The sequence below is a fragment of the Pseudomonas sp. MSSRFD41 genome, assembly GCF_014230245.1.
In the GTDB taxonomy this organism is placed as follows: domain Bacteria; phylum Pseudomonadota; class Gammaproteobacteria; order Pseudomonadales; family Pseudomonadaceae; genus Aquipseudomonas; species Aquipseudomonas piscis.
In genome coordinates, this window is record NZ_JACKZK010000004.1 from 55,396 (window position 1) to 283,568 (window position 228,173).

Sequence of the window (228,173 nt, forward strand, 5' to 3'; positions counted from 1 at the left end):
AGCAGCATGCCCGCCAGGTACAGCGCCGATAGCGCCAGCAGCAGCAAGGTCCAGACCAGCGGCGAGGGCGGGTCCAGGGTCGTCGCGCTGCTGGCCAGCAGGGCCGCGGCCGCGGCGTTGGTCCACACCGTCGGCAGGTTGGAGACCCGGCCCAGGGTCAGCCAGGTGGTCAGGGGCGACTGGCTCATTGCGCGCAGCCCTCGGTCCAGGCGAAGTCCGGGCCATGGCAGCCGGCCAGGCGCGCCAGGGCCTGCTCCATCAGCGGCAGTTCGATGTGATGCAGGTCGATGGACTGTCCCAGACGCTTGAGCATCGGGATCGACAGCTGGCCCCCCAGGTGCTGGCGGAACTCTTCCAGCCCTTGCAGCACCAGGGAGCGGCCCTGGGCATCCTTGAGGTTCAGCTCCGCAGGGCACAGGTTGAAGCCCAGGCGATCGAGCAATTGCAGCAGGCGCCGGGTCTCGGCATCACTCAGCAGGCCGCTGGCATTGGCGTAGAGCGCGTCCAGGGCCATGCCCACGGCCACCGCCTCGCCATGGCGCAAGCGGTGCTGGCTGAGGTTCTCCAGCTTGTGGGCGGCCCAGTGGCCGTAGTCCAGTGGCCGGCCGTTGCCCCGTTCGAAAGGGTCGCCGGCGCCGGTGATGTGCCCCAGGTGCAGCTCGGCGCAGCGGCGGATGGCGTAGCGGCTGGCGCTGTGCTCGAAACGAGCCAGGGCCTCGGCCTGTTCCTCCATCCACTGGAAGAACGGTGCATCCTTGATCACCGCCACCTTCACCGCCTCGGCCAGCCCGGCGATCTGGTCGCGCGGCGACAGGCTGAGCAGCAACTGGAAGTCATTGATCACCGCCGTGGCCGGGTAGAAGGCGCCCAGCAGGTTCTTCTGGGCGAAGGCATTGATGCCGTTCTTCACCCCGATGCCGGCATCGTTCTGCGCCAACACCGTGGTAGGAATGCGGACCAGGCGCATGCCCCGGTGGAACGTGGCGCAGGCATAGCCCACGGCATCGAGCACCGCGCCGCCACCCAGGGCCAGGACGTGGCAATGACGATCCAGGCCCTGTTCGAGCATGTGCGCATACAGCTGTTGCAGCACGTCTGGGGTCTTGCACAGCTCTCCGGCCGGCACCGCGATCGGCGCGGCCTTCAGGTACAGCTCGGGGGCATGGGCGCTGAAGTAGTCGCCGATCTGCCGCGCCAATTGCGGGCAGCAGTGCAGCAGTTGTTCATCGGCGAAGACCAGCACCGTGGCGCGTGCGCCGCTCGTTTGCAGCAACTGCTGGCGCAGGCAGGGGTTGTCGACCTGGAACAGGTGGTCGCTGAAGAGCACCGGGTAGTGGTAGCTGACCTCGAAGCGTCCCTCCAGCACCTCAGGCCGGGCGACCCGCGGTTGCGTGGGGCGTGGCTTGAACAGGCTGCGGGCGCCGAGGAACAGCCCCGGCAGCACCATGCTGGCGAGGATGGTCGCCAGCAGCGCGTTCTGGTCCACCAGCAGGCTGCCGATGGCGGCGTAGGCCAGGGCCAGGCCGGCATTGGCCAGGGTAGTGACCAACAGGAACTGGCGCAGCGGGTAGCGTTGCATGCCGGCGGCCAATACCGAGGTTTCCGCCAGGACCGGAACTCCCCGCAGGCAGATCAGCGACCAGGTGCCGAGACGGTAGGCCATCTGCCCGGGCTGCCAGGTGCGCAGGCCCAGCCAGTTGGACAACAGGCGGAAGTAGCCGGCGCCCAGCCAATAGCCCAGCGCTGCGCCCAGGCACAGGCCGACGAAGATCACCAGGTAGCCGCCGATGGCACCCAGGGCGGCCACCGCCAGCAGTGCCACCAGGCTCGAAGGCACCGGCAGCAGTACATCCAGGGCCAGCAGCGCCACCAGCAACAGGGCGAGGCCGGTGCGTTGCACGGGATTGTCGGGGAGAAAGTTGCCCAGGTGTTCGAGCAACTGCTGGATCTGCTCTTCGAACAATAGGAAGCTGGCGATGACCAGGACCGAGAAGACCAGCAGCGAGAGCCAATAGTTTTCCGTTGTACCCTTCAACGAAAAGGCACGAGGCAACAAACTACGCTTCATCAAGCATCCCTCTTGATTGAAATGACCGATTCCATGTCGATAGTGCGAATTCGAGCGTTCGGTTAGTTGCTTCCTCGGCTGGTTTTTATTGGTTTTCTAGCGGCTGAAGAACACTTCAGTGGCGAGTAGCTATCAAGTTAGCCAAGGCTTTGGTTTTTGCAAGCAAGGCCAATGAACTGGCTCATAACGCAGTTTTATGGCTCGCAGGGAAACTATTCTGAAAAGATCTTAGGGACGGTGAATGGCTAGCGGGGCTGGAGTTTTAGTTGAAAGTCAAAGTTGAACGGCGTTAATGAATATCGACACTAACGATTAGCTGGCTACTGAATAGCTGGCTTGTTTTTAATTCCATTTAATAGAATCGATTCATGGATTGTTAAATTAATTTTCTGTTTGATTAAACTTGTCACAACTAATGAAACTCATTCTCATGATTGCCTTCAAGTTGAGCGTCAGCTTGATCTTCGTTAGTTGAGCGACAGTTTAGCCAGTGCTGCCGTCTAGTTGTGCTGGGCAGCGTCCGTTACAGGTTGCCCGTTGTCCCGGGCAACCTGCGAACGCACCGCTGGAACTTCGGGAGTGTCAGGCTGACGCCAGGAACTCATCGGTGCACAGGACCCTGGCATAGGCGAATGCCAGGGCCGCCATCACGGCGCTCTGCACCTGGGCCGCGGGCACCTGTCTGCCGTTGAACTCCAGGTCCAGGGTGGCGCAGGCGTCGTCGATCACCTGCACCGGGTAACCCAGGTCGGCGGCCGCCCGGGCGGTGCCTTCCACGCACATGTGGCTCATGTTGCCGACGATCACCAGTTCCTCGATGCCTTGCCGCTGGAGGATCGTTTGCAATTCGGTTTCGCGGAATGCGTTGACGTAGTGCTTGAGCACCACCGGTTCATCGCCCTGGTTGCGGACCTTGGCATGTAACTGAGCACCTTCCGAGCCAGGGGTGAAGAACGGCGCGTCGGCGGAGGCAAATTCGTGGCGAATGTGCACCACCGGCGCGGCTTTCTGGCGAAAGGCCCGGATCAGCCGAGCGGCGTTGTCGGCAGCGGCCTCGACCCCTACCAGCGGCCATTTGCCGCCGACGAAGTAGTCGTTCTGGATATCGATTACGATGAGTGCCTGTCTGGCCATGGGGTTGTCTCCAAGTGAGTGTTCGACCTGGGGCCCAGTATCGGCACGCGGCAGCGCTTCGAGGATTGGCCGCATCGACATAAACAGGGGGAAAACTGACAGTGGCTATTCAAGGCGCGGTCGCCGAGCTGGGCGTGCTGCTTTATCCGGGCGTGCAGATGGCCGCGGTGCATGGCCTGACCGACCTGTTCGCGGTGGCCAACCGGGTAGCCGGCGAGCAGCCCGGCGGGCACCTGCCGCTGCTGCGGGTCAGTCATTGGCAGGTGAATGCCGAGCAGGCTCCGGCGCGGGTATACGACAGCCTGCAAGGCGCTGGCGACGGGTTGCAGGCGCTGGTGATCCCACCGGCGCTGGCCGGTTTCTGCGCCAGCCAGGTCTCTGCGCCCCTGGTCCACTGGTTGCGCCAGCAGCATGCCGCCGGGGCGACCCTGGGGGGCGTCTGCGTGGGGTCGATCATGCTGGCCGAGAGCGGTTTGCTCGACGGGCGCAGCGCCACCACCCATTGGACCTCGGCCAAGGCCTTCGCGGCCCGTTATCCACAGGTGCGGCTCGAGGCCGAGCAGCCCATAGTCGACGATGGCGACCTGATCACCACTGCCGGCCTGATGGCCTGGGCCGAGCTGGGGCTGCGCCTGGTGGACCGTTTGATGGGGCCAGGAGTGGCCAGGGCCACGGCACGCTTTCTGGTGATGGAGCACAGCGACAGCGCCAGCCAGTGCGGCAGCAATTTCGCCCCGATCCTCAGCCACGGCGATGCGGCGATCCTCAAGTTGCAGCACTGGTTGCAGGCCAATGGCGCGGTGGATGTGTCGCTGGCGGCGATGGCGCAGCAGGCCGGTCTCGAAGAACGCACCCTGCTGCGGCGCTTTCGCGCGGCCACCGGGCTCAAGCCGACCCAGTACTGCCAGCACTTGCGAGTGGGCAAGGCGCGGGAAATGCTCGAGTTCACCAACGGCACCATCGATCACATCGCCTGGACCGTGGGTTACCAGGACCCGGCGACATTTCGCAGCCTGTTCAAGAAGATCACCGGGCTTGCGCCCAGCGAGTACCGCAATCGTTTCGGCGTCGGCCGCACCCCCTGAGCGCCGGACGGCTGGCCCTGCGACCGGGGGCAGCCAAACCACCATTCGGCTGCGCCCCGTTGCGCAAAACCTGCCTCAGTGACCCGTTGCGGCCCGAGCGTTGCCGGTCGTTGCCGCGAAGGCCGGGTCCCGGCGATCCAGGCGACCGCTGAGGGCAGTCAGGCCCAGGGCCACCAGCACCACCAGCGCACCGATCCAGGCGGTATGGATCAACCCCAGTCGGGCGACGATCAGGCCGCCTAGCCAGGCGCCGCCGGCGATGCCCAGGTTGAACGCGGCGATGTTCAGGCCCGAGGCCACGTCCACCGCTTGCGGCGTGTGATGTTCGGCCTGGCGCACCACATAGACCTGCAGGCCGGGCACGTTGCCGAAGGCCACCGCACCCCACAGCAGCACGGTAAGCAGCGCCAGCCATGGGTTGCTGGCAGTGAAGGTGAGCAACAGCAGGACGCTGGCCAGCAGGGCGAAGATGATCTTCAGCGCGCCGATCGGGCCACGCCGGTCCGCCAGTTTGCCGCCCCAGATATTACCCACCGCCACCGACACGCCGTACACCAGCAGCACCAGGCTCACGGTGCTGGCGCTGAAGCCGGAAATCTCCTGGAGGATCGGCGCCAGGAAGGTGAAGGCGATGAACGAGCCACCGTAGCCAACCGCGGTCATGGCGTAGACCAGCAGCAGGCGTGGCTGTTTCAGTACTTGCAACTGCTGCAGCAGCGAGGCCGGGCGGCTGTGGGTAATCTTCTTCGGCACGTACAGCAGGCTGCCGACAAAGGCGATCACCCCCAGAGCGGAAACTGCGAGGAAGGTTTCGCGCCAGCCAAAGTGCTGGCCGATGAAGGTACCCAGGGGAACGCCGGTGACCAGGGCCACGGTCAGTCCGGTGAACATGATGGCGATGGCGCTGGCGGCTTTTTCCTTGGGCACCAGGCTGGTGGCGATGGTCGAACCGATGGAGAAGAACACCCCGTGGGCCAGGCCGGTGACGATCCGTGCCAGCACCAGGGATTCATAGCTGGGCGCGGTCCAGGCCAAGAGGTTGCCCAGGGTGAACAGCACCATCAGCGACAGCAGCAAGAGCTTGCGCGCAACCTTGCCGCTCAGGGCGGTGAGTACCGGGGCGCCGATGGCTACCCCGAGGGCGTAGAGGCTGACCAGCAGCCCGGCGGACGGCAAGCTGACCCCGAGGTCGGCACCGATGGTGGGTAACAAGCCGACGATGACGAATTCGGTCGTCCCGATGGCGAATGCGCTGAGGGTCAGCGCGAGCAAGGCAATGGGCATCACTGCGACTCCGGTTGAAGTTCAATGGCGCGCAGTGTCCGCTTTCGGTTCGTGCAGAAAAATACGGATATCGGCACAACATACTTGCCGCCAGGTCAAGGATCGCGGCGAATGAGCGGCCAGGGCCGGGCAATCCAGGCGAACTTGCCGGGCGTTTGTTGATCAGTTCCTTACAGACCCTGCTGAAGGAGCCCGCGTTGTGTTGAATCTCAAGACCGCGATTCTGCTCGGGGTGCTGCTCTTGCTGGGCAGCCGCGAGCTGGATGCCGCCCCCGCGCCGAGCGCCCCGGCCGAGACTCCGGCCAAGCCGGAACTGCTGGTCGAGGGTGGGTTGCTGGGCGCCATCAGTTCGAGCCTCGATGAGGTCCAGGACAAGCTCGACCTCAACCAGAACCTGCTCGATGCCTGGCGCCTGCGCGCCGATCGTGCGGCGGACGAGGTCGGGCGCCTGGTCAACCAGCCATCGGACCGTTCCGGCTGGGGCGTAGTCGGGGACTTCCTGGTGCTGTCCGGCACCTGGCTCGGCAGCTTCGTGCTGCTGACGCTGCTGGGAGGCTGGCTGGCCCGCCGTTTGGCGCGACAACGCTGGCTGCTGGCTCGCCCCCGTGGCCAGGCCTTGCTGGAATACCTTCTGCCCTACACCTTGCCGGCCCTGATCAGCCTGCCCCTGACGCTGTACGTCAGTCACTCGTTGTCCGGCTCCGTGGGACGGGCCCTGGCCTTGTGCCTGGCCTACGCCACCAGCAGCGGCATCGTCTCCACCAGCGTGTTGCTGTGCCTGATCGTACTGTTCAACGTGGGGCACAAGCGTCCGGCGGTCCGGGTGATCCGCCGCTACTGTCCCAAGCCGTTGTTCCTCATGGGCTTTCTCGCGGCCCTCAGCGATGCCTTGGCCAGCCCGCAGATCGCGCGCCAGCTGGGGGGCAACATCACCAGCAGCGTGGCGGTGGTCACCGGATTGCTGGCCACTCTGTTCTTCGCCGTGCTGGTGGTCCGCCTGCGCCGGCCGGTGGCGCAGTTGATCCGCAATCGCCCGCTGTCCCAGCGCCTCGGGCAGCCGGCGTTGCAGGAATCGCTGCGGATCTTTTCCGGGCTCTGGTACTGGCCGATCCTGCTGATGGCGCTGGTCTCGGCGGTCAACCTGATCGGTGCCGGCGAGGACAGCCAGGAAGCCCTGCGCTGTGCCTTGCTGACCACCGCGCTGCTGATCGCCACGGTGTTCCTCAGCACCTTGCTGCAGCACCTGTTCAAATCGCGCAGCGCCCAGTCGATCCAGCGCAGCAGCGCCTACAAGGAGCGCTTCCTCAGCCTGCTGCATGCATTGCTGCGTATCGTGATGGCCATTGCCTTCATCGAGATCCTCGGGCGCATCTGGGGCATCTCGCTGTTCGAGTTCGCCCAGCGCAACAGTGTGGGTCGGGCCATCAGTGACTCGCTGAGCAGCATCGGCCTGATCTTCCTGGTGACCTGGCTGCTGTGGGTGGTGCTGGACACGGCGATCCAGGAAGCCTTGAAGCCGCCGGCCAACAAGCGTTCGGCCCGCCAGCCCAGCACCCGGGTCAAGACCATCCTGCCGCTGCTGCGCAACGCGATCAAAATCATCCTGGTGGTGATCTGTGCGATCACTACCATGGCCAACGTGGGGATCAACGTCGCACCACTGCTGGCCGGTGCCGGGGTGGTCGGCCTGGCCATCGGTTTCGGTTCCCAGCAACTGGTGCAGGACGTGATTACCGGCCTGTTCATCATCATCGAGGACACCTTGTCCATCGGTGACTGGGTCGTGCTGGATTCCGGCCACGCCGGGACGGTGGAGGGCCTGACCATCCGTACCCTGCGTTTGCGCGATGGCAAGGGTTTCGTGCATTCGGTGCCGTTCGGCCAGATCAAGGCGGTCACCAACCAGTCGCGGCAGTTCGCCTTCGCCTTCTTCTCGGTACAGTTCACCTACGACTCGGATGTCGACAAGGCCATCGAGCTGATCCGCGAGGCCGGTCGCTCCATCAGCGATGACCCATTCCTCAAGTACAGCCTGCAAGGCGGCCTGGACGTGTTCGGAGTGGACAAGATGGACCTCAACGGCGTGGTGCTGACGGCGCAGTTCCGCACGGTGTCCGGCGGCCAGTACGCGGTAACGCGGGCCTTCAACCAGCGTTTGAAGAAGCTTGTGGATAACTCCCCATGGGTGCATTTCGCCCAGACTTATCCACAACAGGTGATGCTGCCGGCGCGGCGGCCCCATGAAGACGACCCGGAGCAGGAGGAGTCGGCGCTGTTGTTGCCCGAGTCGCCCCGCGCGCAGTGATGCTGGCGGTCGCTGGCTTCTCGAGGTGGCTACAGGCGGTGCCGTACCAGCTTGTGGCGCAGGGCCTGGGCCTCCTCGGGGGCCAGATCCAGCCAGATATGCTGGACCCCGGCAATCTCGGCGGCGGCCGGCAGGCCATCGCGGTACACCAGGCGGTTGCCGCCCAGGGCCGGGACCTTGGGGCCGGGCAGCAGGGTCCCGGCGAGGTTCAGCGGGTCCACCCCGCACACCGCCACCAGGCTGCCGTCGTGAGGGCGGCGGCGTACTTCGCGCAGCAGCGGGATGGCTTCCGGCAAGGCGAATTGTTCCCCCGCCAGGCCGCTGACGAAACGCCCGCCACGGATTTGTCCGCGGGCTTCCAGGCGATGCAGGGTGCGCAGCAGTTCGCGCCAGCTGGGCAGCCAGTCGGCCTCGCGCTCCAGCAAACGCCAGAACACCACGCCATAGCGGCGCAGCAGGGTCATGGCCACGTGTTCCAGGGTGGCGCTCGGATCCTGGTTCGCCGAGCGCCGGAGCAGGGCCCAGCGCCCGGCGTCGTCCATGCCGCCGCTGAAGGCGCCGCGCCCGCGGCGGCTGCTGCGTTGTTGGCGCTTGCTCGCCGGAGTGATCAGGGCACGCAGGCCGGCGAAGCTGTCGGCGTTCACCAGCCCGGCCCCCACCAGTTCCTGCAGCACGCTTTCCAGTTCGCTGCGCAGCAGGTGGCTTTCATGCAGCAGTTCATCGAAGAACAGCGCGCCTTGCTGGCCCAGCAGGGCCTGGACCTTTTGCGCCTTGGCCGACAGCTCGGCGCCGAGCGGGGTGGCCAGGCCGTTCCAGAGGGGGGCCTGGGCCCGCGGCAGGAGCACGATCGGTGTGCTGCGCAAGGCACCGTTGGCCGGTTTGCCGCTGGCGTTGATCCGGCTCCAGGCCACCTTGCCGCTGCGGCACAGCTCATCCAGCCAGTGGTTGGAGTAGTCCTTCAGGCGTGCCGGCAACAGGTCGCTGTCCCAGGCCGAGGCGGCCGCCGGATAACCTTCGAGCTGGCCCACCACCTCGGCCAGCATGGCGCTGCCCTGGCCCCGGGTGTCCGCTGACAGGCGCTGCCAGTCGAACAGGAAACGCATGAAGTCCTGCAGCGCCACAGGCTCGATTTCCCGGCGCAGGCGCTTGACCGTGTAGCGATGGATCCGTGCCAGCAGATGACGTTCGCACCACTGCTGTGCATCGCTTCCGGGGCTGAAGTGGCCACGCAGCACGTAACCCTCGGTTTCGAGCCGGGCCAGGGCCCGGGCCACTTGCTCCTCGGGCAGGCCCAGGGGCGTGGCGACCTGCTCCAGGGTCAGTGGCGCGAAACCGCTGAGCCGGGCGCGGATCACTTCCACCAAGGCCTCCTCCGGCTCCCAGGCCGGGGCGAAACCCGCTATCGGCAGCAACGGCGGTTGCAGCGACGCTTGCGGATAAAGGGCCTGCAGGCAAGCGATGCGCTCCACCGCCAGCCACAACCGGGGGCCGCTGGCCGCCTGCAAGCGACAGGCGCGCCCCTGGATGGCCAATGCCTGCAACCACTCGATCCACCCGGGGTTGGCCTTCGCCTCGGCGTCGTCGATGCAGGCCAGGCTCATCAGGGCCTCGTGCATTTCGTCGGTGCCGGCGGGAGTCGGCCAGGCTTCTTCGGCCACTGCGGCGATGGCGCCGGGGTCCAGGGCGCCCAGGTCGTCGCTGGCGGTAGGGTCGCTCCAGCGCCGGGCCAGCACCGCCTGGGTGCGGCGTTCCTCCAGGGGCGCATCGTCGAGGAAGGTATAGGGCTTGGCGCTGAGGATCTCCGCTGCCAGTGGCGAGGGCGCCGGCAGGTCACGGCTGAGCAGGCGCACCTGGCCTTGTTCCATGCGCCGCAGCAGTTGCAGCCAGCCCGCGCTGTCCATGGCTTCGTGCAGGCAGTCGTCCAGGGTTTGCTCCACCAGCGGGTGATCGGGAATCTGCCGTTCGCCGGCGAGGTTCTCCAGGCAGGCGATCTGGTCGGGAAACACACTGGCGATCAGGTCTTCGCTCTTCATTCGCTGGATCTGCGGCGCCACTTTGCGTCCGCCGCTGTAGCGTGGCAGGGCCAGGGCCACCCCGGCATTCCAGCGCCAGCGCACGCCGAACAGCGGGGCATCGAGCAGGGCCTGGACCAGGATGTGCTCGGCGCTGTTGCTGTGCAGGTAGCGCCACACTTCATCCAGGGCGAAGCTGTGGCTGGTGGACAGCGACAGGACGATGGCGTCTTCGCTGGCCGCGGCCTGCAGCTCGAAATTGAAGGTGCGGCAGAAGCGTTTGCGCAGGGCCAGGCCCCAGGCACGGTTGATGCGGCTGCCGAAGGGACTGTGGATGACGAGCTGGGTGCCGCCGGACTCATCGAAGAAGCGCTCCATGATCAAGGTGTCCTGGGACGGCAGGGCGCCCAGGGCCTGGCGGGCCGGCGCCAGGTATTCCACCAGCTGTTCGGCGCAGGCCTGGCTCAGGCCCGGTTCCTGTCGCAGCCAGTCGATGGCCGCTTGCAGCTGGCCTGGGGCGGCGCCCAGTAGTTGATCCAGGCGGGCCAGCAGGCGCGCTACGGCCGCCGACAATTCGGCGCTGCGCCCAGGCGCCTCGCCGAGCCAGAACGGCAGGCTCGGTGGCTGGCCGGGAGCGTCCTCGACCCGTACCTTGCCGGTTTCCACCCGCAGGATGCGGTAGGCGTTATTGCCCAGCTGGAACACGTCGCCGGCATGGCTCTCCACGGCGAAGTCCTCGTTGACGCTGCCGATGTTCAGGCCCTGGGGTTCGAGCAGCACGCTGTAGTCGGCGTTGTCGGGAATGGTGCCGCCGCTGGTGACCGCAGTCAGCCTGGCGCCGCGGCGCCCGCGCAGGGTCCGGGCCAGGGCGTCGCGATGCAGGTAGGCGCTGCGCAGGCCCTGGCGGCCATTGAAGCCTTCGGCGAGCATCCGCAGCAGCGCCTGGTAGTGCTGCGGGTCAAGCCCGGCATAGGGGCTGGCGCGGCGCACCAGCTCCAGCAGCGCTTCTTCCGACCACTCCTGGCAGCTGACTTCGGCGACGATCTGCTGGGCCAGCACATCCAGCGGCGCCTTGGGGATCGACAGGGCGTCCAGCTCGCCCCGGCGCACGCAATCGAGCAGGGCGGTGCATTCGATCAGGTCGTCGCGGGTCAGGGCGAACAAGCGGCCCTTGGGGGTGCCGCCAACCTGGTGTCCGGAACGCCCGACCCGTTGCAAAAAGGCCGAGATCGAGCCCGGCGAGCCGATCTGGCAGACCAGGTCGACGTCGCCGATGTCGATGCCCAGTTCCAGGGATGCGGTGGCCACCAGCACTTGCAACTCGCCGGCCTTGAGCCGTTGTTCGGCGGCCAGGCGTTGTTCCTTGGCCAGGCTGCCATGGTGGGCGGCCACCGCCTGGCGTCCCAGGCGCTCGCTCAAGTAGCGACTCAAGCGCTCGGCCAGGCGCCGAGTGTTGACGAATATCAGGGTGGTGCGATGGTCCCGGGCGAGGCTGGCCAGGCGGTCGTACACCAGGCCCCAGACATCGGTGGACATCACCGCCGACAGCGGCACGGGTGGCACCTCGATGTCCAGGTCCCGGGGCCGGGAGTGGCCGATATCGACGATCTTGCAGGGCCGGTCGCGTCCGGCCAGGAAGCGCGATACCGCCTCGATGGGTTTCTGCGTGGCGGACAGGCCGATGCGGAGCAAGGGCGCGCGGCACAACGCCTGCAAGCGCTCCAGGCTCAGGGCCAGGTGGCTGCCGCGCTTGCTGCCGGCCAGGGCGTGGATTTCATCGACGATCACCGTCCGGGTGCTGGCCAGCATCCGACGTCCCGAGTCCGAGCCCAGCAGCACGTAAAGCGATTCGGGAGTGGTGACGAGGATCTGCGGCGCATTCCGTCGCATGGCGTTGCGCTCTTTCTGCGGGGTGTCGCCAGTGCGCACGGCAGTACGGATGGTCAACTCCGGCAGGCCCATCAGGCGCAGCTGCTCGGTGATCCCGGCCAGGGGTTGCTGGAGGTTGACCTGGATATCGTTGCTCAGGGCCTTGAGCGGCGAGACGTAGACCACCAGGGTGGCGTCCGGCAGCTCGCCGCCCGCGGCCAGGCCCTGGCGCACCAGGTCGTCGAGTACGGCGAGAAAGGCCGTCAGGGTCTTGCCCGAGCCGGTGGGGGCGGCGATCAGCGTCGAGCGCCGCTGGGCGATCAGCGGCCAGGCTTGGGCCTGGGCCGTGGTCACGGCGGCGAAGGTACGCTGGAACCAGGCACGGACGGCTGGATGGAAAGCGTCCAGTGGCAGGTTCGCGGATTCGGCAAGGTTCATGGCTGACGTTATGCGGCCGCCCGGGGCAACTTGCAAGCGCCCGCCTGGCGGCTACCGGCCCCTTTTGTCCGATACGGTGCCGACCACCGCCTGGCCCGGGGGCTTGGCGGCGACCTGGCCCGCGCCAGTGGCTACGCTCGAGGGGAGGGGGAGCGCACTTTCTCAGTGACGGTTGCGCCACAAACCCGCAAAATGCAACGATTCCGGCAATACCCGGCGGCTTGGCTCCCCGGGAATTGACCAATCCAAACCAACGTTCCGAACACACTGGGCCTGCTGACTCTATGCGAATGCGCCTTATGTTACTGGGCGGCGGAAATGCCCTTGGGCAGGCGCTGATTCGCCTGGGTGCGGAGGAAGACATCAGCTTCCTCGCGCCCCGTCCGCCGCAAGACGGTTGGGACGCCGCGAGCCTCACGCAATTGCTCGACGACACCCGTCCGGATGCCTTGATCAACCTGGCCTACTACTTCGACTGGTTCCAGGCGGAGACGGTGAGCGAGGCGCGCCTGGCTGGCCAGGAGCGAGCGGTCGAGCGACTGGCCGAACTCTGCCAGCACCACAACATCATCCTGGTGCAACCTTCGAGCTACCGGGTATTCGACGGCTCGCGGGCCACCGCCTACAGCGAGAAGGACGAGCCCGTTCCCCTGGGCCTGCATGGCCAGGCGTTGTGGCGGATCGAGCAGAGCGTGCGTGCCACTTGCCCGCAGCATGTGCTGCTGCGTTTCGGCTGGCTGCTCGATGACAGCGCCGAGGGCATTCTCGGGCGTTTCCTGGCCCGGGCCGAGTCGGCGCAGGAACTGCTCATGGCGGATGATCGCCGGGGTAATCCGACGCCGGTGGATGACGCCGCGCGAGTGATCATCTCGGTGCTCAAGCAACTCGACTGTGCCGCGCCGTTGTGGGGCACCTACCACTACGCTGGCCAGGAAGCGACCACGCCCCTGGCCCTGGGCCAGGCGGTACTCGGCGAGGCGCGACAGCTGCACCCGCTGGCTGTCGAGGCGCCCACTGCCCAGGCCCACGCGGCGTTCGCCGATGCCGCCGAAGAACCGCAGCACGCGGTACTGGCCTGCAAGAAAATTCTTCACACTTTCGGGATCAAGCCGCGCGCCTGGCGTGCCGCGCTCCCGGCTTTACTGGATAGGTTCTATCGCCATGGCTGACGGCTTTGTATTGATCACCGGCGGCGCTGGGTTCATCGGTTCGAACCTGGCCGATGCGCTGCTCGCCAAGGGTTACTCGGTGCGTGTGCTGGACGACTTGTCCACAGGCAAGCCAGCCAACCTGCCGCTGGATAATCCGCGTGTCGAGCTGATCGAAGGGGATGTCGCCGATGCCGCCCTGGTGAATCGGGTCATGCAAGGTTGCAGCGCCGTGGTCCACCTGGCGGCGGTGGCGTCGGTGCAGGCCTCGGTGGACGATCCGGTACAGACCCACCAGAGCAACTTCATTGGCACCCTGAACGTTTGCGAGGCCATGCGCGAGCAGGGCGTGAAACGGGTGTTGTTCGCCTCCAGCGCGGCGGTCTACGGCAATAACGGCGAAGGCCAGTCCATCGACGAAGATACGCCCAAGGCACCGCTGACCCCCTATGCCAGCGACAAGCTGGCCAGCGAACACTACCTGGATTTCTATCGGCGCCAACACGGCCTGGAGCCGGCGATCTTCCGCTTCTTCAATATCTTCGGCCCACGCCAGGATCCTTCGTCGCCGTACTCCGGGGTGATCAGCATTTTCTGCGAGCGGGCCCAGAAGGGGCTGCCGATCACGGTATTCGGCGATGGCGAACAGACCCGGGACTTCGTCTATATCGGTGACCTGGTGGAAGTGCTGGTACAAGCCATCGAGGCTCCTCGACTGGAAGAGGGCGCGGTCAACGTTGGCTTGAACCAGGCGACCACGCTCAAGCAACTGCTGGCAGCCCTGGGCGAGGTTGTGGGCGAGCTGCCCCCCATCAGCCATGGCCCTGCCCGTTCCGGCGACATTCGTCATTCGCGGGCCAGCAACCAGCGTCTGCTGCAGCGCTTCCGCTTTCCCGAGCCCACGCCGATGAGCGTCGGCCTGGCCCGCCTGTTGGGTCGCTGACGTTTTTCCGGACACGAAAAAGGCGCCTCGAGGGCGCCTTTTTTCATGGGGCTTGGGCTTAGAACTTGTAGCCCAGGCCCACCATGTAGACCCAAGGGTCGACGTCGACGTTGACCTTGGCGCGAGTGCCAGCGGCCAGGGCATTGTTGTCCACATAGGCCCGGGTATCGATATCGATGTAGCGCACCTGGGCGTTGAGCATGATGTTGTCGGTCAGCATGTAGTCGGCACCGACCTGCCAGGCCAGGCCCCAGGAGTTCTTGGCGCGGAAGTTGTCGAAACCTGCCGCCTGGGCACGGCTGCCTACGTGTTCGTCATAGATCCAAGTGTAGTTGATACCGGCACCGACATAAGGTTGGAATGCCGACTTATGGTCCAGTGGGTAGTACACCACGCTCAAGGTCGGTGGCAGGTGCTTGAGGGTACCGAGCTTGCCATTGGCCGGGGCCAGGGAGGTGTCTTTGATTTTCACGTCATGTTCGAACGGGGTGGCGGCCAGCAGTTCGATACCGACGTTGTTGGTCACCATGTACGCGAAGTTCAGGCCCAGCTGGGTATCGCTGCTCATGGTCGCCTTGCCGCCCAGGTTGGCGCCGGCCAGGGGGCCGCTGTCGACCTTGACGTCGGAACTGTTGGCTTTCGGGTTGACGGTGATCGCACCGGCACGAACGATGATGTCACCGGCCTCGTGGGCGTTGGCGATCGGGGCGGCGAGTGCGAGCGCAACCAGGGAGGCGCTAAGCAGGGACTTATGCATGGGAGCTCCAAAGGACGATTCAAATTGGCTATGTCCAATGGTAAGGATCGTCAAGTTGATCACCTTGACTCAGCTCAATGAAATCGCGAACCCACCGCTCCGGTGCTGAACTATTCTTCTGTCCCGCACTCTTTTGCCCTCGATTTCCGGGGCGCGAGGTTCGCAAGGTTCCCCGTGATCGACGCTCACTCTTGCAGTTCGTATACGTAGATCTTCTGCGCCGCCATCTGGTAACCGGCATCCGCCAGCTCGCTGGTTGAAGGCTTGACCTGCATGTCGCCCTCGACCCAGTAGGGTTGGTAGAGCTCGTCGAGCTTCACCCCGACCTCGCTGGTGACATGGACGATCTGGTTCGACGGTGGCGGCGGTACGTGGATGCACGCGCCGAAATACGGCACCAGCAGGAAGTCGGTGGTGCGGCCTTCCTCGCTCACTTCCAGGGGCACGATGTAGCCGGGCAGGCGCACCGACTGGCCATCGAGGCTCTGGACCACCGGGGCATCGGGCAGCTCCTGCTTGGCCGCCGGCGCCGACTCGGCCGACAGCGCATCGCTCATCTGCGACAGGTCGTGCAGGGGCTTCATGTTCGGCACCTCGGCTGGAGCTCCGGCCGGGATCATTTCCGACCAGGTCAGCTCCCGCGCAGCTGCGGCCCAGGAGACCGGGCTGGCCAGCAGCGACAGGACGAACAGGGAGTGAAGCAGGCGTTGAATCTTCATGGATCGATGCTCACAAACGGATCGACAGGCCATCGGCCAGGGACTGCCGGTAGGCGCGCCAGGCCGGCACGCTGCCCATCAGCAGCGCGGCAACCAGGATACCGCCGAGCAGCGTCCACTCATACGGGCTGGGCCAGGACAGCGGCAGGTACAGGCCGTAATTCGATTGCACGTAGCCCTGGGCCAGGGCGATGCCCAGGTACAGCAGCGCCAGCCCGGCCATGACCCCCGCCAGGGCCAGGGCGAAGGCCTCCAGTACCAGCAGGGTCGCGATATGCCAGGGGCGGGCACCCACCGAACGCAGGATGGCCATTTCCCGACGGCGCTCGTTGAGGCTGGTGAGGATCGCCGTGAGCATGCCGATCAGGCCGGTGAGGACCACGAATAGCGAGACCACGAACAAGGCCTTCTCGGCAGTGCCCATCAGGCTCCAGAGTTCCTGCAGGGCCACGCCGGGAAGAATCGCCAGCATCGGTTCGCCGCGGAACTCATTGATCTCGCGCTGCAGGGCGAAGGTCGAGATCTTGCTGTTCAGGCCCAGCATGAAAGCGGTGATGGCCTGGGGCGTCAGGTCCATGTTGCGCGCCTGGTCGGCGCTGATCTGACCCGCGCCACGGGCCGGCACGCCGTTGTGCCAGTCGATGTGGATCGCCTCCATGCCACCCAGGCTGATGTGCAGGGTACGGTCCACCGGGGTGCCGGTGCGCTTGAGGATACCGACCACGGTGAAGGGCTTGTCATCGTGCTTGACCAGGCTGATGGCCGCCACGCCATGGGCCAGTACCAGTTGGTCCCCCAGTTTGTAGTGCAGCGCCTCGGCGACTTCCGCTCCCAGCACCACCTCGAATGGATCGCTGGCGAAGGCCCGGCCCACGGCCAGCTGCAGGTTCTGCTGGTGGCCGTACTGGTAGTGCTGGAAGTAGGCCTCGGTGGTGCCCATCACTCGGTAGCCGCGATGGGAGTCGCCCAGGGAAATCGGGATCGCCCATTTCACCTTGGGATTGCTGGCGAAGTGCTCGAAGCTGTCCCAGCGGATGTTGTTGGTGGCGTTGCCGATCCGGAACACCGAATACAAGAGCAGGTTCACCGAGCCGGAGCGGGCGCCGACGATCAGGTCAGTACCGCTGATGGTGCTGGCGAAGCTGGCGCGGGCTTCGGTGCGCACCCGTTCCACCGCCAATAGCAGGCAGACCGACAGGGCGATGGCGAACACGGTGAGGAACGCGGTGAAGCGACGGTTAGCCAGGCTGGCCATGGCTAGGCGGAACAGATACATCTCAGACCTCGGCAGGCTTGGCGGCGCGATTGAGTTCGGCCAGCGACAGGTGACGATCGAACAGCGGCGCCAGGCTCTGGTCGTGGCTGACGAACAGCAAGCTGGCACCGGCTTCGCGGCACTCACTGAACAGCAACTGGATGAAGGCCTCGCGGGCGTCCTGGTCCAGCGCCGACGTGGGTTCGTCGGCGATCACCAGCTCCGGTTGGCCGATCAATGCCCTAGCCGCCGCGACCCGCTGTTGCTGGCCGATGGACAGTGAGTCGGCGCGGCGGCCGAGCAGGTCGGGGGCCTTCAGGCCCAGGTGGGCCAGCAGGGTCGCGGCAGCCTGGTCGACGCTACCGTGGCGCTGCACGGCGCGGCTGGCTCGCAGCTTGGAGAAATGACAGGGCAGCTCGACGTTCTCGCGTACCGAGAGGAAGGGCAGCAGGTTGAACTGCTGGAAGATGTAGCCGGTGTGGTCGACGCGAAAGCGATCGCGGGCACCGGCGGACAACTCGCCCAGCTCCTGGCCCAGCAGGCGGATACTGCCCTGGGTGGGTTTCTGCACCCCGCCCAGCAAGCCCAGCAGGGTGGTCTTGCCGCTGCCGCTGGGCCCCTTGAGGAACAGGGTTTCACCGGTTTGCAAGGCGAAGGCGGGGATGTCCAGCAACGGGGGCTGGCCGGGCCAGTTGAAGCCCAGGTCGGACAGTTCGATGAGTGCTTGCGTCATGTCGGGCCGATGATCAGCGAATGAATGTCGGCTCCTGCCGTGTCCGGGCCACGGCTGGAGCAAGGCGTGGCCTCAGAACTTCAGGGTGGCGGCCTTGGCGGTGGCCTCGACCCCTTGCTGGCCGCTTGGCGAAATCAGTTGTACCTGGATTTTCTGGGTGGCGGGGAAAGTCTTGAAGACCTGCCCCAGGTCGAGGTTCTTCAAGGCCTCGGGCTTGGCACAGGCGAAGCGGTAGTGGGCGTGGATCTCACTGTGTTCGTGGTGATGTTCATGGCCAGCGGCGCCTTCGTCGTCATCGTCGTGGTCGGCCATGGCTGGCTGGTCGCCGAACAAGGGACTTTCCAGCTCCTGGCTGGCCACGCTGCAGTTGGCGGCCGTGGGCAGGCTGAACAGTGCCAGGGGTTGCTCCAGTTGCTTGCGGGCGGCGCTGATCTTGGCCTTGTCGGCGTCGCTGCCTGGAGCATGCTCGAAGCCCACCAGGTTCATCGCCGGGCTTTCCAGTTCCAGCTCCAGGGCCTGGCCATCGAGCACCGCATTCAACCGGGCCACGCCATGTTCATGGGCGCCTAGGCTGCCGTGTTCATGCTCGTGTTCGTGGTCATGGGCTTGCGCGATCTGGGTAGCGGCCAGTGGCAACAGGGCGAACGGCAGGGCGAGTAGCAGGCGGCGCATGGCAAGTCTCCGGGACGCAAGTGAAATAAATGTTATGTAATCTTATAACGCTATCGGTGGCAGAGTTTGACCGCCTGCTTGGCGTTGCGCAAGACGCGTGGGAGCATGCTCGTCAGAAATTTTCGGGAGCACAGCGATGTTGCGGATTCGTGGAAGCATCGGCGACTTGCCGGTGGATTTGACCCTGGAGCTGGACGCAGGCGACTGGGCCCAGTTGGCAGGACAGTTGGGGACACAGTTGCAGGCCGCTCAACCGGCCCAGCCAGCGTCCGCCGCAGTAGCCAGCAAACCGCCGGGCCAGGAGGACACCTTGTGGCAGACCGCCCAGGAACTGCTGCGCCAGGCCGGCCAGCTCAGCGGGCCGGAGTTGCTGGAACAGCTGGAGGGTCTGGCCGGTAGTGCGGCGGCGGGCAAGCGGTTGTTGGTGCGCCTGCGCCACTGCGCCCGGGTCAAGGTCGTCAGCGGCGCGGATACGCCGATCTATAGCTGGGTATCGTGAGGGGCTGAAGGCGGGCCAGCGCTGCCCAGCGTGTCCTGTGGCAGGCCAGCCCCGGAGAGATCAGTACAGCGCGGCGAACAGCTTGCGCCGGTAGGTGGTCACTAATGGATGGTCGTTGCCCAGCAGGTCGAAGACTTGCAGCAAGGTCTTGTGGGCGATGCCTTCGTTGTAGCTGCGGTTGCGCATGAACAGCTTGAGCAGGGCGTCCAGGGCCGCCTCGTACTGCTGGCGGGACAGCTGCTGGATCGCCAGCTGGTACGCCGCCTCGTCGTCCTGGGGATCCTTGGCCAGGCGCGCCTTCAGGTCGGCGGCATCCGGCAGGGACGCCGCCTGCTTGAGGAACGTGATCTGTGCCTTGGCGCCGGCCAGGGCCGCCTTGTGTTCATCGCTCTTGACCGCATCGAGCACGGTCTGGGCCTCGTCCAGTTCACCGCGTTCGGCCAGGCAGCGGGCGTAGAGGATCAGGGCCTTGGCCTGGGTGTTGTCTTCGCCCAGCAGGACTTTCAAGGTGGCTTCGGCGTCGGCGATGCGGCCTTCGGCGAACAGCGCCTCGGCCAGTTCCATGGGGTCGTCGGCCTTGGGTGGCGGCATCTGTACATGGGGTTCGAGCATGGCGCGGACCGCCGATTCCGGCTGGGCGCCGGCAAAGCCATCCACCGGCTGGCCGTCCTTGAACAGCACCACGGTCGGCAGGCTGCGAATGCCGAAGCGGGCGACGATGTCCTGCTCGATATCGCAGTTGACCTTCGCCAGCAGCAGTTCGCCCTGATAGCTCTCGGCGATCTGCTGCAACATCGGCATCAGTGCCTTGCACGGCGCGCACCACTCGGCCCAGAAGTCCACCAGGACCGGCTTGTGGAAGGAGTTTTCGATTACCGACTGGTCGAAATCGGCGGTGCGGGCATCGAAGATGTACGGCGTGTCCTGACTCATGGGGTCTCTCGAATAAGCGGGAATGGCGTCACTATAAAGCTTGCCCGGGGGAGATCGCCATCGCCGGTGCCGCCATGCTGGCGCTCGCGGGGCGCTGTGCGTGATACAGGCTCACGTTGCGAAATTCCCAGGGTTCGGCCAGGTCGGGCAGGGTCAGGGCCTTGAGCATTTCCAGGCGCTGGTACAAGGGATGCTGGAAGTCCCTGACCCGTGAGTCCGCCACCAGGGCCTGCTGGCCACGACTGAGGAATTCGTCCAGCAGCGGCAGGTTGGCACGGTCGTAGAGCACATCGGCCACCAGGATCAGGTCGAAGCGATCGGCCTCGCTGAAGAAGTCGGCGCTGTAGCCCAATTCCACCCCATTGAGCTCGGCGTTGGCCCGGCAGGCGGCCAGGGCCAGGGGGTCGAGGTCGCAGGCCACCACCTCCAGCGCCCCGGCCCTGGCTGCGGCGATCGCCGCCACGCCGGAGCCCGCGCCGAAGTCCAGCACGCGCTTGCCACGCACCCAATGCGGGTGTTCGGCCAGGTAGCGAGCCAGGGCCAGGCCGCTGGCCCAGCAGAAGCTCCAGTAGGGCGGGTCGTGGAGGATGCGCCGGGTTTCTTCGGGGGTGAAGGCACGGTCCATGTTGCGATCATCGAGCAGCCACAGTCGCAGTTCGGTCTCGGGCAGCTCGCAAGCCACCAGTTGCGCGTCCCCCAGCAGTTCGCCGAGTGCCGCTTGCAGTTCGAGCGGTGGTGTCATGGGGCTTTGACGAATTGCAGTTGGCCCAGGGCCTGGGTGGTGGGCTGGTCGATGCGTTGTGCCGGCAGGTGCAGGATCAACTGCCCGGACTGGCTGGCGCGGCCTCGCAGTTCGACCCGGGCGCCCGCGGGGAAGGCCTCGGGGGCGAAGCGCAGGCGAAACGGCAGGACCCGGTCGGTGCCGGTCAGGTTGCTGCTGGCCAGCAGGCGCTGGGGGCGGCCGCGTTCATCGATCACCAGCAGCGCCAGCTCGACGTTGGCCCCGGCTGGCACGCCATTGAGGCTACCGCTCAACTCCCGCTGGTAGGCCGGGAGGGGGCCGAGGTCTACCGGTTCCTGGGTGTTCTGCACGGCCTGGGGCTTGGCGGAAGTGTTGGCCACGGGTTTCGGCGCATCGCTGCTGCAGGCGACCAGGAGGCTGACGAGGCTGAGCAAAACGAGCGGTCTGAGGGGCATTTGAAGCTCCAACGAGGCAGATTTCCATGTGCGAAACATAATAGTCGGTCTGTATACCGTAAAGGCTATGGCTTGTCTTGCCAGTGGGATGCGCTACCATGGCCCTCCCTTTTTTTGTTGCCTGCCACCATGCACTGTCCCTTCTGCGGTGCCAACGACACCAAGGTCATCGACTCGCGACTGGTCGCCGAGGGCGAACAGGTCCGTCGCCGGCGTGAATGCCTGGCCTGTGGTGAACGTTTCACGACTTTCGAAACCGCCGAACTGGTGATGCCGCGTCTGATCAAGACCGATGGCAGCCGCCAGCCCTTCGACGAAGACAAACTGCGCGCGGGTATGCAGCGCGCCCTGGAAAAACGCCCGGTGAGCGTCGAGCGCCTGGAAGCGGCGCTGGCGCACATCAAGCACAAGCTGCGGGCCACCGGCGAGCGCGAGGTCAAGTCGCTGGTCGTGGGTGAACTGGTGATGGGCGAGTTGCAAAAGCTCGATGAAGTCGCCTATATCCGCTTCGCTTCGGTCTACCGGCGCTTCCAGGATCTCGACGAGTTCCGCGAAGAGATCGACCGCCTGGCCCGCGAGCCGGCCAAGCAATGAGCCAGTCCGCGGAGCAGGCGGTACTCGACGCCCACTACATGGCTCGCGCGCTGGAGCTGGCACGCAAGGGCCACTACAGCACCCATCCCAATCCCCGTGTCGGTTGCGTCATCGTGCGCGACGGCCAGGTGGTGGGCGAGGGCTGGCATGTGCGTGCCGGCGAGCCCCATGCCGAAGTGCATGCCCTGCGCGCGGCCGGGGACCAGGCCCGTGGCGCCACCGCCTACGTGACCCTGGAGCCCTGCAGTCATCATGGACGTACGCCACCGTGCGCCGATGCCCTGGTCGGCGCCGGAGTGGCGCGCGTGGTCGCGGCGATGCAGGACCCCAATCCGCAGGTCGCCGGGCGCGGCATGGGACGCCTGGCCGAGGCCGGCATCCTTGTGCATTGCGGGGTGTTGGAGAACGAGGCGCGGGCGATCAACAAGGGTTTCCTCAAGCGCATGGAGCATGGCCTGCCTTATGTGCGGGTCAAGCTGGCCATGAGCCTCGACGGGCGTACCGCCATGGCCAGCGGCGAAAGCCAATGGATTACCGGCCCTGCCGCACGTTCGGCGGGACAGCGCCTGCGGGCCGAGTCCAGCGTGGTACTGACTGGCGCCGATACCGTGCTGGCCGATGGCGCCCGGCTGACGGTACGTGCCGCCGAGCTGGGGCTGGATGCCGGGCAGACGGCCCTGGCCATGGGCCGGCCACCGCTGCGGGTGCTGGTCGATGGACGCCTGCGAGTGCCGCTGGATGCGCCATTCTTCAAGGCGGGCCCGGCCCTCGTGGCGACCTGTGTCGCGGTGGAGGAGCAATACGCCAACGGTCCCGAATGCCTGATCGTTCCCGGCCCCGATGGCCAGGTGGACCTGCAGCGCCTGCTCAAGGAGCTGGCGGCCCGGGGTGTCAACGAAGTGCTGGTGGAAGCCGGACCACGCCTGGCCGGGGCCTTTGCCCGCCAGGGACTGGTGGACGAGTACCAGATCTTCATCGCTGGCAAGTTCCTGGGCTCCTCGGCCCGGCCATTGCTGGACTGGCCGCTGGAGCAGATGAGCGAGGCGCCATTGCTCAAGATCATTGAAATGCGCGCGGTTGGCGATGACTGGCGAGTCACTGCCATTCCCGCCCCGTCAGCGAGCGTATAATTCCCGACTTTCGCCTACCCGGCGGCCCTGTTCTCGAGGAGGACTCCATGTTCACCGGCATCATCGAATCCATCGGCAGCATTCGCGCATTGACCCCAAAAGGCGGAGATGTGCGGGTCTATGTAGAAACCGGCAAGCTTGACCTGACCGACGTCAAGCTGGGCGACAGCATCGCGGTGAACGGCGTCTGCCTGACTGCGGTGGAACTCCCCGGCGATGGTTTCTGGGCCGATGTCAGCCGCGAGACCCTGGACTGCACCGCCTTCAACCAGCTGAAGACCGGCAGCCGGGTCAACCTGGAGAAGGCCCTGACCCCGACCACTCGCCTGGGTGGTCACCTGGTCAGCGGTCACGTGGATGGCGTCGGTGAGGTGGTAGCGCGGGAGGAGAATGCCCGGGCCATCCAGTTCCGTATCCGTGCGCCCAAGGAGCTGGCCAAGTACATCGCCCACAAGGGCTCGATCACCGTCGACGGCACCAGCCTGACGGTCAACGCGGTGAACGGTGCCGAATTCGAACTGACCATCGTGCCCCACACATTGGCGGAAACCATCATGGCCGACTACCGGCCAGGCCGTCAGGTCAACCTCGAGGTCGATCTGCTGGCGCGCTACCTGGAGCGCCTGCTACTGGGCGACAAGGCCGCCCAGGCCACGGGCAGCACCATCACCGAAAGCTTCCTGGCCGCTAACGGCTACCTCAAATCCTGAACCTCAAATTTTGAAAGAAGGGGGGTGCCGCGTGGCGCTCAACAGCATCGAAGAACTGGTCGAAGACATCCGCCAAGGCAAGATGGTCATCCTCATGGATGACGAAGACCGCGAGAACGAAGGCGACGTGATCATGGCCGCCGAGTGCTGCAAGGCCGAACACATCAACTTCATGGCCAAGCACGCCCGTGGCCTGATCTGCATGCCCATGAGCCGCGAGCGTTGCGAGCTGCTCAAGCTGCCATTGATGTCGCCACGCAACGGTAGTGGCTTCGGCACCAAGTTCACCGTGTCCATCGAGGCCACCGAAGGCGTGACCACCGGCATCTCCGCCGCCGACCGCGCGCGCACCGTGCAAGCGGCGGCCGCCAAGGATGCCAAGGCCGAGGACATCGTCAGCCCGGGCCACATCTTCCCGCTGATGGCCCAGCCTGGCGGTACCCTGGCCCGTGCCGGCCACACCGAAGCGGCTTGCGACCTGGCGCGCATGGCTGGTTTCGAGCCTAGCGGGGTGATCTGCGAAGTGATGAACGACGACGGCACCATGTCCCGTCGCGCCGAACTGGAGGCCTTTGCCGCCGAGCACGATATCAAGATCGGCACCATCGCCGACCTGATCCACTATCGGATGATCCACGAACGTACCGTTCAGCGGATTGCCGAGCAGCCCCTGGACAGCGAACTGGGCCAGTTCAACCTGGTGACCTATCGTGATTCCGTGGAGGGCGACGTGCACATGGCCCTGACCCTGGGCGAGATCTGCGCCGAGCAGCCGACCCTGGTGCGGGTGCACAACATGGATCCGCTGCGCGATCTGCTGATGGTCAAGCAACCTGGGCGCTGGAGCCTGCGGGCGGCCATGGCCACCGTGGCCGAGGCCGGTAGCGGCGTGGTGCTGCTGCTGGGTCATCCGTTGGATGGCGACGAGTTGCTGGCGCATATCCGCGAGACCACCGAGCGCCAGCCGGTGAAGAAACAACCGACCACCTACAGCATCGTCGGTGCTGGTTCGCAGATCCTGCGTGACCTGGGCGTGCGCAAGATGCGCCTGATGAGTGCGCCGATGAAGTTCAACGCGATATCCGGTTTCGACCTGGAAGTTGTAGAATACGTGCCCTCCGAATAAAAGCCGGCCGTTGCCAGCTTGAAATTCGCGGTTCAAACATCACTCAGGAGCGTGTACTAGACACGCTCCGGCTCTTTAAGAGATTTGTCGAATGACCCTGAAGACCATCGAAGGTACCTTCATCGCCCCTAAAGGCCGCTATGCCCTGGTGGTCGGCCGCTTCAACAGCTTCGTCGTCGAAAGCCTGGTCAGCGGCGCGGTTGACGCCCTGGTCCGCCATGGCGTGAGCGAAAGCGACATCACCATCATCCGCGCTCCTGGCGCCTTCGAGATTCCCCTGGTGACCCAGAAGGTCGCGCAGAAGGGCGAGTACGCGGCGATCATCGCCCTGGGCGCGGTCATTCGTGGCGGCACTCCGCACTTCGAATACGTGGCTGGCGAATGCACCAAGGGCCTGGCCCAGGTGTCCATGGAGTTCGGCGTGCCAGTGGCCTTCGGCGTACTGACCGTCGACTCGATCGAACAAGCCATCGAGCGTTCCGGCACCAAGGCCGGCAACAAAGGGGCTGAAGCTGCCTTGTCCGCCCTGGAAATGGTCAGCCTGCTGGCGCAGTTGGAGGCCAAGTGATTAGCGACGATAGCGATCGTTTCAACCCGCGCGAGCCCAAGCCTGCCAACGCCGGCAAGCCATCCAAGAGCGCCAAGCGTCGCGAAGCCCGCCAGCTCGCGACCCAGGCGCTGTACCAATGGCACATGGCCAAGCACTCGCTGAACGAAATCGAAGCGCAGTTCCGGGTCGACAACGATTTCACCGACATCGACGGCGCCTACTTCCGTGAAATCCTGCACGGGGTCCCGGCCAACAAGAACGAGATCGACAACGCCCTCGTACCTTGCCTGGACCTGGCCATCGACGAGCTGGACCCTGTGGAGCTGGCGGTCCTGCGCCTGTCCACCTGGGAACTGCTCAAGCGTGTCGACGTGCCGTACCGCGTGGTGATCAACGAGGGTATCGAGTTGGCCAAGGTCTTCGGTTCCACCGATGGCCACAAGTTCGTCAACGGCGTCCTCGACAAGCTGGCCCCACGCCTGCGTGCAGCAGAAGTGAAGGCGTTCAAGCGCTGATCCGCGCTTGCAGTTGCCATGGGCGAGTTTGAACTGATCCGTAACTTCTTCGCTGCCGCGCCTTGTGCGCAGGGCGGCGAGGGCGTTGCCCTGGGGATCGGCGACGACTGTGCCCTGCTGGCGGTTGCTCCTGGCGAGCAGTTGGCGATTTCCACCGACACCCTGGTGGCGGGCGTGCATTTCGCCGATCCCTGCGAGCCGTTTCTTCTTGGCCAACGCTCCCTGGCGGTGGCCGTCAGCGACCTGGCCGCCATGGGCGCCACGCCGCTGGCCTTCACCCTTGCCCTGACCCTGCCGACGGTAAGTGCCGATTGGCTCGCCGCTTATGCCCGTGGCCTGAATGCCATGGCCCAGGATTGCGCCGTGCGCCTGATCGGTGGCGACACCACCCGCGGCCCGCTGACCCTGACCGTCACTGTGTTCGGTCGCGTACCCGCGGGCCTGGCCCTGACCCGCAGCGGTGCCCGGCCCGGCGACTTGCTGTGTGTCGGCGGTCCGCTGGGCAATGCCGCCGGCGCCTTGCCATTGGTGCTGGGCCAGCGCCGTGCCGAACCCGAGGTGGCCGATCCGCTGCTGGCCCACTATTGGTCGCCGCAGCCACAACTGGCCCTGGGCCAGGCCTTGCGCGGCAGGGCCACGGCGGCCCTGGACATCTCCGATGGGCTGCTCGCCGATTGCGGGCACATCGCCGCTGCGTCCGCGGTGAGGTTGCAGGTGGAGCTGGAAAAGCTGCCCCTGTCCAAGCCCCTGGTGGACTTTCTTGGCCTTGAGGGCGCGCGCGCCGCGGCCTTGAGTGGCGGCGACGACTATGTGCTGGCCTTCACCTTGCCTGCCGTCGAGCTGGCACCGCTGCAGGCAGCCGGCTGGCCGCTGCAGGTGGTGGGGCAGGTGGTGGCCGGGCAAGGCGTGGCGCTGCTGGATGCCGGCGGGCAGGACATTACCCCGGACATCCGCGGCTACCAACATTTTCCGGAGACACCGTGACAGATCATCCCAAGCAGGTCCCGGCGGAATTCGTACCGCCGTCGGTCTGGCGCAATCCCTGGCACTTCCTCGCATTCGGTTTCGGTTCGGGCACCCTGCCCAAGGCTCCGGGCACCTGGGGTTCGTTGGTTGCGCTACCCTTTATCCCGCTGTGGCAGATGCTACCGGACTGGGGTTACTGGCTGATGCTCGGCGTCACCATGCTGTTCGGCTTCTGGCTCTGCGGCAAGGTGGCCGACGACCTGCGTGTGCATGACCACGAAGGCATCGTCTGGGACGAGATGGTCGGTATGTGGATTACCCTGTGGCTGGTGCCCGAAGGCTGGCAATGGCTGCTGGCGGGGTTCCTGATGTTCCGCTTCTTCGACATCCTCAAGCCCTGGCCGATTCGCTGGGTAGACCGGCATGTCCACGGCGGCGTCGGCATCATGCTTGATGATATTCTGGCCGGCGTGTTTGCCTGGCTGGCGATGCAGGGATTGGTGTGGTGCTTGGGCTGAGGGGCAAGGCATGGGTGTCTGTCGCGCGCTGCTGGTCTTACTGGTTGTCTGTAGCTGTGATGCCTGGGCCGGCGACCTTTCCATGGCGCCCGGGTCCATAAGGATCGCCAGCGAAGAGTGGAGCAAGTACAGCGAGGCCGATGGCCAGGGTCTGTCATGGGACATCCTGCGGGAGGTGTTCGAGCCCCAGGGGGTGACGGTGGAACGCCACAGCATGCCCTACACCCGTTCGGTCGGGCTGGTGCAACGCGGTGAGGTGGACGCCCAGGCCGGCGCCTATCGCAACGAGTCCCCGGGGGTGCTCTATCCACGCTGGAACTACGACAACGACCACATCTATGCCTTGGGCCTGGCCAACAATCCCGAGCTGACCCTGGCGAGCCTGGGCAACTATCGGCTGGTTTGGGTGCGTGGCTACAAGTACGAGGACTACCTGCCCAACGTTCGTCGCTACAACGAGATCCGCCGTCGGGTCGGTATCCTGCCGATGCTGCTTTACGGACGTGCCGACTACTACATCGACGGCCAGACCGAGGTCGAGTATGTGCTCGGGCAGGCCGAGGATCCGAGCCGTTTCAGACGTTCGCATCTGGCTGAGCTGCCGTTGTACCTGGGGTTCGCCGACACGCCCCGGGGCCGGGCCCTGCTGGCCCTGTACGACCAACGCATGGAGCAACTGGTGAAGAATGGTGGCTTGCGGGCCATCTTCCAGCACTGGAAGCAACCTTATCCGTTTGATGGAAACGCGCGGCCAGCGGTCCGTTGATCGAACTTATCGATCTTTATCCGCGATAATTCAGCCTAAGCGCCCAGTGGAGGCTGCTGTTACAATGCCGCCTCTGCGAATCTCCAGTCCCCATACAGATCAGGAGCACAACAGTGCCCGTTGTTTTTGTTGCCGCTTCCAAGCTGCCCACCCCCTTTGCGCAATTCACCATGCACGGTTTCCTCGACGAAGCCACCGGTCGCGAGCACGTGGTGCTCAGCCTGGGCGATATCGCCGACGGCGCGCCGGTGCTCGGTCGCCTGCACTCCGAATGCCTGACCGGCGATGCCCTGTTCAGCCAGCGTTGCGACTGTGGCTCGCAGCTCGAAGCCGCCTTGCGAGCGATTGCCCGTGAAGGTCGCGGGGTACTGCTGTACCTGCGCCAGGAAGGTCGCGGCATCGGCCTGCTGAACAAGATCCGCGCCTATGAGCTGCAGGATGGCGGCGCCGATACCGTGGAGGCCAACGAGCGCCTGGGTTTTGCCGCCGACCAGCGCGACTACGCCATGTGCCTGCCGATGCTCGAGCATCTGGGCGTCAAGGCCTTGCGCCTGATGACCAACAACCCGCGCAAGGTCAAGGCCTTGACCGAGATGGGCATCCAGGTCGCCGAGCGCGTGCCGCTGCACACCGGCCACAACCCGCACAACAAGCTGTACCTGGCGACCAAGGCCAGCAAGCTCGACCACATGATGGGCAACGAGCACCAGGGCGAGGTCGACCGCGCGTGACCCGGGGCCAAGTGAGGCGCCGCCTGGCCGTCAGCTGGTGGCAATACCTGGCGTTGGCGCTGCTGCCGTTGTTCGTGCTCAACGCCGTATTCGGCCAGGGCGAGCCGATCCTGCCGGTGCTGGCGATGCCGTTGTTCATCGCCGGGGTGGCGTCGATGTTCGTCAGCCTGCGCTTTTTCGGCGCCTACAAGCATGGCTTGATCGCCACCCAGAAAACCCTCGATACCCCGGAAGAACCGGCGGCCTGGATCGACCTGGCAGCGCGGCGGCGCACGGCCCTGCTGGTGGCGGCATTGCCGGCCTGGATCGGTGCCCTGGCGGTATTCGTCGGCCTTGAAGCCGTGCCGCTGATGCTCCTGGCCCTGTCCACGGCGGTGCTGTTCTACCTCTACCGCATCCCACGCCAGCTCGGTTGATGCCGCGCTGGCTGGCCGTCTTGCTGTTGGCTCTGTGCGGCCAGGCGCTGGCCGTGGAGCGGGTCGTCAGCCTGGCACCATCGCTCTCGGAAATCGTCGTCGAACTGGGCGCCGCCGACCTGCTGGTGGGCGTGCTGGATGCCGGTGAGCGTCCGGCGCCCCTCAAGGACCTGCCTTCGGTGGGGCGCTACGGCCAGTTGGACATCGAGCGCTTGCTGAGCCTGCGCCCGGACTTGCTGCTGCTCTGGCCGGGCAGTGTCGGACCAGTCCAGAAGGAGCAATTGGCGCGCCTGGGTATTCCCACCCTGGTTGCCGAACCCCATGACCTTGCGCAGCTGACTGCCCAGATCGCCGAGATCGGCCAGCGCCTGGGGCACTCGCAAGCCGGCCAGGCATTGGCGACCCAGCTGGACCAGCAACTTGCACAACTGCGCCAGCGCTATCGCCGCGAGTCACCGCTGCCGGTGTTCTACCAGGTCTGGGATCGTCCGTTATATACGGTGGGTGGTGGCCAGATCATCAGCGACGCCCTGGCGGTCTGTGGGGCGCGCAATGTCTTTGCCGATCAATCGCTGCCGGCGCCCCAGGTCAGTATCGAGGCGGTGCTGCAACGCAATCCGCAGGCGATCCTCGCCACGGCCCAGGGCCAGCTGGATGCCTGGAAGGCCTGGCCGCAGATCGCCGCGGTCAAGCAGGGGCGTTTGTTGCTGGTGACGGACAAGGGCCTGGAGCGGCCCAGCGGGCAGATGGTCGGCGCAGTGGCCAAGCTCTGCGGCTTGATTGCGCCCGAGCGCTGAGCAAGCTTACAGCTCAGGGGTCCAGGTCACGCCGAGCATCCAGGTGCGGCCTTCTTCGCGGTAGCCATAGTGGCTGCCCTGGTAGCTGTAGAGCGCCCGTGAGTAGGACTTGTCGAGGACATTGTCGAGCTTCAGGTCCAGCTTGAGCTCCTGGTTGACTGCCCAGCTACTGCGCAGGCTGAACAAGCCATAGCCGCCAAGCCGTGCCTGCTTCTGTTCGAAGCGATTTTCACGGCTGCTGCTCACCAGTTGCCAGCTGGCGCCGAATGCCAGCCGCTCGAACTGACGGTCCAGATCCAGGTTCAGGGTGCGCTTGGCCCGGCGTGCTAGTTGTTCTCCGCTCTGGCGATTGCGTGGATCGATGATGGCGACGCCTGCGCTGGTCTGCCAGCCGAACCATTCCTGTTTCAGGGCCGTTTCCAGGCCATTGATCCGTGCCGAACCGATGTTTTCTGGTCGCCGTGCACTGGTGTTGTAGATGATCGCGTCCTTGAGATCGATGCGATAAAGAGAAGCTTCCAGGCGGCTATCTGGGGTCAGTTGGCTACGCCACTGCAGTTCATAGCTCTTGGAGTGTTCTGGCTTGAGCTGTGGGTTGCTGCTGTTTGGGTAATACAGATCCGTGAAGGTCGGAGCCCGAAAGCCTTCGCTGTAGGACAACAGCAGGTCGTTGTCCGGGTTCACTGGCACGGTGAGGCTTCCGCTCCAGGTGTTCTGGCTGCCGAATTGCTGGTTACGGTCGTGGCGCAGGCCCAACTCCGTGGAGAAGTTGTCGCCACGGAAGCGGTGCTGGATGAACGCTGCACGATTCCAGCGGCTGTCCTCGCCGTAGGCCGCGCTGGTATTGAGCCGATCCTCATACCAATCGGCGCCGAGGATCAGGCTGTTGCGTTCATCCAGACTCAGGTCGTTCTGCCAGTTCAGCGAGTCGCGATAAGTATTGAAGGTGCTGCGTTCCACGGTGAGCTTGTCGCGCTTGGCGTCACGATTCTCGGCATGGCCCAGTTCCAGGCGTGACTTCCAGCTGTCGTTGAGACGGGCGTCGATGAAGCTGCTGATGCTGCTGACCGTGAAATCGGTATAGGGCTGCTGTTGATAGGTATTGTTAGTGGCCATGTCGAAATAGCCGAAAGGGCTGTCGTACTGGCTGCGACCACGGTTATCCAGCAGGTTCAGCCCCACTTCCAGATCGTCGTCGAAGGCATGGCTCAAACTCAGGCTCAACGACTGGTTCCGATAGGCGTCATGGTCGTCGTCGCTGGGGTAGGACTCCCGGGTCGAATCGATCCCGGCGGTTTCATCCAGGCTGGCACCGAGGCTGAAGCGGGTCTGCTGGTCGCCGCCGGATAGCCCCAGGCTGCGTTGCCAGGTCTGGTTGCTGCCAAAGCCCAGGTGCATCCTGCCTTGCAGTCCCTGCTGGGTACCGCGCCGGGTGAAGATCTGGATCACCCCGCCAATGGCGTCGCTGCCGTAGATCGCCGAGCGCGAGCCACGCAGCACTTCCACCCGCTCGATCTGTTCGACGCTGATGAACTGCAGATTGCTGTCGCCGCTGGATGAACTGCCGATGCGTTGGCCATCCACCAGGACCAGGCTCTGGGACGAATTGGTGCCGCGGATGTAAACACCTGGCAGGCTCGAGCGGCCACCCGTCTGAGCAACCTGCACCCCGGGAACCCGTTGCAGCAGGTCGCTCAGGCTGGTGGGTTGCAGGCGATCGATATCTTCCCGGGTGAATACGGTGCTGGCGCTGCTGCTGTCGTTGCGTTCTTCGACCTGGCGGTTGGCGCTGATCAGGGTATCCGGCAGCTTCAGGGCCTGGTCGCGGTCGCTGGTAGCGGCCAGCAGTTCGCCGCCGGGCAGCAGGAACAGGGGCAGGGCAAGGCGGGAGAGTTTCATGGCTGCTCCTTGCGCACGGCGTTGATTCGGCCGCAGGATGCCATGGGCCGTGGAACGGGAGAAGTTGGCGCCCGCGTGGCGGGCGCTCAGCAAAGGGCGCTGGAGCTTACGCCAGGCCCAGCAGTTGCAGGCGTTGGCGGATCGAGGCTTCGATGCCGGCTTCGTCGAGGCCGCACTCGGCGAGCATCTGCGCCGGCTTGGCATGCTCGACGTAGGTGTCCGGCAGGCCCAGGTGCAGGACCTGCTTGAGCAAGCCTTCCTGGGCCAGGAACTCGCTGACAGCACTGCCGGCGCCGCCCATGACGGCGTTTTCCTCGATGGTCACCAGCAGTTCGTGGCTACCGGCGATCTCGCGCACCAGGGCTTCGTCCAACGGCTTGACGAAGCGCATGTCGACCACCGTGGCGTCGAGCCTCTCGGCCACTTTCAACGCTTCGGCCATTTGCACGCCGAATACCAGCAGCGCCACTTGCTTGCCCTGGCGACGGACCAGGCCCTTGCCGATCTCGATCGGTTCCAGGTCCTTGTCGATCGGCGCATTGGGGCCGGTGCCGCGTGGATAGCGCACCGCCGCCGGGCCGTTGTACAGGTGGCCGGTGCTGAGCATCTTGCGCAGTTCGTTCTCGTCGCTCGGGGTCATCACCACCATGCCCGGAATGCAGCGCAGGTAGGACAAGTCGAAGCTGCCGGCGTGGGTCGGGCCGTCTTCGCCCACCAGGCCGGCGCGATCGATGGCGAACAGGACGTCGAGGTTCTGCACCGCCACATCATGCACCAGCTGGTCGTAGCCGCGCTGCAGGAAGGTCGAGTAGATCGCCACCACCGGCTTGGCGCCTTCGCAGGCCATGCCGGCTGCCAGGGTCACCGCGTGCTGCTCGGCAATCGCCACGTCGAAGTAGCGCAGCGGGAAGCGTTCGCTGAAGGCCACCAGGTCCGAGCCCTCCTTCATGGCCGGAGTGATGCCCACCAGGCGCGAATCGGCGGCAGCCATGTCGCACAGCCATTCGCCGAACACGCCGGAATACTTCGGTCCGCCGGCTTTCTTCGGCGCGCTGGCCGGAGCGTCCAGGGGTTCGAGCTTGGTGATGGCGTGGTAGCCGATGGGATCGACTTCCGCCGGGGCGAAGCCCTTGCCCTTCTTGGTCACCACGTGCAGGAACTGCGGGCCCTTGAGATCGCGCATGTTGCGCAGGGTGGCGATCAGGGTCGGCAGGTCATGGCCGTCGATCGGGCCGATGTAGTTCCAGCCCAGTTCTTCGAACAGGGTGCCGGGGACCAGCATGCCCTTGGCGTACTCTTCTGTGCGGCGGGCGATTTCCCAGGCGCCGGGCAGGCGCGACAGCACTTTCTTGCTGCCTTCGCGCATGCTCGCGTAGGTGCGGCTGGAGAGGATCTTGGCCAGGTAGTTGGACAGGCCGCCGACATTGCGCGAGATCGACATGTCGTTGTCGTTGAGGATCACCAGCATGTTGGCGTCCACTTCCGGCGCGTGGTTCAGGGCCTCGAAGGCCATGCCCGCGGTCAGGGCGCCGTCGCCGATCACCGCGATGGCCTTGCGTTCGCTGTTCTGCAGGCGGGCGGCGATGGCCATGCCCAGGGCGGCGCTGATGGAGGTGCTGGAGTGGCCGACGCCGAAGGTGTCGTATTCGCTTTCCGAACGCCGGGGGAAGGCGGCGAGGCCGTCTTTCTGGCGCAGGGTGCCCATCTGCTCGCGGCGACCGGTGAGGATCTTGTGCGGATAAGCCTGGTGGCCCACGTCCCATACCAGCCGGTCGTCCGGGGTATCGAACACGTAGTGCAGGGCGATGGTCAGCTCGATGACGCCGAGGCCGGCACCGAAATGCCCACCGGTCTGGCCGACCGAATAGAGCAGTTCCAGGCGCAATTCATCGGCCAGGGTTTCCAGCTCGGCTTCGCCTAACCGGCGCAGGCCGTCCGGCGTCTGGGCTCGGTCGAGCAGCGGCGTGCTCGGGCGCTTGCGGGGAATCTCATGAAACGTCGTGGGCATCAGGCGAATCGTTATAGGTGTAGAAAGAGGCGGCAGTTTACCTTATGCATCGCAAGCTGCCCACGCAGAGCACCGAACTTGGCCGATATGCGGTCCTGGAAACCCGTCGGTCAGTTGCGGCGCGCGACGATATACCGGGCCAGTTCGCGCAGCGGTTCGGCTGCTGCGTCAAACGGCCGCAGCGCGTGCAACGCCTGGTCGCGCAGCTCCAGGGCATAGGCCTTGGCGGCTTCCAGGCCCAGCAATGCCGGGTAGGTCGGCTTGTCCCGGGCAATGTCGGCGCCCTGGCGCTTGCCCAGGGTCGCGGTATCGCTTTCGACATCGAGAATGTCGTCCTGGACCTGGAATGCCAGGCCGATGGCCTGGGCGTAGGCTTGCAAGGCCTTGAGTTCGTCCTTCTCGGCGAAGCCGCTGGCCAGGGCGCCGAGGATGACGCTGGCCTCGATCAGGGCGCCGGTCTTGTGCCGGTGCATGTACTCCAGCGCCTTCTGGTCGAGCTTGAGCCCCACCGAGCCCAGGTCGATGGCCTGGCCGCCGACCATGCCCGCCGGGCCTGCGGCCTGGGCCAGGGTGGTAACCATGCGCAGGCGGATCTCGGCGCTGGCATCGCTCAGGCGCGGGTCCAGCAGGGCGCTGAAGGCCAGGCTCTGCAGGCCGTCGCCGGCGAGGATCGCGCAGGCTTCATCGAAAGCCTTGTGGGTCGTGGGCTGGCCGCGACGCAGATCGTCATCGTCCATGGCCGGCAGGTCGTCGTGCACCAGGGAGTAGGCGTGGATCAGTTCCACCGCGCAGGCCGCGCCGTTGGCCTGTTCCGGCTTGCCGCCCAAGGCTTCGCAGGCGGCGTAGGCCAGCAATGGGCGGACGCGCTTGCCGCCATTCATCACGCTGTAGCGCATGGCCTCATAGAGGCGGGCGAGTTCGGGGCCAGGGGCGTTGAACAGCGACTGTAGTGCCGCGTCGACGCGGGCCTGGCTGCTGGCCTGGTAGGTGGCGATCATTCTGGCTGTTCCGCATCGAAGGGCTGTTCCGCCAACTCGCCATCGCGCTCCAGCAGCACCTGTACCTTCTGTTCGGCCTGGGCCAGGGCCGCCTGGCAATCACGGGTCAGGCCGATGCCTTGTTCGAAGGCGGCCAACGAGTCTTCCAGCGACAGCTCGCCGTTCTCCAGGCGCTCGACCAGGGTTTGCAGGTCGGCGAGGGATTGTTCGAAATCTAAGGCAGCTTTTTTGCGGGCCATGGCGGCTATCCCGGGTGACGTTAAACCGGCGCGACACTAGCAGACAGCGGGTTTGCGGGCAAATGAGAAGCGCCCGCTGGCGCTCTGGATCGCCAATGCGCGCGCCATCAAAATCCGCCGGGGATCATCTGCGTTAAACCTTAAGGAAACTTGCGGGTGATGGCGCAACGGCAGCATAGACAGCAATGAGCGGGAGTGGCGCTGGACCTGCGGAATGGCTCCTGGTCTGCGGGTGGTGATGTCACCGTAATGGCATGAACGACGCGGCCTCCAGGCCGATGCCGACTCCCTCGCAAAATCCCTTTTCCCCAATTGTGCAACAACCGGCAAATCGATAATCTGCGCCCTTTCAAACGCCCCGTCATCGTTGGGCGACCTTCCGAATGTTTCGTAGCCGCGCCGAGGATCTGGCGCCAGGTTTTTCCCATGCATGGCAGGACGCAATACGTGCGCGCTCTATCCTTCCTCTTGTTGACCCTGCTGGTATCCGCTGGTGCGTGGGCCGAACCCTCGGCCGAATTGCAGGAGCCCCTGGGCGGATGGCGCTATTCCGGGTTGCTCGACCGCACCGAACAGGACCGCGTGGCCTATCCGACGCCGCCCATCGATCGCGGCATCCAGCGCAACCGCACCATGATCGAGGGCCAGCTCAAGGCCATTGGCCACTTGCGCCAACCCCACAGCCTGTCGGTCAACGGTAACCCGCTCAATCTCTACACCGACGAACAGGGGCGCTTCGGTCGTCCCTACGCCTTCGGTGCCGGCTCCAACAGCGTCGAAGTGCGCAGCTCCGAGGGCAAGTCGCTCAAGCGCGTGCAGTTCTACGAATCCAACCCCAACAAGACCCCGCCACGTATCCGCGTGGTGCTCGGCTGGGACGACCCCAAGGCCGAGCTCGACATGCACATCATCACGCCCGATGGCCAGCATGCTTTCTTCGGCCATCCGGGCCTGACCAATGGCGGCGGCCTGGACCCGGACGGGGTCGACGGCCCGGGGCCGGAAATGTTCACCATGACCGCGCCATTGCGCGGTACCTACCTGATCTACGTCAACTACTGGGGCAACTTCGGCAGCGGTGGCTACAACTTCGACGAAGGCAGCAACCAGAACGAAGTGATCACCTCGCAGATCAACCTGATCCTTAACGAAAACACCGTCGATGAGAAACGCGAGACCTTCATCGTGCCCATGCGGGCCATCGGCGACCTGTTGCTGGTCAAGTCTTTCAACTATTGAACATCCCGCACCACGGATGAATTGGGCTTTGTGAATCATGAGCGAAAACACAGCATCCCCGGCGGCCGGCGTCCCCGGTAGCGAACAACCCGGCAGCCAGCGGCGCTGGCCGGCCCTGGTCATGGGCCTGTGCCTGGCGGCGGCCGTCGCCACTGGCGTGGGCTGCAAGCCCAAGACCTCGGTGGTCGAGCTGCCCGGCGACAAGCTGGGCCTGAGCCGCCCCGATGGCCTGCTGGAGACCCATTCCCTGGCGCAGTTGCCCAAGGATCTGCTGGCGGTGCCGTTCCTGCGTGAAACCCTGACCGAGGACTTCGTCTTCTATTACCAGGCCCATGCCGACCGCCTGGGCCTGATCGGCAGCCTGCGGCGGATCATCTACGAGCATGACCTGAAGCTGCAGGACAACCTGATCGAGCAACTGCTCGACCAGCCGGCGGACATTGCCCTGTGGCGCGGCGTCGATGGCCGGCTCAAGGACTTCCTGCTGGTGATGGACCGTGGCGGCCTGGCCAAGCTGCTCGAGCCCCTGGCCAAGGCTGCCCTGGATGACAGCCAGTTGAGCAAGCTGGCCGAGCTCAAGGTCGGCGGCGATGCGGTGACCCTGTACCAGCTGAATTTCAACGCCAACAAGTCCCTGGCCTTCGCCTCCCACGGCGACAAACTGGTGGTGCTGTCCAATCCGACCCAGCTGTATGACCTGGCCTCTGGCGTCAGCGACGTGCACGGCGCAGTCTCCACCAAGGCCCTGGAAGCGCTGCTCAACGGCGACAAGCTGTTTCCCGAGGCTTTTGGCCTGGAGGCGCGCAAACCCGAAGTGCAGCAGCGCCTGGCGGTCAACTCCAGCGTCCTGGCCATGGGTTACCAGCGCTTCATCCCCAACTTCGCCGGCCTGCGCTTCGACATGGACGACAAGGGTTGGCACAGCTACCTGGCCATGGAAGAACAAGAGGACCAGCCGGACTTCGACTTCAAGCCGATCTGGCAGGCCATGCCCATGGGCGCCAGCGCCTGCGTGGCGCTGCCCCTGGCGGCGCAGCAGCAGAAGCCGTTGCTGGTCAAGCTCGGCGCCGAGGAGTCGGTGGCCCAGGCCCTGACCGAACACCTGTCCGGCAGCGCCGGACTGTGCTGGTACGCCGACTCGCGGCTGTACACGCCTTTGCTGGTGGCCAGCCTCAAGGACAAGGACAACGCCAAGCTCGACGCCGACCTGGGCAAGTTGTTCGGCTCCATGGTGGGCTCGCGCGAGAGCAAGGTGGCGCAGCGGATCTTCCCGGTGGTCGAGCAGCAGGACGGCAATGTGCACCAGTGGCAGCGCCAGGTCAGCTCGAACTTCGGCCCGTACCCGGCCAAGCAGGCCAAGGACCCGCAAGCCATCACTGGCCGCGCCTTCATGCAAGTCAGCCTGGCCCGCCATGGCTCGACCCTGGTGTTCTCCCTGGATGACAAGCTGGTGGGCAAGGCCCTGGGCACCCTGGACAAGCGCTTCCCGCCCCTGGCCGACGTGGCGCCGAAGAACGCCATGATGCCGATCTACCTGGGACCGCAGTCCCTGGCGCAGTTGATCCAGCAGGAAACCTTCGACAGCCTGCCCCAGGACATGGAGCCGGTGTTCAACAACGCCGCCCAGACCTACCTGGTGCCCAAGCTGCGTACCCTGGGTGGTTATGGCCAGTACGCCCTGACCCTGCCCGAGGGCAGCGAGCCCAATGGCCATTGGCAATGGCTGCCGCTGCAATGGCAAGCGCTGTGAGAGCCTTGCGCCACGGCTTGAGCGGCCTTGGCCTGCTGGCCCTGTTGCTCAGCAGCGCAGTGGGCGCGACCACGGTCGCACCGCTGGATGTGCAGCAGTCCCAGGTGTTTCGCGCCTGGTTCGTGCGCATCGCCCAGGAGCAGCTCAGCCAGGGCCCGAGCCCGCGCTGGTATCAGCAGGATTGCGCCGGGCTGGTGCGTTTCGCCGCCAACGAAGCGCTCAAGAACCACGACAGCAAATGGCTGCGGGCCAATGGCCTGTCCAACCGCTACCTGCCGCCGGAGTTGCAGCTGAGCGAAGGCCAGCGCGGCCTGGCCCAGCAGTGGCAGCAGGGCGGCGGCAAGGTCGGCCCCTACGTCAATGCGATCAAGCTGATCCAGTTCAACAGTCATCTGGTGAGCCGCGACCTGGGCCAGGCGCGCCCTGGCGACCTGTTGTTCTTCGACCAGGGCGACGACCAGCACTTGATGATCTGGATGGGCCGCAACATCGCCTATCACACCGGCACCACCACCCCCACCGATAACGGCATGCGCTCGGCCAGCGTGCAGCAACTGATGACATGGAAGGACACCCGATGGATACCCGACCCCGCCAACCCCAACTTCATCGGCATCTTTCGCCTGAACTTCCTCACCCAATGAGCGAATCCCGTGCAAGCTGCGTGAAGACTGCTGCGTTCGCCAATACTGCGTTGAACACAGGCTCGGAATGCTCATTTACAGCCAGTAAACTGCGCTTCCTCGCCTGTTTTCGCCTTGTCTTGCCTTCACTCGTGACGTCTTCACGCGGCTTGCCTATGTCCCGTTTTCTGTTCCGCCTGACCCTGGCCTTGACCCTGGTGGCTCCCGTGGCCCTGGTCAACGCCGAGGATTCCGTGCCCGCCAGCGATTACGCAGCGGTCGCCGGGGAGAGTTTCTTCCTGTTGTCCGACAGCAGTTTTGCCAGCGACGAGCAGGCCATGGTGCGCCTCGAGGCCCCGGGTCGCGACTATCGGCGTTTTCGCATGGAGCCCTATGGCGGCGCGGACATCCGGGTCTACCGGATCAACCAGCCGCTGGACTTCCTCAAGCGCCAAAAGAACCTGCACCGAGTGGTCAGCGATGGCCAGTTCAAGGGCGAGGGGCTGTCCAACACCCTGGCCTACCTGTGGGACAACTGGTATCGCAAGTCGCGCCGGGTGATGCAGCGCGCTTTCTCCTATGAGTCGCGCAAGCAGGTGACCGAAGAGGTCCCGGAGCTGAAGGTCGGCAACTCGTTGCTGGCGCCGACGCCCTATGACGCCCAGCCGCAGTTCGGCCTGGTCCCGGGCTTGCCGCTGGTGACCCAGTTCCGCTACCCGCTGTGGCAGGCCAAGCCGATCCAGCCGCCGGCCGGGGTCAACCTGGCCGGGTCTTCCAGTGACTTCATCAACGTCGCCCCGGGCAACGTCTACATTCCCCTGGGGCAGTTGAAGCCGGGCCTGTACCTGGTCGAAGCCCTGGTTGGCAAGTACCGCGCCACCACCATGGTGTTCGTCTCCAATACCGTGGCGGTGAGCAAGATCGCCGGTGACGAGCTCCTGGTCTGGGCAGCGGGCAAGCACGAAGGCAACTCGGTGCCCAAGGTCAACGTGCTGTGGACCGACGGCCTGGGCGTGATGAACAGCGGTGCCACCGATGAGCAGGGCCTGGTGCGCTTGAAGCACGTCAGCCCCGAGCGCTCCTATGTGATTGGCGAGGACCAGGAAGGCGGGGTGTTCGTCTCCGAGAACTTCTACTACGACAGCGAAATCTACGACACCAAGCTCTATGCCTTCACCGACCGGCCGCTATACCGCCCGGGCGACTGTGTCTCGCTGAAGGTCGTCGGGCGTGAGTTCAAGAATGCCCGGGACTCGGTGCTGCCCGGTGCCGGTACGGTGAATGTCAGCGTATTGGACGCCGCGGGCACCGCCCTGCAGAACCTGACCCTGAACCTGGATTCCAAGTCCGGCACCCAGGGGCGTTTCCAGCTACCGGAGAATGCGGTGGCGGGCGGTTATGAGTTGCGCCTGCGCTACAAGGACCAGGTCTACAGCAGCGCCTTTCGCGTGGCTGAATACATCAAGCCGCACTTCGAGATCGCCCTGAGCCTGGCCAAGCCGGACTTCAAGACCGGCGAGGCGGTGAAGGGCAACCTGGTGCTGCTCTATCCCGATGGCAAGCCGGTGGCCAATGCGCGCCTGCAACTGAGCCTGCGGTCCCAGCAGCTGTCGATGGTGGACAACGAGTTGCAGTACATGGGCCAGTTCCCGGTGGAACTGACCAGCACCGAGCTGACCACCGACTCCAAGGGCAGTGCCAGCCTCGACCTGCCGGCGGCGGACAAGCCCAGCCGCTACATGCTCACCGTGTTCGCCAGTGACGGCGCGGCCTATCGAGTCAAGACCACCAAGGAAATCCTCATCGAGCGTGGCGCCGCGAGCTTCAGCCTCAGCGCCCCGCAACGCTTCAGCGCGGTGGGCGACAAGGTGCAGTTCAGCTACGCCAACCAGAACGCCAGCGAGCAGAGCAAGAACGTCTTGCCCAGCCGCTACAGTTGGGTGCGGATGGAAGACCAGTCCACCGGCGAGGGCAAGCTGGCTGCAGGCGCCAGTGGTTTTGCCCTGGCCTTCGAGCGCCCGGGTACCTACAACCTGACCTTGCGCGACGAGCATGACCGGGTCGTGGGGGGCACCAGCCATTCGGTCACCGGCGAAGGAGTCAAGGCCGTGCCGGGCACCGTGGAAATCGTCCTCGACAAGCCCGAGTACAAGGCTGGCGACGAAGCCCTGGCGCTGATCACCTTCCCCGAGCCGATCAACGATGCGCTGCTGTCGCTGGAGCGCGACAAGGTCGAGGCCACCGCATTGTTGTCCCAGGGTGGCGATTGGCTGAAGGTGGAAAAGCTCAGCCCGACCCAGTACCGCGCCCGAGTGCAGGTCAAGGATAGCTTCGCGCCGAACCTGACCTTCTCCGTGCTCTACACCAAGGGCGGCGAATACAGCTTCCAGAACGCTGGGATCAAGGTACTGACGCCGCAGATCGATGTAGCCATCCAGACCGACAAGGAGAAATACCAGCCGGGTGACACCGTCACCGTGGACCTCTCCACCCAGTTCGCCGGCAAGCCGGTGCCGGCCCACCTGACGGTCAGCGTGGTGGACGAGATGGTCTACGCGTTGCAGCCGGAAGTGGCGCCGAGCATCGATCAGTTCTTCTACCATCCACGGCGCAACAACGTGCGCACCAGTGCCAGCCTGTCGTTCATCAGCTACGACGTGGCCTTGCCGGGCAGCCCGACGGCGCCAGGCAAGGCCAACCGCAGCGAGCGTGGGGTCAAGGTGCTGGAGCGTCCGCGCCGCGAAGACGTCGACACCGCTGCCTGGCAGCCGGAGCTGGTCACCGACGGCAGCGGCAAGGCACGTTTCACCTTCCGCATGCCCGACTCGCTGACTCGCTGGCGCATCACCGCCCGGGCCATCGCCGACGATGGCCAAGTGGGCCAGAAGAAGCAGTTCGTGCGGTCCGAGAAGGCCCTGTACCTGAAGTGGAGCGGCCCGACCCGCTTCCGCAGCGGCGACAAGCCAGACCTTGGGGTCTTTGCGTTCAACCAGTCCGAGCAGCCGGTCAAGGCCGAGCTGGTGGTGCATTACGCCGGTGAGTCCCAGCGCTTGCCGTTGACCCTCAACAGCGGCATCAACTATGTGGCCTTGCCGGCCATCGCTCCGGGCAATGGCCAGTGGAGCGCCGAGCTGGTGCAGGGCGGCAAGACCATGGACACCCTGGCGGTACGCCTGGCCAGCAATGGGGCTGGCTGGCAGACCGTGCAGACCCAGAGCCTGGACGTGGTCACCAACAGCACGCCACTGGGCTTGCCGGGCGATGCCGGGGAAATTCGCCTGCGCCTGGACGACAGCCCGCAAGCGCTGTTCCGCGCCGCCCTGGATGACCTGCTGGAATACCCCTATGGCGGAGTCGAGCAGACGGCCAGCCAGTTGTTGCCGCTGAGCGTTGCCTACCCGGCCCTGGCCAGCAATCCGCAGATCCGTGATCGCCTGCGCCTGATGATGCAGAACAGTCGCCTGCGCCTGGTGCACATGGCCGGGCCGGAAGCGGCATTCACCTGGTGGGGCGAGGACGCCGATCCGGATGCCTTCCTCACCGCCTATGCCTATTACGCCGACTGGAACGCCAGCAAGGTGATGGACCTGAACCTGCCGCCGGAGCATTGGCAGCGAGTGCTTGAGGTCTATGCCAAGCAGGCCGGCAATACGCCGTTGCTGCAACGTGCGCTGATCCTGTCCTTCGCCCGCGAGATGAAGCTGCCGATCAATACCCTGGTCAGTGGCCTGATGGACGACCTGGCCAAGGCCGGCCCGGGACCGCAAGCCAGCATGCAGGACGACAGCGGCGACAGCCTGGTGATGGACAGCCCGGATTCGGCCCTGGGCCTGGCCAGTGCCCGGGTGCTGGCTGCGGCCCTGGCGCGGGACGCCAAGGTCACGCCACCGCCGGCGTTCGTCGCCCAGCTGGAAGCGGCGCAACAGCAGATGGAAATCAGCTCGCAGCCCTTCGTCCAGGCCTTGAGCCTGTCGCTCAAGCCGTTCGACCAGGGGGCGACGCGCGCCTTGCTGCAACGCCTGCTGCCATCGCAGTCGACCCTGGAGCGGGCCCTGGCCCTGACCTGGCTGCAACGCAGCGTGGCCCAGTCGGCGCCGGCTACGAACCTCAACCCGGGGCAAGGCTGGCAACAGCGCCAGGGCGCCAGCGGCGAAAGCTACTGGCAATGGCAAGGCTCGCAGGTTCCTGCGGTGCTGACCCTGGACTCGGTGCCGGAGCGCCCGCTGCGGGCCTCGGTGAGCTACCTGAGCAAGCAGGAGGCCGGCACGCCGGCACCGGTGAATATCACTCGCCGCCTGCTGCGCCTGGTACCGGGGGACGAAGCTTTCACCTTCAAGCTGGAGCCGCTGGGCAACAAGCCGATCGCCAGCGATGGCCTGTACCTGGATGAAGTGATCATCGCCAACGAAGGCAAGCGCCCGCTGGTGTACGGCATGCTGGATGTGCCGTTGCCGCCGGGCGCCGATGTCGAGCGCACCACCTGGGGCATCAAGCTGGCCGGTCCCGCGGGCAGTGAAGCCGCGTCGCTGGAGAAGGCCCGTGCCGAACCGGGGCAGATGAGCTACCGCGTGCCGCTGGATGCACTGAACGACAGCAGCGAAGTGCGCCTGCGCCACCTGGTCCGTTTCTCCCAGAAGGGCCAGTTCAACCTGCCGCCGGCACGTTTCTACCAGGTCTATGCACCTGAGCATCAGGCTCAGGAGCGTACTCCGGCCTTGGGCCAGGTTTCGGTCAAGTAACATGCTGCGACGTTGGACCTGGCTGTGCTTGTGTTTGCTTCCTGGGCTGGCGACGGCCCAGGACGAACCTCTGCGCCTGGCCTGGAAAACCGCGCCGGACAGCGAGCTGGTGAGCCTCTCCAGGACCCAGGTGCTGGCCCGCGAGCCGCTGCCCGAAGACTTGCAGACGCCCCTGGGCAGTGTCTGGAAACTCTTCGTCTACGCCTGGCTGGTGGACACCGGCGCCCAGGAACCGGCCTATGCCTGCCAGGGCAAGTCCAAGGAAGAGGTGTACTGCTGCACGGTCGGTAACAGCATCGCCCGCGACCAGGCCCTGGTGCGTTCCTGCGGCCTGTACTTCGAGCCTGCGCGCCTCAAGGTGTCGGCCAGTGACTGGCGCAGTTACTGGCAGGCGCGCCAGGCCCCAGGCTGGCTGCAGGATCTGCAGCAGCTGCAGCCACAGACTCGGGTTCCGGTGGCTGAACTGCTGCAAGTCCTGGCCAGCTTGCCGGCCCGGGACACCGCGCGCCGGGTATTGCTGGACGTGGTGCTCAACGCCGGTGATGGCACGGTGGTGGGGGCGCTCGGTGGGCGGCTGCGGGTCAAGACCTGGAGTTGGCTGGCCGAGCGCGACCCGCAATCGCGCCAGGGCGGTTTCGCCGGTTGGCTGACGGACGGCACGCCGTTGTGGGTCGGTGGCCGCGGCACTAGCCAGCGGGTCCTCAAGGAGCATGCCCAGGCCCTGGATCAGTTGTTGCCGGTCAACATGCCGCTGGACAAGGGCCGCTGCGTCGAGGTCAGCCTGTTTTCCCGCTATCCGCTCAAGGGCGTCAGCCAGAATGGCCAACCTGCCAGGTCCGGTGCCCTGCAAGGGGATTACCGGGTGGCGTTCGCCAATGGCAACCAGTTGGATATCCATAGCGCTGGCGAGCTGTTCCTGCAGCGGGATGGGGCCGCGCAACGCCTGGTGGCGCGCCTGGATCGCGAGGAATACGTGGCCCGGGTGCTGCAACGCGAAGCCAGCAGCGAACCCCGGGAGGCGGCCAAGGCCCTGGCCGTGGCGATCCGCACCTACCTGTTGCAGAACGCCGCTCGCAGCGGCGAGTGCCTGAGCATCGACGACAGCAGCAGCCGCCAGCGAGTCGCGCCGCGTCCGGCCACCGCCGAGGCCCGGGCCATCGCCGCTTGGACTGGCGACCTGGTGCTGGCTGGAACCCAGGTCACCTATCACTCCGACTTGCAGGCGCCGGACAAGCTGTCCTGGCAACAGGCGGTGGAGCAGGCCGGTTCAGGCCAGCGCTACGACGCTATCCTGCTGCACGCCTATCCGCGTGCCAGCCTCAGCCGTTGGGACAATCCGGTGGCTTCCTGCGAGCCCCTGCCTGCGGCCCAGGACTGGCTGCTGAAGCAACGGCGGCGCTGGCGCCAGCCGCTGGAGCAAGAGGTCGGTTACAACGAAGTCAATCAATTCGCGGTGTGCCGCCTGGGCTTCGGCCGGCCCTACGTCGATCGTGAGCGACAACGGATCTACGTGCGTGGCGTGCTGTCCCTGCAGGACCGCCTCGACCTGACCCATGAATACCTGCACCTGGCCTTCGAAGCCCATCCCAATGGCCAGGATGAAACCTACATCGAAGGGCTTGCCCGTCATCTTTTACTGGAATAGGTCATGAAATTTCCTGCTTCCCCGCTGCTCCTGTTCCTTTGTGGAATGTTCAGCCTTCCTGTGGCCCTGGCCGACAGCGCCATCCAGCTTGACACTCCCAAAGGCGGTTGGCGCACTCGCGCCGACGACGGCGAACAGTATCGCCAGAGCGTCAATTACCCGGCTTCCTCGGTTAACACTCCGCAAGGCCAGGCCGATACCGCGCGCATCCGTGGGCAGATCAAGGGGGCGCCCAAGTCTTCGCAGCCGGGCAAGCTGATCGTCAATGGCGTCAGCATGCCGCTCAAGGTGGACGAAGACGGTGGCTTCGACCGGCCCTATTCGTTCCCCAACGGCAGCAATAGCGTCGAAGTGCGCAGCCCCGACGGACAACAGCGCAAGCGTGTGCAATTCCTCAACACCGGCGGTGGCGTCACGCCGCCCAAGCTGCGGGTGCTGTTGTCCTGGGACAGCGACAACACCGACCTGGACTTGCACCTGGTGACCCCGGATGGCGCCCATATCTGGTACGGCGATCGAGTGGCTGCCAATGGTGCGGCCCTGGACGTCGACGTGACCACCGGCTACGGGCCGGAGATCTTCTCCATGCCGGCACCACTCAAGGGCCAGTACCTGGTGTATGTGAACTACTACGGTGGCGGCTATCGCACTGACGACGACGGTGACGGCGGCCAGGATAACGCCGTGCAACCCCTGACCACCGCCCAGGTCACGGTGATCACCGAGGAAGGCACGCCGGACGAGAAGAGCGAATCGTTTATCGTGCCGATGCGCGCCCCTGGCGAACTGACCCTGGTGCGCAGCTTCAGTTATCCATGATCGGCGCCGGTCAACGGCTCATGGGTTTATTGCCCTGAGACAATACCGGCGCCCGGCGTTTGCCTTGCAATGAGTCACCATTCGTCGGCAAGGAAACGCAAGCATGGGGACTTTTCAATCGTGGTTGAAGTGGTGTGTGGTAGCTGGCGGCTGTGCTTCTGGCCTGGCGTTGGCAGCGGGTGCGGACGGTCTGCAGCGGGTCAAGGTGGAGCTGGTGACGCCGCCCCAGGTGCACGCTCACGAGCAGGTGGTCAGCGGACCGCCCAAGGTGATGCAGTTCCACATGCGCGTCGAAGAGAAAAAGATGGTGGTGGATGACCAGGGCACCACGCTGCAAGCCATGACCTTCAATGGCTCCATGCCCGGCCCGACCCTGGTGGTACACGAGGGCGACTACGTCGAGCTGACCCTGAGCAACCCGGCCAGCAACAGCATGCCTCATAACATCGATTTCCACGCGGCCACTGGCGCCCTGGGTGGCGCGGCGCTGACCCAAGTGACCCCGGGCCAGGAAGTGGTATTGCGCTTCAAGGCCGATCGCAGTGGCACCTTCGTCTATCACTGCGCTCCTTCGGGCATGGTGCCATGGCATGTGGTTTCAGGCATGAGTGGCACCCTGATGGTGCTGCCGCGCGATGGCCTGAAAGACCCGGCTGGCAAGCCCCTGCATTACGACCGGGCCTATACCATCGGCGAGTTCGACCTCTACATTCCCAAGGACAAGGACGGGCATTACAAGGATTATCCGAACCTGGCCTCCAGCTACCCGGATACCCGCGCGGTGATGCGCACCCTGACTCCGAGTCACGTGGTGTTCAACGGTCGGGTCGGCGCCTTGACCGGAGCCAACGCGCTGACCGCCAAGGTCGGCGAAAGCGTGCTGTTCATTCACTCGCAGGCCAATCGCGACAGCCGTCCGCATCTGATCGGCGGCCATGGGGACTGGGTCTGGACCACCGGCAAGTTCGCCAATGCTCCGCAACGCAACCTGGAAACCTGGTTCATCCCCGGTGGCTCGGCTCTGGCGGCGCTCTATACCTTCAAGCAGCCGGGCACTTATGTGTACCTCAGTCACAACCTGATCGAGGCCATGGATCTGGGGGCTCTGGCGCAGGTCAAGGTCGAGGGGCAGTGGGATGACGACCTGATGACCCAGGTCAAGGCACCGGGGCCGATAGCGCCAGCCAAGCCTTGAGCCTCGGTTGCAGAACGCGCCGGGCCCTGGCTTGCAGGTTCCGGCGCGGGATGAGGGTGGGTCAGTCGCTTTGATCGGCAGTGGAGATCACTTCATCGATCTTCCAGCAGCCCTTGTCCTTGACCATGCGCACGTCGACGATCTGGGTGGTGTCTGGCGTGCTGCCCAAGGTCACTTGCTCCTTGGCGCTGGAGCCCTGGATCTGTGGCTCGCTGACCTGGATCTGGGTCAGCCATTCATCCATGTAGTCCTGGGCCTTGAGGAAGTAGTCTTCTTCCAGGCCATCGGGGCTGGCCATCTGTTTTTTGATCTTGGCGATCAGCGATTCCGAGACGTACTTCTTCATCTCGGGAGCGTTGTCGGTTACTGGATCCTTGTCCTGGCTGAAGGTCTGCAGGTACCAGCTGTAGAACGCCTGGGTCGCAGGCTTGGGCGAACTGGCGCAGTCGGCCAGGGCCAGCGGCTGGTGCAGGGCAATGGCCGCCAGCAGCGAGCAGAAGAGCATTCTCATGGGGAACCCCTTATGGATGACGGTAGATTTTGTATTCAGGCTTCTGTACCCGATAGGAGTGCCCAGGGTAGAAGCCATGCATCTGCTTGAAGTCTGACACCCAAAGCTTGCCGTTGAACATCGCCATATGGCCGTGGGGATGGCCGGGGATGGGTTGGATGACCACCACGTCGCCGGCCTGCGGTGCCTGGCCGGCAGGTTGCTCGACGAACCCCGCCGCGGTCAGGGAGGGGCCGAAGTCCTTGGCCGAGTGCTTCCTGTGCAGGATTACGCCGCCACCACCGGCTTCGATGGCCTGTCGGGTATAAGCCGCGCAGCGCCCGGTGCTGCCCGCATGGGCGTGGGAGTTCAAGTGACTGATGGCGGTTTCTTTATTCCACATTCCGTGTCATCCGAGAGTCCTGGAAAGCGGCGATTTTATTCGCGTCACTCGTGTCCCTGAAATACTGGCCAAGTGCCTCATGATGGTGCTTTGGGTGGTGGTTCACAGTCATTTGATGATGAGCGAAGGCGAAATTTTACTTGAGGGGCGCTCATCGTTAGAGCTGTAGACCGTCCGTGTCTCCAGACAGGGAATGTAACTCGCCGTATCGCTGGTCGTGGTCTTATCCCGCATTAGGCAGGAGCGGGATGCTCAGTAGGAGTTAGAAGTACGATCTTGCCGGCTACCTTGGGTGCGAAATTTGCATGTTATGCGCCTTGCCCGCGTTGCTTCTAATGCTGGCAGTAACCATGGATCGTGTCCCATGTTCATGGTTGTTTTCAATCATGCCTCGATGCTCAGCAGTTACCCTTAAGAGAAATGGAGAGGGTATGTCAGGAGCACGTTGAGTCAGCACCATAACTCTGTTTCTCGTCGAGGGAGGGGAAGGCATTGCAAGTGGTCGATCAGAGGTGCGATTGTCATGAAGCTCGTGCAATGTTGGATTAGGAGCCGGAAATCAGGTACAGCGGGCGGTGAAAGTACGTCCATACCGACGAAATGCCAGAGCGAGGCCCAAGGCCAGTATTACGCTTCTGGCCGGACATCTATTTTTGCGACGAGTGGCAAAATTTCAGTGAAGAATTTTCTGAAATTAAATGGTCTTTGTTGAATAGCGGCTAGTATGTTGTCCGGCAAGCTGAATGGGATGATCTGAAATCCAGAAGCACTGGAGCGTGGGAACGTGATTGATGTCTGGTTTCGTGGTTAAAATTCGACTGAATTGCCCGAGTGCTGCTTTTGCACGAGCTCTTGATGATGGCTAGGCGCAATCATTGCCGGGTACCAAGGGGGAAGGTAGGGTTCCTTGGATGTTCAAGGCGATGGTCGGCCGCCCCCCCCCCGTAAACGAGTGCTATGGACAGTGCTCAGAACAGTGTGAGTTTGTTTCTTCGCAGTTAAGGCGGGTGGATGCCTAGATATAATCTGTCAAACACTGAAATTTTCTCAGTCAACAATCTATTTGAAGTTCAATCGACCAGCGAATCGAACTCCTCAGGTGTGCAGCCTGTTTTTGAAGCTGAGTGTAGGAGTGATGTGGATATGGCTTTGCCGAAGGTCGCTATCTTGTTGTGCACCTACTATGGTCAGCGCTATTTGGCTGAGCAGTTGGCATCTTTCGAGGCTCAATCTCATTCGAATTGGCAGGTATGGGCTTCCGACGACGGGTCTGAAGACGATACTCGCGCAATACTGGAGTCCTATCAGCATAAATGGTCTGAAGGCAGCCTGTTTATTTGTTCCGGACCGGCAGAAGGTTTTGCCGCGAATTTTCTCTCGTTAACCTGCAAGGAGCATATCAAGGCCGATTTCTATGCCTATTCCGATCAGGATGATATCTGGGAAGCGGACAAGCTGGCTCGAGCCGTGCGCTGGTTGCAGACCGTACCCGACGAAGTGCCAGGCTTGTATTGTTCTCGTACTCGGTTGGTAGATGTTAATAATAATGAAATTGGTGTCTCCCCACTTTTTTCAAGACCTCCTAGTTTTGCCAATGCGCTGATGCAGAATATCGGTGGCGGCAATACTATGCTTTTCAACGAAGCTGCGCGTAGGCTTCTGCGTGAGGCAGGGGAACGCCAGCCTGTTGTGAGTCATGATTGGTGGGCATATTTAGTGATTAGTGGTTGCGGTGGTCAAGTTTTCTATGACAGTGAGCCAACACTTCGTTATCGCCAGCACAGCGGGAACTTGATTGGAACAAACTCCAACTGGAATGCCCGCTTCAAGCGTATTCGGATGTTATTTGAAGGGCGCTTCAAATATTGGAGTGATAGTAATATCGCTGCCCTGAATGCCCTTGAGCATCGGCTTACTCCTGAGAATCAAGCGATTTTTAAAAGATTTAGCATGGCGCGGAAAAAAAGCCTCATACCGCGTCTCGTTCAACTCAAGCGTTCCGGAGTTTACCGCCAAACAATACTTGGGAATATTGGTCTTGCCGTTGCAGCAGTTTTCGGGAAGATTTGAGTCATGACCATTATGGTTGGCAAGGAGCAGAGCTCCATTAATAGTAATTCTACCCGAGTTCGGCAAGCTGGATATTTAAATGAACGCGTCTTCGTTTTTTGGTAAGCAACGATGCTTATTACAGATATCTTTCAATATGATGTATGGTCCTATAAAGTAGCCGCAGCCTCACCTATGGAGCGCGAGTTTTTCGTCACGGCCAGTCTGTTTCTCTTGAGCTGTTTCGGGTTCTGCGCCTGTACTCAGCTTGATTGTCGCTATTCTGAATGGCCGCTATTTACCATTCGAAAGTTGCGAAACCCCTGCCAAGCCTCAGTTTTTCGCCGTTAATTTTAATAATGTCGGTGCTGATTGCCTGTTTACTGAAAATTGATTCTTGTGGAATTTTTGATTTTTCTAGGGGGCTGTAACTTGATTAAAATTTTTGTTCTTGAAGCTAGTATTCCTGTACCAATTCGATTTGGCTGCCTGAATTGTGATGAGCTCTTTCGTAAGAACAATCATCAAGTGTTGTTGAGGTTAGGGAGTCTTGTCTAATGCAATATTTTTCTGCTAGTCCAAGAGCAATGATTACGAGCCTGTGGCGTAATCGAGAGCTGGTTATGGCTTCTGTGAAGCGAGAAGTCCTTGGGCGGTATCGTGGTTCAGTTATGGGGTTGTTTTGGTCGTTTTTCAATCCAGTTTTTATGTTGGCAATTTATACTTTTGTCTTTAGCGAAGTATTCAAGGCTCGCTGGGGGGCAGGAAACGGTTCGAAAACAGAGTTTGCTTTGCTGTTGTTTGCTGGGTTGATTGTTTTTAATTTGTTCTCTGAGTGTATAAGTCGATCCCCCAGTTTGATTCTATCCAACGTGAATTATGTAAAGAAAGTGGTATTTCCATTGGAGATATTACCTTTTGTAGGGTTGCTTTCGTCTCTTTTTCATGGCGTTGTCAGTCTTGGAGTTTGGATGCTGGCTTACTTATTCTTGTTCGGTATTCCTCATGTTACGGCTCTCTATTTACCACTGTTGTTATTGCCTCTGATGCTCCTGATCATGGGATTGAGTTGGGGCTTGGCTTCATTGGGTGTATATCTGAGAGATGTCACGCAATTCATTGGTATCATAACAACAATGCTTTTATTTCTTAGCCCTGTTTTCTACCCTGCAGCAGCGTTGCCTGAGGATTATCAATATTTGTTGTACTTGAATCCGCTAACGCCAGTGATTGAAATGATTAGAGCAGCTTTATATTTTGGGGTTTCACCTGATCTTAATTTACTTGCAATATATTTAGCTGTTAGTTTTTTTGTTGCCTGGGTGGGATTTGCCTGGTTTCAGAAGACCAGAAAGGGGTTTGCCGATGTCCTCTGAAATCGCCATCGAAGTCAAAAAACTGAGCAAGTGCTATCAGATTTATGAGCAGCCAAGAGATCGGCTCAAACAATTCATCTTGCCGCGCTTACAGCGCTCAGTTTTCAAGCAACCAAAGCAGTACTTTCGAGAGTTTTGGGCACTCAAGGATGTATCTTTCGAGGTCAAAAAAGGCGAGACCGTTGGTATTGTCGGTCGTAATGGCAGTGGGAAGTCGACGCTACTGCAAATGATCTGCGGAACGCTTAACCCAACTTCCGGAAGTATACAAACTAACGGACGCATCGCTGCGCTGCTTGAGCTAGGTTCTGGCTTTAACCCAGAATTCAGTGGGCGTGAAAATGTTTACCTCAATGGCGCCGTGTTAGGGCTGACTAGACAAGAAATCGACTCGCGCTTTGACGATATTGTCGCTTTTGCCGATATTGGTAATTTCATCGAGCAACCAGTAAAAACCTACTCAAGCGGAATGATGGTTCGCTTGGCTTTTGCAGTCGCAATTAATGTCGATCCTGAAATACTAATTGTCGATGAAGCCTTATCTGTTGGGGATGAATTGTTTCAGCGTAAGTGCTTTGCTCGTATCGAAGCTATCCGGGCAAATGGCGCTACTATTCTATTCGTATCTCACTCGGGTTCCCAAATCGTTGAGCTATGCGATCGTGCTCTTTTGATGGATTCGGGAGAGAGGCTTGCTGACGGGAAGCCCAAGAAAATTATTGGATTGTACCAAAAGTTACTATATGCACCAATGGACAGACGTGAGGAAGTTAGAGAGCAAATAATTGGCGCTATTTCTGGCGAACAACATGAGAGAGAGCTACAAGAGCAAAAAAATATCGGAAGTTCGGGTTCATTGGTGCTAAATGATTTTTTTGATCCCCATTTGCAACCGAAAAGTACGATTAATTATGAAGAGCGTGGCGCATTAATCAGTAGGCCGCAGCTATTCAACCTTTCTGGGAATAAGGTGAATTGCTTACAGAATGGAGAGTTCTATTTTTTCAAGTACAATGTTCAGTTTACATCTGATGCGACTAATGTCCTGTTCGGGATGCTTATTAAAACGATATCTGGGGTCGAACTCGGTGGGGCTGTTAGCGCCTCAAGCCTAAGAAAGGCACTCCCCTATGCTTCAACTGGATCAAACTATCAAGTCGAATTTCGCTTTCAGTGTAATCTAAATCCAGGGCTCTATTTTGTAAATGCAGGTGTTTACGGTATAAGAAATGGAGAGGAAGTATACCTTCACCGCATACTAGATGCCTGCATGTTTCGAGTGCAACCAAGGGTAGACTGTCTGATCTCTGGTTTGGTTGATTTCAATTGTACGCACCAAATTCATGCTTGCGTTGTTGAATAAGGATTTAGATTTGATGACTGATGTAAAAGGGAAAAAGACGGTTCTAGTTGTTGGGCCTGGGCGCAGTGGTACTAGTGCAATTACACGGGCGTTGGCGGTGTTAGGAGTCGAGCTTGGCGAAAACTTAATGCCACCGAAGATCGGAGTTAACGATAAAGGCTTTTGGGAAGATCAAGATATCTATTCTTTGAATTTGGAAATTTTCAAAGAAATTGAACACGATTGGCATAATCTTACACCCGTGCCCTTAGCGTCAATGGATGAGGCGGGACTGGCCGAACTGAAGTTACGTGCTACAGAAATTATGAGATGTAAGTTGAGGAGGGCAAGTGTGTTTGGGATGAAAGATCCTCAAATGACTCGTCTGCTCCCCTTCTGGCGTGAAATATTTGGTCGACTGGAAATCAAAGAAGGTTACGTTATCGCGTGCCGTAATCCCATGAGTGTGGCCCGATCTCTATCTAAGTATGCTGGGGTAAGTTTGGATAGAGCTTACTTGCTTTGGTTTGAATATACACTGACCAGTCTGACGGATACCATTGGCGGAAAGCGAGTAGTTGTAGATTTCGATTTGCTGATGGAAAATCCAGAGAAACAACTATATAGGATTGCAAATTCGTTGGATTTAAATTTCGAAAAAGAATCCGACGAGTTCAAGAAGTATCATGACGAATTTTTAGCGGCTGATTTAAGGCATACCGAATATAAAGTTTCCGATCTGCGCGCGGATCAGGATGTTCCGCCTAAAGTGATCGAGCTTTACAGCTTCATGCTTGAGTTAGCGGAAGACAGGGTTGGAGTTGATGATCTCCTCGCAAAGGAAAAAATAGATAAATTTGTAGCGATCCAGGATGGTGAGCGTTTCTTGTTGAAGTATTTGCAGAATAGTGAAAGCTTAATCGCAGCTGGACAAAAAGCAATTGTTGAGCGAGATGCTCTAGTAGGAGATCTAGGCCAAACAGTGGAGTCCCTGATTGTCGATCGTGACTCGCAGAAAGCAGGGGTTGAACAGCTAAAAGAAGCTTACATTCAGCTTTTGAAAAAAAATGATGAACAGGTGGCGAAGCTTAATGAAGATATTGTACAGCGTGATGCGCTAATTGGTAATTTAGGCCAATCGGTCGACTCTCTTGTTATTGCTTGTAATGCCCAGAAAGCTGGAATTGAGCAACTGAAAGCCACTCTTGCTCAACTCTCCCAAGAGCGCGATGGACACTCTGCTCAGCTTAATCAGATGATTGCGGAGCGTGATACCCTGATTGATAGTTTAAGAAAAATGCTAGAGCCACTTGTAATGGCTCGTACCTCTCAGGAGGTGGGGCTTGAAAAATTAAAAGATGATCTGGTGAAAGTCTTGCGAGAGCACGACGATCAGGTTGTGGAGCTTAAAAAACTCGTTGCTGCGAGAGATGGGCAGATTGGAGAAATAAGTGGGGAGTTATTGGACTTGTATAACTCAAAGTCTTGGCGAATAACATCGCCTCTGCGTAAGCTTGTCTGGTGGTCTGCAAAATTTATTACCTTTCTATCTCGTGGCGGTAGACCTGTTTCGCAATTACCTATTTCGGTCGGTGAGTCTCTATCTGATACGCCTTGTGAGTCTGTCAATGATATTAAAATAAATGTGAGTGAGAAGGTTTTTAGAATTCTTCTCGTGAGTCATTACTGTCCGACTCGAGCTCATGCTGGGGGACTCCGAATTCTTGATATCTATTCTCTTATCCGAGAACAATGTTCAAGCATTCAGATCGACTTGCTGACTCACCATAGACCTACAATTGATTGGTCTTTGGACGATGTCTATCGGTTGTTTGATAATGTTTATTTGTCGCCCGCTGAAGATTTATCGCCAAGTGTTTTAGCTGAGCAAAGCGGCTGTATGTTAGCCTATGACGTGATTGATCTCCAGTTTCATCAAACCGGCCATTATGTGGACGGATTTAGGCAGTTTGGGAAAAAGATAATTTTTACACCAATGGAGTCAGCCGCGAAAGTATTATTCCTTGGTGTGCGTAGTAATTTAAACATAAGTAATTTCCTGCCGCTCCGTCGGTTTGCCGCGATGTTACGTACAGCAGCTGAGGAATTGGTGTTTACACAAAAAGTTGATGAGGTGGTCTGCGTATCCTCTGCCGATGCAGCATTTTTACGTGCAGTGACTTCTTCACGACATATATCTGGAGTCGATACAGGTGTGTCGCAGTTTGAGTTTAAAGAGGCTCTAAATCCAAGTTACGAAATAAAAAGTTCAGCGACTAAACGAGCATCTCTACTGTATGTAGCATATTTTGGGTCTGAGACTAATGTTCTTGCCTTACATTGGTATTTAGAGCATGTCCATCCTATGGTGAAAGCTTGTGTGCCAGGCTACGTGCTCACGGTAGTAGGTAGAGGTGATCTCTCACCCTTCCAAAAGTATCAAGACCAATCAATCGAATTTGTTGGAGAAGTCGAAGCTCTTGCTCCGTACATAGAGAAAGCAAGGGTCGGGATCGCACCTGCACTTGGCGGTTCAGGGTTCCGTGGCAAGGTGAATCAATATGCGGTAGTAGGATGCCCTTGTGTGGTATCTCCTATAGCATTCAAAGGACTTTCCTACCAAGACGGAGTCAATATATTTGTTGCTGAAACACCTGAGACATTTGCTGATAGATGTATTCAGTTACTGACAAACTTGGAGCTTAATGATCGGATGGGGACGGCGGCACGAAAGCTGTGCATGGAACGTTACTCATGGCAGTCAAAATGGGCCTCCATTCGTAAGATATATAAGCTTGAGGAGGCAGAGTGAGAGAGCAATCTCCTAAGGTTAGCGTATTGGTGCCTTCTTTTAACCATGGACGCTATATTGAAGAACGGATCAAGTCGATACTCAATCAGACCTATGAGAATATTGAGTTATTCGTTATTGACGATGCTTCTTGTGATGACTCGCATCGCATCATCAGCGAATTACAAGCTCGCTATGAGTTTCTGTATATTCGTAATGAACAGAACTCAGGCTCTCCCTTTGCGGCATGGGAGCGAATATGCACTTTAGCTACAGGAGAGTATATTTGGATTTGCGAAAGTGATGACGTTGCTGAGCTGAATTTTGTCGAGGTGGCTGTTGAGGAGTTTTGTGCCGAGCCGGAGGCTGTACTTGTTTATACTAGTTCATTAATAATTAATGAAGTTAGTGAGGTTATAGGCCATACGAATAGTTATTTTCACGATGTCTGGAAAGAGTCGCGATGGGATGTGGATTTTGTCGCAGACGGACTTGATGAGCTTTTGAACTTCCAGATACGAGGACAGACGGTCCCCAATATGAGTTCAGCTCTTTTTAAGGCTAGTGCCTTTAGGGGAGCTTTTAATCCTTTCTTGAAACGTCTACGGCTCACAGGTGACTGGTTGTTTGTTGGGGATGTGATAAAGCAAGGCAAGGTCGTATTTAAGCACTCGGCGCTGAGCCAATTTCGTAAGCATGAAGTAACCTCCCGAGTCAGAGTTAAATCAGCACGTTCCCAAGCTGAGTTTATGTTGACCAAATATCGTTTATTTCGTAGTAGTGGCCAGCCAGTAGCGTTATTTGCCACGCTTATAGGATCGGATGTCATTCGGTTCCTATATGAGCCCGCCAGTTGGCTAGATGTGGGCAAAGCGCTTCTGCAAGTCTCATGGCTGGAAACTGCTAAGCTCTGTGGGTTGATTCTACTTTCAACCTCGAAAAATACTGCTTATATCGGTAAATTTAAAGAACGCTACAGGCATGCAAAAAAATGGAGAACACATGATTAAACAGATAGCGATTGATCCCGCTTCGCGTATTTTAATTACGGGCGGCACTGGTTTGGTCGGGCGTGCGCTTTCCCGCACGTTGGCTGAAGAGGGGTTTGTCAATGTTATTAGTATAGGAAGCCACGACTGCGATCTGCGCGACAGCGTTGCGGTTTCGCAATTGATGTCAAAAATCTCTCCAGACTATGTATTTCATCTTGCTGCTCGAGTCCACGGAATTGGTGGAAATACACGATACAAGTCGGATATTCTGGTCGACAATGTTCTTATTAATACGAATGTTGTGGAGTATTCACGACGTGTAGGTGTGAAAAAAATTGTAGCAATGGGATCAGGTTGCGTATATCCAGAGCTAAAAGGACAAGAGGAGCTTTTTGAGAGCCAGGTTTGGCTCGGGCCGCCGCATCCGTCAGAAGACTCCTACGCTCATTCAAAGAGACTTATGCTCGCTCAGCTGGATGCTGCTAAGGAACAATATGGCCTGTCCTCCGCTTTTGTAATCAGCGGTAACCTGTATGGCCCACACGATAGTTTCAATATCGAAGAAGGTCACGTCATCCCTTCTCTAGTCGCCAAGTTTCATATGGCTAAAAGAAATGGCACTTCTGTGAAGGCTTGGGGAAGTGGCGTTGCCATTCGTGACTTCAGTTATGCTGACGATACGGCGCGCGCATTGGTAGCTATACTTCATAACCTTGAAGGCGCTGTGAACATGGGAAGTGGAATGCGTCATCCTATTCGTTACATCGTCGATACCTTGCAAGCTCTTACAGGCGTGCCGGTTGAATGGGATGCAAGTAAGCCTGATGGACAGCTTGTTCGTTATTATAATCTCGACCGCCTTATGTCTACCGGTTTTACCGCCCGTGTTACCCTGCCTGAGGGTATTCGATCAACTTATGAGTGGTATGAAAAGAACTGGGAAACGGCCAGGAAGTGACTTGTCGATTTAAAGTTTCGTGGTGCAAGAAGAAAATTATAAATGGCTGTATCGGCTAAAGGTAAAGGGGTTGTATGCAAGTATACAGAATTCGCTCTTATGAAGATTTTATTGTTCACTCGAAAAAGAATAAAAAGTCTGTTGATGAGCATAATGCCTACTTAAGTCTAGTGCAGCCTTCTACGCCGACAGAGTTTACTGTTCCTGGCTATTCATATACGGCTGGTAAGCAAGTTGAATTTCTTGTTGATTTTCAACACTCCGGTAGCATCGACAGGGTTAATTGGCGCGAGCGTGTTTGCTGCCCAGAGACATATTTTAACAATCGAATGCGCGCCACTTTTCATCTATTTGATCTAGAGATGGAGGCTTATCCTGATAATAGTCTGTATATCACAGAGCAAGTGACTCCAATTTACACTTATTTCTCGGGGAAATTCTCTAATACGGTTGGTAGTGAATTTCTTGGCGACAAACTGCCTTTTGGTGCCGTGAATAAAGACGGTGTGCGTAATGAAACGCTTTGTGCTTTGAGCTTTCCCGACGAATCTTTTGATACGCTGGTGTCGCTTGATGTACTTGAACATATACCAGACTACCTGCAAGCTTTTAAAGAGTGTGCCCGCGTTCTTAAAGAAGGGGGGAAAATGATGTGGTCGGTACCGTTCATTCCGAGTTCCCCTTCAAATCTGGTGCGGGCAACGATCGAGAACGGTGAAATCAATCACATTTTGCCAGCTGAGTATCATGGCGATCCACTATCTGGCGATGGTGTATTGTGCTTTCAGCATTTCGGCTGGGAGATGCTTCATCAAATTCGTGCTTCAGGTTTCCGAGACTCATATGCGCTTTGCTATCACTCGCGGGAGTTTGGTTATCTAGGTGGGGAACAGTTCATGTTTGTGGCTGTTAAATAGAATACTATTTGAGCTCTGTCGGCGTCAGAAATAGCTATGCTTTGATAAAGATATTTTTCCAAAGTTTTGGTGACTCTTGATCATAGATAGCAAGGTTTTTTGAGATTTTGGCTGTCTAAAAGAGTAGAGCGCATGTTATTGAGGTCTAAGCGGCCTCTGTTATTTTGGAATCGATTCCTTTTAACTGTTGAGTTTCAAGTTGGCGATTATTTTTGTGGTTGCTGAGGGGCGTGAGGAGTTGAGATGGCTAAAAAAATCCTGATTACCGGAATAACCGGGCAAGTCGGTTCCCAGTTGGCTGACTATGTTCTAGAGAATACAGATTTTGATGTCTTCGGCATGATGCGATGGCAGGAATCGATGGATAATCTTTATCATTTAACCAATCGAATCAATCGTAAAGACCGTATTAGTTTATGTTATGCCGATCTTAACGACTATTCTTCCCTTGCGCGGATGATCAAGTCTGTAAAGCCAGAGTTTATTTCGCACTTGGCTGCTCAGTCTTATCCGAAAACCTCGTTTGAAATTCCGATCGAGACCTTGCAAACTAATATTATCGGCACGGCCAACTTGCTGGAATGCATTCGTCAGCAGAAAGAAGCTGATGGATATGACCCAGTAGTGCATATCTGCTCATCCAGCGAGGTTTATGGTAAGGCTCAGCCAGGTGTTCCGTTGGCGGAAGAGTCGTCTTTCCATGGAGCAAGCCCCTACAGTATCAGCAAGATTGGTACCGATTACCTTGGGCGCTTTTATGGTGAAGCGTACGGCTTGCGCACCTTCATAACGCGAATGGGAACACACTCCGGTCCACGGCGTAGCGATGTATTTTTTGAAAGCACCGTAGCGAAGCAAATTGCATTGATTGAAGCTGGGTATCAGGAGCCTATCATTCGGGTTGGGAATCTTTCTAGTACCAGGACTTTTCAGGATGCGCGGGATGCAGTCAGAGCTTATTTCCTTTTGCTCGAGGCAAGTGCTTTAGGGAAAATTCCTTCTGGAGAGTACTTCAATATTGCCGGTGAAGAGGCTTATCAACTGCCTCAAGTGATCGAGATCCTACTCGGATTAAGTACGCGTACTGACATCAAAGTCGTGGCAGATCAAGAGCGTATGCGACCAATTGATGCTGACTATCAGATGTTTGACAATACTAAGATCCGTACCGCGATTGATTGGAAGCCAGAAATTCCGGCTAAAAAAATGTTCGCCGATTTGCTTGAGCACTGGCGCAGTGAAATCGCCAAGGGGCGGATTCCGTTAAATCGGTAACTGGCAACTCTGGATGAATTTATTGAGTAGTGGAACTAACTAATGCCAACATTTCGCGCGCGAGCCCCTCTTCGTCTTGGTTTGGCCGGAGGCGGTACGGACGTTTCTCCATACTGTGACATCCATGGTGGGTTTGTACTCAATGCCACCATTGATCGCTATGCTTATGCAGTTATTAAAACATTAGATGAGTCTGTTGTTCGGTTGGTCGCTACCGATCAACAGGCTGAGATGTCCATGGCCGCAGATGGCACTCTGGCTTTAACTGGTGAGCTTGACCTGCACAAGGCCGTCTATAACCACATGGTGCAGAACTTTAACGAAGGTAAACCAATTCCAATGGAGTTGAGTACCTTCTGTGATGCACCTCCAGGATCTGGCCTAGGATCTTCTTCAACTTTAGTCGTCGCGATGATCAAGGCCTTTGTCGAGTTATTGAATTTGCCTCTTGATGACTATGCCATTGCTCATCTAGCTTATAAAATTGAGCGTATAGATTGCGATCTTCAAGGAGGTCGGCAGGATCAATACTCGGCAACCTTTGGTGGTTTCAATTTCATGGAGTTTTACGCCAATGAGCGGGCGGTAATCAATCCGTTACGTATCAAGGATTGGGTGTTGTGTGAACTTGAAGCTTCGTTGGTTTTATACTTCACCGGCGTTTCTCGAGAGTCTGCTCGAATAATTTCAGATCAAAGTAATAATCTTAAAGCCGGTGTGTCAGCTGCGCTAGAAGCTATGCATGGTGTGAAGCGTGAGGCTCAAGCTATGAAAGAGAGCCTGTTACGTGGTGACTTTACCGGTATTGTTGAGTCTATGCGCCTTGGCTGGGAAAGTAAGAAACGTACTGCCAAGACTGTATCAAACCCCAAGATTGATGAAATATATGAGGCCGCATGTAACGCTGGTGCCCTAGCTGGGAAAGTTTCCGGGGCCGGTGGGGGAGGCTTTATGTGGTTCTTTGTTCCAGCTGAAAAACGCATGAATGTAATCCGGACTTTAACTGCTTTCGGTGGACAGGTGAGTAACTGTCACTTCACTAAGCATGGTTCTCAAGCATGGAAATCATTATGAGAAACTATATCAAGGAGCGTATGGCTGAAACACAGCAGGTCATATCTGACATGCTTGTAGATCAGGCATTATTGGAATCCCTTGAAGCTGCATCACAAGCCTGTGTTGACAGTATGCAACGAGGGAAAAAACTTCTGTTACTGGGGAACGGTGGTAGTGCGGCCGATGCTCAGCATATTGCTGGTGAGTTTGTCAGTCGCTTTGCTTTTGATCGGCCTGGCCTGCCCGCAATTGCTTTAACGACAGATACTTCCATTCTTACCGCAATTGGTAATGACTATGGCTATGACAAATTATTTGCTCGACAAGTGCAGGCTCATGCGCAAGAGGGTGATGTGCTGATTGCCTATTCTACATCGGGTAAGTCGGCGAACGTTATTCTGGCCTTGCAGGAGGCTAGGAATCGCGGAGTGCTATGCATTGGTATGACAGGTAATCGAGGTGGACCAATGCAGTCGCTCTGCGACTTCTATTTGGGGGTGCCAAGTGCAGATACTCCGAAAATTCAGGAGGCTCATGCAGTGCTTGGTCATATTTTATGTGGGATTGTTGAGCGCGCCTTGTTTAAGGAGGGTGTTTGATGGAAGCCATTGTCTTGGCTGGAGGCTTAGGAACACGGCTGCGTTCGGTCGTGGCCGACTTACCCAAGCCAATGGCACCGATCGGCGGACGTCCATTTCTTGAGATTCTATTGAACATGATAGCTGCCAGAGGTTTCTCCAAAGCTATTTTGTCAGTGGGATTCATGGCTGAGACAATCATCAGCCATTTTGGGGCTCGCTATGGGGAGCTCGAAATAGCTTATGTAATCGAGGATCGGCCGCTTGGAACCGGAGGTGGTGTGCGTTTAGCGATGGATCATGTAACCGCAGATCATGTATTTGTTTTTAATGGCGATACTTTTCTTGATCTAGAATCGCATCATGTAGAGCAGTTATGGAAAGCTCGCCGGCGGCCGATTATCGTCGGATGTGAAGTCCTTGATACTTTACGTTATGGGCGACTATTGACAAAAAATGGTATTGCTACAGGCCTCACTGAAAAAGGTGTAAGCGGTTCAGGACTCATCAACGCAGGTTGTTATGTGCTAGAGACTGGACAGTTGAATAAATTCAAATCAGGTGATGCTTTTTCCCTTGAAGCAGACTTCCTTATACCAGCAGTGGAATCTGGAGGTTTTGATGTGTTTGTCAGCTCAGGGGCGTTCATCGATATTGGTATTCCCGAGGACTACCAGCGAGCTCAAACTGAATTAATTGGCCGATAACCTGAATTGATTCGTGGGTGAGTTAGCTAGAAGCATTGTGGGTGATTTTTATAACTTATATAAAATTTGCTTCGCCGCAGCTAAATAGATATCAGCATGGCTGAATGCTGTGTCACTGGGCGAAGCGTTATCTTTTTCAGTTATGCAAAATTTTATCAACTAAGTTGCTTAATATTTGATTCGAGTCGGTTTGCTCCGGGGTGATGGTGAGTGTTGGGAGCTGTGGGGCTTCATACGGGCTATTGATGCCTGTCATGTTCGGTAGCAGCCCACTCCTTGCTTTTTTGTAGAGTCCCTTGGGGTCGCGTTGTTCACAGACTTCGAGGGGGGTATCGACGAACACTTCGATGAAGTGTCCCTCTCCGATCAATTGTCGGGCCATCTCGCGTTCGGCCCTGAAAGGGCTGATGAAGGCGGTCATCACTACCAGCCCTGCATCCATCATCAACTTGGCCACCTCCGCGACGCGGCGGATGTTTTCCACGCGGTCAGCGTCAGTGAAGCCCAAGTCCTTGTTTAGACCTTGGCGTACATTGTCGCCGTCCAGAATGTAGGTGCGCTTGCCTTGGGCGTGGAGTTCTTGCTCCAAGGCATTGGCGATGGTGGATTTACCGGAGCCCGATAGGCCTGTGAACCAGATGACCTTGCCTTTGTGGCCATTGAGCCGTTCGCGGTCCTGGCGAGTGATGCTCAAAGCCTGGCGATGTACGTTCTGTGCCCGGCGCAGATCATGGCGGATCATGCCGGCGGCGACGGTTGCATGGGTAAAGGTATCGACCAGAATGAACCCTCCCAGTGCTTGCGATTCGGCAAAGGGGCTGAATACCAGTGGCGTGCTCAGGGCCAGGGTGGCCACGGCAATATCATTCAGTCCCAACTGACGGCCCGCCTCCCGGGAGTGCGTATCCACATTCATCTTGTACTTCAGGGTAGTGATGCTGGCGGTGGTCCATTGGGTGGCCAGCTTCAACTCGTAGGTCCTGCCGATGAGCCCGGCTTCCTCGACCATCCAGACCAGGGTAGCCTCGAACTGATCACTCATCGGCAATGGCTGGGCTGCCAGGGCGAGTACATCCCCGCGTGAGGCCTTTAGCTCCTGATCCAGCACCAGCGTTACGGCATCTCCGGCTCTAGCCTTGGGCAGGTCGCCATCGGCGGTGACGAGTCGAGCCACCTTGGCTGTTCTTCCCGAAGCGGTGACTCGTACCTCGTCCCCAGGGGCCAGCTCGCCGGATACCAGGCTGCCACTGAGGCCGCAGAAACCGCTGTCGGGGTTGTTGATCCACTGCACTGGGAAGATCACCCTGGTGCTGCTGGCGCGCTGAATTTCCAGGGCTTCGAGGCAGCCGACCAGGGTCGGTCCCGAGTACCAGGGGGTGCGAGCCGACCTGCTGGTGAGGTTATCGCCTTTCAGGGCGGAGACGGGAATGGCCGTGACGCTGATGAAACCCAACGTCGGCGAAGTTGCCTGGAACTCGTCCTGAATGGCCTCGAATACTCGCTGGCCGTCTATGACCAGGTCCATCTTGTTGATCGCCAGGACCACGTGGCGGATGCCCAGTGCCGATAGCAAGCAGGCATGCCGACGAGTCTGTGTGCGCATGCCTTGCACAGCATCGACCACCAGTACCGCGACATCCGAGGTCGAGGCTCCGGTCACCATATTGCGGGTATAGCTCTCGTGGCCGGGGGTGTCCGCCACGATGAAAGCGCGGCGCGAGGTGGAGAAGAAGCGATAGGTCACGTCGATGGTCATGCCCAGCTTTTTTTCAGCGGCGAGACCGTCGACCAGCAAGGCATAGTTGATGTCCTTGGCCTGGGTAGCATGGGGCTGGCAATTGGCACGCAAACTGTCGGCTTCATCTTCCGTAACCTGGTGCAGTTCCCACAGCAGTCGCCCTACCAGGGTGCTCTTGCCGTCGCCCTGGCTTCCGCAGGTGATCAGGCGCAGGGAGTCTTGGTGCTGCTTGGGGACGTCGACGACAGGCGATGATCGAACGGTGTCTTGGTGCTTTGAGGGATGAAGGACGGTCTCTGGCATGATCAGGCGAGCTCAGCTTGAGTCGGGAGCACAGGGTAGATCGCCAGTTGCCTGGCTAGGTGTTGTGCGAGTCGTTGTGTATGCCCCCGAAGTTCCGGCACCGCAATGGCTTCCCAATGCTGCGCTTTGAGCATCGGGCCGACGTACCACAGCCCTGGGGTAGCCTGGCCGCTGGAACAGGTCGGTTGATAGTGATCATCGATCAGCACGCCCAGTTTGTTGGGGTCGGGGACCAGCAGTCCATCCCGGGCCAGTTGCTGTAGCAGGGGGCTGGAATGAGAGCCAATGGACATCCGCGGGCCGGTGCAGTTGATGATCGCGGCGACCTCCAGGGATTGTTCCCGAGGCTGGCAGCGAGGCCTGAACTGCACTTGTAGCATTCCGCGGCTAGTGGCCCGCATATTTGTGAGGCGCCCACCCAGGACCTGAACTTCGTCGCTCTCTTTCAGCGCTTGCAGGCGATCTGCCGAGAGTGGTGCCAGGCGATGACGGTGGATGTCCCAGAAGGCCATGCCATGGCGCAGGAAGCGCTGGCGTTCGACCAGGGGCATGGCTTGCCACAGGCGTGGTGTATGAGGACGGAGCTGGTTGAGCACGTCGCGCCAATCGCAGCCTGCCAACGCCTTCCGAGCTATTTCCTTGCGCAGTTCCCGCAGCAGGGTACGTACGCGTAGCGGTGCTTCACCGAGGTAGGTCGGGTACTGGCTGGTGGCAGGGGGCACGGGGTTGAGCCGGTGAGCGTGGGGCAGCAAGCCATGTCGGGAAAGCATCCAGATCCTGCGTGGCCGGGCTTGCTGAGTCAGTTGGAATAACGCATCCACGGCAGTGTGGCCGGTACCCAGGATCAGGACGGGCGCATCCCCGGGCAGTTGGCTCATGCGCTGGAAGTCCCAGGGCTCGATCACCTTCTCGAGCTCCTTGGGCGGCAAGGGTAATGGAAAGCCCGGTACCTGGTGCCCAAGGGCCAGGACCACGTGTTGCGCAGCCAGGAGGCGGCCGGAGGCCAGCGTGACCGTGAAGCCATCCTTGCCAGGTCGACTGTGTACCGCATGGGCCTGGTCCTGCACAAGCCTCAGTCGGCCGGGGTTGGCGGCCATGGCCCGTTGCAGATTGAGCTGCAGGTAGCGTCCATAGAGGCGGCGGGAGACGAAGCTGCCGACGTTGAACGAGGGGTCGATTTGCTGGCAGAACTCCACGAAGTGCGAGGGATCGTCGGCAAATGCACTCATGTTGCCGGCAGGTACGTTCAACAACAGGTTGTCATCATTGCCCCGATAGGCAAGGCCACGGCCCGGCACAGCCGCTGGGTCGAGCAGTGTGATGGAGGCGGCTTGTCCGGTAGTGGTGCGCAGCAAGTGGATAGCTGTCAGCGTGCCGCTGAATCCGCCGCCGATGATCAATATGGGCGTCGAGTCGTCAGTCATCAGAAGTAACCCTCACGTTTTTTCTGTTCCATGGAGCCGGGGCTGTCGGTATCGATTATCCGGGCGTGCCGTTCGGACCGGTGGCTATGCATGAGTTCCCGAATAATCGCTTGTGGTGTTTCGGCATCCGACTCCAGGGCGCCGGTGAGCGGATAGCAGCCCAAGGAGCGAAAGCGCACTGTCCTGATCTGGATCTTTTCGTCCGGTAGCAGGCGACAGCGCCCATCATCGACCACCATGATCATCTCCGGGCGCATCACCACGGGGCGTGGTTTGGCGAAGTACAAGGGGGCAACATCGATGTTCTCTTGATGGATGTACCGCCAGATATCCAATTCGGTCCAGTTAGACAGCGGAAACACCCGGATGCTCGTGCCGGAGGCCTTGCGGCTGTTGTAGAGATTCCATAACTCGGGGCGCTGGCCCTGAGGATCCCACTGGTGGGAAGCCGGGCGTGGCGAGAATATGCGTTCTTTGGCTCGTGACTTTTCTTCGTCGCGTCTGGCGCCGCCCAGCACTACATCGAATCGATAGTGATCCAGGGCTCGTTTCAGGCCTTCGGTCTTGGTGATCTGGGTATGCAGGGCCGAGCCATGGTCGAACGGATTGATGTGTTTCTCGAGCGCTTGGGGGTTGGTGTACACCAAGAGTTCCATGCCGCTCTCTCGGGCGACGGAATCCCGGAACAGATACAGCTCCTGGAATTTCCAGAGGGTATCGATGTGCAGCAAGGGCAGCGGTGGTGTCGATGGATAGAATGCCTTGCGTACCAGATGCAGCATGACATCGCTGTCCTTGCCGGCGGAGTACAGCAACACTGGGTTCTTCGCCTCGGCCACGGCTTCGCGGATGATGTAGATGCTCTCGGCTTCCAGGCGTTTGAGCCATGGCGCGTGGACAAGCTCCGCACTGCGCTCATCGTTGTGCTGCTTCGGTGAGAGCACTCCTTGATAGGCAGGTAGGCAGAACTGGACGTTCTGAGTGCTGGCCATCGCCCGGGTCGCGCCGACCAGTGCGCCATGGGGGAAGAAGGCGATGGGTTTGTCGACGTGATGCTGCAGGGCATCGAGGGCCTGGTGGATGGCCTCGCTACCTGTTCCGGGCAACGGTATCCAAAAGCGTGCGCCACGGGCGTCGTTGACATGCAGCACGGGCCGTCCGTTGGCGAAACTGTCGATCTGGCCGAACAGTACGCGATCACGGCGTCTGCGGGCCTGGTGGATGGCCCATGCCAGTACCAGCGGGTTCGCTGGGCGATCATGCTCATCACGCAGATCGTGCTCCGATAAAGACTCGGGCAGCAGGTGGAGGCTATGCAGGCGGCGTTCTGCGGTGCGCTTGGTGTCTGCCTCGCCCAGGCTCTTCAGGTGGGCGAAGGCCAACTCGGTGTCCCAGACTCGCATGCTGTCCAGGCCCATCAATTCAGGCAGAGCTTCTGTCGCAATTTGCGTCATTCTGATTTTTTGCCTGTGTCTATTTCCTTGCTATTAGATTTAAGCAGATTTTTTTTCGTGTAAAGCAATATGCGACAGAACGTACTCGTTCCATGGTGGGTTGGAGAAGTACTTGTTCGGTGGGGAGTCGGAGTGAGGTTTTTCAGGCATTAAAAAGCCGGCTTGTGGCCGGCTTCTCGGGGACTGGCTTGGCTTATTTTTGGTAAACCGCACCAGCCTGCAAAATGGACACCCAGCTCTTGCGGCTGGCTGTGGGACTGGCGGGAGAGTCATCCGCTTCGTCGGGCGATCTGGCCATGAGGGCCGATGCGCAAAGGTGGGGCGCAGCATACGCATATTCATCTGGAATTCCCAGCGTAAAGCGCGAGCCAGAGGCCTGAAACAGAAAAATAATCCTCCCTGGGACCCAGGCTACGCAAGAGTGCGGCCTGCCAGCCAGGTTCCTGTCACCCATGAAAAAGCCCCGATCTCTCGGGGCTTTTCTTGAAGCGTGTCGCTCGAAGCTTATAGCCGCTTCTTAGCCCTTGTAGGCGGCAACCGACTTCTGGATCTCGGCGCGGGCGGCGTCAGCGTTGCCCCAGCCATCGATCTTCACCCACTTGCCTTTCTCCAGATCCTTGTAGTTCTCGAAGAAGTGCTTGATCTGCTCCAGCAGCAGCGCTGGCAGGTCGGTGTATTCCTTCACGTCGACGTACAGCTGGGACAGCTTGTCGTGAGGAACGGCGATCACCTTGGCGTCGCCGCCGCCATCGTCGGTCATGTTCAAGATGCCGACCGGACGAGCGCGGATCACCGAACCCGGGGCGACCGGATAGGGAGTCACGACCAGCACGTCCAGGGGGTCGCCGTCGTCGGCCAGGGTGTTGGGGATGAAACCGTAGTTGGCCGGGTAGAACATCGGGGTGGCCATGAAACGGTCAACGAACAGGCAGTCGCTGTCTTTGTCGATTTCGTATTTGATCGGCGCGTGGTTGGCCGGGATTTCGATCGCGACGTAGATGTCGTTCGGCAGGTCCTTACCCGCTGGAATCTTGCTGTAGCTCATTGGGCGTTGCCCCCGTTGATTGACCAAAAAGTGGCGCCGATTATAGACACACTCCGCTATCGATGCCACGTACCGAGGGTCGTAGAACCTTGGTCGCGGCGCCTTGCAGGCGAGCCTGGCATGGCCTGGCGCAGCGCCTTCGGATGAATGACGTCACTGCCCGGCAAGGCATTAGTGCTGCGCTTGATAGAGCGGATCGTGGGCCTGAAGTTGCTGCAACCTCGCCAGTGGATCTTGCCGGTAGAACAACCGTAGCTGTTCATAGACCTGCGGATAGGCCGCTACCAGCAAATCCGGAGCGCTGAAGAAATACTCGCTGGTCACCGCGAAGAATTCCGCCGGGTTTTCCGCGGCGTAGGGATCGATGGCCGTCTCGGTGTCCGGGGCCTCGTCCAGCTGGCGATTGAGATCGTCGTAGGCGGCCTGCATGACCTGGGCCCAGTCGCTGACTCGCATGTCCCCGTGCAGCGGTGGCAGGCCGTTGGCGTCGCCGTTGAGCATGTCCAGCTTGTGGGCCAGCTCGTGGATCACCAGGTTGTAGGCCTCCCAGCCGCCGCTGGCCAGGACCCCGGGCCAAGCCAGGATGACCGGCCCCTGTTGCCAGGCTTCGCCGCTGTGTTCGCCGTCCCACTCGTGCTCGATGCCACTGGCATCGCGATGGCGCTGGGGGCTCTTGAAGTCGTCGGGGTAGAGGATGATTTCGTGGAAACCCTGGTACCAGTTCAGGTCGCCCAGATGCAGCAATGGCAACTGCGCCTGGGCAGCCAGCAACAGGCGCTGTTCCTGGGGCAGCTCGACTCCCGGCAGGGCCGTCAGGTGCTTGTCGTCCAGGAACAGCACGCTGGCTTCGCGCAGCCATTGGTCCTCGGCGGCGCTGATGCCGTCGAGGAAGGGCAATTGCTGGCGTACCTGCTGCCAGGTCTGGTCGCTGACCGGATGCCTGGCCAGGCGGCGTTTACGGCGCCAGGCACTCAAGGACCACATGCCGCTCAGCGGCTCCCGGCTTTTTCAGCGTTACGCCCGAAGCGGCTGCGCAGCACGCCGATGATCATCGGCACCAGGGACAGGAGAATGATCGCTACCACCAGCAGCGACAGGTTCTTCTTGATGAACGGCACGTTGCCGAAGAAGTAGCCCAGGGTCACCAGGCCACCGACCCAGAGGATGGTGCCCGCCACGCTGAAGGCGAAGAAACGCGGGTAGGGCATTCTCGCCACGCCGGCCACGAAAGGCGCAAAAGTCCGGATGATGGGCAGGAAGCGCGCCAGGGTCACGGTCTTGCCACCGTGCTTCTCATAGAAATCGTGGGTTTTCTGCAGATAGTCGCGGCGGAAGATCTTCGAGTCGGGGTTGCTGAACAAGCGTTCTCCAGCCGTTCGTCCGATCACATAGTTGGTGCTATCGCCCAGGATCGCCGCGAGCATCAGCAATCCCCCCAGAAGCACCGGGTCCATGCCGCCGCCAGCCGCCACCGCGCCGGCGATGAACAGCAGCGAATCCCCCGGCAGGAAGGGGGTCACCACCAGGCCGGTCTCGCAGAAGATCACCAGGAACAGGATGGCGTAGATCCAGGGCCCGTAGTTGGTCACCAACATGTCGAGATAGACGTCGAGATGGAGGATTAGGTCGATCGGGTTGAAATCCATTGAGGCACCTGTGGTGACGGCCCGGCTCGGCGGGCCTGTGCGGTTGCTTTGAGAAAAGGGGCTATGAGGGTGTGAGATTTTTCTGAGGGGCCAGAAAGGACGGCATTATAAAGGCTGACGGGTGAAATGCGTGTTCAGATTGTAGCGGCACATGTCGATCCGCAACCTGTCGGCACGCTGACAGATTCCGCGGTCTGGGACCGGAGACTCATGCCGATCAGTTAAGGAAAGGGTAGAAGCGAGGCTTGTCCGTGAGGGCTTCAGAGCGCTGCGTTTATCCAGTCGACACGCGCTACCGTTAACGAGCCTCGCGAGCAATCGAGCGTCGACCGGCTGCTCCCTCGGAGGATCACCTCGCTTGACTGACTGGCATCAGGCCCGGGCCGCTCTCAGTCTTCGCTTATGGGCAGGATGTAGTTCTTGAACTCCGTGTCCTCACGAAATCCCATGGATTCATAGGTCTTGCGCGCCACTTCGTTGTCGCTGCTGGTGGAAACCCGCATACGCACGGCATGGGTTTCCTTGGCCATCTTCTTCGCAGTGCGCATCAGGTTGTCGGCCACCAGTTGGCGGCGGGCATCCTCGGCGACATAGATGTCATTGAGGATCCACACACGCTTGAGGGACAGGGACGAGAAGCTCGGATAGAGCTGGCAGAAGCCCAGCAACTTGCTGCTGTCGTCATCGGCCAGGGCCAGGTAGATCACCGATTCCTTGCGCCGCAGGCGCTTTTCCAGGAACGCCCGGGAAGAGTCCGGGTAAGGCAGGGCGCCATAGAACTCGCGGTACTTGACGAATAGCGGGGTCAACAGATCCAGGTGCTCGAGGGTTGCTTGAGTAATCCGCATGATGGCTCTCAACTTCAAGTGGATGTGACGGCACAGGTTGGAGAACTCGGGCAGCCGCGTTGCGATGCTGCCCAAAGCGGTTAAAAAGCGCAATCGTCTTGCAAAATCACACTTGGGGCGGGCCCAGGAGGAAGTTGCCCTTCATGTCCGCGGGCGAGTCGCTGTCCAGGGTCTGGACCTGCGCCTCGTCCTTGAGGTTCACCCCCGACAATTGCCGGCGGCAGGCTTCGCGCATCAGGTACAGCAGCCGATGGGCGGCCATGCCGTAGCTCAGGCCCTCCAGGCGTACGTTGGAGATGCAGTTGCGGTAGGCATCGGTGAGCCCGACCTTCGGCTGGTAGGTGAAATATAGCCCCAGACTGTCGGGAGAGCTGAGTCCCGGACGCTCGCCGATCAGGATGACCGTCATCTTGGCGCCCAGCAGTTGGCCGATTTCGTCGGCCACCGCCACTCGGCCCTGTTCCACCAGGATCACCGGCGACAGCGACCAGCCTTCGGCGGCGGTCTGTTCTTCCATGCGCGCCAGGAACGGCAGGGTATGGCGATGCACGGCCAGCGCCGACAAGCCATCGGCCACCACGACCGCCAGGTCGACCCCGCCGGGGTGGGCCTGGGCATATTCGCGCAGGGCCTGGGCCGACTCGTCGCTGAGCCGGCGCCCCAGGTCAGGGCGTTGCAGGTAGCTGTGGCGATCGGTGGCGGCGCTGTGCAGCAGCAGGCTGTCGCGGCCCCGCTCGGCCAGCTGGGCGCTGAGTCCGGCATGGTCGAACGGCAGGTGCACGGCATCCCGGGCCTGGGCATGGGCGAACTGGAAATCCAGCTGGGCGCCAGTGGGCAGGCTGGTGCCGGTGCGGCCCAGGGCGATGCGCGCCGGGGTCAGGCGGCGCAGTTCCAGCCAGGGGTTTTGCGAGTCGCTCGGGTGTTTTTGCATGAGCCTGTTCCTTATCCCAACTGGGCCAGTGCCTGGCGGAAGGCCGGGGGCAGGTTGTTGCCGAAATGCACCTTGCCGTCGGCCTGGGTGAAGATCCCGGTCCGTGCCAGCCACTGCTCGAATTCGGGCGCGGGCTTCAGGCCCAGGGTCTGGCGGGCGTAGAGGGCGTCGTGGAAGGAGGTGGTCTGGTAGTTGAGCATGATGTCGTCGGACCCCGGGATGCCCATGATGAAGTTGATCCCGGCCACCCCCAGCAGGGTCAGCAGGTTGTCCATGTCGTCCTGGTCGGCTTCGGCGTGGTTGGTGTAGCAGATGTCGCAACCCATGGGCACGCCCAGCAACTTGCCGCAGAAATGATCCTCCAGGCCGGCGCGGATGATCTGCTTGCCGTTGTACAGGTACTCCGGCCCGATGAAACCGACCACGGTGTTGACCAGGAACGGCTTGAAGTGCCGCGCCACGGCGTAGGCGCGGGTTTCGCAGGTCTGCTGGTCGACGCCGAAGTGGGCGTTGGCCGACAGCGCGCTGCCCTGGCCGGTCTCGAAGTACATCAGGTTCTGCCCCAGGGTGCCGCGGTTCAGGCTCAGCCCTGCTTCGTAGCCTTCCTTGAGGATGTTGAGGTTGATGCCGAAGCTGGCGTTGGCCGCCTCGGTGCCGGCGATCGACTGGAACACCAGGTCCAGGGGCACGCCACGGTTGATCGCCTCGATGGAAGTGGTGACGTGGGTCAGCACGCAGGCCTGGGTGGGAATCTCGTAGCGCTGGATGATGGCGTCGAGCATCTCCAGCATGGCGCAGATCGAGGCGATGCTGTCGGTGGCCGGGTTGATGCCGATCATGGCGTCGCCGTTGCCGTACAGCAGGCCGTCGAGAATGCTCGCGGCGATGCCGGCCGGCTCGTCGGTGGGGTGGTTGGGCTGCAGGCGGGTGGACAGGCGCCCGCGCAGGCCCAGGGTGCCGCGGAACTGGGTCACCACGCGGATCTTCTGCGCCACCAGCACCAGGTCTTGCAGGCGCATGATCTTCGATACCGCGGCGGCCATTTCCGGGGTCAGGCCCGGGGCCAGGTCGCGCAGGCTCTGCTCGTCGGCGGCGTCGCTGAGCAGCCAGTCGCGAAAACCACCGACGGTCAGGTGGCTGACCGGGGCGAAGGCCGCCTTGTCGTGGCTGTCGATGATCAGCCGGGTGACTTCGTCGGATTCGTAGGGGATCAGCACCTCTTCGAGGAAGTGCTTGAGGGGGATGTCCGCCAGGGTCATCTGGGCGGCCACCCGCTCGCCGTCGTTGAGGGCGGCGACCCCGGCCAGGAAGTCCCCGGAACGGGCGGGGCTGGCCTTGGCCATGACTTCCTTGAGGCTATCGAAGCGATAGGTCTGAGAACCTACGCTGTGGGAAAATTGGGCCATCTCAGTCTCCGTTTCAACGATGTAGGGGCGTTGCCGAATGCTGGCGGATCATCAGGATGCCACCTTCTTCAGCAGGTTTTCCAGACGGTTGCCGGCAGCCCGGTGCTGGAGGATGGCAAAGGCCTTTTCCGCCACCAGGCTGCCGCCTTCCAGCGGCGGCAGGCCGCCGCTGTAGATGTTCGAGATCACGGTGTATTCGTAGCCGATACCCGGGTTGCCGCTGAACTGCGCCGCCGCGCGCCGGGCCTGGTCGTCCGGCAGGCGATAGCCCAGGTAGGCGGACATGCTGCGCGAGGCCAGGGCATCGCCGCCGGGACGTTCGCCGATCAGGACGATGATCAGCTGCGGTTGCAGCGCCTCGCCCACCGACTCCGCCAGCTTGACCCGGCCGTAGGGCGCGAGGATCGGTTGGCCGATACGCAGCTGGCGGCTGCGCAGGCCGTCCATCAGCACCGGGAGCAGCTCGGGAATGTTGTGGTGGATGGCCTCGGCGCTGAGGCCATCGGAAATCACGATCTGCACGTCGTTGTATTCCGGCTGCAGTTGGCGCAGTACCTCTTCGGTCAGGCGTGCCCCCAGTTCCGGGTCTTGCAGGTGGGCCAGCTTGTCCGGGGCGGCGGTGCGCAGCTCGCGCAGGGGAATCTCGCCGATCTCGGCCGGGCGCAGGTCGACGTAGATCGCCTCCCGGGCCACCGCCAGGTTGGCCCGCACGATGCGCGAGACCGTGTTGGCCGGGCGCGGCCCGGCATTGTCGAAACCGTAGGTGGCCGGGGTGGACTCCAGCAGGCGCTGGAAGTCGATGTCCGACTCGCAGAAGATCCGCGGGTTGCCCCAGTTCGGCCCGCGCTCGACGTTGCCATGGGCATCCTCCTGGAAGATCCCCTTGCCCAGGGCCCAGCGCAGGTACTCCGGAGCCGGCGCCAGGTCGTGGACTTCGCGCAGGGTCTGGTTGTCGTGGGCGCTGGTATCGAAGTAGGCCAGCATGCGATCGGTGCTCAGGTACACGTCCATGAAGAAGTTGGCGCCGGCCGCGGTCAGCAGCTCGGTGGCCATCTGCTGGCCTTCCAGGGTCACCTGGGAGTGCAGGGTGTAGCAGGGCGCCATGCCCATGGGCAGCCCCAGCAGCTTGCCCATGAACTGGTCCTGCAGGCAGGCATAGGTCATCTCGAAGTTGTCGAGGTGGGTTTCCGGGCCGATGAAACCGGTGACGTTGTTGACCATGTACGGCCGGTAGCGCCGGGCCAGGCCGTAGCACAGCGCCTCGCAGGTGGTCATGTCGATGCCTTCGTGCTTGCCATAGGTCAGCTCGCTGCCCTGGCCGGTCTCGAAGTACATGAAGTTTTCCGCCACGTCCCTCAGCGGGCCACGCTCGGCCATGGCCTGCCAGGCCTGGTCGAGCAGTTGCACGGTGACGTCGAACTCGTCGGTCAGGGTGCGCTCGGTGCCCGCCAGGCTCTGGAACATGATTTCCACCGGCGCGCCCTGGTCCAGGCAGGCCAGTTGGGTCTTGATGTGCGACAGCACGCAGATCTGCGTGGGTGCCCCGGTTTCCCGGCGCAGCTTGTCCAGGTGGCACAGGGTGGCGCGGATGTTGTCCACGGTGTCGATGGCCGGGTTGAGGCCGATCAGCGCGTCGCCCGAACCCATGCTCAGCCCGGTGTACACCAGCAGGGTGATGCCGCTGAGGTTGTCGGTGGGGTGGTTGGGCTGCAAGCGCGACGACAGGGTGCCGGGCAGGCCCACCAGGGTCCGGGCCTTGGCGGCCGCACCGCTCTTGAGCTTCTTGGACAGCAGGATCAGCTCGTGCACGTCCAGCAGCTTGGCCAGGGCGGCGACCATCACCCCGGTCAGGCCCGTGCCGATGCGGCGGATCTGCGTGCCATGGCTACGCAACAGGCGGTCCTTGAGGGCGCCCAGGGTCAGCCCGGATATCTCGGCGAACACCTGGTGGTCGATGTCGTAGTTGACCTGCATGACGCTGTCGATACGGCCATGGCGGTCGGTCAGGGGGTGCTCGAAGTAGTGGCCCAGGGTCAATTCCGAGAGCACCTTGCGGGCCGCTTCGCGAGTGATTTCGTCGGCCGCCGCGAGGCCGGCCACGCGGTCCCCGGCCTTGCTGATGTCGGCGGCGCCGAGTACCGCCTTGAGATTGGCGAAGCGGATTTCGCGATCCAGGACCCGGGTGCCGTAGCTGCGCTCTGCGGGCACCTCGGGCAGGCGGATGTGCTGGAGTTCGGTGAGTGGCATGGCAGGACTCTCCTTGGTTCGCATCGCCTCAGTGCACGCCGTAGAAGGCGACGGGCACGATGTGCTGATGGGGTTTTCCCAGGTTGATGAAGTGCGCCGAGCGCTCGCGTACCTCGTCGATGACGATCAGGTTGCAGGCACTGCGTCCCCAGTCCGTGGCGTAGTTGCCCAGGACCTTGCCGATGTTGCTTTCCAATAGCAGCACCAGTGGCCACTGCGGTGCCGGGGTCGCCGCTTGCAGGGCCTGGGCCAGGCGCGTGCCCAGTTGGCGGACCTGCTCCAACCGGGGAACCTGGCCGCCATCGAGCAATTGCAGGCAGGCACCGTCGCGACTGCCTAGGGCCAGGCCCAGGGCGTCGCGCAGTTGGCGCTCGCTGGCGTCGATGGGCAGGCGCGCGACGATGGGCAGGTCCTTGAGCGGCAGCGCCTGTGGTCGTGGCAAGAACAGGGTGCTGCCGGAAATCTCGGTGTTGTGCAGGGTCAGGCCATAGACCGTGGCCCGCCCGCGGTTTTCCGGCAGCAGCCGGTTGGCATCCCCCACCAGCCGGGGCTGGCGAGCGATGGCCAGGGCCAGGTCGATGCCCAGGTCGCCATAGAAGGTGGTGCCGGGTAGCGTTTCGCCTTGCAGGTGGCGGTAGAGCAGCTCGCCGACACCGCCGGAAAACGTCAGCGCGGCACTGGCATGGCCTTGGGGTAAAAGCAGCGGCAACTGCTCGACCAGCCGGCCCAGCGGACTGGCGAAGAACGCCCGGTCGCCCTCGGCGATCGCCAGCAACGCTGCGATGTACCAGGCGAGGACGGCGTCCCGCTCCGGAGGCATGAGCTCCTGGCCGGGCTCCCTGGCGATGCCCAGGTGCTGGAGCAGGGCCCGGCCGTACGCCGAGATTTCCCTGAGCCGATAGCTGCCGGGTTCGAATTGCAGGTGCCGGGCGCCGATGAAATGGCAGCCACTGGCCAGGACGTTGCCATCCAGGCCCCAGGCGGCATTGCTGGTACCGCCGCCGATATCCAGGTTGAGCAGGGGCTGCTGGCGATGGAAGCGGCTCAGGGCCGAACAGCTGCCCATGAAGGCCAGCCAGGATTCCAGGCCGCCGTCGTCGGCCCGGGTCACCAGGACGTTGCCGAGCCGCTGTCCCACCTGTTGCGCCAGGGCCTGGGCATTGTGTCGCCGGGCAGCCAGGCCGGTGATGATCACCCCGCCGGCAAACAGCTGCTGCGGGCGGACTCCGGCCTGTTCCAGCCAGCCTTCGATCAAGTCGCCGATGGCCCCGGTGTCGATGATGTCGTCCTTGAACGGCGTGAACACCGGGTCGCCGCGAAACAGTACGCGGGGTTCATTGAGGGCCATGCGTCCGGTGACGCACTGGCTGCTGAGGCTGGCCTGGGCGATCAGCGCGCTGCTGGTGGTGGAGCCGAAGTCCAGCCCCAGCAGCAACACCGGTGCGCCGCCCGTGATGGCTGGCATGCAGGCGTTCCTTGTCGTGCCGGGCTCAGGCTGTGGCCTTTTGCCCGGGCCCTACTGGCGCTTCCTGCACGCTATCGCCCAGGTACTCGCCCTCGGCGATGATCCCGGCCGCACGGTCCTGGGCTTCCAGTTGCAGGGCCTTGGGCACCGACAGCCAGTAGGCCAGGCCCACGGCGACGAAACCGGCGCTGAGCTTGCCGATCAGCACCGGCAGGATGATGGTCGGCTGGAAGTTGGCGGTGAAGGACAAATGGTCGCCCAGCAGGAAGGCCGCGCAGACACCGAAGGCGATGTTGACCACCTTGTCCTTTGGCGGCATGTAGCGCACCAGGCGGAACATCGCCAGGATGTTGGCGATGGTGGCCAGCATGCCGGCGCTGCCCACGGCGCTCAGGCCGACCTTGCCGCCCAGGCTCTCCAGGGGCTTGCCCAGGTATTTGCGCAGCAGGTAGACCATGGGGAAGGCCCCGGCCAGCATGATGCCGATGTAGCCGGCGGTTTCCAGGGCGCGGGTCTGGTCCTCGGCGTCGGCGATGATCGGGTGGAAGCCCCAGTTGCCGAAGACCGTGGTGAACACGCCGGTGAAGTGCTGGACGATCGACGCCACCAGCACCAGCTTGATCACTGCGTCCAGGGTCCGGCCGAAGATGATGAAGCCCTTGATCATCAGGTCCGGCAGGAAACGCAGGCCCAGGGCCAGGGCCACGACGAAGATCAGGATCGGCAGCAGGTTGGCGAACAGGCCACCCACGGCCAGGGCCAGTTGGTAGCTGGCCTCGGAGTTGGTGCTGACCAGCTCACGGACCATCGGGTTGCTGAAGGCCAGGATCAGGCTGGCCACCATCACCCCGACCGGGATGGTCAGGATGCCGGACATGATCCCCAGGGCCATGTACTTGTGGTCGCGCTTGTCGAGCATCGCCAGGCCCATGGGGATCGAGAAGACGATGGTGGCGCCGCCCATGAAGCCGGTGATCAACGCCATCACCAGCGCTTCCTTGCTGGCCGCCAGGGCCGAGGCCAGGTGGTAGCCGCCCATGTCCGAGGCGATGATCATGGTCGCCGCCAGGGCCGGGTCGGCGCCCAGGGATTCGAAGAAGGGCCCGAAGACCGATTCGATCAATACGGTGAGATAGGGGATGGAAGCCATGATCCCCGCCGCCGGCACGAAGATGTAGCCCGTGGCGTGGATGCCTTCCATGAACTCCTTGCCCAGCCCGCGATCGCTGTCATAGATGGCAGCGAGGGCGCCGAGCACGGCGCAGAGCATGATGAGGTAGAGCACGTAGTTGCCGATCTGGTCCATTGCTTTGCTCCCTAGTCTTATTGTTTTTCAAGGCTCTTGTTCGAGCCCGGGGCTGTGCGCGCGAGGTCGTTGACTCAGAACTTCCGACAGCAGCGTCCCGTCCGGCAAGCCAGTGGCACCGGACCACGAAGGTATAGAGGTGCGGCAGGGCCGCGAAAAACCTCCCGGCGACCGTGGGGCCGCCGGGAGGGTAGATCAGAAGAAGCCCAGCGGATTGATGTCGTAGCTCACCAGCAGGTTCTTGGTCTGCTGGTAGTGGTCGAGCATCATCTTGTGAGTCTCGCGGCCCACGCCGGATTTCTTGTAGCCACCGAACGCGGCGTGCGCCGGGTACAGGTGGTAGCAGTTGGTCCACACGCGACCGGCCTTGATCCCACGGCCCATGCGGTAGGCGCGGTTGATGTCGCGGGTCCAGACCCCGGCCCCGAGGCCGAACTCGGTGTCGTTGGCGATCGCCAGGGCTTCGGCTTCGTCCTTGAAGGTGGTGATGCTCACCACTGGGCCGAAGATTTCTTCCTGGAAGACGCGCATCTTGTTGGTGCCCTTGAGCAGGGTCGGCTGGATGTAGTAGCCGGTTGCCAGGTCGCCTTCGAGTTTCTCCACCTTGCCGCCGGTGAGCAGTTGCGCACCTTCGTTCTTGGCGATGTCCAGGTAGGACAGGATCTTGTCGAACTGCTGTTCGGAAGCCTGGGCGCCGACCATGGTCTCGGTGTCCAGCGGGTCGCCACGCTTGATCTGCTCGATCTTCTTCATCACTGCCTGCATGAATTCGTCGTAGATCGACTCCTGCACCAGGGCGCGGGATGGGCAGGTGCAGACCTCGCCCTGGTTGAAGAACGCCAGCACCAGGCCTTCGGCGGCCTTTTCGATGAACTTGGGCTCGGCCTGCATGATGTCTTCGAAGAAGATGTTCGGCGACTTGCCGCCCAGTTCCACGGTGGACGGGATGATGTTCTCGGCGGCGCATTTCATGATGTGCGAGCCCACCGGGGTCGAGCCGGTGAAGGCGATCTTGGCGATGCGCTTGCTGGTGGCCAGGGCCTCGCCGGCTTCGCGACCGAAACCTTGCACCACGTTGAGTACGCCTTTTGGCAGCAGGTCGCCAATCAGTTCCATGAGCACGGTGATGCCCAGCGGGGTCTGCTCGGCGGGCTTGAGCACCACGCAGTTGCCGGCGGCCAGGGCCGGGGCCAGTTTCCAGGCGGCCATCAGGATCGGGAAGTTCCACGGGATGATCTGGCCGACCACGCCCAGCGGTTCATGGATGTGGTAGGCCACGGTGTTGCCGTCGATCTCGGCGGCGCTGCCTTCCTGGGCCCGCAGGCAGCCAGCGAAGTAGCGGAAATGGTCGGCGGCCAGGGGGATGTCGGCGTTCAGGGTCTCGCGTACGGCCTTGCCGTTGTCCCAGGTTTCGGTGATGGCCAGCAGTTCGAGGTTCTGCTCGATGCGGTCGGCGATCTTCAGCAGGATCAGCGAACGGGCCTGGACCGAGGTCGCGCCCCAGGCATCGGCGGCGGCATGGGCGGCGTCCAGGGCTTTTTCGATGTCTTCGGCAGTGGAACGCGGGAATTCGGCGATCGGCTTGCCGTTCACCGGCGAGGTGTTGGTGAAGTACTGGCCTTTGATGGGCGCGACGAATTCGCCGTTGATGTAGTTGCCGTACTTGCTCTTGAACGAAACGATAGCGCCTTCAGTACCGGGGTGTGCGTAACGCATGGGGTATCTCCTGGCTTTTATGCTTATGGGGGAGGACGCGCTGTAGCGCATGGCAAGCGTAGAGCAAAGCCCGGGCCAGTGTGCCCCATGCCAGGTGAATCAAGGCCTTGTGACAGCAGGTCGCAGCCTCTGGGCCCGGACTGTGGCAAATCTGGCGCAGTATCGAGTGACAGTTTGTAACCTTGATGGCACAACCTGTGACTTATGGGTCAAGCCGACGTTGCAATGCGGCCACGGCTGGAGGATGCTGATTCGCGTGTCGAATCCTGTCGGACCAATCCGCTGAATCCTCGGAGCTTTCGTCGGCGGGGAGCGATTCCCGGACTTCGGCGGCCACAGGATGGCGCCCGCGCGTGACAGCACAGCAGGAGAACAATAAGAAATGCACAGCAGCAATCATCTGACCCGCCATGCCCAGCAAGTGCTGACGGTCGCGCGGGGCAAGGCTCATCTGCAGGGACCTGGCAGCGATCCTTCCATTGCCCGTTCCTGGCTGCGCTGCCTGGAGGACTATCACCTCGACCCGGCCCTGGCCATGGCGCCGACGGTGCTCGAGCACGGTCGTTTGCTGGAGAGTCGCGAACGCCTGCGCGACGTGCTGCAGATCGCCGGCACCGAAATGGCCAACCTGCACCAACAGTTGTCTGGCGCCGGTCACGCGGTGCTGCTGACCGATGCCCGCGGGGTCATCCTCAACTGCATCACCGCTCCCAGCGAGCGCAAGATCTTCGAGCATGCCGGCCTGTGGCTCGGCGCCGATTGGAGCGAGGCCCGCGAGGGTACCAATGGCATCGGTACCTGCCTGGTCGAGCGCCAGTCGCTGACCATCCACCAGGACGAGCATTTCCGTGGCCGGCACACCGGCCTGACCTGCTCCGCCAGCCCGGTGTTCGACCCCCATGGTGAATTGCTGGCGGTACTGGACGTGTCTTCGGCCCGCCAGGATGTTTCCCGCCAGAGCCAGTTCCACACCATGGCCATGGTCAACCTCTCGGCGAAGATGATCGAGAGTTGTTACTTCCTGCGTTACTTCGAAAACCAATGGTTGCTGCGCTTTCATTTGCAGGCCGAGTCGGTGGGGCTGTTCAGCGAGGGGCTGCTGGCGTTCGACGGCGAAGGGCGGATTTGCGCGGTGAACCAGAGCGCCCTGAACCTGCTGGGGCATATTCGCGGTGGTCTGCTGGGCAAGCCCGTGGAGAGTTTTTTCGATTGTTCCCTGGACGAGCTGTTCGGTCGTGCCAGCCTCAATGCCAGCGCCAGCTGGCCATTGCGCACCCGGGATGGGCGGCGGTTGTTCGCCTTGTTGCGCGGTGTCCCGCAGCCCGTCACGCCACCCTTGTTGCGCGCGCCGCTGGAAGTGCTCCAGCCCCGCGCCCCGGGGATCTGCCTGGGGGACGCCGGCCTGCAGAACGATTTTCGCCGGGCTTCGCGGGTGTTCGAGCGTGATGTGCCGCTGCTGATCAATGGCGAGACCGGCTCCGGCAAGGAGGCGTTCGCCAAGGCCGTGCACCAGGGCAGCGTCCGGGCGGACAAGGCCTTTGTCGCCCTCAACTGCGCGGCGATCCCGGAAAGCCTGATCGAGAGCGAACTGTTCGGCTACCGCGGCGGCAGCTTCACCGGGGCGCGCAAGGAAGGCATGCGCGGCAAGCTGCAGCAGGCCGACGGCGGCACCTTGTTCCTGGATGAGATCGGCGACATGCCGCTGGCCTTGCAGACCCGCTTGCTGCGGGTCCTGGAGGATCGGCTGGTGGTGCCCATCGGCGGCGAGCCGCAACCGGTCAATGTGCGCATCATCAGTGCCACTCACCGCGACCTGCAGGAGCGGGTGCGCGATGGCAGCTTCCGCGAAGACTTGTACTACCGGCTCAATGGCCTGGAGATTGCCCTGCCGGCTTTGCGTGAGCGCAGCGACAAATCCCAACTGCTGGACTTTCTCCTGGCCGAGGAGGCGGGCACGCAGCCGGTGGGCCTGGACGAGGCTGCACGCCAGGCGCTGTTGGGCTATTCCTGGCCGGGCAACGTGCGGCAGCTGCGCAATGTGCTGCGGACTCTGGCGGCTTTGTGCGAAGACGGTCGGATCGGCATCGACGACTTGCCGGCGATGATTCGCCAGGGCAGCCGCCCGGCCCCGGCAAGCGAAGCGCTCGAGGCGCAGCCGGAGCGCCCCCTGGACGACGCCGAGCGCCAGGCGCTGCTGGCGGCCCTGGAGCAGCAGCGCTGGCACATGACCCATACCGCCGAGCAACTGGGGGTCAGTCGCAACACCTTGTATCGCAAGCTGCGCAAGCACGGCATTTCGCGCTGAGCCCAGGCACGTCCATCGCCCGCCGTGGCCCAGGCCGCGGCGGCATCTCCCCGTCAGCTAAAGGGTGCGATTTGCAGCCCTCTAGGCTACCCTGCGCCGATGTTTTATGAGGTCGACTATGCACATCCATATTCTCGGTATCTGCGGCACTTTCATGGGGTCGATGGCGGTTCTGGCCAAAGAGCTCGGCCACCACGTCACCGGCTCCGACGCCAACGTCTATCCGCCGATGAGCACCCAGCTGCAAGCCCAGGGCATCGAGCTGACCCAGGGTTATGACCCGGCCCAGCTGGACCCGGCGCCGGACCTGGTGGTGATCGGCAACGCCATGTCCCGGGGCAACCCGGCGGTGGAATATGTGTTGAACAAGGGCTTGCCCTATGTGTCCGGCCCGCAATGGCTGGCGGACCATGTGCTGCAAGGGCGTTGGGTCCTGGCGGTGGCCGGTACCCATGGCAAGACCACCACCAGCAGCATGCTGGCCTGGGTGCTGGAGCATGCCGGGATGAGCCCGGGCTTTTTGATCGGCGGCGTGCCGCAGAACTTCGCGGTTTCGGCGCGCCTGGGCGGCACGCCGTTCTTCGTGATCGAGGCCGATGAGTACGACAGCGCTTTCTTCGACAAGCGCTCGAAATTCGTCCATTACCGTCCGCGCACCGCGATCCTCAACAACCTCGAATTCGACCATGCGGACATCTTCCCGGACCTGGCGGCCATCGAGCGGCAGTTCCACCATCTGGTGCGGACTATCCCCAGCGAAGGCCTGGTGATCCACCCCACCACCGAGCCCGCCTTGCAGCGAGTGATCGAGATGGGCTGCTGGACGCCGGTGCAGACCACCGGCGCCGGTGGCCAGTGGCAGGTCAAGCTGCTCAGTGAAGATGGCTCGGCCTTCGAAGTGCTGTTCGAGGGGGTGAGCCAGGGCGTAGTGGAGTGGCAACTGACGGGCCAGCACAACGTCGCCAACGCCTTGGCGACCCTGGCCGCGGCCCGTCATGTGGGCGTGGTGCCGGCCATGGGCATCGCCGCGCTGAGTGCCTTCAAGAGCGTGAAGCGGCGCATGGAGAAAGTCGCCGAGGTGCAAGGGGTGAGCATCTACGATGACTTCGCCCACCACCCGACCGCCATCGCCACCACCCTGGACGGCCTGCGCAAGCGTGTCGGCGAGGCGCCGGTGATCGCCATCATCGAGCCGCGCTCCAACTCCATGAAGCTCGGTGCCCACCGTGACGGCCTGCCGGAAAGCGTCAACCAGGCCGACCAGGTGATCTGGTACGCGCCGCCCAACCTGGGCTGGGACCTGGCGGCCACTGCGGCCCAGTGCACGGTCCCGTCGATCGTCAGCGATTCGCTGGACGGCATCATCGAGCGAGTGAAGAGCCAGGCCAAGCCCGGGACCCAGGTGGTGATCATGAGCAACGGCGGCTTCGGCGGCCTGCACGGCAAGCTGGCCGAGGCGCTGCAATGAACAACGGCCCGGAACGCATCACCCTGGCCATGACCGGGGCGTCCGGCGCCCAATATGGCCTGCGCCTGCTCGACTGCCTGGTCCGCGAGGACCGGGAAGTGCATTTCCTGATCTCCAAGGCCGCGCAGTTGGTGATGGCCACCGAGACCGACGTGACCTTGCCGGCCAAGCCGCAATTGATGCAGGCCTTCCTCACCGAATACACAGGGGCGGCGGCGGGGCAGATCCGGGTCTACGGCAAGGAAGACTGGATGTCGCCGGTGGCCTCTGGCTCTGGCTCGCCCGCGGCGATGGTGGTGGTGCCTTGTTCTACAGGCACCTTGTCGGCGATTGCCACCGGGGCCTGCAACAACCTGATCGAACGGGCTGCGGACGTTACCCTCAAGGAGCGTCGGCAATTGATCCTGGTGCCGCGCGAGGCGCCGTACTCCAGTATTCACCTGGAGCACATGCTCAAGCTGTCGAACCTGGGCGTGACCATCCTGCCGGCGTCGCCGGGCTTCTATCACCAGCCGCAGACCATCGATGACCTGGTGGATTTCGTCGTGGCGCGGATTCTCAACCTGCTGAATATTCCCCAGGACATGCTGCCCCGCTGGGGCGAACATCACTTGAGCAGCGATGAGTAAAGCCCTGCTGCTGTTGCTGGCCGCCCTGCAGTTGGGCGGCTGCGCCACGGCCCGCACCCTGGACGCGGCGAAGCCCGGGGCGCCGGTGGTTTACGCCGGAACGCGCCTGGACCTGTATGCAATGCAGGGGGGATGCTGCCCGGTGGATCGCTTCGGCGCCCAGGCGCCCGGTTATCCGGGGCTGGACCTGCCGGCCAGCGCCTTGCTCGATACCCTGTTGCTGCCGTTGTCGGCACTGACGGCGCTGGGGGTGGGGTTTCGTGCCACGGGCGGTTTGTAGCGCGAGGTCATTTACCCAGTTTTCGCAGTTCGTCGGACTCCACGACCCGGGTGCCGCTTTGTTCTTCCAGGGCCAGGCGCCACATGGCCCGGGCCAGCTGGCAGGCCTCGATGCCGTGGTACTTGCCGGGGATCAGTCGCGACAGCGGACCGGCCAGTTGTTCGCCCAGGCGTGGTTCGACCCGGTCTCCGAGCAATAGGGAAGGTCGGCAGATGGTCAGTTGTGGCCAGCCCTGGCGCTTGAGGGCTTCTTCCATCTCGCCCTTGACCCGGTTGTAGAAGATCGATGACTTGGGATCGGCGCCCAGGGCGCTGACCACGACCAGGTGCCGTGCGCCCATTTCCAGGGCGCGCTCGCCAAACGCCAGCACCAGGTCCAGGTCGACGGCGCGGAAGGCCGCCTCGGAACCGGCGCGCTTGATGGTGGTGCCCAGGCAGCAAAAAGCGATCTCCACCTTGCCGACCAGTTGCGGCAGGAGTTCGGGAAGCTCGCCCACCGGGTTTTCCAGGCGTGGGTGCATGCTCAGTGGACGCCTGCTGGGGGCCAGGACACGGGTGATGGTGGGTTCGCTGAGCAGGCGATCGAGCAGTTGTTCCCCGGTCAGGCCAGAAGCGCCGGCCAGCAGAATGCGCTGAGGCGTCAAGTACATATTCATTTCCCCTAGATACTGGTTTCAGCTTAGTTGCTCTGTGCTTCCTTGCTGCTGATAGAGACACTTTGCAGCGCCTTTCGTGCTTGCTGCTTGCGCAGTTGTTGCCAGTGGGCGAGAACTCCCTTGGGGGCCCAGATCTGTGGTTCGGAGGGATCGAAGTTCTCGGCCTGCTCACGTTCGGCCACGGTTGCCTTGGCCAGCAGGAAGGCGTGCTCCAGATCGTCGGTCTGGTTCAGGGCCTGGGCGAACAGCGCATCGCCGAAGTAGGTGAAGTCGGCTTCCTCGGAACAGCCGAAGGACACCCGGTCGGCCCGGGAGGCGGTCATGACCAGGGTTCGTTCATCCTTGAGGGCCGGAATGAAGCCACCGGAATAGCAAGCCGAGATGACGACGATCTTGTCGCGATTCTTCAACGGTGCCAGGGCGTTGGCCAGTTCGTCGGCAGGCAGGTCCGCCAGCTCCAGGCGTGGTTGGTCCAGGACCAGTTCATGTTCGCTGGTGCCATGGCTGGTGAGGTAGATGAACACCAGGTCCTCGGGGCCGCTGCGTTCGGCCAGGGTCCGGGCGGCGCGGCGCAGGTTTTCCCGGGTAGCCATGGGGCGGGTCGTCATCTGGTCGCGGTGGTTGACCAGGCGAACCTGGCCCAGGGCGCCGAAGCGGCTGGCAAGCATGTTGCTGACGTAGTCGGCCTCGCGCAGGAATACGCTTTGCTTGCCGTCGCCGGCGAGCGTCAGGCTGTAGAGCTCGATAGCCGGGGTGGAGGCGGGCACGGCATCGAGGGCCTCCTGGAGCAAGTGGCCCTGGGCCAGCAGGGCGCCTTCAAGCGGGTCGGGGAGCAGCTTGCCCTCGGCGTCGCGAACTCGCAGGCCGTTGTTCCAGGTCCCGCTTTGCACGCTGCCGTCCCGCAGTACCAGTACCCCGCGGCCCTGGTAGTTGTCGCTGTCGAAGCCACCGATGTAGAAGCTGCCGTCGGTGAGGTTCAGGCGACCTTCGCCGCTGAAACGCCAATCGCTGAAGGTGCCGATGTAATGGCTGCCATCGGCGCCGATCAGCTCGCCCTTGCCACCCAGGGCGCCCTCCTTGAACTGGCCGATCCAGACATCGCCATCGGAGTTTTCGTAGCGTCCCTTGCCGTTGAGCTGATTGTGCTTGAAGCCGCCGACGTAGATATCGCCCTCGGCGCTGTTGAAGGTGCCATTGCCCTCCAGTTGGCCATCGACGAAGTGGCCGCTGAACTGGTTGCCGCTGGAGTCGCTGCGCTGGCCCTCGCCATTGGGCTTGCCCTTGGCGAACTGCCCCTGGTATTGGCTGCCGTCCTCAAGCTCCAGGCGGCCCAGGCCCGAGTACAGGTCGGCCTTGAACTCGCCCCGGTAGGTCATGCCGTCTTCCTTGAGGGTGCCTTCGCCATCCCGGCGCCCCAGCTTGAAGCCGCCGCTGTAGCTGCTGTCCTTGGTGGTCAGGGTGCCCTGGCCATGGAACAGCCCCTGTTGGAACTGGCCCCGATAGACCTCGCCATTGCTGCCGTGCCATTCACCCTGGCCGTGCCATTGGCCCTTGTCGAACTGGCCGGCGTACCAGCTGCCGTTGGGATAGTCGATGCGCCCCTGGCCCTGCAGCAGGCCATCCACCAGGTCGCCCCGGTAGCGACCGCCATCCGGTAGGCGGGCATCGGGCGGCAACAGCGATTCGCCGTCACCGCAAGCGCTGAGCAGGAGGATCATGACCAGGGGGACAAGTGGGCGCATAACGGGTTCCGGATGATTAGGGGTCCGAGTATGCCGTAGCGGTGTGCCTTGTATATAGAGAGACCGAGCGAAACAGCGTGAGCTGTTTCGCATCGAGGGGTATCAGACGAAGCAGAGCGACAGGGGCTCGGCGATGTAGGCGGGTTTTTCCTGGCCGTCGATCTCCAGGGTGGCGGTGACCTTGAGCAACCATTGGCCGGGTTTTTTCTCGGTGACGTCGGTCAGGTCGACCTTGAGCCGCACCTGGGAGCCGACCGCCACCGGCTGGATGAAACGCACGCTGTCCAGGCCGTAGTTGACCGCCATCTTCAGGCCCTTGGGCAGCACCAGGATGTCTTCCATCAGCTTGGGGATCAGCGACAGGGTCAGGAAGCCATGGGCGATGGTACCGCCGAACGGGGTTTGTGCGGCCTTGACCGGGTCCACATGGATGAACTGGAAGTCACCGGTGGCCTCGGCAAACAGGTTGATACGCTCCTGGTCGATGGTGAGCCATGCGGAACGTCCCAGTTCCTTCCCAACATAGTCCTTGAGCTCTGCAGCAGGAACATAGGGCATTGACACTCTCCTTGGTTTCAACAGTTTTAGTGATCGATAGGGTGTGTTTCGATCCAGAATCTCCACTGTAGATCATCATGGCGATCCGGCCCGGGTAAACGTCCATGCTTTTGGCGAATGCCGGTTCATAGCGCCTGCGTGCTTATAATGCGCCACAGGATCTGGCTGGAGAGGCAGTATGTTGCTACGGGGTTTGACATGGCTGGTGCTGTTCCAACTGCTCGGGACAGCGCTCAATCACTTGCTGCTGCCCGTGCTTCCCGGCCCGATCATCGGCCTGTTGCTGCTCCTGGTATTCCTGGTCGTTCGTGGTGAGGTGGGCGAGCCGTTGAGTCAGGCCGCCGGCAGCCTGCTGCGCTACCTGCCGCTGCTGCTGGTGCCGCCCGCCGTTGGGGTGATGGTCTATGCCCGGGATATCGCCGCGGACTTCTGGGCCATCGCCGGGGCGTTGGTGCTGTCGCTGGTGCTGTCCATGGCCTTCGCCGGTGTGCTGATGCAGCGCCTGGTCAAGCGCCAGGCGCGCCGGGAGGATGGCCAATGACCTTCGATTGGCAGGGGGCCTGGGCGGCGGTGATCCACCATCCGCTGTTCGGCATCGGCATCACCCTGGGGGCCTATCAACTGGTGCTGGCGGCCTTCGAGAAGACCCGCTGGATATTCCTGCAACCGGTGCTGGTGTCCATGCTGCTGGTGATCGGAGTATTGCTCGGTTGTGGCTTGAGCTACACCGAGTATCGCAAGAGCACCGAGATCCTGAGCATCCTGCTGGGGCCGGCCACCGTGGCCCTGGCGGTGCCGCTGTATCTCAACCTGCGGCGCATCCGCCAGTTGTTCTGGCCGATCTTTACTACGCTGGTGTTGGGCGGGGTCCTGGCCACCGGCCTGGGACTGTTGCTGGGCTGGTGGTTCGGGGCCGAGCACATGATCCTCATGACCATGGCGCCCAAGTCGGTGACGTCTCCGATCGCCATGCTGGTGGCCGAGCAGATCGGCGGGGTGGCGGCGCTAGCGGCGGTGTTCGTGCTGATCACCGGGGTGCTGGGGGCGATCTTCGGCCCGGCGCTGCTGGATCGTCTGGGAGTCAGGGCGCCCGAGGCGCGAGGCATGGCCCTGGGCATGACGGCCCATGCGGTGGGCACTTCGGTGGCCTTGCAGGAAAGCGAGGAATGTGGCGCCTTCGCGGCGCTGGCGATGAGTCTGATGGGCGTGGCCACGGCGGTCTTGCTGCCGCTGGCGGTGTCGTTGCTGGTTTGAGGATGGTGGCATGAGTCTGGCGTTGTTCCCCCTGAATACCGTGTTGTTTCCCGAGTGCATCCTCGACCTGCAGATTTTCGAGGCGCGCTACCTGGACATGATCGGTCGCTGTATGAAGCAGGGCAGCGGCTTCGGTGTGGTGTGCATCCTGGAGGGCGAGGAGACCGGCCTGGCGCCCCAGGGTTACGCCCAGGTGGGGTGCGAGGCGCTGATCACCGACTTCCACCAGCAGGACAACGGCCTGCTGGGTATCCGGGTCAAGGGCGGGCGGCGTTTCCGCGTGCTGGACAGCGAGGTGCAGAAGGACCAGCTGACGGTGGCCCGGGTGCAATGGCTGGAGGAGGCGACGGAGCAGCCGCTGCGGGACGACGATGCCGACCTGGTAGCGCTGCTCAAGGCGCTGGCCGAGCATCCCATGGTGGAAGCCCTGGACATGGGCGCCGAGGCAGCCGGGCAGCGGTCCCTGGCCAACCAGTTGGCCTATCTGTTGCCCTTTTCCGAACTGGACAAGATCGACCTGCTGCAACTGGACGATCCGCAGCAGCGTCTGGACGCCATCCAGCAGTTGCTGGACGAACTGCAGGGCGAACTCTTCGCCTGAGTCACCGCGCCGCCCGCCTCAATAGGCGTAGCGCAGCAACGCCTGTGGCAGGTGCCGCATCGACATGAAGGCACACAGCAGGACCATCACCGGCAGCACCAACCACCAGGCCTTGGCCGGCATCGGCTTGAGCGGGACCTGCCACTGGCACAGGGTCAGGCTCGCGGCACAGACGCAGGTCGCCAACATGGCCCCGGCGAGAATGTCGGTAGGCCAGTGGGCCCCCAGGTAGACCCGCGACATCGCGATCGACAACGCCGGCAGGCTACCCAGCAGCAGCCAGGTCAGGCGCATCCGCGGCGGTTGGCCACGCCCGGCCAGTACGGCCAGGGTCAGGAACAGCGCGAAGGATCCGGAGGCATGCCCGCTGGGCATGCTGAAGCTGGTCAGCGGCTCGGCCAGCACCTCGGGGCGCACTCGGGCGAAGAACCATTTGCTGGCGGTGTTGGCCAGTGCGGTGCACAGCAGCGTGGCACCGGCGAATATCGCCTGGCGCCACTGGCGCAGTAGCACCAGCAGCAGGGTCAGGGTCGCGCTAATGATGAACATGGCGCGGAACTCGCCGATCTGGGTGACCATCACCATGACCTTGTCCAGCATCGGGTCACGATGCTCCTGCACCAGGGCGATCAGCCCCTGGTCGAACTGGGCCAGGTAGGGATAGCCGATGAACAGCCCGACCAGCAAGGCCAGGCCCAGGCCGGACATCAGCAGTGTTGCCCGGCGATGGCGGCGCAGGCTGCTGTTGACGCTCAGCCCGATCAGCACCGCAAGGCTGCCGATAACCATTCCGGCCTGGGGCCAGAAGCCCTCGGGCAGCGGCAGGCGAATGGCCGCGCCAGTGGCCCAGCCCGGCAACAGGTAGGCCACCGACCAACCCGCCGCGGCCAGCAGGCTGACGGCGAAGAAACGCGGGAACGGCATGTCGAACATGCCCGCCACCATCGGCAGCATCGGCCGTAGCGGGCCGATGAAGCGCCCGACCAGCAGGCTGGCGATGCCGTAGCGTTGGAAATAGGCCTCGGCGCCGTTGATCCATTCAGGATGCTGGCGCAAGCCCGGCAGGCGCCGGATGCTCTGGTGGAAGCGCCGCCCCAGGAGGTAGGAGGTGACATCGCCAAGGACCCCGGCGGTGAAGCCCAGCACTAAGGTCTCGCCCAGCGACAGGGCACCGTTGCCGGCCAGTACGGCAATGGCGAACAGCAGCACCGTACCGGGGACGATCAGGCCGGCGATGGCCAGGCATTCCACGAAGGCGACGATGAATACCGCAGCGGCCAGCCACTGCGGGTTGGTGCTCAGCCAGGCGGTCACGCTGTCGAGCCATGGGCCCATAGGTTCAACTCCATTTCTGTGTCAGGCAGGGCCGGTGGGTCAGCCCTGGATGAGGTAGTCGCGGCCTTCGACCTGGCCCCGGCGTAGCGGGTTTCGCGTGCAGCAGGGAGCGTAGGCGGCATCGACGAAGCGATACATCAGGTGTTCGTCGCGCCCATGGGGAATGCCCAGGCGGGTGGTCTGGATGATCGTGGGCACGGTGTTGCCGACGTCTTCGACGAAGAGGATTTCGTGATCGAAGCGTTTCGCGTCCCAGACCGGGACTTTCAGGCCCAGGGCCTTGCATAGCAGGGTCTGGCCGGCGCAGAGCTTTTGCGCGGGGCGGGGCTGGCCGCTGGCATCCGGGTTGTTCAGTTGCATCCGTTGCAGGCTGGCAGGGCCTGAAACCTCGTCGATCCAGGGATAGGCGGACTTGATCAGCACCGCGTTGCCGGGGCCCTGGGCGCTGAAGTTCAGCGAGTCGCCGCCCCGGGCGTAATACATATAGATGTGGCCACCATCCAGAAACAACGCCTTACGTTTTTCCGTGAAGCCGAGGGAGGCATGGCTGCCTTTTTCCTCGCAGTAATAGGCTTCAGTCTCGATAATGCGCGCGGACAGCCACAGGTCCCCGACTTTGTGGCGGATCACCTTGCCCAGCAGTTCACGGGCCAGGAGCTGAGCATCACGGTCGAAAAAGCTGTCAGGCAGGGCTTTGGGCAGTTTCGCAGAGGTCAGGATGGACATGATGGTGAAGGGTAATGGCCAGGAAAGTGCCGGAATGATAACAACTTCAGGCTTAATTCAGGCTGAACCAGCAGTATTTCGACCATCCGCCCGTGACCGCTGTCCGTGGGCCGGCGCGACAGCTATAATCAGCGGCTTTCCTCTTTGCCAAGACCACACCAGACCATGACTGAGTCCGTTCTTGACTACATGACCCGTTTGGGTCGCGCTGCCCGCCAGGCTTCCCGGGTCATCGCCCGCGCCACCACCGTGCAGAAGAACCGCGCGCTGCTGGCGGCTGCCGATGCGCTGGACGCCGCACGACCGGAACTGACCGCGGCCAACGAGCAGGACCTGGCCAGCGGCCGGGCCAATGGTCTGGAACCAGCCCTGCTGGATCGCCTGGCACTGACCCCCGCCCGTATCGACGAGATGATCGAAGGCCTGCGCCAGGTGGCCAAGCTGCCTGACCCCATCGGGGAAATCCGCGATATGCGCTACCTGCCCTCGGGTATCCAGGTGGGCAAGATGCGGGTGCCCCTGGGCGTGATCGGCATCATCTACGAGTCGCGTCCCAACGTGACCATCGATGCCGCCGCCCTGTGCCTCAAGTCCGGCAACGCCACCATCCTGCGTGGTGGTTCCGAGGCCATTCACTCCAATCGCGCCATCGCCGCTTGTATCCAGCAAGGGTTGGCGGCAGCCGACCTGCCGGCCCAGGTGGTGCAGGTGGTGGAGACCACCGACCGCGCCGCAGTGGGCGCGCTGATCACCATGCCCGAGTTCGTCGACGTGATAGTGCCACGTGGCGGCAAGAGTCTGATCGAGCGGGTCAGCCGTGATGCCCGGGTGCCGGTGATCAAGCATCTGGATGGCGTTTGCCACGTGTTCATCGATGCCGCGGCGGACCTGGACAAGGCCATCCGCATCGCCGACAACGCCAAGACCCAGCGCTATGCCCCGTGCAACACCATGGAAACCTTGCTGGTCCATGCCGGTATCGCCGGGCGCGTACTGCCGCCGCTGGCCGCGATCTATCGCGACAAGGGTGTCGAGCTGCGGGGCTGCGAGCAGACCCGGGCGATCCTCGGGGGCGATGTGCTGGAGGCCAGCGAAGAAGACTGGCGTACCGAGTACACCGCGCCGATCCTCTCGATCCGCGTGGTGGACGGCCTGGAGCAGGCCATCGAACACATCAATACCTACGGTTCGCACCATACCGACTCCATCGTCACCGAGAACTTCAGTGACGCCCGGCGCTTCCTCAACGAAGTGGATTCCAGCTCGGTCATGGTCAATGCCTCGACGCGTTTCGCCGACGGTTTCGAATACGGCCTGGGCGCGGAGATCGGCATTTCCACCGACAAGCTGCACGCCCGGGGGCCGGTGGGCCTGGAAGGCCTGACCAGCGAGAAGTACGTGGTCTTCGGCGACGGTCACGTGCGTACTTGATGGGCAAACGTATCGGCCTGCTGGGTGGCACTTTCGATCCGGTGCATATCGGCCACCTGCGTGGCGCACTGGAAGTGGCCGAATCCATGCGACTCGACGAGCTGCGCCTGACACCCAGTGCCAGGCCGCCTCATCGGGATACACCGCAGGTGTCGGCGCTCGATCGTCTGGCGATGGTCGAGCGGGCGGTGGCGGGCGTCTCACCCCTGGTGGTGGACGACCGTGAACTGAAACGGGACAAACCGTCCTACACCATAGACACCCTGGAGCAGATGCGCGCCGAACTGGCCGCGGACGACCAGTTGTTCCTGTTGTTGGGCTGGGATGCTTTTTGCGGCCTGCCCACCTGGCATCGCTGGGAAGAGCTGCTCCTGCACTGCCACATCCTGGTGCTGCAACGCCCGGATGCCGACAGTGAGCCGCCGGATGCCCTGCGCAACCTGCTGGCGGCCCGCTCGGTGAGCGACCCGCTGGCCCTGCAAGGGCCGGGGGGACACATTGCATTCGTCTGGCAGACGCCGCTCGCGGTGTCTGCCACCCAGATCCGTCAACTGCTGGCCAGCGGTAAGTCGGTACGTTTCCTGGTGCCTGACGCGGTCCTGGCCTATATCGATGCTCACGGACTGTACCGTGTGCCGAACTGAAGGAAGGCTGCCGGCCCATGCCGTGCGGCGTTCCATACATACGAGCTGAACGAGTTTTATATGACTAACCAAGTAATGAAAGGCGAAGATCTGGTCAAGGTGGCTGTCGCCGCGCTGGAAGATGTCAAGGCCCAGGACATCCTGGTGATCGATGTGCGCGACAAGCAGAGCATCACCGACTACATGGTGATCGCCACCGGTACCTCCAACCGCCAGATCGGCGCGATGCTGGAAAAGGTCCGCGAGATGGTCAAGGCCCAGGGCGTGCGCCCGCTGGGTGAAGAAGGCAAGGGCGACAGCGACTGGGTGCTGCTGGACCTGGACGAAGTGATCGTCCACATGATGACCGCCTCGGCCCGCCAGTTCTACGACCTGGAGCGCCTGTGGCAGGGCGCCGAGCAGAGCCGTGCGGCCGATGGCAAGCACCACAGCCCGGAAAACACCCACGAGCACTTCGCCAAGCTCAACAAAGACCAGCAATAAGGGACGGCTGTGCGCCTGCGTCTGATCGCTGTCGGTTCACGCATGCCCAAGTGGGTGGAAGAGGGTTGGCATGAGTATGCCAAGCGTCTGCCATCCGAGCTGGCGCTGGAACTGGTGGAAATACCGCTCAATACCCGGGGCAAGAATGCCGATGTGGCTCGCTTCATCCGTCAGGAAGGCGAGGCCATGCTGGCCAAGGTCGGGCATAACGAACGCGTCGTCACTCTCGAGGTGCATGGCAAGCCCTGGAGCACCGAGCAGTTGGCGGTGGAGCTGGATCGTTGGCGCCTCGACTCGCGTACCGTGAACTTCATGGTCGGCGGCCCGGAAGGGCTGGCGCCGGAAGTTTGTGCGCGGGCGGACCAGCGCTGGTCGCTGTCGCCACTGACCTTGCCGCACCCGCTGGTACGGATCCTCATCGGCGAACAGCTGTATCGTGCCTGGACCGTGCTGTCCGGCCACCCTTACCACAAGTAGCCCGCGCCTCCCATGCCCCAGCCGATCCGTATCAAGGACCATGAAAAAGACGCCCGCCTGGTGCGTAACCGGGTGGTGTTCGGTGCCATCCTGGTGGTCAGCCTGATCGGCGTGCTGATCGCCCGGCTGTATTACCTGCAGGTGATCCAGTACGAGATCCACTCCACAAAATCGGAGAGCAACCGGGTTCACATGCTGTCCATTCCTCCGAGCCGGGGTCTGATCTATGACCGCAACGGCGTGGTGGTGGCCGATAACCGGCCCAGCTTCAGCCTGAGCATGACCCGTGAGCGTTCCGGCGACTGGCGACAGGTCCTGGATGTGATAGTCGAGGTACTGGAGCTGACGCCGGAGGACCGGGTGCTGTTCGAGAAACGGGTCAAGCAGGGGCGGCGAGCGTTCGAGCCGGTGCCGATCCTGTTCGAGTTGACGGAAGAACAGATCGCCCGTATCGCGGTGAACCAGTTCCGCCTGCCTGGCGTGGAAGTGGTGGCCCAGTTGGTCCGGCATTATCCCCAGGGGGCACACTTTGCCCATTCCGTGGGGTATGTAGGGCGGATCAACGAAAAAGAACAGAAAACCTTGGACTCGGTGAACTACAGCGGTACGCACCATATCGGCAAGACCGGCATCGAACGTTTCTACGAGGCGGAGTTGCACGGCCAGGTGGGCTACGAGGAAGTCGAGTCCAATGCCCGTGGGCGCGTGCTGCGGGTACTCAAGCGCACCGACCCGATTCCCGGCAAGGACATTGTCCTGAGCCTGGATATCAAGCTGCAGGAGGCGGCGGAAGCGGCCCTGGGGGGGCGGCGCGGTGCAGTGGTGGCCCTGGACCCCAATACCGGCGAAGTGTTGGCAATGGTCAGCCAGCCGAGCTTCGATCCCAACCTGTTCGTCACCGGGATCAGCTTCAAGGCCTATGCCGAACTGCGTGACTCCATCGACCGGCCGCTGTTCAACCGAGTGCTGCGTGGGCTGTATCCACCGGGGTCGACCATCAAGCCGGCGGTAGCCATTGCCGGGCTCGACGCGGGAGTGGTGACGGCCACGAGCCGGGTCTACGACCCTGGCTATTACCAGTTGCCCAACTATGACCACAAATACCGGAACTGGAACCGCACCGGCGACGGTTTCGTCGACCTGGACACGGCGATCATGCGGTCCAACGATACCTATTTCTATGATCTGGCCCATAAGCTGGGGATCGACCGGCTCTCGGCCTACATGGGCAAGTTCGGCATCGGCCAGAAGGTGTCCCTGGATATGTTCGAGGAGTCGCCAGGGCTGATGCCGACCCGTGAGTGGAAGCGTGCGACCCGACGGCAGGCCTGGTTCCCGGGAGAAACCCTGATTCTCGGGATCGGCCAGGGCTATATGCAGTCGACTCCCTTGCAGTTGGCCCAGGCCACGGCCCTGGTGGCCAGCAAAGGGCGCTGGAATCGACCGCACCTGGCCAAGAGCATAGAGGGCGAGCGGCCGGTGGACCACAATCCGATGCCGGACATCGTCCTGCGCGATCCGGCCGACTGGATGCGGGTCAACCACGGTATGCAGCAGGTCATGCATGGCGCCCGGGGTACCGCGCGCAAGGCGGCGGTCGGCTCGCCCTATCGTATCGCCGGCAAGAGTGGTACCGCCCAAGTGGTGGCGATCAAGCAGGGTGAAAAATACGACCGCTCCAAGGTCCAGGAACGGCATCGCGACCACGCCTTGTTCGTTGGTTTCGCCCCGGCCGAGAACCCCAAGATCGTGGTGTCGGTGATGGTGGAGAACGGTGAGTCGGGCTCCGGTGTCGCGGCTCCTGTAGTGCGCCAGGTCATGGATGCCTGGCTCCTGGGCCCGGATGGCCAGCTCAAGCCAGAGTTCGCCAGCCCTACCAGTACGGAGGCTACGGCCCGTGAAGAGTAATTTCGACCGCATTCTTTCCAGCGAGGACGTGATGCGGCGTCGGGCGACGCTGTTGCAGCGCCTGCATATCGATGGTCCCTTGCTGATCCTGCTGCTGACGCTGGCGGCCGGCAGCCTGTTCGTCCTGTATTCGGCCAGTGGCAAGAGCTGGGATCTATTGGCCAAGCAGGCCACTTCGTTCGGCATCGGCCTGGTGTCGATGATCGTCATCGCCCAGTTCGAGCCACGCTTCATGGCCCGCTGGGTGCCGCTTGGCTATGTGTTCGGCGTGGTATTGCTGGTGGTGGTGGACGTGATGGGCCACAACGCCATGGGCGCGACCCGCTGGATCAACGTTCCCGGGGTGATCCGCTTCCAGCCCTCGGAGTTCATGAAGATCATCATGCCGGCGACCATTGCCTGGTATCTGTCCAAGCGCACCTTGCCGCCGCACCTCAAGCATGTGGGCATCAGCCTGGTACTGATCGGTATTCCATTCATGCTGATCGTGCGCCAGCCAGACCTGGGCACGGCGCTGCTGATCCTGGCCGGCGGCACCTTCGTGCTGTTCATGGGCGGGTTGCGCTGGCGCTGGATCATCAGCGTGCTGGCGGCCGCGGTGCCGGTGGCGGTGGCCATGTGGATGTTCATCATGCACGACTATCAGAAGCAGCGGATCCTGACGTTCCTCGATCCGGAAAGCGACCCCTTGGGGACCGGCTGGAACATCATCCAGTCCAAGGCCGCCATCGGCTCCGGCGGGGTGTTCGGCAAGGGCTGGCTGCTGGGTACCCAGTCGCACCTGGACTTTTTGCCGGAGAGCCACACCGACTTCATCATCGCGGTCATGGGCGAGGAGTTCGGCCTGGTGGGCATCTGCGCGTTGCTGCTGATCTACCTCTTGTTGATCGGGCGCGGACTGGTAATCACGGCCCAGGCCCAGACGCTGTTCGGCAAGTTGCTGGCAGGCAGCCTGACCATGACGTTTTTTGTTTACGTTTTCGTCAACATCGGTATGGTCAGTGGCTTGTTGCCGGTGGTGGGGGTGCCGTTGCCCTTCATCAGCTACGGAGGAACTTCGCTGGTGACGCTACTGTCAGCGTTTGGGGTTTTGATGTCGATCCATACCCATCGCAAGTGGATCGCGCAGGTTTGAATAAGGTGAACAACTCAATGCAAGTAATGCGTGGCTGGGCCGCTCGGTACGCACCATGGGTCGGCCTGGCAAGCATCCTGGGGGCCATCGAGCCTGCTTCGGCTGGTGCCTACGAAGGCTCGCCCCAGGTCGCCGAATTCGTCGGGGAAATGACCCGGGACTACGGTTTCGCCGGAGAACAGCTGATGGGCGTGTTCCGCGAGGCCGAGCGCAAGCAGGCGATCCTCGATGCCATTTCGCGGCCTGCCGAGCGGGTCAAGCAATGGAAGGAATACCGCCCGATGTTCATCACCGATGCGCGCATCGCTCGTGGCGTGGACTTCTGGCGCCAGCACGAGGCAGTCCTGGCCCGTGCCGAGCAGGAATATGGGGTTCCGGCCCAGGTCATCGTGTCGATCATCGGCGTCGAAACCTTTTTTGGCCGTAATACCGGCAATTACCGGGTGATCGACGCGCTTTCCACCTTGGGCTTCGATTATCCGCCACGTGCCGAATTCTTCCTCAAGGAGTTGCGCGAGTTCCTGCTGCTGGCCCGTGAAGAGCAGCTCGATCCCCTGAGCCTCAAGGGTTCCTACGCCGGAGCCATGGGGTTGCCGCAGTTCATGCCCAGCAGCTTTCGCGCCTACGCCGTGGACTTCGACGGGGATGGGCATATCAATATCTGGACCAATCCGGACGATGCCATCGGCAGCGTGGCCAGTTACTTCAAGCGTCATGGCTGGGTAGCCGGCGAACCGGTGGTCAGCCGCGCCGATGTGCGCGGGGATCGCGTGGACGAGGGACTGACCAGCGGCATCGAGCCGACCAAGACCGTCGGGGAGTTGCGAGCCCTGGGCTGGTCGAGTCATGATGCGCTGCGCGACGATATGCCGGTTACCGCTTTCCGCCTGGAGGGTGATAACGGTCCGGAATACTGGATGGGGCTGAAGAACTTCTACGCGATCACTCGTTATAACCGCAGCGTGATGTATGCCATGGCCGTACATCAGCTGTCTGAACAGCTGGTCCAAGCACGGGGCGTCAAGTAATGCTGGCAATGCCAATCCGCAAACCCCTGAAGCTGTTGGCTTTTGCCGCGTTGGCGCTGTCGCTGGCCAGTTGCTCGACGAGCCGTGCGCCGCAGCCCAAATCCTCCAATACCGTGCGTTCGATGCCTGGCCTGGATGTCAATCGGGCCCATAAGGATGGCGCGCCTTGGTGGGATGTCGACGTATCGCGCATTCCCGATGCGACGCCGACCCTGCATACCGGCCCATACAAGGCCAATCCCTATACGGTGCTGGGCAAGACCTACTTTCCCATCCAGGAATCCAGGAACTACGTGGCTTCGGGCACGGCTTCCTGGTACGGCACCAAGTTCCACGGCCAGAACACCGCCAATGGCGAGGTCTATGATCTGTATGGCATGAGTGCCGCACACAAGACCCTGCCGTTGCCCAGCTATGTGCGGGTGACCAACCTGGACAACAACCGCAGCGTGATCCTGCGGGTCAACGATCGTGGTCCGTTCTATTCCGACCGGATCATCGACTTGTCCTATGCTGCGGCGAAGAAACTCGGTTATGCCGAGACCGGTACCGCCCGGGTCAAGGTCGAGGGCATCGACCCGCAGCAATGGTGGGCCCAGCGTGGCCGTCCGGCGCCTTTGATGCTCAATGAGCCACAAGTGGCGCAGAATAGCGCGCCGGTGGTCACCAGCTCGGCCGGTACCGTCGAACAGTGGACGCCTCCGCCGCAGCAGCACGCGGCCGCCGTGGTCCCGGTGCAGGTCAAGAGCATCGCAGCCTCCGGCCAGTACCTGCAGGTGGGCGCCTTCGCCAACCCGGATGCTGCCGAACTGTTGAGGTCGAAACTGAGCTCGATGGTGAGCGCTCCGGTGTTCATCAGTTCCATCGTACGCAATCAGCAAACGCTGCATCGGGTACGCCTTGGGCCGTTCGGTTCGCCGGACGAAACCCAGCAAGCGCAGAACAGCGTGCGCCTGGCCAACCTGGGCCAGGCGAGCGTGGTCACTGCGGAATAGCGACATCGAGATTGAGGGTCCGCTTGCGACACTGGGGGCGGATCCGGGTTGTTGGCTCGCCGAACAACAAAAGCCCGGCAAGGGTCGTGAGTGAACAACGTACACGCGACAACCCTTCAGAAGGTTGTCTGAAATAGTTTTGCCCCCAGCGGGCAAGTTTCCATTAGCGACTTCGAGAGACGGATGAACATCACCACCTTTGCCAAACGCCTGTGCCTGCTTCTACCGCTGATCATCACGCCCGCCGCCTGGGCGGTCGAGGTGATGCCGTCACCACCGCAGCTGGCCGCCAAGTCCTACGTGCTCATGGATGCCAGCAGCGGAAACGTGCTGGTGGAGAACAATGGTGACCAGCGCCTGCCGCCGGCCAGCCTGACCAAGCTGATGACCGCCTATATCGCCACCCTGGAAATCCGTCGTGGCCAGATCGGCGAGAACGACCCGGTGACCGTCAGCGAAAACGCCTGGCGCACTGGCGGTTCGCGGATGTTCATCAAGGTGGGATCGCAGGTGTCCGTCAGCGACCTGTTGCACGGCATCATCATCCAGTCGGGCAACGATGCCAGCGTGGCGATTTCCGAGCACATCGCCGGCAGCGAAGACGCCTTCGCCGACATGATGAACAAGACCGCCGGCGACCTGGGCATGAGCAACAGCCACTTCATGAACCCCACCGGCCTGCCGAACCCCGAGCATTACTCGTCGGCCCATGACATGGCGCTGCTGGCACGCGCGATCATTCATGAAGATCCGGCCCACTATGCGATCTACTCGCAGAAGGAGTTCTTCTGGAACGGCATCAAGCAGCCCAACCGCAACCTGTTGCTGTGGCGTGACAAGACCGTCGATGGCCTGAAGACCGGCCATACCGACGAAGCGGGCTACTGCATGGTGTCCTCGGCGGTACGTGATGGCATGCGCCTGATTGCCGTGGTATTCGGCACCAACAGCGAGCAGGCCCGGGCTGCCGAGACCCAGAAGCTGCTGACCTATGGCTTCCGTTTCTTCGAAACCCAGACCTTCTACCAGAAGGGCACCGAGCTGGCCCAGGCGCCGGTGTGGAAGGGCACCACTCATCAGGTCAAGGCTGGCCTGGCCCAGGACCTGACCATGACCATGCCCAAGGGCCAGCTGAAGAAACTGGCGGCCAGCATGACCATGAACCCGCAACTGGTCGCGCCGATCGCCAAGGGCGACGTGATCGGTAAAGTCGAAGTGAAACTGGACGACAAGGTGGTGCACAGCGCCGACCTGATCGCTCTGGAAGCAGTCGACGAAGGTGGTATCTTCCGTCGCATGTGGGATAGCATCCGTCTATTCTTCTACGGCTTGTTCAACTGATATTGTCGACCCACGTGGCCCTCGCTCCCAAGCGGAGCGGGGACCATGTCCGTCGCCACGGCTTACGAGGCCGTTATTGCCATGACAGACACTGACGTTAAGTCGCACAAGATTGAGTTTCCCGTCGATGACTATCCGATCAAGGTGATCGGTGACACGGTCGTCGGCTTCAAGGACACCGTTATCGAGATCCTTGCCAAGTACGCCACCCTGGACATCAAGTCCCTGGCCGAGCGCCAGAGCAGCAATGGCAAGTACACCACGGTGCAACTGCACATCACTGCCACTGGTGAAGACCAACTGCGTGATATCAATAGTGCCCTGCGCGCTACCGGTGTCGTCCACATGGTGCTGTGATGCCACAGACGCTGGGCTTTCGTGAGCTTGGCCTGAGGGCCTACGAGCCGGTCTGGCAGGCCATGCAGCGCTTTACCAACGAACGCGGGACCGATGCACCGGACGAAGTCTGGCTGGTGCAACATCCTCCGGTCTTCACCCAGGGGCAGGCCGGCAAGGCCGAGCATCTGCTGGTGCCGGGGGATATCCCGGTGGTGCAGGCCGATCGTGGTGGCCAGGTGACCTATCATGGTCCGGGCCAGCTGGTGGCCTATCTGCTGCTGGACGTGCGCAGGCTGGGTTTCGGCGTGCGTGAACTGGTCAGCCGCATGGAGCACTGCCTGGTCGAGTTGCTGGCCAGCTACGGCGTGCCGGCGGCGGCCAAGCCCGATGCACCGGGTGTCTACGTCGATGGAGCGAAAATCGCTTCCCTGGGCCTGCGCATCCGTCATGGATGTTCCTTTCACGGTCTGGCCTTGAACGTGGATATGGATTTGCAGCCGTTTCGACGGATTAACCCCTGTGGTTATGCCGGCCTGGCGATGACCCAGCTGAGCGACCATGCAGGGCCGATTGAATTTGCCGAGGTAAGTGCCCGGCTGCGTGCGCAGCTCGTCAAACACCTCGACTACGCTGAGCAGACGACCCTAACGGGCGGAATCGACTGATATGACTACTGCGCAACAAGACGCTGTTCAAACCCTGATCCCGACGCTGGATGTTTCCGAGCGGCCAGCCCGCGCGAAAGTTGAAACCGGCGTCAAGTTGCGCGGTGCGGAAAAGGTCGCGCGTATTCCGGTGAAGATCATCCCGACCACCGAGCTGCCGAAGAAGCCCGACTGGATCCGCGTACGTATCCCGGTATCCCCGGAAGTCGACCGGATCAAGCAGCTGCTGCGCAAGCACAAGCTGCATAGCGTCTGCGAAGAGGCGTCCTGCCCGAACCTGGGCGAGTGCTTCTCCGGCGGCACCGCGACCTTCATGATCATGGGTGACATCTGCACCCGCCGTTGCCCGTTTTGCGACGTAGGTCATGGTCGTCCGAAACCCCTGGACGTGGATGAACCGATGAACCTGGCGGTGGCCATCGCCGACCTGCGCCTGAAGTACGTGGTGATCACCTCGGTGGACCGCGACGACCTGCGTGACGGTGGTGCCCAGCACTTTGCCGACTGCATCCGCGAAATCCGCAAGCTCTCGCCGAACGTACAGTTGGAAACCCTGGTTCCCGACTACCGTGGCCGCATGGACATTGCCCTGGAAATCACCGCGGCGACTCCACCGGACGTCTTCAACCACAACCTGGAGACCGTGCCGCGCCTGTACAAGGCCGCCCGCCCGGGTTCCGACTACCAGTGGTCGCTGACCCTGCTGCAGAAGTTCAAGCAGATGGTGCCCCATGTGCCGACCAAATCCGGCTTGATGCTGGGCCTGGGGGAGACCGATGACGAAGTCATCGAGGTGATGAAGCGCATGCGCGAACATGACATCGACATGCTGACTCTTGGCCAGTATCTGCAGCCGTCGCGTAACCACCTGCCGGTGCAGCGTTTCGTGCATCCGGACACCTTCGCCTGGTTCTCCGAGGAAGGCTACCGGATGGGCTTCAAGAACGTGGCCTCCGGCCCGCTGGTGCGTTCCTCGTACCACGCCGACGAACAAGCGAAGCTGGCCAAGGAAGGTCTGGTTTCCTGATCGCCAAGCCCGCAGGAGTTGGCTCCTGCGGGCGTTCTCGCCGCTTCCTCTCGAGTCCCATCGCCTGCCCCTGGGCTTTCTGCTCTTCGCCAGCTATTTCCCCCTTCTGTTTCGCGACATTCATGGCTACTGTGCTCCAGTGAATTCACACAGGGAGAATCCGCATGCCCATCCAACCGACCGCCGCCCTCCATGCCCACCTGCCCGTGCCGGCGCTGGCGGCCGAAGGCGTCATCGGTCTTATCGCCCCGGCCGGCCCGGCCGCGCTGGACACTGCCAAGGCCTTCCAGTGGATGCGCTCCAGGGGCTATGACTTGCGGATCTTCCCCGGAGTAGGGCAGCAGGACGGCTACCTGGCCGGCAGCGACGAGGTGCGCCTGCAAGACCTGCATGACGCTTTCGCCGACCCCGAGGTGGACGCCATCCTGTGCTTGCGTGGGGGCTATGGCAGCCCTCGGTTGCTGGACAAGATCGACTTCGACCTGTTGCGGCGCAATCCCAAGCCCTTCGTCGGCTACAGCGATATCACCGCCTTGCACCTGGCAATCAATCGTTACGCCGGGTTCGTGAGTTTTCACGGACCGCTGCTCAACGCCGACCTGCTGGCAGCCAAGCAGGCTCCCACCGAGGCGTCGTTCTTCAATCTATTGCGCGGGCAGGTCAGGGCCGGCAGCCTGTTGTCCCACCCCGTGGCATTTCCCTTGACCACCATCGAGCCAGGTATCGCGCAGGGGGCGCTGCTGGGGGGGAACCTGTCGATCATCGCCAGCACCCTGGGCACGCCCTACGACATCGTCGCCGACGGCACCATCCTGTTCATCGAGGACGTCAACGAGCCGCTGTATCGCATCGATCGCCTGCTCAATCACCTGCGCCTGGCGGGCAAGCTCGGCAAGTTGCGGGGCGTGTTGGTGGGGGATGTGGCCGGAGTGGACTTCACTGCGCTGTGTGATTTGCTCAAGCGCACCTTCGAGCCGTTGCGGATTCCGGTGCTGGCTGGCTGGCGCAGCGGTCATTGCGACCCCAACCTGACCTTGCCCATGGGGGCGCTGGTCAGGTTGGATGCCGGAGCCAGGGAACTGACCCTGGCCCAGGATGTGGTCTTCAAATAATTGGCTGGCGGAGCAGCGAGCTTTTCTGCTCCGGCCTGCGGTTCAACGGTTACGCAGGCTGTCCAGCAGTTTGCGGGTCGGGTAACCGTCCGCCGGCCAGCCCAGGGTCTGCTGGGCGCTGCGGATGGCTTTGCGGGTGTTGGCGCCGATGATGCCGTCGGGGTTGCCGGCATCGTAGTTGCTGGCATTGAGCTGGGTCTGCAGGTCGATACGTTCGCTGCGACTCAAGGGCAGTTCGTCCTTGGGCCAAGCGCCGCTGATCAGTCCGGCACCGCTGAAACGCTCGGACAACAGGTTCACCGCCAGCGCATAGGATGAGGAGTTGTTGTACTTGAGCACGGCCCGGAAGTTATCCAGGATCAGGAACGCCGGTCCCCGATAACCCGCTGGCAGCAGCAAGGACGCGGACAGTTGCTCGGAACCGTAGGGCAATGCCTTGCCGTTGGCTGGCCTCATCCCCAGGCGCATCCACTCGGCCACGCTCTTGCGCGTGCTGGCATCGGCCAGGGCGTAGTCGAAACCACTGTTGAGCTGGACTTCCAGGCCCCAAGGCTGGCCTTTCTGCCAGCCCGAGCTTTGCAGGTAGTGCGCCGTCGAGGCCAGGGCATCGGCAGGGCTGTTCCAGATATCCCGGCGGCCGTCACCGTCGAAATCCACGGCGTGGGTGTTGTAGGTGGTCGGGATGAATTGGGTCTGGCCCATGGCCCCGGCCCATGAGCCGAGCATCTTCTCGGGTTGGATATCGCCATGCTGGATGATCTGCAGTGCGGCAATCAGCTGGCTATTGGCGAAGGCCGGGCGCCGGCCTTCATAGGCCAGGGTCGCCAGCGAGCGGATCACCGACTTGTTGCCCTGGAAATCGCCGAAGTTGCTTTCCATGCCCCAGACGGCCACCAGCGCCTGGCGATCCACGCCGTAGCGCTGTTCGATACGTTGCAGGATGTCGCCATACTGGTTCAGCAGGGCCTGGCCCTTGCGCACGCGTACGGGGGATAGGGCGCCGTCCAGGTATTCCCATACCGGGCGGGTGAACTCCGGCTGGCTGCGGTCGGCCTTGATCACGCTCATGTCCGGAGTGACGCCGGCGAAGGAGCGGTCGAACACATCGGCACGGATACCGGCATTCAGCGCTTCAGCGCGAAAGGCACTCAGCCACTGTTCGAAGCTCTGGGTCGGTTGGATGTCCAGGTTATCGACCACCAGGGGGGCGACGGTCGCTGGTGCGGTAATGGGGGCCGACTGGAGTGCGGGCAACGGTTGGGCGTCGGCGGCGGTAGGTTTTTCCGCGCAGGCGACGAGCAGAATCAGGCTGGAGGCAGCGATCAGTTGGCGTAGGTGCCAACGACGGGAAATACAAAAGGGCATGCACAGGTCCAGGGAGAATGACTATCAGGTGCAGACCTTATCATGCCTGTGGGGTCCAGGGCTTCAGGCGGCCAGAAAGTAAGAAGCCTCCCAGCTTTTGGACTGGAAGGCTTCGCGGCGGTAGCTGCCTTTGCCCTTGGCCGGGCGTTCCTGGCGGCAACGGAACAGTGGCTGGGCAATGATGGATTTGGCCTTGTTGGGGCCATGCTTGGATGGCTTGCTCATGCTCGATACTCGCTTGATGGGGAGAGGTACGACGGCGCGCATCATCGGCCAGCTGGGCACTGCTGTCCAGTACCCATGATCTTTTCCCGTATGGGCGGGCTTACTCGGCGGGCAAGGGTAGGCGTTGGCCGGCCATCAGCAGCGACAGGCGGCTCAGGCTGCTCCAGGCGGAACCGCTGGCCTGGCCCTTGATCTGTGCGTCGATACGCTGGGCGTCCAGCAGCAATTGGCTCCAGCGCTGGGCGGAATAGCGTTGCAGGGCCTTGCTCATCAGCGGCTTGCGCTTGTCCCAGACGGGCGGGCGGGCCTGGCTGAAAACCTTGTCCAGGGGAATTCCCTGGCCGAATTGCAGGGCCAGGTTGGCCAGCAGCCGCAGTTCCCGGGACAGGGCCCAGAGGATCACCGGAGGCTCGACCCCTTCGCCCTTGAGTCCTTCGAGCATACGCAAGGCGTGCGCCGCTTCGCCGTTGAGGATGGCATCGACCAGGCCGAAGACGTCGAAGCGGGCACTGTCGGCCACGGCCGCTTGTACCGTTTCGACAGTGATCTGTCCTCCCTCGGCCATCAACTTGAGCTTTTCGATTTCCTGGGCGGCAGCCAACAGGTTGCCTTCGACCCGGGCGGCGATCAGCTCCACGGCGTCCTGGTTGGCGGTCATTCCGGCTTGGGACAGGCGCTGGCGAATCCACTGTGGCAGCTGGTTGGCGTCCACTGGCCAGATCTGCACGAACTGGGTCTGGGCACCTTCGACCAGGGCCTTGCCCCATTTGGTTTTCTGCGCGCTACCGTCGAGCTTGGGCAGGCTGATCAACAGCACGGTGTCTTCGGCCGGGCGCGAGCAGTATTCGATCAGGGCAGCAGCACCTTTGTCCCCGGGCTTGCCCGAAGGCAGGCGCAGTTCCAGCAAGCGCTTCTGTGCGAACAGCGACATGCTGGCGCCAGCCAGCAACAGGCTGCCCCAGTCGAAATTGGCATCGGCGCTGAACACCTGGCGCTCGTCGTAGCCCTGCTGGCGTGCCGCGGTGCGTATGGCATCGGCGGCTTCCTGGCAGAGCAGGGGATCGTCGCCGCTGATCACATAGACAGGGGCGAGGGAACCTTGCAGGTGTTTGCCGAGTTGAGCGGGGGCGAGTTTCATAGATGCGGGTCGGTGGGGCGCCGGAGCGCCCCACAAGGCTTACTGGTTCGGCAGTTCCAGGGGAGACTGTCGCGGAGTTTCGGCTTCGGCCTTGCGCGCTGCTTCCAGCGCCTGCGCTTCGGCCTTGGCCTTGGCTTCGGCAGTAGCCTGCAGTTGTGCCAGTTGCTCCGGGCTCAGCAGTTGCAGGCGGATCAGCATGCGCTGGACCAGATCGCGGCGCATTTCCCGACGGGTTTCAGCCGCTTCCTGGTCGGAGCCGGTGATGTTGTTGCCGTCATGCAGGAAGACTTTCTGCACTTGCAGCTTGTCACTCAGCAATTGCAGATTGTCGCGGGTGCGGATCTGGTAGTTGAGTACCATGCTGATCTCGTATTCCGCAGAGCGGCCGCCGCCGCTATAACTGAGGTTGCGCTGGTTCTCCGCTTCGCTGACCAGAACCAGTTTGTACGGTGCACCGGCATGCACGTCGACGCCACTGTTCTCGAGGATCTGACGCATCATCTTGACGGTGGTGCCGTAGGCGTCCCGGGCGCTGAGGTCGAGCTCCTTGATGCTCAATTCCTGGCTGCCAGTACCGCGCAGTTGAAAGCCGCAGGCGCTCAACACCAGAGCCAGGCCCATCACCAGCAGATTACGTTTGATCATGTATTGCTCCCCTTGAAACCGTATGGGCCAACCTTGTGGCCCCGAAGGTCTTGTTCGGCGCCCGGTTCCCACCGGGCGCCCGATCCAATTAGCTGGCGACGATGTTGACCAGTTTGCCCGGTACCACGATGACCTTGCGGATGGTCAGCCCCTCGGTGAAGCGCAGTACGTTTTCGTTGCTGCGTGCGGCCGCTTCGACTTCCTCGCGGCTGGCGCTGGCCGGCATCTCGATCTGGCCACGCAGCTTGCCGTTGACCTGCACCACCAGTTGCAGGCTGTCCTGCACCAGGGCGCTTTCGTCCACGACCGGCCAGTTGGCATCGATGACCGCACCCTCATGGCCCAGCCGGTTCCACAGTTCATGGCTGATGTGCGGAGTGATCGGGGCCAGCAACAAGGTGACGGCCTCCAGGCCTTCCTGCAGCAGGGCGCGGTCCTGTTCGCTGGCTTGTGGTGCTTTTTCCAGCACGTTCATCACGGTCATCACTTGGGCGATGGCGGTATTGAACTTGTGGAACTGGCCCACATCGTTACTGGCCTGCTTGATGGCGGCGTGGATGGCGCGACGAATCACTTTCTGCTCGTCGCTCAGGGCGGCGACATCCAGCTTGCCCGGCAGGCCATGGACTACGTGGGCCTGGGCCAGGCGCCAGACGCGGCGCAGGAAGCGACTGGCACCTTCGACGCCGGAGTCGGACCATTCCAGGCTCATGTCGGGCGGCGAGGCGAACATCATGAACAGGCGGCAGGTGTCGGCGCCGTACTGCTCGATCATCGATTGTGGATCGACGCCGTTGTTCTTCGATTTCGACATTTTCTCGGTGCCGCCGATTTCCACCGGCAGGCCGTCGGTCTTCAGGCGCGCGCCAATGATCTTGGCCTTGGCATCACGCTCGACTTCGACATCGGCCGGGTTGAACCAGTCCTTGCCGCCATTGCTGGCGACACGGTAGTAGGTCTCGGCGACCACCATGCCCTGGGTCAGCAGGTTCTTGAAAGGCTCGTTGGAGGTCACCAGGCCTTCATCGCGCATCAGCTTGTGGAAGAAGCGCGCGTACAGCAGGTGCAGGATCGCGTGTTCGATACCGCCGATGTACTGGTCCACCGGCAGCCAGTGGTTGGCGGCTTTCGGATCGACCATGCCACCTTCGTAGTTCGGCGAGGCGTAGCGGGCGAAGTACCAGGACGACTCGACGAAGGTATCCATGGTGTCGGTTTCGCGCTTGGCCGCAGTGCCGCATTTCGGGCAAGTGCACTCGTAGAATTCCGGCATGCGCGCCAGTGGTGAACCGGCGCCGTCGGGCACCACGTCCTCGGGCAGCTTGACCGGCAGTTGGTCTTCTGGCACCGGCACGTCGCCACAGGACGGGCAATGGATGATCGGGATTGGACAGCCCCAGTAGCGCTGGCGGCTGATGCCCCAGTCGCGCAGGCGGAACTGGGTGCGCGACTTGCCCAGTTCCTTGCGCAGCAGCGCGGCTTCGATGGCATCGAAGGCGCCAGCGAAGTCCAGGCCGTCGAACTCGCCGGAGTTGATCAGCTGGCCGTGCTCGCCGTAGGCCGCCTGCCACTCGTCGCCGACGTCATCACCGGCGCTGGTGCGCACCACAGCCTTGACCGGCAGGTTGTACTTATGGGCGAACTCGAAGTCGCGCTCGTCGTGGGCTGGCACGGCCATCACCGCGCCATCGCCGTAGTGCATCAGTACGTAGTTGGCGACCCACACCGGCAGCTTCTCGCCTGTCAGTGGGTGTTCGACGAACAGGGAAGTGGGCATGCCCTTCTTCTCCTGGGTGGCCATGTCGGCCTCGGCCACGCTGCCGCTCTTGCATTCGTCGATGAACGCCTGCAGCGCGGCATCGCCCTGGGCAGCCTGGGTGGCCAGCGGGTGTTCGGCGGCGACGGCCACGTAGGTGGCGCCCATCAGGGTGTCCGGACGGGTGGTGAAGACCTTGAGGGTGCCTTCATGGCCGATGCTGGCCTGGTCGAACGGGAACTGCACTTCCATGCCGCGGGACTTGCCGATCCAGTTACGCTGCATGGTCTTGACCTGCTCGGGCCAACCCGGCAGCTCGTCGAGGCTTTCCAGCAGCTCGTCGGCGTAGTCGGTGATGCGGAAGTAGTACATCGGGATTTCGCGCTTCTCGATCAGCGCGCCCGAGCGCCAGCCACGACCGTCGATGACCTGTTCGTTGGCCAGGACGGTCTGGTCCGCCGGGTCCCAGTTCACGGTGCCGTTCTTGCGGTAGATCACGCCTTTCTCGAACAGGCGGGTGAACAGCCACTGTTCCCAGCGGTAGTAGTCCGGCTTGCAGGTGGTGACTTCGCGCGACCAGTCCACCGCCAGGCCCAGGCTACGCAGCTGGCTCTTCATGTAGGCGATGTTTTCGTAGGTCCACTTGGCCGGCGCGACGTTGTTCTTCATCGCGGCGTTTTCCGCCGGCATGCCGAAGGCGTCCCAACCCATGGGTTGCAGGACGTTCTTGCCTTGCATGCGCTGGTAGCGGGAAATGACGTCGCCGATGGTGTAGTTGCGCACGTGCCCCATGTGTAGCTTGCCGCTCGGGTACGGGAACATCGATAGGCAGTAGTAAGTATCCTTGCCTGGCTGTTCGCTGACTTCAAACGACTTTTGCTCATCCCAGAAGGACTGGGCGGCGGCTTCTATATCACGGGGCAGGTATTGTTCGTGCATGGCTACTTTATGTACTGGATAAGGGTGGCCTAATCCTCTTCAACGCGACTCGGGTAGTGAGGGCGCCAGGCATGGCGTTTTCGGTTCCCGGTGGAGCTGGAAGTGGAGTTACAGGAAGCGCCGTAGCATACATGACCGCGCTCAGCCTAGGGAAACCCTGATTGCGCGCCTGGGCCGTTGGTCGCGGCGGCGCGTGGCCCGCGGCGGCCCGGCTAAGCTCAAAAAGGGGAGTGAGTCTTATTCTTCGATGAGGTGAACGGATGCTTGAATTGCAGCGCAAGGCAACAGGTCCTGAGGTGTACGAGCGGCTGCTGAATCGACTGGCTCTGGCCCTGGATGCGGCGAGAACCGCGGATCGGCTGCGCGATGAACGCTCCGTAGAGTTGGAGCTGCGGGGGTTGAGCCCCGCCGAACTGGAATTGATCCGAGCCTACCTGGCCCACAACCGGCGCGAGGTGCCGGTCGATGTATCGAGCAGTCTGCACCACCAGGAGGCACCTCGTTCGGCCAAGATCCTCTGGTTGAAGGACAAGGCCCCCGTCCGGAACTCGGTGAAGGTCCGTTCCCGGCAGTTCAAGTAGTTCCCGGGGCGCGGGGGCGAGCGAGGTCGTTGCCGAGGACCTCGAAAGCGAAAATCACCGGCAGCGGTTGTTGCCGGATAACCATCCCTTTAGGCTTCGGACATCTTCTGGAGATGTCCGATGCCTTTTCGCTATTTCATCAAGCAGTTACTGCTGCCGCCCGGTGTTCTCCTGCTGTTGCTGCTGCTCGCCTGGATGTTGCGTCGTTCCAGGCCGCGTCTCGCCCGTTGCTGCTTCTTTCTCGGTCTGGGCGGCTTCTGGCTGATGAGCTTGCCGGTGATGGTGCAGTGGGGCGCCCGTGGGCTCGAGCAACTGCCGCCCCTGCCGCCGGAGCAGTGGGCGAGGTTGGCCGAGCAGGCCGATGCCATTGTGGTCCTGGGATCTGGGCGCGAGCGTGGCGATCCGGCGTGGGGCACTGACCAGCCCACTGGCGTGGGGTTGGAGCGCGAGCGCTATGCCGCCCGGCTGGCCAAGGCTTCCGGCCTGCCCTTGCTGACCAGTGGTGGCCTGCATTACGGCACGCCGCCAAGCGAGGCCGCGTTGATGGCTGACTCACTGCGCGACGATTTCGGAGTGACGGTGCGCTGGCAGGAAGACCGCAGCCGTACCACCTGGGAGAATGCGCAGTTCAGTGCCCAGGTCCTGTTGCCCAGGGGCATCAAGCGCGTGGTGATCGTGACCCAGGCCTGGCACATGCCGCGTTCGGTCTGGAGCTTCGAACGCGCAGGGTTCGTGGTGGTGCCGGCGCCGGTGGGGTTCCTGGGGGTGGACAACGCCCGTCCGTTGGGTGGCTGGATGCCGGAGTTCAAGTCCATCTGGCAGAGCGGGCAATTGCTCAATGAGGCGGTGGGCCAGGTGGGGTATCGCCTGTTCTATCGCTGAGTGCCGGCTCCCGGGGGAGCCGGCGCAGGGCTCAGACGGTCTTGGCGATCCGGCTGGCGAGCAGCGCCCAGCCCAGCAGCAGGGTGCAGAGCGCTACCAGAGGCCAGGAGCGCCATTGCAGGTAGGGCGTCAGGTTGTGCATGGGCACCACTTCGCCATAGAGGATGCCGCGTTCGAACTGGGGGATCTGCACGGTGATCTTGCCGAACGGGTCGATCAGCCCGGTGACGCCGTTGTTGGTGGCGCGGATCATCCAGCGGCCGGCTTCCAGGGCGCGCATCTGGGCCATCTGCAGGTGCTGCAGGGGGCCGATGGACGTGCCGAACCAGGTGTCGTTGCTGATGGTCAGCAGCAGGTCGCTGCGGGCCGACAGACTAGCGGCGAACTCGGGGTAGACCACCTCATAGCAAATGAAGGGCGCGACCTGGTAGCCCTTGGCTTGCAGCAAGGGTTGGTCGGCCGGGCCACGGGCGAAGTCGGACATGGGCAGGTCGAAGAAGTCGATCAGGCCTCGCAGCAGGTCCTGTAGCGGTACATATTCGCCAAAGGGCACCAGCTTCTGCTTCAGGTAGGTGCCATCGCCCTCGCCAGTCACGGTGATGCCATTGAAGTAGCGCTTCTCGTGGTGCACCAGCTGGCGTACCGGTACTCCGGTGATCAGCGCGGAATGACGATCGGCGGCGAAGTTGCCCATCATCGACAGATAGCCCTCGGCCGACTCCTTGAGCACCGGGACTGCGGTCTCCGGCCACACCAGCAGGTCCACGCGCTTGCTGGCCAGGCTCATGTCGCGGTACAGCCCCAGTTGCGCATTGAGCTGGGCAGGGTCCCACTTCATGCTCTGTTCGATATTGCCCTGGATGGCCGCGACCGACAGCGGCTCTCCCGCTGGACTGGTCCAGGCGTGGCCCTTGAGTGCCAGGCCGGCTACCCAGGGGGCCGCCAGCAGTACCAGCCCTGCCGCGATGAAACCCTTGCGGCCGTTGCCGATCAGGCGTGGCAGGTTGTAGAGCAGGGCGGCGGTCAAGGCCAGGGCGAAGGAAATCAACCAGATGCCGCCTAGCGGCGCGAGCCCGGCCAGGGGGCCGTCCAGCTGGCTGTAGCCGGAATAGAGCCACGGGAAGCCGGTGAGGAACCAGCCTCGGAAGGCTTCCTGGCCCAGCCACAGGGCGGCGAACGCCAGGGCATCGGCCAGTGGCGCTTCGTTGCGTCGTAGCCAGCGGGCCCAGAGCCAGGCGGGCAGGGCGAAGAACCAGGCGATGGCGGCGATGAAGGCCAGCATCAGCAAGCCCGCAAGCAGGACCGAGGCACCACCGTAGGTATGGATGCTGACATAGATCCAGCTGGTGCCGGCGCCGAACAGGCCGAAACCGAAGCACCAGCCCCGGCCCAGGGCCTGGCGTGGGGTCAATTGCCGCAGGCCGGCGTAGAACAGGCCGACGGCCAGCAGCGCCAGTGGCCAGATGTCGTAGGGGGCCAGGGCCAGGGTGGTGATGGCGCCAGCCGCGACGGCCAGCAGGTTGCCGGGCCAGCCGGGTTGAAGCGAGCGCTGCAAGAGGCGTTTCATCAGCTCTTTCCTGTATCGCACCGGGCAGGGCGCGAGGAGATGGTTCGGGTTGGTGCAGCTGAGCGTCGAATCACGCAGCCCTTCACCGCTGGCCCCTGCGCAGGCCCCCTGCCGGCTGCCGATCGGTCGGCGGCAGGCAAGGTTTCAGTGGGAGGGGCGAGACGTCCAGTTCTCAGCGAGAGACGGGGGTCAGGCGCAGCAGGTGGATCCGCCGGCTGTCGGCATTGAGCACACGGAAGCGATAGGCGCCGATTTCAGTGATTTCGTTGCGTTTTGGCAAGTGGCCAAACGCACTCATCACTAGCCCGCCGACGGTATCGAACTCGTCGTCGGAGAAATCGCTGTCGAAGAACTGGTTGAAGTTCTCGATCGGCGTCAGCGCCTTGATCAGGAAGTCGCCACTGGGCAGCGGCTTGATGTAGCTGTCTTCCTCGACGTCGTGCTCGTCCTCGATATCGCCGACGATCTGTTCCAGTACGTCCTCGATGGTCACCAGGCCTGCCACGCCGCCGTATTCGTCGATGACGATGGCCATGTGGTTATGGTTGGCGCGGAACTCGCGCAGCAGCACGTTCAGGCGCTTGGACTCCGGCACGAAGGTGGCCGGGCGCAGCAGGTCCTTGATATTGAAGCTGTCGCCGTTCTCCTTGAGGATCAGGGGCAACAGGTCCTTGGCCAGGAGGACGCCCATCACGTCGTCATGGCTTTCGCCGATCACCGGATAGCGCGAGTGTGCGGAGTCGATGACCGCGGGCAGGAACTCCCGGGGAGTCTGGGTCGCCTTGATGCTGATCATCTGCGAGCGCGGGACCATGATGTCCCGGACTTGCAGGTCAGCGACCTGGATGGCGCCTTCGACGATGGCCAGCGCTTCGCTGTCCAGCAGTTTGTTCTGATGGGCTTCGCGCAGCAGCTCCAGCAGCTCCTGGCGGTTTTTCGGCTCATGGGCAAAAGCCTGGGTCAGTTTGCCCAGCCATGACTTTTGCCCGTTGCTCGATCGATCTTCGCTCATAGCGATTGCTCTGAATCCTTAGGTTGTTACACGTGGGTTGTTCAGCTTTCGTCGTCTGCATAAGGGTCGGGATGACCCAGTTCTGCAAGCAATGTACGTTCCAGGGCTTCCATTTCCTCGGCTTCGTCGTCATCTATATGGTCGTAGCCCAACAGATGCAAGCAGCCGTGAATCACCAAGTGGGCCCAGTGGGCCTCGAGCACCTTGCCTTGCTCGGCCGCTTCGCGCTCGACCACCGGGATGCAGATCACCAGGTCTCCCAGCAGGGGAATATCCAGCAGCTCATCCGGCACTTCCGCGGGAAATGACAGCACATTGGTGGCGTAATCTTTATGACGCCAGGTGTGGTTCAGCTCGCGGCCTTCGGCTTCGTCGACCAGGCGGATGGTCAGTTCCGAATCGGCGGTGCGCTGGCGCAGGGCCAGCTCGCACCACCGGCGGAACTGCTGGTCGCTGGGGGCCGGCTGTAGGCTGGCGCGCTGCAGATCGAGCTCAAGCATCGTGGCGGTTGTCCTTGTCGGCGGCGGCCTTGGCGGCTTCGTCGGCATTGCGCTGCTCGAAGCGCTCGTAGGCTTCGACGATGCGTTGCACCAGTGGGTGGCGCACCACGTCCTTGGGCATGAAATGCGTGAAGCTGATGCCCGGGACGTCGCCCAGCACCTTGATCACGTGGGCCAGGCCAGACTTGGTGCCCTTGGGCAGGTCGACCTGGGTGATGTCGCCGGTGATCACCGCCGTGGAGCCGAAGCCGATCCGGGTAAGGAACATCTTCATCTGTTCCACGGTGGTGTTCTGGCTTTCGTCGAGGATGATGAAGCTGTTGTTCAGGGTCCGGCCACGCATGTAGGCCAAGGGCGCGATCTCGATGACCTGGCGTTCGATGAGCTTGGCCACATGCTCGAAGCCGAGCATTTCATACAGCGCGTCGTACAGGGGGCGCAGGTACGGGTCGATCTTCTGGGCCAGGTCGCCAGGCAGGAAACCCAGTTTTTCGCCGGCTTCCACCGCCGGGCGCACCAACAGGATGCGACGTACTTGTTCGCGCTCCAGGGCATCCACCGCGCAGGCTACCGCCAGGTAGGTCTTGCCGGTACCGGCCGGGCCAATGCCGAAGTTGATGTCGTTGGCGAGGATTTCCTTGACGTAGCGCTGCTGGTTCAGGCCGCGCGGACGGATCATGCCCTTGCGGGTGCGCAGGGCGACGGCGGCGTCGGCCACTGAAGGGTTGTCGAGTTCTTCCACGGCGGATTCCTGGAGGAACAGGTGCACCAGGTCCGGCGACAGCTCGGTACCCTTGGTTTCCCGGTACAGGCGGCGCAGGAGGTTTTCCGCGGAGGTGGTGTGCTTGGGTTCGCCGATCAGTTCGAACTGGTTGCCGCGATTGCGGATTTCGATCGTCAGGCGCTGCTCGATCAAGCGCAAATGCTCGTCGAACTGCCCGCACAGATTGGCGAAGCGGCGAGCCTCGAAGGGCTCGAGGATGAAACGATGAGGTTCTATGGGTGCGTTCAAGGTCGTTTTTAGCCGCCCAACGGCAATTGAGATGAATTCAAGGATAACGCCAGCAGCCTGGGTGCGAAAGCTCTTATGAGGAGCGATGACTGCCGGTATTTCCCCTGGCCTCTGGCCCGGTCGGCAGGCTGGCTTGCGCCCAGGCCGGTTTCCTCGTCCCTACGTCAGCAACGAACCTCGTAGCGAGTGCGGTTGCGCGGAATCGATGTGCACGTCGGCGAACTGGCCGATCAGGGTCGGATCATCGCAACGGAAGTTGACGATCCGGTTGTTTTCGGTCCGCCCTTGCAGCTCTCCCGGGTCTTTCTTGGAGTAGTCGGTCACCAGGATGCGCTGGGTCGAGCCGACCATCTGTCGGCTGATTTCGAAACCTTGCTGATTCAACCGGTGTTGCAGGGCGTTCAGGCGTTCTTTCTTCAGCGCTTCCGGAGTGTCGTCCGCAAGGTCCGCGGCCGGGGTGCCAGGGCGCTGGCTGTAGACGAAGGAGTAGGAGAAGTCGAACCCCACGTCCTCGATCAGCTTCATGGTCTGCTGGAAGTCTTTCTCCGTTTCCCCGGGGAAACCGACGATGAAGTCCGAGCTGATGCAGATACCCGGCACCGCCGCGCGCAGCTTGCGCAGCTTGGACTTGTACTCCAGGGCGGTGTGGTTGCGCTTCATCGCGGCCAGGATGCGATCCGAGCCCGACTGGACCGGCAGGTGCAGGTGCTTCACCAGTTCGGGCACTTCGGCGTGGGCCTGGATCAGGCTGTCGGAGAACTCCAGCGGGTGCGAAGTGGTGTAGCGGATCCGCTCGATGCCGTCGACGGCGGCGACCACGCGGATCAGTTCGGCCAGGTCCGCAGTGCGCCCCTCGTGGGTCTGGCCACGGTAGCCGTTGACATTCTGGCCCAGCAGGGTGACCTCACGGACGCCGTTTTCCGCCAGGTGGATGATCTCGGCGATCACATCATCGAACGGCCGGCTGACTTCTTCGCCACGGGTGTAGGGGACGACGCAGAAGGTGCAGTACTTGCTGCAGCCTTCCATCACCGAGACATAGGCGCTGGGGCCGTCGATACGTGGCTCGGGCAGGTGGTCGAACTTCTCGATCTCCGGGAACGAGACATCCACCTGCGGCAGCTTGGTGGCCCGCGCGATGTCGATCATTTCCGGCAAGCGGTGCAGGGTCTGCGGGCCGAAGACCACGTCGACATAGGGAGCCCGGTCGCGGATGGCCGCGCCTTCCTGGCTGGCCACGCAGCCACCCACGGCGATCACCATTTCCGGGTTGGCCAGTTTCAGTTCGCGCCAGCGCCCCAGTTGGGAATAGACCCGGTCCTGGGCGCGTTCGCGGATGGAGCAGGTGTTGAGCAGTATGACGTCCGCGTCTTCGGCGCGCGCCGTGACTTCCAGGGCCTGGTTTTCGCCCAGCAGATCCACCATGCGCGAGCTGTCGTACTCGTTCATCTGGCAACCGTGGGTTTCGATGTAAAGCTTCTTGGCCATGGACCTAGGTCTCAGGTGATTCAAAGAACCGCGCATTATAGGGGGCATGTCCCCAGGTTCCTAGCATTGCGCGTCGGGTAGCTATGCTATAGTTCGCGCCCCATTTTTTTCCTCGACCTGTTGTCCGTCCGCCATGACCAAACGCGAAGCTCCAATCTACAAGGTGATTTTCCTCAACCAGGGCCAGGTGTTCGAGATGTACGCCAAGCAGATCTATCAGAGCGATCTGTGGGGATTCCTGGAAGTCGAGGAATTCGTCTTTGGCGAGCGCACGCAGGTGGTGGTCGACCCCAGCGAAGAGAAACTCAAGGCCCAGTTCGAAGGCGTGGTACGCAGCTTCGTGCCCATGCATTCGATCGTGCGCATCGACGAGGTGGAGCGCCTGGGAACGCCGAAGATCAGCGAGGCCCGTGGCGTGGGCAATGTCATGCCGTTCCCGATGCCGATGCCCGAGAAGTAACGTCGTTCGATGATTGCTGGCCGTTCCAGGTGAGCGGCGGCCGTCTTGCTGGCCAATGGCTGGCCGAGGCGGTCAAGGCAGGGGGGAGAAGGGCGAGCGGCCGTCGGCGCTCTGCAGTTCCAGCAGGTATTTACGGAAAATCTGTCCCAGCACCTGGGTGGCGACTTCCAGCTCGTCGCGCTGCATGTGCTCGGCGACTTCGTCGGCGGTATCCAGGGCGTCTTCGGCGCCATTGACCGCAGCCATCTTCAGCACGATATAGGCCTGCACGTTGTTGGCCGGTACGCCTTCGCCGTGGAAGAACATGGTGCCGAGCTTGAACTGCGCCTGGGCGTGGCCTTGCAGGGAAGCTTTCTCGAAGTAGCTCAGGGCCAGGTTGAGGTCGCGTGGCGCGCCCTTGCCCTCGTAGTAGAACTCACCCAACTCGTATTGCGCCTGGGCATCCCCTTCATCGGCGGCCTTCTGGCACGCGGCGAGAGCCTCGGCCTGTTCCTGTGCCTGGGGATCGAGGGTGCAGCGACCCAGCGCTGGGATCAACAACGAGTTGCCGCCTGCTTGTGCGTGCGCGAGCAGGGGTTGAAAGAGCAACAGGCAGCCCAGTGTCAGGGCGCGGCCGGTGCGGTTCATGGGAATCGACTTACCTCTGAGGGGCGCGCGGCCCAGCGTGGGGCCCAATAAGCGCGCATTATGAAATAAGCAGGGCCCACCTTACAAAGTCTTTACTCGTTTTTCTGCCGCATGGGCGCGATAGTCGCCGCTTTCGCCAGTATTTCTCCGGTCGGAGGAAGCAAAGTCCGCGTAAAGAGCGTGGCGGACGCTGAGGATCGCAGCGTCCGCCGGCCAGGGCATCACTTCAAGGCGGCGAAGGCGCGTTCCGCGGCATCCAGCGTCAGCTTCAGCTCGGTCTCGCCGTGGGCGATCGAGGTGAAGCCGGCTTCGAAGGCGCTTGGCGCCAGGTAGACGCCGCCTTCGAGCATCAGGTGGAAGAAACGCTTGAACAGGTTGGCGTCGCTGGCCATCACGTCGTCGAAGGTGACGATGTCGTCGGCGCCGCTGAAGTACAGGCCGAACATGCCGCCCGCCTGGGTGGTGACGAACGGGATGCTGGCGGCATCGGCGCGTTGCTGCAGGCCTTCGAGCAGGCGGCTGGTGTAGTCGCTCAGCTCGGCGTGGAAGCCCGGGCGGCTGATCAGGCGCAGGGTGGTCAGGCCGGCCGCCATGGCCAGAGGGTTACCGGACAGGGTGCCTGCCTGGTAGACCGGGCCCAGGGGAGCGATGCAGCCCATGATCTCGCGCTTGCCGCCGAAGCAGCCCACCGGCATGCCGCCACCGACGATCTTGCCGAAGGTCGAGAGATCCGGAGTCACGCCATAGTGGGCCTGGGCGCCGCCGAGAGCGACCCGGAAGCCAGTCATCACTTCGTCGAAGATCAGCACCACGCCGTGTTTGTCGCACTGCTCGCGCAGGCCTTCGAGGAAGCCTGGCGCCGGCGGTACGCAGTTCATGTTGCCGGCCACCGGTTCGACGATGATGCAAGCCACGGTCTGGCCGACTTCGGCCAGGGTCTTCTCGACGGCGGCGATGTCGTTGAACGGCAGGGTCAGGGTGTGCTTGGCGAAGTCCGCCGGAACCCCGGCCGAGCTGGGCACGCCCTGGGTCAGCAAGCCGGAGCCGGCCTTGACCAGCAGGCTGTCGGAGTGGCCGTGGTAGCAGCCTTCGAACTTGATGATGGCGTCACGACCGGTATAGCCCCGCGCCAGGCGGATGGCGCTCATGGTGGCTTCGGTGCCGGAGCTGACCATGCGCACCATCTCCATGGACGGCACGATGGAGCACACCAGGTCGGCCATCTCGGTCTCCATGGCGGTCGGCGCACCGTAGGACAGGCCGTGTTCCAGCTGCCTGCGTACGGCGTCCAGCACTTGCGGGTGGCTGTGGCCGAGGATCATCGGGCCCCAGGAGCCGACATAGTCGACATAGCGCTTGTCATCTTCGTCGGTGACGTAGGCGCCTTCGGCATGCTTGAAGAACAACGGAGTGCCGCCCACGCTGCGAAAAGCGCGGACCGGCGAGTTCACGCCACCGGGGATGTGTTTCTGGGCATTGGCGAACAATGTTTCGGAACGAGACATGGCAGGGCTCTCAAAAAATATCAAAGATCGAACAGGGCATTGAAGGCGCGGGCACGATGGGTTACCTGCTCGGCGCTATCGGCACCGAACAGCCCGTGGACCACGGCCAGCAGGTCGGCGCCATGGCTGACCAGCGGTGCTGCGTTATCCAGGGTGATACCACCGATCACGCAGATCGGCAGTTGCAGGCTGGCACGGGCCTGGTCCAGCAACTCGAGGCTGGCGGTGGGCACGCCGGGCTTGGTGCTGGAGTTGAAGAAGCGGCCGAAGGCGACATAGCTGGCGCCTTCGCGCGCTGCTTGCTCGGCCAGTGCCAGCTGGCTGTGGCAGGTGGAGCCGATGATCGCCTGGCGGCCCAGCAGGGCCCGGGCCGGGGTCAGCGGGCCGTCGGTCTGGCCCAGGTGCACGCCAGCGCCGATGCGCGCCGCCAGTTCGGCGTCATCGTTGATGATCAGCTGGGTCTTGTAGCGCTCGCACAGGCCCAGCAACGCTTCGGCTTCCCGCAGGCGACGGGCCTGGTCGTCGCTCTTGTCGCGGTACTGCAACAGGGTGACGCCACCATCGAGCGCTGCTTCCACGTATTCCAGGAGCTTGCCGGCCAGCAGCTGGCTATCGGTGATGGCATACAGACCACGTAGTTTCATAGGGCGAGCCTCATGGCATTACGAGCAGAAATCCAGCGGCAAGCGGCGTGGGACGAATTGCCCGCGCCCCAGTTGTTCAGCGTCGCGCAGGGTCCGCCAGGTGTAGTCCAGGGCTGTCTGCACGGCGCTGGCCAGGTGCTCGCCCTGGGCCAGGCGGCCGGCCAGGGCGCTGGCCAGGGTGCAACCGGAGCCGTGGTAGCTGCCCGGCAGGCGCTGGCAGGTATAGGTTTCACGCAGGCCCTCGCGGCTGTACAGGCGGTTGTGCACTTCGTGCTCGTCGCCATGGCCGCCGGTGATCAGCAGGTGCTTGACGTAGGGTAGGAGTTTTTCGGCGCATTGGTCGGCGGTGCCTTCGGGCAGTTCCGCCAGGATCCGGGCTTCGGGGAGGTTGGGGGTGGCGATGGTCGCCAGGGGCAGCAAGCGTTCGCGCATGGCGTAGCCCACTTCATCCTTGCCCAGCCGGCCGCCGCCGCCGGCGCGCAGCACCGGGTCGCAGACCAGGGGCAGGTGCGGATGCGCCTGGAGCAGCTCGACCACGGTGTCGACCATTTCCAGGGAGCCGAGCATGCCCAGCTTGACCGCGGCCACCGTGGAGTCGTTGAGCACGGCATTGGCCTGGGCCAGTACCCACTCGCGATCCAGGACGCGGAAATCGCTGACGTTGACCGTGTCTTGCACGGTCAGGGCGGTGACAGCCGGAGCTGCGTGGCAACCCTGGGCCAGCAGGGCTTCGATATCTGCCTGCAAGCCGGCGCCGCCACTGGGGTCGTGGCCGGAGAGACAGAGGACAACGGGGCGGGAGCTGTAGGTATTCATGGGCGGCGAGCTTACCACCAAACGCTTTTTTGCGTGGCGCCTGGCGCGGAATGATCCATGGGACTGTTTTTCTGCCGCCAATCCTGACCGAGGCAACAGCTCTAGTATGCGGGGTTGCGCTGAAAAGCCTGTTCTAGAGCCTTTAGACTAATATTCTCAATAGTGTTCAATGGCCATCAGCGGCTATGCTAGAGTGGTTTCAAACCAATAACAGGTCATGCTGGTTGACGTCTTCTCAAAGGGAAATGGGGGGCTTCCTGACACAACCGGACAAGCCACGCCGGGGCTTTAATGCGCTATTTGCTGATGTTGCTGTTAAGCCTGCCGATGCTGGCTGGTGCCGTCGAGTTCGACGAGTTCACCCAACGCCTGCCCTTGGGGCGGGTGATGCAAGTCCTCGAGGATACAAGTGGCCAGGCGACGATCGCCGATGTCAGTTCCGGAGCCCTGTCCGGAGCCTTCAAGGCCCACGACCAGGACACGCTCAATGCCGGCTACTCGCGCTCGGCATTCTGGCTGCGGATCGACCTGGACTACCGCCCCGCGAACCCCGCCGCGCAACGCAGCTGGCTGCTGGAATTGGCCTATCCCCCCCTGGACCGCCTGGACCTGTACGTCCCCGATGAAAGCGGCGGTTATCGTTTGGCCGGGCGCACCGGTGACGCCTTGCCCTTTCGCAGCCGGCAGATCCACCAGAACAACTACCTGTTCAGCCTGAATTTCTCGCCCCACGAACACAAGACCGTCTACCTGCGCCTGGCCAGCGAAGGTTCGATCCAGGCGCCGGTGAGCCTCTGGTCCAGCACCGCCTACCTCGAGGCCCAGCCCGTCCGGCTGTATGTACTGGGGCTGATCTACGGGGTGTTGCTGGGCATGCTGGTGTACAACCTCTTCATCTACCTCAGTGTCCGCGACACCAGCTACCTCTACTACATCGTCTATATCGCCTCGTTCGGCCTGTACCAGCTCTCGGTCAACGGCGCCGCAGTGGAGTATTTCTGGCCCGATAATCCCTGGTGGGCCAACGCCGCGACCCCCTTCTTCATCGGCTCGGCCGGCTTGTTCGGCAGCCAGTTCGCCCGCAGCTTCCTGCAAACGGCCCGGCATAGCCCCTGGGTCGATCGTGTCTTGCTGGCGCTGATGGCCTTCGGTGCCGTGGTCATGGTCCTGTCGCTGATGACCAGCTACGCCCTGGCGCTGCGTCTGGCCACCACCCTGGCCCTGGTCTTCACCGTGGTCATCTATGTGGCGGGGATCGTCGCCTGGTGCCGTGGCCTGCGAGTGGCGCGCTATTTCATCATCGCCTGGTCGGCCTTCCTGTTCGGTGGCGTGATCAATACCCTGATGGTGCTCGGCTACCTGCCCAACGTGTTCCTGACCATGTACGCCAGCCAGATCGGCTCGGCGATCGAGGTGGCTCTGCTGTCCCTGGCCCTGGCCGACCGGATCAACTCGATGCGCGAACAGCAGGCCCGGACCCTGCAGGACGCCGGGCAGAAGCTGGAGGTACTGAACCAGCAACTGGCCCATAGCAACCGGCTCAAGGACGAATTCCTGGCCACCCTGACCCATGAACTGCGCACCCCGATGAATGGCGTCATCGGTTCCCTGGAACTGATGCAGACCCTGGAGCTGGACCCGGAGCTGGAGCAGTACCAGCAGACCGCCGCCGGCTCCGCCCGGGACATGATGCGCATGGTCAATGGCATCCTCACCCTCACCGAACTGCAGGCCGGCAAGCTCACGGCGCAAAGCCAGCCGTTCAGCCTGCGTTCGTTGCTCAGTGCCTTGCAGGCCCAGTTCGGCGCGAGCGCCGCGAACAAGTCGTTGTCGTTCCGGGTCGACTTGGGCGGCGGCATTCCCGATCGTTTGCTGGGCGATCGCTGCAAGCTCAGCCATTGCCTGGAGTGCCTGCTGGAGAATGCGGTCAAGTTCACCCCGGCTGGGGGCGTGATATTGCGTGTGGTCAGCAGGGCCGCTCCGGCTGGGCGGGTGAACCTGATCTTCGAGGTGATCGATAGCGGCATCGGCTTCGTCAACCTCGACGAAGCCACCCTGTACCAGCGTTTCTTCCAGCTCGATGGCTCCATGACCCGCGAATACGGTGGCCTGGGAATCGGCCTGGCGATCTGCCGGCAGTTGGTGGAATTGCTTGGCGGGCAGTTGACCCATGAATCAACACCAGGCCAGGGCAGTTGCTTCCGCCTGCATGTGGCGCTCGACTCCCAGGAGCCGGCGGCCCGTTCGTCGGCCGTCGGTTCGCGGCGCCTGCCCGAGGATTGCACCGTGTTGCTGGTGGACGACAACGACGTCAACCAGTTGGTGCTGCGGGGCATGCTGCTCAAGCTGGGATACCGGGTACGTACCGTCGCCAGCCCCACCGATGCCTTGCAGGCTTTGGGGCGCGAAGCCATCAGCGCGGTGCTGCTGGACGGTCAGATCAATACCTCCCAGGTGGGAGCGTTCCGCCTCCAGGCCCAGGCCTTGCCGGGTTATGCCCGTTTGCCGATCCTGCTGGCCTGCGTTCCCGGTACAGAGGGCTGCATCGGCGGTTCCGGGGCCGATTACCTGGGAAAGCCGGTGAAATTCGAAGAACTGCAAACCGTGCTGGCCAAGTGGCTATTACGGGAAGAACAAGGCGAAAGCGCCGATGTTTAGGCGGATATGCCACTTTGAACGGAGGGAGGCGGGTGCTTAACTGGGGTCTTGGCACACCCTGAAGGAGCCCCGTGATGAACCTCCACCAGTTCGCTGAAACCCACGAAGTCACCAACCAGCCACCCGCCCTGGACGGCATCAACCTCTATCGGATCGACCTGCCATTGCAACAGTGGCTGCGCCGGTTCGATGCCGGCTGGGCCGAGTCCCGGGTCGATGCCTATGGTGCCCTGGCCGGCGGGCCGCTGATGGAGGCGGGGTTCCTGGCCAACCAGAACAAGCCGGTGTTCAACAGTCATGATCGCTTTGGCCACCGGATCGACCTGGTGGAGTTCCACCCGGCCTACCATCAGTTGATGCAGGCGGCGATCGAAGGCGGCCTGACCTCTCTGCCCTGGACCCACCCCAAGCCTGGCGCCCATGTGGCGCGGGCCGCCATGACCTACCTGCACAGCCAGGCCGAGGCCGGCAGCGGTTGCCCGCTGACCATGACTTTCGCCTGCGTGCCGGCATTGAAGCTGCAGCCGGACATCGCCGAACAGTGGTTGCCGAAGATCCTCGCCACCGAGTACGACCCGCGCAACGTCGGCATGCAGCACAAGGCCGGGTTGACCATCGGCATGGCCATGACCGAGAAGCAGGGTGGCACCGACGTGCGCGCCAACACCACCCGGGCCTACCCGGTGGGGGCCACGGGGCCGGGGCAGGCCTATGAGCTGGTGGGGCACAAGTGGTTCTGCTCGGCGCCGATGTGCGATGCCTTCCTCACCCTGGCCCAGACCGACAAGGGCCTGACCTGCTTCCTGCTGCCCCGGCATCGTCCTGACGACAGCCGTAACCAGTTCTATATCCAGCGCCTGAAGAACAAGCTGGGCAACCAGTCCAACGCCTCCAGCGAAGTGGAGTTCCGTGGCGCCCTGGCCTGGATGGTCGGCGAGGAAGGGCGGGGCGTGCCGACCATCATCGAGATGGTGGCCATGACCCGCTTCGACTGCATGGTGGGTTCCAGCTCGCTGATGCGCCAGGCCCTGACCCAGGCCAGCCACCATTGTGCCCATCGCAGCGTCGGCGGCCGGGTCCTCGGCGAGCAGCCGCTGATGCAGAACGTGCTGGCCGACCTGGCCCTGGAGAGCGAAGCGGCCCTGGCCCTGAGCATGCGCATGGGCCGGGCCCTGGATCATCAGGATGACGCCCAGGAAGCGAAGTTCTCGCGCCTGGTGACGGCGGTGGGCAAGTATTGGATCTGCAAGCGGGCCCCGGCCATGATCAACGAAGCCGCCGAATGCATGGGCGGTGCCGGTTATGTCGAGGACAGCATCCTGCCGCGGTTGTACCGCGAGGCGCCGGTGAACTCCACCTGGGAAGGCTCCGGCAACGTCCAGTGCCTGGATGTGCTGCGGGCCCTGTCGAAGGAGCCGGGCGTGCTCGACGCGCTGTTCGCCGAGCTGGGCGATGGCCATGGCGACCGGCGCCTGGCCAGCCATATCGCTGGATTGAAGGAGAGCTTCAAGGACACCGATGATATCCAGTACCGCGCTCGCCAGCTGACCGAGGACGTTGCCCTGGGGTTGCAGGCCAAGCTGCTGCTGGAGGCCGGCAACCAGGTGGTCGCCGATGCCTTCATCGCCAGTCGCCTGGGTGGCCAGTCCGGTCGGGCCTATGGCACCCTGCCGCGGGGGCTGGATGTGGCCGCCATCGTCGCTCGCTCAACGCCACAAGGCTTCTGAGGGGCATGAGGGCCGGCTTGCCGGCCCTGGCCACGATGCCACTGTTTCCGTGGGGCGAGGTTGCAGGCAAGATGGACGCCTGCAAGATCAGAACACAGGGTGCTCATCGTGACCGAAGCTTTTATTGTCGTTCAATCCGCCGAACAAGCCGTGGATCGGCTGGCTGCTCTGCACGAGCGGGCCACCACGGCGCTGAGCCAGGCGCTCAAGCGTTACCTCAAGGAGCGCATCGAACCGGATGCCGAGCAGCGCGCGTTGTTCCGTTATCCCGAACTGCGCCTGACCTATCACTGCCAGGGTGAAGTGCCGCAGACCACCCGGGCCTACGCCAAGGTCCAGCTGCCAGGCACCTACAGCGTCACCGTCACCCACCCCGCGGCCTTCCGCAATTACCTGCTCGAGCAGCTGGAGCCACTGATGCACGATTTCACCGTGACGGTGGAAGTGGGGGTCAGCGAGCAGAACATTCCTTATCCCTATGTCGTCGAGCAGGGCGATGAACTGGCCGGCTCCGGCGTGACCGCCGCGGCCCTGGCCCGGGTTTTCCCGAGCACCGACCTGTCGGCCGCCACCGATGGCATCGCCGACGGCCTGTACAACTGGGAAAACGCCAATCCGCTGCCGCTGGCGTTGTTCGACGCCGCGCGGGTGGATTTCTCCCTGCGCCGCCTGGTGCATTACACCGGCAGCGACTGGCGCCATGTACAGCCGTGGATCCTGCTGACCAACTACCACCGCTACGTCGACCAGTTCATCGTCCATGGCCTTGAGCAACTGCGCAGCGATCCGCGCTTCGTGCGCATGGTGCTGCCGGGCAACGTGATCATCGAGAAGGGCATGGACCACGGCGAGGCCTCGGCCATCGCCGCCGGCGTGGTCTGGCATCGCTACCAGATGCCGGCCTATCACCTGCAGGCCAGCGATGGCCACGGCGTGACCCTGGTGAACATCGGCGTCGGCCCGTCCAATGCCAAGAACATCACCGACCACCTGGCCGTGCTGCGTCCGCACTGCTGGCTGATGATCGGCCACTGCGGTGGCCTGCGGCAGTCCCAGACCATCGGCGACTATGTGCTGGCCCACGCCTACATGCGCCGCGACGGCATCCTCGACCGCGTGGTGCCGCCGAACATCCCGATCCCGGCCCTGGCCGAGGTCCAGCTGGCGCTGCAACAAGCGGCGGCCAACGTCACCGGGGAGAAGGGCGAGCAACTGAAGAAGCGCCTGCGCACCGGCACCGTGCTGACCTACGACGACCGCAACTGGGAATTGCGCTGGGCCGAGGAGCGACCGCTGATCAACCTGTCCCGGGCCGTGGCGGTGGACATGGAAAGCGGCACCATTGCCGCCCAGGGCTATCGCCTGCGGGTGCCCTACGGCACCTTGCTGTGCGTTTCGGACAAGCCCCTGCACAGCGAGATCAAGCTGCCGGGCTCGGCCAACGCTTTCTACGAGCGCGCGGTCAGCCAGCACCTGAAGATCGGTATCGAGGCCGTGGACCTGCTGCGCAGCGAACTCAACTCCCTGCACTCGCGCAAACTGCGCAGCTTCGACGAGCCACCGTTCCGCTGATTGCCTGCCCATGGTCATTTGGCGATCAGGCCACTAGCATGGTCAGTCCTGATCGCTGAATGTTCCCGCCTCTATGTCTCGTCCGCCTCGCCCCGCTTCCCGCCGCCCCGGCGCGAAGCCGTTTTCCGCTCCCCCTGCCAAGCGCGTGGCCAAGGCGCCGCCTGTCGAGCCACGGTTGATCCTGTTCAACAAGCCGTTCGATGTGCTGACCCAGTTCAGCGACGGCGAAGGCCGGGCGACGCTCAAGGATTTCATCGCCATTCCCGGGGTCTATCCCGCCGGGCGCCTGGATCGTGACAGCGAGGGCCTGTTGCTATTGACCAATGACGGGCAATTGCAAGCGCGCATCGCCGATCCCAAGCACAAGCTGGCCAAGACCTATTGGGTGCAGGTGGAGGGCGAGCCCAGTGCCGAGCAGTTGCAGCGCTTGCGCGACGGCGTGGAGTTGAACGACGGCATGACCTTGCCGGCCCAGGCCCGGCAGTTGGAGGAGCCGCAGCTGTGGCCGCGCAATCCGCCGGTGCGCTTTCGCAAGAGCGTGCCGACCAGCTGGCTGGAACTGGTGATCCGTGAAGGGCGCAATCGCCAGGTGCGGCGCATGACGGCGGCGGTGGGCTTGCCGACCTTGCGCCTGGTGCGGGTGCGGATCGGTGACTGGACCCTGGATGGCCTCGATCAAGGCCAGTGGAAGGAAGTGCCGGCGCGGCTATAGGGCGCCGCTTTCGATCAGGCCGATCACCACGCTCTTGATGATGAACGCGGCTACGCCAAGACCCAGGACGAAGAACAGGATGAACGAGCCAAAACGTCCTGCCTTGGATTTCTTGGCCAGGTCCCAGACGATGAAACCCATGAAAATGATCAGGATGCTGACCAGGCCTGTCATCATCCACTCTTCGAATACTGCCGGATCCATCGAACATCTCCAGTGCGCGCAGGACAAAAAAAGCCGGGCGAGTATACGCCAAGCGTTCCGGCCCGGGCATTGATCTGCGTGCGTTACGTCGCCACAGCCCGGGGTCGCCTGGCGGCTTGCCGGATCAGTTGCGCAGGTGGGTCAGGGGTAGTTCGGTGCTATTGAGCACCTGGTTGAGCACGAAGCTGGAACGGACGCTGGTCACGCCTTCGATCCGGGTCAGGTGGCCCAGCAGCAGCTTCTGGTAGTGGTCCATGTCCGGCACCACCACCTTGAGCTGGTAGTCGGCATCCATCCCGGTCACCAGGCTGCATTCCAGCACCTGGGGCAAGTTGCGGATCGCCGACTCGAAGTTCTCGAAGCGTTCCGGAGTGTGGCGGTCCATGCCGATCAGTACATAGGCGGTCAGGCTCAGGCCGAGCATCTTGCGATCCAGCAGCGCGACCTGGCGGGAAATGTAGCCATCGTCTTCCAGCTGCTTGACCCGGCGCGAGCAAGGCGAGGGCGACAGGCCGATGCGTTCGGCCAGTTCCTGGTTGGAGATGCGGGCGTCGCGTTGCAATTCCGCCAAAATGCTCAGGTCATAGCGGTCGAGTTTGCTCATCATTCAGGCCTTTGTCTTAACTATTGCGTCGAATTATCTATCTAGGGTTAAAAATTGCGCAAGAGCTGTTTCGCGAAGCAATCTTCGCAATCCCCTGTCGCGAGGCGAGGCCTATTCTTACCACCAGAATCACTGCCCGGACATAGAGTCCACTGCGGCCCGCCGAATCAGGCCTGCCGCGGCCGCCAACCCCACAGGGTTGGGCAGGCCCCCGGGCTGCACCCTGTCCAGAAGACGGAGTGAGGTGAGCCGGTGCCACAAGTGCCGAGTACGGACAAAATCTCAAGGGGTGGCCGACGGGCCACCCTTTTTTATTGCCTGCGAAATAAGTTTCGTGACTGATAATCTCTAGCAGAACCGCCCTGGGCTTTTGCCAGTCTTATACTCAGGTCCCCCCATTCGCAGTGAGGAAGAGCATGAAGTCGCGCATCTGGCGTATGGCAGGTGTTGGTGTGTTGTGCGTGAGCGTTAGCGCGCAAGTGTTTGCCGATGAACGAGACGAACGCCGCCCTCCCCAGCAGGGAGAGCAGGCCGGAGGCCAGCGCGAACATGCTCCCGAGGGCCGCAGGGAGAACAACCAGGGCCATCCGGCATACCAGCAGCCGGCCCCGCAGCCACCCCGTGTGCAGAATGAAATCATCCGTGGCGACAACAGCCGCCAGTTCGAGCGCAGCCCTCAACATCAGGATGGGCAGTGGCAGGAACGGCCTCGCCACGAAGCCGAGCAGCAAGCACGGCCAACGCCGCCACCGGCCGCGAACCTGCCGATCCAGCCGCGCCCGGATACCGTGCGCCAGACCCAGGAACCACAACGCGGTTATTACCAGGACATCCCCCGGCGCAACGATTACAACCCGCACTGGCAGGTCGGCAATCCTGGCTGGCGCCCTGACCATCACCACCCCAATGACTATCGCTGGCCGGGTCGTCCTGATGGCCGTGGCAATGGTTGGGGCCCGGGGCCGCAATACCGCCCGGGTTATGTGATCGAGCGTTTCCCCGAGCGCAATGTTCGTGTGCCCTATCGTGGTCATGACTACTTCTTTTCGGGTGGCTACTGGTATCGCCCGCAGGGCAACCGTTATGTGGTGGTGACCCCGCCCTATGGTATCCGCGTCGGTTACCTGCCCGATTATGCGCGTGAGGTGTGGATCGGCAGTGCGCTGTTCTTCCTTGCCGCTGGTGCCTACTACACCTATGAAGCCAGTACCCAGGAGTACGTAGTGGTGGAGCCGCCGGCAGGGGGGCGCCGCAACCGGTTGGCAATGGCTATGACGTCATGGCCTACCCGGTCAACGGCCAGCCGCCGCAGCAGGTCGAGCAGGACCGCTACGACTGTTATCGCTGGGCGGTGCAGCAGAGTGGTTTCGATCCGGCCAGCGTGACCTACCAGCCGGCGCCCGAAGTGGTCCAGGCCTATCGCCAGGCCCAGGGCAATTGCCTGAGCTCACGGGGCTACCAGGTGACCTACTGAGCCCTGGCGGCCTCGACCACTTCCTGCGGGTCGGCGTGCACCAGCACTTCGGCCCGCGGGTAGGCGGCGTGGATCGCATCGGCGGCCTGGTCGCTGATGCCGTGGGCCACCCTCAGGGTCAGGTCGCCGGGCAGCTCCAGGTGCAGTTGGACGAACCAGCGGCTGCCGGAAATCCGCGTCCGCAAATCATGCGCGCCCAACACTCCAGGGACCGCACAGGCCAGTTCCAGCATGTGCTGGCTGACCTCGGTCGGCAGTTCCTCGTCCATCAGTACCGAGAAGCTTTCCCGGGCGATCTGGATCGCGCTCCAGAGGATGTACACGGCGATCCCCAAGCCGAACCAGGCATCCACCTGCTGCCAGCCGAAGGCCGCCAGGGCCAGGGCCAGGAGAATGCTGCCGTTGAGCATCAGGTCGGAGCGATAGTGCAGTGAGTCGGCCCGTACCGCGTTGGAGCCGGTGGCCCGGATCACCCGATGCTGCAACACCAGCAAGGCGCTGGTCAGCACCAGCGACAGGACGATCACCCCGATGCTCAGCCAGGGCGCCCCGACCGGTTCCGGGTGGTGCAGGCGCTCGACCGCCTGGAAGGCGATCAGTACCGCGCTGCCCGCGATGAACAGGGCTTGGGCCATGCCCGCCAGGGACTCGGCCTTGCCATGGCCATAGCGATGGTCATCGTCGGCCGGGCGCAGGGCGTAGTGCACGGCCAGCAGGTTGAGCAGCGAGGTGAAGCCGTCGAGCACCGAGTCGGTCAGGCCGGCGAGCATGCTCACCGAGCCGCTGAGCCACCAGGCCACGGCCTTGGTCAGGATCAGGATGCCGGCCACGGTCACCGAGGCGCGGGTGGCGAGGCGCAGGAGGCGAGCGTGTTCCGGGCTACCGATCATGGGGTTTCCTTGTGTGGCGGGTTCAAGCGGCCGGTTGCAGTCCGTACAGGGCCAGTTGTTGCACGCTGCCCTTGTGCTGGATCAGGCGTGGGTCGTCCAGCGGGAAGTGGCCCCCCAGCTCCTGTTCGAGGATGGCCTGCAACTTGCGTTTGTCGACTGTACCGTCGGCGCCGATGGCCTGCTGGAGTTTCTCCGGTGCGACCTGTGCGGTCTTGCCCGGCTCCAGGTAGATGGCGCCAGTGGCGAAATCGACGCCGAAGGCGATCAGCCCCGGGATCACGTAGAACAGCAGGCCCACGGCATCCAGCGCCACGATCACCGGATCGATCTTGCCGTCGATCTGGCCGCGCCGGTCGGGGAAGAAGATCGAGCCACAGGCGGTGAGCTGGGTCAGCAAGGTCGTCACCAGGATGCCGCCGATGACACGGTGGGGAATACGCATGGATATCTCCTAACAGGCATGAAGGCCCGGGCAAATGGTACGGGGGGGTGAGTCTCGTCGATCAGCACTCAGACCATGATCAGCCCCGGGCAGTTCGCCGTTATACTCGCGCCTCTGTTTTGGAGCCAGCATGAAATCCTTGCCGATCGATGAAGTTTTGCCTGCACTGCGTGACGCCTTGGCGACACGCCACGAAGCGGTGCTCGAAGCCCCGCCCGGCGCCGGCAAGACCACCCGCGTGCCCCTGGCGTTGCTGGACCAGGATTGGCTGGCCGGGCAAACCATCCTGATGCTCGAGCCCCGGCGCCTGGCCGCCCGTGCCGCCGCCGAGCGCCTGGCCAGCGAGCTGGGGGAAAAGGTTGGGGAAACCGTGGGCTACCGCATTCGCCTGGACAGCAAGGTCGGCCCGCGTACCCGTATCGAAGTGGTCACCGAGGGTATTCTCACCCGGCGCCTGCAGGACGACCCGGCCCTGGAGGGGGTCGGCCTGCTGATCTTCGACGAGTTCCACGAACGCAGCCTGGATGCCGACCTGGCCCTGGCCCTGAGCCTCAATGGCCGCGAGCTGTTCCGTGACGAGCAACCGCTGAAGATCCTGCTGATGTCGGCGACCCTGGAGGGCGAGCGCCTGTCGGCGTTGCTGGACGATGCGCCGATCCTGCGCAGCGAGGGGCGCATGTTCCCGGTGGCCCAGCGCTGGGGCCGGCCGTTCCAGCCCGGGGAGTTCATCGAGCCGCGGGTGGTGCAGGCGGTCCTGGAGGCGATCCATGACGAGAGCGGCAGCCTGCTGGTGTTCCTCCCGGGCCAGGCGGAGATTCGCCGGGTGCACCAGCAATTGAGCGAGGCCTTGGGCGAGCGGGACGAGATCCTGCTGTGCCCGCTGCATGGCGAGCTGGAGCTTGCCGCCCAGCGCGCCGCCATCGATCCGGCGCCACCGGGCAAGCGCAAGGTGGTGCTGGCCACCAACATCGCCGAGACCAGCCTGACCATCGACGGTGTGCGGGTCGTGGTGGATGCCGGGCTGGCGCGGGTGCCGCGCTTCGATCCCGGCAGCGGCATGACCCGCCTCGATACCCAGCGCATCTCCCGGGCCAGCGCCACCCAGCGTGCCGGTCGCGCCGGGCGCCTCGAGCCAGGAGTGTGCTACCGGCTGTGGTCGGCGGACCAGCAAGAACAACTGGCCGCCCATGCCAGCCCGGAGATACTCCAGGCCGATCTGGCCGGCCTGGCGTTGCAACTGGCGCGCTGGGGCGTGACGCCGGACCAGTTGGCCTGGCTGGATGCGCCGCCCGCCGCGGCTTATGCCCAGGCTCGGGAGCTGTTGATGCGCCTGGGCGCGCTCGACGGGGAAGGCAACCTGACCCGTCACGGCCAGGCCATGGCCGAGTTGCCGGCTCACCCGCGGATCGCCCATCTGTTGTTGCGTGGCCAGTCCCTGGGGTTGGCAGCGATGGCTTGCGATGTCGCGGCCTTGCTTGGGGAGCGGGACATCCTGCGGGGTGCCGACGCCGACCTGCACAGCCGCCTGGTGCTGCTCTCGGGTGAGGCGCGAGCTGCCCGTGGCGCCCAGGGTGGCGTGCAGCGGGCCCGGCAACTGGCGCGCCAATACCGCGGCTACCTGCGCGGCCAAGCCGTTGCGGCGGTGGCCGATCCCGAGCATCCACGCTGGCTCGGCGCCTTGCTGGCCCTGGCCTATCCCGATCGGGTGGCCCAGCAACGGCGCCCGGGTGGCGCCGAGTACCGCCTGGCCAATGGCCGTGCGGCCCTGTTCAGCGAGCCCGACAACCTGATGAAGCAGCCCTGGCTGGTGATCGCCGACCTGGGCAGCCGCCAGGGCCAGCGTGAGGAGCGGATCTACCTGGCTGCGCAGTTCGATCCAGCGCTGTTCGAGACGGTGCTGGCCGAGCAGGTGCGCAACGTCGACCAGTTGGACTGGGACGAGCGTGAAGGCCTGTTGCGGGCGGAAAGACAACGCAAGGTGGGCGAACTGGTGCTCAGCCGCGAGCCGCTGCCGGGCCTGGACGAAAGCGCCCGCTGCCTGGCCCTGGTCCAGCTGGTGCGGCGCAAGGGCCTGGAACTGTTGCCCTGGACCCCCGAGCTGCGCCAGTGGCAGGCCCGGGTGGCCCTGTTGCGCCAGCTGGAACTGGCCGCCAAGAGTGAAAGCCAGTGGCCGGATGTCAGCGATGCGGCCTTGCTTGAGGGGCTGGAGCACTGGTTGGCGCCGTACCTGGGCAAGGTCTCGCGCCTGGCCCACTTCGCCAACCTGGACCTGGCCGGCATCCTGCTCGGCCTGCTGCCCTGGCCCTTGCCCCAGCGCCTGGACCAGCTGGCGCCGCAGCACCTGAAGGTGCCGTCCGGCTCTTCGATCCGCCTGGACTACAGCGAGCAGCCGCCGATTCTCGCCGTGCGCCTGCAAGAGCTGTTCGGCCTGGCCGAAACCCCACGCATCGCCGACGGCCGCCAGGCGGTCAAGTTGCACCTGCTGTCGCCGGCTCGCCGACCGGTGCAGGTGACCCAGGACCTGGCGAATTTCTGGCGCAGCACCTATGCCGAGGTCAAGAAGGACCTCAAGGGCCGTTATCCCAAGCACTACTGGCCGGATGATCCGCTGATCGCCGAAGCCACCGCCCGGGCCAAGCCCAGGGGCACTTAGCAGGCCGTTGAAACACTACCTGCGTTGCCATCGCCTACGTTTTTCAACGGCCTGTTAGGTGCATCAACGGTCCTGCTGTCTCGGCACCGTTGTTGTCCCGAGCAGGAGCGTTCTGCCCGCGTCTTCTCTCGCCACTGCCTGTTTCGTTCCCCTTGAGAGGGGGCGCGGCCCGATCTGCCTGGATTTCAATACCTGAGCGGCTTGTCTTCGAGCGACGCCTTCGACGGGGGCGTCTGGTCTCGATTCACGTTTGAAAGCATCTGGAAAACGCTTCGAATCGCCGCAATCCAGGTTGGGGAGTGGACGAGTCGCAATAAAAATTAATGGATATTTCATGTTTATTAACACGAATTTAAAGATCTTTAAGTAATAAAAAACATGGGCGTTATTGTTTTTTATTTAATGGTTGGTCAATTAAATTGATCTAAATCAATTGGTTGTATTTTTATTCAGAGCTGGGTTGTTTCGATTTTGTACCGAATGGCTGATTTTTAGCGTGAATATTCAATTGACATTTCACGTAAAAAATCACGATTCTTGGCCATCGGCACCATAACAAGAGAGACAGCCCATGCCGCCTTGCCCCCTTCAAGCTCCTGTGCGTGGCCGACAACCCGCTGTCGCCTTGCCTCGCCACACCCTTGGCGTTTTTCGCGGCTACCGATCCTGGTGGCGCCAGCGGCATTTCCCTCCTGCCATCTAGTACCCAATCGCACCTGAGACGGAGAAAGTCCATGGATTCGCTTTGCCTGCATTCGGCGCCTGCTTCGGCGCTGGCCTCCGGACCGGCCTTCGAGGCCTTGCTCGACGGTATTCGTGATCGTGCCCGCCTGGGAGAGTTCGATCGCCAGCGGCATATTTCCCGTGACGTGATCGACGGGTTCAAGGCCCATGGTGTCTATCGTGCCTTGGTGCCGCGGCGTTTCGGCGGGTTGCAATGCTCACCCGGTGAGTTCTGCCAGATGATCGAGCGAATCTCCCATGCCGATGGCTCGGCGGGCTGGGTGGCCAGCTTCGGCATGAGTCCGGTGTACCTGGCGGCGCTGCCCCTGGCGACCATCGCCCGGATCTATGGCGACAACCCCGATACGGTCTTCGCCGGCGGCATCTTTCCAGCGCAACCGGCCGAAGTGGTGGCGGGCGGCTTCAGGGTCAACGGGCGCTGGAAATACTCCAGCGGTTCTCTGGGCGCCGATATCGTCGGGGTCGGTATCGCTCCGTGCCACGGCGACAAGCTCGACCTGCCGCGCCTGGCCGTGCTGCCCAAGGCCCAGGCGCGTATCGAGGAAACCTGGGACACCGTGGGTTTGCTGGGCACGGGCAGCCACGATCTGGTGGTGGAGAACGTGCGGGTGGACGAGGACTGGACATTCGTCCGTGGCGGCCTGCCCAATCTGGACGAGCCATTTTTTCGTTATCCATCGCTGGCCTTCGCCACCCAGGTGTTGTCGGTGGTCGGCCTGGGGGTCGCCCGGGCCGCCCTGGACGAGCTGTCGGCGATGGCCTGCGGGCGGCTATCGGTGACCGGGGCCCCTGCGCTGGCCGATCGCCCGCTGGCCCAGGTGGATGTGGCCAAGTCCGAGGCCGCGCTGCGTTCGGCCCGGGCCTTCTTCTACGAATCCATCGAGCGCGCCTGGAGCCATGTGCTGGCGGGCGATCCCGTACCGCAGGACATCACCAACCTGCTGCGCCTGTCCTCCACCCACGCCACGCGCATCGCCGCCGAGGTGGCACGCAACGCACAAATGCTCTCGGGCATGACCGGCATCTACCACGACAGTCCCCTGGCTCGCTGCGTCAACGACGCCCAGGTGGTCACCCAGCATGCCTTCATGGGCGATGTCACCTATCAGAACGCCGGAGCGATGTTCTTCGGCAAGCAGCCCCTGCCGGGCTACCTGTAACCCTCGAGGAGAAATCCCATGAACGACCGGAAGACCTTGCGCGTGCTGTTCTGCATGGGCATCAACCAGAACTTCTTCGATGCGCCGCGCGAAGAGCAGCTCCAGGTCTGGGCGGCCTTCAGCGCGATGTGGAACGGTATCCACGATCTGCCCGGGGTGAAGGTGCTGGGCAACATGGACGACGACCAGGGCATGGTCGGGCCGTCCGACGGTTATCCCTGGACCACCTACCTGTTGGCCGATGCGCCGGATATCGAGACCGTGCACGACGCCTGCAACCTGTTTCGCACCACCGCAGTGGGCCAGGGACCCTACAAGCTGTGGCGCTACGCCAAGGTCGAGGCGCGAATCGGTCGCGAGTTGGTGATCCAGCGTGCCTGAAGTCCCCCGAGCCCTTCTACAACGAGAATGCCGGCCTTCGACGCTGGCAAGGAGTACGCCGTGAACAACCTGATTCCCGCCGTCAACCTGGCGCTCGATCCTGCCGGGTTGGTGCAGGACGACCGCGTCCATACCTCCCTGTACACCGATCCGGCGCTGTTCGCTGCCGAACTGGAAAAGATCTTCTACAGCACCTGGGTCTGGGTCGCCCATGAAAGCGAAATCCCGGACGCCGGCAGCTACAAGAGCACCTACATCGGCAAGCAACCGGTGATCGTAGTGCGCGATCGCAAGCAGGCCATCCACGTCCTGCTCAATCGCTGCCGGCATCGCGGGGCCACGGTGTGCGAGGACAAGAAGGGCAAGGCCAACAGCTTCGTCTGTCCCTACCACGGCTGGGGTTATGCCCTCGATGGCTCGCTGCGCGGCATTCCCCAGCCGCAGAGCTATGGCGACTGCCTGGACAAGGCCGAGCTGCCGCTGGTCAGCCTACGGGTGGCGAGTTATGCCGGCATGATCTTCGCCACTTTCAAGGATGACATTGAGCCGTTGGAGGATTTTCTCGGCGCGGCGAAGAAATGGATGGACCTGTTCATGAAGCAAGGTGCCGGCTACGGCATCAAGGTGCCCGGCGAGCATCGTTTCCGCTTCCCTGGCAATTGGAAGATCCAGCTGGAAAACACTACCGACGCCTATCACTTTCCTCTGGTGCACAAGAGCTTTTTGTCCTCGGTCGACGAGCAGACCCTGAAGCTGTTCGATTTCGCCGAAGGCCCGGGCTACGTCGAGGACCTGGGCAACGGCCATAGCGTGATGGTGATGATCCCCGACCTGGTTGACCTGGAGGCCGACCTCGACAAACCCATCCCCGAGCGCTTCGCGGCCCTGGCCGCCGAGCTGCGTGACGAGGGCATCGACGAACCCCAGGTGCGCCGCATCGTGCGAGCCGTGGGCGGCTCGGGTTTCAACCTCAACCTGTTTCCCAACATCGCCTGCTCGATGGCTTTCTTCCGGGTGCTGCAGCCGATCTCGGTGACCGAGACCGAGATCCACCACGCCGTGATCACCATGGACGGTGGGCCGGCCGCGGCCAACCGCTATCGCCTGCGCCTGCACGAACACTTCCAGGGGCCCATGGGCTTCGGCACGCCCGACGACTCCGAGGCCTGGGAGCGTGTGCAGAAGGGCGCCAGCGCCGGTGAAGACCTGTGGATCATGCTCAACCGTGGCCTGCCGGGCGAGAGACCCAGCGCCGATGGCCTGGTTTCGGACGTGAGCGCCGAGACCGGTATGCGCGCTGCCTACCGGCAATGGAAAAAACTGATGTCGGCCTGAACCTGGAGAACCCCCATGAATCTGCAACTGCTGCAAGAAGTGAGCGCTTTCATCTGGCAGGAAGGCGACATGCTCGACCATGGCGAATACGACGCCTGGCTGGCGCAATGGACGGAAGAGGGCACCTACATCATTCCGATCAGGCCCGGGGAAGGCGACTACGAGAACAGCCTCAACTATGCCTATGACGACCACCACATGCGCGGCCTGCGGGTGCAGCGCCTGGTCGGCGGCGAGTCGATTTCCACCAGCCCGCGGCCACGTACGGTACGCACGCTCTCGCGCTTCCGGGTGCTTGACGATGACGGCGACCAGGTCACGGTGCGCTGTGCGCAGAACCTGCGGGAGTTCCGCAAGGACACGCTCAAGCACTACAGCGCCGACCTGACCTACACCCTGGTCAGGGCCGAGGGCCGATGGCTCATCCAGCGCAAGGTGATCAGCCTGATCAACAGCGACGATACCCTCGCCGGTATCGGCTACATCCTTTGAGGAGCCGGCCATGAACCAAGTCGCATTGGTAACCGGTGCAGGCCAGGGACTGGGCCAGCGTACCTGCGCGCGCCTATTGGCGGCGGGCTTCGATGTGGTGGTCAGCGACCGCGACCTGGAGCTCGCCAAGGCTAGCGTCGCGCAGTTGCAAGGGGCGGACGGGCGCCTGCTGGCACTTGAGCTGGATGTCGGCAGCAAGGCGGATTTCCAGCGGGGCCTGGCCCGGGTGCTGGAGCATTTTGGCGCCTTGCAGGTGGTGATCAATAACGCCGCCGTGACCAGGACCACGCCACTGATGCAGATCAGCCCCGAGGAGTTCGATGCCGTGGTTGGGCTCAACCTGCGCAGCGTGTTTCTCGGTTGCCAGGTGTTCGGTGCGTACCTGGCCGAGGCCGGCTACGGCCGGATCATCAACATGGCTTCCCTGGCCGGGCAGAACGGCGGCACCGCCACGGGCGCGCATTACGCGGCGAGCAAGGGCGCGATCATCACCCTGACCAAGGTCTTCGCCAAGGAATTCGCCGCCCGTGGGGTCACCGTCAACGCCATTGCCCCGGGGCCCATCGATTCGCCGGCGGTGCGTGCGGCGATCCCAGTCGAGCGCATGGCCGGCCTGCTGGCTGGCGTCCCGGTGCAGCGCCTGGGGGATGCGGACTTCATCGGCGACCTGATCGTGCAGTTGGCGCGGCCCGAGGCCTACTTCACTACCGGCGCCACCTGGGACGTGAACGGCGGCCTGTTCATGCGTTGATTTCCCGGGCGCCTGTTCGCCCCTGTCGTGATGAGGAATGCAGTCATGAATGAACAATTGTTGAAGGTCGTCGTGCGCAAGCGCGAGCTCCAGGGACACGATGTGGTCGTCCTCGACCTGGGGCATGTCGACGGCGCGACGCTGCCGGCATTCGAGGCGGGGGCCCATGTGGATATCCACATCGCTCCCGGCCTGGTGCGCCAATATTCGCTGTGTGGCGATCCGGCCGATGGCGCGGTATATCGCCTTGGGGTCCTGAAGGACCCCGCGTCACGGGGCGGTTCGCAAGGCGTGCATGAAATCCTGCTCGAGGGACGCGAAGTGCAGATCAGCATGCCCCGTAACCTGTTCCCTCTGGCGCCGGGGGCCGGGCGCAGCATTCTGCTGGGAGGCGGGATCGGCATCACGCCGATGATCGCCATGGCCCATACCCTGCATCTGCGGGGAGCCGACTTCGAGCTGCACTATTGCGCTCGCTCGCGCAGCCGCAGTGCCTTTCTCGCGGAACTGGCCAGCGCGCCGTTCGCCGATCGCGTACAGACTCATTTCGATGACGAGAGCCTGGAGCAGCGCCTGGATCTGGCGCGGGTGCTGGGGCCTGGCGCGGTCGGCACCCACCTGTACACCTGCGGCCCGGCGGGCTTCATGGACTGGGTGATCGCCGGCGCCCGGGAGCGGGGTTACGCCGAGGACCATATCCACAAGGAATATTTCCAGGTGGCGGTGGATACCCGCGGCGAAGACTTCGAGGTGGTCGCCGCCCGCAGCAACAGAAGCGTCCGGGTGGCCGCCGGCCAGAGCATCCTCGATGCCCTGGCCCAGGTGGGGATCAAGATCGAGATTTCCTGTGAGCAGGGGGTATGCGGAACCTGCTTGTGCGAGGTGCTCGAAGGCGAGCCCGATCACCGCGATGTGTACCTGACCGATGAAGAAAAAGCCGCCAACGACCAGATCCTGGTGTGCTGTTCACGGGCTCGATCGAAAAAACTGGTGCTGGATATCTGAGGGCAACGAGCATGGTAGACGTAAACCAATTTCGCAACGCGATGGCCCTGCTCGGTGGCGCCGTGACGGTGATCACCACCGATGGTCCTGCCGGCCGCTTCGGTTTCACCGCCTCGGCGGTATGCAGCGTGACCGATGTGCCGCCCACCCTGCTGGTGTGCATGAACCGTTCTTCGTATTCCAACGCCCAGTTCAAGGCCAACGGCGCGTTATGCGTGAACGTCCTGGCCGGTACCCACCAGGCGTTGTCGGGGGCTTTCGCCAACAAGGCATTGAGCATGGAGGAGCGCTTTGCCGCCACCGACTGGACGGTGCTGGAAAGCGGCGCGCCGGTAATGCAGGAGGCCCTGGTGAACTTCGATTGCCGTATCGCCCAAGTGCACGAGGTGGGCTCGCACAGCATCTTCTACTGCCAGATCCAGGGCATCCGCCACGGCGCTGGCGATGATGGGCTGGTGTACTTCAACCGGGCCTACCACCGGGTGTGCGAGGCCTCCAAGGCCTGTTGAGGCTCGGGAGCGTCGTGCGCCGATGGTAGCTACAGGCTTTCCAGATTGTGGAACACCACTTCCAGCATATGGTTCAGCCGCTGCACCTGGGCCTGGGTCAGGCCCTTGAAGCTGCGCTGGAACAGTTCATGGGTGATGTCCTGCATGCGTTCGACGGCGCGCTGGCCGGTCTCGGTAATGCGTACCTGGGTGACGCGGCCGTCCTCGGGGCTGGGGGCGGTGTCCACCAGGCCGTCGTCCTTCATGCGGTAGACGATCTTGGTGATGGTCGACAGCTTGGCGATGGCATGGGTGGAAATCTCGGAAATGCTCGATTCGCCGTTCTCCTTGAGGATCCACAACACGCGCCAGCGGGGCACGTCGAGGTCGACCTTCTTGAGCAGGCGTTCCATGTTCTGGGTATAGCGGCCGTGGGTCCGGGCCAGCCAGTAGAACGGGAAGTCTTCCTTGCGAAAGTCGCTGCTGGCAGGGTCGTGGTGGGGCTGACCGGGGTTCTTCGAGTTGCTCATCGATTCACTGCTTGTCCGTGGAGGGCCGCGCCATCATAGCCAGTTCGAGGTTCTGTGCCATATGGCGCGAACAGCCTGGTATAGGGCTGGGGAGTGCGACGATTTTACTGGAATATTCAGTTGATTGTTCAACTAGTCGTCAGGGGAGCCTGTCGCTAAGGAGCTGCAGGCCGATCCTGGAAAAAGGGGGGTGAAAATGACCATCATAGTTGAGTCACTGGACCTGGGCAGCAGCGGCCCCCGGGTCATGATCAAGGACACCATCGATGTCGCCGGCACCGCCACCCGTGCATCCAGCCGGGCCCTGGAGCAGGCGCCGCTGGCCGAGCGGCATGCCGAGGTGGTCGAGCGCCTGCTGGCCGCCGGTGCTCGCCTGACCGCCAAGGTGAGCCTGCACGAACTGGCGTTCGGCACCACCGGTATCAACCGTTACCTGGGCACGGCGGCCAATCCGCGGTTCCCGGGGCGCATCCCCGGTGGCTCTTCCAGCGGTTCGGCCGCCGCGGTGGCCGCCGGCCTGGCGGATTTCAGCCTGGGCACCGACACCGGGGGTTCGATCCGGGTCCCGGCCTGCTGCTGCGGGGTGTACGGTCTCAAGCCGACTTTCGACCGGATCAGCCGCCGAGGCGTGCTACCAGCGCGCAGCAGCCTGGATTGCGTCGGCCCCCTGGCGGCGAGCCTGCCCATGCTGATTCGCGCCATGGGCATGCTCGACCCGACCTTCAGCATGGCCCAGGTGCCGTCCCAGGCCCGGGTCGGGGTGTTGCCGGTGCCCGCCGCGCCGGCGATTCTCGAAGTCGTCCAGCATACGCTGGCGGCCAGCGGCCTGACCCTGCTGGATGTCGAGCTCGAGCATTTTGCCGCGGCCTATGACGCGGGCCTGGTGGTCATCAATCGCGAGACCTTCGAAGGCTGCGGCCATCTGCTGGCCAGTGGCCTGGTGGGCGCGGACGTTGCCGACCGACTGGCGGCCGCCGGCCAGACCAGCGATCAGGCGCTCGCCGAGGCCGAGGAGGTGCGCCGGCGCTTTAGCGCCGAGGTCGACCGCGTGCTGGCCAGTTGCGATGTGCTGGCCTTGCCGACCATGCCCGACTTTCCCCTGCGCGTGGAGGAGGCCGCCGATACCCGGGCGGTGCTGGGCATGACCTCGCTGGTGCGACCGTTCAACCTGTCCGGGCACCCGGCGCTGAGCATTCCGCTGGGCAGCGCGCAAGGATTGCCGGTGGGCCTGCAACTGGTGGCCGCCAAGGGCGCGGACGCCAAGCTGCTGGCGGTGGCGCAGCGGCTGCTGCTCGGCATCCATGACACCAGCGGGCTCTGACTCTTTACCGTGGTGCATTCCCCATTGCCGAACACGAGGTCCGGATGAGCGCTATCTCCCACTTGCAGGCCCGCCTGCGCTTCTTCGAAAGCCAGCAGGCGATCCGCGCCTGCATCAATCGCTACATGACGTTGTGCGATGCCCTCGACGCCCGCACGCCCCTGGATGAACTGGCCGGCCTGTTCACCCGCGAGGCGGTCTGGGAAGGCAAGGGCGCGCGCTACGCCGCGAGTTTCGGTGGCTACCAAGGTCGCGAGGCGATCCGCGCGATGTTCGCCACCTATATGAAGACGCCGGCGCACTTTGCCTTGAATGCGCATTTCCTGGCCAGCGAGGTCATCGAGGTGGACGGCGACCAGGGCCAGGGCAGTTGGATGATGTTGCAAGCCAGCAGCTTCACCGAGGGCGGTTCCCACCTGAATGCGGCCAGGTTGACGGTGCGCTTCGCCGTGGAAGAGGGGCATTGGCGGATCGCCCGTTTCCAGACCGAGAACCTGTTCAGCCGGCCCACGACGGCATGGCACAGCGATGCGCCGCTGCCGGTCCCGGGACAGGGCGGCTAGCCGTTTCCAGCGGCTGGATTTCTCGCGGTTGCCAGCCGCTCAGTCCGGCGGCCCGTCAAGGCCAGGCAGGGTGGCATGCCGGAAGTCCCGGGCACTGCAACCGAACCGTGCCTTGAATACCCGGCTGAAATAGGCCATGTCGGTGAAGCCTGCGCGATAGGCCAGGGTGCTGATCAGGGCGGTTCGTTGGGAAAGGCTGCCCAGTTGGTCGGCGCAGGCTTGCAGGCGGATATCGAGCAGGAAGCGGCCGAACGAAGTCTGCTCGTCCTGGAACAGGCTGTTGACGTAGCGCGGCGTGATCCCGAAGGTCCCCGCCACGCTGGCCAGGGACAGTTCGCTGTCCGCCAGGTTGGCCCTGACATGATCCTTGAGACGATACAGCAGCGCCGTCCGGCGAGCCGAAGGCTGGGCGATGCCCCTGCCGCGTTCGGCCAGGGCGGTGGCCAGGAGGTCCAGGCCCTGATGGCTCAGGCGGCGTCGCGATTCGCTGCTGACGCTGTCGTCGAGCCGGGCCAGGCCGCTCAGGTAGTCGAAGGCCAGGCATGCCACTGGGTCTTTTCGTGACAGCGTCAGGGCGGTCAGCCGCTCGATGTTACTGATGCGCTCGCGCAGGGCCTGGTGGGGGACCTGCAATACGGTCTGGCGAAAGTCGCCGGAAAAACGCAGCTCGTAGGGCTGGCGAGTGTCGTAGATGGCGAAGTCCCCCTGGTCCAGGACCGCCTCGCGACCATCCTGGATCAGTTGCGAACAGCCTGCGTGCGCGAGATTGACGAGCACGTATTCATCCGGGCTGCGGGCGATGCAATGCCGATCGCGGCGCACCAGTTGGCCGCTGGCACGTATGTCCACCACCCGCAGCATCTCCAGGTCATGGGCGCACAACTGTCCATCGAACGCCACCTGCGCGCCGATCCGGCACTCCAGCGGGACGAAGGTCGCGCACACCACTTCCTGCCAGAAGGCCTGGCGTTCGTGGGGACGGATAGCGCCTGTATCGAATCGAGTGAGCATGGCTTGGCGTCACGACAAGGCAAAGGAGGGCAATGAAGAATGCAATTCGAAGGCCAGCGGCCACTGTTCCCCCAGGGTCAAGCATCGCTTCCTCCAGGTCCTAATGGATCGCTTGGCGCTGCCCTTAACCTCTGGTCATCACCCGATGGAGGTCAAGACATGCAAGCCAAGATCAAGGTCGCCTGCGTCCAGGCGGCTCCGGTTTTTCTCGATCTGCAGGGCACGGTGGACAAGACCCTGGCCCTGATCGAGCAAGCCGCCAGCCAGGGCGCCCGGCTGATCGCCTTTCCGGAAACCTGGATTCCCGGCTACCCCTGGTTCCTGTGGCTGGATGCGCCGGCGAACTACATGCCGCTGGTGCAGCGCTACCACCAGAACTCCCTGGTGCTCGACAGCGAACAGGCCCGGCGGATCAGCGAGGCGGCACGCCAGCACGGCATCCATGTGGTGCTGGGCTACAGCGAACGCGACCACGGCTCGCTGTACATCGGCCAGTGGTTGATCGACGACCAGGGGCGCACCCTCGGGACTCGGCGCAAGCTCAAGGCCACCCATGTGGAGCGGGTGCTGTTCGGTGAAAGCGACGGCTCTTCGCTGGCCACCTTCGGCAGCAGCCTCGGTCAATTGGGGGCCTTGTGTTGCTGGGAACACCTGCAACCGCTCAGCCGTTACGCAATGTATGCCCAGCATGAGCAGATCCATGTCGCCGCCTGGCCGAGCTTCAGCCTTTATCGCCGCGGTACGGCGGCGCTGGGGCCGGAGGTCAACCTGGCGGCTTCCCGGCTGTATGCCGCCGAAGGCCAGTGCTTCGTGCTGGCATCCTGTGCCGTGGTGACCCCGGACATGCTCGATCTGCTGTGCGCCACCGACGAGCAGCGCGCGCTGCTGGAAGCCGGCGGTGGCCATGCACGAATCTTCGGGCCAGACGGTGCGGACCTGGCCAGCCCGCTGGACGAGCGTGAGGAAGGCATCCTCTACGCGACGCTGGATCCGGCCGCGCTGATCGGCGCCAAGCTCGCTGCCGATCCGGTCGGCCATTACGCGCGTCCCGACGTCACCCGACTGCTGTTCAACCGCAACGCCTACACCCCCGTCGTGGAATGTGACGCCACCAGCATCAGCGAAATTCTGGACATGGCACCGCAGGAGATCCTGTGAGCATCGAATCGGCTATTCCCAAGCACCTGGTGTGCCCGCGCCTTGAAGCGGCCAGTACTCCACACGATTACCAGGCGCCGTTTCCGGCCTGGGCGGCGCGCTTCACGCCTTTGGTGGAGCGGGTCGTGATGGCCTGTTTCGGCGCCCAGGCCCCCGGGCCGCTGGGGCTGGAAAGCCTGGCACCGTATATCGAACGGTTTGCCCTGGCGGACGGCCCCTTGTATTGGGACCCGGCGCAATGCCAGGACGCGACGGGAACGCACAATCTGGTGGCCATCGCCTATTGGGCCGATGTCGCGGCCTTCGAGCGTTGGCGCTGCGACAGCGGTTTCGACCAGTGGTGGCAGGCGCCGGAGCGTGAGACGGAAGCCACGGGCCGCTTCGTCGAGATCGTGACGCCGGGCCAGGAATGGTTCGAGACGCTGTTTTCGTCCCCGGATGGGGTCGAGGGTATCGCCCATCTCGCCAGTGGAATGAGTGGTGTGGTCCGTGAGCATGGCTATTGGGGCAGTGCCCGGGACCGGCTGCCTCGGGCCCAGGTGGACAAGCTGGTCGGTGCACGCGGCGATGCTGCGCAAAAGACCGGGACAGGTGCCCGGGTACGGGTGCCGGGGCGGGAGAACCTGTGCCTGATCCGCTCCGGCCAGGACTGGTCGGCCACATCGCGGCAGGAGCGCAAGCTTTACCTGGAGGATATCCAGCCGGTGCTGCAGGCCGGCATGGATTTTTTGCGGGACGAGGGGGGCGTCATCGGTTGCCGCAGTTGCCGCCTGATGCAGGTACTGGACGCCTGTACCGGCGCGCCACTGGAAAAGAGCTTCGGGCTTGTGCATTTCGAGGACCTGGCCCGGCTCGAGACCTGGGCCAGGTCCCATCCGACCCACCTGGCCATCTTCGGACGCTTCATGCGCTACACCCAGGCGCTCGACTTCCAGGTGGCGTTGCGGCTGTACCACGAAGTGGCGGTCATCCCGGCCAGCGCCCAATGGTTCGAATACATCAATTGCCATGGCCAGACAGGCCTGCTACGTGGCTGAACTTCAGGCGGGAGTGCGCTATGAAAAAGTCCATTGCTGCAGTGTTCTGCCTGCCGCTCGCCTTCGTTGACGCGGTCTGCGCCATGGAGACTGCGCCAGGCGACTATGAGCCGGTACCTGCCGGCAAGACAGCCTTGTTGATGTACTACCAGCAGGCCTGGAGCGCGTCGTTCTACCGTTCTGGCCATCGAGTCTCGGACGATTTCCGCCTGCGCTCCGACATGGGCCTGTTGCGCCTGGTGCAGTCGGTGCCGTTGAGCGACAGGCTCTATTGGGAGCCCCAGGCGATCCTGCCATTCGGCCATTTGCGCACAGGGGGCGAAGCCCGGGTACTGGGGAACGAGTCGGGGACGGGCGACCTGAACCTGGGATCGGTGGTCAAGCTGCGGCTGCCCACGCGCCATGGCGACATGCTGGGCCTTGGGGTGTTTGTCCAGGCGCCCACTGGCAGCTACGACCGGGACGATGCCCTGAACCTGGGGGAAAATCGCTGGCGCCTGGTACTGCAGGGCGCCTACGTGCATCACTTCGATGAACGCTGGTCGCTGGATACGGTGGCCGATGCCAGCTGGTACACGCGCAACCACGACTACGGTCCGACCGGGGCGAACCAGAAACAGAAGGCCCGTTATGAGTACCAGGCGTTCCTGCGCTATCAGTTGGCGCCGGCCACCACCCTGGGCTTTGGCGGTGGCTATGTCACAGGGGCGCGGACCTCGGTGGCCGGTGACGACCAGGGCGATGAGCTCAGGACTTCCTATGCACGCCTGACCCTGACTCACTTTCTGGTGCCCGATGTGCAGGTCCAGGTGCAATTGGGTCGCGACATGGCGGTGGAGCAGGGCTTCAAGGAGCGTGAGCGGCTGAATTTGCGGTTGGTGAAGCTGTTCTGATGCCGGGCATCGTTTCGCGGGCATGGGGCCTGTTTTTAAGGGGCGTCTTATTGGATGCCTTGGGCCGAACTGGAAGAGTTTTCGCTTGGGTCAGACGGGGTATTTCGGACCTCTCTGGGGGGCGACCATAGGCGATAAGTTGCGGCTATGTGACGGTCGTGGGTTCTTCCTGATAACGCTTTGAGGACAGTCATGCAATGCTCAAGAAGCCAGCGTAGTGGACGCAGATGGCTTGTTTCATTGATTGTTACATCAATCTTCTTTTATACGGGTCAGGCGTTGGCTCTCAAGTTGATTACTGATTCTCTTATCGAGGGTTATAGCGGTTGCTCTTATACGGACAATAACAATGGCACCAGTACCCTGACGGTTACTGTCTCTTGGAAGGAGGTCCCTTTAGAACTTATCGAGAAAAAGGCTTTTCGGTCTCGAGGAATACTGTTCTATACCTATGATGAGAACGGAAGACTCATGCCTACTTCGAGTGTGGCAACGTCGGCGACATTGAACGGGGTCCGATATTCGAACGCCATGGTAATAAGCTCAGGAGGATATGTGATCTATCTTGGGAATCGTGGAGATTGGCTGCAAACAGGTCCGTTTCTCAGCGATATTATCGTGACAGTCAAGAACAGCTCCGTCAGTCAATGGCCAGCAGTGGGGATTAGAGCGGGGATTTATACGAACGGCGATGATTATGCCGATATAAAAGGATTGGCTTATATCGCTCCAAGCAATAAAGGAGGGGAGTGCAAGGTTTTGATCGATCCCGGCGTGCCACCCCCTCCCGAAGATGTCCTCATCAATATGACCGCACCCGATTGGGACCTTGGCGAACTGGTCCGTGGCGGTGTGACGCACAAGTCCTTCAGTGCTCCGAAGGACCAGCTGTGTTTCAGCTACAAGGGTAATAACTACATCACTTACCAGGAGTACGTGATCGATGCGGGCAATCGCAACGGCCTGTCCGCCAACGGCAAGTACTTGCTCAAGCACCAGAATGCTCAGGCGCCCGGCTTGCCTTACCAGCTGACGCTGAATGAAGGTTCGAACAATGTCGTGCTGCCCAATCCGTCCAACCGGGTGTTCAAGCTCAACAGCAATGGCAAGACCTGCTTCAGGCCGACTTTCGATGTTTCCACCGAGAAGAACGCCAAGGGCGGTATCTATAGCGACATCCTGACCTTCACCATCATCGCCAAGCCCTAGCCGCCAAGCCGCCTACTGGGCCGGCAGCAGGAAGCGCGCGAGCACCGGCAGGTGGTCGGAGATGCGCAGGGTGTCGTCCTGGCGGACCCGCGACTCCACGCGCTTCAGGCGCGGGCTGTGGAACAGGTAGTCGACGGTTCGGTCCGGTCCATCGAGACCGGGGTCGTTGGGATAGTGGGTCAGCCAGCGCGCGCGGTCGGCACCGCTGGCTTGGGTATTGCTGGGGATCATCGGGTACTTGTCCCACAAAAGATGCAGCGGGCTGTCGGCACTGTAGGGCGCGCGCTGGTTTTCATCCAGGCGCCGGTACTGGCCCAGGGGCAGCAGGTTGAAGTCGCCGCCGATCAGCCAGGGAGTGCCACGGCCTTCCAGTTTGTCCAGGGTCTTGGCGATGGCCGCGACTTGCCGGGCCTGGGTTTCGCCGGCCTGCTGTGCACGCTCCAGGTGGGTATTGAGTACTGCCAGTTGTCCGCCGTCGTTCAGGGGCAGGTAGCTGAGCAACAGGGCGTCTCGCGGCAGGAATTGCCGGCTGATGACGTTGTGGTCCGCCACCGGCAGTTGCAGGCGCTCGGCGTGTTCGATGCGGTAGCGGCTGAGGGTTGCCAGTTGCCGGCCGACGCTGCCGAAGATATGCGCGGAGGGTACGAAATCGGCCTTCCAGTCGTAGGCCCGAGTGCTGCAGGGATAGAGGTCGGCCAGGCGTTCCTGGAGGAGCTTGAGCTGGTCCTGGTAGGCGCTGGCCTTGGCGTTGTGGTCCACCTCCTGGAGCAGCACCAGGTCCGGCTGTTCGTCGCGGATGACCCGGGCCACCTCGTCGAGGCTGAAAGCCATGTCCTCCAGGGTGGGGCGTTCGTCCTGGCCATGGGCCTGGTCGTTCCAGAATACGTAGCGCTTGCCGGCCAGGTACTGCAGGTTCCAGGTCATCACCTTCAACGCTTGGCCCGGGATCAGCGGCGCGGCCTCGGCGCTACAGGACACCGCCAGGGTTTCCTTGGCCTGGGGACGCCAGGTCAGGCTGTAGATCAGACCGGCCAATACCAGGCCGATCAGCAGCAGGCTCAACAGGGTCACGCGAAGTAGACGGATCATCGGCTCGGCTTATGGCGTTGCGGGATGGGGTCCGAGCATAACCGAGTGCGCAGCCGTCACCCAAGGGGGTAGAGCGTCCGCGCCGGGGGTTCAGCGTTTGTCCGGCTGCTGGCTGATCAGCATGAACAGGCGGAACAGCACCACGCTGGTGAACAACTGGAGGAAGCTGTAGGCGCTGTCGATCGTTAGCGCCAGCAGCGGCGTGGGATCGGGATACGCGGCTTCGCTGGCGCCCTTGAGCAGCCACAAAGGGGTCATCACGCAGAGGATGCACACCAGGATCCGTAGGAAATGCCCACGAGTCAGGCGAAAGCTCTCGGTGATGGCATTCAGCGGCGATGCCCCCTTGAGTACCAGCAGGTACTCGGCGAAGGCCAGGACCACCATCAGCCACAGGCCCGGCAGGAAATACAGTGACAGTCCCAGCAAGATCAGCAGGGTGCTGACCGCCGTCAGCAGGGCGAAGCGCGGCCACAGGCTCAGGCTCATGGCCAAGAGGTCACGGGTTCGGGGCGATTCGCCACGGGTACGGGCATCGAGGAACAGGATCAGTGCGCCGGTGTACAGCGGATACACCAGCAGGCCGACGATCACGCTGTACCCGGAAAAGGCATTCGGTCCCAGGGCCTTGCCGGCAACCTGTTGCAGCAGCGCCTCGAAAATCACCAGTGGCAGGCACAGCTGGGCGATGCGCCCGAGGTTGCGTTGGAAGAAGTACAGGGAGTCGCGCAGAACGTCTAACGGATTCATCGAAGGGATCGCAGTGGCGAAGCGGTTGGACACTTTAACCGATGCAGGCCCTGGGGAAGCAAACGTAAACCTTGGGTAAAGACCATTGAAAGTCGACGCGCCAACCCCATAACTGTCGCGTATCGCGGTCCCCTCGGACCGTAGAGCGGATTTTTACCGGCAATCTAAAGAGGTCGCCATGAATAGCGAAGAGCAAACCCTGATCGATGGACTGTTTTCACGGTTGCAGCAAGCCGAAACGGATTCAGCCCCGCGTGATGCCCAGGCCGAGGCGCGGATCAAGGAGCATCTGACCCGCCAGCCTGCGGCCGGGTATTTCATGACCCAGGCGATCCTGGTGCAGGAGGCTGCCCTCAAGAGCCTCGACGAACAGAACAAGCAGCTGACCCAGCAAGTCCAGCAATTGCAGGCCGACCTGCAACGGGCCAAGTCCCAGGCGGCCCCGGCCCCGGCCTCGAGTGGCGGGTTCTTGTCGAGCATCTTCGGTGGCTCCCGCGAAGCGCAACCGGCCCCGGCCCCGAGCCCGGCGCCATCTTCCGGTGGTGGCTGGCGTGAGCCGCCACGCCCGGGCTTTGGCACGCCACAGCAGAACTTCGGTGCCCCCCAGCAGGGGTTCGGCGCTGCGCCGCAACAGAACTACGCGCCACAGCAGGCGCCAGCGGCTGGCAGCAGTTTCCTGGGGGGCGCGCTGAAGACCGCCGCCGGTGTCGCAGGCGGCGTGATGCTGGCCCAGGGCATCAGCAGCCTGTTCCACGGCAACCAGCAGCCCCAGGAAGTCGTCGAAGTCATCAAGGAAGAACCGGCGCCGGCCAGCGACAACAGCGGCTGGGGCAATGACGAACAGCGTTATGCCAACAACGACTCCTGGGGCGGCAACGACCAGGGCGGCTTCAACGACGCGGGCTACGACAACGACGACAGCTCGTTCTTCTCCGACGACGACTCCTTCGTCTGACCTACCATCGGTCCGGGGCCACAACATGCCCCGGGCCGATAATTCGCGGAACAATCCCTGGCGCTGGCATACTGGACGACTTTTCCGACCCCAAGGGTCGATCCAGTTGCCGTGCTGCTGCGCCATGAGGATTAGCGGTGAAAAAAATCGCCCTGTTCGCCGATGTCCAAAACCTCTACTACACCGTGCGCCAGGCCTATGGCTGTCACTTCAACTACGCGGCGCTGTGGGCCGATATCAGCAAGCACGGGCAGATCGTCCAGGCCTATGCCTATGCCATCGATCGCGGCGACAGCAAGCAACAGCAGTTCCAGCAGATCCTGCGCAACCTGGGTTTCACGGTCAAACTCAAACCCTACATCCAGCGCAGCGACGGCTCGGCCAAGGGCGACTGGGACGTGGGTATCACCATCGACATCATGGACGCCGCCAGCCAGGTGGATGAAGTGGTGCTGGCCTCCGGCGACGGCGATTTCGACCTGTTGCTGGAGCGCATCATCCACAAGCACGGCGTCAGCGCGGTGGCCTACGGCGTGCCGGGGCTGACCGCCAATTCGCTGATTCGCGCCGCCAGCCGCTATGTGCCGATCGAAGGCGCCTTGCTGTTGAAAAGCTGAAAACGGATTCATACGGAGCAAAACAGGTTGGAACGCATTGCCGTCATCGACTTCGAAACCACCGGGCTTTCCCCGAGCAGCAGTTGCCGGGCCACCGAGATCGCCGTGGTGATCCTCGAACAGGGGCGCATCGTCGAGCGCTACCAGAGCCTGATGAACGCCGGCGTGCGGGTACCGCCGTTCATCGAGCAATTGACCGGCATCAGCAACGCCATGCTGCGCGGGGCTCCCTCGGCGGAGCAGGTGATGAACGAAGTCAACGAACTCGTCGGCACCACGCCGCTGGTGGCGCATAACGCCGCCTTCGACCAGAAGTTCTGGGATTTCGAGCTGGGGCGGATCCGACGCACCCGGTTGCAGAACTTCGCCTGTTCCCTGCTGCTGGCCCGGCGCCTGATGCCGGCGGCGCCGAACCACAAGCTCGGTACCTTGACCGCCTACGCCGGCCTGCCGCATACCGGCCAGGCCCACCGGGCCATGGCCGACGCCGAGATGGCGGCCAACCTGCTGGTGCACCTGGCGGGCGAACTGCGCGATACCCACGGTCTGCACCCGTTGTCCCACGATTTCTTGTGCAAGTTGCAGAAGGTTCCGGCGGCCAAGGTGCCCGAGCACTTGCGGCGCCATCGCTGACGCGGCAAGACCCTGCGGGGCCGCTTCGTGTAGTCGCTGCCGCAGGCTGCGCACGGGCGCGCAGCGACCGCAGGGATCGAGGCCTGCTGGAAAAATCCTCAAGCAAGGCCCTACGGGCCTTCGCGCAGCCTCGCCTTGGCTCGACAGCGGCTACAGGCCAATGGTGGATCAATTGGAAGGTTTGCCGTTGCTCTCCAGATGTCCCAGGGGCAGGCGCCGCTCGATGGCGCTGGAGAGTACGATGGAGGTCTTGCTGAAGCCGAACTGGGCGACGCGGTTGATCAGCTCTTCCAACTCCGGCATCGAACCCACGGCGGCCTGCATGATCACGCAGGGATCGCCGGTGACCCGGTGGCATTCGGTGAGTTGCGGGATCTTGATCAGTTCGTCATAGCTTTTCTGGTTGCCGTGCTGGGCCAGGCGCAGTTCGATGACGCACTGGATCGGCAATCCCAGCTTGTCCATGTCGACCTTGGCCTGGTAGCCGGTGATCACGCCGCTGGCTTCGAGCTTGGCGACCCGCTCGGCCACGGCAGGTGCCGAAAGGTTGACCTTGCGCGCCAGCTCGGCATAAGTCGCCCGGCCGTTCTCCAGCAGCTGGGCCAAGAGCATGCGGTCATATTTGTCCATGGAAGGCTCCCAAACACCCTGGCTTTCGAAAGCAAGGTATATAGCCCTGAACTCCATGTTTTGGAAAGTGTACTGCTCTTAAAAACAAGTTTTGTAACTTAAGCTTGCCTCGTTCGGCTTTCTACAATGGGCCCTCCCTGCCTGCCTCCCGAGCCGTATCCCATGCCTGGCCAAAGCCGCTTTCCCTTGCCGTTGATCGCTGCATTCTTTGCCCTCTACGTGATCTGGGGGTCGACCTACCTGGTGATCCGTATCGGTGTCCAATACTGGCCACCCTTGATGCTTGCCGGCATCCGCTTCGTACTCGCCGGCAGCCTGATGTATGCCTTCCTGCGCTGGCGTGGGGTTCCGGCGCCCACCTGGGCGCAATGGAAGGCTGCCGGGATCATCGGCATCCTGCTGCTGAGTTTCGGCAACGGTGCGGTGACGGTCGCCGAGCACCTGGGCGTGGCTTCCGGAGTGGCGGCCCTGGCGGTGGCCACGGTGCCTTTGTTCACCTTGCTCTGCGGTTATTTCTGGGGCACGCGCAATACCCGCCTGGAGTGGGCCGGCATCATCCTCGGGATGATCGGCATCGGCATGCTGAACCTCGGTTCCAACCTGCAATCGAGCCCCTTGGGCGCGGCCCTGTTGCTGTTCGCCGCAGCGGCCTGGGCTTTCGGCTCGGTCTGGAGCAAGCACTTGCCTCTGCCCCAGGGGGCCATGGCCAGCGCCGCGGAAATGCTTGTCGGTGGTGTGGTGCTGCTGCTGGGCAGCCTGCTGCGCGGCGAGCGCCTGGAAGCCATGCCCGCCCTGGAGGGCTGGCTGGCGCTGGCCTACCTGGCAGGATTCGGTTCGATCATCGCCTTCAATGCCTACATGTACCTGCTCAAGCACGTACGCCCGGCGGCGGCCACCAGCTATGCCTACGTCAACCCCGCGGTGGCGGTGTTGCTGGGCATCGTCTTCGTCGGCGAGAGCATCGGCTTGGAAGAGGCGCTGGCGATGCTGGTGATCATCAGCGCCGTGGTGCTGATCGGCCTGCCGCAATGGCGCAAGCCCAAGGCCGTGGCCCGGGAAGAGGCCGCCTGATTAAAGGACGCCGGGCATTGCCCGGCGTTGTGGTTTCAGCGTGAAAGCATCACTCGAGGCCGATAAGCAGCGCTGCTATCAAGAACACCGCCGCCAAGGCCAGGGCAAACAGCAGGCTGATTCCCGCCACTGGCCATAACGAGACGAAGTGGCCACCGTTGGCCTTGTGGTCCACCACCTGGGGGCCGAACAGTTGGCGCGCGTAGGCGTTCATCCCATAGATCTGCGGCAGGATGAAGACCACGGCGGGAATGTTATCCGGAAGGAAAAAGCCTGCCAGGGTCATGGCCAGGAAAACGCCGATGCCCATGGTCCAGGCTTTCCTCACCTCAGCCTCGCGCCCCAGTGCCTTGAGGTTCCGGCTGATGAAGTAGGCTCCCGCCATGGAGGTGCCGAGGAAGGTGCTCAGGCCGATTGCCGCGACACTGTAGAGGCGCAGGTGCTGATCGACGGTCGGGGCGATCCGCAGTTCGGCGGCGGGGGCCTGGAACGGATTTTCGTGGTCCATGCGAGGTGAGACTCCTTGAGGGGGGGAGGGCCGTGAAGATGTCCGGTACGCAGGGCGCGGGGCATTCTTTTGGGCCAGTTGGGGGCGAGCATACACGCTCCCGGGCCGGCGGGCATGGTCCGTAAGTGGGGCTGTGAATTAGGGTAAACTGCCGCCCATTGCATTCCTGTGCTGACTTTTTCCTACGGTATCCCCATGACATTCGCCACTCTCGGCCTGATCGAACCCTTGCTGCGCGCCCTCGAACCCCTTGGCTACCAGACCCCGACCCCGGTGCAGGCCCAGGCGGTTCCGGCGGTGCTTGCCGGTCGCGACCTGATGGCCGCAGCCCAGACCGGCACTGGCAAGACCGCCGGTTTCGCCCTGCCGCTGTTGCAATTGCTGACCCTGGAAGGGCCGAAGGTCGACAGCAATTCGGTGCGGGCGCTGATCCTGGTGCCAACCCGCGAGCTGGCCGAGCAGGTCCACGACAGCGTGCGCCAGTACGCCGAACACCTGCCGCTGCGTACCTACGCGGTGTATGGCGGGGTCAGCATCAACCCGCAGATGATGAAGCTGCGCAAGGGCGTCGACCTGCTGGTGGCGACGCCTGGCCGCCTGCTGGACCTGTTCCGGCAGAACGCGGTGAAGTTCGGCCAGTTGCAGACCCTGGTGCTGGATGAAGCCGACCGCATGCTCGACCTGGGGTTCTCCGAGGAGCTCAAGAGCATCTACGCCGCCCTGCCGAAAAAGCGCCAGACCCTGCTGTTCTCCGCGACGTTCTCCGACCCTATCCGCTTGTTGGCCGGGCAGATGCTCAAGGACCCGCTGAGCATCGAGGTCAGCCCGCGCAACGTCGCCGCCAGCACGGTCAAGCAGTGGGTGGTGCCGGTGGACAAGAAGCGCAAGCCAGAGCTGTTCAGCCACCTGCTGCGCAAGAACCGCTGGAAGCAGGTACTGGTGTTCGCCAAGACCCGCAACGGCGTGGACGCCCTGGTGGAAAAACTCCAGGGCCAGGGCGTGAATGCCGATGGCATCCACGGCGACAAGCCCCAAGCCACGCGCCAGCGTGCCCTGGATCGGTTCAAGCTGGGCGAGATCCAGATCCTGGTGGCCACTGACGTGGCGGCCCGTGGCCTGGACATCGAGGATCTGCCGCTGGTGGTCAACTTCGACCTGCCGATCGTTGCCGAGGACTACGTCCACCGCATCGGCCGCACCGGGCGTGCCGGTTCCACCGGCGAGGCGATTTCCCTGGTCTGCGCCGATGAAGTGAACCTGCTGTCGGCGATCGAAATGCTGACCCGCCAGACCCTCAAGCGCCATGAGGAGCCAGACTTCGAGCCCGAGCACCGGGTGCCCGAGACCGACGCCAGTGGCCAGGTGGTGAAGAAGCCGAAGAAACCGAAGAAGCCCAAGGCTACCGGTAGCGGCGGCAAGCGCAACCTGGGGCGTTGGGTCGATAGCGGCGAAGTGGCCGCCGAGCCTGCGGTGAAACCGGTGCGCAAGGTGCCGGCCTTCAATACCGGCCCGCGCAAGCGCAAGCCTTAAGCGCCACGACAAGTTGTGGGTGGCCGGTTCAACCTGGCCGCTCCTGGTATCCGGCCTAGGACTGGCGGCGTTCGGCGAGCCATTGGAGGATGCCGCGCCCGGCCCGGCGTCCGCTGGCGAAGCAGGCGGTCAACAGGTAGCCGCCGGTGGGGGCTTCCCAGTCGAGCATTTCTCCGGCGCAGAACAGCCCAGGCTCCTGCCGGATCATCAAGCGTTCATCCAGTGCTTCGAAGCGCACGCCGCCGGCGCTGCTGATGGCTTCTTCCAGGGGGCGGGGCTTGACCAGCACCAGCGGGAGGGCCTTGATCGCCGCCGCCAGGCTGGCCGGATCATTGAAGGTCGCGGCCGGTGTCAGCTCCCGCAGCAAGGCGGCCTTGACGCCGTCGATTCCCAACTGGCTGTGCAAGTGCTTGGCCATGGAACGCGAACCACGAGGCTTGGCCAGGGCCGCCTGGACCTTGTCCCGGGGCTTGCCCGGCAGCAGGTCGATATGAATGGTGCCTTGGCCGTGCAGGTTGATCGCTTCACGGATCGAGGCCGAAAGGGCATAGATCAGGCTGCCCTCGATACCCTTGGCGGTGATCACGCATTCCCCCAGGCGGGGCGTGTCGTCTAGGCCGATGGCCACGTTCTTCAAGGGGGCCCCGGCGAACTTGTTGCGCAGCAGTTCGCTCCAGGCGGCCACTTCGAAACCGCAGTTGCTCGGCTGCAGGGGCGCTACCTGGACCCCACGTTGCGCAAGCAGCGCCATCCAGGCGCCATCGGAGCCCAGGCGTGCCCAACTGCCGCCGCCCAGCGCCAGTAGCACCGCGTCGGGGCGTACCGCGCTTTCACCCTCGGGATGCTGGATGCGCAGGCTGCCGTCGGTATTCCAGCCGAGCCAGCGATGCCGGGTGTGGATAACCACCCCGGCTTCGCGCAGGCGCTTGAGCCAGGCGCGCAGCAAGGGCGCGGCCTTCATGTCGGTGGGAAACACCCGGCCGGAGCTGCCGACGAAGGTCTCGATCCCCAGTCCGTGAATCCATTGGCACAGGGCCTGGGCATCGAATTCGCGCAGCCAGGGGGCGATTTGCGGCGCCCGTTCGGCATAGCGCGAGAGAAAGGCCGGGTAGGCTTCGGAATGGGTGATGTTCATGCCGCCCACGCCCGCCAGGAGGAACTTGCGACCCACCGAGGGCATGCCGTCATACAGGTCGACCCGGGCTTCTGCCTGGCTCAGTACCTCGGCGGCCATCAGGCCGGCCGGGCCGCCACCGATGATGGCAACATGGTGGGACAGGGGAGAAGGGGATCGAGTCATGGCGGGGCGATGCTGGGGGAATGAGCCGCGCATTCTACCCGAGCCATGGTCGGGCTGCGCGCCGATGAGGTCGGCCGGACACTCGCCGCCATGCCATGGGCCTGTGGCGGCGGGGACCGGCCGGTCTCAGTTGGAGGCCGGACCAGGCGTCAGGCCGTGGACCGGGATATCCAGCAGGCCCAGCAGTCGCTGGTTGATTTCCTGGGCGTCGAACTTCTCCCGGGCGATGCGATAGCTTTCCCGGCCCATTTTCTCCAGGTATTCAGGGTGTTCGATCAGGTACAGCATCTTCTCCGCCAGCACTGGCGCCGACCAGCGTGGAACCAGGAAGCCGTTGACTCCGTCGACTACGGTTTCACGGCAGCCCGGAACATCGGTGGTGATGACGGTCCTGCCCACTGCCATGGCTTCCTGGGTGCTCCTGGGCACCCCTTCGCGATAGTAGGACGGCAAGACGAACACATCGGATTCGGTAATCCAGTCCACGACATTGGACACGTGCCCGGGGTGGACCACCAGGCCATCTTCCACCAGTTGCTTGAGGGTCGCGGCAGTGAGTCCTCCCGGGTTTTCCTCGTCCAGGCCGCCCAGCATGACGAAACGGGTCTCGGGATAGCGGCTCTTCACCAAACGCGCGGCGGCCACGTATTCGTTCACGCCTTTCTCGGCGAGCAGGCGTCCGATGAACAGGAACGACAGGGCCGCTCCGGCAGGAGATGGCGAATAGGGGTAGTCCCGGAGATTGAGGCCGATGGCGCCCAATACGTCGACCTTCTTCACATGGATCCGGTATTTGTCGATCAGGTCCACCGGATCATCGGGGTTGAGGAAAATGATCCTCTCCAGGAACGGAAAGGACAGGCGATAAAGCAACGCCTGCACCTGGCGCAGGATTCGCAGCTTGTAGCCAGTTCCCCCGGGAGTGTCGGTGAAGACGTACCCCAGTCCTTCGAGCATGCCGATCCGGCGCTTAACGCCTGCCAGGACGGCGGCGAACGTGCCGAAGATCACCGGCTTGGAAAAGTACGAGAAGACCAGGTCCGGGCCGATCTCCTTCAGGATCCTGGCCAGCTTGAAGGTGTTGGATACATCCGAAAACGGGTTCAGGCCGGCGCGGCTGAAGTCATAGTCCACGGTGATGGCACCGAGCGCCTGGACCTTCTGGCGGCTACTGGCGTCGTAGTCCAGTGCCAAGGCATGGACTTCATGGCCAGCCGCGACCAGGGCCTTGATCAGGTCGGCACGAAAGCCATAGACACATGAGGCACTCGTGCCGACCAGCGCAATCTTCATTGTGTAGTTACCTGTAGCCATCTGGATTGTTCGACTGCCAACGCCATGTGTCTTCCATCATTTCCCGGAGCCCAAGTTCCGCCTTCCAACCTAGTTCCCGTTGGGCCTTTGAGGAATCCGACCAGCACTGTGCGATATCTCCTTGCCGGCGAGGGGAGAGCACGTAGGGGAGGGTGCGCCCGCAAGCCTTCTCGAATGCCTGGAGCATTTCCAGCACCGAGTAGCCGACACCTGTTCCCAGGTTCCAGACATCGATTCCGCTATGGGCACAGACGTAGTCGACGGCCGCCAGGTGTCCCTTGGCGAGATCGACGACATGGATGTAGTCGCGCACGCCGGTTCCATCCGGGGTGGGATAGTCATGGCCATGGACGGAGAGCTTTTCCAGCTTGCCCACCGCGACGCGGCTGATATAGGGCAGCAGGTTTTCCGGGACGCCGTTGGGGTCTTCGCCCAGTTGCCCGCTGTGATGGGCACCGACCGGGTTGAAATAGCGCAGCAGGGCCACCGACCAGCGCGGATCGGCAGCAGCCATGTCTTGCAGGATCTTCTCGACCATCAGCTTGGAGGTACCGTAGGGGTTGGTCGGGGTCCCCGTAGGGCAGGTTTCGACCAGAGGTACCTGTTGCGGGTCGCCATACACGGTGGCCGATGAGCTGAAGACCAGGCGGAACACGCCTGCCGCGGCCATCGCCTGGCACAGGGTGACGCTACCGCCGACGTTGGTCTGGTAGTAGGCCAGGGGCTGTCGGACACTCTCACCAACGGCCTTCAGTCCGGCGAAATGCAGGACCGCATCGATTTTATGGGTGGCGAAGACATGATCGAGAATGGCCCGGTCGCAAACGTCGCCCTGGATGAACACCGGCGTTTTTGCGGTCAGTTGCTGGACACGTTCTATCGACAACATCGAGCTGTTGCACAAGTTGTCCAATATTACTGCTTCGTGACCGGCCTGAAGTAACTCCAGTACCGTGTGTGAGCCGATATAGCCTGCGCCGCCAGTTATCAAGAATCGCATATTGCTGATCTCGTTCTAAATGTGTGCCGAATCGATCATTGCAGATTATCTGGACCTGATGATGGACTTTAGGAAGTGATAGAAAACGGCCATCAGGTTCTTGATGCTTTTATTCAATACGAACTCTCGGGCTGCCAGGCCAGTGGCTTCAGCGTAACCGAGCAGCTTTCTTTGCGACGCACCGCTGTGGATTCGATAGTCGAGCAGTATTTCATCCATGTTCGCCCACTTGATGCCAAGACGCTTGAGCCTCAGCCACAGGTCATAGTCCTCGGAGTTGAAACCGGCGTTGTATCCACCGGCCCTGATGATCAGATCCTTGCGGTAGATGATGGTGTTGTGGGCAAAACAGTTCTTGTACCTGAGCAACTTGTCGATATTGGCGCCCTTGGGATAGATGCGGGTGCCCAATACAGCTCCTTCAGGGTCGATGAGTCGCAGGTCGCAACCGACGAAGTCCAACTGGTTGGCCTGCAGGTACGCGAACTGCTTTGCCAGGCGATCCGGCCAGCAGACGTCATCGGCATCCATCCTGGCGACATAGTCGTACCTGGCGGCATCGAGGCCGACATTCAGCGCGTTGGCCAACTGGGGGATCTTGCTCTTGATGACCCGCAAGCGAGGTTCTTGAGCATAGAGCCCATTGAGGCGAGTTTCGGTTTCGTCACATGCGGCGCCATTGGCGACGATGATCAGTTCGAAATCAGCAAATGTCTGAGCCAGAACGCTATCGATGGCCAGGGGGACGAAATCATCGAACCTGCTGACGCCCATAACAACACTAATCATTGGCTTACCGCCGTACCTTTAAATAACGAAAGTCCATCGATGCCGGGCGCTGCCTGTCGAGGGCTGGCCCATCGGCGCGCCGCTCAAAGAGGCGACTAGGGACGCAGCCGGGCATTGTTGCGCAAGCGACCTAGCCAGTCTTTGGCGCGATAGACGAACGAGGTTCCGAACATCATGAATGCCGCGGTCTTCAACCATGTGGCGTCGATGGGGAAATAGAAGAAGTACTTCAATTTCCCCCGGCCGAAGAAGGCTTCGCGCAGGGCAATGGACTTCTTGAAGTAGAGATTGGGCCAGAAACCCGTGATGAACGGGCGTATGGCTGCGAAGAAGTCGTAGTGCCTGGCGTAGTCCCGGGCCACCGACTCTTGATCGTGGACAACGGCTCCACAGTCGTTGCCGCCGTGGAGCCTGTAGAACAGGACCGGTTCGGCGAGCACGCTAACCCGGTCGGCCTGGAGCAGGAAGAACGAAATCCACCAGTCCTCGAACTTCAGGTTCTCGGGCAGGGGGAACACGCGTTGGGCATCTTTTCTCCAGAGCAGGGCGCAACCACCGGAAAGACTGCTGCCCAGCAGGTTCTTCAGATAACTCGGTTGGGCGGGCAGCACTTGGCCAATGATCTTGGCGGCATCGTGGTCGTAGCGGTACAGCCCGCCGTAGACCGAGTTGCCCGTGGCCAGGGCCTTGTCCAGGAGCTTTTGCGTCCTACCCTGTACCAGGTAGTCATCGGCGCCCAACAGGCAGATGAACTCTCCCTGGGCCATTTCAAAGGCAGAATTGAAGGCTGCGTTCTTTCCCTGGTTCTTGGGAAAGGCATGTATCTTGACCTTCGGGTTTGCGGAAAACTGGCTGCGTACCAGGGAAAGGGAAGAGTCGGTCGAGCCATCATCAACTATGCAGATTTCAACATCGAGCTCTTCGCTGGCCTCTTTCAACACCGACTCAACTGCTTCGACTATATAGTCCTCCTTGTTGTACAAGGGGATCAGATATGAAACAAGGTGCATGTGAGTCCTCAATCTAACGGTGTACTGCGAAATCAATCAGGTTCGAGCTGATAGTTGTTTTAACGAGTTTCTGCCGGTTGCTGGTGGCTCACTACAGCCTTGTACAGTTCCCGCTCGGCCTGGCTATCGAACTGTGAGTTGTGCCACAACAGGGTGAAGCAACCGCCCACGGCCTGGCAGATATCCTTCAGGTCGCAGAACTTCTGCAACGCTGCCTGGCCGACCCCCAGCCCCATGTAATGCTGGGCTATCACCGTGGACTCCATGGCGATCAATGGACGAATACGCAAGTCCAGTTGCCGGCCCTCGAGGGGGTCGTAGGCGGGGTACTCATGGCAGGTCCCGCAGCGAAACCCGACGTAGTCGGCATAGCCCAGGGTACTGTCGTAGCCTAGCCCTGCGTCGTTCCAGGCGCGCATTGTAGTGGGATGCTCCCAGCGCAGGTAGTGCATTCGCCCACCCCAGGTCGACTGATGGATATTTTCCTGCGCGCAGGTCCTTTTCAGGCGCTGTGCCTCGGCCAGGATGTCTCCAGGAGACTGGTAGGTGTTGTAGCTGGGGTGCAGGCCGATCTCGTGGCCTCGTGCATGAATATCCCGCAACAACTGGCGAATGGCCGGGTGTTCTGGCTCGTAGTCGGCATCCTTGGCCGGATCCGTGCGGCCGCAGATGAAGTAGAAGGCGCTGACCAGCCCGTGTTGCTCCGAAATGTCCATGAGCCAGTGGAAGGTGTTTGCCGGGTCGGCCGGATGCAGCGACTTGCCGCTATTGAGGCGCACCCATGGGGCTACCAGGGCTCCCTTGAGATTCCCGCGCTTGAGGACGTCGGCCAGCATCCCGCGAGCGATGCCCGTGGGCGAGCGGAATCCGTAGTAGCTCGGCATGTCGACGTCATGGGACACCTTCATCGAAGGCTGCTGGCGCTTGAGCGCCAGTTCCGGCCAGGTCTTGTGGATGACCTGGCCGAGAATGCCAAGCCATTCGTCCACCACGGGGCGCTCCAGGTAACCGTGCTTGAAGGCGTGGGAGGAGGTGGCGGCGAAGCGTTGGTGGTTGTCCAGGTTCTCGCGGTTGGTTTCTTCCAGGCGCGACAGCATCCAGTACGTCAACCCGAGGATGTCGTAGTGGATGCGGTAGCCGCCATCGCTGGGCTCGATCAGCGGCGAGGGCAAGTCACTGGCTCCAGGCGCGGGCAGGGGGCTCCCCAGGGCCGGGGTCCAACCCTCCCTGGCCGCGTCCCAGCTGGTGCATGGCAGGTCCGACTCGGCCCGGTTGAAGCTCCTGGAGTCCGTCGCCAGGTGCACGCGGGCAGGGCTGTCCTCATGGCTCAGGCAGAGGATGCCGGCGTCCAGGAGGCCGATGGAAAATGCCTGGCCATAGCGTTCAGCCAGGACCTGCTCCAGCCAGCTGAGAATCGATGGGTTCGGCCAAGCCTTCTGCATAGTCATTGTCCTGCCCTGAGCTCTTTGATGAATTGCACTGTCCTGAGGATCCTGGAGGGGGTTTTCGAGACTGCGAAGTAGGGCGTTTGCACTGCCCCGAAGGCCCTGAAGAAACGCTCGACAGGTTCGAGCATCGAGCCTTCGAAATCGAAGCGCCTGGTGACCGTGGAGGCGAACTTGATGGCCTCCCACATGCACAGGCTGGTGGCACCGCTGTTACGCAACTCAGGGTCTGAGCCACCCATCAGGTAATAGGCGCTATTGGCGTCCCAGATCAGGTAGACCCCGGCATGCCGGCGGCCCTGCTCGTCCTCGGCGATGAATATCTTGCGTGCGCCATGTTCGACGCAGGCCTTGTCGAGTCGCTCGACGAAGCTTTCCGAGTAGGGCAGCGGCATGCCCTGGCGGGCGAAGACGAGGCGGTTGAGCGCCAGGAAATCGGCGATGCCCAGGTCGTCGCGGACGCGGACCTGGAAGCGCTCGCTGGCTTTGCGCACATCGGTTCGAATATTGGCCTGGACCTCTTGCCAGAGTGCGTCTTCGTTACCCAGTTCGGGGAGGACGTAGGTATAGCGAGTGGTCTGCTTGAAGCCGCGCCAGAAGAACGGCAGCCAGTTCTGCTGGCTGTAATGCCAGTTCTGGGCGTATTGGTGGAACCTGGGCAACTGATCGATCAGGGACTCCATCAGGTCTTTCTGCTGCCCGAGTGCCTTGGCGTACTTCGCGCTGCTTTCGCGCAACCATGGACCCAGGAACTGCGTGAGGGAGGGCTGGCTCAGCAGGGTGGAACCGCGGTGCTTCTTGATCATGTAGGGCAGGGCGGCCATGACTTTACCGCCCTTTTCCACGATCGCGACGTCCCAGTTTTCTGCACCGGCCGTAGCGTCGAGCCACCAGGCCTGGTTGAAGATAGGGATTGATTTTTCTGCTATGCAAGCGTCCCTGTAGAGTGTTTTGTTTTGCTGCATACAGAAAACCGTCAAGTTGAAGTCAGGCGCGGAGTATATTGGATTCAGTTGCTCTGTAAAAATCGTTGACTCAAAGTCCCACCTGCTTCAACTATCTTTGGACAACTTTCGGATAATTGCGTGGTATCTGTACTCGTAATATTTTGAGCTGATAAAAGTCACTTCTAGCCCAAGTTTCTTACATGCCTCGAACCAGAAGTAGGGGGTATAGGCAAAGCCCATGCCTTCATCTTTCCATTTGACCCAACGTTGGCCGCCGAGCCTGAAAGCCGCGAGCCTGGCGCAAGTCGCCAGGCTCCGAAGCATCGATCGGGCCTGGTCACCAAGGCCATTCGGCGCAGGCTCGGGTTGGGTCGAATAATAAGAACCCATGCTCAAGGTCATGTAGCGAACCGGGTCGACGCAGTCGAACAGATAGAACACCCGGGCTTTTGGGTTATTCGCGAAGATCTCGATGACCTTGGCGATTTCGGCTGGATTCAGATACTGGTTCAAGGCTTCGGTCGTCGTCCACTGCGTGAAATCCGCTTGCGGCAGGAGTTCGAAAATATCCGCGACATCCAACTCGACCTCCATTCCCGCCAGGAGCTTCCTGGCGGAGTCGATCATTGAAGCGGAGTAATCGACCCCCTTGGTGATATTGACCAACGGAAGCAGCTGTTGCAGTAGTTCGCCCGCGCCGCAGCCCAGGTCGATTATCCGGCCTTGGCAGGCTCCTTCATCGATGACCTGCGCACATTCAAGGGCCTTTTTCCTGAAGTAGTCGGTGCTGGAGAAACGATGTCCGCTATCAGTCTTGCCTTGCCAATAATTTTTTGAGTGGTTCATGTCTATTGGCCACCAAGTCGTGTGGGGTGCAGATTATTATTCGGAGCTCAGTTCGAGCATTATCTTGCTGGCGGAAGGTCGCTCCTGAGTTCTTGAAAAGCGGCTGCCGCTGTTCAGGCATTGCAGGATTGCATCGCTCCAGGACTGTCCTTTCTCGATACGCCGGGCAATTCCGCGCTCCTGCCACTCCATGTAATAGCTGCAGTTATGGTCGAGCAGGCTCGGGATGCCCTCAAGCGCTGCCTCGATGGTAACCGATGAATTGAGAGTGACATGCAGGTCCGCCAGCTTGATGACATAGTCCAGCGGCAGGTTCGAGCACAGTGCGAGGTCGCTGCGTTCATTTTCCAGCGAGCCCGCGTAGGCGCCCTGTTTGTCCATCATTGCCGGATGCAGGCGGTACAACCAGAAGACCGATGTGAACGCCGGACCTTGCATGGCCTTGCGCAGCTCGTCGATGAAATCTTCACTGTCGATGGGTTGCAGCGTCACCAGCACTACCTGCTTGCAACCCGCTTGCCGGATGCGCTGGGTCAGGTCGTGGTATTCGGCGAACTCGACATCGACCTCGTTCAGGTACTGGCTGAAGATGCGTCCGCCGAGGATGCCTCGATGCGCTTCGCCGCCCCAGGTGCCGATATTGGCTACGTCCTCCTGGGTCCAGTTCCAGAAGAGCCTGGGCAGCAGGTCCCAGCCCCCCCGGGGGACATGGCCCCAGGTCCCGTAGGCGAAATGCCCGGCCCCCTGGACCCCATGTTGCAGATCGATGGTCCTGATACCCAGGGCATTGGCTGCCGCCATCAAGGCAAAGCCGAAAACACTATAGTAGGTCGCTACCATCACCAGTCTGGGTTGCTTCGCCTTGAGGACCCTGGAGAAGCGCTGTTTATGTAGGTCCAGTTGCGTCAGCGCATTCTCGATGGCCTTAAGGCTGACGGATTGCGTGCCGAAGCCTCGGGACTGGAGTTCGAGCCTGAGAACGTCAATCAGCGCCAGATCAGCTTCAGCCAGTTGCGGCTTGTCCTTGAACCTGTTGGTCAGGGAGACGATGGTCAGGTGCTTTTGTATGTAGGCCGTCTTTTCCGATCTAGGGGTCCGATATTCCGAGTCAGGGACGAATTCTTCGCCATAGAAGTCCACTGGCACTTGTGCCTCTTCGCACCAATGCCTGAGTGGGGAAAAGAATGCGTCGAAGTAGGTGCCCTTGATCTTCAGGCTGCGGCAGGTCGAGTGGGTCAGGTAGTAGACATCGCACGGCGCATCGCGCTCCAGGTTGTGCCTGGGGTCGATGAAGTCTTCGAACAGCGAGCCCAGCGCATTCCCATATTTCTTCAGCCGGTCGCGAAACCGTGCCTTGCTTTGGCTGGGCGGGACCAGGGGATCGTTTTCAAAGCCCAGCATCATCCGCAGCAATGGCCAGTACTGTGTACCGTTGTAGCGCAACGAGGCAACGTCGTGCTGTTGTTCAAACTCGGCCAAGACGTCGAGAAAGCCTTTCTCACTGACTGCTTTCGTCAGGCCAACTTCAAGTTCACCCACCAGCCGTTACTCCGTGATCGCTTCGAAGCTGACAGCTGTATTGGCAGCGATGTCCCGGCTGGCGTGTTTGCCGACGACCTGGTCATAGCACTTGGGTGGCAGCCCGTAGCTTGGGCGCACGCTGCGAATGGCATCGGGGGTGATCAGTTCCCCGGCTTTCAGATCCTTGACGAAGTACAGGGAGCGGCGGAACTTCGCATTGCCTTGCTCGCTGGACTTGCGAGCGTAGTCGACCTTGCCCAGGGCGGACCAGGCGGTCTTGCTGTTGCGGCACAGTTGCTCCAGCTCGGCAGGTTCCAGGGAAAAGCTGTCGTCAGGGCCACCGCCACTCCTGTCCAGGGTGAAGTGCTTTTCGATGATCGAGGCGCCCAGGGCAACGCTGGCAATGGCAGTGGTGTTGTCCAGGGTGTGGTCGGACAAGCCGGTCACCAGGCCAAAGCGCTGGATCATCTCTGGAATGGTGCGCAAGTTGTAGTCGCTGGCCGGGGCAGGATAGCCGCTCACGCAATGCAGGATCGCCAGCTCCTTGCAGCCGTTGGCCTTGGCGGTGTCGATCGCTTCCTGGATTTCCTCGGCATCGGCCATGCCGGTGGAGATGATCATGGGCTTGCCGGTGCTGGCGACGTACTTGATCAACGGCAGGTCCACGGCCTCGAAAGAGGCGATCTTGTAGGCCGGGGCGTTGAGGTCTTCCAGCATGTCCACCGCGGTGTTGTCGAACGGCGAACTGAAGATAGTGATCCCGAGTTTTTCCGCATGTTGGAACAATGGCGCATGCCAGGCCCAGGGCATGTGGGCTTCCTGGTACAGCTGGTACAGGGATTTTCCATCCCACAGGCCGCCATGGATCTGGAACTCCTCGGAGTCGCAGTCCAGGGTGATGGTGTCGGCCGTGTAGGTTTGCAGCTTGATGGCATCGGCCCCGGCCTTTTTCGCCTCTTCGATGATCTTCAACGCGGTTTCCAGCCTTCCGTTATGGTTCGCGGAGAGCTCGGCGATGATGTAGGGAGGGGCGTCCTGGGCAATACGACGGCCGGCGATGTTGATGCTGTAGGTGTTGGACATAGCGTCGGTGTCTCTCAAGTAGTTGATGGCCATTGAGCGGCAAGAAGGCCGAAACAGACGGTGTCGTGATAACGCTGGCCGTCGAAATGTTGCTCGCGCAGGAGGCCTTCCTGTTGAAAGCCAAGGCTACGATGCATCTTCAATGAGCGCTCGTTGTAGGCCAGCACCTGGCCGCAGACCTTGTGCAGGTTCAACTGGGTAAAGCCGTGCCGCAGGGCTGCGTGCCCCATGAGCCGGCCCGTGCCCTTCGGGGCCTGTGGCGCGGCATAGAAGCCCCAGTCGGCGATGCGGCCTTGTGCCGATTGGTGGAAGTTGACATAGCCGAGCGCGACACCCTCGCTTTCGAAGATCAACAGGGCGCGCCTGGGGTCGGTATTGGCCTGTTCGAACCAGCGCGCATGTTCGCTGCGGGTGATTTCATGCTGGGTGTGCATGTAGCGGCGGATGTCCTGGTGGTTGCGCCAGGCGAGCACCTGATCGATATCGTCTTCGATCATGCGTCGTATCAGCCATGGGTGATCGGATTGGCCGCTCATCGGGCGAGTTGCTCCAGTTTTTCCACGACGTAACGGGCACCGGAGCCATCGGTCACTCCGGCGGCTGCCGTGACCATCTGCGCCAGCCGGGGGCCTTGCTGCAGGGTCGCCAGTAGGGGCGGCAGGCGTTCAGCGATATCCTGCGGGGTGCCAAGCAATTCTCCAGCACCGGTTTCGGCCAGAGCATGGGCGCCAGGCCACTGGTTCTCGGCGATGACCACGGTCAGGGTAGGAAGCCCCATGCAACAGCGTTCCCAGGAGGTTCCGCCGGCGGCGCCGATGGCCAGGTCGCTGTCGGCCATCCGCTGTGCCATGTCGCGGATATCCACCAGTACTTCGGTGGTTACCGGCATCCTGGCGCATTGTTGTCGCACGCTGTCCAGCCATGGGGCGGCCCCGCCCATCACCACCCAGATACGGCAGTCGTCCGGCAACTGGCAGTTACCCAGGGCCTCGAGCACCTGGCCGGTGACATTGTCCTTGTCGATGCCGCCCATGCTGATCAGCAACTGCCGGAGTTGCGGCGTTGCCCGGCGTTCCAGGCTGTATTGGCGCAGTTTCGCGAATTCGGGGCGCAGCAGGGAGTAGGTCGAGCCGGCGAGCACTTGGCAATGGGGCAGGACCCGAGCCTGGTAGTCCGCGGCTTGGCGGCCCAGGTTCTGGTCCAGGAGCAGGTCGCTGCAATGTGCCCGATCGGCCAGGTCGTCGATCGCCATCAGCTTGCCGCACAGTGGCCTGACGGCAGCCTCCCAACGACTATCCAGGGCGTAGTGGTCGACGATCAGCCAGTCGGGCCGCAGCTCGCGAAGCACCGCCGCCGACTCACTGGCGTCCTGGCTTTGAGTAACAACGAGCCATTGCTGGTGGGCGAGTTGGGGGCCGTCTGCCTGATCCGCCATCGGGGACGACGCGGGTTCGACAGGTGCGGCGGCGGGAAGCTCGTGCACTCGATGTCCGCTGGCCACGATTTGCGCCAGCAGGCCCTGGGGGGCGTCACGACAGATGAAGTGGCACTCGACGGCCCGCCGGGCCAGGGCATCGGCCAGGGTGAGGCAGCGCATTACATGGCCGATGCCGATTTGCACCGAGGCATCGGCACGAAACGCAACGCGCTCGATCATCGAGAACCAGCCGAGTCGAGGTATGGCTTGCGGATCGGCACACCGGCCGCGGCCAGGGCGTTCTTCGCTCCGGCTGGAGTCTGCTCGGTGAAGTGGAACATGCTCGCCGCCGCGACTGCCGAGGCCCCGGCCTGGATCACGGCCTCCACCATATGCTGGTAGTTGCCCGCGCCGCCTGAAGCGATCACCGGGATATTGACCGCTTTGACCACGCTCTCGATGAGCGCCAGGTCGTAGCCCTGCTGGGTGCCGTCACGATCGATGGAGGTGATCAGGATTTCGCCCGCCCCCCTGGCCTCGACCTCGCGGGCCCATTCGATGACCTTGCGGCCGGTGGCTTGCTTGCCGGCATGGCTGAAGCACTGCCAGTCGTTAGCGTCGGCTTCATGGCGTACGTCGATGCTGGCCACCACGGATTGCGCGCCATGGCGCTTGGCGATGTCGGTCAGCAGTTCCGGGTTGCCATAGGCCGCAGTATTGATGCAGACCTTGTCCGCCCCGGCCCGCAGCAGGCGCTGCACCTGGTCGATATGGGTAATGCCGCCGCCGACGGTCAGGGGTACGAAGCATTCCTGGCCAAAGTCGTCTACGGATTCGAAGTCCAGCTCTTCGTCCGACTTGTGGGCCACGATGTCCACCAGCACGAGTTCGTCGACTTCCCGCTGGTTGTAGACCTTGATGGCCGGCATGACCGAGCCGACCCGGCGCCAGCTATCGAAGCCAATGCCTTTCACCAGGCCCAATTGTTTCCACAGCAAGGTGGGAATCACGCGAACCTTCAGCATTCTGGAGCCTCTACAAAGTTTCGCAGCAACCGAAACCCGGCCCTGGAGCTTTTTTCTGGATGAAATTGCGTGCCCCAGACGCGGCCGCGTCGAACGGCGGCAACGACCGGTACGCCATAGTCGGTGACCGCCAGGACATCGGCAGGGTCCGCAGGGGTGAAGGCGTAGCTGTGCACGAAGTAGAAATCCGTACCGTCGGGGATGCCCTCGAACAGTTCGCGTTCTGGAGCACAGGCCGAGACGTTGTTCCAGCCACTGTGCGGCACCCGCAGGCTGCAGCCCAGCGTACTCAGGTGCTCGACCTTGCCCGGGATCAGGTTGAGCCCGGGCGTGTCGCCTTCACCTGTGCCCTGAGCGCCTTCCATGCTGCTGGTGGCCAGCAACTGCATGCCGACGCACACGCCGAGCAGGTGTTTGCCGCGGTGCTGGATTTCTTCATGCAAGGCATCGACCCAGCCGCCTTCGTGCAGCAGTTGGGCGCAGTCGGCAAAATTGCCGACGCCAGGTAGCAGCAGTCGATCGACGTTGTGCATGTCCATGGGGCGATCCACCAGGACCGGGGTGACGCGCAATGCTTCGATTGCGCGCATCACCGATCCCAGGTTGCCGACTCCATAATCAATAATTCCGATCTTCATACGTTGTCGTAGTTGACCTTGGTGAGGTTGCCATCCCGATCTTTAATCAACACACCCTTGGCGTCGCGTTTGAAGATCTTCTTGTTGGTGAACTTGTCACACAGCGCGATGAACTCGTCGACGGTCATGTCCAGCGGACGCAGGATCTCTTCCAGGCTCTTGCCCAGGTATTCCCACGGGAACTTGCCATCGAGGTTGGTCACGATGTCCAGGCCATCCTGGCGGGTCAGCCGGCCACGACGGATATGCAGGCAGGCGTGGTCGGTCGCGCGGCTGAAGCCGAACTTGAGGAACTTGAAGTAGTCGTGGATGCCATGCTGGTGGTTGTCCAGGTTCTCGTAGTTGACCATGGAGCCTTCGGCCACCTTCTCATAGGAATGGAAACCATGCGCCTGGGCGATCAGGGCGTTGGACAGGCCATCCCAGGGGATGTAGTGGCCGAGGAACAGGCCGGTGACCCCTACGCGCGCCAACTCTTCGTCACTTGGGTAGGTGTACGAGATCAGGTGCTTGGCTTCGATGCCATCGGTGCCGATCAGGTCGGATACCCGCATGCCCAGCAGGCCACCGAACTCTTCCAGCCAGCGCCGGTTGAGGACGTTGTTGCTGGCCGCCGCGGCTGGACCGCCGTATTCGTTTTGCGAGTTCTCGCCCCACACGATGAGCGGAATGTTGAACTGCACGGCCGCGCGGACCGGGATGGTGAAAATCCCGACGTGCTCGGGCCAGGCGATGTCGCCCACCTGGGTCAGGCCGATCCGGTTCAGCTTGGCGCGAACCTTCGGATTCGGAGACATTTCGACGTAGTCGACGCCGAGGTGCTTGAGGTTCTCGATGTTCTTGCGGCCGATATCCGAGAGGTCGCAGGTCGTCGAGGTTACGCAGAGCGGGTTCAGGCCCAGTTGCAACATGCGTATCACCTGGTAGGTGCTGTCCTTCCCGCCACTGACAGGAACGATGCAATCCCAGTTGTCGCCGGTCTTGTTCTTGTACTTGTCGAGGATGACCAGCAGCTCCTGCTTGCGCTGGTCCCAGTCGACTTCGTTCCGTTGTTCGTAGCTGCGGCAGGCACTGCAGATACCCTCATCATCAATATAGAGATCAGGTTTGGTGTCGGGCATTACGCAGCGCTTGCAATAAGTCAGCATTCTTTTAAATCCTCTCGAAAAACAAATTATTACAGGCCGTTATCCCGAAGCCCCACGGCCTTGAAAAGGTATTCGGCCATTTCCCAGTCTTCCAGCGTGTCGATGTCTTGGACGCGGTGCCGCGGCAGTATGATCGGCAGCGATCGGCTACCGAAAATGACCCGGTTTTCCAACCACGCCGCACAGGTTCCCCAGTAGAACTGCCCTGCATCATGGAAGGCATGTTCAAGATCTTGAGAACGGACAGCGAAGAGCTCGGGATTGAACATATCGACGCGGCCATCCTCTTTTATGCGGATGGCACGTTGAATCGGAAACGCATAGCTGGTCACTGAGAATGCGTAGTCGCCACCTTTTTCCTCCAGCGCCTTGAGCCCCTTGAGGACGTCCTGGCTGCTGATCAGAGGGGCCGTTGCATAGACACAGCACGCATATTGAGGGGTCACACCCTGCTGGTTCAACCACTCGATGGCGTGGCGCACTACCGGCGTGGTGCCCGTGTGGTCGTCGGACAAGGCTGCCGGGCGCATGAAAGGCACGCTGGCGCCATGGTCTAAGGCCACTTCGGCGATATCGGGATCGTCGGTGGAGACGATGACCTGCTCGAAACAGCCGCTGTTCATGGCGGCTTCGATGCTCCAGGCGATCATCGGCTTGCCGCAGAACTCCTTGATGTTCTTGCGTGGAATACGCTTGCTGCCGCCACGGGCGGGGATGATCGCGACGTTCATCCCAGCAGCGCCTGGTTCAAGGCCGCCACGACCTGGTCCTGCTGCTGTTCGGTCATGGTCTGGAACATCGGTAGGCTGATGGCTTCGCGGTAATACTGCTGCGCCTCGGGGAATGCCTCGGGATCGATGCCCCTCTGCCGGTAGTACGGCTGGGTCGGCACCGGGATGTAATGCAGATTGACGCCAATGCCCTGTTCACGCAGGGAGGCGAAGACCTGGGCGTGGGTCTTGTCGATTTTCCCCAGTTGCAGGCGGATCACATACAGGTGCAGGCCGGAGTAGCTGTCCGGATGCTGCCAGGGCGTGGTGACCGGCAACCCGGCCAGGAGCTGGTCGTAGCGACGGGCAAGTACGTGGCGGCGAGCGACGTACTGGTCCAGGCGCTGTACTTGGCTGACACCCAGGGCCGCCTGCAATTCGGTCATGCGGTAATTGAAACCCAGGTCGATCTGCTGGTAGTACCACGGACCATCGGATTCATGGGTCATCTGCGCCGGATCGCGGGTGATGCCATGGCTGCGCAGCAGGGCCATTCTCTCGGCCAGGGCGGCATCGTTGGTCAATGCCATGCCGCCTTCCGCGGTGGTGATGATCTTCACCGGGTGGAAGCTGAACACGGTGATGTCGCTGTACGTGCAGTTACCGATGAACTCATCCTGGTACTTGCCACCCACGGCATGGGACGCGTCTTCGATGATCTTGAAGCCGTAGCGCTTGGCCAGGGCATGGATCGCCTGCATATCGCAGGGTTGTCCGCATAGGTGGACGGGAACGACCACCTTGGGCAGTTTCCCGTCGCGCTCCGCCTGCTCCAGCTTGCGCTCCAGCGCCTGCGGACTGAGGTTGTAGGTCACCGGGTCGATATCCACGAAGTCGACCTGGGCTCCGCAGTACAGTGCGCAGTTGGCCGATGCCACGAAGGTGATGGGGCTGGTCCAGAGCCAGTCCCCGGGACCCAGTCCCAGCGCCAGGCAGGCGATGTGCAGCGCGGACGTCGCGCTGTTCAGCGCCAATGCATGCCGGGCACCAACATGTGATGCCAGCGCTTGCTCGAAACGCGGGACCATGGGGCCCTGCGTGAGAAAGTCGGACTGCAATACCTCCACTACCGAATCAATGTCTGCTTGGGTAATGTCCTGGCGGCCGTAGGGAATCATGGATCAGATACTCCCGATCTTTTCGCGGTTGAGGTCGATCCAGGCCTGCAACTGTTCGCTGCTCATCCATTGGCTGTTGCTGTCGCTGGCATAGACGAAGCCTTCCGGTACCTTCTGGCCGTCCTTGATGCGCTCTTCGCAAGTCGACCAGTTGTTGATCGTCGGCAGGATCTTGAAGTGTTCCGGGTATTCGTAGGTGTAGTAGGCGTCCTCGACGCTGATCATCTGCTCGTGCAGCTTTTCGCCGGGACGGATGCCGACCACTTCCTGGGTTGCGTCCGGAGCGATGGTCCGGGCCAGGTCGGTAACTTTCATCGATGGGATCTTCTTCACGTAGATCTCGCCACCTTCCATGTCTTCGAAGGCGTGCCAGACCAGCTCCACGCCCTCTTCGAGGGAGATCATGAAGCGAGTCATGCGCTCGTCGGTGATGGGCAGCACGCCCTTGTCCTTGATCGACATGAAGAACGGGATCACCGAACCACGGGAGCCCATGACGTTGCCGTAGCGAACCACGGAGAAACGGGTCTCGTGGCCACCGGAATAGGAGTTGCCGGCGATGAACAGCTTGTCGGAAGCCAGCTTGGTGGCACCGTACAGGTTGATCGGGCTGCTGGCCTTGTCGGTGGACAGGGCCACCACGCGCTTGATGCCCTTGTCGATGCAGGCATCGATCAGGTTCATGGCGCCATTGATATTGGTCTTCACGCACTCGAAGGGGTTGTACTCGGCGGTCGGTACGATCTTTGTCGCTGCTGCATGCACGACATAGTCAACGCCATCCAGGGCTCGATACAGGCGGTCCTTGTCACGGACATCGCCGATGAAGAAGCGTACGCGCGGGTCGCCTTCGAACTTCTTCGCCATGTCCCACTGCTTCATTTCATCGCGAGAGAAAATGATCACTTTCTTCGGATTGTATTTGGCAAGAGTCATTGGCACGAAGGTGTTCCCGAAAGAACCTGTACCGCCAGTGATGAGAATGGTTTGGCCGGTGAGCATGAACGTTAATCCTATTTATAAGCTTTTAAGTTGAACCAAGGCATCGGATGTACTTTGTTGGAAAGCCACCATGTGCCAACGAAAGATAAGCATTGAGTAAGCATGAATGCCTGGGCTGCACCTACCAGTCCATTGCGCTCCACCAAGAAGAACATCAGCGGAATATTTATCAATCCAGTAATCAGGGTGATCAATGCCAGGCGCGAGTTCTTGTTTTCGAAGAACACATAGTTGGTGACCATGTAGTAGCAGCCGCCAAAGGCGAAGCCCAGTGCGATGTAGATCACCAGCTCGCTGGAGGCCTTGAACTCGCTCCCTACCAGGAAGCCCATCACCCAAGGCGCCAGCAGGCCGAAGATGATCGCCATGGCGAACAACAGCCCCATGTACAGATATGAAAAGCGCACTATGCGCGAGCGTGGCACTTCCTCCTTGCTCGAGAGACTCTTCATCAGCCATGGCGCATAGACCTTGTTGAAGGACTCGGTCACCAGGCCGATGACCTGTCCGAACTGCAAGGCCACCATGTAGAGACCTGCCTGGCTGACATCCAGCAGCCTGACGATGATCAGCCGGTCCGTGGCGACGATGAGCAATCCGCCGATGACATGTGGAATCAGCGGCACGCCGAACTTCAGGGCGTCCAGGCAATGGGCGCGCCATACCACTGGTTTTCTCAGCAGGCCGTCCTTCCAGAGCCAGCAGAATCCGATCGCGCCGAACAGGCCGATGGCAAGCGCCTGGGCCAGCACGCGGCCTTCCCACGCCATGCCGACCACCAGGATCAACAGCAATGAACCACCGGCGTTGAGCAGGCTCTGGCTGATCTGGAAGGTGCCGTATTTCACCGCCTGGCCAGCCACTTGCCACAGCGACAAGCGAATGTTGACGAGGAACTGCAAGCCCGACACCACGACAGCCACCAGCAGCCAGTCCGCAGGCAGGCCGGTGATCTGGGGGAGCCAGGGCCGCAGCCCGAGTGCGACCAGGAAGAGGGTGGCGGTACTGACGACCAGGATGCCCATGCAGGTCACCACGTACTGCGCCAATTCCTCCTTGGCCAGCTGGAAGTAGCGGACCCCGATGGCGCCATGCACGCTCAGCCCGGTGAATGCGCTGATGATGCTCAGGCAAACACCGAACATGGCGATGCTGCCATAGTCGGCCGGGCTCAGTACCCGGGTCAGAATGGGCAGGAGAAAGAATGGTATCGCCGCATTCAGGACGTTAGCCCCGAAGTAGATCGCGGTGTCGCTCACCAGTTTTCTAGTGTTGCTCATCGATTCGCGACACCGCTGGACACCAGGCCCTCAACAACTTTCAGTTGATCCTCGAGGCTCATGTACGGATGCATCGGCAGGCTCATCACCTGTTCCGCCACTTCGTCGCCCAGGGGCAGGCTGGCGCTGCTATCGGCCACCGCCGGTTGCTTGTTCAGCGGTATCGGATAGTGCACGGCGGTGGGAATGCCGAGCTGCTTGAGCCGGGCTTGCACGCTGTCCCGGTTTCCGACCCTGATGGTGTACTGCGCATAGACGCTGGTGTTGTACGGCTCGACGTAGGGCGTCGCGTCGATCCCGGCATCGTGCAACAGGCGTTCGTAGCTTTGTGCCACCTCCTGGCGCAGCAGGATCTCTTTTTCGAAAAGCTCCAGCTTGGCCAGCAGGATCGCTGCCTGCAGGGTGTCCAGCCGGCTGTTCACGCCGACCCGGATATGGTGGTAGCGACGGTCCTGGCCGTGCCGGGCGATCTGGCGCAAGACCACGGCCAGTTCGTCGTCATTGGTGAAGATCGCCCCGCCGTCGCCATAGCAACCCAGTGGCTTGCTGGGAAAGAAGCTGGTGCAGGCGATGGTGGTCAGGTTGCAGGAGCGCTTGCCCTTATAGGTGGCGCCAAAGCTCTGCGCGGCATCCTCGATCACCGGGATGCGGTACTTTGCGGCGATGCCGTTGATGGCATCGTAGTCCGCGCACTGGCCATAGAGGGATACCGGGATGATGGCCTTGGTTCGCGCAGTGATCGCGGCTTCCAGGCGCTGCGGATCGAGGTTGTAGGTACGCGGGTCGATATCCACGTAAACCGGCTTGGCGCCCAGCAAGGCCACGGTTTCCGCGGTGGCGATGTAGGTGAAGCCAGGGGTGATGACTTCATCGCCGGGAGCGACGCCCAGGGCCATCAAGGCAATCTGCAGCGCATCGGTGCCATTGGCGCAGCTGATGCAGTGCCTGGCGCCTGTCAGGTTGGCGAGTTGGGTTTCCAGTTCGGCCACTTCCGGGCCCAGGATGTACTGGCCGTGGGCGAGCACTCGCTGGATGCCTGCGTCGATGCGGTCCTTGATCAGTGCCTGTTGGCTTTTCAGGTCGATGAATTCGATCATGCTGGGCTCTGTTCCTTGCTCAATTCTGTTCCGCGCAGGCTGTAGCGGGCGCCGGTGTGCGCACATGTGGTGGTGGCGTCGCCTTCGACCGGCAGATCCAGCTGCTCGCCGAACTCGCTCATCCAGCCGATCTGCCGGGCCGGGACGCCAACCATCAGGGCGTAGGCCGGGACGTCCTTGTTGATCACGGCGCCGGCGCCGACAAAGGCGAATTCACCGATGGTCACGCCACAGACGATGGTGCAGTTGGCGCCCAGGGTCGCGCCTTTCTTTACCAGGGTGTCGCGATACTGGTCCTTGCGCTCGATCAGCGAGCGCGGGTTGTAGACATTGGTGAAGACCATGCTCGGGCCACAGAACACACCCGCCTCGAGCGTCACGTTGTCGTACACCGAGACATTGTTCTGGATCTTGCACTGGTCGCCGATCACCACCTTGTTGCCGACGAAGACGTTTTGCCCAAGCGACACCCCCTTGCCGATACGCGCGCCGCCGCAGACGTGCACGAAATGCCACACGCGGGAGCCTTCGCCAATTTGTGCGCCGTCATCGACTATGGCGCTGGGGTGGACTTGATAGGGCATGGGGACCTCAGCGAGCCAGGGAGGCGAGGAATGGATGTCCTTCACCGTCTTGCGCGGCCAGCGGCTTGGCGCAACGGATGAACTCGACGGTTTCGACGCAATGCCGCGCATCTTCTATGCCGTAGCCCTTGCCGTCCAGGATGGCTTGGTAGCTGACGGTATGCAGGTCGGTAAAACCTTCGGAGAACTCTATTTCCTGCCCATCGACGGTAATCGAGCGGTAGGTGGGTTTCTTGCCCTTGACGGCGTCAGGCAGGTCGTTCTGGTCGATCGACAGGAACCAGCGGACACGGGCGTTTTCATACTCCAGGTAGCCGGCAGCCTTGTAGGCATCGCTGTAGTGCACGACATTGCGCTGCAGCTTGCCGAAGATGAAATGCAGCATGTCGTAGAAGTGCACACCGATGTTGGTGGCCACGCCGAACGACTTGCGCAGATCGCCCTTCCAGCTCTCCATGTACCAGTTGCCGCGGGAGGTGATGTAGGTCAGTTCGACTTCATGCTTGTGGTCACGCTGCTCGTTGCGGACCTTTTCCTTGAGATCGATGATCGCCTGGTGGTGACGCAATTGCAGGATGTTCCACAGGCGCTTGCCGGTTTCGCGCTCGGTCAGGGCCAGGTCATCGAGCAGGGCGCTGGTGGGAACCAGCGGTTTCTCGCAGATGACATCGCAGCCCAGGCGCAGCGCCGCGGTGATATGCGGGTGGTGCAGGTAGTTGGGGGAGCACACCGAGACGATATCCAGCGCCGTGGCCGGATCGCGCTTCAGGCGCCAGGCGTGGTCATAGAAACGCTCGAATTCGGTGAAAAACTCACTGTGTGGAGACAGGCTGTCGATGATGCCGACCGAGTCATTGATGTCATAGGCACAAGCCAGCTCGTTACCCGTGTCCTTGATGGCTCGCATGTGGCGTGGGGCTATGTAGCCGGCTGCGCCGATCAGGGCAAAACGTTTCACTAGGACGCTCCAAATACAAGGTCCCGGACGCGCCGGGACTGGAAGAAATCAAGCCTTGACGATATGGGCTTCGGGTTGGCGGTACTTGCCGCGGCTATCGATGATCAATCGGGCACTGGCCTTGATCAGCTCGTAGTCGAACTTGTCGTGGTCGGTCGCCAGGACCACGGCGTCGAACTCGGCCAGGGTGCTGGCGGTCAGGGGCACGCTGGACAGATTGAAGTGGTGTTCGCGCATCTTCGGGAACACTGGGACATGCGGGTCGCTGTAGGCGACGATGGCGCCCTTGGCCTCCAGCAATTCCATGATCTCCACGGATGGCGATTCGCGCATATCGTCGACATTCTTCTTGTAGGCGATACCCAGCACCAGGATACGGCTGTCCTTGAGCGCACGGCGGCCATCGTTCAAGGCGTCCACCAGCTTGTTGACGACGTATTCCGGCATGGCCTGGTTGACCTCGCCGGAGAGCTCGATGAACCGTGTATGCAAGCCGTACTCGCGGGCCTTCCAGGTCAGGTAGAAAGGGTCGATCGGGATGCAGTGGCCACCCAGGCCGGGGCCCGGATAGTAGGCGGTGAAGCCGAAGGGCTTGGTCGCCGCGGCGTCCACCACCTCGAAGATATCGATGCCCATGCGATCGGCGACCACCTTCATTTCATTGACCAGGCCGATGTTGACCGCCCGATGGATGTTCTCCAGCAGCTTGGTCATCTCGGCGGCCTTGGTGGAACTGACCAGTACAACCTTGTCGATCGCCTGCTCGTACAAGGCGACGCCCACCTCGAGGCAGGCTGCAGTATGGCCGCCCACTACCTTGGGAATGGTGCGGGTCTCGAAGTCGGGGTTGCCCGGGTCCTCACGCTCCGGCGAGTAGACCAGGAAGATGTTCTGGCCGACCTTGAGGCCTCCCTCTTCAACGCGAGGCAGCAGTTCTTCCTCGGTGGTTCCTGGATAGGTGGTGCTTTCCAGCGATACCACCTGGCCGGCGCGCAGGTAAGGCTTGAGCGAGTCGGTGGTGTTGATCACGAAACTCATATCGGGTTCGCGATACTTGTTCAGTGGAGTGGGAACACAGAGGATCAAGGCATCGCATTCGCTGACACGGCTGAAGTCCACGGTCGCTTCGAAGCCGCTGGCGTGGGCCGCGGCGATCTTGCTGGCGGGAATATGCTCGATGTAGCTCCGCCCTGCATTCAGTTGGTTGACTTTGTCCTGATCGACATCAATACCCAGCACACGAAAACCGATTGCGTTGTAGCGCAACATCAACGGCAGACCGACATAACCCAGCCCGATAATACCGATCAGCGCTTCTTTGCTCTTGAACTTCTCAATGCTTGCTTGTTTGATGTCTGGCATCAATTAAAACTCCAACTGGACTTGCGTCTTAATATTTAATAAGTGCTTAACTTCAACTTTTAATAGGCTGGAAGTTTTAACTTTGAATGATTGGAAATTAATTGCTAGAACCCGGGGTGGTCTCAGGCTGGAGATACGAGGGGGGTCGGGCCTTTAGCATGTCTGACGTTTTCACAAGATCTTTCTCACCCATCCTATGGGCACGGCCCAAGCTCGCGGGGCGCCTATGCCAAGCCCCTTGCAGCGAGAGGCGGCCATCGACGATGCGATTCCATGCCTCCGGTACCCTGCATAACCCCGTTTTGCCCGAATCTAGTTCTTTGGCGGGGCATTTTACCTCTATTCGGGGAAATGTCCGATAGCCTCATTCAGGACTTCTTTGCTAACGCGTCGGATTCTTGCTTCCTGCGGGCCTTCTGCATGCTCAAGTACGGGGTTTGGCAGGGAACGGTTCCAGCTGAAAAAGCTCCAGGGAAGGGCGGTTGCGCCCTGGTCGAAAAATGATCGATGTCATGAGAGCCTTGTCGTTCAAGGGGTGTACTGGCTTTCGCCCAGGTTATCCACAAGCGATTCCACAGGGATTGGGGGTAAGCGAGCATGATCGGATGACCGCTTGATGACCCTGGTCAAAAAATAGTCGACCGCCTGGAGGCCACGTTCTGCAAGGGCTTGGATGAGTTTCACGCAGGTTGTCCACAGGCGGTTCCACAGAGAGTGGGGGTAAGCGTGGATGGCCGCGATGAATGAATCGACCCCTGGTCAAAAACTGAGCAGTGCTCTCCAGGCCTTGCAGAGAAAGGGCCGGAGCCGGTTTCCCGCAGGTTATTCACAGTCGGCTCCACAGGGATTGGGGGTAAGCGATTCACGGGAATGTGATGTTGCGAAGTTGTTGATCAAAAAACAGACGATTGGTCCTGAGCCTTGCAGGGCGAGGGCTGTAGAGGCTTTCACTCAGGTTATCCACAAGCGGCTCCACAGCCGGTGTGGGTAAGGCTGTCGGGTCAGCGACAGCCCAGCGACTCCCAGACTCTCTGGGCGCTGTGGTGCAGGATGCCGTGGCGCCGGGCCAGGGCCTGGCGGTCCTTGCTATAGCCGCCTCCGATCACTCCCACCACCGGGATATCCCGGCCCAGGCAATGGCGCATGACTCGTTCGTCGCGCTCGGCCACTCCGGCGTCGGTGAGCTTGAGGTAGCCCAGGGCGTCGTCCCGATGCACGTCGACCCCGGCGTCGTACAGCACCAGGTCCGGCCGGTACAGCGGCAGCAGATAGTTGAGGGCATCGTCCAGCACCTCCAGGTACTCGGCATCGCCCATGCCCATGGCCAGGGGAATGTCCCAGTCGCTCTGGGCCTTGCGCGCCGGGAAGTTCTTTTCGCAGTGCAGCGAGACGGTCACCGCATCGGCGGTGTGCTGCAAGATCCGCGCGGTGCCGTCGCCCTGGTGCACATCGCAATCGAAGATCAGCACCCGCCCAACGCGCCCGCTCTCCAGCAGGTAATGGCTGATCACCGCCAGGTCGTTGAAGATGCAGAACCCGGCTGGATAGTCGTAGTGGGCGTGGTGGGTGCCGCCGGCCAGGTGGCAGGCCAGGCCGTGCTCCAGCGCCTGCTCGGCGGCCAGCAGCGAGCCGCCAACTGCGCGCACGGTGCGCCGGGCCAGGGCTTCGCTCCAGGGCAGGCCCAGGCGCCGCTGGTCTTCCCGGGACAACTCACCCTGCATGTAGCGTTCGATATAGCCAGGGTCGTGGGCCAGCGCCAGGACTTCGGCCGGGCACAGCTGTGGACGCAGCAGGTCGGTATCCCGGGTCAGGCCGCTGTCCACCAGGTGGTCGCGCAACAGGCGGAACTTGTCCATGGGGAAGCGATGTTCCGGGGGGAATTCCGGGCTGTAGTCGTCGTGGTAGATCAGCGGCAATGTCATGGCATTTTCTTAGAAGGACCCGTGAAGGATCCTAACAGCGATGTAGACTTGCACCCATTAAAATGGAGGGCACCGATGGAGCCGATATTGCAACTGGAAAGCGCGCGCCTGGTGCTGCGCCAATGGCGTGACGATGATTTGCAGGCTTTTGCGGCGATGTGTGCCGATCCCCAGGTCATGCGCTACTTTCCGGCACCCTTGAGCCGCCTGGAGAGCGCTGCCTTGATCGGTCGCATACGTGGTCATTTTGCCGAGCATGGTTTTGGCACCTGGGCCCTGGAGCGCAAGGATAACGGCGCCTTCATCGGTTTTACCGGCCTGGGCGTGGTGGGTTTCGAAGCGCCTTTCACCCCGGCGGTGGAGATCGGCTGGCGCCTGGCCCGCGAGCACTGGGGCCTGGGCTATGCCAGCGAGGCGGCCTGGACGGCGTTGCGTTGCGCGTTCGAGCGCCTGGCCCTGGACGAAGTGGTAGCCTTCACCACCCGGACCAACCTGCCGTCGCAGAAAGTGATGCAGGCCATCGGCATGCAGCATGTCGTCCAGGGGGATTTCGAACATCCCAAGCTCGCCGGCGATCACCCGTTGCGCGAGCATGTGCTGTACCGCATCACCCGTGAACAATGGTTGGAAACCTTGCATGGATAGCAATCGCGCATGTTTAGATGTGCCGATGAGGTTGCTTGCCCCGAATCGATTTGACCGCCGCAGCCGAGATTGCGCGGTTTTGCTCTGTGTGAGGAGAGTCTGAATGAGTCATGTGCTGGATGATCTGGTCGATCTTTTGACCTTGGAACCCATCGAGGAAAACCTGTTTCGTGGACGCAGCCAGGACCTGGGTTTCCGCCAGCTGTTCGGTGGCCAGGTACTCGGCCAATCGCTGTCCGCCGCCAGCCAGACGGTAGAGGAGGCGCGCCACGTACACTCCATGCACGGTTACTTCCTGCGTCCCGGGGACGCCGCCTTGCCGGTGGTCTACCAGGTGGACCGGGTCCGCGATGGCGGCAGCTTCAGCACCCGGCGCGTGACGGCGATCCAGAAGGGCAATCCGATCTTCACCTGCAGCGCTTCGTTCCAGTACGACGAGCAGGGCTTCGAGCACCAGAGCGGCATGCCCCAGGTGGTCGGCCCGGAGAACCTGCCCTCGGAGCTGGAGATCGCCACCCAGCGCGCGCACCTGATTCCCGAGCACATGCGGGAAAAGCTGCTGTGCCCCAAGCCCATCGAAGTGCGCCCGGTGACCGAGAGGGACCCGTACAACCCGCAGCCGATGGATCCGGTGAAGTACGTCTGGTTCCGCGCCGACGGCACCCTGGCCGACAACCCGGCGCTGCACAAGTACCTGCTGGCCTATGCCTCGGACTTCGGCCTGCTGGTCACCTCGCTGCTGCCCCATGGCAAGTCGGTCTGGCAGAAGGATATGCAAGTGGCCAGCCTCGACCACGCCCTGTGGTTCCACGCCGACCTGCGTGCCGATGACTGGCTGCTGTATGCCATGGACAGCCCGTGGGCCGGCAATTCCCGGGGCTTCTCCCGGGGTAGCGTGTTCAACCGTGCCGGCCAGTTGGTCGCTTCGGTGACCCAGGAAGGGTTGATCCGCCATCGCAAGGATTGGGCATGAGCCTTTCGGATATCGAGCATTGGGTGTTCGACATGGACGGCACCCTGACCATCGCCGTGCATGACTTCGAAGCGATCCGCCAGGCGTTGTCGATCCCGGCCGATGAAGACATCCTCACGCACCTGGCAGCCTTGCCGGCGGACGAGTCCGCGGCCAAGCATGCCTGGCTGCTGGAACACGAGCGCGACCTGGCCCTGGGTTCGCGCCCGGCGCCGGGAGCGGTGGAGCTGGTGCGAGACCTGGCCGGGCGCGGATATCGCCTGGGCATCCTCACGCGCAATGCCCGGGAACTGGCCCACGTCACCTTGCAAGCCATCGGCCTGGCCGACTGCTTCGCCCAGGCCCATGTGCTGGGCCGCGACGAGGCCCCGCCCAAGCCCCATCCCGGTGGCCTGCTGAAGCTGGCCCAGGCCTGGGATGTAGCTCCGCAGCGCATGGTGATGGTCGGCGATTACCGCTTCGACCTGGACTGCGGCCGCGCCGCCGGTACCCGCACGGTGCTGGTCAACCTGCCGGACAACCCCTGGCCGGAACTGACCGACTGGCATGCGCAGGATTGCGCGCAGTTGCACCGCCTGTTGCGCGCTTGAGGCCGGGCGCAGTTCTACTTGAACAGCGCCGCCTGGCCCTGGGCCGAGGTGAACATCTTGTCCCCGTCATGGCCGACCCCCGGCACCTCTACCAGGCGCTGGGCCAGCCCCTGGGGATGACGCCTTAGCAGGTAGTCGAAATAGTTGTGCCCGCGCGCCAGGCGATAGGCGCCCTGGGCCTCGGCGGCGCAGCTCTGGTCCAGGGCCGGGTGCCGTGGGTCGATGTCCTGTTGTCCCAGCAGGTAGGTGATATCCCGCCCCGCATAACGCTGTTCCAGCTGTTCCGGCATTAGTCGGGCGACATAGGCCGGGCGTCGTTCCAGGCCGTATTTCCACTGGTTGAATCCGCGGCAGGCGGCTGGCCCGATGGCTACCGGGCGCCAGGCGTCGAAGTAGGCGTAGGACGAAGGATTGGCGACCACGAAGCGCAGGCCGATTCCGGCCCGCTGCAGTTCGGCAGGGTCACCGCTGGCCAGGGCGTAGCGTTGCACCACCTGGGCACCGCCCGAGTGGCCGGCGACCACCACTTCCCGCAGGTTGGGAAAGCGCTGGCGATCGCCCAGGCGCAGCAGGATGGCGTCCAGTGCCGCGTAGGAACTCAGCGGCTGGGGGGCGGTGGCGGGCTCGCCGCCCATCCAGGCGTTGCCCTGCCAGCGCAACAGGCTGCTGGGCAGGTGGTGGCGGGCAATGTCGTGCTGATTGAGAAACTGCGGGGCGATCACCAGGGTCGTGGCCTCTTGCCCGGCCAGCCTGGCGGCGTTCTCGCCGCTGTGCAGGTAGGTCTGGGCGTTGCGCAGGCGGCCATGGACGATGACCAGGGCCCGCTGTATGCCCGGCAATGGCTGGCGCCAGTCCTGGCTCAGGCCCAGGGCCAGTTCACCGGCCGGCAGTTCCAGTCGCCCGGGGCTGATGATCTTGACCCCATGCCCCGCAGCCTGGGCGCCCAGGCTGCCCAGGCACAGCAGCGCCGCGAGCAGGCGGCGCATCTACAGGCTCTTGGCGGCGAAGGTGTCGCACTGGCCGACCTGGCCCTGGCTGAAACCGGTCTTGAACCAGCGTACCCGCTGGGCCGAGGTGCCGTGGGTGAAGGAGTCCGGTACCACCCGGCCCTGGCCTTGCTGTTGCAGGCGGTCGTCGCCGATGGCGTTGGCGGCGTTCAGGGCTTCTTCCACGTCCCCGGGTTCCAGCCAGTTCAAGCGTTTTTGCGCGTGGTAGGCCCAGACGCCGGCCAGGCAGTCGGCCTGCAACTCCTGGCGTACCAGCAGGCCACCGTCGCCTTCCATCTGCCGACCCTGCTGGCGGGCCGCCTGCATCTTGGCCGAGACCCCGAGCAAGGTCTGCACGTGGTGGCCCACCTCATGGGCGATCACGTAGGCCTGGGCGAAGTCGCCAGCGGCGGAAAAGCGCTGGGCCATTTCCCGGAAGAAATCCATGTCCAGGTACACCTGGCGATCGGCTGGGCAATAGAAGGGGCCGCTGGCCGAAGTGGCGGCGCCGCAGGCGGACGTGACCCGGCCACGGAACAGGATCAGCTTGGGCGCCTGGTATTGGCGGCCGGCCTGCTGGAAGATCTGGCCCCAGGTGTCCTCGGTATCGCCGAGGATCGCGCGGACGAATTCCGCCTGTTCATCGTTGGCCGGTGGCGCCTTGCGTTCCTGGGTGGTGGCCGGGGCCGAGACCTGGCCGCCGCCCTGGCTGAGCAGTTGCCCGAGGATCTGCAGCGGGTCCTGGCCGGTGGCCCAGCCGATGCCGACGATCAGCACGATCGCCGTCAGGCTCAACCCCTTGCCCCCGCCAAAGCGCAAGCCACCGCCGCCACCACCGCCGCTGTCATCTCGCACATCCACGACGTTGTCGCTGCGCCGGCCTTTCTTCCAAAGCATGGGGGAGTCCTCGTTTCTTCTGCTGGTCAGTGTTGCTGCTGGCTGGAACCGGCGCCAGTCCGGTCGTCAGGGATTTTTGCCCACGCTACCATGGCCGATACCGGGTCGGCCGGTTGCAGACGCATTTTGGGGCTCCCTATTGAACATCGATACCCGCATCAAATTCCGTCACCTGGTGGGTTTTCTTGAAATGGCCCGCCAGGGCAGCCTGGCCCGGGCCGCCGATGTGCTGGCGGTGAGCCAGCCGGCGATGTCCAAGACCCTCAAGGAACTGGAGACTTTGCTGGACACCCGCTTGTTCGAGCGCAGCAAGGCCGGGCTCAGCCTGACCGAGGCCGGGCGGGCCTTCCTGCGCTATGCCGGCCCTTCGGTGCAGGCCCTGCGGGAAGGGGTCAGCAGCTTGCGCGGTGGCGAGCATGCCGCGCAGGCGGTGCGTATCGGCGTGCTTTCTACGGTGGAGGGCCTGTTGCTGCCGGAGGTGCTGCGGCGTTTGCACCAGCGGCATGGGGCGCTGACGCTCAGCGTGGTCACTGGCCCCAGCGCCTACCTGCTCTCGCAACTGCGGGTCGGCGACCTGGACCTGGTGGTGGGGCGCATGACCGAGAGCCCGGAGATCCAGGGCCTGAGCTTCGAGCACCTGTACAACGAGTCCATGACCCTGGTGGTGCGCCCCGGGCATCCGTTGGCCTGCGGGCTGCTCGACCGTGGGGCCGTCGGTCGTTATCCGTTGGTGCTGCCGCTGGCTGGCACCAGTATCCGCAAGCATGCCGACAGCCTGTTCGTGCAGTGCGGCATCGCCCAGTCGCCACAACGCCTGGAAACCCTGTCGCTGGCCCTGGGCCGGCGCTACACCTTGTCCAGCGATGCGCTGTGGATAGCGCCGCTGGATGCGGTGCGCCTGGACCTGGCCAGTGGCGAATTGCTGGAGCTGGACCTGGGGTTGCGCGAGCCCGGTGGCTCGGTGGGGATCTCCAGCAATGCCAGCCTGCCGTTGCCGCTGGCGGCGCAATGGGCGGTGCAGGTGTTGCGGGAGGTCGGGCTGGCCTATCGCGAGGGGCGATATCCTTAACCTTGTGGTTATGGATGAGCGCCGGCTTTTCAATAGTCCGCCGGCCTGGTTTGTTTGAAACTCTGCAAGCTGCGCTCCAGAACTCAAACAACAGGAGATCGACATGTCCGATGCAGACGGCAGTCGCTTCGTGATTCGCGACCGTGATTGGCACCCCAAGGCCCTGACGCCCGACTACAAGAGTTCCATCACCCGCTCCCCGCGCCAGGCGCTGGTGAGCATTGCCCAATCGCCCAGTGAAACCGGTGGTCCGGACTTTTCCCAACTGCGCCTCGGACGCCTGGACAACGACCTGCTGCGCAATTTCGACAACGGCGGCTTGCCGGTGGGCGAGCGGATCATCGTCGCCGGGCGGGTATGCGACCAATACGGCAAGCCGGTGCCCCATACTCTGGTGGAAATGTGGCAGGCCAATGCCGGCGGCCGCTATCGGCACAAGAACGACCGCTACCTGGCGCCCCTGGACCCGAATTTCGGCGGAGTCGGGCGGACCCTCACCGATCGCGACGGCTACTACAGCTTCCGCACCATCAAGCCCGGACCCTATCCATGGCGTAACGCTCCCAACGACTGGCGCCCGGCGCACATTCATTTCTCCATCAGCGGTCCGGCGATCGCCACGCGGCTGGTCACCCAGCTGTACTTCGAAGGCGATCCGCTGATCCCGCTGTGCCCGATCGTCAAGTCGATCGCCAGCCCGGAGGCGGTGCAGAGCCTGATCGCCCGGCTGGACATGAGCAATGCCAACCCCATGGATTGCCTGGCCTATCGTTTCGACATCGTGCTGCGTGGCCAGCGCCGGACCCATTTCGAGCACTGCTGAGGAACCCGCCATGCCCGTTCGACTGTTGCCGGAAACCCCCTCGCAAACCGCTGGGCCCTACGTGCATATCGGCCTGGCCCTGGCCGCCGCGGGAAATCCCGCCCGGCCCGAGGAAATTTGCAATCGGCTGGCCAGGGAAGATGCCCCGGGCGAGCACATCCTGCTGTTGGGCCACGTCTACGACGGCAATGGCCACCTGGTACGCGACTCGTTCCTGGAGTTCTGGCAGGCCAACCATGAAGGCATCCATGACCCGATCTTCGATACGGAAAAGCCCTTCAACTGCTTCGGCCGGGCCGCCACCACTTTCGATGCTGGAGAGTGGATCGTGCATACAGTCAAGCCTGGAATTGTAAACAATGCCGCCGGCCTGCCCATGGCACCGCATATCAACGTGCTGCTGTTCGCCCGGGGGATCAACATCCACCTGCACACCCGGTTGTACTTCGCCGATGAGCCGCAAGCCAACCAGCGGTGCCCGGTGCTGAACCTGATCGAGCAGCCGCAGCGCCGGGAAACCTTGCTGGCGCGGCCTTGCGAGGTCGATGGCCAGCGCGCCTATCGTTTCGATGTCCGGCTCCAGGGCGAGGGCGAGACGGTGTTCTTCGATTTCTAGGTCGTTGCCCTGGTGCGCTCCGGCTGGCGGTTCAGCGCGGGTTCCAAGTTGTAGAAGATCTGTAACCGAGGGGGCTGGCAGGCCCCCTCGGCGCTTTCTTTCGCGGCCTGACGCAGCCCATAATCGCCGGCTTGTGAGTGATGGCTGTGAGCCCAGAATGACAATGACCAGTGAACGCTCCGTTGTGCCTGAAAAAGCGGCTCTCGCGCCGCGCAAGAGCCGCAAGAACAACCCGGAAAAGACCCGCGAGAACATCCTCCAGGAGGCGGTTATCGAGTTCGTGCAGCAGGGGCTTTCCGGGGCTCGGGTGGACGCCATCGCCGAGCGTATCCATACCTCCAAGCGCATGATCTATTACTACTTCGGCAGCAAGGAGCAGTTGTACGTCGAAGTGCTGGAGAAGCTCTATGGCGATATCCGCAGCACCGAGAGCCGCCTGCAGCTGACGGAGCTGACGCCACCGGAAGCCATTCGCCGCCTGGTGGAGTTCACTTTCGACCACCATGATCACAACGCTGATTTCGTGCGGATCGTCAGCATCGAGAACATCCACAACGCCGAGTACGTGAAGCAGTCGCAGGTGATCAAGGCGATGAACAACAGCGTCCTGCATGCCCTGGACGAAATCCTCGCGCGCGGAGTCAAGGAGGGCCTGTTTCGCAGGGGGTTGAATGCCCTGATGTGCATTTGCTGATCAGTTCGTTCTGCTTCTTCCGGGTTTCCAATCGCCATACCTTCGGCGAGATCTTCCAGCTCGACCTGCCGGATGAGACGGTCAAGCGCCGGCATCGGGAAATGATCTGCGAATCGGTGCTGCGCTACCTGCAAGCCTGAGTGGTCGCCGGCATTGGCATGGGCCATGGCCGCCCATTAAAATCGCATGCACGAGCCAGCCGGCTCCATGACATTTCCCTCGACAAGGAAGGCTCCATGGGCAACCCCGTCCCCACCCTGAAAATCATCCTGATCCTGATGATCGTCGTCGACGGTTTCTGGTTTGGCGAGCGCTTGCTGTCCATGGCGGGTATCAGCCCGCTCGACTGGCTGCCGACCCAGCTGATCAACCTGCTCGGCATTCTCAGCAGCCTGTTGCTGATCCTCTTCAACGTGCTGTTGCTCGGCCTGCTCTCGCGTTTGCAGCTCAAGTCCGAATGAGCCATCGGCCCCAGGCGCGACCTGTGGCTGATGGCTATGGCAATTGAAAATCATTCTCGACTGACCGTAAGGTGCCCGGCACGCCTACTTGCTGGCGCGCATCCAGCTCAAGTACCAGGCCGGGCTGCTCAACGAGCAGGACCTTGCGCAACTGGCCGGGTACTTCCACCCGGTCCTGCAGCCACTGTCGAGCCTGCGAGGTTGCGACAAGGCCCGCAGGGCCTTCAACAATCGCGCCCCCCACACACTGCGGCCGTTGCGCGCCCGTGCGCAGCCTGCGGCAGCGGCTATCCGGAGCAGGCACGGGACCATGAATGGGCGCCAGAAATGCCAACGGCCGTCACGAGGACGGCCGTAGCGGGGACAGCGGATCAGCGCCGGGTCAGCAGGACCCCGGATTCCATGTGGTGGGTCCAGGGGAACTGGTCGAACAGGGCGCAGCGCTCGATGCGGTGGGTGTCGTGCAACCGGGCGATGTTGGCCGCCAGGGTTTGCGGGTTGCAGGAGATGTACAGGATGTTGTCGAAGCGTCGGGTCAGCTCGCAGGTGTCCGGGTCCATGCCGGCCCGTGGCGGGTCGACGAACACGCTGCCGAACGCGTAGCTCTTCAGGTCCACGCCTTGCAGGCGACGGAACGGCCGTACTTCATTGAGCGCTTCGGTCAACTCCTCGGCGGACAGGCGCACCAGGGTGACGTTGTCCACGGCGTTTTCGCTGAGATTGCTCAGGGCGGCGTTGACCGAGGTCTTGCTGATCTCGGTGGCCAGCACCTTGCGCACCCGGGTGGCCAGGGGCAGGGTGAAGTTGCCGTTGCCGCAGTACAGCTCCAGCAGGTCATCCTGGCGTTCGCCCAGGGCGGCATAGGCCCAGTCGAGCATCTTCTGGTTCACCGTGCCGTTGGGCTGGGTGAAGGCGCCTTCAGGCTGGCGGTAGCTGAAGCTGCGACCGCCCACGTCCAGGCGTTCCACCACGTAGTCCTGGCCGATCACTTCACGCTTGCCCTTGGAACGGCCGATCACGCTGACTTTCAGCTCGGCGGCCAACTGGCTCGCGGCCTGGTGCCAGTGCTCGTCCAGCGGGCGGTGGTAGCACAGGGTAATCATTGCATCGCCGGCCAGGGTGGTGAGGAACTCCACCTGGAACAGCTTGTGGCTCAGGGCGTGGCTGGCTTGCCAGGCGGCCTTGAGCTGCGGCATCAACTGGTTGATGCGCTGGCTGGCGATGGGGAACTGCTCGATGAGGATCGGCGTGCGCTTGTCCTCCTGGGAGAACATCGCGTAGTGGCGCTCGCCGGCTTCGCGCCACAGGCGGAACTCGGCGCGCAGGCGAAAGTGCTGCAGCGGCGAATCGAAGACCTGGGGCTCGGGCGCGTCGAAGGGCGCCAGCAGGCCACGCAGGCGCGTGACCTTTTCCTGCAACTGGGTGCTGTAGCTTGCGGCGTCGAAAGTCATGCGCTGAACCAACCCAGCTTGGCCACGAACAGGATCGACAGGATCACCAGCGGGGCGTTGAGCTCACGGGCGCGGCCGGTCAGCAGCTTGATCGCGGTCCAGGCAATGAAGCCGAAGGCGATGCCGTTGGCGATGGAGTAGGTGAACGGCATCGCCAGGGCGGTGACCACTACCGGAGCGGCGACGGTGATGTCGTCCCAGTCGATTTCCGCCAGGCCCGAGGTCATCAGCACGGCCACGAACAACAGCGCCGGTGCGGTGGCGAAGGCCGGGACGCTGGCTGCCAGCGGCGAGAAGAACAAGGCCAGCAGGAACAGGACCGCCACTACGATGGCGGTCAGGCCGGTGCGTCCGCCGGCGCTCACGCCCGCCGCGGATTCGATGTAGCTGGTGGTGGTGGAGGTGCCCAGCAGGGAGCCGGCCATGGCCGCGGTGCTGTCGGCGATCAGGGCCCGGCCCATCTTCGGCATGTGGCCGTCCTTGCCCATCAGGCCGGCGCGCTTGGCCACGCCGATCAGGGTGCCGGAGTTGTCGAACAGGTCGACGAACAGGAAGGCGAAGATCACGCTCACCAGGCCGATGTCCAGGGCGCCCTTGATGTCCAGCTGCAGGAAAGTCGGGGCCAGGGACGGTGGCATGGAGGTCACGCCGCCGAATGGAGTAACGCCCAACAGGATGGAAACAACCGTCACCGAGAGGATGCCGATCAGCACCGCGCCGCGGACCTTCAGGGCCTCCAGGGCGACGATCATGGCAAAGCCCAGGGTGGCGAGGATCGGCGCAGGTTTCTTCAAGTCGCCCAGGCCGACCATGGTGGCCTGGTTGCTGACCACGATGCCGGCGTTGTGCAGGGCGATCAGCGCCAGGAACAGGCCGATACCGGCGGCGATGGCCGAGCGCAGGGGCAGGGGGATGCTGTTGATGATCCACTCGCGGATCTTGAAGATCGACAGCAGGAAGAACAGCACCGCCGAGATGAACACCGCACCCAGCGCCACTTGCCAGGTATGGCCCATGTGCAGGACCACGGTGTAGGTGAAGAAGGCGTTCAGGCCCATGCCGGGTGCCAGGGCGATCGGGTAGTTGGCGATCAAGCCCATGACGGTGGAGCCGATGGCCGCCGCCAGGCAGGTGGCGACGAACACCGCGCCTTTGTCCATGCCGGTCTCGCCGAGGATGCTCGGGTTGACGAAAAGAATGTAGGCCATGGCCAGGAAGGTGGTAACGCCCGCAAGTATCTCGGTGCGCACGTTGGTGTTGTGTGCCTTGAGTTGAAACAGCCTTTCCAGCATGTCTGCTCCCCGTGGCGCCGCTGGGCGCCGTGAATGTATCGACTCCAACAGCAAAGCACAGACTGCCTGATGCGCCTGTGGATTTGCCTGGGGTCGGGAAAAGCCGCGCATCATACCAGCAGCGTGGGCCAATGGCTGCGATCGTCGTCGATGTTTTGCCGGGTGGGCAAGTAGCGCATACTGCGCCCTGATTTCGAGGGGGATTTATGCGCAGTACAGTGAAAACGACCGTCTTGGCGCTGCTGGGAACCGCGGCCTGCTGGTTCGCCGCCTCGGCCACGGCCGGTTCTGCCGCGCCCTTGAGCCAGGTGGAAATCCTCAAGGTGCTGTCGCCAGCCTGCGGGCTGGAGGATGTCTCCGACGGTCGTGAACGGACCCAGTGCGACCACAGCGGGCCGGGCATCAAGGTCTATGTGCTGGAGATCGGCTATGGCCGCGAGCCCTACGTGACCCTGGACGGCTTCGAGGTCGACGGGACTCGGACCCCGGTGTGCGAAGATGGCTCCAGCTACGAGCCCTGCGCCCCTGGCGGGATCACCGCCGGCTACCTCTATATCTTCGACCTGGCCGATAAGAAGGAAGGCGCCTTCCGTTTCACCAACACTTCGATCAATGCGCCGGGCAACAGCATGAGCGCAGAAATCTACATCAAGTAGGCCGCCGGCGATCCCGGTTCGGCCAGCTAGCCAGCCCGGGTTTGCTCCATTTGTGGTTCGTGCATCCGGTCACGCTGGGCCAGGGTCGGGAATAGCTTGATCCAGGTCCCGGTCACCAGCAGCGTACCGACCCCGCCCAGCACCACCGCCGGCACGGTGCCGAACCAGTGGGCCGTTAGCCCGGATTCGAACTCCCCCAGCTGGTTCGAGGCGCCGATGAACAGGCCGTTCACTGCGCTGACCCGGCCGCGCATCTCATCCGGGGTTTCCAACTGCACGAAGGAGGCGCGGATCACCATGCTGATCATGTCCGCCGCCCCCAGTACCACCAGCACGGCCAAGGAGAACCAGAACGAGGTGGACAGGCCGAAGGCGATGGTCGCCACGCCGAACACCCCGACGGCGGTGAACATCACCCGTCCCACCTTGCGCTCGACGCTGAAGCGCGCCAGCCACAGCGACATCAGCAAGGCACCCACCGCCGGCGCCGAGCGCAGCAGGCCCAGGCCCCAGGGGCCGGTGAGCAGGATGTCCTTGGCGAACACCGGCAACAGCGCGGTGGCGCCGCCGAGCAGTACGGCGAACAGGTCCAGGGAGATGGCGCCGAGGATGTCCGGGCGGCTGCGGATGAAGCGGATACCCGCCAGCAGCGAGTCCAGGGTCGCCTTGCTTTTGTTCAGGGCGGCCTGGCGCGCCGGCAAGTTGAGCATCAGCAGGCAGGCGATCAAGTACAGCACCACGGTCGGGCCATAGACCCAGACACTGCCGAAGGCGTAGAGCAAGCCGCCCAGGGCCGGGGCGACGATGGTCGCCGATTGCTGGGCCGACTGGGCCGCGGCCACCGCCCGGGGAAACAGTGCGGCGGGCACGATGCTTGGCAGCAGGGCCTGGGTGGTGGGCATTTCGAAGGAACGGGCGCTGCCGAGCAGGAACGCTAGGATGAAGATCAGCTCCCGGCTGACGCTGTCGGTCAGGCTGCCGATGGCCAGGGACAGGGCGATCAAGGCTTGCAGCGACTGGCAGATGGCGGCCACGCGGCGCCGGTCGTAGCGGTCGGCCACGTGCCCGGTATGCAGCATGAACAGCACCCGTGGGGCGAACTCCACCAGCCCCACCAGGCCCAGGTCGAGGACGTTGCCAGTCAGTTGGTAGAGATTCCAGCCGATGGCCACGGTGAGCATCTGGAAACCGCTGGCGGTGAAGATCCGGGCTATCCAGAAAGCGATGAACGGACGGTGGTGGCGGAGCAGCAAAGGTTCTGGGCTGGGCATCGGCAGGCAAATCTGAGCGGGGAGTGCCGCGAGGTTACCACCAAGATGTAACCAATAGTTGCGGTCCAGGGAAAATCGTTAGCCGCGCATCTATCTCGCTTCTGGCTCCTTTTTTCGATGACAGTCCCTGTTGCCGCGGCCGCAGGCTCCGGCTGATCGGTCGGACGCCGAAGGTCCTGTGGACCTTGTCGCAGCTTCGCGGGCTCAGCAGCGGCTACGGGGGGATGTGTGCTGGAGAAGTGTCGGGAAACCCCGGTCTTGAGAGGGTGAGGCAAGCTGTCACGCGGCAAATAACCACAGAGTTGCGCACTAAATTTAGGACTACTCTTTTAACGTTGATTGATCCAGATCAAGGCCTTTTTCGAGGATTGGTGTGGTGGCCGCAAGGCCAGGATCCCTGCGTAGCGATGGTTTAAAAGAACGAATCCGAATTCGCCGCACTCCATATCCGTGGGGGCAGTGGGTGCAGGCCTCTGGCCGGCAGCCGGTATTACCTGACAGAGGAAAGCTTATGTTCGGTTTAGAGGCTCTTGATCTCGCCCGAATCCAGTTCGCATTCACCATCTCGTTCCACATCCTGTTCCCGGCGATCACCATCGGCCTGGCGAGCTACCTGGCGGTACTCGAGGGCCTGTGGCTCAAGACCCACGACGATACCTACCGCGATCTCTACCACTTCTGGTCGAAGATCTTCGCCGTCAACTTCGGCATGGGCGTGGTGTCCGGCCTGGTGATGGCCTACCAGTTCGGTACCAACTGGAGCCGATTTTCCGATTTTGCCGGTTCTGTCACCGGCCCCTTGCTCACCTACGAGGTGCTGACGGCGTTCTTCCTCGAGGCCGGCTTCCTCGGGGTGATGCTGTTCGGCTGGAACAAGGTCGGGCGCAAGCTGCACTTTTTCTCCACGGTCATGGTGGCCATCGGTACCCTGATCTCGACCTTCTGGATCCTCTCGTCCAACAGCTGGATGCAGACTCCGCAGGGTTATGAAATCGTCAACGGCCAGGTGATCCCGGTGGATTGGCTGGCGGTGATCTTCAACCCGTCCTTCCCCTATCGCCTGGCGCACATGGCGGTAGCCGCGTTCGTGGCCACGGCGTTCTTCGTCGGCTCCTCGGCGGCCTGGCACCTGCTGCGTGGGCGGGACAACCCGGCGATCCGGCGCATGCTTTCCATGGCCATGTGGATGGCCCTGATCGTGGCCCCGGTACAGGCGGTGATCGGTGATTTCCACGGTCTCAACACCCTCAAGCACCAGCCGGCGAAGATCGCCGCCATCGAAGGCCACTGGGAGAACGTCGGTAACGAGCCGACCCCGCTGATCCTCTTCGGCTGGCCGGACATGAAGGCCGAGAAAACCCGCTTCGCCGTGGAAATCCCCTACCTGGGCAGCATCATCCTGACCCACAGCCTGGACAAGCAGGTGCCGGCGCTCAAGGAGTTCCCGCCCGAGGACCGGCCCAACTCGACCATCGTCTTCTGGTCGTTCCGGATCATGGTCGGCCTGGGCATGCTGATGATCTTCACCGGCCTGTGGAGCCTCTGGCTGCGCAAGCGCGACAGCCTCTACACCTCGCGGCCGTTCCTGTACCTGGCCTTGTGGATGGGGCCGTCCGGCCTGATCGCGATCCTCGCGGGCTGGTTCACCACCGAGATCGGTCGCCAGCCCTGGGTGGTCTACGGCCTGATGCGCACCGCCGATGCTTCTTCCGGGCATAGCCTGGTGCAAATGAGCATCACCCTGGCGTTGTTCGTGGTGGTGTATTTCGCGCTGTTCGGCGTGGGTATCGGCTACATGATGCGCCTGGTGCGCAAGGGACCGGTGACCAACGAAGGCGCCGAGACCAGCCACGGTGGCCCCGGCCGCAAACGCACGCCGGCCCGTCCGCTTTCCGCGGCCGACGATGACGACCACAGCACCAGCCTGAACAAGGGGAATTGAGTCATGGGTATCGATCTTCCGCTGCTCTGGGCCGTGATTATCATCTTCGGCATCATGATGTACGTGGTCATGGACGGGTTCGACCTGGGGATCGGGATTCTTTTCCCGTTCGTCAAGGACAGCCGCGACCGTGACGTAATGATGAACACCGTCGCCCCGGTCTGGGACGGCAACGAGACTTGGCTGGTACTGGGCGGGGCGGCGCTGTTCGGCGCCTTCCCGCTGGCCTATTCGGTGGTGCTCTCGGCGTTGTACATGCCGCTGATCCTGATGCTGGTGGGGCTGATCTTCCGTGGCGTGGCCTTCGAGTTCCGCTTCAAGGCCAAGGAAGCCAAGCGCCATATCTGGGACAAGGCCTTCATCGGCGGTTCCGCGGCGGCCACCTTCTTCCAGGGCGTGGCCCTGGGGGCCTTCATCGATGGCCTGCCAGTGGTCAACCGCCAGTTCGCCGGCGGCTCGATGGACTGGCTGACGCCCTTCACGCTGTTCTGCGGCCTGGCACTGGTGGTGGCCTATGCCTTGCTCGGTTGCACCTGGCTGATCATGAAGACCGAAGGCAAGCTGCAGCTGCAGATGCATGACCTGGCGCGGCCCTTGGCCTTCGTCCTGCTGGCGGTGATCGGCGTGGTCAGTATCTGGACGCCCCTGGCCCATGCCGAGATCGCCGCGCGTTGGTTCACCTTGCCGAACCTGTTCTGGTTCCTGCCGGTGCCGATCCTGGTGCTGGTGACCCTGTACGGGCTGCTGCGGGCCGTGGCACGCAACGCTCACTACACGCCGTTCCTTTTGACCCTGGTATTGATCTTCCTCGGCTACAGCGGCCTGGGCATCAGCCTGTGGCCGAACATCGTGCCGCCGTCGATCTCCATCTGGGACGCCGCCGCGCCACCGCAGAGCCAGGGCTTCATGCTGGTGGGCACCTTGTTCATCATTCCGTTCATCCTGGGATACACCTTCTGGAGCTACTACGTGTTCCGCGGCAAGGTCACCCACGAGGACGGCTATCACTAGCCAGGCGCCGCTCCTCGAGAGGAGCGAAGCTTGCTCGCGATGGCGCCCTTGCAGGCGCCATCGCCTCCCTTTTGAAAGGAGCATTCGATGATGGCTGGTAAACATTCATTGCAGGAAATTGAAGAAGCCGAGAAGAAGCCGCTCTGGCAACGCCTGGGTTGGCTGGCCATGATCTGGGGCGGTAGCGTCCTGGCCCTGTTCCTGGTAGCGAGCCTGATGCGCATGTTCATGAACGCCGCGGGCCTGACCACGCACTGATCTTCAGCACTGCTCATCCCATCCCGTGTCGTGCGGCGCGGTTTACAACCCTCCATTGGAGGGTTTTTTTTGACCTGGGCTTGCTACGTTTTTTCTTTGCAGGCGCAGCCGATGGGCTCGCGATGAGCGAGAACGCGGTGCTTCAGGTATTTCACGGGGATTCATCGCGAGCAAGCTTCGCTCCTACGTGGGCGGGGTTACTTGCGGGCCTTGAGAATGACGAACTTGGGCGTCGCCGCCACCTGTTCGACACCGCGGAACAGCCGGGCCAGCTTGCTGTGATAACCCAGGTGGCGGTTGCCGACGATGTACAGCGCGCCGCCCACCACCAGGGCTTCCCGGGCCTGCTGGAACATGCGCCAGGCGAGGAAGTCGCCCACCACCTGCTGCTGGTGGAACGGCGGGTTGCACAGCACCACGTCCAGGGACTGCGGCTCCTGGCCGGCCAGGCCGTCACCGGGACGGATCACGGCTTCGCGTTCGCCCAGCAGCGCCTGCCAGTTTTCCCGGGCCGATTGCACGGCCATGAACGACTCGTCCACCAGGGTGTAGCGGGCTTGGGGATTGTCCAGGGCACTGGCGATGGCCAGCACGCCGTTACCGCAGCCCAGGTCGGCGACCCGGGCATTGCCCAGGTTCTGCGGCAGATGCGGGAGGAAGGCGCGGGTACCGATGTCCAGGCCTTCGCGGCAGAACACGTTGGCGTGGTTGAGCAGCTCGATGGCCGGCTTGTCCAGGCGATAGCGGGTCGGGTAGGGCGAGGCCAGCGGCGACCTGGCCTCGGCGGTGGCGATCAGCAGGCGGGCTTTCTTCACCGCCAGCGACGCCTGGACCGGGCCGATGTAGCGCTCCAGCAGGTCGCCGGCGGCCCGGGGCAGGTGCTTGACCATGGCCGCGGCCACCACTTGGGCCCCGGGCGTCAGCTGGCCTTGCAGGCGGATCAGTTGCTCCTCCAGCAGGGCCAGGGTTTTGGGGACACGGACCAGCACCCGGTCGAAGGGACCCACCAGGGGGGCACTGGCCGGCAGCACTTGCACGGCATCGAAGGGCAGGCCATTGCGTGCCAGGTTCTTTTCCAGGGCCAGGGCGCCGAGGTAGGAGTCGCCGCTGCTGGTGATCCGGACCTTGCCCAGCAGGCTCGCGGCCAGGGCACCGAAGCTGTCGTTGAGCACCAGCACGCGGCTTTCCTCGGCTGGTTGCTGCTCGGCCAGGTGGTTGAGCAGGTATTCGTCCGCGGCGTCGAAGGCTTGCAGCGGCTCGTTCTGCTGTTCGGGCTGGCGGATCAGGTCGAGCTGGGCGAAGGGGCTGGCAAGCAGGGGCATGGGCGGACTCTAGGTAATAGGTGGGCCTGTCGGCGCGGGAGCGTGGCGGACAGGAGCCTTCGGGCAGCGCTGTTGCAATGCGCGGGCGGGCTTGTGCAAATGCGGCGATTTTACGTTTTTTCGCCGGTGATTGCCCGCCGTCTATGCCACTACAAACCACCGGTGTTTGTGCACGACGCTTTGCGGGACACTAGGAACATCGGTTTTGTGGAGTTCGTCATGACTGCCAGTGAAGAAAAGTACACCCGCCAGACCCTGCTCGATGTCCAGCCGCTGACCCCCAGCCTGTTCACCCTGCGTACCACCCGGGACCCGGGTTTTCGCTTCCGTTCCGGCCAGTTCGCCCGCCTCGGGGTGACCCGGGCCGACGGCAGTACGGTGTGGCGTGCCTATTCCATGGTGTCTTCGCCGTTCGACGAGTTCCTCGAGTTCTTTTCCATCGTCGTGCCCGACGGCGAGTTCACCAGTGAGCTGAGCCGCCTGCGAGAAGGCGACAGCCTGCTGGTGGATCGCCAGGCCTTCGGTTACCTGACCCTGGACCGTTTCGTCGATGGGCGCGACCTCTGGTTGTTATCCACAGGCACCGGCATTGCGCCATTCCTGTCGATTCTCCAGGACTTCGAGGTGTGGGAGAGATTCGAGCGCATCATCCTGGTCTACAGCGTGCGCGAGGCCAGGGAGCTGGCCTACCAGCAATTGCTCGCCGAGTTGCCCCAGCGGGAATACCTGGCCGAAGTTGCCCACAAGCTGCAGTTCATCAGCACCGTTACCCGCGAACAGCATCCGGGCAGCCTCAACGGGCGCATTACCCAGTTGATCGAAAGCGGTGAGTTGGAGCGCGTGGCGGGTCTGGAGCTGAGTCCTGAACACTCGCGGGTGATGCTCTGCGGCAACCCGCAGATGATCGACGACACCCGGGCCCTGCTCAAGCAGCGGGGCCTGAACCTGAGCCTGAGCCGACGCCCGGGACAGGTGGCAGTGGAAACCTATTGGTAGGGGAAAAGCCCCGTGGCCGCTGCTTCGCGGCCACGGGTCGCTACGGCGTGCCTCAGGACTTGTCGTTCTGGGCCTTGAGCAGGTCGCGGATCTCGGTCAGCAGCACTTCTTCCTTGGTCGGAACTGGCGGTTCCGCTGGCGCCACGGCTTCTTCGCGCTTGAGGCGGTTGATCACCTTCACGCCCATGAAGATGGCGAAGGCGATGATGATGAAGTCGATGATGCTCTGGATGAACTTGCCATAGGCCAGGACCACCGCTGGCGTGTCGCCCACGGCCGCCTTGAGGGTGATGGCCAGGTCGGCGAAATCCACGCCGCCGATCAGCAGGCCGATTGGTGGCATGACCACGTCCCCGACGAAGGACGAGACGATCTTGCCGAATGCAGCGCCGATGATGATACCGACGGCCATGTCGACCACATTACCTTTGACCGCGAAGGCCTTGAACTCACTTAACACGCCCATAGGTTATTTCCTTGTTGCAGATGAGGTTGGTTACAGCAGTGTAAGTCAGCAAAAAGCGTTTTGCCGACTCAACTTTCTACAGCTCGCGGCGTATGACCGATATATCGGCGAAGAGTTTAATCAAAGTGCCATCATTTTTCGCGCGCGATATACCTCGCCATCGCCGGTATAACCACAACATTCTGTCAATCAAGCGCTTGCGGGCTTTCTATTTAGCTTTCAAATGTTTAGCCACTAGCCTCTGGCAGGCGTATCGAGATACGCCCTATATAACTAGAGGAATCCGACATGACTGTTTCTATCGGCCTGGGGAGTCTTTCCCCGCGCGGCGTACTGGGCGTGCTTGCCGCCAGTATGCTGTCCCTTTCCGTACAGGCCGCCACACTGACCCGCGACAACGGCGCGGCGGTAGGCGACAACCAGAACTCGCAGACCGCGGGCGCCACTGGACCGGTGTTGCTGCAAGATGTGCAACTGATCCAGAAGCTCCAGCGTTTCGATCGCGAGCGTATCCCAGAGCGGGTGGTGCATGCGCGCGGCACCGGCGCCCACGGCACCTTCACCGTCACCGACAACCTTACCGACCTGACCCGGGCCAAGGTCTTCGCCGCTGGCGAGGTAACCCCGGTGTTCGTGCGCTTCTCGGCGGTGGTGCATGGCAACCATTCCCCGGAAACCCTGCGCGATCCGCGGGGTTTCGCCACCAAGTTCTACACCGCGGATGGCAACTGGGACTTGGTGGGCAACAACTTCCCGACCTTTTTCATCCGTGATGCCATCAAGTTCCCGGACATGGTCCATGCTTTCAAGCCCGATCCGCGTACCAACCTGGACGATGATTCGCGGCGTTTCGATTTCTTCTCCCATGTTCCCGAAGCCACTCGCACTTTGACCGAGCTGTATTCCAATTCCGGGACTCCGGCCAGTTATCGGGAAATGGACGGGAATGGCGTGCACGCCTACAAGTTGATCAACGCCAAGGGCGAAGTGCACTACGTGAAGTTCCACTGGAAGAGTTTGCAGGGCGTGAAGAATCTCGATCCTAAACAAGTGGTCGAGGTCCAGGGGCGCGACTACAGCCATATGACCCATGACTTGGTATCCCATATTAATAAAGGGGACTTTCCCAAGTGGGACTTGTATGTCCAGGTATTGAAGCCCGAGGACCTGGCCAAGTTTGAGTTCGATCCACTGGATGCCACCAAGATCTGGCCCGGTGTTCCCGAGCGCAAGGTCGGGCAGATGGTGTTGAACCGCAATCCGGCCAATGTCTTCCAGGAAACCGAGCAGGTGGCCATGGCTCCGGCCAACCTGGTGCCGGGTATCGAGCCCTCCGAGGACCGCCTGCTGCAAGGCCGGGTGTTCTCCTACGCCGACACCCAGATGTACCGCCTGGGGGCCAACGCCCTGCAACTGCCGATCAATGCGCCGAAGGTCGCGGTGAACAATGGCAACCAGGACGGCGCCATGAACCTGGGGCACACCCAGAGCGGGGTCAACTACCAGCCGAGCCGTCTTGAGCCACGCGAAGAGCCCGCGGCGGCGCGCTACAGCCAATTGGCGCTGGCGGGCAGCACCCAGCAGGCGAAGATCCAGCGTGAGCAGAACTTCAAGCAGGCCGGCGACCTGTACCGCTCCTACAGCCAGAAGGAGCGCCAGGACCTGATCGAGAGCTTCGGCCAATCCCTGGCCGACACTGACGACCAGAGCAAGCACATCATGCTGTCGTTCCTCTACAAGGCCGATCCCGAGTACGGCACTGGCGTGGCCAAGGTGGCCAAGGGCGACCTGGCCCGGGTCAAGGCCCTGGCCGCCAAGCTGGCGGATTGACCTCGACCCGCGTGACGCCCCGGGCGTGACGCGCCTTTCTTTGTAGGAGCGAGGCTTGCCCGCGATGGGTCGCGTAGCGGCCCCGATACCGGTTCTGCCTGGAGCCCTGTGACCCGGGCTGGAGCCATCGCGGGCAAGGCTCGCGCTTACGGAGTTTCTTGAGACAACGGGAGTCGTACCATGCGCCTGTTCATTTCACTGCTGCTGGCCGTCTGCTCTCTGGAGGCCTATGCGGAGCAACCGATCCCCGCCGACCCGGTAGCGGTCAAGGCCCAGCTGGCCAACTACTATTTCGATGCCGCCCGCCGCGGTGATATCGAGATCCTCGACACCTTCATCGAGGCCGGCTACTCCCTCGATACCCGCGACGAGAAGGGCTATACCGCGCTGATCCTGGCCGCCTATCACGGCCACGGGGCGGCGGTGGAGCGCCTGCTGGCCGCCGGCGCCGATGCTTGCGCCCAGGATGAGCGCGGTAATACCGCGTTGATGGGGGCGATCTTCAAGGGCGAGGTACGGATTGCCCGGCGCCTGATGGCGGCCGATTGCAGTCCCGACCAGCGCAATGCCGCTGGCCAGACGGCGGCCATGTACGCCGGCCTGTTCAAGCGTACCGAGTTGCTCCAGGCCCTGGCGGCCAAGGGCGCCGATCTTGAGGCCGAGGATCCGCTGGGCAATAGCCCCACGCGCCTGGCCAGCGGGCAGATCCGCACCGCCGCGCCGCGCTGATCGGCGCCAGCTGAGCTATCATCGCGGTTTTTGCCGGGGGTTCAGATGGCCAAGGCCAAGCGCATGTACGGCTGCACCGAGTGCGGTTCCACCTTTCCCAAATGGGCCGGGCAATGCGGTGAATGCGGCGCCTGGAACACCCTGGTCGAGACCATGATCGAAAGCGGCGGTGCCGCGGCACCCGCCGGGCGTACCGGCTGGGCCGGGCAGCAGGCGCAGATCAAGACCCTGGCCGAGGTCAGCGTCGAGGAGATCCCGCGTTTCTCCACCGCTTCCGGCGAGCTCGACCGAGTGCTCGGTGGTGGCCTGGTGGATGGCTCGGTGGTGCTGATCGGCGGTGATCCGGGGATCGGCAAGTCGACCATCCTGCTGCAGACCTTGTGCAACATCGCCACGCGCATGCCGGCGTTGTACGTCACCGGCGAGGAGTCCCAGCAGCAGGTAGCGATGCGCGCCCGGCGCCTGGGCCTGCCCCAGGACCAGTTGCGGGTAATGACCGAGACCTGCATCGAGACCATCATCGCCACGGCCCGGGTAGAAAAGCCCAAGGTCATGGTGATCGACTCCATCCAGACCATCTTCACCGAGCAACTGCAATCGGCTCCGGGCGGCGTGTCCCAGGTGCGCGAGAGCGCCGCCTTGCTGGTGCGCTATGCCAAGCAGAGCGGCACGGCGATCTTCCTGGTCGGCCACGTGACCAAGGAAGGCGCCCTGGCCGGCCCGCGGGTACTGGAGCACATGGTGGACACCGTGCTGTATTTCGAGGGGGAATCCGATGGCCGCCTGCGCCTGCTGCGGGCGGTGAAGAACCGCTTCGGCGCGGTCAACGAGCTTGGCGTGTTCGGCATGACCGATCGTGGGCTGAAGGAGGTCTCCAACCCGTCGGCGATCTTCCTCACCCGGGCCCAGGAGGAAGTGCCGGGCAGCGTGGTCATGGCCACCTGGGAAGGCACCCGGCCGATGCTGGTGGAGGTCCAGGCGCTGGTGGATGACAGCCACCTGGCCAACCCGCGCCGGGTCACCCTGGGCCTGGATCAGAACCGCTTGTCCATGCTGCTGGCGGTGCTGCACCGGCACGGCGGCATCCCGACCCACGACCAGGATGTGTTCCTCAACGTGGTGGGTGGGGTCAAGGTGCTGGAGACCGCCTCCGACCTGGCGTTGATGGCGGCGGTGATGTCGAGCCTGCGCAACCGGCCGTTGCCCCATGACCTGCTGGTGTTCGGCGAGGTGGGCCTGTCCGGCGAGGTGCGCCCGGTGCCCAGTGGCCAGGAACGCTTGAAGGAAGCGGCCAAGCATGGCTTCAAGCGGGCCATCGTGCCCAAGGGCAACGCGCCGAAGGAGCCGCCGGCAGGGCTGAAGATCATCGCCGTGACCCGTCTGGAGCAGGCGCTGGACGCACTTTTCGAATAACTCGGGCTGTTACTGAAAGGACGCACACGATATGGGCATGACAAACATGAAGGACTGGTTGCTGGGGATCGGCTTGCTCTGTGGTTGCAGCCTGGCCCTGGCCCAGCAGGCCGAGGCGCCGCCAGGCTACTGGATCGCGCAACAACTGCCGGTGGGGGATGGCACGACGCTGCAGGTGCTGGAAGACCAACGCATCACCCAGGAGGTCCATGACGAAAACTGGGGCAGCGGCATGGACGCGGACAATCTCCCAGAGGCCGCGGACGGCCAGCCGGCGGAGCCGTTGGAGGCCCAGGCGCGCCTGGTTTCGGACAGTGGCCAGGTGTTGGCGCAGCGGGCCCTGGGTTATCCCCTGGCCAATGTGAAGAAGGCCCCGCTCAGCGGCCTGCCATCGCCGGCCTTCTTTTTGTCCATCGACCAGACCGCGCCCCTGGGCAGCTACAGCGGTCCGCTCACCGAGGTGCTGGTACCGGCGCAGAATCGCCTGGACCCGGTGCCATGCCAGGACGAGAGTGGCGAGAAGCGGCCGCTGATGTTCAGCCATACCGGCAAGGCGGCCTGGCAGATAGTGCCCGCCAGCGGCGGCGGGACCGAAACCATCCAGCAGGTCTCGTCGGCCTCGACCATGGTGGACGATGAGTTCATCACCACCTATCGCACCTTCCGCTATGTCGATGGACAGTGGACGGCGGTTTCCCGACAACAGCCGGGCTACTGGGACCTGGAGCAGGACTTCCCCGAGCCCGCGCTGTTTCCCTGACTGGATGCGGCAGGTCAGATATCGATCAGCGCGCCCAGCTCCCGCTCCAGCTCCTCGGGGTCGCCCAGGTTCAGCTCGATCAGGCGCCGTAGGTGCTCGATGGACTCCAGGCCGATATGCAGGCAGACGAAACCCAGCTGGCCGTTGTTGTCATGGGCCAATTGCACGTCCATGCGCACATCGGCGTCCTGGCCCAGGTGGATATCGGCTTCGAAGGGGCGCTTGGGATCTCCCAGCCAGGGAGTGGGGCGCTCGATCAGCAAGCCCTTGAGGGACAGGTCCAGCAGTTGCACCGGCCAGCGGTGGGTGCCCTGGCTGAGTTCGGTCTTGGCATCGAAGGCGATACGTTTGAAGCGTCGGCGGTCGTCGTGTTGCTCGCTCATGGACTGGCCCTCTGCGTGGTGCACTGACTATAGACCCCGGCACCGGCCCGCCGCTACAACCCATGTCGCGCCTTGCGAAGCAGTCGCCGTAAGCGCTGCCCGGGAGACATTCGCCGCCAGCGCGAAGCCGGCCCGCGAAGCTGCCGCGCAGCGAGAAAGAATGCTCTAGACCAATGTGGGGGCTGGCCTTTGGGTGGAGTAGCGCTACACTCGCAAGCGCTATCTTTCTGTCCACCTGGCTGGAATATAAAAATGAAAAACAATAATAGCCCGCTACGCCACCTGCCCTGGCTGCTGCTGGCAATCGTAGGAGCATGCGCCCTGGGCGTAGTCGCATTGCGTCGAGGGGAGGCGATCAACGCCTTGTGGATCGTGGTCGCGGCAGTGGCCATCTACCTAGTGGCGTACCGCTACTACAGCCTGTTCATCGCCAACAACGTGATGCAGCTGGATTCGAGCCGCGCCACCCCCGCCGTACTCAACAATGACGGTCTGGACTATGTGCCGACCAACAAGCACATCCTGTTCGGCCACCACTTCGCGGCCATCGCTGGCGCAGGTCCCCTGGTGGGCCCGGTCCTGGCGGCGCAGATGGGCTACCTGCCCGGTACCCTGTGGCTGATCGCCGGTGTGGTCCTGGCCGGCGCGGTGCAGGACTTCATGGTGCTGTTCCTGTCCACCCGGCGTAACGGTCGCTCCCTGGGCGACATGGTCCGCGAGGAGATGGGGCGCATTCCCGGGACCATCGCCCTGTTCGGCTGCTTCCTGATCATGATCATCATCCTCGCGGTGCTGGCGCTGATCGTGGTCAAGGCCCTGGCCGAGAGCCCTTGGGGCATCTTCACGGTGATGGCGACCATCCCGATCGCGGTGTTCATGGGCGTGTACATGCGCTACATCCGCCCGGGTCGCATCGGCGAGATCTCGCTGATCGGCGTGATCCTGCTGCTCGCTTCCATCTGGCTCGGTGGCCAAGTGGCGGCCGATCCGGTCTGGAGCAAGATGTTCACCTTCACCGGCGTGCAGATCACCTGGATGCTGATCGGCTACGGTTTCGTCGCTGCGGTGCTGCCGGTCTGGCTGATCCTGGCGCCACGGGACTACCTGTCGACCTTCCTCAAGATCGGCACCATCATCGCCCTGGCGATCGGCATCCTGATCACCATGCCCGAACTGAAGATGCCGGCCCTGACCCAGTTCACCGACGGCACCGGCCCGGTGTGGAAAGGCGGCCTGTTCCCGTTCCTGTTCATCACCATCGCCTGTGGCGCGGTATCCGGCTTCCATGCGCTGATCTCCTCGGGGACCACGCCCAAGCTGCTGGATAACGAGACCAACGCTCGCTACATCGGCTACGGCGGCATGCTCATGGAGTCCTTCGTGGCGATCATGGCCATGGTCGCGGCCTCGGTGATCGAGCCTGGCGTGTACTTCGCCATGAACAGCCCGGCGGCCATCGTCGGGGGTGACGTGGCCGCGGTCGCCCAGACCGTCAGCAGTTGGGGCTTCGTCATCAGTCCCGAGCAACTGCAGGCGGTGGCCAAGGACATCGGCGAGAACACCATCCTGGCCCGTGCCGGTGGTGCCCCGACCCTGGCGGTGGGGATCGCGCAGATCCTCCATCATGTGCTGCCGGGCGAGAACACCATGGCGTTCTGGTACCACTTCGCGATCCTGTTCGAAGCGCTGTTCATCCTTACCGCAGTGGATGCCGGTACCCGGGCCGGGCGCTTCATGCTCCAGGACCTGCTGGGCTCCTTCGTTCCCGCGCTCAAGCGCACCGAATCCTGGGGCGCCAACCTGATCGCCACCGCCGGTTGCGTGGCCCTCTGGGGCTACCTGCTGTACCAGGGCGTGATCGATCCGCTGGGTGGTATCAACACCCTGTGGCCGCTGTTCGGCATCTCCAACCAGATGCTGGCCGGTATCGCCCTGATGCTCGGCACCGTGATCCTGATCAAGATGAAGCGCCAGCGCTACATCTGGGTCACCCTGCTGCCAGCTGTGTGGCTGCTGATCTGCACCACCACCGCGGGCTTCATCAAGCTGTTCGACGCCAACCCGGCGATCGGCTTCCTGTCCCTGGCCAAGAAGTACAGCGATGCCCTGGCCAACGGCCAGATCCTCGCCCCGGCCAAGGACATCACGCAGATGCAGCACGTGATCTTCAACGCCTATACCAACGCGGCCCTGACCGGCCTGTTCCTGCTGGTGGTATTCAGTGTCCTGTTCTACGCGCTCAAGGTCGGCGTCGCCGCCTGGGGCAGCAAGGAGCGCACGGACAAGGAATCGCCGTACCAGGCGGTACCGGACGCCTGACCCGAGGATTGCAACGATGTTCAATGACCTGAGTCGCCTCGGTAAATACCTCGGTCAGGCCGCGCGCCTGATGGTCGGCATGCCCGACTACGACAACTATGTCGAACACATGCAAACCAAGCACCCGGACAAGCCGGTGATGTCGTACGAGGCGTTCTTCCGCGAACGCCAGGAGGCACGCTACGGCGGCAAGGGTGGTCCGAAGTGCTGTTGAGGCACTGCGTTTAGGCAATACCCCGGCAGGAGCCGGCGGGCCCGGCGATGGCGTTCCAAGGAGCGCTATCGCCAGGTCCGCCGGCTCCTGCGTTTTCAGGCATGGGAGACCCTGTTTTGCACAATCCTGTTCCCGTCACCGTTCTCAGCGGTTTTCTCGGCGCCGGCAAGACCACCTTGTTGCGCCACCTGCTCAAGGCCGAGCACGGCTTGAAGATCGCCGTGATCGAAAATGAATTCAGCGACGCCGGTATCGACAGCCAATTGCTGGGCAGCGAGCCGGTTCAAGTCATGACCCTGTCCAATGGTTGTGTCTGCTGCACCATCCACACCGACCTGAGCAAGGCCCTGTACTTGTTGTTGGAGCGCCTGGACAGCGGCGAGATCGCCTTCGACCGGCTGGTGATCGAGTGCACTGGCCTGGCGGATCCGGCGCCGGTGGCGCAGACCTTCTTTATCGATGAAGAGCTGCGCGAGCGCTATATCCTCGACGGCATCATCACCCTGGTGGATGCCAGGCACGCCGAGTTCCACCTGACCCAGACCATCGCCCAGGCGCAGATCGGCTTTGCCGACCGCTTGCTGGTGAGCAAGCGCGACCTGGTGGACCAGGACAGCTTCGAGGCCCTCTGCCAGCGCCTGACGCGGATCAACCGCCGGGCGCCGATCCATGTGGTGGATCACGGCAATATCGAGCTGGCGCAGCTGCTGGATGTGCGCGGCTTCAATCTCAATGCCGACCTGGGTGGCGGCATCAGCCTGCGTCCGGTGAGCAAGGCACCTTCGGTGGATCGCATCGCCAGCCTGGTGTTGCGTACCGAGCAGGCACTGGACCTTGCGCGCCTGAGCGAATTCATGAATGAGCTGCTGGAAGAGCACGGCAAGCAGTTGCTGCGCTACAAGGGCGTGCTGAACGTCATCGACGAACCCCGGCGCATGGTGTTCCAGGGCGTGCTCAAGCTCTACGGCTTCGACTGGGACAGCGAGTGGGCTGCAGACGAAGTTCGCGAGAGCGTGATGGTGTTCATCGCCGATGACCTGCCGGAAGAGAAGATTCGCCAGGGCTTCGCGCGGATGCTGGCCGGCTGACACCGCGTTGCGCAGCCTGCTCCTCCAGGCCCCTGAGCAAGAGCAGTTGCAGGTGTTCCAGGTGCTGCTGCATCAACGCCTCGGCCAGCGTGGCGTTGGCCTCCTGCAACGCGTCGACGATGGCGGCGTGTTCCTGCCAGGCGCAATGCTGCAAGGCCTGGCCCGCCAGTTGGGCGATGGCCAGGGAGGTCAGGGGCACCAGGCTGCCGAGGAAGTGGGCCAGGGGCGCATTGCCGGCCAGTTGCGCCAGTTGCAGGTGGAACTCCCCTGACAGGCGGATGGCCGGGCCATGCCAGCCGCGTTCGATGGCCTCGCGCTCGCGGGCGACCAGTTGGTGCAAGGGCTGCAAGCGCTTGCGCGGCTGCTGGCAGGCCAGGCGCACCAGGGCGATTTCCGCCAGGCGCCGGGCGTGGAGGATCTGCCGGGTCTGCTCCAGGTCCGGTGCCGCCACCCGGGGCCGGTGGTTGGGCCGCAGGATCACTACCTGCTGGTGGGACAGGCGCGCCAGTACCTGACGCACGATACTGCGGCTGATGCCAAAGGCCTGGCCCAGGCTGTCCTCGGTGAAGCGGCTGCCGGGGGCGATGCGCTGCTCGAGGATGGCATCGAAGATCTGCGGGTAGACATCGTCTACCAACAGCTTCTTCGCACCACGTCGATGCAGGTTGGCCAGCGGGGTGAAGCGAGGGTTTTCCTGGGCGTGGCTGGCCATGGCCGGTCTCCGGTCCAGTTGCCGATACGGGATGGGTTACCGGGCGTCCGGGCCCAGGTGGTCGTCCGGGATATTCAGTTCGATGCCCATGCGCTGGCCCTCCTGGAGGATATGCCGGCGCATCTCGGCGCTGGCCTGGGCGCTGTTGCGGTTGCGGATCGCTCGGACCACCGCTTCGTTTTCCTCCAGGCGTTCGGCCAGGTGCTGGGGAGATTCGCGCAGGATCCGCGCGCTCTGCCTGAGGGCGTTGCTGGTCTGCTGCACCACGTTCTGGAAGATCGGGTTGCTGGTCAGGGTGAACAGTTCTTCATGGAAAGCGATGTAGGCATTGGCCCCGGCCTCGGCGTCGCTGGCTTCCAGGGCTTCGCGCATGTCCATCAGGGTCAGGCGTAGCTGGCCGATCTCCCGGCTGCTGATGGATTGCGCCACCAGGCCGACGATGAAGGGCTCCAGGGTATAGCGCAGCTGCAACACGTCCTCCAGGCTGGCGCCGGCCAGCGTGGCTTCCGGGCCCTGGAGCTCGTCCAGGGGGGCCTCGAGCACCAGCACGCCCTTGCCGGGCATGGAACGCACCAGGCCCAGGGTTTCCAGGACGATCACCGCTTCACGCAGGCTGGGCCGGCTGATCCCCAGCTGTTCGGCCAGTTCACGCTGTCCGGGCAGCATGTCGCCGGAGCGCCACTGGCCGCGGGCCAGGGCGGCCCGCAGCTTTTCTACCACTGAGTTCACAACCGTTGACGAGCTGATCACTGTCGACTCCATGTAAGGGGCGCGCGTTGTCGCGCGCTGATTGCTGTGCCTGGCGCGGGCCGGCACAAGGATGGATCAGAATTCCTGCTGGCTCCCGCTCGCAGCCTTGCGGGCCTGGAAACCATAGCCTTGCTGGCCGCTGAGCACCTTGCCGGCCCGCTGTAGATCGATGTCCTGTTCCCAGCGGGCGATGGCGACCGTAGCCACGCAATTGCCGATCAGGTTGGTCAGGGCCCGGCCGATGCCCATGAACCAGTCCACCGCCAGCACCAGGACCAGGCCCACCACCGGGATCGCCGGGATCGCGGTCAGGGTCGCCGCCAGGATCACCAAGGCCGAACCGGGAATGCCGTGGGCACCCTTGGAGGTGATCAGCGATACCAGCAGGATGGTCAGCAGGTCTGCCATGGACAGCGGCGTGCCGGTGGCATTGGCGATGAAGACGATAGCCAGGGTCAGGTAGATGGAGAAACCGTCGAGGTTGAACGAATAACCGGTAGGAATCACCAGGCCCACGGTGGAACTGCCGATCCCCAAGTGTTCCAGCTTACGCATGACCTGTGGCAGTACCGCGTCCGAAGAGGCGGTGCCGAGCACGATCAGCAACTCCTCGCGCAGGTACTTGAGCAAAGGCAGCATGCGCAGGCCCGACAGGCGCATCACCAGGCCCAGGATCAGCGCGACGAAAGCGCTGCAGGTCAGGTAGAACACGCCCACCAGGCTGCCCAGGTGCTGTAGCGAGTCCAGGCCGTACTTGCTGGTCGTGAAGGCAATGGCGCCGAACACCCCGATGGGCGCCAGGTGGACGATCATGCCCATGATGCGGAAGATCACGTGGCTCAGTTCGTTGATCAAGCGCGAGATCCCGGAGGCCGCTTCGCCCACCAGGTTCAGCGCGCTACCGAACAGTACCGAGAACAGCAGCACCTGGAGGATGTTGTTCTCGGCGAAGGCACCGAGCACCGAGGAGGGGATCAGGCCCATGAGGAACTGGCTGGTGGTGTGCATATGCTCGCTGCGCTGGGCGATGTCGCCCATGTCAGCGGAAGACAGCTGCTCCAGGTGGATGTTGGCGCCGCTGCCGATGCCGGTGCTGAAGGCCATGACCAGGCCGATGACCAGGGCCAGGGTGGTTAGGATTTCGAAGTAGATCACCGATTTCAGGCCGATGCGGCCGACCTTCTTCAGGTCGCCGGCGCCGCAGATGCCGCTGACCACCACGCAGAACACGATGAGGCCGATGAGCATCTTGATCAGCTTGATGAAGGCATCGCCCAGGGGTTTGAGTTGCGAGGAGTATTCGGGGAGGGTGAGACCGCACACGATGCCGAGCAACAGCCCGAGCACCACTTGGAGGAAGATCGAACGCGAGCACCATTTGAGCATGGGAGGAATCCTGGTCGGTGTCCGGCCTGCCGGGCATTCGAGACGCGGCGGATGACGGACTTAATTATTGTGGTCTTACCGGTTTGTCCAGTGCAGGCGCAGTCTACGCCCGGGTTTTTTGGGTTTACAAGAGGAATCGGGCAAATTGGCTTTACCGGTCTGACCAGTGGTTTTGTGCTGCCGATCCAGGCTTTCGGTCTTGTGGTATTCGGGGGACGTGCAAGGGCCGTCGCAGAGCCTTGGAGGTTCCTGCGGGGCGCGTCGCCGCTTGCAGTAGCTGCTAGAGGGAGTTTTTTGGGGACATGAAAAAGCCCGGCGCCAGGCCGGGCTTTTCTATTGCGGTGCGGTGCCGATTAAGCGCCGTACACCGGCAGCTTCTTGCAGATGGCCTTGACCTTCTCGCGTACGGCGTCGATCACCGCTTCGTTGTTCAGGTCTGCCAGGATGTCGCAGATCCAGCCGGCCAGCTCGCGGCACTCGGCTTCCTTGAAGCCGCGGGTGGTCACGGCTGGAGTACCGAAGCGCAGGCCCGAGGTGACGAACGGCGAGCGTGGGTCGTTTGGCACCGAGTTCTTGTTCACGGTGATGAAGGCCTTGCCCAGAGCGGCGTCGGCGTCCTTACCGGAGATGTCCTGCTTGATCAGGGACAGCAGGAACAGGTGGTTCTGGGTACCGCCGGAAACCACGTCGAAACCGCGCTCGATGAACACTTCGGCCATGGCCTGGGCGTTCTTCACCACTTGCTGCTGGTAGGCCTTGAACTCAGGTTGCAGGGCTTCCTTGAAGCAGATGGCCTTGGCGGCGATCACGTGCTCCAGCGGGCCGCCCTGGGCGCCAGGGAATACGGCGGAGTTGAGCTTCTTCTCGATGTCGGCGTTGGCGCGAGCCAGGATCAGGCCGCCACGTGGACCACGCAGGGTCTTGTGGGTAGTGGTGGTGACCACGTCGGCGAATGGCACCGGGTTCGGGTATACGCCAGCGGCTACCAGGCCGGCCACGTGGGCCATGTCGACGAACAGGTAGGCACCGACCTTGTCGGCGATTTCGCGAAAGCGTGGGAAGTCCAGGATCTGCGAGTAGGCGGAGAAACCGGCGACGATCATTTTCGGCTTGTGCTCGACCGCCAGGCGCTCGACTTCGTCGTAGTCGATCAGGCCGTTGGCGTCGATGCCGTACTGCACGGCGTTATACAGCTTGCCGGAGGAGGAAACGGCCGCACCGTGGGTCAGGTGGCCGCCGTGGGCCAGGCTCATGCCCAGGATGGTGTCGCCGCCTTGCAGCAGGGCCAGGTAGACCGCGGCGTTGGCCTGGGAGCCGGCGTGGGGCTGGACGTTGGCGTAGTCGGCGCCGAACAGTTCCTTGGCGCGATCGATTGCAAGCTGCTCGACCACGTCGACGTACTCGCAACCACCGTAGTAGCGCTTGCCTGGGTAGCCTTCGGCGTACTTGTTGGTCAGTACCGAGCCTTGAGCTTCCATCACCGCTGGGCTGGTGTAGTTTTCCGAAGCGATCAGCTCAATGTGCTCTTCCTGGCGCTGAGCTTCTTGCTCCATGGCGGCAAAGAGATCGGCGTCGTACTTGGCAATAGTCAAATCACGGCTGAACATGGCGGTCCTCAAGGATCGGGGGGGCAGAAAAGGCAAGCATTCTAACCCAATGGGTTTTGGATGGCATATGAAAGGACATCATGTCGCACGCAAAACAGCTTCAAGTGACGGGCTGCAAGCTGAAGCGGATCGCTTTTCTCTTGCAGCTTGTCTGCTTGAAGCCTGCCGCTGCTTCTAGTCGAACATGAACAAGGCGTCGTTGCTGAATTGCGCTTCGAAACGGTTGGCCGGCATCGGCCGCCCGAACAGGTAGCCCTGGACCTCGTCGCAGCCGTGTTCGCGCAGGAAGTCCAGCTGTTCGTGGGTCTCCACCCCTTCGGCGATCACCGCCAGGTTCAGGCTGTGGGCCATGGCGATGATGGCGCGGGCGATCTGCGCGTCCTGCTCGCCGGACGGCAGGCCGTCGACGAAGGTGCGGTCGATCTTCAGCACGTCGATGGGGAACTGCTTGAGGTAGTTCAGTGACGAGTAGCCAGTGCCGAAGTCGTCCACCGCGATGCTCAGCCCCAGGTTCTTCAGGCCGTCGAGTATCTGCATCGCTTCGCTGACCTCGCGCATCAGGATGCTTTCGGTCAACTCCAGCTCCAGGCATGCCGGCGGCAGGCCGGTGTCCCGGAGAATGGTGGCAATGCGCATGCCCAGCTGGCCGTCGGAGAATTGTCGGGCCGAAATGTTCACCGAAACCTTCGGTACCCGCACCTTGGCCACGTGCCAGGCCTTGAGTTGGCGACAGGCTTCGCTGATCACCCAATCGCCGACATCCACCACCAGCCCCAGTTCTTCCAACACCGGAATGAAGTCGCCCGGCGGCACCAGGCCGCGGCGTGGATGGCGCCAGCGCAGCAGGGCCTCGGCCCCGGTCAGGCGCTTGCCGTCGCCGCTGAACTGCGGTTGGTAGTAGAGCACGAACTCCTGCTGCTCCAGGGCATGGCGCAGGTCGCTTTCCAGTTCCAGGCGTTCCAGGGCACTGGCGTTCATGTCCGCCTGGTAGAACTGGAAGTTGTTCTTGCCGCGTTCCTTGGCGTGGTACATCGCGGTGTCGGCGTTCTTCATCAACTGGCTCAGTTCGTTGCCGTCCTGGGGGCTCAGGGCGATGCCGATACTGGCGGTGACGAAGAATTCCCGGCCTTCGAGGACGAAAGGTTTGACCAGGCTGGCGAGGATCTGCTCGGCGACGTGGATCGCCCGGTTCAGGGCAATTTCCCGACTGGCGCGCGGTTGCAGCAGCAGGGTGAACTCGTCGCCGCCCATCCGCGCCACGGTATCGTCATCGTCGACGCAACCCAGCAGGCGGACGGCCATCTCCTTGAGCATGCGGTCGCCGGCAGCATGGCCCAGGGAGTCGTTGATCGGCTTGAAGCGATCGAGGTCGAGGAACATCAGCACCACCCAGGACTTCTGCCGTTCCGCCGATTGCAGCGCGGTGTGCAGGCGGTCCTGGAACAGTGTGCGGTTGGGCAGGTGGGTCAGGGCATCGTAGTAGGCCAGGCGGTGGATCCGTTGTTCGCTGGCCTTGCGTTCGCTGATGTCGCTGAAGAAGCACACGTAGCTGGCCAGGTCGCCTTCGTCGTCGAGCACCGCGGTGATCCCGACCCAGGCTGGATAGTGCTCGCCATTGCGACGCTTGAGCCAGACCTCGCCTTCCCAGGTGCTGTGCTGGTTCAACTGCTTGATCACGTAGCGCAGGTGGGCTTCCTGCTGTTCATCCACGGTGAGCATGTTCGGCAGTTGGTCCAGCACTTGGGATACGGCGTAGCCGCTGACCCGGCTGAAGGCCTCGTTGGCCTGCACGATGTAGCCTGCCGGGTCGGTGATGAGAATCGCCGAGGTCGAGTGCTCGAATACCGTGGCCGCCATGCGCAGGTCTTTTTCCGCCCGGCGTTGCTGGCTGATATCGCGGCCGACCCCGAGCACGCCTTCGAAGGCACCGTGTTCGTCCCAGACCAGCACCAGGCGCAGTTCGATGGGGATCTTGCGGCCATCGGCCCGCAGGCAGTCGAACAGGAACAGCTGGGTCTGCACCTGGCTGCGCAATTGTGCCAGTTGCTCGGGCTTGTCCAGGGCCTTGCTGACCCGGTCCATCAGCACATAGATGCCGGTCAACTGCTGCGGGTTGGCGATGGTCGACTGCCAGCCGTTCTGGAACACCCACTCCACGTCGTAGCCGAGCACCGACTGCACCGATGGGCTGACGTAGTTCAGCGAGAGCTTGTTGTCGGTGGAGAAGATCACGTCGCTGATGCTTTCGGCGAGCATGCGGTAGCGCTGTTCGCTGTCGCGCAGGGACTCGCTGGCCTCGATCTGGTCGGTGATGTCCTTGGCCACGCCGATGATGCGCGTCACCTGGTCGTAGCGATCACGGGCCAGGGCCTGTTCGCGGATTTCGAAGCGCCGCCATTGGCCGCTGCGATGGCGGAAGCGCAACTGGCACTGCAGGAGCTGGGCATACCCGGAATGCCGCTGGTCCTGGCGCAGTTGGTGATAAAGGTCGGCGTCCTCGGGGTGGAGCAGGATCTCCCAGAAGTACTCGCCCATCTGCTGCAGTTCGGTCTGGTTGTAGCCCAGGGTCTGCCCGAGATGGTGGTTGCTGAAGATCATCCGCTGGCTGATCACATCCTGCACGTACAGGTGATCGGGCACGGTCCGCACCACGTCCGACCAGAAACCCTCGCGCTCCAGCAGCGACAGTTCGATCAGCTTGCGACTGGTGATATCGCTGATGCTGAGGATCACCGCCCTGAAGTCGTCGGGTTGTTCCGGCAGGCGCATCACCAGCCATAGGTGCTGGTCGTTGCCCTGGGCATCGCTGAGCTTGATTTCCAGTTCCAGCTGCTTGTGCTGATTGACCAGCGCTTCGAGCAGCTGGCCGCCGATGGCGCTGCCGGGGTTCGGGCTGCCTTCGATCAGCAATTGCCAGGCCTCGTCGCCGGACTGGACGTTGAGCAAGCTCAGGGCGACCTGGTTGACTTCGGTGATGCGCAGTTCCTGGAGCAATTGGCGGTACTGCTCCGGATGGCCGTCCTGCCAGCGCTTGAGCTGGTTGAGCGAATGCAGGTGGTGTTTCTCCAGCAGGCTTGGCAGACCGGAGATGTCCAGCACGCAGAGGGCCACGCCAGTGCCCTCGAAAATGTCCTGGTAGCGGCGCCGGCCTTCGTGCAGTTGGCGCTGGCGTCGGCGGATGTTGAGGAGGGCGATCACCGGCAGCAGGGAAAAGGCCAGCCCCAGCAGGCACTTGCCGATGAAGGCCGGCAGCAGTTCCTCGAGTACCGCGCGCTGGTCGAACAAGCCGCGCAGTTGCCAGTCGCTGTTGCCCAGGGGCGACAGCAGCACGCTGCTGGCCATTTCGTCGGGGTTGAGCATGCCCGGGGTCGGGGTGCTGCGCTCGTCACGCTTGATCACCTGGCGGCTCAGGCGGTTCTCGATCACCCAGCTGGGCTTGAAGCTGTCCTCGCTCTGGCGCACCAGGCTCTGCAGGAAGCTTGGCGCCATCCGCAGGACCCAGTAGCCACGGGTCGAGCCGCTGGCCTGGTGCAGCAGTACGTGCACCACCGAGCCGTCGGCGGGGTTGCTGTAGTAGAAGCGCTGCGAGCGGCTGCGCTGCACCAGCTCGGCGAGCCATACGGCATCCTGGCTGCCCTCGGCGGTATCGCTGATGATTGCGCCCTGGGCATCGAGCAGGGCGAAGCTGCGTACATCCGGCAGGGAGCGCTGGAGTTTCTCCAGCAGTTGCTGTTGTTGCTGGCTGTTCTGGGGGACTTCGACGATTGGCAGCAGGTTGAGGGCGATTTGCGCATTGAGCGCCAGGTTCAGGCTCAGGTGGTCGGCGAGGTCGGCACTGTAGTCGATGGCATGCTGGCGCTGGTCGCGGCGAGCCTGTTGCAGTTGGTCGAGCAACTGCCAGAACAGCAGGGCCAGGAGCAGTAGCACCAGGGTCGCCAATGCGCCTTTGAGGGTGCCGCGCAAAGGAGGGGCCGACACAGGGGCTTTAGCGCGCGCTGGCTGTGGCGAAGTAACGTTGGACAAGCTTTGATCCTGCGGTTTGGCTGGGCTGGCGCGACGTGCACTATAAGCCGGACGCCCGAAGGGCGGCTAGCATGCCTTGAGTTGTGGCAAAGTGCCAGACCCGTCTGGCCGACTAGAGGGTCAGCCCGCTCTCGAGCAGGGAATTCGCCAGCCGCGAAAGAATGGCTACGGCGAAGCAGCAGATCACCACCGAGGCCGTGCGATTGATGGCGTGGGGTGTCAGCCAGGCATGGCCACTGCGCTTGATCCGGGCGCCGAACAGCACCCAGGCGCAGCCCACAGGGATCACCACCGTGGTGAACTGCAAGACGAAATGCAGGTAGAGCTCGGCGTCGGCGAACGTCTGCAGTGGGACGATGAATGACACCACCAGCAAGCCCTTGGGATTGATCAGGGTCAGGAGGAAGAAATGCCGTCGGGATACCTGGCCTTCCGGTGAGGCCTGCGGCCTGTTGCCGGACCGACCCCAGAGCAGGTACGAGGTCTTGGCCAGGTAGCAGACCGAAGCGAATTGCATCAGCTTCAGGCACCAGGGGGCGCCATCACCGATGTGTCCCAGCAGATACCCCCAGAAGGAGATCTGCAGCAGGTAGGCCAGGCATTCCAGCAGGCTCAAGGGCCAGGCACGCCTGAAGCCGCTGAGTACGCCTGAGCGCAACAACAGCGTGTTGGTCGGGCCCGGCATCAACAGCAGCAATCCAAGTGCAGACATGATGTTCAGCATGCAGGCGGTCTCCTGAAACACGCCGGGCCACGATCAACAGGCGCTGGCTAGTCCACTAGATAGATCTCGACGCGCTCCTTGTGCGCCCCGATGTTGTTGCGCTTGAGGCGAAGCCGTCCGACTTCGCCGGTCTTGCGCAGGTGCGTGCCGCCGCAGGGCACCTGGGAGAACCCCTCGATGTGCCAGCAGCGGCGCAGATGTTCGGCGTTGGTGAAGCGGCTTTCGATCGGCAGGTCGGCGGCCACCAAGCGTTCGACCTGCTCGAGGATCTCAGGGAAGTACTGGCTGACGTTGTCCTCCATTACAAAGTCGATGCGAGCCTTGTCCTGGCTGATGTGGGCGCCGACTTTCTCCAGCCCGGGAAATTTCTTGTAGAACAGCTCAAGGACGATTTCGGCGGCGAAGTGCAGGTGCATCAGGGCATAGCGCCGGGTCCAATCGATCCGCACGTTGACCAGGTCGCCCACGGCGAAGTCCGGCTCGGCTGCCAGGCGATAGACGATCCGGTCGTCGACCACCCTGGCTTGGGCAACCTCGATTCGGTTGATGGTGCCGTGGTCCGACTCCTGGCCACCGGATTCGGCGAAGAAGATCGTCGTGCTGATCGTCACGTCGCACCCTTCGATACTCAGCACGCGAGCATCCAGGGAGGTGAGATAGGGAGTACTCCAGAAGGCACGTTCCATATGGCTTGTCTGTCTTGTTCCATGGGGAGGGGCGAAAGGTAGCGTAGAAGCATTGAAGAGCGCTTTCGAGGAAAACTGACCGCCGGCCGGGTAGTGGCCCGATGGCAGGCTCATGCCCGAGCTTGCCCATGGCCTTGTTTGTGAGTGACCAAGGTCTTGCTTCTACAGGTTCTCGGGCTATTGACGGGGGCCTTGTGCCACAAGGGCTGCAGCAAGAAAAAGCGCGGCTGAAGCTCCCGGCGGTCTGCCCGCCGTCGCTCAGTTAGGTTAACCTTGAAGGTTGGGAGTGCTGTGTATCGCACCACGAGGCTTAGCAGGCCTGTTTTCACCTTTTTCACGAGGTCCATATTTTGGCTCAATACGTTTTCACCATGCATCGGCTGGGCAAGGTCGTTCCGCCGAAGCGGGAAATCCTGAAAAACATCTCCCTGTCCTTCTTCCCCGGAGCCAAGATCGGCGTACTGGGCCTCAACGGTTCGGGTAAGTCCACGCTGCTGAAGATCATGGCTGGCGTCGATACCGAGTTCGAAGGTGAAGCACGGCCGATGCCGGAGCTGAACATCGGCTACCTGCCCCAGGAGCCGCAGCTGGACCCGACCAAGAGCGTGCGGGAGGTGGTCGAGGAGGCGGTCAGCGTGATCAAGGACGCCCAGGCCCGCCTGGACGAGGTCTATGCCGCCTACGCCGACCCTGATGCCGACTTCGACAAGCTGGCCGCCGAGCAGGCCAAGCTGGAAGCCATCCTGCAGGCCAGCGACGGCCACAACCTGGAGCGCCAGCTGGAAGTCGCCGCCGATGCCCTGCGCCTGCCGGCCTGGGACGCCCGCGTCGAGCACCTGTCCGGTGGCGAGAAACGCCGCGTGGCCCTGTGCCGCCTGCTGCTATCGGCCCCCGACATGCTGCTGCTCGACGAACCGACCAACCACCTGGACGCCGACTCGGTGGCCTGGCTGGAGCACTTCCTGCACGACTTCCCGGGCACCGTGGTAGCCATTACTCACGACCGTTACTTCCTCGACAACGTCGCCGGCTGGATCCTGGAACTGGACCGCGGCGCGGGCATCCCGTACGAAGGCAACTACTCCGGCTGGCTGGAGGCCAAGTCGGCGCGCCTGGCCCAGGAATCCAAGCAGCAGTCGGCCCACGAGAAGGCCATGAAGGAAGAGCTGGAATGGGTGCGCAAAGGCGCCAAGGCCCGCCAGTCCAAGTCCAAGGCCCGCCTGCAGCGTTTCGAGGAAATGCAGTCCCAGGAATTCCAGAAGCGCAGCGAGACCAACGAGATCTACATTCCGGCCGGTCCGCGCCTGGGCGACAAGGTCATCGAGTTCAAGAACGTCACCAAGGGTTATGGCGACCGCGTGCTGATCGACAACCTGTCGTTCTCCATGCCCAAGGGCGCCATCGTCGGCGTGATCGGCGGTAACGGCGCCGGTAAATCGACCCTGTTCCGCATGATCATGGGCAAGGAGCAGCCGGACTCGGGCAGCATCGAGATCGGCGAAACCGTGCAACTGGCCTGTGTGGACCAGAGCCGCGAGGACCTGGATGGCAGCAAGACCGTGTTCCAGCAGATTTCCGACGGTTCCGACCAGATCCGCATCGGCAACTACGAGATCCCGTCGCGCACCTATGTCGGCCGCTTCAACTTCAAGGGCGGCGACCAGCAGAAGTTCGTCAAGGACCTCTCCGGCGGTGAACGTGGCCGCCTGCACCTGGCCCTGACCCTGAAGGAGGGCGGCAACGTCCTGCTGCTCGACGAACCGTCCAACGACCTCGACGTCGAGACCCTGCGTTCCCTGGAGGAAGCCCTGCTGGACTTCCCTGGCGCCGCCATCGTGATTTCCCACGATCGCTGGTTCCTGGACCGCGTGGCCACCCACATCCTGGCCTACGAGGACGATTCCCAGGCGGTATTCTTCGAAGGCAACTACACCGAGTACGAAGCCGACCGCAAGAAGCGCCTGGGCGAAGCCGCGGCGCAACCGCACCGTGTACGGCACAAGAAGCTGGCCTGATCGGCTCGCTGCTGGAAACGAACGGAGCCCACTGGGCTCCGTTTTTTATGCCTGGAGAACTGATCGGCGGGCTAATTTGCCGGTTTTGGAGGACGTTCAAAGTGAGTGCAAAGCTGCGGCGTTTTGTCACCAATCCAGTGCGTATGAGGCCTGAAGGTTGGGTCTATTTATATTTTTTGCACCATTTAAATTCATAACTGCGACATTTTGCTCTGTCCCAGTGCAGATTGAATTGCTAAAGTCCCTGGCAAATCTCCCCCTTAACGACAATAAATCCGCCGAGACTTTCCATGATCGAATCCGTCGAAGACTTCCTCGCCCGCCTGAAAAAGCGCGATCCGGACCAGCCAGAATTCCACCAGGCGGTGGAAGAGGTGCTGCGTAGCCTATGGCCGTTTCTGGAAGCCAACCCGCATTACCTGGAGTCCGGGATTCTCGAACGGATTTGCGAGCCGGAACGTGCCGTGGTGTTTCGTGTGTCCTGGGTCGACGACCAGGGCAAGGTCCGGGTCAACCGTGGTTTCCGCATCCAGATGAACAGCGCCATCGGTCCCTACAAGGGCGGCCTGCGCTTCCATCCGTCGGTGAACATGGGCGTGCTGAAGTTCCTGGCTTTCGAGCAGACCTTCAAGAACTCCCTCACTTCCCTGCCCATGGGCGGCGGCAAGGGTGGCTCGGACTTCAACCCCAAGGGCAAGAGCGATGCCGAAGTCATGCGCTTCTGCCAGGCCTTCATGAGCGAGCTGTACCGGCACATCGGTGCGGACGTGGACGTGCCGGCCGGGGATATCGGTGTCGGTGCCCGGGAAATCGGCTTCCTGTTCGGCCAGTACAAGCGCCTGAGCAACCAGTTCACCTCGGTGCTCACCGGCAAGGGCATGAGTTACGGCGGCAGCCTGATTCGCCCGGAGGCCACGGGCTTTGGCTGCGTGTACTTCGCCGAGGAAATGCTCAAGCGGCGTGACGACCGGGTCGAAGGCAAGCGCGTGGCGATCTCCGGCTCCGGCAACGTGGCGCAATACGCTGCCCGCAAGGTCATGGACCTGGGGGGCAAGGTGATCTCGTTGTCGGACTCCGAAGGCACCCTGTACTGCGAGTCCGGCCTGAGCGAAGAGCAATGGCAAGCGGTGCTGGAGCTCAAGAACGTCCAGCGTGGGCGCATCAGCGAGCTGGCCAGCCGCTTCGGCCTGGAGTTCCGTGCCGGCAAGACACCATGGGACCTGCCTTGCGATATCGCACTGCCTTGTGCCACCCAGAACGAGCTGGACGCCGAGGCGGCCCGCACGCTGCTGCGCAATGGCTGCATCTGTGTCGCCGAGGGCGCCAACATGCCCACTACCCTGGAGGCTGTGGATATCTTCATCGACGCTGGCATCCTGTTCGCCCCGGGCAAGGCCTCCAACGCTGGTGGGGTGGCGGTGAGCGGGCTGGAAATGTCGCAGAACGCCATGCGCCTGCTGTGGACCGCCGGCGAAGTGGACAGCAAGCTGCACGCCATCATGCAGTCGATCCACCATGCCTGCGTGCACTACGGTGAAGAAAACGGCCGGATCAACTACGTCAAGGGCGCCAACATCGCCGGGTTCGTCAAGGTGGCCGATGCCATGCTGGCCCAGGGCGTGGTCTGAATCGGTTCAGGCCGGTTCGATGCCGATGACCTCGATCAAGCGGTCGCCCGCCGGCCGCTGCCACCAGACCTCGTCCCCGAGACGCGCGCCCAGCAAGGCGCGGCCCAGGGGCGAGGCCCAGTTCACCAGGCCCCTGGCGACATCGGCCTGGTCCTCGCCGACCAGTTGCACACTCTTTGGGTCGCCTGCTTCGTCCACATAAGTCACCCGGCTGCCGATCTGTACCCGGTCGCTGGCGCTCGCTTGTACCACCTGGGCGCTGTGCAGGCGCTGGGTGAAGTAGCGCAGGTCCCGTTCCAGCTCCGCCAGGCGCTGGGGATCGCCGGCATCTTGCAATCCGCGCTGCTGCTGTAGCTGCGCAACCCTGTCCTGCAGCTCCACCAGCCCCTGTGGCGTAACGTAGTTGGGCTGGCTGCTGACCTGGCGCTCCACCGGCTGTGCGGCTTGGGCGGCGGCCTGGTCTTCGTTGACGAAAGCACGACTCATGGCGGTTCTCCCTGGTTGGGGTTGGCCATGGTGGCAGGTCCCAGGCCTGGAGCAATGCCTGAAAGCGACCTATTGCGAACGATAGGCTCGGGCGGCATCGCGATCCTTCTCCTGCTGCCAGGCCCGCTCACGCTCATCCCAGTGGCGCTGGCGATACTGTTCGCGGTCCTGGTTCTCCAGCATGGCCTGGCACTGGCGAAAGCCGTCGCTCCAGCCCTCGGTGTATTGCGCATCCTTGAGATAGCGGGGGACGTCCTTGCGAAACTCTCCACTGATGGAGCCGGCTGCCTGTCGGCCACTGACACAGCCGTCGTCGAAACCATCGGCAAAGGCCGGTGGATAACCCTGCTTGAGCAAATACTCGTGGTTCGACTCACAACCACCGATCAGGGCCAGTGCCAGCAATGCCCAAGCGTAACGCCACATCGAGGAGCTCCCAGACTTCACATGAGTGAAGTCTAGAAGGGCATTTGTCGGCGACGCGTGAAAACCTTGTCGCTAGGCGCTTGACGCTAGCAGCTGCCGTTAATAGTGGTACCACTTGAGTTCGAGCATGACTTCATTGACCGGGCTGGCCAGCTGGCTGAACTCGCGCTGGGCGCTCAGGCGCAGGCCCAGGTTGCGTGACAGCTCCCATTGCTGGTTGAGGCTCAGGCTGCGGCGCACTTCGCCGTTGGTGAAGTAGTCGCCCTTGGCTTCGAGGCTGAAATTGCCCAAGGGGTTTTTCCAGAGGATGCCGGAATCGAAGCCGGCCGCCGGAGCGATGAAGCCGGCGAAGTCGGCATTGTGTTCCACCCGAACCGTGCCCAGCGCAAAGCCCAGGGTGTCCTCGCCCAATTGCCAGGTGCCGCCGGCACCGCCATTGACGTGGCTGACCAGGGTTTCGTCGTCATGCTTGCCCGGTACTCGCTCCAGGCCGCCGGTGACTTGCCAGGACCACGGCTGCAGCAGCTCGTTGCGTGGGGTCAGGGAGCGGATGGTCGCCAGGTCCAGCTGTTGCAACTGCCAGCGGTTGCCTTCGTACTGGCGCAGTTTCATCTGCAGGATCTCGATCTGCGCCCCGAGGGGGAAACCTTCGGCGTTGTCGTTGAGATCGTGATAGGCCATGCGCAGGCCGTATTCGGCGAAGGCCTTGTCCTCCCGCGTGCCGACGCCAAGCTGCCAGGTTCGCGACTGGTGGCCGTCTTCCGGCAGGCCCGGGCGTTGGATCTGCAGCTCGGGCGCCGGGTTCTGGTTGATGGCCTTGAGCAGCTCGAAGCTGCGCTGCGAACGTTCGGCGTCGCGCTCCAGGCCGTTGGCCCGATAGCGCTCCAGGCGGTAGGCCGCATCGACGACCAGGGCCTGGCGATCCCGGGGCAGGGCCTTGAACCCGGGGTCTTGCAATTGTTTCTGGTCGGCGCTGACCTTGAGCACCCATTGCTGTTCTTCATGGCTCAAGGGCTGGGCGCGGCTGAGCAGCTCGCGCTCGCGGGACGGACGGTAGTCGATGCGCTCCACCAGCCCGGCGTCCTTGACAGCCTTGACCGTGTCGGTGGGGATCGCGGTGAGCGGGAACTGGCCGGTCAGGCGCAGGCTCGGGCGGGCGACCTGGAGCAGTTCCAGCAAGCGGTAGGAGCAGTTTTCGTCGAAGAAGAAGTAGTCGAACTTGATCTGCTTCAGTTCCCAGACATGCTCCACCATGCGCTCGGTTTCTTCCTGGGTCAGGTTCAGCCGGTACTCCCACAGGTCGCGGTTCTCCAGGCTGCGGTACTCCGCCAGCTTCTCCTGATAGGGGACCAGGGCAAACAGCCCGGGATAGCCGCCCATCAGGCCTTTCCAGGCATAGAGGATGCTGTTGTCCGAACCTTCGATATAGGCGCCGAAGTTGATCGCGTAGCTGAGCAGGGCCGTGTGGTTGCTCTGCACGTCTGCCTGGTCGATACGCAGCAGGGTGTGGCCGAACATCGACGAAGGGCTGTTGAGGTAGGCCGCCGGGAAGATCATCACCGTGCTGTGGGGGGCGACGTCCTTGAACCATTGGCTGAACTCGTTGCACTGGACCGCAGGCAGGTCGTTGAGCCCCAGCTGGGCCTTGAGCCAGCGGGTGCGGGCCGGGTAGACGCACTGGGCATGGCGTTCGCCGACGCTGGCCGGAGCATAGAGCGCATCGAGGGTCGCGCTCAGCTCGGCATCGGGATGATGGGCGCCGTCGGCGGCGAGGAAGAAGCGCGGATCGCTGACGTAGCTGCGCCAGCCGCCAAGCTTGGCGGTCTCGTAGTGGCCGATGGAGATCCAGAAGGGATCGTTGGCCAGTTGCTGCAAACGTTGTGAGTCAATGTGGGGCGCGGCGTACAGCGGGGCGCAGGCACAGAGCGCCAGGTAGGCAAGGCGTTTGAGCATGGTGGGCAACTTGAGTCGGAAATACAAAAGCCCGGAAGGGGCAGGACCAGAAAGAAAAACCCGCTCCCCGAAAGGAGCGGGCGGGGGCCGGCTTAGGCTGGAGTGGCGTACTTGGCCAGGCGAGCATCGCCTTTGAGTACGGCCAGGGTGTTGGCATGCACGTCTTCGGCGGTCACGTCGGCCTTGCTGAAGATCTGCTGGAAGTGTTCATGGGTAACCGCGGCGAAGTGCGCACGGTCTTCGGGAGCTACGCCCAGGACGACGGCGTAGGTGGTCAGGGCTTCGCCCTGGCCCTTGGCCATGTCTTCGGACAGCTCGTTCATCATGCCGTTCATGGCGAACCAGGATTTGCCACCGTAGGTCAGGGCGGCGTTGGTGGAGCAGCCGTTGGTGCCGGAGGTCATGCCGAAGGTGGCGTTGCCGGAGGTACCGTTGGTGGTGGAAGCCAGGAAGTGGGCAGGAGTGCCGCGCTGGCCTTTGAACAGCATGTTACCCCAACCGCAGTCTGGGCCACCTGGCGCTTGGGCCATGGCGTTCAGGGAGACGGCGGTGAAGAGAGTACCGAGAAGAATCCGTTTCATAGCGTTGTTCTCTTTGTGCATACCAATAATGGACAGGGAGGTTGGTCCGTGCAGGCACCAGGGGACCGGTTATTTATCCGGTCGCGCAGGTTGGAGTTTAGGCAGAATCCATCGGTTCCGTAAGTATTTACAACGCGATACTGGATATGCCAGGTGGCCCCTGGCATGGGGGGACAGGCTGCGGTCCGTCCCAGTTCGGCCAGCAGGCGCGCCTTGCCAGCCGGGCCTGGCCAGCGCCAGAATGCCGCCATCCGCCCCGCCTGATGTAAGGAAGTCCGATGCCTGATCCTGTTGCCGCCAGCCTGCGTCTCGCGCCTGAGGCCTTGACCCGCCCGTTCTCCGCTGAGCAGTTCAGCTTCTCGACCACCAATGATCTGGAGCCCTTTCGCGGTGTGCTTGGCCAGGAACGCGCAGTGGAGGCCTTGCAGTTCGGCGTGGCCATGCCGCGCCCCGGTTACAACGTATTCGTCATGGGCGAACCGGGCACCGGGCGCTTTTCCTTCGTCAAGCGCTACCTGAAGGCCGAGGGCAAGCGCCTGCACACGCCATCGGACTGGGTCTACGTCAACAATTTCGACGAACCGCGCGAGCCCCGGGCGCTGGAACTGGCGGCGGGGGCCGCGGGCAGCTTCATCGCCGATATCAACGGCCTGATCGACAACCTGCTGGCAACCTTTCCGGCGGTCTTCGAACACCCGTCCTACCAGCAGAAGAAGAGCGCCATCGACCGGGCCTTCAACCAGCGCTATGACCGTGCCCTGGATGTGATCGAGCGCCTGGCCCTGGAGAAGGACGTGGCGCTGTATCGCGATAGCAGCAATATCGCCTTCACTCCGATGTACGAAGGCAAGGCGTTGGACGAGGCCGAGTTCGCCCAGTTGCCGGAGGCTGATCGCGAGCGTTTCCACGAGGACATTTCCGCCCTTGAAGAACGCCTCAACGAAGAACTGGCGAGCCTGCCGCAGTGGAAGCGCGAATCGAGCAACCAGCTGCGCCAGCTCAATGAGGAAACCATCACCCTGGCCCTGCAGCCGTTGCTGGCGCCATTGTCGGAGAAATACGCGGAGAACGCCGGGGTCTGTGGCTACCTGCAGGCCATGCAGGTCTACCTGCTGAAAACCGTGGTCGAGCAGCTGGTGGACGACAGCAAGACCGACGCCGTGGCGCGCAAGCTGTTGGAGGAGCAGTACTGCCCGAGCCTGGTGGTCGGTCATCCCGCCAGCGGTGGTGCCCCGGTGGTGTTCGAGCCCCATCCGACCTACGACAACCTGTTCGGGCGGATCGAGTACAGCACTGACCAGGGCGCGCTCTACACCACCTATCGACAGTTGCGCCCTGGGGCATTGCATCGGGCCAACGGCGGTTTCCTGATCCTGGAAGCCGAGAAGATGCTCAGCGAACCCTTCGTCTGGGATGCCCTCAAGCGTGCCTTGCAGTCGCGCAAGCTGAAGATGGAGTCGCCGCTGGGGGAAATGGGTCGCCTGGCTACCGTGACCCTGACGCCGCAGATGATCCCGCTGCAGGTCAAGGTGATCATCATCGGTGCTCGCCAGCTGTACTACACGCTGCAGGACCTGGATCCGGACTTCCAGGAAATGTTCCGCGTGCTGGTGGACTTCGACGAAGACATCCCGATGGTGGACGAGAGCCTCGAGCAGTTCGCCCAGTTGCTCAAGACCCGTACCTCGGAGGAGGGCATGGCACCTCTGACCGCGGATGCGGTGGCGCGCCTGGCGACCTACAGCGCGCGCCTGGCCGAGCACCAGGGACGCTTGTCGGCGCGGATCGGCGATCTGTTCCAACTGGTCAGCGAGGCCGACTTCATCCGCCACCTGGCCTCGGACGAAATGACCGATGCCGGGCATATCGAACGTGCGCTCAAGGCCAAGGCCACCCGTACCGGGCGGGTCTCGGCGCGGATTCTCGACGACATGCTGGCCGGCATCATCCTCATCGACACCGATGGCGCGGCCGTAGGCAAGTGCAACGGCCTGACGGTACTGGAGGTGGGCGATTCGGCTTTCGGCGTGCCGGCGCGGATTTCCGCCACGGTCTACCCCGGCGGCAGTGGCATCGTCGACATCGAGCGTGAGGTCAACCTGGGGCAGCCGATCCACTCCAAGGGAGTGATGATCCTGACCGGCTACCTGGGCAGCCGTTATGCCCAGGAGTTTCCCCTGGCGATCTCGGCGAGCATCGCCCTGGAACAATCCTACGGTTATGTGGATGGCGACAGTGCTTCGCTGGGCGAGGCCTGCACGCTGATCTCGGCGCTGTCGAGGACGCCACTCAAGCAATGCTTCGCCATCACCGGCTCGATCAACCAGTTCGGTGAAGTACAGGCGGTCGGCGGGGTCAACGAGAAGATCGAAGGCTTCTTCCGCCTGTGCGAAGCCCGTGGGCTGACCGGTGAGCAGGGCGCGATCATTCCCCAGGCCAACGTCGCCACCCTGATGCTCGACGAGAAGGTCCTGCAGGCAGTGCGCGATGGGATGTTCCATGTGTATGCGGTGCGCCAGGCCGACGAGGCCCTGAGCCTGCTGGTGGGCGAACCTGCCGGCGAGCCGGATGCCGATGGCCAGTTTCCCGAGGGCAGCGTGAATGCCCGGGTGGTGGAGCGCTTGCGGGTGATCGCCGAGATGATCGGCGAGGAAGACCTGAAGGAGGCGGAGAAGGAGTCGGCGCAGGAGGCATTGGCGGAAACCAAGCCGGCCTGATGACGGACGATGGCGAGGGCACTGGCTCTCGCCATCGGCGTCGATGCGCTGACGCCAATTTTTCAAAGTAGACCATTCGGCGCCTGTTGGACCGGTCAACTTTGTTTATCGGGCTTTTCTTCTATTCTCAGGGCAAGGAGAACGACAATCGTCGCTGGATCGAA

At 62.6% G+C, this 228,173-nt stretch carries 207 protein-coding genes and 2 pseudogenes (1 of these 209 running past the window's edge); 105 read left to right on the forward strand and 104 right to left on the reverse strand.

Features of this window, described 5'->3' with window-relative positions; translation table 11 throughout:
• The 3 genes from H7A76_RS09110 to H7A76_RS09120 form a co-directional block, all read right to left on the reverse strand.
• Nucleotides 1-188, reverse strand: partial view of a UbiA family prenyltransferase gene (locus H7A76_RS09110; RefSeq protein ID WP_185698180.1) — the 5' end (the start) only. The gene continues 697 nt to the left of window position 1, outside the view; only the first 188 of its 885 coding nucleotides appear in the window; its start codon is at nt 186-188; its stop codon lies off the left edge, out of view.
• Complete coding sequence (locus H7A76_RS09115) at nt 185-2,068, reverse strand: 3-dehydroquinate synthase (protein ID WP_185698181.1); 1,884 nt, start codon at nt 2,066-2,068, stop codon at nt 185-187. The genes H7A76_RS09110 and H7A76_RS09115 overlap by 4 nt, the downstream gene beginning before the upstream one ends.
• Before the next feature lie 582 nt (nt 2,069-2,650).
• The gene (locus tag H7A76_RS09120) at nt 2,651-3,202 is read right to left on the reverse strand and encodes a cysteine hydrolase family protein (RefSeq protein WP_185698182.1); all 552 of its coding nucleotides are present in this window, start codon (nt 3,200-3,202) and stop codon (nt 2,651-2,653) included.
• 158 nt (nt 3,203-3,360) lie between these two features.
• Between H7A76_RS09120 and H7A76_RS09125 the strand changes: the two genes are divergently transcribed.
• Nucleotides 3,361-4,287 carry a helix-turn-helix domain-containing protein gene (locus H7A76_RS09125; RefSeq protein ID WP_221775179.1) on the forward strand — a complete coding sequence of 309 codons (927 nt, stop codon included), beginning with the start codon at nt 3,361-3,363 and terminating at the stop codon, nt 4,285-4,287.
• A 75-nt stretch (nt 4,288-4,362) separates the two neighbouring features.
• Here H7A76_RS09125 and H7A76_RS09130 read toward each other — a convergent pair whose 3' ends face one another.
• Complete coding sequence (locus tag H7A76_RS09130) at nt 4,363-5,571, reverse strand: MFS transporter (protein WP_185698184.1); 1,209 nt, start codon at nt 5,569-5,571, stop codon at nt 4,363-4,365.
• A gap of 199 nt (nt 5,572-5,770) precedes the next feature.
• Here H7A76_RS09130 and H7A76_RS09135 point away from each other — a divergent pair, with 199 nt between their 5' ends.
• Nucleotides 5,771-7,876, forward strand: coding sequence for a mechanosensitive ion channel family protein (locus H7A76_RS09135; RefSeq protein ID WP_185698185.1), 2,106 nt, complete (start codon nt 5,771-5,773; stop codon nt 7,874-7,876).
• A gap of 29 nt (nt 7,877-7,905) precedes the next feature.
• Here the strand turns inward: H7A76_RS09135 and H7A76_RS09140 are convergent, their stop codons facing one another.
• On the reverse strand, nt 7,906-12,195 hold the full coding sequence (locus H7A76_RS09140; protein ID WP_185698186.1) for a DEAD/DEAH box helicase: 4,290 nt from the start codon (nt 12,193-12,195) through the stop codon (nt 7,906-7,908).
• A gap of 284 nt (nt 12,196-12,479) precedes the next feature.
• Between H7A76_RS09140 and H7A76_RS09145 the strand changes: the two genes are divergently transcribed.
• Together H7A76_RS09145 and H7A76_RS09150 are read left to right on the forward strand one after the other, a co-directional pair.
• Nucleotides 12,480-13,364 (forward strand): sugar nucleotide-binding protein, encoded by an 885-nt coding sequence (locus tag H7A76_RS09145; protein WP_185698187.1) that lies wholly within the window; start codon nt 12,480-12,482, stop codon nt 13,362-13,364.
• Nucleotides 13,357-14,286, forward strand: a complete 930-nt coding sequence (locus H7A76_RS09150; RefSeq protein ID WP_185698188.1) for an NAD-dependent epimerase/dehydratase family protein — start codon at nt 13,357-13,359, stop codon at nt 14,284-14,286. Before H7A76_RS09145 ends, H7A76_RS09150 begins: the two co-directional genes overlap by 8 nt.
• 58 nt (nt 14,287-14,344) lie before the next feature.
• Here H7A76_RS09150 and H7A76_RS09155 read toward each other — a convergent pair whose 3' ends face one another.
• The 5 genes from H7A76_RS09155 to H7A76_RS09175 all read right to left on the reverse strand — a co-directional run bounded on the left by H7A76_RS09155 (nt 14,345) and on the right by H7A76_RS09175 (nt 18,422).
• Nucleotides 14,345-15,043, reverse strand: coding sequence for an OmpW/AlkL family protein (locus tag H7A76_RS09155; protein ID WP_185698189.1), 699 nt, complete (start codon nt 15,041-15,043; stop codon nt 14,345-14,347).
• A gap of 185 nt (nt 15,044-15,228) precedes the next feature.
• On the reverse strand, nt 15,229-15,762 hold the full coding sequence (locus H7A76_RS09160) for a DUF3299 domain-containing protein (RefSeq protein WP_185698190.1): 534 nt from the start codon (nt 15,760-15,762) through the stop codon (nt 15,229-15,231).
• A 10-nt stretch (nt 15,763-15,772) separates the two neighbouring features.
• On the reverse strand, nt 15,773-17,038 hold the full coding sequence (locus H7A76_RS09165; RefSeq protein ID WP_185698191.1) for an ABC transporter permease: 1,266 nt from the start codon (nt 17,036-17,038) through the stop codon (nt 15,773-15,775).
• Nucleotide 17,039: 1 nt separating this feature from the next.
• A complete protein-coding gene (locus H7A76_RS09170) occupies nt 17,040-17,750 on the reverse strand; it encodes an ABC transporter ATP-binding protein (RefSeq protein WP_185698192.1) in 711 nt (236 codons plus the stop codon).
• 72 nt (nt 17,751-17,822) lie between these two features.
• On the reverse strand, nt 17,823-18,422 hold the full coding sequence (locus tag H7A76_RS09175; RefSeq protein ID WP_185698193.1) for a DUF2796 domain-containing protein: 600 nt from the start codon (nt 18,420-18,422) through the stop codon (nt 17,823-17,825).
• A 136-nt stretch (nt 18,423-18,558) separates the two neighbouring features.
• Between H7A76_RS09175 and H7A76_RS09180 the strand changes: the two genes are divergently transcribed.
• Nucleotides 18,559-18,921, forward strand: coding sequence for a hypothetical protein (locus tag H7A76_RS09180; RefSeq protein ID WP_185698194.1), 363 nt, complete (start codon nt 18,559-18,561; stop codon nt 18,919-18,921).
• A 60-nt stretch (nt 18,922-18,981) separates the two neighbouring features.
• Here H7A76_RS09180 and trxA read toward each other — a convergent pair whose 3' ends face one another.
• From trxA to H7A76_RS09195, 3 genes are read right to left on the reverse strand one after another with little or no spacing between them, the layout of a single operon-like run.
• On the reverse strand, nt 18,982-19,854 hold the full coding sequence (gene trxA / locus H7A76_RS09185) for a thioredoxin (RefSeq protein ID WP_185698195.1): 873 nt from the start codon (nt 19,852-19,854) through the stop codon (nt 18,982-18,984).
• 31 nt (nt 19,855-19,885) lie between these two features.
• Entirely contained in the window at nt 19,886-20,596 is a 711-nt protein-coding gene (locus H7A76_RS09190) for a class I SAM-dependent methyltransferase (RefSeq protein WP_185698196.1), read from the reverse strand.
• A complete protein-coding gene (locus tag H7A76_RS09195) occupies nt 20,593-21,051 on the reverse strand; it encodes a hypothetical protein (protein ID WP_185698197.1) in 459 nt (152 codons plus the stop codon). Before H7A76_RS09195 ends, H7A76_RS09190 begins: the two co-directional genes overlap by 4 nt.
• A 129-nt stretch (nt 21,052-21,180) precedes the next feature.
• On the opposite strand from H7A76_RS09195, the gene nrdR reads away from it, so the two are divergent.
• The 12 genes from nrdR (at nt 21,181) to H7A76_RS09255 (ending at nt 29,870) form a co-directional block, all read left to right on the forward strand.
• Nucleotides 21,181-21,645: a transcriptional regulator NrdR gene (gene nrdR / locus H7A76_RS09200; RefSeq protein WP_031320603.1), complete on the forward strand. Its 465-nt coding sequence runs from the start codon at nt 21,181-21,183 to the stop codon at nt 21,643-21,645.
• Nucleotides 21,642-22,775, forward strand: a complete 1,134-nt coding sequence (gene ribD, locus H7A76_RS09205) for a bifunctional diaminohydroxyphosphoribosylaminopyrimidine deaminase/5-amino-6-(5-phosphoribosylamino)uracil reductase RibD (protein WP_185698198.1) — start codon at nt 21,642-21,644, stop codon at nt 22,773-22,775. The genes nrdR and ribD overlap by 4 nt, the downstream gene beginning before the upstream one ends.
• Before the next feature lie 47 nt (nt 22,776-22,822).
• Nucleotides 22,823-23,485: a riboflavin synthase gene (locus tag H7A76_RS09210; RefSeq protein WP_185698199.1), complete on the forward strand. Its 663-nt coding sequence runs from the start codon at nt 22,823-22,825 to the stop codon at nt 23,483-23,485.
• Between the two features lie 31 nt (nt 23,486-23,516).
• On the forward strand, nt 23,517-24,611 hold the full coding sequence (gene ribBA / locus H7A76_RS09215) for a bifunctional 3,4-dihydroxy-2-butanone-4-phosphate synthase/GTP cyclohydrolase II (protein ID WP_185698200.1): 1,095 nt from the start codon (nt 23,517-23,519) through the stop codon (nt 24,609-24,611).
• Between the two features lie 91 nt (nt 24,612-24,702).
• Nucleotides 24,703-25,179, forward strand: coding sequence for a 6,7-dimethyl-8-ribityllumazine synthase (gene ribE / locus H7A76_RS09220; RefSeq protein WP_022641271.1), 477 nt, complete (start codon nt 24,703-24,705; stop codon nt 25,177-25,179).
• Nucleotides 25,176-25,676 (forward strand): transcription antitermination factor NusB, encoded by a 501-nt coding sequence (gene nusB, locus H7A76_RS09225; RefSeq protein ID WP_185698201.1) that lies wholly within the window; start codon nt 25,176-25,178, stop codon nt 25,674-25,676. Before ribE ends, nusB begins: the two co-directional genes overlap by 4 nt.
• Before the next feature lie 18 nt (nt 25,677-25,694).
• Complete coding sequence (thiL, locus tag H7A76_RS09230; protein WP_185698202.1) at nt 25,695-26,660, forward strand: thiamine-phosphate kinase; 966 nt, start codon at nt 25,695-25,697, stop codon at nt 26,658-26,660.
• Complete coding sequence (locus H7A76_RS09235; RefSeq protein WP_185698203.1) at nt 26,657-27,160, forward strand: phosphatidylglycerophosphatase A; 504 nt, start codon at nt 26,657-26,659, stop codon at nt 27,158-27,160. The genes thiL and H7A76_RS09235 overlap by 4 nt, the downstream gene beginning before the upstream one ends.
• 10 nt (nt 27,161-27,170) lie before the next feature.
• Complete coding sequence (locus H7A76_RS09240) at nt 27,171-27,926, forward strand: substrate-binding periplasmic protein (RefSeq protein WP_185698204.1); 756 nt, start codon at nt 27,171-27,173, stop codon at nt 27,924-27,926.
• A 113-nt stretch (nt 27,927-28,039) separates the two neighbouring features.
• Nucleotides 28,040-28,657 carry a GTP cyclohydrolase II gene (ribA, locus tag H7A76_RS09245; protein ID WP_022641266.1) on the forward strand — a complete coding sequence of 206 codons (618 nt, stop codon included), beginning with the start codon at nt 28,040-28,042 and terminating at the stop codon, nt 28,655-28,657.
• Nucleotides 28,654-29,073 (forward strand): MFS transporter, encoded by a 420-nt coding sequence (locus H7A76_RS09250; protein WP_185698205.1) that lies wholly within the window; start codon nt 28,654-28,656, stop codon nt 29,071-29,073. The genes ribA and H7A76_RS09250 overlap by 4 nt, the downstream gene beginning before the upstream one ends.
• Entirely contained in the window at nt 29,073-29,870 is a 798-nt protein-coding gene (locus H7A76_RS09255) for a cobalamin-binding protein (protein WP_185698206.1), read from the forward strand. Before H7A76_RS09250 ends, H7A76_RS09255 begins: the two co-directional genes overlap by 1 nt.
• A 6-nt stretch (nt 29,871-29,876) precedes the next feature.
• On the opposite strand, the gene H7A76_RS09260 is transcribed toward H7A76_RS09255, so the two are convergent.
• From H7A76_RS09260 to H7A76_RS09275, 4 genes are all read right to left on the reverse strand, one after another.
• A complete protein-coding gene (locus H7A76_RS09260; protein ID WP_185698207.1) occupies nt 29,877-31,769 on the reverse strand; it encodes a TonB-dependent receptor domain-containing protein in 1,893 nt (630 codons plus the stop codon).
• 106 nt (nt 31,770-31,875) lie between these two features.
• Nucleotides 31,876-33,777 carry a 1-deoxy-D-xylulose-5-phosphate synthase gene (dxs, locus tag H7A76_RS09265; RefSeq protein WP_185698208.1) on the reverse strand — a complete coding sequence of 634 codons (1,902 nt, stop codon included), beginning with the start codon at nt 33,775-33,777 and terminating at the stop codon, nt 31,876-31,878.
• A gap of 110 nt (nt 33,778-33,887) precedes the next feature.
• On the reverse strand, nt 33,888-34,775 hold the full coding sequence (ispA, locus tag H7A76_RS09270) for a (2E,6E)-farnesyl diphosphate synthase (protein ID WP_185698209.1): 888 nt from the start codon (nt 34,773-34,775) through the stop codon (nt 33,888-33,890).
• On the reverse strand, nt 34,772-35,014 hold the full coding sequence (locus H7A76_RS09275; RefSeq protein WP_185698210.1) for an exodeoxyribonuclease VII small subunit: 243 nt from the start codon (nt 35,012-35,014) through the stop codon (nt 34,772-34,774). Before H7A76_RS09275 ends, ispA begins: the two co-directional genes overlap by 4 nt.
• Nucleotides 35,015-35,461: 447 nt before the next feature.
• On the opposite strand from H7A76_RS09275, the gene H7A76_RS09280 reads away from it, so the two are divergent.
• From H7A76_RS09280 to nirK, 7 genes are all read left to right on the forward strand, one after another.
• Nucleotides 35,462-36,253 carry a DUF2135 domain-containing protein gene (locus H7A76_RS09280; protein ID WP_185698211.1) on the forward strand — a complete coding sequence of 264 codons (792 nt, stop codon included), beginning with the start codon at nt 35,462-35,464 and terminating at the stop codon, nt 36,251-36,253.
• Between the two features lie 37 nt (nt 36,254-36,290).
• Nucleotides 36,291-38,003, forward strand: a complete 1,713-nt coding sequence (locus H7A76_RS09285) for a DUF2138 domain-containing protein (protein ID WP_185698212.1) — start codon at nt 36,291-36,293, stop codon at nt 38,001-38,003.
• Nucleotides 37,988-38,647 carry a DUF1175 domain-containing protein gene (locus H7A76_RS09290; protein WP_185698213.1) on the forward strand — a complete coding sequence of 220 codons (660 nt, stop codon included), beginning with the start codon at nt 37,988-37,990 and terminating at the stop codon, nt 38,645-38,647. Before H7A76_RS09285 ends, H7A76_RS09290 begins: the two co-directional genes overlap by 16 nt.
• A 155-nt stretch (nt 38,648-38,802) precedes the next feature.
• A complete protein-coding gene (locus H7A76_RS09295; protein WP_185698214.1) occupies nt 38,803-43,365 on the forward strand; it encodes an alpha-2-macroglobulin family protein in 4,563 nt (1,520 codons plus the stop codon).
• Nucleotide 43,366: 1 nt separating this feature from the next.
• Nucleotides 43,367-45,010 carry a DUF2300 domain-containing protein gene (locus H7A76_RS09300; RefSeq protein WP_185698215.1) on the forward strand — a complete coding sequence of 548 codons (1,644 nt, stop codon included), beginning with the start codon at nt 43,367-43,369 and terminating at the stop codon, nt 45,008-45,010.
• A gap of 3 nt (nt 45,011-45,013) precedes the next feature.
• On the forward strand, nt 45,014-45,829 hold the full coding sequence (locus H7A76_RS09305; protein WP_185698216.1) for a YfaP family protein: 816 nt from the start codon (nt 45,014-45,016) through the stop codon (nt 45,827-45,829).
• A gap of 103 nt (nt 45,830-45,932) precedes the next feature.
• Nucleotides 45,933-47,024, forward strand: coding sequence for a copper-containing nitrite reductase (gene nirK, locus H7A76_RS09310; RefSeq protein WP_185698217.1), 1,092 nt, complete (start codon nt 45,933-45,935; stop codon nt 47,022-47,024).
• A 61-nt stretch (nt 47,025-47,085) separates the two neighbouring features.
• On the opposite strand, the gene H7A76_RS09315 is transcribed toward nirK, so the two are convergent.
• Together H7A76_RS09315 and H7A76_RS09320 are read right to left on the reverse strand one after the other, a co-directional pair.
• Nucleotides 47,086-47,535: a DUF3828 domain-containing protein gene (locus H7A76_RS09315; protein WP_185698218.1), complete on the reverse strand. Its 450-nt coding sequence runs from the start codon at nt 47,533-47,535 to the stop codon at nt 47,086-47,088.
• Nucleotides 47,536-47,545: 10 nt separating this feature from the next.
• Nucleotides 47,546-47,917 carry a CHAP domain-containing protein gene (locus tag H7A76_RS09320; RefSeq protein ID WP_185698219.1) on the reverse strand — a complete coding sequence of 124 codons (372 nt, stop codon included), beginning with the start codon at nt 47,915-47,917 and terminating at the stop codon, nt 47,546-47,548.
• 1,011 nt (nt 47,918-48,928) lie between these two features.
• On the opposite strand from H7A76_RS09320, the gene H7A76_RS09325 reads away from it, so the two are divergent.
• The 11 genes from H7A76_RS09325 to H7A76_RS09375 all read left to right on the forward strand — a co-directional run bounded on the left by H7A76_RS09325 (nt 48,929) and on the right by H7A76_RS09375 (nt 61,958).
• Nucleotides 48,929-49,987, forward strand: coding sequence for a glycosyltransferase family 2 protein (locus H7A76_RS09325; protein WP_185698220.1), 1,059 nt, complete (start codon nt 48,929-48,931; stop codon nt 49,985-49,987).
• 536 nt (nt 49,988-50,523) lie between these two features.
• Nucleotides 50,524-51,342, forward strand: coding sequence for an ABC transporter permease (locus H7A76_RS09330; RefSeq protein WP_185698221.1), 819 nt, complete (start codon nt 50,524-50,526; stop codon nt 51,340-51,342).
• Nucleotides 51,332-52,705 carry an ABC transporter ATP-binding protein gene (locus tag H7A76_RS09335; RefSeq protein WP_185698222.1) on the forward strand — a complete coding sequence of 458 codons (1,374 nt, stop codon included), beginning with the start codon at nt 51,332-51,334 and terminating at the stop codon, nt 52,703-52,705. The genes H7A76_RS09330 and H7A76_RS09335 overlap by 11 nt, the downstream gene beginning before the upstream one ends.
• Before the next feature lie 13 nt (nt 52,706-52,718).
• Entirely contained in the window at nt 52,719-55,496 is a 2,778-nt protein-coding gene (locus tag H7A76_RS09340) for a glycosyltransferase (RefSeq protein WP_185698223.1), read from the forward strand.
• Nucleotides 55,493-56,485, forward strand: coding sequence for a glycosyltransferase (locus tag H7A76_RS09345; protein ID WP_185698224.1), 993 nt, complete (start codon nt 55,493-55,495; stop codon nt 56,483-56,485). The genes H7A76_RS09340 and H7A76_RS09345 overlap by 4 nt, the downstream gene beginning before the upstream one ends.
• On the forward strand, nt 56,478-57,425 hold the full coding sequence (locus H7A76_RS09350; protein WP_185698225.1) for an NAD-dependent epimerase/dehydratase family protein: 948 nt from the start codon (nt 56,478-56,480) through the stop codon (nt 57,423-57,425). Before H7A76_RS09345 ends, H7A76_RS09350 begins: the two co-directional genes overlap by 8 nt.
• 74 nt (nt 57,426-57,499) lie before the next feature.
• Nucleotides 57,500-58,342, forward strand: coding sequence for a class I SAM-dependent methyltransferase (locus tag H7A76_RS09355; RefSeq protein ID WP_185698226.1), 843 nt, complete (start codon nt 57,500-57,502; stop codon nt 58,340-58,342).
• 243 nt (nt 58,343-58,585) lie between these two features.
• Complete coding sequence (locus H7A76_RS09360; protein ID WP_185698227.1) at nt 58,586-59,617, forward strand: GDP-mannose 4,6-dehydratase; 1,032 nt, start codon at nt 58,586-58,588, stop codon at nt 59,615-59,617.
• A 42-nt stretch (nt 59,618-59,659) separates the two neighbouring features.
• A complete protein-coding gene (locus H7A76_RS09365; protein ID WP_185698228.1) occupies nt 59,660-60,691 on the forward strand; it encodes a dehydrogenase in 1,032 nt (343 codons plus the stop codon).
• Nucleotides 60,676-61,272: a D-sedoheptulose 7-phosphate isomerase gene (locus H7A76_RS09370; protein ID WP_185698229.1), complete on the forward strand. Its 597-nt coding sequence runs from the start codon at nt 60,676-60,678 to the stop codon at nt 61,270-61,272. The genes H7A76_RS09365 and H7A76_RS09370 overlap by 16 nt, the downstream gene beginning before the upstream one ends.
• On the forward strand, nt 61,272-61,958 hold the full coding sequence (locus H7A76_RS09375; protein ID WP_221775174.1) for a sugar phosphate nucleotidyltransferase: 687 nt from the start codon (nt 61,272-61,274) through the stop codon (nt 61,956-61,958). The genes H7A76_RS09370 and H7A76_RS09375 overlap by 1 nt, the downstream gene beginning before the upstream one ends.
• 136 nt (nt 61,959-62,094) lie before the next feature.
• Here the strand turns inward: H7A76_RS09375 and cysC are convergent, their stop codons facing one another.
• The 13 genes from cysC to H7A76_RS09440 all read right to left on the reverse strand — a co-directional run bounded on the left by cysC (nt 62,095) and on the right by H7A76_RS09440 (nt 79,487).
• Complete coding sequence (gene cysC / locus H7A76_RS09380) at nt 62,095-63,999, reverse strand: adenylyl-sulfate kinase (RefSeq protein WP_185698231.1); 1,905 nt, start codon at nt 63,997-63,999, stop codon at nt 62,095-62,097.
• Nucleotides 64,000-64,001: 2 nt separating this feature from the next.
• Complete coding sequence (locus H7A76_RS09385; protein WP_185698232.1) at nt 64,002-65,423, reverse strand: FAD/NAD(P)-binding protein; 1,422 nt, start codon at nt 65,421-65,423, stop codon at nt 64,002-64,004.
• Nucleotides 65,423-66,877, reverse strand: a complete 1,455-nt coding sequence (gene cysD / locus H7A76_RS09390) for a sulfate adenylyltransferase subunit CysD (RefSeq protein ID WP_185698233.1) — start codon at nt 66,875-66,877, stop codon at nt 65,423-65,425. The genes H7A76_RS09385 and cysD overlap by 1 nt, the downstream gene beginning before the upstream one ends.
• Before the next feature lie 517 nt (nt 66,878-67,394).
• Nucleotides 67,395-67,922: an inorganic diphosphatase gene (gene ppa / locus H7A76_RS09395; protein WP_022641232.1), complete on the reverse strand. Its 528-nt coding sequence runs from the start codon at nt 67,920-67,922 to the stop codon at nt 67,395-67,397.
• 171 nt (nt 67,923-68,093) lie between these two features.
• Entirely contained in the window at nt 68,094-68,906 is an 813-nt protein-coding gene (locus H7A76_RS09400) for a zinc-dependent peptidase (RefSeq protein ID WP_185698234.1), read from the reverse strand.
• Nucleotides 68,907-68,911: 5 nt separating this feature from the next.
• Complete coding sequence (locus H7A76_RS09405; RefSeq protein WP_185698235.1) at nt 68,912-69,568, reverse strand: DedA family protein; 657 nt, start codon at nt 69,566-69,568, stop codon at nt 68,912-68,914.
• 389 nt (nt 69,569-69,957) lie between these two features.
• Complete coding sequence (locus tag H7A76_RS09410; protein ID WP_185698236.1) at nt 69,958-70,416, reverse strand: GNAT family N-acetyltransferase; 459 nt, start codon at nt 70,414-70,416, stop codon at nt 69,958-69,960.
• A 106-nt stretch (nt 70,417-70,522) separates the two neighbouring features.
• Entirely contained in the window at nt 70,523-71,347 is an 825-nt protein-coding gene (gene eutC, locus H7A76_RS09415; protein WP_022641228.1) for an ethanolamine ammonia-lyase subunit EutC, read from the reverse strand.
• Nucleotides 71,348-71,358: 11 nt separating this feature from the next.
• Entirely contained in the window at nt 71,359-72,753 is a 1,395-nt protein-coding gene (locus H7A76_RS09420) for an ethanolamine ammonia-lyase subunit EutB (RefSeq protein ID WP_185698237.1), read from the reverse strand.
• A gap of 51 nt (nt 72,754-72,804) precedes the next feature.
• A complete protein-coding gene (locus tag H7A76_RS09425; RefSeq protein ID WP_185698238.1) occupies nt 72,805-75,000 on the reverse strand; it encodes an ethanolamine ammonia-lyase in 2,196 nt (731 codons plus the stop codon).
• A gap of 28 nt (nt 75,001-75,028) precedes the next feature.
• Nucleotides 75,029-76,465, reverse strand: coding sequence for an ethanolamine ammonia-lyase reactivating factor EutA (locus H7A76_RS09430; RefSeq protein ID WP_185698239.1), 1,437 nt, complete (start codon nt 76,463-76,465; stop codon nt 75,029-75,031).
• 25 nt (nt 76,466-76,490) lie between these two features.
• Entirely contained in the window at nt 76,491-77,771 is a 1,281-nt protein-coding gene (gene eutH / locus H7A76_RS09435) for an ethanolamine utilization protein EutH (RefSeq protein ID WP_185698240.1), read from the reverse strand.
• A 195-nt stretch (nt 77,772-77,966) separates the two neighbouring features.
• Nucleotides 77,967-79,487, reverse strand: a complete 1,521-nt coding sequence (locus H7A76_RS09440) for an aldehyde dehydrogenase family protein (protein WP_185698241.1) — start codon at nt 79,485-79,487, stop codon at nt 77,967-77,969.
• Between the two features lie 382 nt (nt 79,488-79,869).
• On the opposite strand from H7A76_RS09440, the gene H7A76_RS09445 reads away from it, so the two are divergent.
• From H7A76_RS09445 to H7A76_RS09460, 4 genes are all read left to right on the forward strand, one after another.
• Nucleotides 79,870-81,792, forward strand: a complete 1,923-nt coding sequence (locus H7A76_RS09445; RefSeq protein WP_185698242.1) for a sigma-54-dependent Fis family transcriptional regulator — start codon at nt 79,870-79,872, stop codon at nt 81,790-81,792.
• A 118-nt stretch (nt 81,793-81,910) separates the two neighbouring features.
• The gene (mpl, locus tag H7A76_RS09450) at nt 81,911-83,260 is read left to right on the forward strand and encodes a UDP-N-acetylmuramate:L-alanyl-gamma-D-glutamyl-meso-diaminopimelate ligase (RefSeq protein ID WP_185698243.1); all 1,350 of its coding nucleotides are present in this window, start codon (nt 81,911-81,913) and stop codon (nt 83,258-83,260) included.
• The gene (gene ubiX, locus H7A76_RS09455) at nt 83,257-83,889 is read left to right on the forward strand and encodes a flavin prenyltransferase UbiX (RefSeq protein ID WP_022641219.1); all 633 of its coding nucleotides are present in this window, start codon (nt 83,257-83,259) and stop codon (nt 83,887-83,889) included. The genes mpl and ubiX overlap by 4 nt, the downstream gene beginning before the upstream one ends.
• Nucleotides 83,882-84,169, forward strand: a complete 288-nt coding sequence (locus H7A76_RS09460) for a YceK/YidQ family lipoprotein (protein ID WP_185698244.1) — start codon at nt 83,882-83,884, stop codon at nt 84,167-84,169. Before ubiX ends, H7A76_RS09460 begins: the two co-directional genes overlap by 8 nt.
• Before the next feature lie 7 nt (nt 84,170-84,176).
• Here the strand turns inward: H7A76_RS09460 and H7A76_RS09465 are convergent, their stop codons facing one another.
• From H7A76_RS09465 to H7A76_RS09475, 3 genes are all read right to left on the reverse strand, one after another.
• Nucleotides 84,177-84,818: an oxidoreductase gene (locus H7A76_RS09465; protein WP_185698245.1), complete on the reverse strand. Its 642-nt coding sequence runs from the start codon at nt 84,816-84,818 to the stop codon at nt 84,177-84,179.
• Nucleotides 84,819-84,847: 29 nt separating this feature from the next.
• The gene (locus H7A76_RS09470; RefSeq protein WP_185698246.1) at nt 84,848-86,566 is read right to left on the reverse strand and encodes a C13 family peptidase; all 1,719 of its coding nucleotides are present in this window, start codon (nt 86,564-86,566) and stop codon (nt 84,848-84,850) included.
• Nucleotides 86,567-86,668: 102 nt separating this feature from the next.
• Nucleotides 86,669-87,124: a MaoC family dehydratase gene (locus H7A76_RS09475; protein WP_185698247.1), complete on the reverse strand. Its 456-nt coding sequence runs from the start codon at nt 87,122-87,124 to the stop codon at nt 86,669-86,671.
• 178 nt (nt 87,125-87,302) lie between these two features.
• Between H7A76_RS09475 and H7A76_RS09480 the strand changes: the two genes are divergently transcribed.
• The 3 genes from H7A76_RS09480 to H7A76_RS09490 are packed head-to-tail and all read left to right on the forward strand — an operon-like array spanning nt 87,303 to nt 88,979.
• Nucleotides 87,303-87,665, forward strand: coding sequence for a CidA/LrgA family protein (locus tag H7A76_RS09480; RefSeq protein WP_185698248.1), 363 nt, complete (start codon nt 87,303-87,305; stop codon nt 87,663-87,665).
• Complete coding sequence (locus H7A76_RS09485) at nt 87,662-88,378, forward strand: LrgB family protein (RefSeq protein WP_185698249.1); 717 nt, start codon at nt 87,662-87,664, stop codon at nt 88,376-88,378. The genes H7A76_RS09480 and H7A76_RS09485 overlap by 4 nt, the downstream gene beginning before the upstream one ends.
• 10 nt (nt 88,379-88,388) lie before the next feature.
• Nucleotides 88,389-88,979 (forward strand): LON peptidase substrate-binding domain-containing protein, encoded by a 591-nt coding sequence (locus H7A76_RS09490; RefSeq protein WP_185698250.1) that lies wholly within the window; start codon nt 88,389-88,391, stop codon nt 88,977-88,979.
• Nucleotides 88,980-88,997: 18 nt separating this feature from the next.
• On the opposite strand, the gene H7A76_RS09495 is transcribed toward H7A76_RS09490, so the two are convergent.
• Together H7A76_RS09495 and H7A76_RS09500 are read right to left on the reverse strand one after the other, a co-directional pair.
• A complete protein-coding gene (locus H7A76_RS09495; protein WP_185698251.1) occupies nt 88,998-90,314 on the reverse strand; it encodes a bifunctional DedA family/phosphatase PAP2 family protein in 1,317 nt (438 codons plus the stop codon).
• Nucleotides 90,315-90,353: 39 nt separating this feature from the next.
• A complete protein-coding gene (locus H7A76_RS09500; RefSeq protein ID WP_185698252.1) occupies nt 90,354-91,040 on the reverse strand; it encodes a DNA-3-methyladenine glycosylase in 687 nt (228 codons plus the stop codon).
• Nucleotides 91,041-91,205: 165 nt separating this feature from the next.
• Between H7A76_RS09500 and H7A76_RS09505 the strand changes: the two genes are divergently transcribed.
• The 13 genes from H7A76_RS09505 to H7A76_RS09565 all read left to right on the forward strand — a co-directional run bounded on the left by H7A76_RS09505 (nt 91,206) and on the right by H7A76_RS09565 (nt 103,625).
• On the forward strand, nt 91,206-92,471 hold the full coding sequence (locus tag H7A76_RS09505) for a glutamate-5-semialdehyde dehydrogenase (RefSeq protein ID WP_185698253.1): 1,266 nt from the start codon (nt 91,206-91,208) through the stop codon (nt 92,469-92,471).
• Nucleotides 92,471-93,115 carry a nicotinate-nucleotide adenylyltransferase gene (gene nadD / locus H7A76_RS09510; protein ID WP_185698254.1) on the forward strand — a complete coding sequence of 215 codons (645 nt, stop codon included), beginning with the start codon at nt 92,471-92,473 and terminating at the stop codon, nt 93,113-93,115. The genes H7A76_RS09505 and nadD overlap by 1 nt, the downstream gene beginning before the upstream one ends.
• A 60-nt stretch (nt 93,116-93,175) precedes the next feature.
• The gene (gene rsfS, locus H7A76_RS09515) at nt 93,176-93,598 is read left to right on the forward strand and encodes a ribosome silencing factor (RefSeq protein ID WP_031320587.1); all 423 of its coding nucleotides are present in this window, start codon (nt 93,176-93,178) and stop codon (nt 93,596-93,598) included.
• Nucleotides 93,599-93,607: 9 nt separating this feature from the next.
• Nucleotides 93,608-94,075, forward strand: a complete 468-nt coding sequence (gene rlmH / locus H7A76_RS09520) for a 23S rRNA (pseudouridine(1915)-N(3))-methyltransferase RlmH (protein WP_095181903.1) — start codon at nt 93,608-93,610, stop codon at nt 94,073-94,075.
• A gap of 12 nt (nt 94,076-94,087) precedes the next feature.
• Nucleotides 94,088-95,983, forward strand: a complete 1,896-nt coding sequence (gene mrdA, locus H7A76_RS09525) for a penicillin-binding protein 2 (protein ID WP_185698255.1) — start codon at nt 94,088-94,090, stop codon at nt 95,981-95,983.
• A 31-nt stretch (nt 95,984-96,014) separates the two neighbouring features.
• On the forward strand, nt 96,015-97,118 hold the full coding sequence (rodA, locus tag H7A76_RS09530; protein WP_152899701.1) for a rod shape-determining protein RodA: 1,104 nt from the start codon (nt 96,015-96,017) through the stop codon (nt 97,116-97,118).
• Between the two features lie 17 nt (nt 97,119-97,135).
• The gene (gene mltB, locus H7A76_RS09535) at nt 97,136-98,146 is read left to right on the forward strand and encodes a lytic murein transglycosylase B (RefSeq protein ID WP_185698256.1); all 1,011 of its coding nucleotides are present in this window, start codon (nt 97,136-97,138) and stop codon (nt 98,144-98,146) included.
• Complete coding sequence (locus H7A76_RS09540) at nt 98,146-99,141, forward strand: septal ring lytic transglycosylase RlpA family protein (protein ID WP_185698257.1); 996 nt, start codon at nt 98,146-98,148, stop codon at nt 99,139-99,141. Before mltB ends, H7A76_RS09540 begins: the two co-directional genes overlap by 1 nt.
• Before the next feature lie 183 nt (nt 99,142-99,324).
• Nucleotides 99,325-100,482, forward strand: coding sequence for a D-alanyl-D-alanine carboxypeptidase family protein (locus H7A76_RS09545; protein WP_022641202.1), 1,158 nt, complete (start codon nt 99,325-99,327; stop codon nt 100,480-100,482).
• Between the two features lie 81 nt (nt 100,483-100,563).
• Nucleotides 100,564-100,839 (forward strand): DUF493 domain-containing protein, encoded by a 276-nt coding sequence (locus H7A76_RS09550; RefSeq protein ID WP_025129297.1) that lies wholly within the window; start codon nt 100,564-100,566, stop codon nt 100,837-100,839.
• Entirely contained in the window at nt 100,839-101,486 is a 648-nt protein-coding gene (lipB, locus tag H7A76_RS09555; RefSeq protein WP_185698258.1) for a lipoyl(octanoyl) transferase LipB, read from the forward strand. The genes H7A76_RS09550 and lipB overlap by 1 nt, the downstream gene beginning before the upstream one ends.
• Nucleotide 101,487: 1 nt before the next feature.
• The gene (gene lipA, locus H7A76_RS09560) at nt 101,488-102,513 is read left to right on the forward strand and encodes a lipoyl synthase (RefSeq protein WP_260497934.1); all 1,026 of its coding nucleotides are present in this window, start codon (nt 101,488-101,490) and stop codon (nt 102,511-102,513) included.
• Between the two features lie 164 nt (nt 102,514-102,677).
• Complete coding sequence (locus H7A76_RS09565) at nt 102,678-103,625, forward strand: LD-carboxypeptidase (RefSeq protein WP_185698259.1); 948 nt, start codon at nt 102,678-102,680, stop codon at nt 103,623-103,625.
• A gap of 42 nt (nt 103,626-103,667) precedes the next feature.
• Here the strand turns inward: H7A76_RS09565 and H7A76_RS09570 are convergent, their stop codons facing one another.
• The 5 genes from H7A76_RS09570 to leuS form a co-directional block, all read right to left on the reverse strand.
• Nucleotides 103,668-104,990 carry a lytic murein transglycosylase gene (locus tag H7A76_RS09570; RefSeq protein WP_185698260.1) on the reverse strand — a complete coding sequence of 441 codons (1,323 nt, stop codon included), beginning with the start codon at nt 104,988-104,990 and terminating at the stop codon, nt 103,668-103,670.
• A gap of 63 nt (nt 104,991-105,053) precedes the next feature.
• Complete coding sequence (gene arfA / locus H7A76_RS09575; RefSeq protein ID WP_103325142.1) at nt 105,054-105,215, reverse strand: alternative ribosome rescue factor ArfA; 162 nt, start codon at nt 105,213-105,215, stop codon at nt 105,054-105,056.
• 100 nt (nt 105,216-105,315) lie between these two features.
• The gene (gene holA / locus H7A76_RS09580; RefSeq protein WP_185698261.1) at nt 105,316-106,353 is read right to left on the reverse strand and encodes a DNA polymerase III subunit delta; all 1,038 of its coding nucleotides are present in this window, start codon (nt 106,351-106,353) and stop codon (nt 105,316-105,318) included.
• Nucleotides 106,354-106,392: 39 nt separating this feature from the next.
• A complete protein-coding gene (lptE, locus tag H7A76_RS09585; RefSeq protein ID WP_185698262.1) occupies nt 106,393-106,998 on the reverse strand; it encodes an LPS assembly lipoprotein LptE in 606 nt (201 codons plus the stop codon).
• A gap of 88 nt (nt 106,999-107,086) precedes the next feature.
• Nucleotides 107,087-109,693, reverse strand: coding sequence for a leucine--tRNA ligase (leuS, locus tag H7A76_RS09590; protein WP_185698263.1), 2,607 nt, complete (start codon nt 109,691-109,693; stop codon nt 107,087-107,089).
• A gap of 260 nt (nt 109,694-109,953) precedes the next feature.
• Here leuS and H7A76_RS09595 point away from each other — a divergent pair, with 260 nt between their 5' ends.
• Nucleotides 109,954-110,274, forward strand: coding sequence for a hypothetical protein (locus H7A76_RS09595; protein WP_185698264.1), 321 nt, complete (start codon nt 109,954-109,956; stop codon nt 110,272-110,274).
• Between the two features lie 120 nt (nt 110,275-110,394).
• Complete coding sequence (locus H7A76_RS09600) at nt 110,395-111,156, forward strand: YdcF family protein (RefSeq protein WP_185698265.1); 762 nt, start codon at nt 110,395-110,397, stop codon at nt 111,154-111,156.
• A gap of 31 nt (nt 111,157-111,187) precedes the next feature.
• On the opposite strand, the gene lnt is transcribed toward H7A76_RS09600, so the two are convergent.
• From lnt to miaB, 5 genes are all read right to left on the reverse strand, one after another.
• On the reverse strand, nt 111,188-112,723 hold the full coding sequence (gene lnt / locus H7A76_RS09605) for an apolipoprotein N-acyltransferase (protein ID WP_409519182.1): 1,536 nt from the start codon (nt 112,721-112,723) through the stop codon (nt 111,188-111,190).
• A 172-nt stretch (nt 112,724-112,895) separates the two neighbouring features.
• The gene (locus H7A76_RS09610; RefSeq protein WP_022641189.1) at nt 112,896-113,735 is read right to left on the reverse strand and encodes an HlyC/CorC family transporter; all 840 of its coding nucleotides are present in this window, start codon (nt 113,733-113,735) and stop codon (nt 112,896-112,898) included.
• A gap of 41 nt (nt 113,736-113,776) precedes the next feature.
• Nucleotides 113,777-114,235 (reverse strand): rRNA maturation RNase YbeY, encoded by a 459-nt coding sequence (ybeY, locus tag H7A76_RS09615; RefSeq protein WP_185698266.1) that lies wholly within the window; start codon nt 114,233-114,235, stop codon nt 113,777-113,779.
• A complete protein-coding gene (locus H7A76_RS09620) occupies nt 114,228-115,247 on the reverse strand; it encodes a PhoH family protein (protein WP_185698267.1) in 1,020 nt (339 codons plus the stop codon). The genes ybeY and H7A76_RS09620 overlap by 8 nt, the downstream gene beginning before the upstream one ends.
• A gap of 159 nt (nt 115,248-115,406) precedes the next feature.
• A complete protein-coding gene (gene miaB / locus H7A76_RS09625) occupies nt 115,407-116,735 on the reverse strand; it encodes a tRNA (N6-isopentenyl adenosine(37)-C2)-methylthiotransferase MiaB (protein WP_185698268.1) in 1,329 nt (442 codons plus the stop codon).
• Between the two features lie 133 nt (nt 116,736-116,868).
• Here miaB and H7A76_RS09630 point away from each other — a divergent pair, with 133 nt between their 5' ends.
• Nucleotides 116,869-117,195 (forward strand): DUF1820 family protein, encoded by a 327-nt coding sequence (locus H7A76_RS09630; protein WP_022641185.1) that lies wholly within the window; start codon nt 116,869-116,871, stop codon nt 117,193-117,195.
• A gap of 72 nt (nt 117,196-117,267) precedes the next feature.
• Here H7A76_RS09630 and H7A76_RS09635 read toward each other — a convergent pair whose 3' ends face one another.
• The 4 genes from H7A76_RS09635 to H7A76_RS09650 form a co-directional block, all read right to left on the reverse strand.
• The gene (locus tag H7A76_RS09635) at nt 117,268-117,822 is read right to left on the reverse strand and encodes a tetratricopeptide repeat protein (RefSeq protein ID WP_185698269.1); all 555 of its coding nucleotides are present in this window, start codon (nt 117,820-117,822) and stop codon (nt 117,268-117,270) included.
• A gap of 221 nt (nt 117,823-118,043) precedes the next feature.
• Nucleotides 118,044-119,327, reverse strand: a complete 1,284-nt coding sequence (gene hemL, locus H7A76_RS09640) for a glutamate-1-semialdehyde 2,1-aminomutase (RefSeq protein ID WP_185698270.1) — start codon at nt 119,325-119,327, stop codon at nt 118,044-118,046.
• A 20-nt stretch (nt 119,328-119,347) separates the two neighbouring features.
• A complete protein-coding gene (gene thiE / locus H7A76_RS09645) occupies nt 119,348-119,971 on the reverse strand; it encodes a thiamine phosphate synthase (RefSeq protein WP_185698271.1) in 624 nt (207 codons plus the stop codon).
• 18 nt (nt 119,972-119,989) lie between these two features.
• Nucleotides 119,990-120,787 (reverse strand): hydroxymethylpyrimidine/phosphomethylpyrimidine kinase, encoded by a 798-nt coding sequence (locus H7A76_RS09650; protein ID WP_185698272.1) that lies wholly within the window; start codon nt 120,785-120,787, stop codon nt 119,990-119,992.
• 291 nt (nt 120,788-121,078) lie between these two features.
• Here H7A76_RS09650 and H7A76_RS09655 point away from each other — a divergent pair, with 291 nt between their 5' ends.
• The 4 genes from H7A76_RS09655 (at nt 121,079) to H7A76_RS09670 (ending at nt 127,456) form a co-directional block, all read left to right on the forward strand.
• On the forward strand, nt 121,079-123,445 hold the full coding sequence (locus H7A76_RS09655; RefSeq protein WP_185698273.1) for a 7TM diverse intracellular signaling domain-containing protein: 2,367 nt from the start codon (nt 121,079-121,081) through the stop codon (nt 123,443-123,445).
• A 74-nt stretch (nt 123,446-123,519) separates the two neighbouring features.
• The gene (locus H7A76_RS09660) at nt 123,520-125,172 is read left to right on the forward strand and encodes an acyl-CoA dehydrogenase family protein (protein ID WP_185698274.1); all 1,653 of its coding nucleotides are present in this window, start codon (nt 123,520-123,522) and stop codon (nt 125,170-125,172) included.
• 108 nt (nt 125,173-125,280) lie between these two features.
• The gene (gene amn / locus H7A76_RS09665) at nt 125,281-126,744 is read left to right on the forward strand and encodes an AMP nucleosidase (protein WP_185698275.1); all 1,464 of its coding nucleotides are present in this window, start codon (nt 125,281-125,283) and stop codon (nt 126,742-126,744) included.
• A gap of 145 nt (nt 126,745-126,889) precedes the next feature.
• Nucleotides 126,890-127,456 carry a pseudouridine synthase gene (locus tag H7A76_RS09670; RefSeq protein ID WP_185698385.1) on the forward strand — a complete coding sequence of 189 codons (567 nt, stop codon included), beginning with the start codon at nt 126,890-126,892 and terminating at the stop codon, nt 127,454-127,456.
• Here H7A76_RS09670 and H7A76_RS09675 read toward each other — a convergent pair.
• Nucleotides 127,451-127,660, reverse strand: a complete 210-nt coding sequence (locus H7A76_RS09675) for a DUF2788 domain-containing protein (protein ID WP_003228500.1) — start codon at nt 127,658-127,660, stop codon at nt 127,451-127,453. The two genes, H7A76_RS09670 and H7A76_RS09675, sit on opposite strands and share 6 nt — an antisense overlap.
• A gap of 124 nt (nt 127,661-127,784) precedes the next feature.
• Nucleotides 127,785-128,264, reverse strand: a complete 480-nt coding sequence (locus H7A76_RS09680; RefSeq protein WP_185698276.1) for an Lrp/AsnC family transcriptional regulator — start codon at nt 128,262-128,264, stop codon at nt 127,785-127,787.
• A gap of 416 nt (nt 128,265-128,680) precedes the next feature.
• Between H7A76_RS09680 and H7A76_RS09685 the strand changes: the two are divergent.
• Nucleotides 128,681-129,738 (forward strand): annotated as a pseudogene (locus tag H7A76_RS09685) (DUF6515 family protein).
• On the opposite strand, the gene H7A76_RS09690 reads toward H7A76_RS09685, so the two are convergent.
• Together H7A76_RS09690 and H7A76_RS09695 are read right to left on the reverse strand one after the other, a co-directional pair.
• Nucleotides 129,732-130,628, reverse strand: coding sequence for a cation diffusion facilitator family transporter (locus H7A76_RS09690; RefSeq protein WP_185698277.1), 897 nt, complete (start codon nt 130,626-130,628; stop codon nt 129,732-129,734). The pseudogene H7A76_RS09685 and the gene H7A76_RS09690 sit on opposite strands and share 7 nt — an antisense overlap.
• A 22-nt stretch (nt 130,629-130,650) precedes the next feature.
• On the reverse strand, nt 130,651-131,070 hold the full coding sequence (locus tag H7A76_RS09695; protein ID WP_022641172.1) for a hypothetical protein: 420 nt from the start codon (nt 131,068-131,070) through the stop codon (nt 130,651-130,653).
• Between the two features lie 130 nt (nt 131,071-131,200).
• Here H7A76_RS09695 and hrpB point away from each other — a divergent pair, with 130 nt between their 5' ends.
• From hrpB to H7A76_RS09735, 8 genes are all read left to right on the forward strand, one after another.
• Entirely contained in the window at nt 131,201-133,723 is a 2,523-nt protein-coding gene (hrpB, locus tag H7A76_RS09700; protein WP_185698278.1) for an ATP-dependent helicase HrpB, read from the forward strand.
• Between the two features lie 734 nt (nt 133,724-134,457).
• Nucleotides 134,458-135,627: an indole-3-acetate monooxygenase gene (gene iacA / locus H7A76_RS09705; protein WP_185698279.1), complete on the forward strand. Its 1,170-nt coding sequence runs from the start codon at nt 134,458-134,460 to the stop codon at nt 135,625-135,627.
• A gap of 18 nt (nt 135,628-135,645) precedes the next feature.
• Complete coding sequence (locus H7A76_RS09710) at nt 135,646-136,008, forward strand: IacB protein (RefSeq protein WP_185698280.1); 363 nt, start codon at nt 135,646-135,648, stop codon at nt 136,006-136,008.
• Between the two features lie 60 nt (nt 136,009-136,068).
• A complete protein-coding gene (locus tag H7A76_RS09715) occupies nt 136,069-137,343 on the forward strand; it encodes a Rieske 2Fe-2S domain-containing protein (protein ID WP_185698281.1) in 1,275 nt (424 codons plus the stop codon).
• A 15-nt stretch (nt 137,344-137,358) separates the two neighbouring features.
• Nucleotides 137,359-137,835, forward strand: a complete 477-nt coding sequence (locus H7A76_RS09720) for an aromatic-ring-hydroxylating dioxygenase subunit beta (RefSeq protein ID WP_185698282.1) — start codon at nt 137,359-137,361, stop codon at nt 137,833-137,835.
• Nucleotides 137,836-137,845: 10 nt separating this feature from the next.
• Complete coding sequence (locus H7A76_RS09725) at nt 137,846-138,586, forward strand: SDR family NAD(P)-dependent oxidoreductase (RefSeq protein ID WP_185698283.1); 741 nt, start codon at nt 137,846-137,848, stop codon at nt 138,584-138,586.
• 45 nt (nt 138,587-138,631) lie between these two features.
• On the forward strand, nt 138,632-139,591 hold the full coding sequence (locus H7A76_RS09730; RefSeq protein ID WP_185698284.1) for a PDR/VanB family oxidoreductase: 960 nt from the start codon (nt 138,632-138,634) through the stop codon (nt 139,589-139,591).
• A gap of 11 nt (nt 139,592-139,602) precedes the next feature.
• Nucleotides 139,603-140,100, forward strand: coding sequence for a flavin reductase (locus tag H7A76_RS09735; RefSeq protein WP_185698285.1), 498 nt, complete (start codon nt 139,603-139,605; stop codon nt 140,098-140,100).
• Nucleotides 140,101-140,129: 29 nt separating this feature from the next.
• On the opposite strand, the gene H7A76_RS09740 is transcribed toward H7A76_RS09735, so the two are convergent.
• Nucleotides 140,130-140,609 carry a MarR family winged helix-turn-helix transcriptional regulator gene (locus H7A76_RS09740; protein WP_185698286.1) on the reverse strand — a complete coding sequence of 160 codons (480 nt, stop codon included), beginning with the start codon at nt 140,607-140,609 and terminating at the stop codon, nt 140,130-140,132.
• Nucleotides 140,610-140,805: 196 nt separating this feature from the next.
• Here H7A76_RS09740 and H7A76_RS09745 point away from each other — a divergent pair, with 196 nt between their 5' ends.
• On the forward strand, nt 140,806-141,930 hold the full coding sequence (locus H7A76_RS09745) for an amidase (protein WP_185698287.1): 1,125 nt from the start codon (nt 140,806-140,808) through the stop codon (nt 141,928-141,930).
• 44 nt (nt 141,931-141,974) lie between these two features.
• A complete protein-coding gene (locus tag H7A76_RS09750; protein ID WP_185698288.1) occupies nt 141,975-142,493 on the forward strand; it encodes a nuclear transport factor 2 family protein in 519 nt (172 codons plus the stop codon).
• 39 nt (nt 142,494-142,532) lie between these two features.
• On the opposite strand, the gene H7A76_RS09755 is transcribed toward H7A76_RS09750, so the two are convergent.
• On the reverse strand, nt 142,533-143,504 hold the full coding sequence (locus H7A76_RS09755) for a helix-turn-helix domain-containing protein (RefSeq protein WP_185698289.1): 972 nt from the start codon (nt 143,502-143,504) through the stop codon (nt 142,533-142,535).
• 159 nt (nt 143,505-143,663) lie between these two features.
• On the opposite strand from H7A76_RS09755, the gene H7A76_RS09760 reads away from it, so the two are divergent.
• The 4 genes from H7A76_RS09760 (at nt 143,664) to H7A76_RS09775 (ending at nt 147,801) form a co-directional block, all read left to right on the forward strand.
• The gene (locus tag H7A76_RS09760) at nt 143,664-144,662 is read left to right on the forward strand and encodes a carbon-nitrogen hydrolase family protein (protein ID WP_185698290.1); all 999 of its coding nucleotides are present in this window, start codon (nt 143,664-143,666) and stop codon (nt 144,660-144,662) included.
• The gene (locus H7A76_RS09765; RefSeq protein ID WP_312026248.1) at nt 144,659-145,699 is read left to right on the forward strand and encodes a phenylacetaldoxime dehydratase family protein; all 1,041 of its coding nucleotides are present in this window, start codon (nt 144,659-144,661) and stop codon (nt 145,697-145,699) included. Before H7A76_RS09760 ends, H7A76_RS09765 begins: the two co-directional genes overlap by 4 nt.
• 20 nt (nt 145,700-145,719) lie before the next feature.
• Nucleotides 145,720-146,592: a transporter gene (locus H7A76_RS09770; RefSeq protein ID WP_185698291.1), complete on the forward strand. Its 873-nt coding sequence runs from the start codon at nt 145,720-145,722 to the stop codon at nt 146,590-146,592.
• Between the two features lie 807 nt (nt 146,593-147,399).
• Nucleotides 147,400-147,801 carry a hypothetical protein gene (locus H7A76_RS09775; protein WP_185698292.1) on the forward strand — a complete coding sequence of 134 codons (402 nt, stop codon included), beginning with the start codon at nt 147,400-147,402 and terminating at the stop codon, nt 147,799-147,801.
• A 12-nt stretch (nt 147,802-147,813) separates the two neighbouring features.
• Here the strand turns inward: H7A76_RS09775 and H7A76_RS09780 are convergent, their stop codons facing one another.
• A complete protein-coding gene (locus H7A76_RS09780) occupies nt 147,814-148,890 on the reverse strand; it encodes an endonuclease/exonuclease/phosphatase family protein (protein WP_185698293.1) in 1,077 nt (358 codons plus the stop codon).
• Between the two features lie 90 nt (nt 148,891-148,980).
• Complete coding sequence (locus H7A76_RS09785) at nt 148,981-149,640, reverse strand: YciC family protein (protein ID WP_185698294.1); 660 nt, start codon at nt 149,638-149,640, stop codon at nt 148,981-148,983.
• 178 nt (nt 149,641-149,818) lie between these two features.
• Here H7A76_RS09785 and H7A76_RS09790 point away from each other — a divergent pair, with 178 nt between their 5' ends.
• From H7A76_RS09790 to H7A76_RS09800, 3 genes are all read left to right on the forward strand, one after another.
• Entirely contained in the window at nt 149,819-150,595 is a 777-nt protein-coding gene (locus tag H7A76_RS09790) for a DUF2076 domain-containing protein (protein ID WP_185698295.1), read from the forward strand.
• Nucleotides 150,596-150,732: 137 nt separating this feature from the next.
• On the forward strand, nt 150,733-151,212 hold the full coding sequence (locus tag H7A76_RS09795) for an NYN domain-containing protein (RefSeq protein ID WP_022641159.1): 480 nt from the start codon (nt 150,733-150,735) through the stop codon (nt 151,210-151,212).
• 27 nt (nt 151,213-151,239) lie between these two features.
• Nucleotides 151,240-151,845: a PolC-type DNA polymerase III gene (locus H7A76_RS09800; RefSeq protein ID WP_185698296.1), complete on the forward strand. Its 606-nt coding sequence runs from the start codon at nt 151,240-151,242 to the stop codon at nt 151,843-151,845.
• Between the two features lie 168 nt (nt 151,846-152,013).
• Here H7A76_RS09800 and H7A76_RS09805 read toward each other — a convergent pair whose 3' ends face one another.
• A complete protein-coding gene (locus H7A76_RS09805; RefSeq protein ID WP_185698297.1) occupies nt 152,014-152,475 on the reverse strand; it encodes an Lrp/AsnC family transcriptional regulator in 462 nt (153 codons plus the stop codon).
• Nucleotides 152,476-152,637: 162 nt separating this feature from the next.
• On the opposite strand from H7A76_RS09805, the gene yedA reads away from it, so the two are divergent.
• Nucleotides 152,638-153,546, forward strand: a complete 909-nt coding sequence (gene yedA / locus H7A76_RS09810) for a drug/metabolite exporter YedA (protein WP_185698298.1) — start codon at nt 152,638-152,640, stop codon at nt 153,544-153,546.
• 49 nt (nt 153,547-153,595) lie between these two features.
• On the opposite strand, the gene H7A76_RS09815 is transcribed toward yedA, so the two are convergent.
• Nucleotides 153,596-154,054, reverse strand: coding sequence for a hypothetical protein (locus tag H7A76_RS09815; RefSeq protein WP_185698299.1), 459 nt, complete (start codon nt 154,052-154,054; stop codon nt 153,596-153,598).
• A 195-nt stretch (nt 154,055-154,249) separates the two neighbouring features.
• Between H7A76_RS09815 and H7A76_RS09820 the strand changes: the two genes are divergently transcribed.
• On the forward strand, nt 154,250-155,584 hold the full coding sequence (locus H7A76_RS09820; protein WP_185698300.1) for a DEAD/DEAH box helicase: 1,335 nt from the start codon (nt 154,250-154,252) through the stop codon (nt 155,582-155,584).
• Between the two features lie 55 nt (nt 155,585-155,639).
• Here H7A76_RS09820 and H7A76_RS09825 read toward each other — a convergent pair whose 3' ends face one another.
• The 24 genes from H7A76_RS09825 to H7A76_RS09940 form a co-directional block, all read right to left on the reverse strand.
• A complete protein-coding gene (locus H7A76_RS09825; RefSeq protein ID WP_185698301.1) occupies nt 155,640-156,884 on the reverse strand; it encodes a TIGR03862 family flavoprotein in 1,245 nt (414 codons plus the stop codon).
• 126 nt (nt 156,885-157,010) lie between these two features.
• Nucleotides 157,011-158,177, reverse strand: coding sequence for a glycosyltransferase family 4 protein (locus tag H7A76_RS09830; RefSeq protein WP_185698302.1), 1,167 nt, complete (start codon nt 158,175-158,177; stop codon nt 157,011-157,013).
• 7 nt (nt 158,178-158,184) lie between these two features.
• On the reverse strand, nt 158,185-159,198 hold the full coding sequence (galE, locus tag H7A76_RS09835; protein ID WP_185698303.1) for a UDP-glucose 4-epimerase GalE: 1,014 nt from the start codon (nt 159,196-159,198) through the stop codon (nt 158,185-158,187).
• 45 nt (nt 159,199-159,243) lie between these two features.
• A complete protein-coding gene (locus H7A76_RS09840; RefSeq protein ID WP_185698304.1) occupies nt 159,244-159,987 on the reverse strand; it encodes a glycosyltransferase in 744 nt (247 codons plus the stop codon).
• A gap of 95 nt (nt 159,988-160,082) precedes the next feature.
• A complete protein-coding gene (locus tag H7A76_RS09845) occupies nt 160,083-160,997 on the reverse strand; it encodes a glycosyltransferase family 2 protein (RefSeq protein WP_185698305.1) in 915 nt (304 codons plus the stop codon).
• Between the two features lie 59 nt (nt 160,998-161,056).
• Entirely contained in the window at nt 161,057-162,439 is a 1,383-nt protein-coding gene (locus H7A76_RS09850) for a polysaccharide deacetylase family protein (protein WP_185698306.1), read from the reverse strand.
• A 2-nt stretch (nt 162,440-162,441) separates the two neighbouring features.
• Nucleotides 162,442-163,266, reverse strand: a complete 825-nt coding sequence (locus tag H7A76_RS09855) for a GNAT family N-acetyltransferase (RefSeq protein WP_221775177.1) — start codon at nt 163,264-163,266, stop codon at nt 162,442-162,444.
• A 228-nt stretch (nt 163,267-163,494) separates the two neighbouring features.
• Entirely contained in the window at nt 163,495-164,235 is a 741-nt protein-coding gene (locus H7A76_RS09860) for a class I SAM-dependent methyltransferase (protein WP_185698308.1), read from the reverse strand.
• Between the two features lie 36 nt (nt 164,236-164,271).
• Complete coding sequence (locus H7A76_RS09865) at nt 164,272-165,774, reverse strand: hypothetical protein (RefSeq protein WP_185698309.1); 1,503 nt, start codon at nt 165,772-165,774, stop codon at nt 164,272-164,274.
• Between the two features lie 6 nt (nt 165,775-165,780).
• A complete protein-coding gene (gene pseI, locus H7A76_RS09870; protein ID WP_185698310.1) occupies nt 165,781-166,839 on the reverse strand; it encodes a pseudaminic acid synthase in 1,059 nt (352 codons plus the stop codon).
• Nucleotides 166,840-166,853: 14 nt separating this feature from the next.
• Nucleotides 166,854-167,375, reverse strand: a complete 522-nt coding sequence (pseH, locus tag H7A76_RS09875; protein WP_260497936.1) for a UDP-4-amino-4,6-dideoxy-N-acetyl-beta-L-altrosamine N-acetyltransferase — start codon at nt 167,373-167,375, stop codon at nt 166,854-166,856.
• Nucleotides 167,372-168,496 (reverse strand): UDP-2,4-diacetamido-2,4,6-trideoxy-beta-L-altropyranose hydrolase, encoded by a 1,125-nt coding sequence (gene pseG / locus H7A76_RS09880; RefSeq protein WP_185698311.1) that lies wholly within the window; start codon nt 168,494-168,496, stop codon nt 167,372-167,374. Before pseG ends, pseH begins: the two co-directional genes overlap by 4 nt.
• Nucleotides 168,493-169,281 carry a glycosyl amidation-associated protein WbuZ gene (gene wbuZ / locus H7A76_RS09885; RefSeq protein ID WP_185698312.1) on the reverse strand — a complete coding sequence of 263 codons (789 nt, stop codon included), beginning with the start codon at nt 169,279-169,281 and terminating at the stop codon, nt 168,493-168,495. Before wbuZ ends, pseG begins: the two co-directional genes overlap by 4 nt.
• A complete protein-coding gene (hisH, locus tag H7A76_RS09890; RefSeq protein ID WP_185698313.1) occupies nt 169,275-169,919 on the reverse strand; it encodes an imidazole glycerol phosphate synthase subunit HisH in 645 nt (214 codons plus the stop codon). Before hisH ends, wbuZ begins: the two co-directional genes overlap by 7 nt.
• Entirely contained in the window at nt 169,916-171,067 is a 1,152-nt protein-coding gene (locus H7A76_RS09895) for an N-acetyl sugar amidotransferase (RefSeq protein WP_260497937.1), read from the reverse strand. Before H7A76_RS09895 ends, hisH begins: the two co-directional genes overlap by 4 nt.
• A 29-nt stretch (nt 171,068-171,096) precedes the next feature.
• Nucleotides 171,097-171,798, reverse strand: a complete 702-nt coding sequence (gene pseF, locus H7A76_RS09900) for a pseudaminic acid cytidylyltransferase (RefSeq protein ID WP_185698314.1) — start codon at nt 171,796-171,798, stop codon at nt 171,097-171,099.
• Nucleotides 171,795-172,955: a UDP-4-amino-4,6-dideoxy-N-acetyl-beta-L-altrosamine transaminase gene (gene pseC, locus H7A76_RS09905; RefSeq protein ID WP_185698315.1), complete on the reverse strand. Its 1,161-nt coding sequence runs from the start codon at nt 172,953-172,955 to the stop codon at nt 171,795-171,797. Before pseC ends, pseF begins: the two co-directional genes overlap by 4 nt.
• A gap of 3 nt (nt 172,956-172,958) precedes the next feature.
• Nucleotides 172,959-173,957 (reverse strand): UDP-N-acetylglucosamine 4,6-dehydratase (inverting), encoded by a 999-nt coding sequence (gene pseB, locus H7A76_RS09910; protein WP_185698316.1) that lies wholly within the window; start codon nt 173,955-173,957, stop codon nt 172,959-172,961.
• Between the two features lie 11 nt (nt 173,958-173,968).
• Nucleotides 173,969-175,237 (reverse strand): lipopolysaccharide biosynthesis protein, encoded by a 1,269-nt coding sequence (locus tag H7A76_RS09915; RefSeq protein WP_185698317.1) that lies wholly within the window; start codon nt 175,235-175,237, stop codon nt 173,969-173,971.
• On the reverse strand, nt 175,234-176,334 hold the full coding sequence (locus tag H7A76_RS09920) for a DegT/DnrJ/EryC1/StrS aminotransferase family protein (protein ID WP_185698318.1): 1,101 nt from the start codon (nt 176,332-176,334) through the stop codon (nt 175,234-175,236). The genes H7A76_RS09915 and H7A76_RS09920 overlap by 4 nt, the downstream gene beginning before the upstream one ends.
• Nucleotides 176,331-176,918: a UDP-2-acetamido-3-amino-2,3-dideoxy-D-glucuronate N-acetyltransferase gene (wbpD, locus tag H7A76_RS09925; RefSeq protein ID WP_185698319.1), complete on the reverse strand. Its 588-nt coding sequence runs from the start codon at nt 176,916-176,918 to the stop codon at nt 176,331-176,333. Before wbpD ends, H7A76_RS09920 begins: the two co-directional genes overlap by 4 nt.
• A 7-nt stretch (nt 176,919-176,925) precedes the next feature.
• Complete coding sequence (locus tag H7A76_RS09930) at nt 176,926-177,876, reverse strand: Gfo/Idh/MocA family protein (RefSeq protein WP_185698320.1); 951 nt, start codon at nt 177,874-177,876, stop codon at nt 176,926-176,928.
• A gap of 48 nt (nt 177,877-177,924) precedes the next feature.
• Entirely contained in the window at nt 177,925-179,238 is a 1,314-nt protein-coding gene (gene wbpA, locus H7A76_RS09935) for a UDP-N-acetyl-D-glucosamine 6-dehydrogenase (RefSeq protein WP_185698321.1), read from the reverse strand.
• Nucleotides 179,239-180,239: 1,001 nt separating this feature from the next.
• The gene (locus H7A76_RS09940; RefSeq protein WP_185698322.1) at nt 180,240-181,160 is read right to left on the reverse strand and encodes a histone deacetylase; all 921 of its coding nucleotides are present in this window, start codon (nt 181,158-181,160) and stop codon (nt 180,240-180,242) included.
• A gap of 75 nt (nt 181,161-181,235) precedes the next feature.
• Here H7A76_RS09940 and H7A76_RS09945 point away from each other — a divergent pair, with 75 nt between their 5' ends.
• The 3 genes from H7A76_RS09945 (at nt 181,236) to H7A76_RS09955 (ending at nt 183,368) form a co-directional block, all read left to right on the forward strand.
• Complete coding sequence (locus H7A76_RS09945) at nt 181,236-181,805, forward strand: GNAT family N-acetyltransferase (protein ID WP_185698323.1); 570 nt, start codon at nt 181,236-181,238, stop codon at nt 181,803-181,805.
• 103 nt (nt 181,806-181,908) lie between these two features.
• Nucleotides 181,909-182,778 (forward strand): acyl-CoA thioesterase II, encoded by an 870-nt coding sequence (gene tesB, locus H7A76_RS09950; protein WP_022641150.1) that lies wholly within the window; start codon nt 181,909-181,911, stop codon nt 182,776-182,778.
• Entirely contained in the window at nt 182,775-183,368 is a 594-nt protein-coding gene (locus tag H7A76_RS09955; RefSeq protein ID WP_185698324.1) for an HAD family hydrolase, read from the forward strand. Before tesB ends, H7A76_RS09955 begins: the two co-directional genes overlap by 4 nt.
• 14 nt (nt 183,369-183,382) lie before the next feature.
• On the opposite strand, the gene H7A76_RS09960 is transcribed toward H7A76_RS09955, so the two are convergent.
• The gene (locus tag H7A76_RS09960; RefSeq protein ID WP_185698325.1) at nt 183,383-184,354 is read right to left on the reverse strand and encodes an alpha/beta hydrolase; all 972 of its coding nucleotides are present in this window, start codon (nt 184,352-184,354) and stop codon (nt 183,383-183,385) included.
• Nucleotides 184,355-185,251, reverse strand: a complete 897-nt coding sequence (locus H7A76_RS09965) for a neutral zinc metallopeptidase (RefSeq protein WP_185698326.1) — start codon at nt 185,249-185,251, stop codon at nt 184,355-184,357.
• Nucleotides 185,252-185,390: 139 nt separating this feature from the next.
• Here H7A76_RS09965 and pcaQ point away from each other — a divergent pair, with 139 nt between their 5' ends.
• The 5 genes and pseudogenes from pcaQ to H7A76_RS09990 all read left to right on the forward strand — a co-directional run bounded on the left by pcaQ (nt 185,391) and on the right by H7A76_RS09990 (nt 188,914).
• On the forward strand, nt 185,391-186,320 hold the full coding sequence (gene pcaQ / locus H7A76_RS09970) for a pca operon transcription factor PcaQ (RefSeq protein ID WP_185698327.1): 930 nt from the start codon (nt 185,391-185,393) through the stop codon (nt 186,318-186,320).
• A 103-nt stretch (nt 186,321-186,423) separates the two neighbouring features.
• Nucleotides 186,424-187,143, forward strand: a complete 720-nt coding sequence (gene pcaH, locus H7A76_RS09975; protein WP_185698328.1) for a protocatechuate 3,4-dioxygenase subunit beta — start codon at nt 186,424-186,426, stop codon at nt 187,141-187,143.
• A gap of 10 nt (nt 187,144-187,153) precedes the next feature.
• Nucleotides 187,154-187,759, forward strand: a complete 606-nt coding sequence (gene pcaG / locus H7A76_RS09980; RefSeq protein WP_185698329.1) for a protocatechuate 3,4-dioxygenase subunit alpha — start codon at nt 187,154-187,156, stop codon at nt 187,757-187,759.
• Between the two features lie 157 nt (nt 187,760-187,916).
• A pseudogene (locus H7A76_RS09985) lies at nt 187,917-188,593 on the forward strand (TetR/AcrR family transcriptional regulator).
• A 96-nt stretch (nt 188,594-188,689) separates the two neighbouring features.
• The gene (locus H7A76_RS09990) at nt 188,690-188,914 is read left to right on the forward strand and encodes a hypothetical protein (protein ID WP_185698330.1); all 225 of its coding nucleotides are present in this window, start codon (nt 188,690-188,692) and stop codon (nt 188,912-188,914) included.
• A gap of 371 nt (nt 188,915-189,285) precedes the next feature.
• On the opposite strand, the gene trmA is transcribed toward H7A76_RS09990, so the two are convergent.
• Together trmA and H7A76_RS10000 are read right to left on the reverse strand one after the other, a co-directional pair.
• Complete coding sequence (gene trmA, locus H7A76_RS09995; RefSeq protein ID WP_185698331.1) at nt 189,286-190,365, reverse strand: tRNA (uridine(54)-C5)-methyltransferase TrmA; 1,080 nt, start codon at nt 190,363-190,365, stop codon at nt 189,286-189,288.
• On the reverse strand, nt 190,362-191,657 hold the full coding sequence (locus tag H7A76_RS10000; protein WP_185698332.1) for an NCS2 family permease: 1,296 nt from the start codon (nt 191,655-191,657) through the stop codon (nt 190,362-190,364). The genes trmA and H7A76_RS10000 overlap by 4 nt, the downstream gene beginning before the upstream one ends.
• Nucleotides 191,658-191,863: 206 nt before the next feature.
• On the opposite strand from H7A76_RS10000, the gene H7A76_RS10005 reads away from it, so the two are divergent.
• Complete coding sequence (locus H7A76_RS10005; protein WP_185698333.1) at nt 191,864-192,313, forward strand: DUF4879 domain-containing protein; 450 nt, start codon at nt 191,864-191,866, stop codon at nt 192,311-192,313.
• A gap of 26 nt (nt 192,314-192,339) precedes the next feature.
• Here the strand turns inward: H7A76_RS10005 and H7A76_RS10010 are convergent, their stop codons facing one another.
• On the reverse strand, nt 192,340-193,584 hold the full coding sequence (locus H7A76_RS10010) for an MFS transporter (protein WP_185698334.1): 1,245 nt from the start codon (nt 193,582-193,584) through the stop codon (nt 192,340-192,342).
• A 511-nt stretch (nt 193,585-194,095) separates the two neighbouring features.
• Here H7A76_RS10010 and H7A76_RS10015 point away from each other — a divergent pair.
• The 3 genes from H7A76_RS10015 (at nt 194,096) to H7A76_RS10025 (ending at nt 196,795) form a co-directional block, all read left to right on the forward strand.
• Nucleotides 194,096-195,526, forward strand: a complete 1,431-nt coding sequence (locus H7A76_RS10015) for a cytochrome ubiquinol oxidase subunit I (RefSeq protein ID WP_185698335.1) — start codon at nt 194,096-194,098, stop codon at nt 195,524-195,526.
• Between the two features lie 3 nt (nt 195,527-195,529).
• Nucleotides 195,530-196,537: a cytochrome d ubiquinol oxidase subunit II gene (gene cydB, locus H7A76_RS10020; protein WP_022641127.1), complete on the forward strand. Its 1,008-nt coding sequence runs from the start codon at nt 195,530-195,532 to the stop codon at nt 196,535-196,537.
• A gap of 90 nt (nt 196,538-196,627) precedes the next feature.
• Complete coding sequence (locus H7A76_RS10025) at nt 196,628-196,795, forward strand: DUF2474 domain-containing protein (protein WP_068576418.1); 168 nt, start codon at nt 196,628-196,630, stop codon at nt 196,793-196,795.
• Nucleotides 196,796-196,992: 197 nt separating this feature from the next.
• Here the strand turns inward: H7A76_RS10025 and H7A76_RS10030 are convergent, their stop codons facing one another.
• The gene (locus H7A76_RS10030) at nt 196,993-198,117 is read right to left on the reverse strand and encodes a methyltransferase (RefSeq protein ID WP_185698336.1); all 1,125 of its coding nucleotides are present in this window, start codon (nt 198,115-198,117) and stop codon (nt 196,993-196,995) included.
• Nucleotides 198,118-198,336: 219 nt separating this feature from the next.
• Between H7A76_RS10030 and H7A76_RS10035 the strand changes: the two genes are divergently transcribed.
• On the forward strand, nt 198,337-199,113 hold the full coding sequence (locus tag H7A76_RS10035) for a ferredoxin--NADP reductase (protein WP_185698337.1): 777 nt from the start codon (nt 198,337-198,339) through the stop codon (nt 199,111-199,113).
• A gap of 52 nt (nt 199,114-199,165) precedes the next feature.
• On the opposite strand, the gene mscL is transcribed toward H7A76_RS10035, so the two are convergent.
• Nucleotides 199,166-199,579, reverse strand: coding sequence for a large-conductance mechanosensitive channel protein MscL (mscL, locus tag H7A76_RS10040; RefSeq protein WP_185698338.1), 414 nt, complete (start codon nt 199,577-199,579; stop codon nt 199,166-199,168).
• A 288-nt stretch (nt 199,580-199,867) separates the two neighbouring features.
• Between mscL and katB the strand changes: the two genes are divergently transcribed.
• The 4 genes from katB to H7A76_RS10060 all read left to right on the forward strand — a co-directional run bounded on the left by katB (nt 199,868) and on the right by H7A76_RS10060 (nt 204,311).
• Entirely contained in the window at nt 199,868-201,409 is a 1,542-nt protein-coding gene (gene katB, locus H7A76_RS10045; protein ID WP_185698339.1) for a catalase KatB, read from the forward strand.
• A gap of 180 nt (nt 201,410-201,589) precedes the next feature.
• Nucleotides 201,590-202,138: an ankyrin repeat domain-containing protein gene (locus tag H7A76_RS10050; RefSeq protein WP_185698340.1), complete on the forward strand. Its 549-nt coding sequence runs from the start codon at nt 201,590-201,592 to the stop codon at nt 202,136-202,138.
• Nucleotides 202,139-202,183: 45 nt separating this feature from the next.
• Complete coding sequence (gene radA / locus H7A76_RS10055) at nt 202,184-203,551, forward strand: DNA repair protein RadA (protein WP_022641120.1); 1,368 nt, start codon at nt 202,184-202,186, stop codon at nt 203,549-203,551.
• Nucleotides 203,552-203,582: 31 nt separating this feature from the next.
• Entirely contained in the window at nt 203,583-204,311 is a 729-nt protein-coding gene (locus tag H7A76_RS10060) for a hypothetical protein (RefSeq protein ID WP_409297378.1), read from the forward strand.
• A 14-nt stretch (nt 204,312-204,325) separates the two neighbouring features.
• Here H7A76_RS10060 and H7A76_RS10065 read toward each other — a convergent pair whose 3' ends face one another.
• A complete protein-coding gene (locus H7A76_RS10065; protein WP_185698342.1) occupies nt 204,326-204,694 on the reverse strand; it encodes a PilZ domain-containing protein in 369 nt (122 codons plus the stop codon).
• Between the two features lie 252 nt (nt 204,695-204,946).
• Here H7A76_RS10065 and H7A76_RS10070 point away from each other — a divergent pair, with 252 nt between their 5' ends.
• The 3 genes from H7A76_RS10070 (at nt 204,947) to yjiA (ending at nt 208,315) form a co-directional block, all read left to right on the forward strand.
• Nucleotides 204,947-207,013: a carbon starvation CstA family protein gene (locus H7A76_RS10070; RefSeq protein ID WP_185698343.1), complete on the forward strand. Its 2,067-nt coding sequence runs from the start codon at nt 204,947-204,949 to the stop codon at nt 207,011-207,013.
• A 16-nt stretch (nt 207,014-207,029) separates the two neighbouring features.
• Entirely contained in the window at nt 207,030-207,227 is a 198-nt protein-coding gene (locus H7A76_RS10075; protein ID WP_007937254.1) for a YbdD/YjiX family protein, read from the forward strand.
• A gap of 101 nt (nt 207,228-207,328) precedes the next feature.
• Complete coding sequence (yjiA, locus tag H7A76_RS10080) at nt 207,329-208,315, forward strand: GTPase (protein WP_409297375.1); 987 nt, start codon at nt 207,329-207,331, stop codon at nt 208,313-208,315.
• Here yjiA and H7A76_RS10085 read toward each other — a convergent pair.
• The 7 genes from H7A76_RS10085 to H7A76_RS10115 all read right to left on the reverse strand — a co-directional run bounded on the left by H7A76_RS10085 (nt 208,251) and on the right by H7A76_RS10115 (nt 218,203).
• Entirely contained in the window at nt 208,251-209,027 is a 777-nt protein-coding gene (locus H7A76_RS10085) for a GntR family transcriptional regulator (protein ID WP_185698345.1), read from the reverse strand. The genes yjiA and H7A76_RS10085 overlap by 65 nt on opposite strands.
• Before the next feature lie 36 nt (nt 209,028-209,063).
• Nucleotides 209,064-209,777: a FadR/GntR family transcriptional regulator gene (locus H7A76_RS10090; protein ID WP_185698346.1), complete on the reverse strand. Its 714-nt coding sequence runs from the start codon at nt 209,775-209,777 to the stop codon at nt 209,064-209,066.
• A 75-nt stretch (nt 209,778-209,852) separates the two neighbouring features.
• On the reverse strand, nt 209,853-211,163 hold the full coding sequence (locus H7A76_RS10095; RefSeq protein WP_185698347.1) for a C4-dicarboxylate transporter DctA: 1,311 nt from the start codon (nt 211,161-211,163) through the stop codon (nt 209,853-209,855).
• Nucleotides 211,164-211,516: 353 nt separating this feature from the next.
• On the reverse strand, nt 211,517-212,770 hold the full coding sequence (glyA, locus tag H7A76_RS10100; protein WP_185698348.1) for a serine hydroxymethyltransferase: 1,254 nt from the start codon (nt 212,768-212,770) through the stop codon (nt 211,517-211,519).
• Nucleotides 212,771-212,944: 174 nt separating this feature from the next.
• Nucleotides 212,945-216,793 (reverse strand): bifunctional diguanylate cyclase/phosphodiesterase, encoded by a 3,849-nt coding sequence (locus H7A76_RS10105; protein ID WP_185698349.1) that lies wholly within the window; start codon nt 216,791-216,793, stop codon nt 212,945-212,947.
• Nucleotides 216,794-216,905: 112 nt separating this feature from the next.
• Complete coding sequence (locus H7A76_RS10110; protein WP_185698350.1) at nt 216,906-217,517, reverse strand: LysE family translocator; 612 nt, start codon at nt 217,515-217,517, stop codon at nt 216,906-216,908.
• Nucleotides 217,518-217,564: 47 nt separating this feature from the next.
• Nucleotides 217,565-218,203, reverse strand: a complete 639-nt coding sequence (locus tag H7A76_RS10115) for an alanyl-tRNA editing protein (protein ID WP_185698351.1) — start codon at nt 218,201-218,203, stop codon at nt 217,565-217,567.
• Nucleotides 218,204-218,553: 350 nt separating this feature from the next.
• On the opposite strand from H7A76_RS10115, the gene ettA reads away from it, so the two are divergent.
• Both ettA and gdhA read left to right on the forward strand, forming a co-directional pair.
• Nucleotides 218,554-220,218, forward strand: a complete 1,665-nt coding sequence (gene ettA / locus H7A76_RS10120; protein WP_185698352.1) for an energy-dependent translational throttle protein EttA — start codon at nt 218,554-218,556, stop codon at nt 220,216-220,218.
• A 290-nt stretch (nt 220,219-220,508) separates the two neighbouring features.
• Nucleotides 220,509-221,846: an NADP-specific glutamate dehydrogenase gene (gene gdhA, locus H7A76_RS10125; RefSeq protein WP_022641106.1), complete on the forward strand. Its 1,338-nt coding sequence runs from the start codon at nt 220,509-220,511 to the stop codon at nt 221,844-221,846.
• A 6-nt stretch (nt 221,847-221,852) separates the two neighbouring features.
• Here gdhA and H7A76_RS10130 read toward each other — a convergent pair whose 3' ends face one another.
• The 4 genes from H7A76_RS10130 to H7A76_RS10145 form a co-directional block, all read right to left on the reverse strand.
• Nucleotides 221,853-222,332, reverse strand: a complete 480-nt coding sequence (locus H7A76_RS10130) for a GreA/GreB family elongation factor (protein WP_185698353.1) — start codon at nt 222,330-222,332, stop codon at nt 221,853-221,855.
• A gap of 69 nt (nt 222,333-222,401) precedes the next feature.
• Nucleotides 222,402-222,758 carry a hypothetical protein gene (locus tag H7A76_RS10135; protein WP_185698354.1) on the reverse strand — a complete coding sequence of 119 codons (357 nt, stop codon included), beginning with the start codon at nt 222,756-222,758 and terminating at the stop codon, nt 222,402-222,404.
• Nucleotides 222,759-222,857: 99 nt separating this feature from the next.
• Nucleotides 222,858-224,711 (reverse strand): DUF4105 domain-containing protein, encoded by a 1,854-nt coding sequence (locus tag H7A76_RS10140; RefSeq protein WP_185698355.1) that lies wholly within the window; start codon nt 224,709-224,711, stop codon nt 222,858-222,860.
• A 92-nt stretch (nt 224,712-224,803) separates the two neighbouring features.
• Nucleotides 224,804-225,292 carry a DUF3015 domain-containing protein gene (locus H7A76_RS10145; RefSeq protein ID WP_185698356.1) on the reverse strand — a complete coding sequence of 163 codons (489 nt, stop codon included), beginning with the start codon at nt 225,290-225,292 and terminating at the stop codon, nt 224,804-224,806.
• Nucleotides 225,293-225,570: 278 nt separating this feature from the next.
• On the opposite strand from H7A76_RS10145, the gene H7A76_RS10150 reads away from it, so the two are divergent.
• On the forward strand, nt 225,571-228,009 hold the full coding sequence (locus tag H7A76_RS10150) for a Lon protease family protein (protein WP_185698357.1): 2,439 nt from the start codon (nt 225,571-225,573) through the stop codon (nt 228,007-228,009).
• Nucleotides 228,010-228,173: the final 164 nt, after the last annotated feature.

Coding starts and splice junctions, on each gene's coding strand:
- H7A76_RS09495 (WP_185698251.1), bottom strand. CDS start 90,314: ATGGGCCCATGGCTCGACAGCGTGACCGCCTGGCTGAGCACCAACCCG.
- H7A76_RS09695 (WP_022641172.1), bottom strand. CDS start 131,070: ATGCGTATTCCCCACCGTGTCATCGGCGGCATCCTGGTGACGACCTTG.
- H7A76_RS09895 (WP_260497937.1), bottom strand. CDS start 171,067: ATGCTGACTTATTGCAAGCGCTGCGTAATGCCCGACACCAAACCTGAT.
- H7A76_RS09490 (WP_185698250.1), top strand. CDS start 88,389: ATGAGTCTGGCGTTGTTCCCCCTGAATACCGTGTTGTTTCCCGAGTGC.
- mpl (WP_185698243.1), top strand. CDS start 81,911: ATGCACATCCATATTCTCGGTATCTGCGGCACTTTCATGGGGTCGATG.
- H7A76_RS09960 (WP_185698325.1), bottom strand. CDS start 184,354: ATGCGCCGCCTGCTCGCGGCGCTGCTGTGCCTGGGCAGCCTGGGCGCC.
- H7A76_RS09790 (WP_185698295.1), top strand. CDS start 149,819: ATGAATAGCGAAGAGCAAACCCTGATCGATGGACTGTTTTCACGGTTG.
- H7A76_RS10130 (WP_185698353.1), bottom strand. CDS start 222,332: ATGAGTCGTGCTTTCGTCAACGAAGACCAGGCCGCCGCCCAAGCCGCA.
- H7A76_RS10075 (WP_007937254.1), top strand. CDS start 207,030: ATGTTCAATGACCTGAGTCGCCTCGGTAAATACCTCGGTCAGGCCGCG.
- H7A76_RS09400 (WP_185698234.1), bottom strand. CDS start 68,906: ATGTGGTCCTTGAGTGCCTGGCGCCGTAAACGCCGCCTGGCCAGGCAT.
- H7A76_RS09150 (WP_185698188.1), top strand. CDS start 13,357: ATGGCTGACGGCTTTGTATTGATCACCGGCGGCGCTGGGTTCATCGGT.
- wbuZ (WP_185698312.1), bottom strand. CDS start 169,281: ATGCTGAAGGTTCGCGTGATTCCCACCTTGCTGTGGAAACAATTGGGC.
- H7A76_RS09955 (WP_185698324.1), top strand. CDS start 182,775: ATGAGCCTTTCGGATATCGAGCATTGGGTGTTCGACATGGACGGCACC.
- H7A76_RS09770 (WP_185698291.1), top strand. CDS start 145,720: ATGAAAAAGTCCATTGCTGCAGTGTTCTGCCTGCCGCTCGCCTTCGTT.
- H7A76_RS09650 (WP_185698272.1), bottom strand. CDS start 120,787: ATGAATACCTACAGCTCCCGCCCCGTTGTCCTCTGTCTCTCCGGCCAC.
- nrdR (WP_031320603.1), top strand. CDS start 21,181: ATGCACTGTCCCTTCTGCGGTGCCAACGACACCAAGGTCATCGACTCG.
- hrpB (WP_185698278.1), top strand. CDS start 131,201: ATGAAATCCTTGCCGATCGATGAAGTTTTGCCTGCACTGCGTGACGCC.
- H7A76_RS09460 (WP_185698244.1), top strand. CDS start 83,882: ATGAGTAAAGCCCTGCTGCTGTTGCTGGCCGCCCTGCAGTTGGGCGGC.
- rsfS (WP_031320587.1), top strand. CDS start 93,176: ATGACTAACCAAGTAATGAAAGGCGAAGATCTGGTCAAGGTGGCTGTC.
- H7A76_RS09750 (WP_185698288.1), top strand. CDS start 141,975: ATGAGCGCTATCTCCCACTTGCAGGCCCGCCTGCGCTTCTTCGAAAGC.
- H7A76_RS10110 (WP_185698350.1), bottom strand. CDS start 217,517: ATGCTGAACATCATGTCTGCACTTGGATTGCTGCTGTTGATGCCGGGC.
- H7A76_RS09330 (WP_185698221.1), top strand. CDS start 50,524: ATGCAATATTTTTCTGCTAGTCCAAGAGCAATGATTACGAGCCTGTGG.
- H7A76_RS09720 (WP_185698282.1), top strand. CDS start 137,359: ATGAATCTGCAACTGCTGCAAGAAGTGAGCGCTTTCATCTGGCAGGAA.
- holA (WP_185698261.1), bottom strand. CDS start 106,353: ATGAAACTCGCCCCCGCTCAACTCGGCAAACACCTGCAAGGTTCCCTC.
- dxs (WP_185698208.1), bottom strand. CDS start 33,777: ATGCCCACGACGTTTCATGAGATTCCCCGCAAGCGCCCGAGCACGCCG.
- H7A76_RS09140 (WP_185698186.1), bottom strand. CDS start 12,195: ATGAACCTTGCCGAATCCGCGAACCTGCCACTGGACGCTTTCCATCCA.
- H7A76_RS09385 (WP_185698232.1), bottom strand. CDS start 65,423: ATGACTGACGACTCGACGCCCATATTGATCATCGGCGGCGGATTCAGC.
- H7A76_RS09240 (WP_185698204.1), top strand. CDS start 27,171: ATGGGTGTCTGTCGCGCGCTGCTGGTCTTACTGGTTGTCTGTAGCTGT.
- H7A76_RS09325 (WP_185698220.1), top strand. CDS start 48,929: ATGCCTAGATATAATCTGTCAAACACTGAAATTTTCTCAGTCAACAAT.
- H7A76_RS09145 (WP_185698187.1), top strand. CDS start 12,480: ATGCGAATGCGCCTTATGTTACTGGGCGGCGGAAATGCCCTTGGGCAG.
- H7A76_RS09470 (WP_185698246.1), bottom strand. CDS start 86,566: ATGCGCCCACTTGTCCCCCTGGTCATGATCCTCCTGCTCAGCGCTTGC.
- H7A76_RS09475 (WP_185698247.1), bottom strand. CDS start 87,124: ATGCCCTATGTTCCTGCTGCAGAGCTCAAGGACTATGTTGGGAAGGAA.
- H7A76_RS09180 (WP_185698194.1), top strand. CDS start 18,559: ATGTTGCGGATTCGTGGAAGCATCGGCGACTTGCCGGTGGATTTGACC.
- H7A76_RS09425 (WP_185698238.1), bottom strand. CDS start 75,000: ATGCCACTCACCGAACTCCAGCACATCCGCCTGCCCGAGGTGCCCGCA.
- H7A76_RS09440 (WP_185698241.1), bottom strand. CDS start 79,487: ATGCGTTACGCACACCCCGGTACTGAAGGCGCTATCGTTTCGTTCAAG.
- iacA (WP_185698279.1), top strand. CDS start 134,458: ATGGATTCGCTTTGCCTGCATTCGGCGCCTGCTTCGGCGCTGGCCTCC.
- thiE (WP_185698271.1), bottom strand. CDS start 119,971: ATGAAACTACGTGGTCTGTATGCCATCACCGATAGCCAGCTGCTGGCC.
- H7A76_RS09465 (WP_185698245.1), bottom strand. CDS start 84,818: ATGTACTTGACGCCTCAGCGCATTCTGCTGGCCGGCGCTTCTGGCCTG.
- H7A76_RS09255 (WP_185698206.1), top strand. CDS start 29,073: ATGCCGCGCTGGCTGGCCGTCTTGCTGTTGGCTCTGTGCGGCCAGGCG.
- H7A76_RS09355 (WP_185698226.1), top strand. CDS start 57,500: ATGCAAGTATACAGAATTCGCTCTTATGAAGATTTTATTGTTCACTCG.
- H7A76_RS09540 (WP_185698257.1), top strand. CDS start 98,146: ATGCTGGCAATGCCAATCCGCAAACCCCTGAAGCTGTTGGCTTTTGCC.
- H7A76_RS09830 (WP_185698302.1), bottom strand. CDS start 158,177: ATGAAGATTGCGCTGGTCGGCACGAGTGCCTCATGTGTCTATGGCTTT.
- cysD (WP_185698233.1), bottom strand. CDS start 66,877: ATGACGCAAATTGCGACAGAAGCTCTGCCTGAATTGATGGGCCTGGAC.
- yedA (WP_185698298.1), top strand. CDS start 152,638: ATGCCTGGCCAAAGCCGCTTTCCCTTGCCGTTGATCGCTGCATTCTTT.
- lipB (WP_185698258.1), top strand. CDS start 100,839: ATGCCACAGACGCTGGGCTTTCGTGAGCTTGGCCTGAGGGCCTACGAG.
- lipA (WP_260497934.1), top strand. CDS start 101,488: ATGACTACTGCGCAACAAGACGCTGTTCAAACCCTGATCCCGACGCTG.
- H7A76_RS09130 (WP_185698184.1), bottom strand. CDS start 5,571: ATGCCCATTGCCTTGCTCGCGCTGACCCTCAGCGCATTCGCCATCGGG.
- H7A76_RS09940 (WP_185698322.1), bottom strand. CDS start 181,160: ATGACATTGCCGCTGATCTACCACGACGACTACAGCCCGGAATTCCCC.
- eutC (WP_022641228.1), bottom strand. CDS start 71,347: ATGCAAAAACACCCGAGCGACTCGCAAAACCCCTGGCTGGAACTGCGC.
- H7A76_RS09740 (WP_185698286.1), bottom strand. CDS start 140,609: ATGAGCAACTCGAAGAACCCCGGTCAGCCCCACCACGACCCTGCCAGC.
- H7A76_RS09210 (WP_185698199.1), top strand. CDS start 22,823: ATGTTCACCGGCATCATCGAATCCATCGGCAGCATTCGCGCATTGACC.
- H7A76_RS10135 (WP_185698354.1), bottom strand. CDS start 222,758: ATGTGGCGTTACGCTTGGGCATTGCTGGCACTGGCCCTGATCGGTGGT.
- H7A76_RS09710 (WP_185698280.1), top strand. CDS start 135,646: ATGAACGACCGGAAGACCTTGCGCGTGCTGTTCTGCATGGGCATCAAC.
- H7A76_RS09125 (WP_221775179.1), top strand. CDS start 3,361: ATGGCCGCGGTGCATGGCCTGACCGACCTGTTCGCGGTGGCCAACCGG.
- H7A76_RS10030 (WP_185698336.1), bottom strand. CDS start 198,117: ATGCCCCTGCTTGCCAGCCCCTTCGCCCAGCTCGACCTGATCCGCCAG.
- H7A76_RS09820 (WP_185698300.1), top strand. CDS start 154,250: ATGACATTCGCCACTCTCGGCCTGATCGAACCCTTGCTGCGCGCCCTC.
- H7A76_RS09915 (WP_185698317.1), bottom strand. CDS start 175,237: ATGAGCAACACTAGAAAACTGGTGAGCGACACCGCGATCTACTTCGGG.
- H7A76_RS09350 (WP_185698225.1), top strand. CDS start 56,478: ATGATTAAACAGATAGCGATTGATCCCGCTTCGCGTATTTTAATTACG.
- H7A76_RS09480 (WP_185698248.1), top strand. CDS start 87,303: ATGTTGCTACGGGGTTTGACATGGCTGGTGCTGTTCCAACTGCTCGGG.
- H7A76_RS09780 (WP_185698293.1), bottom strand. CDS start 148,890: ATGATCCGTCTACTTCGCGTGACCCTGTTGAGCCTGCTGCTGATCGGC.
- wbpD (WP_185698319.1), bottom strand. CDS start 176,918: ATGCCCTATCAAGTCCACCCCAGCGCCATAGTCGATGACGGCGCACAA.
- H7A76_RS09595 (WP_185698264.1), top strand. CDS start 109,954: ATGCTTGAATTGCAGCGCAAGGCAACAGGTCCTGAGGTGTACGAGCGG.
- radA (WP_022641120.1), top strand. CDS start 202,184: ATGGCCAAGGCCAAGCGCATGTACGGCTGCACCGAGTGCGGTTCCACC.
- nadD (WP_185698254.1), top strand. CDS start 92,471: ATGGGCAAACGTATCGGCCTGCTGGGTGGCACTTTCGATCCGGTGCAT.
- H7A76_RS09785 (WP_185698294.1), bottom strand. CDS start 149,640: ATGAATCCGTTAGACGTTCTGCGCGACTCCCTGTACTTCTTCCAACGC.
- H7A76_RS09370 (WP_185698229.1), top strand. CDS start 60,676: ATGGAAATCATTATGAGAAACTATATCAAGGAGCGTATGGCTGAAACA.
- trxA (WP_185698195.1), bottom strand. CDS start 19,854: ATGAGTCAGGACACGCCGTACATCTTCGATGCCCGCACCGCCGATTTC.
- H7A76_RS09860 (WP_185698308.1), bottom strand. CDS start 164,235: ATGAACCACTCAAAAAATTATTGGCAAGGCAAGACTGATAGCGGACAT.
- ppa (WP_022641232.1), bottom strand. CDS start 67,922: ATGAGCTACAGCAAGATTCCAGCGGGTAAGGACCTGCCGAACGACATC.
- H7A76_RS09840 (WP_185698304.1), bottom strand. CDS start 159,987: ATGATTAGTGTTGTTATGGGCGTCAGCAGGTTCGATGATTTCGTCCCC.
- hisH (WP_185698313.1), bottom strand. CDS start 169,919: ATGAAGATCGGAATTATTGATTATGGAGTCGGCAACCTGGGATCGGTG.
- H7A76_RS09300 (WP_185698215.1), top strand. CDS start 43,367: ATGCTGCGACGTTGGACCTGGCTGTGCTTGTGTTTGCTTCCTGGGCTG.
- ispA (WP_185698209.1), bottom strand. CDS start 34,775: ATGATCGCCACCTACCAGGCCAGCAGCCAGGCCCGCGTCGACGCGGCA.
- H7A76_RS09120 (WP_185698182.1), bottom strand. CDS start 3,202: ATGGCCAGACAGGCACTCATCGTAATCGATATCCAGAACGACTACTTC.
- pseF (WP_185698314.1), bottom strand. CDS start 171,798: ATGAACGTCGCGATCATCCCCGCCCGTGGCGGCAGCAAGCGTATTCCA.
- H7A76_RS09845 (WP_185698305.1), bottom strand. CDS start 160,997: ATGCACCTTGTTTCATATCTGATCCCCTTGTACAACAAGGAGGACTAT.
- pseC (WP_185698315.1), bottom strand. CDS start 172,955: ATGATTCCCTACGGCCGCCAGGACATTACCCAAGCAGACATTGATTCG.
- H7A76_RS10025 (WP_068576418.1), top strand. CDS start 196,628: ATGGCTGGTAAACATTCATTGCAGGAAATTGAAGAAGCCGAGAAGAAG.
- H7A76_RS09160 (WP_185698190.1), bottom strand. CDS start 15,762: ATGAAGATTCAACGCCTGCTTCACTCCCTGTTCGTCCTGTCGCTGCTG.
- katB (WP_185698339.1), top strand. CDS start 199,868: ATGACTGTTTCTATCGGCCTGGGGAGTCTTTCCCCGCGCGGCGTACTG.
- pcaH (WP_185698328.1), top strand. CDS start 186,424: ATGTCCGATGCAGACGGCAGTCGCTTCGTGATTCGCGACCGTGATTGG.
- nirK (WP_185698217.1), top strand. CDS start 45,933: ATGGGGACTTTTCAATCGTGGTTGAAGTGGTGTGTGGTAGCTGGCGGC.
- H7A76_RS09365 (WP_185698228.1), top strand. CDS start 59,660: ATGCCAACATTTCGCGCGCGAGCCCCTCTTCGTCTTGGTTTGGCCGGA.
- H7A76_RS09550 (WP_025129297.1), top strand. CDS start 100,564: ATGACAGACACTGACGTTAAGTCGCACAAGATTGAGTTTCCCGTCGAT.
- H7A76_RS09290 (WP_185698213.1), top strand. CDS start 37,988: ATGGCAAGCGCTGTGAGAGCCTTGCGCCACGGCTTGAGCGGCCTTGGC.
- H7A76_RS09690 (WP_185698277.1), bottom strand. CDS start 130,628: ATGATCGGTAGCCCGGAACACGCTCGCCTCCTGCGCCTCGCCACCCGC.
- lnt (WP_409519182.1), bottom strand. CDS start 112,723: ATGAAACGCCTCTTGCAGCGCTCGCTTCAACCCGGCTGGCCCGGCAAC.
- H7A76_RS10065 (WP_185698342.1), bottom strand. CDS start 204,694: ATGAGCGAGCAACACGACGACCGCCGACGCTTCAAACGTATCGCCTTC.
- pcaG (WP_185698329.1), top strand. CDS start 187,154: ATGCCCGTTCGACTGTTGCCGGAAACCCCCTCGCAAACCGCTGGGCCC.
- cydB (WP_022641127.1), top strand. CDS start 195,530: ATGGGTATCGATCTTCCGCTGCTCTGGGCCGTGATTATCATCTTCGGC.
- yjiA (WP_409297375.1), top strand. CDS start 207,329: ATGGGAGACCCTGTTTTGCACAATCCTGTTCCCGTCACCGTTCTCAGC.
- H7A76_RS09725 (WP_185698283.1), top strand. CDS start 137,846: ATGAACCAAGTCGCATTGGTAACCGGTGCAGGCCAGGGACTGGGCCAG.
- thiL (WP_185698202.1), top strand. CDS start 25,695: ATGGGCGAGTTTGAACTGATCCGTAACTTCTTCGCTGCCGCGCCTTGT.
- H7A76_RS09610 (WP_022641189.1), bottom strand. CDS start 113,735: ATGAGCGAAGATCGATCGAGCAACGGGCAAAAGTCATGGCTGGGCAAA.
- H7A76_RS10005 (WP_185698333.1), top strand. CDS start 191,864: ATGCGCAGTACAGTGAAAACGACCGTCTTGGCGCTGCTGGGAACCGCG.
- H7A76_RS09275 (WP_185698210.1), bottom strand. CDS start 35,014: ATGGCCCGCAAAAAAGCTGCCTTAGATTTCGAACAATCCCTCGCCGAC.
- H7A76_RS09190 (WP_185698196.1), bottom strand. CDS start 20,596: ATGACACCACCGCTCGAACTGCAAGCGGCACTCGGCGAACTGCTGGGG.
- H7A76_RS09500 (WP_185698252.1), bottom strand. CDS start 91,040: ATGTCCATCCTGACCTCTGCGAAACTGCCCAAAGCCCTGCCTGACAGC.
- ribD (WP_185698198.1), top strand. CDS start 21,642: ATGAGCCAGTCCGCGGAGCAGGCGGTACTCGACGCCCACTACATGGCT.
- arfA (WP_103325142.1), bottom strand. CDS start 105,215: ATGAGCAAGCCATCCAAGCATGGCCCCAACAAGGCCAAATCCATCATT.
- H7A76_RS09680 (WP_185698276.1), bottom strand. CDS start 128,264: ATGAGCAAACTCGACCGCTATGACCTGAGCATTTTGGCGGAATTGCAA.
- H7A76_RS09170 (WP_185698192.1), bottom strand. CDS start 17,750: ATGACGCAAGCACTCATCGAACTGTCCGACCTGGGCTTCAACTGGCCC.
- H7A76_RS09920 (WP_185698318.1), bottom strand. CDS start 176,334: ATGATCGAATTCATCGACCTGAAAAGCCAACAGGCACTGATCAAGGAC.
- H7A76_RS09570 (WP_185698260.1), bottom strand. CDS start 104,990: ATGCCCTTTTGTATTTCCCGTCGTTGGCACCTACGCCAACTGATCGCT.
- rodA (WP_152899701.1), top strand. CDS start 96,015: ATGCGGCGTCGGGCGACGCTGTTGCAGCGCCTGCATATCGATGGTCCC.
- ribE (WP_022641271.1), top strand. CDS start 24,703: ATGACCCTGAAGACCATCGAAGGTACCTTCATCGCCCCTAAAGGCCGC.
- cysC (WP_185698231.1), bottom strand. CDS start 63,999: ATGCCAGAGACCGTCCTTCATCCCTCAAAGCACCAAGACACCGTTCGA.
- H7A76_RS09855 (WP_221775177.1), bottom strand. CDS start 163,266: ATGGCCGCCCTGCCCTACATGATCAAGAAGCACCGCGGTTCCACCCTG.
- lptE (WP_185698262.1), bottom strand. CDS start 106,998: ATGATCAAACGTAATCTGCTGGTGATGGGCCTGGCTCTGGTGTTGAGC.
- H7A76_RS09340 (WP_185698223.1), top strand. CDS start 52,719: ATGACTGATGTAAAAGGGAAAAAGACGGTTCTAGTTGTTGGGCCTGGG.
- H7A76_RS09660 (WP_185698274.1), top strand. CDS start 123,520: ATGAACCTCCACCAGTTCGCTGAAACCCACGAAGTCACCAACCAGCCA.
- H7A76_RS10015 (WP_185698335.1), top strand. CDS start 194,096: ATGTTCGGTTTAGAGGCTCTTGATCTCGCCCGAATCCAGTTCGCATTC.
- H7A76_RS09745 (WP_185698287.1), top strand. CDS start 140,806: ATGACCATCATAGTTGAGTCACTGGACCTGGGCAGCAGCGGCCCCCGG.
- mrdA (WP_185698255.1), top strand. CDS start 94,088: ATGCCCCAGCCGATCCGTATCAAGGACCATGAAAAAGACGCCCGCCTG.
- H7A76_RS09295 (WP_185698214.1), top strand. CDS start 38,803: ATGTCCCGTTTTCTGTTCCGCCTGACCCTGGCCTTGACCCTGGTGGCT.
- H7A76_RS09155 (WP_185698189.1), bottom strand. CDS start 15,043: ATGCATAAGTCCCTGCTTAGCGCCTCCCTGGTTGCGCTCGCACTCGCC.
- ubiX (WP_022641219.1), top strand. CDS start 83,257: ATGAACAACGGCCCGGAACGCATCACCCTGGCCATGACCGGGGCGTCC.
- H7A76_RS09755 (WP_185698289.1), bottom strand. CDS start 143,504: ATGCTCACTCGATTCGATACAGGCGCTATCCGTCCCCACGAACGCCAG.
- H7A76_RS10060 (WP_409297378.1), top strand. CDS start 203,583: ATGGGCATGACAAACATGAAGGACTGGTTGCTGGGGATCGGCTTGCTC.
- H7A76_RS10145 (WP_185698356.1), bottom strand. CDS start 225,292: ATGAAACGGATTCTTCTCGGTACTCTCTTCACCGCCGTCTCCCTGAAC.
- galE (WP_185698303.1), bottom strand. CDS start 159,198: ATGCGATTCTTGATAACTGGCGGCGCAGGCTATATCGGCTCACACACG.
- H7A76_RS09360 (WP_185698227.1), top strand. CDS start 58,586: ATGGCTAAAAAAATCCTGATTACCGGAATAACCGGGCAAGTCGGTTCC.
- pseG (WP_185698311.1), bottom strand. CDS start 168,496: ATGATCGAGCGCGTTGCGTTTCGTGCCGATGCCTCGGTGCAAATCGGC.
- H7A76_RS09815 (WP_185698299.1), bottom strand. CDS start 154,054: ATGGACCACGAAAATCCGTTCCAGGCCCCCGCCGCCGAACTGCGGATC.
- H7A76_RS09320 (WP_185698219.1), bottom strand. CDS start 47,917: ATGTGGAATAAAGAAACCGCCATCAGTCACTTGAACTCCCACGCCCAT.
- miaB (WP_185698268.1), bottom strand. CDS start 116,735: ATGGCCAAGAAGCTTTACATCGAAACCCACGGTTGCCAGATGAACGAG.
- H7A76_RS10000 (WP_185698332.1), bottom strand. CDS start 191,657: ATGCTGGAAAGGCTGTTTCAACTCAAGGCACACAACACCAACGTGCGC.
- H7A76_RS09315 (WP_185698218.1), bottom strand. CDS start 47,535: ATGAGAATGCTCTTCTGCTCGCTGCTGGCGGCCATTGCCCTGCACCAG.
- H7A76_RS09760 (WP_185698290.1), top strand. CDS start 143,664: ATGCAAGCCAAGATCAAGGTCGCCTGCGTCCAGGCGGCTCCGGTTTTT.
- H7A76_RS09565 (WP_185698259.1), top strand. CDS start 102,678: ATGCCCATCCAACCGACCGCCGCCCTCCATGCCCACCTGCCCGTGCCG.
- wbpA (WP_185698321.1), bottom strand. CDS start 179,238: ATGCCAGACATCAAACAAGCAAGCATTGAGAAGTTCAAGAGCAAAGAA.
- hemL (WP_185698270.1), bottom strand. CDS start 119,327: ATGTCTCGTTCCGAAACATTGTTCGCCAATGCCCAGAAACACATCCCC.
- H7A76_RS09945 (WP_185698323.1), top strand. CDS start 181,236: ATGGAGCCGATATTGCAACTGGAAAGCGCGCGCCTGGTGCTGCGCCAA.
- tesB (WP_022641150.1), top strand. CDS start 181,909: ATGAGTCATGTGCTGGATGATCTGGTCGATCTTTTGACCTTGGAACCC.
- H7A76_RS09445 (WP_185698242.1), top strand. CDS start 79,870: ATGCACAGCAGCAATCATCTGACCCGCCATGCCCAGCAAGTGCTGACG.
- H7A76_RS10085 (WP_185698345.1), bottom strand. CDS start 209,027: ATGGCCAGCCACGCCCAGGAAAACCCTCGCTTCACCCCGCTGGCCAAC.
- leuS (WP_185698263.1), bottom strand. CDS start 109,693: ATGCACGAACAATACCTGCCCCGTGATATAGAAGCCGCCGCCCAGTCC.
- H7A76_RS09730 (WP_185698284.1), top strand. CDS start 138,632: ATGAATGAACAATTGTTGAAGGTCGTCGTGCGCAAGCGCGAGCTCCAG.
- H7A76_RS09990 (WP_185698330.1), top strand. CDS start 188,690: ATGGGCAACCCCGTCCCCACCCTGAAAATCATCCTGATCCTGATGATC.
- H7A76_RS09965 (WP_185698326.1), bottom strand. CDS start 185,251: ATGCTTTGGAAGAAAGGCCGGCGCAGCGACAACGTCGTGGATGTGCGA.
- H7A76_RS09850 (WP_185698306.1), bottom strand. CDS start 162,439: ATGCAGAAGGCTTGGCCGAACCCATCGATTCTCAGCTGGCTGGAGCAG.
- H7A76_RS09635 (WP_185698269.1), bottom strand. CDS start 117,822: ATGAACCGCACCGGCCGCGCCCTGACACTGGGCTGCCTGTTGCTCTTT.
- H7A76_RS09485 (WP_185698249.1), top strand. CDS start 87,662: ATGACCTTCGATTGGCAGGGGGCCTGGGCGGCGGTGATCCACCATCCG.
- H7A76_RS09375 (WP_221775174.1), top strand. CDS start 61,272: ATGGAAGCCATTGTCTTGGCTGGAGGCTTAGGAACACGGCTGCGTTCG.
- H7A76_RS09405 (WP_185698235.1), bottom strand. CDS start 69,568: ATGGATTTCAACCCGATCGACCTAATCCTCCATCTCGACGTCTATCTC.
- H7A76_RS09260 (WP_185698207.1), bottom strand. CDS start 31,769: ATGAAACTCTCCCGCCTTGCCCTGCCCCTGTTCCTGCTGCCCGGCGGC.
- H7A76_RS09410 (WP_185698236.1), bottom strand. CDS start 70,416: ATGCGGATTACTCAAGCAACCCTCGAGCACCTGGATCTGTTGACCCCG.
- H7A76_RS09675 (WP_003228500.1), bottom strand. CDS start 127,660: ATGGATCCGGCAGTATTCGAAGAGTGGATGATGACAGGCCTGGTCAGC.
- H7A76_RS09305 (WP_185698216.1), top strand. CDS start 45,014: ATGAAATTTCCTGCTTCCCCGCTGCTCCTGTTCCTTTGTGGAATGTTC.
- H7A76_RS10050 (WP_185698340.1), top strand. CDS start 201,590: ATGCGCCTGTTCATTTCACTGCTGCTGGCCGTCTGCTCTCTGGAGGCC.
- H7A76_RS09430 (WP_185698239.1), bottom strand. CDS start 76,465: ATGCCAGCCATCACGGGCGGCGCACCGGTGTTGCTGCTGGGGCTGGAC.
- H7A76_RS09175 (WP_185698193.1), bottom strand. CDS start 18,422: ATGCGCCGCCTGCTACTCGCCCTGCCGTTCGCCCTGTTGCCACTGGCC.
- H7A76_RS10035 (WP_185698337.1), top strand. CDS start 198,337: ATGACTGCCAGTGAAGAAAAGTACACCCGCCAGACCCTGCTCGATGTC.
- glyA (WP_185698348.1), bottom strand. CDS start 212,770: ATGTTCAGCCGTGATTTGACTATTGCCAAGTACGACGCCGATCTCTTT.
- H7A76_RS10150 (WP_185698357.1), top strand. CDS start 225,571: ATGCCTGATCCTGTTGCCGCCAGCCTGCGTCTCGCGCCTGAGGCCTTG.
- H7A76_RS09655 (WP_185698273.1), top strand. CDS start 121,079: ATGCGCTATTTGCTGATGTTGCTGTTAAGCCTGCCGATGCTGGCTGGT.
- pseI (WP_185698310.1), bottom strand. CDS start 166,839: ATGTCCAACACCTACAGCATCAACATCGCCGGCCGTCGTATTGCCCAG.
- mscL (WP_185698338.1), bottom strand. CDS start 199,579: ATGGGCGTGTTAAGTGAGTTCAAGGCCTTCGCGGTCAAAGGTAATGTG.
- H7A76_RS09825 (WP_185698301.1), bottom strand. CDS start 156,884: ATGACTCGATCCCCTTCTCCCCTGTCCCACCATGTTGCCATCATCGGT.
- H7A76_RS09775 (WP_185698292.1), top strand. CDS start 147,400: ATGACCGCACCCGATTGGGACCTTGGCGAACTGGTCCGTGGCGGTGTG.
- H7A76_RS09335 (WP_185698222.1), top strand. CDS start 51,332: ATGTCCTCTGAAATCGCCATCGAAGTCAAAAAACTGAGCAAGTGCTAT.
- H7A76_RS10115 (WP_185698351.1), bottom strand. CDS start 218,203: ATGGAACGTGCCTTCTGGAGTACTCCCTATCTCACCTCCCTGGATGCT.
- pseH (WP_260497936.1), bottom strand. CDS start 167,375: ATGAGCGGCCAATCCGATCACCCATGGCTGATACGACGCATGATCGAA.
- H7A76_RS10140 (WP_185698355.1), bottom strand. CDS start 224,711: ATGCTCAAACGCCTTGCCTACCTGGCGCTCTGTGCCTGCGCCCCGCTG.
- mltB (WP_185698256.1), top strand. CDS start 97,136: ATGCAAGTAATGCGTGGCTGGGCCGCTCGGTACGCACCATGGGTCGGC.
- ybeY (WP_185698266.1), bottom strand. CDS start 114,235: ATGCTTGAGCTCGATCTGCAGCGCGCCAGCCTACAGCCGGCCCCCAGC.
- H7A76_RS09600 (WP_185698265.1), top strand. CDS start 110,395: ATGCCTTTTCGCTATTTCATCAAGCAGTTACTGCTGCCGCCCGGTGTT.
- H7A76_RS09195 (WP_185698197.1), bottom strand. CDS start 21,051: ATGCCCCTCAGACCGCTCGTTTTGCTCAGCCTCGTCAGCCTCCTGGTC.
- H7A76_RS09545 (WP_022641202.1), top strand. CDS start 99,325: ATGAACATCACCACCTTTGCCAAACGCCTGTGCCTGCTTCTACCGCTG.
- H7A76_RS10070 (WP_185698343.1), top strand. CDS start 204,947: ATGAAAAACAATAATAGCCCGCTACGCCACCTGCCCTGGCTGCTGCTG.
- H7A76_RS09420 (WP_185698237.1), bottom strand. CDS start 72,753: ATGGCCCAATTTTCCCACAGCGTAGGTTCTCAGACCTATCGCTTCGAT.
- trmA (WP_185698331.1), bottom strand. CDS start 190,365: ATGACTTTCGACGCCGCAAGCTACAGCACCCAGTTGCAGGAAAAGGTC.
- pseB (WP_185698316.1), bottom strand. CDS start 173,957: ATGCTCACCGGCCAAACCATTCTCATCACTGGCGGTACAGGTTCTTTC.
- H7A76_RS09505 (WP_185698253.1), top strand. CDS start 91,206: ATGACTGAGTCCGTTCTTGACTACATGACCCGTTTGGGTCGCGCTGCC.
- H7A76_RS10010 (WP_185698334.1), bottom strand. CDS start 193,584: ATGCCCAGCCCAGAACCTTTGCTGCTCCGCCACCACCGTCCGTTCATC.
- gdhA (WP_022641106.1), top strand. CDS start 220,509: ATGATCGAATCCGTCGAAGACTTCCTCGCCCGCCTGAAAAAGCGCGAT.
- H7A76_RS09735 (WP_185698285.1), top strand. CDS start 139,603: ATGGTAGACGTAAACCAATTTCGCAACGCGATGGCCCTGCTCGGTGGC.
- H7A76_RS09805 (WP_185698297.1), bottom strand. CDS start 152,475: ATGGACAAATATGACCGCATGCTCTTGGCCCAGCTGCTGGAGAACGGC.
- H7A76_RS10095 (WP_185698347.1), bottom strand. CDS start 211,163: ATGCTCAAATGGTGCTCGCGTTCGATCTTCCTCCAAGTGGTGCTCGGG.
- H7A76_RS09165 (WP_185698191.1), bottom strand. CDS start 17,038: ATGTATCTGTTCCGCCTAGCCATGGCCAGCCTGGCTAACCGTCGCTTC.
- eutH (WP_185698240.1), bottom strand. CDS start 77,771: ATGGACCAGATCGGCAACTACGTGCTCTACCTCATCATGCTCTGCGCC.
- H7A76_RS09115 (WP_185698181.1), bottom strand. CDS start 2,068: ATGAAGCGTAGTTTGTTGCCTCGTGCCTTTTCGTTGAAGGGTACAACG.
- H7A76_RS09285 (WP_185698212.1), top strand. CDS start 36,291: ATGAGCGAAAACACAGCATCCCCGGCGGCCGGCGTCCCCGGTAGCGAA.
- H7A76_RS09630 (WP_022641185.1), top strand. CDS start 116,869: ATGACCAAACGCGAAGCTCCAATCTACAAGGTGATTTTCCTCAACCAG.